249 protein-coding genes, 4 pseudogenes, 4 riboswitches and 1 other annotated feature (1 of these 258 cut by a window edge) are annotated in these 230686 nt (G+C 36.2%); of the genes and pseudogenes, 76 read left to right on the top strand and 177 right to left on the bottom strand.

What is annotated here, in order from left to right:
• Together ACIGHG_RS04600 and ACIGHG_RS04595 are read right to left on the bottom strand one after the other, a co-directional pair.
• Positions 1-1107 carry the 5' portion of a PhoH family protein gene (locus tag ACIGHG_RS04600; protein WP_090914323.1) on the bottom strand. It extends 222 nt beyond the left edge of the window, so only the first 1107 of its 1329 coding nucleotides appear in the window; it begins with the start codon at positions 1105-1107; the stop codon falls past the left edge of the window.
• Between the two features lie 167 nt (positions 1108-1274).
• Positions 1275-1730, bottom strand: a complete 456-nt coding sequence (locus tag ACIGHG_RS04595) for a pyridoxamine 5'-phosphate oxidase family protein (protein WP_396547377.1) — start codon at positions 1728-1730, stop codon at positions 1275-1277.
• 265 nt (positions 1731-1995) lie between these two features.
• Between ACIGHG_RS04595 and ACIGHG_RS04590 the strand changes: the two genes are divergently transcribed.
• Positions 1996-2196, top strand: coding sequence for a YlaI family protein (locus ACIGHG_RS04590; protein ID WP_336473495.1), 201 nt, complete (start codon positions 1996-1998; stop codon positions 2194-2196).
• A gap of 327 nt (positions 2197-2523) precedes the next feature.
• Here ACIGHG_RS04590 and ACIGHG_RS04585 read toward each other — a convergent pair whose 3' ends face one another.
• From ACIGHG_RS04585 to typA, 3 genes are all read right to left on the bottom strand, one after another.
• A complete protein-coding gene (locus ACIGHG_RS04585) occupies positions 2524-2799 on the bottom strand; it encodes a hypothetical protein (RefSeq protein ID WP_336473496.1) in 276 nt (91 codons plus the stop codon).
• Positions 2800-2814: 15 nt separating this feature from the next.
• A complete protein-coding gene (locus ACIGHG_RS04580; protein WP_090914479.1) occupies positions 2815-3117 on the bottom strand; it encodes a YlaH-like family protein in 303 nt (100 codons plus the stop codon).
• A 166-nt stretch (positions 3118-3283) separates the two neighbouring features.
• Complete coding sequence (gene typA / locus ACIGHG_RS04575) at positions 3284-5125, bottom strand: translational GTPase TypA (RefSeq protein WP_336473497.1); 1842 nt, start codon at positions 5123-5125, stop codon at positions 3284-3286.
• 141 nt (positions 5126-5266) lie between these two features.
• Between typA and ACIGHG_RS04570 the strand changes: the two genes are divergently transcribed.
• Positions 5267-5446 carry a DUF5325 family protein gene (locus tag ACIGHG_RS04570; protein ID WP_090914316.1) on the top strand — a complete coding sequence of 60 codons (180 nt, stop codon included), beginning with the start codon at positions 5267-5269 and terminating at the stop codon, positions 5444-5446.
• Positions 5447-5513: 67 nt separating this feature from the next.
• Here ACIGHG_RS04570 and ACIGHG_RS04565 read toward each other — a convergent pair whose 3' ends face one another.
• Entirely contained in the window at positions 5514-6302 is a 789-nt protein-coding gene (locus ACIGHG_RS04565) for an inositol monophosphatase family protein (protein ID WP_396547374.1), read from the bottom strand.
• An 88-nt stretch (positions 6303-6390) separates the two neighbouring features.
• Positions 6391-6579, bottom strand: coding sequence for a hypothetical protein (locus ACIGHG_RS04560; RefSeq protein ID WP_090914312.1), 189 nt, complete (start codon positions 6577-6579; stop codon positions 6391-6393).
• A gap of 208 nt (positions 6580-6787) precedes the next feature.
• On the opposite strand from ACIGHG_RS04560, the gene ACIGHG_RS04555 reads away from it, so the two are divergent.
• Positions 6788-7414 (top strand): YktB family protein, encoded by a 627-nt coding sequence (locus tag ACIGHG_RS04555; RefSeq protein ID WP_396547372.1) that lies wholly within the window; start codon positions 6788-6790, stop codon positions 7412-7414.
• An 82-nt stretch (positions 7415-7496) separates the two neighbouring features.
• Here ACIGHG_RS04555 and ACIGHG_RS04550 read toward each other — a convergent pair whose 3' ends face one another.
• The gene (locus ACIGHG_RS04550) at positions 7497-7766 is read right to left on the bottom strand and encodes a UPF0223 family protein (protein ID WP_336473499.1); all 270 of its coding nucleotides are present in this window, start codon (positions 7764-7766) and stop codon (positions 7497-7499) included.
• A 523-nt stretch (positions 7767-8289) separates the two neighbouring features.
• Here ACIGHG_RS04550 and ACIGHG_RS04545 point away from each other — a divergent pair.
• Together ACIGHG_RS04545 and ACIGHG_RS04540 are read left to right on the top strand one after the other, a co-directional pair.
• On the top strand, positions 8290-9765 hold the full coding sequence (locus ACIGHG_RS04545; RefSeq protein ID WP_461781910.1) for an aminotransferase class I/II-fold pyridoxal phosphate-dependent enzyme: 1476 nt from the start codon (positions 8290-8292) through the stop codon (positions 9763-9765).
• A 342-nt stretch (positions 9766-10107) separates the two neighbouring features.
• The gene (locus ACIGHG_RS04540) at positions 10108-10938 is read left to right on the top strand and encodes a protein-glutamine gamma-glutamyltransferase (RefSeq protein ID WP_336473501.1); all 831 of its coding nucleotides are present in this window, start codon (positions 10108-10110) and stop codon (positions 10936-10938) included.
• 31 nt (positions 10939-10969) lie between these two features.
• Here the strand turns inward: ACIGHG_RS04540 and ACIGHG_RS04535 are convergent, their stop codons facing one another.
• Both ACIGHG_RS04535 and ACIGHG_RS04530 read right to left on the bottom strand, forming a co-directional pair.
• Positions 10970-11101 (bottom strand): GapA-binding peptide SR1P, encoded by a 132-nt coding sequence (locus tag ACIGHG_RS04535; protein WP_090914303.1) that lies wholly within the window; start codon positions 11099-11101, stop codon positions 10970-10972.
• 199 nt (positions 11102-11300) lie between these two features.
• Positions 11301-11597, bottom strand: a complete 297-nt coding sequence (locus tag ACIGHG_RS04530; protein WP_090914301.1) for a DUF3055 domain-containing protein — start codon at positions 11595-11597, stop codon at positions 11301-11303.
• A gap of 131 nt (positions 11598-11728) precedes the next feature.
• Here ACIGHG_RS04530 and ACIGHG_RS04525 point away from each other — a divergent pair, with 131 nt between their 5' ends.
• The gene (locus ACIGHG_RS04525; protein WP_090914299.1) at positions 11729-12121 is read left to right on the top strand and encodes a DUF1885 family protein; all 393 of its coding nucleotides are present in this window, start codon (positions 11729-11731) and stop codon (positions 12119-12121) included.
• Here the strand turns inward: ACIGHG_RS04525 and ACIGHG_RS04520 are convergent.
• The 5 genes from ACIGHG_RS04520 to pdhA form a co-directional block, all read right to left on the bottom strand.
• A complete protein-coding gene (locus ACIGHG_RS04520) occupies positions 12118-12351 on the bottom strand; it encodes a hypothetical protein (protein WP_090914297.1) in 234 nt (77 codons plus the stop codon). The genes ACIGHG_RS04525 and ACIGHG_RS04520 overlap by 4 nt on opposite strands.
• Positions 12352-12884: 533 nt before the next feature.
• Entirely contained in the window at positions 12885-14297 is a 1413-nt protein-coding gene (lpdA, locus tag ACIGHG_RS04515) for a dihydrolipoyl dehydrogenase (protein ID WP_336473502.1), read from the bottom strand.
• Between the two features lie 6 nt (positions 14298-14303).
• Positions 14304-15593 carry a dihydrolipoamide acetyltransferase family protein gene (locus tag ACIGHG_RS04510; protein WP_396547367.1) on the bottom strand — a complete coding sequence of 430 codons (1290 nt, stop codon included), beginning with the start codon at positions 15591-15593 and terminating at the stop codon, positions 14304-14306.
• An 89-nt stretch (positions 15594-15682) separates the two neighbouring features.
• The gene (gene pdhB, locus ACIGHG_RS04505) at positions 15683-16660 is read right to left on the bottom strand and encodes a pyruvate dehydrogenase complex E1 component subunit beta (RefSeq protein WP_336473504.1); all 978 of its coding nucleotides are present in this window, start codon (positions 16658-16660) and stop codon (positions 15683-15685) included.
• A 3-nt stretch (positions 16661-16663) separates the two neighbouring features.
• The gene (pdhA, locus tag ACIGHG_RS04500; protein ID WP_336473505.1) at positions 16664-17779 is read right to left on the bottom strand and encodes a pyruvate dehydrogenase E1 component subunit alpha; all 1116 of its coding nucleotides are present in this window, start codon (positions 17777-17779) and stop codon (positions 16664-16666) included.
• 576 nt (positions 17780-18355) lie between these two features.
• On the opposite strand from pdhA, the pseudogene ACIGHG_RS04495 reads away from it, so the two are divergent.
• Positions 18356-18436 (top strand): annotated as a pseudogene (locus tag ACIGHG_RS04495) (YjcZ family sporulation protein); the annotation flags it as partial.
• Between the two features lie 106 nt (positions 18437-18542).
• On the top strand, positions 18543-19097 hold the full coding sequence (gene def, locus ACIGHG_RS04490; RefSeq protein WP_336473506.1) for a peptide deformylase: 555 nt from the start codon (positions 18543-18545) through the stop codon (positions 19095-19097).
• A gap of 121 nt (positions 19098-19218) precedes the next feature.
• Here def and ACIGHG_RS04485 read toward each other — a convergent pair whose 3' ends face one another.
• Entirely contained in the window at positions 19219-19992 is a 774-nt protein-coding gene (locus ACIGHG_RS04485) for a Cof-type HAD-IIB family hydrolase (protein WP_336473507.1), read from the bottom strand.
• 503 nt (positions 19993-20495) lie between these two features.
• On the opposite strand from ACIGHG_RS04485, the gene ACIGHG_RS04480 reads away from it, so the two are divergent.
• Both ACIGHG_RS04480 and rnjA read left to right on the top strand, forming a co-directional pair.
• On the top strand, positions 20496-20708 hold the full coding sequence (locus ACIGHG_RS04480) for a DNA-dependent RNA polymerase subunit epsilon (protein ID WP_090914281.1): 213 nt from the start codon (positions 20496-20498) through the stop codon (positions 20706-20708).
• A 3-nt stretch (positions 20709-20711) separates the two neighbouring features.
• Positions 20712-22379, top strand: a complete 1668-nt coding sequence (gene rnjA / locus ACIGHG_RS04475) for a ribonuclease J1 (RefSeq protein WP_336473508.1) — start codon at positions 20712-20714, stop codon at positions 22377-22379.
• A gap of 39 nt (positions 22380-22418) precedes the next feature.
• Here the strand turns inward: rnjA and ACIGHG_RS04470 are convergent, their stop codons facing one another.
• The 12 genes from ACIGHG_RS04470 to ACIGHG_RS04415 form a co-directional block, all read right to left on the bottom strand.
• On the bottom strand, positions 22419-23087 hold the full coding sequence (locus ACIGHG_RS04470; protein ID WP_336473509.1) for a potassium channel family protein: 669 nt from the start codon (positions 23085-23087) through the stop codon (positions 22419-22421).
• A gap of 318 nt (positions 23088-23405) precedes the next feature.
• Positions 23406-24272: a cytochrome C oxidase assembly protein gene (locus tag ACIGHG_RS04465; RefSeq protein ID WP_090914275.1), complete on the bottom strand. Its 867-nt coding sequence runs from the start codon at positions 24270-24272 to the stop codon at positions 23406-23408.
• A gap of 99 nt (positions 24273-24371) precedes the next feature.
• Positions 24372-24830 carry a TlpA disulfide reductase family protein gene (locus ACIGHG_RS04460; protein WP_090914273.1) on the bottom strand — a complete coding sequence of 153 codons (459 nt, stop codon included), beginning with the start codon at positions 24828-24830 and terminating at the stop codon, positions 24372-24374.
• A gap of 72 nt (positions 24831-24902) precedes the next feature.
• Positions 24903-25451 (bottom strand): peroxiredoxin, encoded by a 549-nt coding sequence (locus ACIGHG_RS04455; RefSeq protein WP_090914271.1) that lies wholly within the window; start codon positions 25449-25451, stop codon positions 24903-24905.
• A 591-nt stretch (positions 25452-26042) separates the two neighbouring features.
• On the bottom strand, positions 26043-27173 hold the full coding sequence (locus ACIGHG_RS04450; RefSeq protein ID WP_396547362.1) for an N-acetyldiaminopimelate deacetylase: 1131 nt from the start codon (positions 27171-27173) through the stop codon (positions 26043-26045).
• 57 nt (positions 27174-27230) lie between these two features.
• Positions 27231-27953 carry a 2,3,4,5-tetrahydropyridine-2,6-dicarboxylate N-acetyltransferase gene (gene dapD, locus ACIGHG_RS04445; protein ID WP_090914268.1) on the bottom strand — a complete coding sequence of 241 codons (723 nt, stop codon included), beginning with the start codon at positions 27951-27953 and terminating at the stop codon, positions 27231-27233.
• Positions 27954-28024: 71 nt separating this feature from the next.
• Positions 28025-28882, bottom strand: coding sequence for a transcriptional regulator CcpC (locus ACIGHG_RS04440; protein WP_396547360.1), 858 nt, complete (start codon positions 28880-28882; stop codon positions 28025-28027).
• Between the two features lie 75 nt (positions 28883-28957).
• Positions 28958-29401 (bottom strand): cyclic-di-AMP-binding protein CbpB, encoded by a 444-nt coding sequence (cbpB, locus tag ACIGHG_RS04435; RefSeq protein WP_090914266.1) that lies wholly within the window; start codon positions 29399-29401, stop codon positions 28958-28960.
• 218 nt (positions 29402-29619) lie between these two features.
• On the bottom strand, positions 29620-29811 hold the full coding sequence (gene abbA, locus ACIGHG_RS04430; RefSeq protein ID WP_090914264.1) for an antirepressor AbbA: 192 nt from the start codon (positions 29809-29811) through the stop codon (positions 29620-29622).
• 86 nt (positions 29812-29897) lie between these two features.
• On the bottom strand, positions 29898-30416 hold the full coding sequence (locus tag ACIGHG_RS04425; RefSeq protein ID WP_336473512.1) for a ribonuclease H-like YkuK family protein: 519 nt from the start codon (positions 30414-30416) through the stop codon (positions 29898-29900).
• 74 nt (positions 30417-30490) lie between these two features.
• Positions 30491-30640, bottom strand: a complete 150-nt coding sequence (locus tag ACIGHG_RS04420) for a hypothetical protein (RefSeq protein ID WP_090914260.1) — start codon at positions 30638-30640, stop codon at positions 30491-30493.
• A 287-nt stretch (positions 30641-30927) separates the two neighbouring features.
• Positions 30928-31164 carry a YkuJ family protein gene (locus ACIGHG_RS04415; protein WP_020059327.1) on the bottom strand — a complete coding sequence of 79 codons (237 nt, stop codon included), beginning with the start codon at positions 31162-31164 and terminating at the stop codon, positions 30928-30930.
• Positions 31165-31505: 341 nt separating this feature from the next.
• On the opposite strand from ACIGHG_RS04415, the gene ACIGHG_RS04410 reads away from it, so the two are divergent.
• A complete protein-coding gene (locus ACIGHG_RS04410; RefSeq protein WP_396547357.1) occupies positions 31506-31745 on the top strand; it encodes a glutaredoxin domain-containing protein in 240 nt (79 codons plus the stop codon).
• A gap of 146 nt (positions 31746-31891) precedes the next feature.
• On the opposite strand, the gene ACIGHG_RS04405 is transcribed toward ACIGHG_RS04410, so the two are convergent.
• The 3 genes from ACIGHG_RS04405 to fadH form a co-directional block, all read right to left on the bottom strand.
• Positions 31892-32383: a DUF3993 domain-containing protein gene (locus tag ACIGHG_RS04405; protein WP_336473514.1), complete on the bottom strand. Its 492-nt coding sequence runs from the start codon at positions 32381-32383 to the stop codon at positions 31892-31894.
• Between the two features lie 184 nt (positions 32384-32567).
• Complete coding sequence (locus ACIGHG_RS04400; RefSeq protein WP_336473515.1) at positions 32568-33785, bottom strand: EAL-associated domain-containing protein; 1218 nt, start codon at positions 33783-33785, stop codon at positions 32568-32570.
• A gap of 224 nt (positions 33786-34009) precedes the next feature.
• A complete protein-coding gene (gene fadH / locus ACIGHG_RS04395; protein ID WP_090914253.1) occupies positions 34010-34774 on the bottom strand; it encodes a 2,4-dienoyl-CoA reductase in 765 nt (254 codons plus the stop codon).
• 198 nt (positions 34775-34972) lie between these two features.
• On the opposite strand from fadH, the gene ACIGHG_RS04390 reads away from it, so the two are divergent.
• The gene (locus tag ACIGHG_RS04390) at positions 34973-35839 is read left to right on the top strand and encodes a metallophosphoesterase (RefSeq protein WP_090914250.1); all 867 of its coding nucleotides are present in this window, start codon (positions 34973-34975) and stop codon (positions 35837-35839) included.
• Between the two features lie 106 nt (positions 35840-35945).
• Positions 35946-36152, top strand: a complete 207-nt coding sequence (locus ACIGHG_RS04385; protein WP_396547354.1) for a hypothetical protein — start codon at positions 35946-35948, stop codon at positions 36150-36152.
• 334 nt (positions 36153-36486) lie between these two features.
• On the opposite strand, the gene ACIGHG_RS04380 is transcribed toward ACIGHG_RS04385, so the two are convergent.
• Together ACIGHG_RS04380 and ACIGHG_RS04375 are read right to left on the bottom strand one after the other, a co-directional pair.
• Positions 36487-38595, bottom strand: coding sequence for an RNA degradosome polyphosphate kinase (locus ACIGHG_RS04380; protein ID WP_336473517.1), 2109 nt, complete (start codon positions 38593-38595; stop codon positions 36487-36489).
• Positions 38596-38705: 110 nt separating this feature from the next.
• The gene (locus tag ACIGHG_RS04375; protein WP_396547352.1) at positions 38706-40244 is read right to left on the bottom strand and encodes a Ppx/GppA family phosphatase; all 1539 of its coding nucleotides are present in this window, start codon (positions 40242-40244) and stop codon (positions 38706-38708) included.
• Positions 40245-40680: 436 nt separating this feature from the next.
• On the opposite strand from ACIGHG_RS04375, the gene ACIGHG_RS04370 reads away from it, so the two are divergent.
• Positions 40681-41139 (top strand): YkyB family protein, encoded by a 459-nt coding sequence (locus tag ACIGHG_RS04370; RefSeq protein ID WP_090914240.1) that lies wholly within the window; start codon positions 40681-40683, stop codon positions 41137-41139.
• Between the two features lie 31 nt (positions 41140-41170).
• On the opposite strand, the gene ACIGHG_RS04365 is transcribed toward ACIGHG_RS04370, so the two are convergent.
• The 4 genes from ACIGHG_RS04365 to ACIGHG_RS04350 form a co-directional block, all read right to left on the bottom strand.
• On the bottom strand, positions 41171-41791 hold the full coding sequence (locus ACIGHG_RS04365) for a YkyA family protein (protein WP_336473561.1): 621 nt from the start codon (positions 41789-41791) through the stop codon (positions 41171-41173).
• A 56-nt stretch (positions 41792-41847) separates the two neighbouring features.
• Entirely contained in the window at positions 41848-42666 is an 819-nt protein-coding gene (locus ACIGHG_RS04360) for a peptidoglycan-N-acetylglucosamine deacetylase (protein WP_336473519.1), read from the bottom strand.
• A gap of 284 nt (positions 42667-42950) precedes the next feature.
• Entirely contained in the window at positions 42951-43124 is a 174-nt protein-coding gene (locus ACIGHG_RS04355) for a hypothetical protein (RefSeq protein ID WP_396547350.1), read from the bottom strand.
• Positions 43125-43571: 447 nt separating this feature from the next.
• Entirely contained in the window at positions 43572-44108 is a 537-nt protein-coding gene (locus ACIGHG_RS04350; RefSeq protein WP_396547348.1) for a hypothetical protein, read from the bottom strand.
• A gap of 714 nt (positions 44109-44822) precedes the next feature.
• Here ACIGHG_RS04350 and ACIGHG_RS04345 point away from each other — a divergent pair.
• From ACIGHG_RS04345 to metE, 3 genes are all read left to right on the top strand, one after another.
• Positions 44823-46358, top strand: a complete 1536-nt coding sequence (locus ACIGHG_RS04345; protein WP_396547346.1) for an MDR family MFS transporter — start codon at positions 44823-44825, stop codon at positions 46356-46358.
• Between the two features lie 251 nt (positions 46359-46609).
• The gene (locus tag ACIGHG_RS04340; protein ID WP_396547344.1) at positions 46610-46885 is read left to right on the top strand and encodes a hypothetical protein; all 276 of its coding nucleotides are present in this window, start codon (positions 46610-46612) and stop codon (positions 46883-46885) included.
• Positions 46886-46976: 91 nt separating this feature from the next.
• Positions 46977-47164: riboswitch (cobalamin riboswitch) on the top strand.
• A gap of 128 nt (positions 47165-47292) precedes the next feature.
• Positions 47293-49584 (top strand): 5-methyltetrahydropteroyltriglutamate--homocysteine S-methyltransferase, encoded by a 2292-nt coding sequence (gene metE, locus ACIGHG_RS04335; RefSeq protein ID WP_396547342.1) that lies wholly within the window; start codon positions 47293-47295, stop codon positions 49582-49584.
• 298 nt (positions 49585-49882) lie between these two features.
• Here the strand turns inward: metE and ACIGHG_RS04330 are convergent, their stop codons facing one another.
• Complete coding sequence (locus tag ACIGHG_RS04330) at positions 49883-50593, bottom strand: metalloregulator ArsR/SmtB family transcription factor (protein WP_396547340.1); 711 nt, start codon at positions 50591-50593, stop codon at positions 49883-49885.
• A gap of 69 nt (positions 50594-50662) precedes the next feature.
• Here ACIGHG_RS04330 and ACIGHG_RS04325 point away from each other — a divergent pair, with 69 nt between their 5' ends.
• Both ACIGHG_RS04325 and ACIGHG_RS04320 read left to right on the top strand, forming a co-directional pair.
• A complete protein-coding gene (locus ACIGHG_RS04325; RefSeq protein ID WP_336473524.1) occupies positions 50663-51136 on the top strand; it encodes a DinB family protein in 474 nt (157 codons plus the stop codon).
• A 117-nt stretch (positions 51137-51253) separates the two neighbouring features.
• Positions 51254-51478, top strand: a complete 225-nt coding sequence (locus ACIGHG_RS04320) for a hypothetical protein (RefSeq protein WP_396547338.1) — start codon at positions 51254-51256, stop codon at positions 51476-51478.
• A gap of 237 nt (positions 51479-51715) precedes the next feature.
• Here the strand turns inward: ACIGHG_RS04320 and comJ are convergent.
• A pseudogene (gene comJ / locus ACIGHG_RS04315) lies at positions 51716-52119 on the bottom strand (competence protein ComJ).
• A gap of 13 nt (positions 52120-52132) precedes the next feature.
• Positions 52133-52567 carry a NucA/NucB deoxyribonuclease domain-containing protein gene (locus tag ACIGHG_RS04310; protein WP_396547499.1) on the bottom strand — a complete coding sequence of 145 codons (435 nt, stop codon included), beginning with the start codon at positions 52565-52567 and terminating at the stop codon, positions 52133-52135.
• A 260-nt stretch (positions 52568-52827) separates the two neighbouring features.
• Here ACIGHG_RS04310 and ACIGHG_RS04305 point away from each other — a divergent pair, with 260 nt between their 5' ends.
• On the top strand, positions 52828-53586 hold the full coding sequence (locus ACIGHG_RS04305) for a DUF3967 domain-containing protein (RefSeq protein ID WP_336473528.1): 759 nt from the start codon (positions 52828-52830) through the stop codon (positions 53584-53586).
• 30 nt (positions 53587-53616) lie between these two features.
• Here ACIGHG_RS04305 and ACIGHG_RS04300 read toward each other — a convergent pair whose 3' ends face one another.
• Positions 53617-54903, bottom strand: coding sequence for an ATP-binding protein (locus tag ACIGHG_RS04300; RefSeq protein WP_336473529.1), 1287 nt, complete (start codon positions 54901-54903; stop codon positions 53617-53619).
• 215 nt (positions 54904-55118) lie between these two features.
• On the opposite strand from ACIGHG_RS04300, the gene ACIGHG_RS04295 reads away from it, so the two are divergent.
• Positions 55119-55319, top strand: a complete 201-nt coding sequence (locus ACIGHG_RS04295; protein WP_336473530.1) for a hypothetical protein — start codon at positions 55119-55121, stop codon at positions 55317-55319.
• A gap of 107 nt (positions 55320-55426) precedes the next feature.
• Positions 55427-56584: an aminotransferase A gene (locus ACIGHG_RS04290; RefSeq protein ID WP_090914216.1), complete on the top strand. Its 1158-nt coding sequence runs from the start codon at positions 55427-55429 to the stop codon at positions 56582-56584.
• A 15-nt stretch (positions 56585-56599) separates the two neighbouring features.
• Here ACIGHG_RS04290 and ACIGHG_RS04285 read toward each other — a convergent pair whose 3' ends face one another.
• The 4 genes from ACIGHG_RS04285 to ACIGHG_RS04270 all read right to left on the bottom strand — a co-directional run bounded on the left by ACIGHG_RS04285 (position 56600) and on the right by ACIGHG_RS04270 (position 61449).
• Positions 56600-57628 carry a LacI family DNA-binding transcriptional regulator gene (locus ACIGHG_RS04285; protein ID WP_090914214.1) on the bottom strand — a complete coding sequence of 343 codons (1029 nt, stop codon included), beginning with the start codon at positions 57626-57628 and terminating at the stop codon, positions 56600-56602.
• 335 nt (positions 57629-57963) lie between these two features.
• Positions 57964-58806 carry a maltosaccharide ABC transporter permease MalD gene (gene malD, locus ACIGHG_RS04280; RefSeq protein WP_090914212.1) on the bottom strand — a complete coding sequence of 281 codons (843 nt, stop codon included), beginning with the start codon at positions 58804-58806 and terminating at the stop codon, positions 57964-57966.
• The gene (locus tag ACIGHG_RS04275; RefSeq protein WP_336473531.1) at positions 58807-60108 is read right to left on the bottom strand and encodes a carbohydrate ABC transporter permease; all 1302 of its coding nucleotides are present in this window, start codon (positions 60106-60108) and stop codon (positions 58807-58809) included.
• A gap of 78 nt (positions 60109-60186) precedes the next feature.
• Positions 60187-61449, bottom strand: a complete 1263-nt coding sequence (locus tag ACIGHG_RS04270; RefSeq protein ID WP_336473532.1) for a sugar ABC transporter substrate-binding protein — start codon at positions 61447-61449, stop codon at positions 60187-60189.
• Positions 61450-61753: 304 nt separating this feature from the next.
• On the opposite strand from ACIGHG_RS04270, the gene ACIGHG_RS04265 reads away from it, so the two are divergent.
• Positions 61754-63514, top strand: a complete 1761-nt coding sequence (locus ACIGHG_RS04265) for an alpha-glycosidase (protein ID WP_396547334.1) — start codon at positions 61754-61756, stop codon at positions 63512-63514.
• A 222-nt stretch (positions 63515-63736) separates the two neighbouring features.
• Here the strand turns inward: ACIGHG_RS04265 and ACIGHG_RS04260 are convergent, their stop codons facing one another.
• Positions 63737-65413 (bottom strand): glycoside hydrolase family 13 protein, encoded by a 1677-nt coding sequence (locus ACIGHG_RS04260; RefSeq protein ID WP_396547497.1) that lies wholly within the window; start codon positions 65411-65413, stop codon positions 63737-63739.
• A 278-nt stretch (positions 65414-65691) separates the two neighbouring features.
• Here ACIGHG_RS04260 and ACIGHG_RS04255 point away from each other — a divergent pair, with 278 nt between their 5' ends.
• The gene (locus ACIGHG_RS04255) at positions 65692-66792 is read left to right on the top strand and encodes an ABC transporter ATP-binding protein (protein ID WP_336473535.1); all 1101 of its coding nucleotides are present in this window, start codon (positions 65692-65694) and stop codon (positions 66790-66792) included.
• A 38-nt stretch (positions 66793-66830) separates the two neighbouring features.
• On the opposite strand, the gene ACIGHG_RS04250 is transcribed toward ACIGHG_RS04255, so the two are convergent.
• The 3 genes from ACIGHG_RS04250 to ACIGHG_RS04240 all read right to left on the bottom strand — a co-directional run bounded on the left by ACIGHG_RS04250 (position 66831) and on the right by ACIGHG_RS04240 (position 68215).
• Complete coding sequence (locus tag ACIGHG_RS04250; RefSeq protein ID WP_336473536.1) at positions 66831-67307, bottom strand: SDR family NAD(P)-dependent oxidoreductase; 477 nt, start codon at positions 67305-67307, stop codon at positions 66831-66833.
• Between the two features lie 97 nt (positions 67308-67404).
• Positions 67405-67500: a flagellar motor protein gene (locus ACIGHG_RS04245; protein ID WP_396547331.1), complete on the bottom strand. Its 96-nt coding sequence runs from the start codon at positions 67498-67500 to the stop codon at positions 67405-67407.
• A 259-nt stretch (positions 67501-67759) separates the two neighbouring features.
• Positions 67760-68215, bottom strand: a complete 456-nt coding sequence (locus ACIGHG_RS04240; RefSeq protein ID WP_336473537.1) for an RDD family protein — start codon at positions 68213-68215, stop codon at positions 67760-67762.
• 145 nt (positions 68216-68360) lie between these two features.
• Here ACIGHG_RS04240 and ACIGHG_RS04235 point away from each other — a divergent pair, with 145 nt between their 5' ends.
• Entirely contained in the window at positions 68361-68795 is a 435-nt protein-coding gene (locus tag ACIGHG_RS04235) for a DUF3997 domain-containing protein (protein ID WP_090914198.1), read from the top strand.
• A 22-nt stretch (positions 68796-68817) separates the two neighbouring features.
• On the opposite strand, the gene ACIGHG_RS04230 is transcribed toward ACIGHG_RS04235, so the two are convergent.
• The 3 genes from ACIGHG_RS04230 to ACIGHG_RS04220 all read right to left on the bottom strand — a co-directional run bounded on the left by ACIGHG_RS04230 (position 68818) and on the right by ACIGHG_RS04220 (position 70820).
• Positions 68818-69195, bottom strand: a complete 378-nt coding sequence (locus ACIGHG_RS04230) for a hypothetical protein (RefSeq protein WP_336473538.1) — start codon at positions 69193-69195, stop codon at positions 68818-68820.
• 70 nt (positions 69196-69265) lie between these two features.
• Positions 69266-69775: a GNAT family N-acetyltransferase gene (locus ACIGHG_RS04225; protein WP_396547328.1), complete on the bottom strand. Its 510-nt coding sequence runs from the start codon at positions 69773-69775 to the stop codon at positions 69266-69268.
• Between the two features lie 298 nt (positions 69776-70073).
• On the bottom strand, positions 70074-70820 hold the full coding sequence (locus ACIGHG_RS04220) for a hypothetical protein (protein WP_396547495.1): 747 nt from the start codon (positions 70818-70820) through the stop codon (positions 70074-70076).
• Positions 70821-71053: 233 nt separating this feature from the next.
• Between ACIGHG_RS04220 and ACIGHG_RS04215 the strand changes: the two genes are divergently transcribed.
• Positions 71054-71782: an AAA family ATPase gene (locus tag ACIGHG_RS04215; protein ID WP_336473541.1), complete on the top strand. Its 729-nt coding sequence runs from the start codon at positions 71054-71056 to the stop codon at positions 71780-71782.
• A gap of 38 nt (positions 71783-71820) precedes the next feature.
• Here ACIGHG_RS04215 and ACIGHG_RS04210 read toward each other — a convergent pair whose 3' ends face one another.
• The 3 genes from ACIGHG_RS04210 to ACIGHG_RS04200 all read right to left on the bottom strand — a co-directional run bounded on the left by ACIGHG_RS04210 (position 71821) and on the right by ACIGHG_RS04200 (position 74010).
• Positions 71821-72996: an acetyl-CoA C-acetyltransferase gene (locus ACIGHG_RS04210; RefSeq protein WP_396547326.1), complete on the bottom strand. Its 1176-nt coding sequence runs from the start codon at positions 72994-72996 to the stop codon at positions 71821-71823.
• A gap of 142 nt (positions 72997-73138) precedes the next feature.
• Entirely contained in the window at positions 73139-73588 is a 450-nt protein-coding gene (locus tag ACIGHG_RS04205) for an NUDIX hydrolase (protein WP_336473543.1), read from the bottom strand.
• Positions 73589-73716: 128 nt separating this feature from the next.
• Positions 73717-74010 (bottom strand): DUF3928 family protein, encoded by a 294-nt coding sequence (locus tag ACIGHG_RS04200; RefSeq protein ID WP_336473544.1) that lies wholly within the window; start codon positions 74008-74010, stop codon positions 73717-73719.
• Between the two features lie 368 nt (positions 74011-74378).
• Here ACIGHG_RS04200 and ACIGHG_RS04195 point away from each other — a divergent pair, with 368 nt between their 5' ends.
• Genes ACIGHG_RS04195 through ACIGHG_RS04185 form a run of 3 tightly spaced genes read left to right on the top strand, consistent with a single transcriptional unit; the run spans position 74379 to position 75866 of the window.
• Positions 74379-74861 carry a hypothetical protein gene (locus ACIGHG_RS04195; protein WP_396547323.1) on the top strand — a complete coding sequence of 161 codons (483 nt, stop codon included), beginning with the start codon at positions 74379-74381 and terminating at the stop codon, positions 74859-74861.
• 39 nt (positions 74862-74900) lie between these two features.
• Positions 74901-75194: a hypothetical protein gene (locus ACIGHG_RS04190; protein WP_090914183.1), complete on the top strand. Its 294-nt coding sequence runs from the start codon at positions 74901-74903 to the stop codon at positions 75192-75194.
• A gap of 54 nt (positions 75195-75248) precedes the next feature.
• Complete coding sequence (locus ACIGHG_RS04185) at positions 75249-75866, top strand: ImmA/IrrE family metallo-endopeptidase (protein ID WP_396547321.1); 618 nt, start codon at positions 75249-75251, stop codon at positions 75864-75866.
• 344 nt (positions 75867-76210) lie between these two features.
• Here ACIGHG_RS04185 and ACIGHG_RS04180 read toward each other — a convergent pair whose 3' ends face one another.
• Complete coding sequence (locus ACIGHG_RS04180; RefSeq protein WP_336473546.1) at positions 76211-76972, bottom strand: DUF1129 domain-containing protein; 762 nt, start codon at positions 76970-76972, stop codon at positions 76211-76213.
• 55 nt (positions 76973-77027) lie between these two features.
• The gene (locus ACIGHG_RS04175) at positions 77028-77360 is read right to left on the bottom strand and encodes a PadR family transcriptional regulator (RefSeq protein WP_336473547.1); all 333 of its coding nucleotides are present in this window, start codon (positions 77358-77360) and stop codon (positions 77028-77030) included.
• Between the two features lie 198 nt (positions 77361-77558).
• Between ACIGHG_RS04175 and ACIGHG_RS04170 the strand changes: the two genes are divergently transcribed.
• Positions 77559-78335, top strand: a complete 777-nt coding sequence (locus tag ACIGHG_RS04170; RefSeq protein WP_336473548.1) for a 3-hydroxybutyrate dehydrogenase — start codon at positions 77559-77561, stop codon at positions 78333-78335.
• Between the two features lie 275 nt (positions 78336-78610).
• Here ACIGHG_RS04170 and ACIGHG_RS04165 read toward each other — a convergent pair whose 3' ends face one another.
• The 3 genes from ACIGHG_RS04165 to ACIGHG_RS04155 form a co-directional block, all read right to left on the bottom strand.
• Positions 78611-78796 carry a YvrJ family protein gene (locus ACIGHG_RS04165; protein ID WP_090914175.1) on the bottom strand — a complete coding sequence of 62 codons (186 nt, stop codon included), beginning with the start codon at positions 78794-78796 and terminating at the stop codon, positions 78611-78613.
• Between the two features lie 247 nt (positions 78797-79043).
• On the bottom strand, positions 79044-80228 hold the full coding sequence (gene mtnK, locus ACIGHG_RS04160; protein ID WP_336473549.1) for an S-methyl-5-thioribose kinase: 1185 nt from the start codon (positions 80226-80228) through the stop codon (positions 79044-79046).
• A gap of 87 nt (positions 80229-80315) precedes the next feature.
• Positions 80316-80461: riboswitch (SAM riboswitch) on the bottom strand.
• A 71-nt stretch (positions 80462-80532) separates the two neighbouring features.
• On the bottom strand, positions 80533-81312 hold the full coding sequence (locus ACIGHG_RS04155) for a carbon-nitrogen family hydrolase (protein WP_336473550.1): 780 nt from the start codon (positions 81310-81312) through the stop codon (positions 80533-80535).
• Between the two features lie 103 nt (positions 81313-81415).
• Here ACIGHG_RS04155 and ACIGHG_RS04150 point away from each other — a divergent pair, with 103 nt between their 5' ends.
• The 6 genes from ACIGHG_RS04150 to ACIGHG_RS04125 all read left to right on the top strand — a co-directional run bounded on the left by ACIGHG_RS04150 (position 81416) and on the right by ACIGHG_RS04125 (position 86527).
• Positions 81416-82606 carry a pyridoxal phosphate-dependent aminotransferase gene (locus ACIGHG_RS04150; RefSeq protein WP_396547318.1) on the top strand — a complete coding sequence of 397 codons (1191 nt, stop codon included), beginning with the start codon at positions 81416-81418 and terminating at the stop codon, positions 82604-82606.
• A 51-nt stretch (positions 82607-82657) separates the two neighbouring features.
• Positions 82658-82764: riboswitch (SAM riboswitch) on the top strand.
• Between the two features lie 64 nt (positions 82765-82828).
• Positions 82829-84073, top strand: a complete 1245-nt coding sequence (gene mtnW / locus ACIGHG_RS04145; RefSeq protein WP_396547316.1) for a 2,3-diketo-5-methylthiopentyl-1-phosphate enolase — start codon at positions 82829-82831, stop codon at positions 84071-84073.
• Positions 84070-84729, top strand: coding sequence for a 2-hydroxy-3-keto-5-methylthiopentenyl-1-phosphate phosphatase (locus ACIGHG_RS04140; protein WP_090914167.1), 660 nt, complete (start codon positions 84070-84072; stop codon positions 84727-84729). The genes mtnW and ACIGHG_RS04140 overlap by 4 nt, the downstream gene beginning before the upstream one ends.
• A complete protein-coding gene (locus tag ACIGHG_RS04135) occupies positions 84726-85364 on the top strand; it encodes a methylthioribulose 1-phosphate dehydratase (RefSeq protein WP_336473553.1) in 639 nt (212 codons plus the stop codon). Before ACIGHG_RS04140 ends, ACIGHG_RS04135 begins: the two co-directional genes overlap by 4 nt.
• Positions 85342-85911 (top strand): 1,2-dihydroxy-3-keto-5-methylthiopentene dioxygenase, encoded by a 570-nt coding sequence (locus tag ACIGHG_RS04130; RefSeq protein ID WP_336473554.1) that lies wholly within the window; start codon positions 85342-85344, stop codon positions 85909-85911. Before ACIGHG_RS04135 ends, ACIGHG_RS04130 begins: the two co-directional genes overlap by 23 nt.
• Positions 85912-86248: 337 nt before the next feature.
• Positions 86249-86527: a hypothetical protein gene (locus ACIGHG_RS04125; protein ID WP_090914161.1), complete on the top strand. Its 279-nt coding sequence runs from the start codon at positions 86249-86251 to the stop codon at positions 86525-86527.
• A 28-nt stretch (positions 86528-86555) separates the two neighbouring features.
• Here ACIGHG_RS04125 and ACIGHG_RS04120 read toward each other — a convergent pair whose 3' ends face one another.
• The 4 genes from ACIGHG_RS04120 to ACIGHG_RS04105 form a co-directional block, all read right to left on the bottom strand.
• On the bottom strand, positions 86556-86888 hold the full coding sequence (locus tag ACIGHG_RS04120) for a DUF3909 family protein (RefSeq protein WP_336473555.1): 333 nt from the start codon (positions 86886-86888) through the stop codon (positions 86556-86558).
• A gap of 4 nt (positions 86889-86892) precedes the next feature.
• A complete protein-coding gene (locus ACIGHG_RS04115) occupies positions 86893-87777 on the bottom strand; it encodes an NAD(P)-dependent oxidoreductase (RefSeq protein WP_396547313.1) in 885 nt (294 codons plus the stop codon).
• Positions 87774-88907 (bottom strand): serine hydrolase domain-containing protein, encoded by a 1134-nt coding sequence (locus ACIGHG_RS04110; RefSeq protein ID WP_396547311.1) that lies wholly within the window; start codon positions 88905-88907, stop codon positions 87774-87776. The genes ACIGHG_RS04115 and ACIGHG_RS04110 overlap by 4 nt, the downstream gene beginning before the upstream one ends.
• A 98-nt stretch (positions 88908-89005) precedes the next feature.
• Positions 89006-90298: a GGDEF domain-containing protein gene (locus ACIGHG_RS04105; RefSeq protein ID WP_336473562.1), complete on the bottom strand. Its 1293-nt coding sequence runs from the start codon at positions 90296-90298 to the stop codon at positions 89006-89008.
• 299 nt (positions 90299-90597) lie between these two features.
• Here ACIGHG_RS04105 and ACIGHG_RS04100 point away from each other — a divergent pair, with 299 nt between their 5' ends.
• From ACIGHG_RS04100 to ACIGHG_RS04090, 3 genes are all read left to right on the top strand, one after another.
• The gene (locus ACIGHG_RS04100; RefSeq protein WP_336473558.1) at positions 90598-91215 is read left to right on the top strand and encodes a nitroreductase family protein; all 618 of its coding nucleotides are present in this window, start codon (positions 90598-90600) and stop codon (positions 91213-91215) included.
• Positions 91216-91601: 386 nt separating this feature from the next.
• On the top strand, positions 91602-91820 hold the full coding sequence (locus tag ACIGHG_RS04095) for a hypothetical protein (RefSeq protein ID WP_090914149.1): 219 nt from the start codon (positions 91602-91604) through the stop codon (positions 91818-91820).
• Positions 91821-92043: 223 nt separating this feature from the next.
• A complete protein-coding gene (locus ACIGHG_RS04090) occupies positions 92044-92355 on the top strand; it encodes a DUF3915 family protein (protein WP_336473559.1) in 312 nt (103 codons plus the stop codon).
• Positions 92356-93022: 667 nt separating this feature from the next.
• Here ACIGHG_RS04090 and ptsP read toward each other — a convergent pair.
• The 4 genes from ptsP to glcT all read right to left on the bottom strand — a co-directional run bounded on the left by ptsP (position 93023) and on the right by glcT (position 98369).
• Positions 93023-94735: a phosphoenolpyruvate--protein phosphotransferase gene (gene ptsP, locus ACIGHG_RS04085; RefSeq protein WP_396547308.1), complete on the bottom strand. Its 1713-nt coding sequence runs from the start codon at positions 94733-94735 to the stop codon at positions 93023-93025.
• Positions 94735-94998 carry a phosphocarrier protein HPr gene (gene ptsH, locus ACIGHG_RS04080; protein WP_020059386.1) on the bottom strand — a complete coding sequence of 88 codons (264 nt, stop codon included), beginning with the start codon at positions 94996-94998 and terminating at the stop codon, positions 94735-94737. Before ptsH ends, ptsP begins: the two co-directional genes overlap by 1 nt.
• A 137-nt stretch (positions 94999-95135) precedes the next feature.
• The gene (ptsG, locus tag ACIGHG_RS04075) at positions 95136-97196 is read right to left on the bottom strand and encodes a glucose-specific PTS transporter subunit IIBC (protein WP_396547305.1); all 2061 of its coding nucleotides are present in this window, start codon (positions 97194-97196) and stop codon (positions 95136-95138) included.
• Between the two features lie 324 nt (positions 97197-97520).
• Positions 97521-98369 carry a glucose PTS transporter transcription antiterminator GlcT gene (gene glcT / locus ACIGHG_RS04070; protein ID WP_090914141.1) on the bottom strand — a complete coding sequence of 283 codons (849 nt, stop codon included), beginning with the start codon at positions 98367-98369 and terminating at the stop codon, positions 97521-97523.
• 164 nt (positions 98370-98533) lie between these two features.
• On the opposite strand from glcT, the gene ACIGHG_RS04065 reads away from it, so the two are divergent.
• Positions 98534-99349: an HAD family hydrolase gene (locus ACIGHG_RS04065; RefSeq protein WP_090914139.1), complete on the top strand. Its 816-nt coding sequence runs from the start codon at positions 98534-98536 to the stop codon at positions 99347-99349.
• 186 nt (positions 99350-99535) lie between these two features.
• Here ACIGHG_RS04065 and phnF read toward each other — a convergent pair whose 3' ends face one another.
• The 6 genes from phnF to ACIGHG_RS04035 all read right to left on the bottom strand — a co-directional run bounded on the left by phnF (position 99536) and on the right by ACIGHG_RS04035 (position 104873).
• Positions 99536-100267: a phosphonate metabolism transcriptional regulator PhnF gene (phnF, locus tag ACIGHG_RS04060; protein WP_090914137.1), complete on the bottom strand. Its 732-nt coding sequence runs from the start codon at positions 100265-100267 to the stop codon at positions 99536-99538.
• Complete coding sequence (locus ACIGHG_RS04055; RefSeq protein ID WP_336471389.1) at positions 100197-100985, bottom strand: glucosamine-6-phosphate deaminase; 789 nt, start codon at positions 100983-100985, stop codon at positions 100197-100199. Before ACIGHG_RS04055 ends, phnF begins: the two co-directional genes overlap by 71 nt.
• Positions 100986-102128, bottom strand: coding sequence for an N-acetylglucosamine-6-phosphate deacetylase (nagA, locus tag ACIGHG_RS04050; protein WP_396547302.1), 1143 nt, complete (start codon positions 102126-102128; stop codon positions 100986-100988).
• Between the two features lie 375 nt (positions 102129-102503).
• Positions 102504-103406 (bottom strand): ComEC/Rec2 family competence protein, encoded by a 903-nt coding sequence (locus tag ACIGHG_RS04045; RefSeq protein WP_396547300.1) that lies wholly within the window; start codon positions 103404-103406, stop codon positions 102504-102506.
• 77 nt (positions 103407-103483) lie between these two features.
• Positions 103484-104056: an SMC-Scp complex subunit ScpB gene (gene scpB / locus ACIGHG_RS04040; RefSeq protein WP_336471387.1), complete on the bottom strand. Its 573-nt coding sequence runs from the start codon at positions 104054-104056 to the stop codon at positions 103484-103486.
• 85 nt (positions 104057-104141) lie between these two features.
• The gene (locus ACIGHG_RS04035; protein WP_090914132.1) at positions 104142-104873 is read right to left on the bottom strand and encodes a segregation/condensation protein A; all 732 of its coding nucleotides are present in this window, start codon (positions 104871-104873) and stop codon (positions 104142-104144) included.
• 169 nt (positions 104874-105042) lie between these two features.
• On the opposite strand from ACIGHG_RS04035, the gene ACIGHG_RS04030 reads away from it, so the two are divergent.
• Together ACIGHG_RS04030 and ACIGHG_RS04025 are read left to right on the top strand one after the other, a co-directional pair.
• Positions 105043-105138 carry a YjcZ family sporulation protein gene (locus ACIGHG_RS04030; RefSeq protein WP_081904749.1) on the top strand — a complete coding sequence of 32 codons (96 nt, stop codon included), beginning with the start codon at positions 105043-105045 and terminating at the stop codon, positions 105136-105138.
• A gap of 137 nt (positions 105139-105275) precedes the next feature.
• Positions 105276-105794, top strand: coding sequence for a DUF309 domain-containing protein (locus ACIGHG_RS04025; protein WP_336471386.1), 519 nt, complete (start codon positions 105276-105278; stop codon positions 105792-105794).
• 17 nt (positions 105795-105811) lie between these two features.
• Here the strand turns inward: ACIGHG_RS04025 and ACIGHG_RS04020 are convergent, their stop codons facing one another.
• Positions 105812-106177, bottom strand: a complete 366-nt coding sequence (locus ACIGHG_RS04020; RefSeq protein WP_336471385.1) for a GNAT family N-acetyltransferase — start codon at positions 106175-106177, stop codon at positions 105812-105814.
• Positions 106178-106664: 487 nt separating this feature from the next.
• Positions 106665-107102: a peptidylprolyl isomerase gene (locus tag ACIGHG_RS04015; RefSeq protein ID WP_090914126.1), complete on the bottom strand. Its 438-nt coding sequence runs from the start codon at positions 107100-107102 to the stop codon at positions 106665-106667.
• 208 nt (positions 107103-107310) lie between these two features.
• Between ACIGHG_RS04015 and ACIGHG_RS04010 the strand changes: the two genes are divergently transcribed.
• Positions 107311-108177, top strand: a complete 867-nt coding sequence (locus ACIGHG_RS04010; RefSeq protein ID WP_336471384.1) for a DUF1002 domain-containing protein — start codon at positions 107311-107313, stop codon at positions 108175-108177.
• Between the two features lie 28 nt (positions 108178-108205).
• Here ACIGHG_RS04010 and ACIGHG_RS04005 read toward each other — a convergent pair whose 3' ends face one another.
• From ACIGHG_RS04005 to ACIGHG_RS03950, 12 genes are all read right to left on the bottom strand, one after another.
• Entirely contained in the window at positions 108206-109012 is an 807-nt protein-coding gene (locus ACIGHG_RS04005) for a Cof-type HAD-IIB family hydrolase (RefSeq protein WP_396547493.1), read from the bottom strand.
• 91 nt (positions 109013-109103) lie between these two features.
• Positions 109104-110576 (bottom strand): spore germination protein, encoded by a 1473-nt coding sequence (locus tag ACIGHG_RS04000; protein ID WP_336471382.1) that lies wholly within the window; start codon positions 110574-110576, stop codon positions 109104-109106.
• Positions 110554-111132, bottom strand: a complete 579-nt coding sequence (spoVAEA, locus tag ACIGHG_RS03995; RefSeq protein WP_090914118.1) for a stage V sporulation protein SpoVABEA — start codon at positions 111130-111132, stop codon at positions 110554-110556. Before spoVAEA ends, ACIGHG_RS04000 begins: the two co-directional genes overlap by 23 nt.
• A 5-nt stretch (positions 111133-111137) precedes the next feature.
• Positions 111138-111488, bottom strand: a complete 351-nt coding sequence (spoVAE, locus tag ACIGHG_RS03990; protein ID WP_090914116.1) for a stage V sporulation protein AE — start codon at positions 111486-111488, stop codon at positions 111138-111140.
• Positions 111489-111491: 3 nt separating this feature from the next.
• On the bottom strand, positions 111492-112505 hold the full coding sequence (gene spoVAD / locus ACIGHG_RS03985; RefSeq protein WP_336471381.1) for a stage V sporulation protein AD: 1014 nt from the start codon (positions 112503-112505) through the stop codon (positions 111492-111494).
• A gap of 37 nt (positions 112506-112542) precedes the next feature.
• The gene (gene spoVAC / locus ACIGHG_RS03980; protein WP_396547296.1) at positions 112543-113004 is read right to left on the bottom strand and encodes a stage V sporulation protein AC; all 462 of its coding nucleotides are present in this window, start codon (positions 113002-113004) and stop codon (positions 112543-112545) included.
• Between the two features lie 5 nt (positions 113005-113009).
• The gene (locus tag ACIGHG_RS03975) at positions 113010-113426 is read right to left on the bottom strand and encodes a stage V sporulation protein AB (protein ID WP_336471380.1); all 417 of its coding nucleotides are present in this window, start codon (positions 113424-113426) and stop codon (positions 113010-113012) included.
• The gene (locus ACIGHG_RS03970; protein ID WP_090914109.1) at positions 113419-114039 is read right to left on the bottom strand and encodes a stage V sporulation protein AA; all 621 of its coding nucleotides are present in this window, start codon (positions 114037-114039) and stop codon (positions 113419-113421) included. The genes ACIGHG_RS03975 and ACIGHG_RS03970 overlap by 8 nt, the downstream gene beginning before the upstream one ends.
• 91 nt (positions 114040-114130) lie before the next feature.
• Positions 114131-114889: an RNA polymerase sporulation sigma factor SigF gene (gene sigF / locus ACIGHG_RS03965; RefSeq protein WP_090914107.1), complete on the bottom strand. Its 759-nt coding sequence runs from the start codon at positions 114887-114889 to the stop codon at positions 114131-114133.
• Between the two features lie 12 nt (positions 114890-114901).
• Positions 114902-115342 carry an anti-sigma F factor gene (gene spoIIAB, locus ACIGHG_RS03960; RefSeq protein WP_090914105.1) on the bottom strand — a complete coding sequence of 147 codons (441 nt, stop codon included), beginning with the start codon at positions 115340-115342 and terminating at the stop codon, positions 114902-114904.
• Complete coding sequence (spoIIAA, locus tag ACIGHG_RS03955; RefSeq protein WP_090914103.1) at positions 115343-115693, bottom strand: anti-sigma F factor antagonist; 351 nt, start codon at positions 115691-115693, stop codon at positions 115343-115345.
• Positions 115694-116081: 388 nt separating this feature from the next.
• Positions 116082-117260 carry a D-alanyl-D-alanine carboxypeptidase family protein gene (locus ACIGHG_RS03950; protein ID WP_336471379.1) on the bottom strand — a complete coding sequence of 393 codons (1179 nt, stop codon included), beginning with the start codon at positions 117258-117260 and terminating at the stop codon, positions 116082-116084.
• A 167-nt stretch (positions 117261-117427) separates the two neighbouring features.
• Between ACIGHG_RS03950 and ACIGHG_RS03945 the strand changes: the two genes are divergently transcribed.
• Genes ACIGHG_RS03945 through ACIGHG_RS03925 form a run of 5 tightly spaced genes read left to right on the top strand, consistent with a single transcriptional unit; the run spans position 117428 to position 121950 of the window.
• Positions 117428-117847 carry a GntR family transcriptional regulator gene (locus ACIGHG_RS03945; RefSeq protein ID WP_139207614.1) on the top strand — a complete coding sequence of 140 codons (420 nt, stop codon included), beginning with the start codon at positions 117428-117430 and terminating at the stop codon, positions 117845-117847.
• Positions 117813-118694 carry an ABC transporter ATP-binding protein gene (locus ACIGHG_RS03940; protein WP_336471378.1) on the top strand — a complete coding sequence of 294 codons (882 nt, stop codon included), beginning with the start codon at positions 117813-117815 and terminating at the stop codon, positions 118692-118694. The genes ACIGHG_RS03945 and ACIGHG_RS03940 overlap by 35 nt, the downstream gene beginning before the upstream one ends.
• Complete coding sequence (locus ACIGHG_RS03935; RefSeq protein ID WP_396547291.1) at positions 118684-119760, top strand: ABC-2 transporter permease; 1077 nt, start codon at positions 118684-118686, stop codon at positions 119758-119760. Before ACIGHG_RS03940 ends, ACIGHG_RS03935 begins: the two co-directional genes overlap by 11 nt.
• Before the next feature lie 48 nt (positions 119761-119808).
• Entirely contained in the window at positions 119809-120867 is a 1059-nt protein-coding gene (locus ACIGHG_RS03930; protein ID WP_396547289.1) for an ABC transporter permease, read from the top strand.
• Between the two features lie 12 nt (positions 120868-120879).
• Positions 120880-121950 (top strand): ABC transporter permease subunit, encoded by a 1071-nt coding sequence (locus ACIGHG_RS03925; protein WP_396547287.1) that lies wholly within the window; start codon positions 120880-120882, stop codon positions 121948-121950.
• A gap of 206 nt (positions 121951-122156) precedes the next feature.
• Here ACIGHG_RS03925 and ACIGHG_RS03920 read toward each other — a convergent pair whose 3' ends face one another.
• Both ACIGHG_RS03920 and ACIGHG_RS03915 read right to left on the bottom strand, forming a co-directional pair.
• Positions 122157-122702, bottom strand: a complete 546-nt coding sequence (locus tag ACIGHG_RS03920) for a hypothetical protein (RefSeq protein ID WP_396547285.1) — start codon at positions 122700-122702, stop codon at positions 122157-122159.
• A 443-nt stretch (positions 122703-123145) separates the two neighbouring features.
• Complete coding sequence (locus ACIGHG_RS03915; protein WP_139207613.1) at positions 123146-123565, bottom strand: MarR family winged helix-turn-helix transcriptional regulator; 420 nt, start codon at positions 123563-123565, stop codon at positions 123146-123148.
• 312 nt (positions 123566-123877) lie between these two features.
• Here ACIGHG_RS03915 and ACIGHG_RS03910 point away from each other — a divergent pair, with 312 nt between their 5' ends.
• Positions 123878-124537 (top strand): SIMPL domain-containing protein, encoded by a 660-nt coding sequence (locus ACIGHG_RS03910; RefSeq protein WP_336471372.1) that lies wholly within the window; start codon positions 123878-123880, stop codon positions 124535-124537.
• A 134-nt stretch (positions 124538-124671) separates the two neighbouring features.
• Positions 124672-125961: an NCS2 family permease gene (locus tag ACIGHG_RS03905; RefSeq protein ID WP_090914083.1), complete on the top strand. Its 1290-nt coding sequence runs from the start codon at positions 124672-124674 to the stop codon at positions 125959-125961.
• Positions 125962-126042: 81 nt separating this feature from the next.
• On the opposite strand, the gene corA is transcribed toward ACIGHG_RS03905, so the two are convergent.
• The 9 genes from corA to spoIIM all read right to left on the bottom strand — a co-directional run bounded on the left by corA (position 126043) and on the right by spoIIM (position 134171).
• Positions 126043-127005 carry a magnesium/cobalt transporter CorA gene (gene corA, locus ACIGHG_RS03900; RefSeq protein ID WP_139207625.1) on the bottom strand — a complete coding sequence of 321 codons (963 nt, stop codon included), beginning with the start codon at positions 127003-127005 and terminating at the stop codon, positions 126043-126045.
• A gap of 77 nt (positions 127006-127082) precedes the next feature.
• Complete coding sequence (locus tag ACIGHG_RS03895) at positions 127083-128387, bottom strand: pyrimidine-nucleoside phosphorylase (protein ID WP_396547282.1); 1305 nt, start codon at positions 128385-128387, stop codon at positions 127083-127085.
• A gap of 7 nt (positions 128388-128394) precedes the next feature.
• Complete coding sequence (locus ACIGHG_RS03890) at positions 128395-129216, bottom strand: purine-nucleoside phosphorylase (protein WP_336471370.1); 822 nt, start codon at positions 129214-129216, stop codon at positions 128395-128397.
• 12 nt (positions 129217-129228) lie between these two features.
• On the bottom strand, positions 129229-130413 hold the full coding sequence (gene deoB / locus ACIGHG_RS03885) for a phosphopentomutase (RefSeq protein ID WP_336471369.1): 1185 nt from the start codon (positions 130411-130413) through the stop codon (positions 129229-129231).
• Positions 130414-130843: 430 nt separating this feature from the next.
• Complete coding sequence (locus ACIGHG_RS03880) at positions 130844-131587, bottom strand: FixH family protein (RefSeq protein WP_336471368.1); 744 nt, start codon at positions 131585-131587, stop codon at positions 130844-130846.
• A gap of 138 nt (positions 131588-131725) precedes the next feature.
• On the bottom strand, positions 131726-132616 hold the full coding sequence (gene xerD, locus ACIGHG_RS03875; protein WP_336471367.1) for a site-specific tyrosine recombinase XerD: 891 nt from the start codon (positions 132614-132616) through the stop codon (positions 131726-131728).
• Positions 132617-132622: 6 nt separating this feature from the next.
• On the bottom strand, positions 132623-132853 hold the full coding sequence (locus tag ACIGHG_RS03870; RefSeq protein WP_336471366.1) for a YqzK family protein: 231 nt from the start codon (positions 132851-132853) through the stop codon (positions 132623-132625).
• A 104-nt stretch (positions 132854-132957) separates the two neighbouring features.
• The gene (gene fur / locus ACIGHG_RS03865) at positions 132958-133413 is read right to left on the bottom strand and encodes a ferric iron uptake transcriptional regulator (RefSeq protein WP_035429393.1); all 456 of its coding nucleotides are present in this window, start codon (positions 133411-133413) and stop codon (positions 132958-132960) included.
• A 107-nt stretch (positions 133414-133520) separates the two neighbouring features.
• Positions 133521-134171, bottom strand: a complete 651-nt coding sequence (gene spoIIM / locus ACIGHG_RS03860; RefSeq protein WP_396547278.1) for a stage II sporulation protein M — start codon at positions 134169-134171, stop codon at positions 133521-133523.
• A gap of 124 nt (positions 134172-134295) precedes the next feature.
• Between spoIIM and ACIGHG_RS03855 the strand changes: the two genes are divergently transcribed.
• Positions 134296-134847: a GNAT family N-acetyltransferase gene (locus ACIGHG_RS03855; protein WP_090914068.1), complete on the top strand. Its 552-nt coding sequence runs from the start codon at positions 134296-134298 to the stop codon at positions 134845-134847.
• Between the two features lie 59 nt (positions 134848-134906).
• Here ACIGHG_RS03855 and ACIGHG_RS03850 read toward each other — a convergent pair whose 3' ends face one another.
• Positions 134907-135446, bottom strand: coding sequence for an NUDIX hydrolase (locus ACIGHG_RS03850; protein ID WP_090914066.1), 540 nt, complete (start codon positions 135444-135446; stop codon positions 134907-134909).
• 74 nt (positions 135447-135520) lie between these two features.
• Between ACIGHG_RS03850 and mciZ the strand changes: the two genes are divergently transcribed.
• Together mciZ and ACIGHG_RS03840 are read left to right on the top strand one after the other, a co-directional pair.
• Positions 135521-135649 carry a Z-ring formation inhibitor MciZ gene (gene mciZ / locus ACIGHG_RS03845; protein ID WP_090914064.1) on the top strand — a complete coding sequence of 43 codons (129 nt, stop codon included), beginning with the start codon at positions 135521-135523 and terminating at the stop codon, positions 135647-135649.
• A gap of 53 nt (positions 135650-135702) precedes the next feature.
• Positions 135703-136617, top strand: coding sequence for an aldo/keto reductase (locus ACIGHG_RS03840; RefSeq protein ID WP_336471364.1), 915 nt, complete (start codon positions 135703-135705; stop codon positions 136615-136617).
• Positions 136618-136643: 26 nt separating this feature from the next.
• On the opposite strand, the gene ACIGHG_RS03835 is transcribed toward ACIGHG_RS03840, so the two are convergent.
• Both ACIGHG_RS03835 and ACIGHG_RS03830 read right to left on the bottom strand, forming a co-directional pair.
• Entirely contained in the window at positions 136644-137471 is an 828-nt protein-coding gene (locus ACIGHG_RS03835) for an aldo/keto reductase (protein ID WP_396547275.1), read from the bottom strand.
• Between the two features lie 181 nt (positions 137472-137652).
• A complete protein-coding gene (locus ACIGHG_RS03830; protein WP_336471362.1) occupies positions 137653-138195 on the bottom strand; it encodes a DinB family protein in 543 nt (180 codons plus the stop codon).
• Between the two features lie 211 nt (positions 138196-138406).
• Between ACIGHG_RS03830 and ACIGHG_RS03825 the strand changes: the two genes are divergently transcribed.
• On the top strand, positions 138407-139372 hold the full coding sequence (locus tag ACIGHG_RS03825) for a quinone oxidoreductase family protein (RefSeq protein ID WP_336471361.1): 966 nt from the start codon (positions 138407-138409) through the stop codon (positions 139370-139372).
• Between the two features lie 39 nt (positions 139373-139411).
• Here ACIGHG_RS03825 and ACIGHG_RS03820 read toward each other — a convergent pair whose 3' ends face one another.
• Together ACIGHG_RS03820 and ACIGHG_RS03815 are read right to left on the bottom strand one after the other, a co-directional pair.
• Positions 139412-139927 carry a GrpB family protein gene (locus tag ACIGHG_RS03820; protein WP_336471360.1) on the bottom strand — a complete coding sequence of 172 codons (516 nt, stop codon included), beginning with the start codon at positions 139925-139927 and terminating at the stop codon, positions 139412-139414.
• Positions 139928-139951: 24 nt separating this feature from the next.
• Positions 139952-140212, bottom strand: a complete 261-nt coding sequence (locus ACIGHG_RS03815; protein ID WP_396547272.1) for a DUF3886 domain-containing protein — start codon at positions 140210-140212, stop codon at positions 139952-139954.
• 603 nt (positions 140213-140815) lie between these two features.
• Between ACIGHG_RS03815 and ACIGHG_RS03810 the strand changes: the two genes are divergently transcribed.
• On the top strand, positions 140816-142405 hold the full coding sequence (locus tag ACIGHG_RS03810; RefSeq protein WP_090914047.1) for a bifunctional metallophosphatase/5'-nucleotidase: 1590 nt from the start codon (positions 140816-140818) through the stop codon (positions 142403-142405).
• Positions 142406-142662: 257 nt separating this feature from the next.
• On the opposite strand, the gene ACIGHG_RS03805 is transcribed toward ACIGHG_RS03810, so the two are convergent.
• Positions 142663-143121: a ribbon-helix-helix domain-containing protein gene (locus ACIGHG_RS03805; protein WP_336471357.1), complete on the bottom strand. Its 459-nt coding sequence runs from the start codon at positions 143119-143121 to the stop codon at positions 142663-142665.
• A 178-nt stretch (positions 143122-143299) separates the two neighbouring features.
• On the opposite strand from ACIGHG_RS03805, the gene ACIGHG_RS03800 reads away from it, so the two are divergent.
• Positions 143300-144301: an alpha/beta fold hydrolase gene (locus tag ACIGHG_RS03800; RefSeq protein WP_336471356.1), complete on the top strand. Its 1002-nt coding sequence runs from the start codon at positions 143300-143302 to the stop codon at positions 144299-144301.
• A 143-nt stretch (positions 144302-144444) separates the two neighbouring features.
• On the opposite strand, the gene ACIGHG_RS03795 is transcribed toward ACIGHG_RS03800, so the two are convergent.
• On the bottom strand, positions 144445-145389 hold the full coding sequence (locus tag ACIGHG_RS03795; RefSeq protein WP_396547270.1) for a LacI family DNA-binding transcriptional regulator: 945 nt from the start codon (positions 145387-145389) through the stop codon (positions 144445-144447).
• A gap of 113 nt (positions 145390-145502) precedes the next feature.
• Positions 145503-146669, bottom strand: coding sequence for a cation:proton antiporter (locus ACIGHG_RS03790; protein ID WP_336471355.1), 1167 nt, complete (start codon positions 146667-146669; stop codon positions 145503-145505).
• A gap of 350 nt (positions 146670-147019) precedes the next feature.
• Here ACIGHG_RS03790 and ACIGHG_RS03785 point away from each other — a divergent pair, with 350 nt between their 5' ends.
• On the top strand, positions 147020-147943 hold the full coding sequence (locus tag ACIGHG_RS03785) for an alpha/beta hydrolase (RefSeq protein WP_336471354.1): 924 nt from the start codon (positions 147020-147022) through the stop codon (positions 147941-147943).
• A gap of 8 nt (positions 147944-147951) precedes the next feature.
• Here ACIGHG_RS03785 and ACIGHG_RS03780 read toward each other — a convergent pair whose 3' ends face one another.
• Positions 147952-148410 carry a DUF4352 domain-containing protein gene (locus ACIGHG_RS03780; RefSeq protein ID WP_336471353.1) on the bottom strand — a complete coding sequence of 153 codons (459 nt, stop codon included), beginning with the start codon at positions 148408-148410 and terminating at the stop codon, positions 147952-147954.
• Between the two features lie 424 nt (positions 148411-148834).
• Here ACIGHG_RS03780 and ACIGHG_RS03775 point away from each other — a divergent pair, with 424 nt between their 5' ends.
• The gene (locus tag ACIGHG_RS03775; RefSeq protein ID WP_396547267.1) at positions 148835-149932 is read left to right on the top strand and encodes a serine hydrolase; all 1098 of its coding nucleotides are present in this window, start codon (positions 148835-148837) and stop codon (positions 149930-149932) included.
• 430 nt (positions 149933-150362) lie between these two features.
• On the opposite strand, the gene ACIGHG_RS03770 is transcribed toward ACIGHG_RS03775, so the two are convergent.
• Positions 150363-150605, bottom strand: coding sequence for a DUF2552 family protein (locus ACIGHG_RS03770; protein WP_090914031.1), 243 nt, complete (start codon positions 150603-150605; stop codon positions 150363-150365).
• Positions 150606-150748: 143 nt separating this feature from the next.
• Between ACIGHG_RS03770 and ACIGHG_RS03765 the strand changes: the two genes are divergently transcribed.
• Complete coding sequence (locus ACIGHG_RS03765; RefSeq protein WP_336471351.1) at positions 150749-150952, top strand: CDGSH iron-sulfur domain-containing protein; 204 nt, start codon at positions 150749-150751, stop codon at positions 150950-150952.
• Positions 150953-150986: 34 nt separating this feature from the next.
• Here ACIGHG_RS03765 and crcB read toward each other — a convergent pair whose 3' ends face one another.
• Together crcB and ACIGHG_RS03755 are read right to left on the bottom strand one after the other, a co-directional pair.
• Complete coding sequence (gene crcB / locus ACIGHG_RS03760; protein ID WP_336471350.1) at positions 150987-151340, bottom strand: fluoride efflux transporter CrcB; 354 nt, start codon at positions 151338-151340, stop codon at positions 150987-150989.
• Positions 151337-151741 (bottom strand): fluoride efflux transporter FluC, encoded by a 405-nt coding sequence (locus tag ACIGHG_RS03755; protein ID WP_336471349.1) that lies wholly within the window; start codon positions 151739-151741, stop codon positions 151337-151339. Before ACIGHG_RS03755 ends, crcB begins: the two co-directional genes overlap by 4 nt.
• Before the next feature lie 697 nt (positions 151742-152438).
• Positions 152439-152582: riboswitch (FMN riboswitch) on the top strand.
• Positions 152583-152884: 302 nt separating this feature from the next.
• Here ACIGHG_RS03755 and ribD point away from each other — a divergent pair.
• The 4 genes and pseudogenes from ribD (at position 152885) to ribH (ending at position 156677) form a co-directional block, all read left to right on the top strand.
• A pseudogene (gene ribD, locus ACIGHG_RS03750) lies at positions 152885-154044 on the top strand (bifunctional diaminohydroxyphosphoribosylaminopyrimidine deaminase/5-amino-6-(5-phosphoribosylamino)uracil reductase RibD).
• On the top strand, positions 153978-154622 hold the full coding sequence (ribE, locus tag ACIGHG_RS03745; protein WP_090914023.1) for a riboflavin synthase: 645 nt from the start codon (positions 153978-153980) through the stop codon (positions 154620-154622). Before ribD ends, ribE begins: the two are co-directional and overlap by 67 nt.
• A gap of 13 nt (positions 154623-154635) precedes the next feature.
• The gene (locus ACIGHG_RS03740; RefSeq protein WP_336471347.1) at positions 154636-155829 is read left to right on the top strand and encodes a bifunctional 3,4-dihydroxy-2-butanone-4-phosphate synthase/GTP cyclohydrolase II; all 1194 of its coding nucleotides are present in this window, start codon (positions 154636-154638) and stop codon (positions 155827-155829) included.
• 386 nt (positions 155830-156215) lie between these two features.
• Positions 156216-156677, top strand: a complete 462-nt coding sequence (gene ribH, locus ACIGHG_RS03735; RefSeq protein WP_020059455.1) for a 6,7-dimethyl-8-ribityllumazine synthase — start codon at positions 156216-156218, stop codon at positions 156675-156677.
• A gap of 189 nt (positions 156678-156866) precedes the next feature.
• Here ribH and ACIGHG_RS03730 read toward each other — a convergent pair.
• The 8 genes and pseudogenes from ACIGHG_RS03730 to ACIGHG_RS03695 form a co-directional block, all read right to left on the bottom strand.
• Positions 156867-157085, bottom strand: a pseudogene (locus ACIGHG_RS03730) (hypothetical protein); the annotation flags it as partial.
• A 338-nt stretch (positions 157086-157423) separates the two neighbouring features.
• Entirely contained in the window at positions 157424-158422 is a 999-nt protein-coding gene (bioB, locus tag ACIGHG_RS03725; RefSeq protein WP_090914019.1) for a biotin synthase BioB, read from the bottom strand.
• Positions 158376-159233 (bottom strand): malonyl-ACP O-methyltransferase BioC, encoded by an 858-nt coding sequence (bioC, locus tag ACIGHG_RS03720; RefSeq protein WP_336471346.1) that lies wholly within the window; start codon positions 159231-159233, stop codon positions 158376-158378. The genes bioB and bioC overlap by 47 nt, the downstream gene beginning before the upstream one ends.
• Positions 159226-159948 (bottom strand): alpha/beta fold hydrolase, encoded by a 723-nt coding sequence (locus tag ACIGHG_RS03715; protein ID WP_396547262.1) that lies wholly within the window; start codon positions 159946-159948, stop codon positions 159226-159228. Before ACIGHG_RS03715 ends, bioC begins: the two co-directional genes overlap by 8 nt.
• Complete coding sequence (gene bioF, locus ACIGHG_RS03710; RefSeq protein ID WP_336471344.1) at positions 159945-161132, bottom strand: 8-amino-7-oxononanoate synthase; 1188 nt, start codon at positions 161130-161132, stop codon at positions 159945-159947. The genes ACIGHG_RS03715 and bioF overlap by 4 nt, the downstream gene beginning before the upstream one ends.
• On the bottom strand, positions 161098-161826 hold the full coding sequence (gene bioD, locus ACIGHG_RS03705) for a dethiobiotin synthase (RefSeq protein WP_336471426.1): 729 nt from the start codon (positions 161824-161826) through the stop codon (positions 161098-161100). The genes bioF and bioD overlap by 35 nt, the downstream gene beginning before the upstream one ends.
• On the bottom strand, positions 161826-163205 hold the full coding sequence (bioA, locus tag ACIGHG_RS03700) for an adenosylmethionine--8-amino-7-oxononanoate transaminase (RefSeq protein ID WP_396547260.1): 1380 nt from the start codon (positions 163203-163205) through the stop codon (positions 161826-161828). Before bioA ends, bioD begins: the two co-directional genes overlap by 1 nt.
• A gap of 127 nt (positions 163206-163332) precedes the next feature.
• Complete coding sequence (locus tag ACIGHG_RS03695) at positions 163333-163680, bottom strand: hypothetical protein (protein WP_396547258.1); 348 nt, start codon at positions 163678-163680, stop codon at positions 163333-163335.
• A gap of 130 nt (positions 163681-163810) precedes the next feature.
• Positions 163811-164031 (top strand) — a binding site (T-box leader).
• Between the two features lie 243 nt (positions 164032-164274).
• Here ACIGHG_RS03695 and nhaC point away from each other — a divergent pair.
• Positions 164275-165651 carry a Na+/H+ antiporter NhaC gene (gene nhaC, locus ACIGHG_RS03690; RefSeq protein WP_090914005.1) on the top strand — a complete coding sequence of 459 codons (1377 nt, stop codon included), beginning with the start codon at positions 164275-164277 and terminating at the stop codon, positions 165649-165651.
• A gap of 18 nt (positions 165652-165669) precedes the next feature.
• On the opposite strand, the gene ACIGHG_RS03685 is transcribed toward nhaC, so the two are convergent.
• Entirely contained in the window at positions 165670-167889 is a 2220-nt protein-coding gene (locus tag ACIGHG_RS03685) for a bifunctional 2',3'-cyclic-nucleotide 2'-phosphodiesterase/3'-nucleotidase (protein WP_396547256.1), read from the bottom strand.
• Positions 167890-168190: 301 nt separating this feature from the next.
• Between ACIGHG_RS03685 and ACIGHG_RS03680 the strand changes: the two genes are divergently transcribed.
• Together ACIGHG_RS03680 and ACIGHG_RS03675 are read left to right on the top strand one after the other, a co-directional pair.
• Entirely contained in the window at positions 168191-168970 is a 780-nt protein-coding gene (locus tag ACIGHG_RS03680; RefSeq protein WP_336471341.1) for a GDSL-type esterase/lipase family protein, read from the top strand.
• 461 nt (positions 168971-169431) lie between these two features.
• Positions 169432-169878, top strand: a complete 447-nt coding sequence (locus tag ACIGHG_RS03675) for a MarR family winged helix-turn-helix transcriptional regulator (RefSeq protein WP_090913999.1) — start codon at positions 169432-169434, stop codon at positions 169876-169878.
• Positions 169879-169902: 24 nt separating this feature from the next.
• On the opposite strand, the gene ACIGHG_RS03670 is transcribed toward ACIGHG_RS03675, so the two are convergent.
• The 7 genes from ACIGHG_RS03670 to argC form a co-directional block, all read right to left on the bottom strand.
• Positions 169903-170061: a hypothetical protein gene (locus ACIGHG_RS03670; protein WP_336471340.1), complete on the bottom strand. Its 159-nt coding sequence runs from the start codon at positions 170059-170061 to the stop codon at positions 169903-169905.
• 54 nt (positions 170062-170115) lie between these two features.
• Complete coding sequence (locus ACIGHG_RS03665) at positions 170116-170667, bottom strand: DUF2062 domain-containing protein (RefSeq protein ID WP_090913997.1); 552 nt, start codon at positions 170665-170667, stop codon at positions 170116-170118.
• A gap of 103 nt (positions 170668-170770) precedes the next feature.
• Positions 170771-171721 carry an ornithine carbamoyltransferase gene (gene argF / locus ACIGHG_RS03660; protein WP_396547253.1) on the bottom strand — a complete coding sequence of 317 codons (951 nt, stop codon included), beginning with the start codon at positions 171719-171721 and terminating at the stop codon, positions 170771-170773.
• 13 nt (positions 171722-171734) lie between these two features.
• A complete protein-coding gene (locus ACIGHG_RS03655; protein WP_396547251.1) occupies positions 171735-172889 on the bottom strand; it encodes an acetylornithine transaminase in 1155 nt (384 codons plus the stop codon).
• The gene (gene argB / locus ACIGHG_RS03650; RefSeq protein WP_396547249.1) at positions 172858-173652 is read right to left on the bottom strand and encodes an acetylglutamate kinase; all 795 of its coding nucleotides are present in this window, start codon (positions 173650-173652) and stop codon (positions 172858-172860) included. Before argB ends, ACIGHG_RS03655 begins: the two co-directional genes overlap by 32 nt.
• 11 nt (positions 173653-173663) lie before the next feature.
• Positions 173664-174887: a bifunctional glutamate N-acetyltransferase/amino-acid acetyltransferase ArgJ gene (gene argJ / locus ACIGHG_RS03645; RefSeq protein WP_336471336.1), complete on the bottom strand. Its 1224-nt coding sequence runs from the start codon at positions 174885-174887 to the stop codon at positions 173664-173666.
• A 12-nt stretch (positions 174888-174899) separates the two neighbouring features.
• Positions 174900-175937 carry an N-acetyl-gamma-glutamyl-phosphate reductase gene (gene argC, locus ACIGHG_RS03640; RefSeq protein WP_336471335.1) on the bottom strand — a complete coding sequence of 346 codons (1038 nt, stop codon included), beginning with the start codon at positions 175935-175937 and terminating at the stop codon, positions 174900-174902.
• A gap of 629 nt (positions 175938-176566) precedes the next feature.
• Here argC and ACIGHG_RS03635 point away from each other — a divergent pair.
• Complete coding sequence (locus ACIGHG_RS03635; protein ID WP_336471334.1) at positions 176567-176752, top strand: YqzH family protein; 186 nt, start codon at positions 176567-176569, stop codon at positions 176750-176752.
• 61 nt (positions 176753-176813) lie between these two features.
• Entirely contained in the window at positions 176814-177182 is a 369-nt protein-coding gene (locus tag ACIGHG_RS03630; RefSeq protein WP_336471333.1) for a hypothetical protein, read from the top strand.
• A gap of 23 nt (positions 177183-177205) precedes the next feature.
• Here ACIGHG_RS03630 and ACIGHG_RS03625 read toward each other — a convergent pair whose 3' ends face one another.
• Positions 177206-178000 carry an SDR family oxidoreductase gene (locus ACIGHG_RS03625; protein ID WP_336471332.1) on the bottom strand — a complete coding sequence of 265 codons (795 nt, stop codon included), beginning with the start codon at positions 177998-178000 and terminating at the stop codon, positions 177206-177208.
• A 9-nt stretch (positions 178001-178009) separates the two neighbouring features.
• Positions 178010-178960 (bottom strand): MBL fold metallo-hydrolase, encoded by a 951-nt coding sequence (locus ACIGHG_RS03620; protein WP_336471331.1) that lies wholly within the window; start codon positions 178958-178960, stop codon positions 178010-178012.
• Positions 178961-179131: 171 nt separating this feature from the next.
• Between ACIGHG_RS03620 and proI the strand changes: the two genes are divergently transcribed.
• Positions 179132-179968: a pyrroline-5-carboxylate reductase ProI gene (gene proI / locus ACIGHG_RS03615; protein WP_336471330.1), complete on the top strand. Its 837-nt coding sequence runs from the start codon at positions 179132-179134 to the stop codon at positions 179966-179968.
• Positions 179969-180003: 35 nt separating this feature from the next.
• Here the strand turns inward: proI and sdaAA are convergent, their stop codons facing one another.
• From sdaAA to rnz, 3 genes are all read right to left on the bottom strand, one after another.
• Complete coding sequence (gene sdaAA, locus ACIGHG_RS03610; RefSeq protein WP_396547245.1) at positions 180004-180882, bottom strand: L-serine ammonia-lyase, iron-sulfur-dependent, subunit alpha; 879 nt, start codon at positions 180880-180882, stop codon at positions 180004-180006.
• Positions 180883-180900: 18 nt separating this feature from the next.
• Positions 180901-181560 (bottom strand): L-serine ammonia-lyase, iron-sulfur-dependent subunit beta, encoded by a 660-nt coding sequence (sdaAB, locus tag ACIGHG_RS03605; RefSeq protein ID WP_336471329.1) that lies wholly within the window; start codon positions 181558-181560, stop codon positions 180901-180903.
• Between the two features lie 597 nt (positions 181561-182157).
• A complete protein-coding gene (gene rnz / locus ACIGHG_RS03600; RefSeq protein WP_336471328.1) occupies positions 182158-183081 on the bottom strand; it encodes a ribonuclease Z in 924 nt (307 codons plus the stop codon).
• Positions 183082-183270: 189 nt separating this feature from the next.
• On the opposite strand from rnz, the gene ACIGHG_RS03595 reads away from it, so the two are divergent.
• The gene (locus ACIGHG_RS03595) at positions 183271-183519 is read left to right on the top strand and encodes a DUF3932 family protein (protein WP_336471327.1); all 249 of its coding nucleotides are present in this window, start codon (positions 183271-183273) and stop codon (positions 183517-183519) included.
• A 247-nt stretch (positions 183520-183766) separates the two neighbouring features.
• Here ACIGHG_RS03595 and ACIGHG_RS03590 read toward each other — a convergent pair whose 3' ends face one another.
• Positions 183767-184540: an alpha/beta fold hydrolase gene (locus tag ACIGHG_RS03590; protein ID WP_336471326.1), complete on the bottom strand. Its 774-nt coding sequence runs from the start codon at positions 184538-184540 to the stop codon at positions 183767-183769.
• 304 nt (positions 184541-184844) lie between these two features.
• Between ACIGHG_RS03590 and ACIGHG_RS03585 the strand changes: the two genes are divergently transcribed.
• A complete protein-coding gene (locus tag ACIGHG_RS03585; RefSeq protein ID WP_336471325.1) occupies positions 184845-185132 on the top strand; it encodes a hypothetical protein in 288 nt (95 codons plus the stop codon).
• 278 nt (positions 185133-185410) lie between these two features.
• Here the strand turns inward: ACIGHG_RS03585 and ACIGHG_RS03580 are convergent, their stop codons facing one another.
• Positions 185411-186649 carry a DNA polymerase IV gene (locus tag ACIGHG_RS03580; protein WP_336471324.1) on the bottom strand — a complete coding sequence of 413 codons (1239 nt, stop codon included), beginning with the start codon at positions 186647-186649 and terminating at the stop codon, positions 185411-185413.
• A gap of 72 nt (positions 186650-186721) precedes the next feature.
• On the opposite strand from ACIGHG_RS03580, the gene ACIGHG_RS03575 reads away from it, so the two are divergent.
• Complete coding sequence (locus tag ACIGHG_RS03575) at positions 186722-187099, top strand: MBL fold metallo-hydrolase (protein ID WP_336471323.1); 378 nt, start codon at positions 186722-186724, stop codon at positions 187097-187099.
• A gap of 282 nt (positions 187100-187381) precedes the next feature.
• Here ACIGHG_RS03575 and ACIGHG_RS03570 read toward each other — a convergent pair whose 3' ends face one another.
• Positions 187382-188500: a tripeptidase T gene (locus ACIGHG_RS03570; RefSeq protein ID WP_090913962.1), complete on the bottom strand. Its 1119-nt coding sequence runs from the start codon at positions 188498-188500 to the stop codon at positions 187382-187384.
• A gap of 284 nt (positions 188501-188784) precedes the next feature.
• Here ACIGHG_RS03570 and prli42 point away from each other — a divergent pair, with 284 nt between their 5' ends.
• On the top strand, positions 188785-188877 hold the full coding sequence (gene prli42 / locus ACIGHG_RS03565) for a stressosome-associated protein Prli42 (RefSeq protein WP_090914459.1): 93 nt from the start codon (positions 188785-188787) through the stop codon (positions 188875-188877).
• Between the two features lie 26 nt (positions 188878-188903).
• On the opposite strand, the gene ACIGHG_RS03560 is transcribed toward prli42, so the two are convergent.
• From ACIGHG_RS03560 to ACIGHG_RS03475, 18 genes are all read right to left on the bottom strand, one after another.
• Positions 188904-189143 (bottom strand): DUF3894 domain-containing protein, encoded by a 240-nt coding sequence (locus ACIGHG_RS03560; RefSeq protein WP_090913961.1) that lies wholly within the window; start codon positions 189141-189143, stop codon positions 188904-188906.
• A gap of 93 nt (positions 189144-189236) precedes the next feature.
• Positions 189237-189824: a L,D-transpeptidase gene (locus tag ACIGHG_RS03555; RefSeq protein WP_336471322.1), complete on the bottom strand. Its 588-nt coding sequence runs from the start codon at positions 189822-189824 to the stop codon at positions 189237-189239.
• 17 nt (positions 189825-189841) lie between these two features.
• Positions 189842-190810, bottom strand: a complete 969-nt coding sequence (locus ACIGHG_RS03550; protein WP_336471321.1) for an aromatic acid exporter family protein — start codon at positions 190808-190810, stop codon at positions 189842-189844.
• 103 nt (positions 190811-190913) lie between these two features.
• Positions 190914-191636, bottom strand: coding sequence for an amino acid ABC transporter ATP-binding protein (locus tag ACIGHG_RS03545; RefSeq protein WP_336471320.1), 723 nt, complete (start codon positions 191634-191636; stop codon positions 190914-190916).
• Positions 191629-192288, bottom strand: a complete 660-nt coding sequence (locus ACIGHG_RS03540) for an amino acid ABC transporter permease (protein WP_090913953.1) — start codon at positions 192286-192288, stop codon at positions 191629-191631. Before ACIGHG_RS03540 ends, ACIGHG_RS03545 begins: the two co-directional genes overlap by 8 nt.
• A gap of 36 nt (positions 192289-192324) precedes the next feature.
• The gene (locus tag ACIGHG_RS03535; RefSeq protein WP_396547239.1) at positions 192325-193104 is read right to left on the bottom strand and encodes a transporter substrate-binding domain-containing protein; all 780 of its coding nucleotides are present in this window, start codon (positions 193102-193104) and stop codon (positions 192325-192327) included.
• 233 nt (positions 193105-193337) lie between these two features.
• Positions 193338-193751, bottom strand: a complete 414-nt coding sequence (locus ACIGHG_RS03530; protein WP_336471425.1) for a BrxA/BrxB family bacilliredoxin — start codon at positions 193749-193751, stop codon at positions 193338-193340.
• 152 nt (positions 193752-193903) lie between these two features.
• The gene (locus ACIGHG_RS03525) at positions 193904-194311 is read right to left on the bottom strand and encodes a YjdF family protein (RefSeq protein WP_090913947.1); all 408 of its coding nucleotides are present in this window, start codon (positions 194309-194311) and stop codon (positions 193904-193906) included.
• A gap of 139 nt (positions 194312-194450) precedes the next feature.
• Positions 194451-194912 carry an NUDIX hydrolase gene (locus ACIGHG_RS03520; protein WP_336471318.1) on the bottom strand — a complete coding sequence of 154 codons (462 nt, stop codon included), beginning with the start codon at positions 194910-194912 and terminating at the stop codon, positions 194451-194453.
• Positions 194913-194988: 76 nt separating this feature from the next.
• Positions 194989-195693: a DUF421 domain-containing protein gene (locus ACIGHG_RS03515; RefSeq protein ID WP_336471317.1), complete on the bottom strand. Its 705-nt coding sequence runs from the start codon at positions 195691-195693 to the stop codon at positions 194989-194991.
• Between the two features lie 327 nt (positions 195694-196020).
• Positions 196021-197343: a dihydrolipoamide acetyltransferase family protein gene (locus ACIGHG_RS03510; RefSeq protein WP_396547236.1), complete on the bottom strand. Its 1323-nt coding sequence runs from the start codon at positions 197341-197343 to the stop codon at positions 196021-196023.
• A 15-nt stretch (positions 197344-197358) separates the two neighbouring features.
• Positions 197359-198342: a 3-methyl-2-oxobutanoate dehydrogenase subunit beta gene (gene bfmBAB, locus ACIGHG_RS03505; protein ID WP_035429503.1), complete on the bottom strand. Its 984-nt coding sequence runs from the start codon at positions 198340-198342 to the stop codon at positions 197359-197361.
• A gap of 13 nt (positions 198343-198355) precedes the next feature.
• Complete coding sequence (gene bfmBAA, locus ACIGHG_RS03500; protein ID WP_336471315.1) at positions 198356-199357, bottom strand: 3-methyl-2-oxobutanoate dehydrogenase subunit alpha; 1002 nt, start codon at positions 199355-199357, stop codon at positions 198356-198358.
• Positions 199358-199438: 81 nt separating this feature from the next.
• Positions 199439-200860, bottom strand: coding sequence for a dihydrolipoyl dehydrogenase (gene lpdA, locus ACIGHG_RS03495; RefSeq protein WP_396547234.1), 1422 nt, complete (start codon positions 200858-200860; stop codon positions 199439-199441).
• Positions 200861-200865: 5 nt separating this feature from the next.
• Positions 200866-201969, bottom strand: a complete 1104-nt coding sequence (buk, locus tag ACIGHG_RS03490; protein WP_090913937.1) for a butyrate kinase — start codon at positions 201967-201969, stop codon at positions 200866-200868.
• Positions 201970-202056: 87 nt separating this feature from the next.
• Entirely contained in the window at positions 202057-203157 is a 1101-nt protein-coding gene (locus ACIGHG_RS03485; protein WP_098914738.1) for a leucine dehydrogenase, read from the bottom strand.
• A gap of 104 nt (positions 203158-203261) precedes the next feature.
• Positions 203262-204161: a phosphate butyryltransferase gene (yqiS, locus tag ACIGHG_RS03480; protein WP_336471313.1), complete on the bottom strand. Its 900-nt coding sequence runs from the start codon at positions 204159-204161 to the stop codon at positions 203262-203264.
• A 197-nt stretch (positions 204162-204358) separates the two neighbouring features.
• Entirely contained in the window at positions 204359-206431 is a 2073-nt protein-coding gene (locus tag ACIGHG_RS03475; protein WP_336471312.1) for a sigma 54-interacting transcriptional regulator, read from the bottom strand.
• A 138-nt stretch (positions 206432-206569) separates the two neighbouring features.
• Between ACIGHG_RS03475 and ACIGHG_RS03470 the strand changes: the two genes are divergently transcribed.
• Positions 206570-206803 (top strand): DUF2627 domain-containing protein, encoded by a 234-nt coding sequence (locus tag ACIGHG_RS03470; RefSeq protein WP_090913929.1) that lies wholly within the window; start codon positions 206570-206572, stop codon positions 206801-206803.
• A gap of 385 nt (positions 206804-207188) precedes the next feature.
• On the opposite strand, the gene ACIGHG_RS03465 is transcribed toward ACIGHG_RS03470, so the two are convergent.
• On the bottom strand, positions 207189-207917 hold the full coding sequence (locus ACIGHG_RS03465; RefSeq protein ID WP_336471311.1) for a glycerophosphodiester phosphodiesterase: 729 nt from the start codon (positions 207915-207917) through the stop codon (positions 207189-207191).
• Between the two features lie 309 nt (positions 207918-208226).
• Between ACIGHG_RS03465 and ACIGHG_RS03460 the strand changes: the two genes are divergently transcribed.
• On the top strand, positions 208227-208373 hold the full coding sequence (locus ACIGHG_RS03460) for a YycC family protein (protein WP_020061562.1): 147 nt from the start codon (positions 208227-208229) through the stop codon (positions 208371-208373).
• A 630-nt stretch (positions 208374-209003) separates the two neighbouring features.
• On the opposite strand, the gene spo0A is transcribed toward ACIGHG_RS03460, so the two are convergent.
• From spo0A to accB, 14 genes are all read right to left on the bottom strand, one after another.
• Entirely contained in the window at positions 209004-209798 is a 795-nt protein-coding gene (gene spo0A, locus ACIGHG_RS03455) for a sporulation transcription factor Spo0A (RefSeq protein WP_336471298.1), read from the bottom strand.
• 344 nt (positions 209799-210142) lie between these two features.
• A complete protein-coding gene (gene spoIVB, locus ACIGHG_RS03450) occupies positions 210143-211444 on the bottom strand; it encodes a SpoIVB peptidase (protein ID WP_396547229.1) in 1302 nt (433 codons plus the stop codon).
• 119 nt (positions 211445-211563) lie between these two features.
• On the bottom strand, positions 211564-213303 hold the full coding sequence (recN, locus tag ACIGHG_RS03445; RefSeq protein WP_396547489.1) for a DNA repair protein RecN: 1740 nt from the start codon (positions 213301-213303) through the stop codon (positions 211564-211566).
• Positions 213304-213579: 276 nt separating this feature from the next.
• Complete coding sequence (argR, locus tag ACIGHG_RS03440; RefSeq protein ID WP_028411221.1) at positions 213580-214029, bottom strand: arginine repressor ArgR; 450 nt, start codon at positions 214027-214029, stop codon at positions 213580-213582.
• Positions 214030-214184: 155 nt separating this feature from the next.
• Entirely contained in the window at positions 214185-215024 is an 840-nt protein-coding gene (locus ACIGHG_RS03435; protein ID WP_336471295.1) for a TlyA family RNA methyltransferase, read from the bottom strand.
• A gap of 3 nt (positions 215025-215027) precedes the next feature.
• Positions 215028-216920, bottom strand: coding sequence for a 1-deoxy-D-xylulose-5-phosphate synthase (gene dxs, locus ACIGHG_RS03430; RefSeq protein WP_396547226.1), 1893 nt, complete (start codon positions 216918-216920; stop codon positions 215028-215030).
• A 256-nt stretch (positions 216921-217176) separates the two neighbouring features.
• Positions 217177-218070, bottom strand: coding sequence for a polyprenyl synthetase family protein (locus ACIGHG_RS03425; protein ID WP_396547224.1), 894 nt, complete (start codon positions 218068-218070; stop codon positions 217177-217179).
• A complete protein-coding gene (locus ACIGHG_RS03420) occupies positions 218070-218300 on the bottom strand; it encodes an exodeoxyribonuclease VII small subunit (RefSeq protein ID WP_090913912.1) in 231 nt (76 codons plus the stop codon). The genes ACIGHG_RS03425 and ACIGHG_RS03420 overlap by 1 nt, the downstream gene beginning before the upstream one ends.
• Entirely contained in the window at positions 218290-219648 is a 1359-nt protein-coding gene (gene xseA, locus ACIGHG_RS03415; RefSeq protein WP_336471292.1) for an exodeoxyribonuclease VII large subunit, read from the bottom strand. Before xseA ends, ACIGHG_RS03420 begins: the two co-directional genes overlap by 11 nt.
• A 27-nt stretch (positions 219649-219675) precedes the next feature.
• Positions 219676-220536: a bifunctional methylenetetrahydrofolate dehydrogenase/methenyltetrahydrofolate cyclohydrolase FolD gene (gene folD, locus ACIGHG_RS03410; RefSeq protein WP_336471291.1), complete on the bottom strand. Its 861-nt coding sequence runs from the start codon at positions 220534-220536 to the stop codon at positions 219676-219678.
• Positions 220537-220716: 180 nt separating this feature from the next.
• Positions 220717-221100, bottom strand: a complete 384-nt coding sequence (gene nusB, locus ACIGHG_RS03405) for a transcription antitermination factor NusB (RefSeq protein WP_090913906.1) — start codon at positions 221098-221100, stop codon at positions 220717-220719.
• A 344-nt stretch (positions 221101-221444) separates the two neighbouring features.
• Positions 221445-221837 (bottom strand): Asp23/Gls24 family envelope stress response protein, encoded by a 393-nt coding sequence (locus ACIGHG_RS03400; protein ID WP_090913905.1) that lies wholly within the window; start codon positions 221835-221837, stop codon positions 221445-221447.
• Between the two features lie 23 nt (positions 221838-221860).
• Positions 221861-223213, bottom strand: a complete 1353-nt coding sequence (gene accC, locus ACIGHG_RS03395) for an acetyl-CoA carboxylase biotin carboxylase subunit (RefSeq protein WP_396547488.1) — start codon at positions 223211-223213, stop codon at positions 221861-221863.
• Positions 223214-223230: 17 nt separating this feature from the next.
• A complete protein-coding gene (accB, locus tag ACIGHG_RS03390) occupies positions 223231-223713 on the bottom strand; it encodes an acetyl-CoA carboxylase biotin carboxyl carrier protein (protein ID WP_090913901.1) in 483 nt (160 codons plus the stop codon).
• 1016 nt (positions 223714-224729) lie between these two features.
• Between accB and ACIGHG_RS03385 the strand changes: the two genes are divergently transcribed.
• Entirely contained in the window at positions 224730-224942 is a 213-nt protein-coding gene (locus ACIGHG_RS03385) for a DNA recombination protein RecO (RefSeq protein ID WP_090913899.1), read from the top strand.
• Positions 224943-224946: 4 nt separating this feature from the next.
• Here ACIGHG_RS03385 and ACIGHG_RS03380 read toward each other — a convergent pair whose 3' ends face one another.
• Genes ACIGHG_RS03380 through ACIGHG_RS03340 form a run of 9 tightly spaced genes read right to left on the bottom strand, consistent with a single transcriptional unit; the run spans position 224947 to position 230335 of the window.
• Complete coding sequence (locus ACIGHG_RS03380) at positions 224947-225504, bottom strand: SpoIIIAH-like family protein (protein ID WP_090913897.1); 558 nt, start codon at positions 225502-225504, stop codon at positions 224947-224949.
• A gap of 12 nt (positions 225505-225516) precedes the next feature.
• Positions 225517-226155 (bottom strand): stage III sporulation protein AG, encoded by a 639-nt coding sequence (gene spoIIIAG, locus ACIGHG_RS03375; protein WP_396547219.1) that lies wholly within the window; start codon positions 226153-226155, stop codon positions 225517-225519.
• Positions 226148-226777: a stage III sporulation protein AF gene (spoIIIAF, locus tag ACIGHG_RS03370; RefSeq protein WP_396547217.1), complete on the bottom strand. Its 630-nt coding sequence runs from the start codon at positions 226775-226777 to the stop codon at positions 226148-226150. Before spoIIIAF ends, spoIIIAG begins: the two co-directional genes overlap by 8 nt.
• A gap of 12 nt (positions 226778-226789) precedes the next feature.
• Complete coding sequence (gene spoIIIAE, locus ACIGHG_RS03365; RefSeq protein WP_336471423.1) at positions 226790-227962, bottom strand: stage III sporulation protein AE; 1173 nt, start codon at positions 227960-227962, stop codon at positions 226790-226792.
• Between the two features lie 11 nt (positions 227963-227973).
• Complete coding sequence (spoIIIAD, locus tag ACIGHG_RS03360; RefSeq protein ID WP_396547485.1) at positions 227974-228360, bottom strand: stage III sporulation protein AD; 387 nt, start codon at positions 228358-228360, stop codon at positions 227974-227976.
• A gap of 20 nt (positions 228361-228380) precedes the next feature.
• Positions 228381-228584 (bottom strand): stage III sporulation protein AC, encoded by a 204-nt coding sequence (spoIIIAC, locus tag ACIGHG_RS03355; protein WP_020061584.1) that lies wholly within the window; start codon positions 228582-228584, stop codon positions 228381-228383.
• Positions 228585-228596: 12 nt separating this feature from the next.
• On the bottom strand, positions 228597-229112 hold the full coding sequence (gene spoIIIAB, locus ACIGHG_RS03350) for a stage III sporulation protein SpoIIIAB (protein WP_090913890.1): 516 nt from the start codon (positions 229110-229112) through the stop codon (positions 228597-228599).
• The gene (spoIIIAA, locus tag ACIGHG_RS03345) at positions 229109-230032 is read right to left on the bottom strand and encodes a stage III sporulation protein AA (RefSeq protein ID WP_090913888.1); all 924 of its coding nucleotides are present in this window, start codon (positions 230030-230032) and stop codon (positions 229109-229111) included. The genes spoIIIAB and spoIIIAA overlap by 4 nt, the downstream gene beginning before the upstream one ends.
• 21 nt (positions 230033-230053) lie before the next feature.
• Entirely contained in the window at positions 230054-230335 is a 282-nt protein-coding gene (locus ACIGHG_RS03340) for a YqhV family protein (protein WP_035429538.1), read from the bottom strand.
• Positions 230336-230686: the final 351 nt, after the last annotated feature.

The following is a 230686-nucleotide window of genomic DNA, read 5'->3' as shown; positions in this document are numbered from 1 at the left end:
TAAATTTTGTGCTTCATCAATAATAATAAACTGCTCTGGAATACTACGTCCGCGAATATATGTTAAAGCTTCTACTTCAATAGAACCCATTCCCGCTAAAATTGCATCTAATTCCCCAGGTTTTTTTGTATTAAACAAATATTCTAAATTATCATAAATCGGTTGCATCCAAGGTCTTAACTTTTCTTCTTTCTCTCCTGGTAAATATCCAATATCTTTTCCCACTGGAACAATAGGTCTTGCCACGAGCAATTTTTTATACATTCCCAAATCTTCAGTTTGCATAAGTCCCGCAGCTAATGCTAATAATGTTTTCCCCGTCCCAGCTTTACCAGTCAATGTTACAAGAGGAATGTCTTCACGTAACAACAATTCCATCCCCATAATTTGTTGTACATTTCGAGGACGAATTCCCCAAATCTGCTCGTTTGGAAAAATAAGCTTTTTTATCTTTTTCCCAGAATGATCAACGATCCCGAGAGCCGAACTCGATCCCCCTAAAGCATCCTTCATTACAATAAATTGATTTGGATAAAATGGATGGTTAGCAATTTCAGAAAGAGAAAGCTCCCCTTTTTCATAAAAACGGTTTAAAATCTCTTTTTGTATGTAATACTCTAAGAAGCCTGTATATATGTTTTCGACTTCCGTAACACGATCACTCAAATAATCTTCGGCTTGTAATCCTAAAGCATCAGCTTTTACTCGAACAAGTACATCCTTACTCACAAGAATGACAGATTTCCCATTTTCTTTTTCTTGCTCTTCTAATGATAAATTTTTGGCCACAGCTAAAATACGATTATCATTTGTTTTCTCTACAAAAATATCTTGTAATTGAACGAATGAACGATGATTTAGCTCAATTCGAAACGTCCCTCCATTCTCGAGAGGAATACTGTCATGCAATTTCCCAAGTTCACGAAATTTATCTATTAGTTTTGATACATAACGCGCATTCCTTCCAACTTCATCCATATAACGTTTCTTTGAATCTACTTCCTCTAACACAACAGCTGGAATGACTACATCATTATTTTCAAAAGAAAAAATAGATAACGGATCCTGCAAAAGCACATTCGTATCTAGCACATAAATTTTACTCAACCTGTTACCCCCTGACTCCACCATGAAATTTGTAGAACAAGGGTTTCATCCATGAGTATGGACGAACCATTGTTATAATTATATGTACTGTACAAACGAGATAGAATAGAAATCACTTGAAATATAAAGAAAAAGGATGAACAACTTTCCTTGCTGCCCATCCTTTTTCACGCATCCCTCATCGCTGATAAAACTTGGTTGTCTAATTTTTCTGCAGCGCGAAAATCGTATGTTTTTTCATATTTCGGTTCAATGGCAAGTTTCGCACCGTAAAACATTACGTCACGTACTTCTTGCACAGAAACTTCAATTAAAGTTAATTTCAGCGGAACACCTTCCATCCGCTCTGTCTTTATAATCGCTTTACCACTTATAGAATATATGGATTCATTTGCCATTACAGTAAGAACAAGCCCTGCGTGATGGCGCAAATTCTCTACAATACGAGAACGTTGATCCACTGCAAAACGAATAACTTTTTCACCCATTGCATATACCCATGAAATCGCGCTTACATTTGGAACACCTTTCTCAAAATCAGTTGTTGCAATTGTTACAATACGCTCTTCACGTAACGCTTTCACTAAAGCATCCGTTAATGTTAGTTCAACTATATTTGCCATGTTTCCACCTCCATAAACATCTATATTGATTTCGCTCTAACAGGCACTTCCTACCGCGAGACTACAACAAACGAAGAAAAGAAACCTGCCCACATGATTCAACTAATCATCAACAAAAATGTACATTCAATGTTAATAATAGTTTCACTTATATAATAACCTATTTTTTGAATTGCGAAAATATTTATTTTTTCTCCTATAGTTCAAAAACTTCTACGGTCCATGATATACTAAAGTAAGATAGAACTTGTGCCGAGGTGACAAAATGAGAGTCAAATGTATTCTTTGCGATAAAAAAGAAGATTTAAATGACGAAAATCCAGTTGCGAAGCGGCTTCGCAATCGTCCTATTCATACATTTATGTGTAAACAATGTACAGATCGAATTACAGAACGTACTTTAGAACGACACACAACAGGCAATTTCCGATTATATCGTGATAAAACAGTTGAAGATGAATGGTAATCTGTTAATAGGAATATCGTCTATTTGAACGCTGAAAGGAATCAAATAAACATTACTATATGAATCCATTTTAATTTTTCGACATATAGATTGCGGCTATAGAAACAAACGGAGCCTACGCTTGCTTTCTCCCTTTGTTTTATCTTGCATGTGGCAGGAAAGGGCCTGACCGCTTCTATGCATGGCCAGATGCTCTCGCCCATCGAAAAAAAGAATGGTTTTATGTCGGTTTTTTAACTTGGATTTATATATATAGTAAATCCAATCGTCTATATGATATACATAATTGTAGCGTATAAATAAGCCCTTATCGAACAGGATAAAGGCTTATTTATATTTCTCCGGCTCACGGTTTATCTGTTCTAAAAAACAATCAATCAGCTCAAGTGGAAACCGAACTGATTTCTTTTCCCCTTCTCTTTCATATGTAACAAAATACATATCTTCCTTTTTTTCTACCGTAACATGTTTTAACTGATGGTCTTCATGTAACATATTATGAAAAAGCATATATGTTTCCTGAGCAGCTTCATCATATGGACGGGCTTCTGCAACAATTTTAATGGTTAACCAATTATATAGTGCATCTTGCACAGAACGCATCTTTCCTTCCCCCTTTTAGCCTGCCTTTGAATATTTTGCTTGCCGTAAACGTAATTTATATATACCCAGTATAATAATTGCTACAACAAGCCCTTCTCCTACAGGCAGGAAAACAGCAAAAAAGGTTAAAATAGTGCAACCAAGTATTAGTACAGTATAGATTACTACATTCTTTAACAAAGATAACTTTCTAGCAAACCCTAAATTATAAACAATAATACTAAATATAATAATCGTACCGTAAAGAAGCCACATTCCTAATTCAGGGTTCGTATCTACATTGTATAATTTCGCAAAAAATGACATTCTTTCTATCACTTCCGACATTTTCTGGCACTCCCCTTTTCCCCAGTTATACTTTCTATTATGCTCTATTATAAGAGTAGCGTGCTATATACACATTGTCTATAAAAAATTCCGAAAATTCAAACCTCAATAAACAAAAAAGAAACTACCTCAGATGAGGTAGCTTCTTTTTTGTTTATCACTCAGCGAATTTCTTTTTCTTTGCAGATCTTTCACGTTCGCTCTTATCAAGAATCTTTTTACGAAGACGAATTGATTCTGGTGTTACTTCACAGTATTCATCATCATTTAAGTATTCTAATGACTCTTCTAAAGTCATAATACGCGGTTTTTTCATCGTTGATGTTTGGTCTTTTGTTGCAGAACGAATGTTAGTTTGTTGCTTCATTTTCACAACGTTAACTGTTAAATCATTTTCACGTGTATGTTCCCCAACAATCATACCTGCATATACTTCCGTACCTGGTTCAACGAAGATTACACCACGGTCTTCAACTTGCATAATACCATACTGTGATGCTTTTCCTGTTTCAAGTGAAACTAGAACACCTTGACGACGTCCACCAACTTGACCTGCATGTACTGGTTGATAGCTATCAAATGTATGGTTTAAAATACCGTAACCACGAGTTAAAGTTAAGAATTCAGTTGTGTAACCAATTAGTCCACGTGCTGGAACCATAAATGTAAGACGAACTTGGCCGTTTCCGTTATTGACCATGTCTAACATTTCACCTTTACGTGCCCCCATTGATTCCATAATAGAACCAGTATATTCTTCTGGCACGTCAATTTGTACACGTTCTACCGGCTCACATCTTACGCCGTCAACCTCTTTAATGATTACTTCTGGTTTAGATACTTGTAATTCATATCCTTCACGACGCATATTCTCAATCAAGATTGATAAATGTAACTCTCCACGTCCAGATACAATCCATGCATCCGGAGATTCTGTATTGTCTACACGTAAACTTACATCCGTTTCTAGCTGTGAACGAAGACGCTCTTCGATTTTACGAGATGTAATATATTTACCTTCGCGACCTGCAAATGGGCTGTTATTTACAAGGAATGTCATTTGTAGTGTTGGTTCATCAATACGTAATAATGGCAATGCCTCTTGATATTCAACTGGACATACCGTTTCACCAACGTTAATGTCTTCCATACCAGAAACAGCTACTAGGTCTCCAGCTTTTGCTTCTTCAATTTCTTGACGTTTTAATCCGATATAACCAAATAATTTCGTTACACGGAATTGTTTTACACTTCCATCAACTTTCATTAACGCAACTTGTTGCCCTACTTTCATTGTACCGCGGAATACACGTCCAACTCCGATACGACCAACATAATCATTGTAATCAAGAAGTGCTACTTGGAATTGAAGTGGCTCTTCACTATTATCAACTGGTGCTGGAATATGTTCAATAACTGTGTCAAACAATGATTTCATATTCTCTTCTTGATTTGCTGGGTTTGAATCTAAGCTTGCTGTTCCGTTCATTGCTGATGCAAATACAACAGGGAATTCTAACTGATCTTCGTTTGCCCCAAGTTCGATGAATAAATCAACTACTTCATCAACCACTTCATCTGGACGAGCAAAGTCACGGTCAATTTTATTCACAACAACGATTGGAGTTAAATTTTGCTCAAGTGCTTTCTTTAAAACAAATCGTGTTTGTGGCATACAACCTTCATATGCATCAACAACAAGTAACACACCATCAACCATTTTCATAATACGCTCTACTTCACCACCGAAGTCAGCGTGTCCAGGTGTATCTAAAATATTAATTCGTTTATCTTCATAATGAATCGCTGTATTTTTTGCTAAAATAGTAATACCGCGTTCTCTTTCTAAATCATTCGAATCCATCGCACGTTCTTCAACGTGCTCATTTGCACGGAACGTCCCCGCTTGACGTAACAATTGGTCAACAAGTGTTGTTTTACCATGGTCAACGTGGGCGATAATTGCTATATTTCGTAAATCTTCTCGTTTTTTCAACATGTCCAACTCCTAGTGTCTTTTTAATCCTTCTCTATTATAAGAGCGAAGGGGATCCAATAGCAATCAAAATAAAATCAAGAATGAAAATATAGTTGTATTCTCACTTTTGTGAAAGTACAATGAAATTGGAGGGTGAAATATATGGAACAGATTCAATATCGTTTTTTATTAACAGCTATCATTGGCGTTATTTTTATGATTGGTATTGGAATTATGATTGCTGAGAATAGCCCAATTGGTGTTATTATTTGTATTGTCGGTACGATTTTTACAATCGGATACGGATTTATGACAAAGAGAAAAATGCGTAAACTACAATAACAGCAAAAAGTAAGAAGCGATTTTCTATGCCTCTTACTTTTTTGTTTATTCTATGAATTTTATACACCTACTGTACATATTGTAGCATCTCTTCATACACACCTGGTCTTGCAACGAGAACACTGCTCTTCTCAATAATTCGAAGCGGCTCTCCAGTAAAAGTCGTTACTTTTCCTCCACCCTCTTCTACAATAATCTTCCCTCCGCCAAAATCCCATGGAGACAAGCGGGGCGTCACATACGCATCTAATCGTCCTGTTGCTACATATACCATTTCAAGTGCTGCACATCCATACGAACGTGTGCCTCTTGCTCTTTTTACAAGTTGTGCCATTTTCCTCATATCAAGACGAGGATTATCAGTAAGCCACGTAGCATTTACAGCAATAACTCCTGAAGACACTTCACTCGGCTGTAATGATGGAATTTTTTTATCATTACAAAATGCTCCAACACCCTTTTTCGCATGATATAACTCACCATGAACTGGATCATACACGAGACCAATTTTCCCAATACCATTCTCATATATGCCAATTGAAATTGCAAAATTTCGCTTTTGATGAACAAAATTCATCGTGCCGTCAATCGGATCAATTAACCACAAAACCCCATCCGTTGAAGCTAACTCATCCCCATATCCTTCTTCTCCGAGAATATAGTGTTTAGGAAATTTCTCTTTAATTTTCCCGATAAAAAACTGTTCAATTTCCCGATCCATATTTGTTACTAAATCAGAGGCATTTGACTTCGTTTCAATAATAAGAGACTGCTTCATTGATGAAACAAGGTGCTGCCCCGCTTCTTTTATCCATTGTTTTGCGTATACATCAATTTCTTCCCATACCTCTTGCATGTTTAAACACTCCGATCTGTACAGTTCACAGAAAAAACGAACCCTTTATAAGGTTCGCACCAACTAATTTTTTATACATACACTATTATTACGCCTCTAACCGAATCATTTCAAGTCTTAACACTTCTAATTTTTTCATACACTCTTCTTTTTTCATGTTGTCATTTTCCATCATTGCATCATATAGCGTTGCTAATTCATAATCTAATTCTAAACGTAACACCGGAATTCTCTTCTCCGCATCTGTTCTTTTTAATGCGTTAATTACCTGTCTCATATTCGTTTGCCTCCTCCCAATATTCGTTTGCCCTTGGCCTTGAATTTACTCAATTTTCTGATTTTTTGTTTTATACTATATTATGTGGGATAAATCATCTATGCAACTAATTTGCATTTTTATCTAAAATTTTTTTATAAGCGTCTTTTTTTATGAATTTTACAAGCTATGTTAGAATAAAAACAAACTAGGAGTTGGAGGAACAACCATGACATCAATAACTTTCAAAGAAAAGGACTTCACTGTGTTCTCTGTAGATGGTCTAGAAGAACGGATGGCTGCAATTAAAACGAACATTCATCCGAAGTTAGAAGCTCTCGGCGAACAAATTTCTCATTTCTTAACAAATGAAACTGGTGAACCTTTTTTCTATCATGTAGCGAAACATGCACGTCGTAAAGTCAATCCACCAAACGATACTTGGGTTGCATTTTCAACAAATAAACGCGGATATAAAATGCTACCACATTTTCAAATTGGACTATGGGGGTCACATGCTTTTATATACTTTGGTTTAATTTATGAGTGCCTACAAAAAATGGAAGCGGCTCATGCCTTTTTAAAACATTTAAATGATTTAAAAACAAATTTACCAAATGATTTCGTTTGGTCCATTGACCATACTAAGCCTGATGTAAAATTACATAATACTCTTCAATTAGAAGAGCTACAAGAAATGATTGAGCGGTTAGGCACTGTTAAAAAAGCAGAATTATTAGTAGGAATTCATATTTCTCCAGAAGAATTTGTAAATCTTACTGATGAACAGTTCATCCAAAAAATTGAAGCAACGATGCACTCACTCCTTCCTTTATATAAAATTTGTAATCGATAAAGCAAAACGGACAATACATGTATTGTCCGTTTTTAGTTGTTATCCCATTATAACACTTCATTTTTTATTTTTCAAAAAATTTTTACATTTTAACAGTATCTTCTTCTTGTAAATTTTTCGCCTTTTGAATTGTACGATAAATGGAATAACCACTCACTTCTTGAAATTCTTTGTCGATTTTCTTTTCTTCTGCTTTTCCTGGCACAATTTCTTTAAAATGACGATACAAACTCATCAGACTTTCTCTTTTCAGCCCTTTTTCATAAGCTTGTTCAATCGCTTCATAAAATTTAATTACTGCAACCATTTCTTCTGTTGACCAATCATAATTAATTGGATATTGATATTCCATAATAACACCTCATCTATTCCAGTTCACTCTAATTTGTTCTCCTTCATTATCATACGCGAGATAAAGTGAAACTTCCACCCGTATGCTTAGTCACTAATCGTTTTCTTTACCGATCCAAAATCTTACCAATAATATTTTGGATTGGTAAAGATATCATCCGTTAATCAGGATGTCTTCCACTCTTCCCGTCACTTTTCTTAATCATATTTTGTTCGTTGATACTCTATCTCTAAATCCAGCTATTAAACATTTCCTACATAAATTCCTTTTCATAACAACCATTCTTTATTTTATACTACTTTTTATTTTTTACGTATAATTCCTTCTGCATAAAAAAACGATAATTACCATTATTATTTTTCTATACATCTTCTTCTATAGGTGATATAATGCTTTTGTTTTATAGAACATAAAGGGATACTTCAAATAGTAGTGAGAATTTTTCTTCTGCTATTGATTAGTGTAACAGAATAAACATAAAACAAAATTAATAAATATTAACCAAAAAGAAGGGGTGTATAAATTGTCCCAATACGAAACACCATTGTTTACTGCTTTAAAAGAGCACAGCAAGCGAAATCCAGTCCAATTTCATATCCCAGGTCATAAAAAAGGACAAGGAATGGATCCTGAATTCCGCGAATTTATTGGGCATAATGCATTATCAATTGATTTAATTAATATTGCACCGCTCGATGATTTACATCATCCAAAAGGTATGATTAAGCAAGCACAAGATTTAGCAGCCAAAGCTTTCGACGCTGATCATACATTTTTTTCTGTCCAAGGAACCAGCGGAGCAATTATGACAATGGTGATGAGCGTTTGTGGTCCTGGAGATAAAATCCTTGTACCGCGTAATGTTCATAAATCTGTTATGTCAGCGATTATTTTCTCAGGCGCAAAACCAATTTTTATTCATCCAGAAATTGATCCAACATTAGGAATTTCACACGGAATTACAATTCCTTCTGTAAAAAAAGCGCTTGAAGAACATCCAGATGCAAAAGGGCTCCTTGTTATTAATCCAACATATTTTGGTTTTGCAGCTGACTTAGAGCAAATTGTAAAGTTAGTACATTCATACAATATACCGGTACTAGTGGATGAAGCCCATGGTGTTCATATTCATTTTCATGACGAAATGCCAAAGTCAGCGATGCAGGCTGGTGCCGATATGGCTGCAACAAGTGTTCACAAACTAGGTGGCTCATTAACACAAAGCTCTATTTTGAATGTAAAAGAAGGGCTTGTAAACGTAAAGCATGTTCAATCGATTATTAGTATGCTTACAACAACTTCAACATCTTATATTTTATTAGCTTCACTTGACGTTGCAAGAAAGCGTCTTGCAACAGAAGGACGAGAACTTATTACGAAAACGATTCAATTAGCAGAAGATGTTCGAAAGCAAGTAAATGAGATTGAACACCTCTATTGTCCTGGTAAAGAGCTGCTAGGAACAGATGCAACTTTTGGTTATGATCCAACAAAGCTCATTATTTCTGTAAAAGAATTAGGAATTACAGGACACGATGTAGAGTTATGGTTAAGACAGCATTATAATATAGAGGTTGAGCTTTCCGATTTATATAACATTCTTTGCCTTGTTACACTTGGAGATACGGAAGAAGAAACAAATTTACTAGTGCACGCTCTGCATGATTTATCAGCTACCTTTAAACATCGAGCAGAAAAAGGTGTTCAAGTACAAGTGGATATTCCGGAAATCCCTGTACTTGCGCTATCTCCACGCGATGCCTTTTATTCTGAAACAGAGGTTGTTCCTTTTGCAGAAGCTGCTGGCCGCATTATAGCAGATTTCGTTATGGTCTATCCACCAGGTATTCCAATTTTTACTCCTGGTGAAATTATTACAAAAGAAAATTTAGACTATATTCAAAAGAATTTAGAAGCAGGATTACCAGTACAAGGTCCTGAAGACATGACATTACAAACTTTACGTGTCATTAAAGAATATAAAGCAATTAGCGAATAACTTCCTTCCCACCTCATATCATTGAGGTGGGATTTTTTCATTCTTTCCCTCTTCTAGCCTTCATATTATTTTTCCTATGCACCCTTTATTCGCCTATTCATACGATATAATGTGAAACTTCCATCAGGCGGAAACCCTTCCCAATTGGGCTCTTACGGATCGCGTTCTCTCCTTGCTATCATGAAAAGCTACTATCCATTAGTGTATAGCTCCATTAGTAGGTGAGAATCAATTAGATACAGCTCAGCAGTATTTTTCTTAATTTCCTCTAAAATTTAAGCTGAGAGCCTCACCGCCCTTTAATTCAAAATCAAAAGAATGTAAACATATAGGTGGGATTTTATGATTGTAATTGGCCGTTCCATTGTACACCCATATATAAAAAACGAAAACGAACCTTTCTTTTCGGAAAAACAACAAATTTTAGAAATTATGACCGGAAACCAAGAAGTATATAACTTCCAATCATTACAAGAATTAAGTTTCGATATAAATATCCGTGTTCATATTATTACTTCCGCTTTAGAGTTATTTCATAGCGGATTACAATTTCGTACCTTTAAGCAATCTTACTGTAATCCTGAATTTTGGGAAAGAACTCATTTAGGTGGCTTTCAACTTCGACCTAATGTGTTACCCTCTTTTGCTATTCGTGATATTTTTCTAAACGGCAAAAAATACGGAACAGAATGTGCAACTGCAATGATTATTCTCTTCTATAAATCACTGTTAGCATTATATGACGAAGAAACGTTTAATCGTTTATTTGCAAATCTTCACTTATATACATGGGACTATGATAAGGATTTGAAACTAATTACAAAAACAGGAGGAGAAGTTGTTCCTGGCGACCTTGTTTATTTTAAAAACCCACAAGTAAACCCAGCAACAATTGAATGGCAAGGAGAAAATGCAATTTACTTAGGAAATTTCTTCTTTTATGGGCATGGTGTCGGTGTAAAAACTGAAAATCAAATTATTGATGTACTCAATCAACGGCGTATTCCTTTCGCTTTTTTATCAGCATATTTAACAGATTTTCTAACGCGTATAGATAGTCGTATGATGAGTCAATTTTCCTCTACAAAGAAAATGCAAACAGAAATCGACCTCATTCCCATTCGAGATGATGCAATTATTGCAACGATTGGTCACACAACTTCAATTCACTAAAAAACGCCTGCATATACAGGCGTTTCCTTATTTATTGGGCTTTAGTATGCTCTTTATGCTCACACTCACATTTAGAAGCGCATTTTCCGTATAATACTGTTACTTTTTCATCCTCAAAATGCGCAATTGTGTTCTCACAAATTTGACATACGATAGTTCCCATTTTTAAATTCCCCCTAATATTGTAATTCCTAAGAATTTTTTGTAACCGCTTAACTTTCTGTCTTTATTTTAATATGTTATACTTTTTTCGTCAATAGTTTTTAATTGTGACATATTAATTATTTTTAAAATCCATTAGTATGAAACATTTATAAATAATAAGCAGCCGTATATTTATTATTACGACTGCTTTTAAACAATTATTCCTCATATTCAGCATGCACGGAAGTAGGTGGCAATAGAAATTTAAAAAACTGCGCAAGATCTGTTGCTTCTTCACTCGTTTTTAGTTTAAAGACATCTTGTAAATGGTGCACATTTTCAATATCATCCTGTCCAAGGAGAGTTGCTCGACCAGTTTGCATACAAACAACAAGAGGTTTACCAAAAAACATAGTTGTGTACACCACACCAAAATCATACCGTGTCTCATTTGTCATAAAACCAAGAAAGCGGACTTTTGCTTTTTCATGTTCATCATATAATTTTTCAAACATTGTCCCTCTCCTTTCTTCTTGATTTATCCATATTGTACATATTAAACAAAAAAAGTCGGATTCCTTTTAATTGTCAAAAAATTTACAACAATGTTAAAATAGTAATATATTATGCCCTTAGGAGGTTTATTATGCAAGATGCATTCATTAAACTCGTCCCAAATTCAAAACAGCAAGCTATTTCACTAGACGATGTCAAAAAACTATTTCATTATTATAAAACAATTACAGCTCAAACAGGTCAACAACTCGGCTTTTCATACTCAAATACTGCCTTTCCATACGAAATGGTTGACACTTCTGATACAACACTCTATTTAAAATCTAATCATGAACGCTATCATTCTATTTATGTAGGAATAGGCATTGAAAATGAACAATCTTTTGTACAAATTACATTACCGTCTACTGCAACATTTGGAGATAAAGGAAAAGCTAATGAATTTTGCAGATTTTTAGCCAAAAAATTAGAAGGAGAATTACAGCTTTTTAATGGAAGAACAATGTACTTTTATAAACGTTAACTAAAAAAGAGCAGCTTACTCATAAAAAAGAGAAAACTATTAGTAACAGTGAAAAAAATTGCCTCTTTTCTGGAGTGCAACATAATATGAGCAATAACATAAGCCAAATAAAAAAACACAAAAAAGAGCAATATTTTGTAATGTACTTTATCGCGACTTGATAATAATAACACAATGGAAAATCCGCCCCATATAATAAAATGAAACAAAGCAACAAAAGTCATTTTCATGTCGTTGCCTCCTTTCGCATGTCCTATTGTATTACAATATATGGGCGCTAAAAGAAATCATTACATATATATGAGGAAACAGGCAGAAGAAGCAAAGTGATTTATTTTTTAGCTAATTATCACATTTTTTATTTTGTATAGCAGTAATTTGGATGTATGTACTAATTACTAAAAAAACGACATAAAAAACCCTTTCATTTTAGGTGGGCGAGAGTATCTGGCCGCGCATAGAAACGGTCGAGGCCTTTTTCTACCACATGCAGGGTTTAAAACAAAAGGAGAAAGCAAGAAGCGGTCATGCTGTATTCTGCATAGCAACAACTTATAAAGAAAAGCGGAAGCGGCTCGCTCAGAACAAGAGGGGGATGGAGCTTCTGACATAGAGGCGCTTTTTGCCTCGGTGGAAGATGCGAAGCCACCGACTGTTCTAGCCGCTGGAGCTAGACAAAGATGTCGAGAAATTAAAATGAATTTATATAAATAAAAGAACCGTCTCCTAATATCTAGGAGGCGGTTCTTTTATTTATCTTATATTATTTTACAATGTGAATTGGCATTCCAAGAGCAACTTCAGCTGCTTCCATTGTGATTTCACCTAATGTTGGGTGAGCATGGATTGTTTGAGCGATATCTTCAGCTGTCATTCCAGCTTCGATAGCTAAACCAAGCTCAGAAATAATATCAGAAGCGCCTGCACCTGCAACTTGTGCACCTACAATAAGTCCATCTTCTTTACGAGTTACAAGCTGTACGAAACCATCTGTGCTGTTTAACGATAATGCACGTCCGTTAGCAGCGAATGGGAATTTAGAAACTGCTACTGTCATTCCAGCTTCTTCTGCTTGTTTTTTCGTATAACCAACAGATGCTAATTCTGGATCAGTGAAGCATACTGCTGGAATTCCGATGTAGTCAATTGCTGATGCATGACCGCTAATTGCTTCAACAGCTACTTTACCTTCGTAAGAAGCTTTATGAGCTAATGGTGGTCCAGGAACGATATCACCAATTGCATAGATGTTTGATACATTTGTACGGCATTGTTCGTCGATTTCGATTAGACCACGGTCAGTCATTTTAATTCCAACTTGCTCAAGACCGATTTCTTGAGTATTTGGACGACGACCTACAGTTACTAATACATAATCAGCTTCAACAGTTTGTACTTCACCTTTTACTTCGAAGCTAACTGTTACACCGTTTTCAGTTTCTTCAACGCCTTTAGCCATAGCTTTTGTATGGATTGTTACGTTGCCTTTTTTCTGAAGAGCGCGTTTTACAACTTGGCTCATTGCTTTTTCAAAACCAGCTAAAATTTCATCGCCAGCTTCTAATACAGTAACTTCTGTACCGAAGTTTGCATATGCAGTACCTAATTCCATACCGATGTAACCGCCGCCGATTACAACAAGTTTTTTCGGAATTTCAGGTAAGCTTAAAGCACCAGTTGAGTTAAGAACACGTTTAGAGTATTTGAATCCAGGAATTTCAATTGGTGTAGAACCAGTTGCAAGAACAGCATTTTTAAACGTGTACGTTTGAGCTGCTTCTTCAGTCATTACGCGTAATGTGTTTGCATCTACAAAGTAAGCTTCACCACGAATGATTTCAACTTTGTTACCTTTTAGAAGGCCTTCTACACCGCCAGTTAATTTCTTAACTACGCCGTTTTTCCATTCTTGAACTTTTGTGAAGTCAACTGTTACGTTTTCTGCAGTAATCCCCATGTCATCAGAATGTTTTGCATTCTCATAACGATGACCTGCATTAATTAATGCTTTAGAAGGAATACATCCAACGTTTAAGCATACACCACCAAGGTTAGCTTTTTCAATAATAGCTACTTTTTGTCCTAATTGTGCTGCACGAATTGCTGCAACATATCCACCAGGACCTGCACCAACAACGACTGTATCTAATTCAATTGGGAAATCTCCTACTACCATTGTTTATTACGCCTCCATTACTAATAATTGTGGGTCGTTTAATAGACGTTTAATTTGGTTTAATGCTTTCTGAGCAGTTGCACCGTCGATTAAGCGATGGTCAAAGCTTAAAGATAATGCTAATACTGGAGCTGCAACGATTTCACCGTTTTTCACAACTGGTTTCTCAGCAATACGGCCAATACCAAGGATTGCTACTTCTGGGTGGTTAATAACTGGAGTGAACCATTGTCCACCTGCAGAACCAATGTTTGTAATTGTGCAAGAAGCACCCTTCATCTCTGCTGGAGCTAAGCGACCTTCACGTGCTTTAGTTGCAAGCTCATTGATCTCATTAGAGATAGAGAAGATAGATTTACGATCAGCATCTTTTACAACTGGAACTAAAAGACCTTTGTCTGTATCAGCTGCAATACCGATGTTGAAGTAATGTTTGTGAACGATCTCTTGATTTGCATCATCTAAAGAAGTGTTCAGCATTGGGAATTCACGTAATGCAGATGTTAACGCTTTTACAACGTATGGAAGGTAAGTTAATTTAATACCTTTTTCAGCTGCAACAGCTTTGAACTTCTTACGGTGAGCAACAAGTTCTGTTACATCTACTTCGTCCATTAATGTTACGTGAGGAGCTGTATGTTTAGAGTTAACCATTGCTTTTGCAATCGCTTTACGAATACCGCTCATTTTCTCACGAGTTTCTGGGTATTCACCAGCTGGAATTGGTTGTGCTTTTGGAGCTTCTTCTTTCGCTGCTGCTGGAGCTTCTGCCGCTGCTGGAGCTTCCGGTTGTGCTACTGCTGCTTGTCCACCGTTTGCAAATGCATCGATGTCAGTTTTTACAACACGACCGTTTTTACCAGTACCAGTTACTAAACGAATGTCTACGCCTTTTTCACGTGCATATTTACGAACAGATGGCATAGCAATTACGCGCTCATTAACTACTTCTTCAGTTGCTGCTGGAGTAGCCTCTGCTGCTGGAGCTTCTTCTTTTACTTCTTCAGCTTTTGGAGCGTCGTCATGATCGTCACCTTTAAATTTAAGGTTTTCATAGCCAGGAGCGTCAAATTTAACAAGAACATCTCCTACTACTGCTACTGTACCTTCTTCTACAAGAATGTCAAGTACTTTTCCTTTAACAGGAGAAGGAATTTCTACAACTGCTTTATCATTTTGTACTTCAAGAAGTACATCGTCTTCGTTTACTTCATCGCCTGGTTTAATAAACCATTTTACGATTTCACCTTCGTGGATACCTTCACCGATATCTGGTAGTTTAAATTCAAATGCCACGGAATTCAGCCCCCTGATTCATATCATTATTATTAGAAATTGCAAAAGAAATCAGCATGTGCTGACTTCTTTTGCACATGAAATTACAATTAGAAGTTCATTACTTTGTTAACAGCTTCAACAATATCTTTGTGGTTTGGTAACCATACGCTCTCAGCTTGAGAGAATGGGAATATTGTATCAGCAGCTGCAACACGTACAACTGGAGCTTCTAAGTTTAAAATTGCACGGTCATTGATTTCCGCTACAACGTTAGCTGCAATACCAGCTTGTTTTTGAGCTTCTTGAACTACAACAACGCGGCCTGTTTTTTCAACAGAAGCGATAATTGTTTCAATATCTAATGGTTGAACTGTACGTAAGTCCACAACCTCTAAAGAGATACCTTCTTTTTCTAGTTCTTCAGCAGCCTTTAATGCAGCATGTACCATTGCACCATAAGTGATAACAGATACATCTGTACCTTCACGTTTCACATCAGCTTTACCAATTTCAATTGTGTATTCGCCTTCTGGTACTTCTTGACGGAAAGAACGGTATAATTTCATATGCTCTAAGTAAACAACTGGATCGTTATCACGAATTGCAGAAATTAAAAGACCTTTCGCATCGTATGGAGTAGATGGAATGATAACTTTTAAACCTGGTTGTTGTGTCATTAATCCTTCTAAGCTGTCAGCATGTAATTCTGGTGTATGAACACCGCCGCCGAATGGAGAACGAATTGTAACTGGAGCAGTCCAACGTCCGCCAGAACGGTAACGCATACGAGCTATTTGACCAGAAATAGAATCAATTACTTCGAATACGAAACCGAAGAATTGGATTTCAGGAACTGGACGAAAGCCTTCTAATGCTAAACCGATTGCAAGTCCACCGATACCAGACTCTGCAAGTGGAGTATCCATTACACGGTCTTCACCGAATTCAGCTTGTAATCCTTCAGTAGCACGGAATACACCGCCGTTTACACCAACGTCTTCACCAAATACAAGTACGTTAGGATCGTTTTTCATTTCAACGCGTAAAGCATCAGTGATTGCTTGAATCATTGTCATTTGAGCCATGGCTTACTTCGACTCCTTTTCTTTATAAATTTCATATTGTTCAGCTAAGTTGTAAGGCATTGTTTCGTACATGATTTCCATTAAATCAGTTACTTTTTGTTTTGGAGCTTGGTCAGCTTTAGCAATCGCTTCTTTAATATCTTCTTTAGCTTGTTCGATTACTTTTTCTTCTTCTTCTTGAGACCAAATGCCTTTGTTTTCTAAGAATGCACGGAAACGTACGATTGGATCTTTTTGTTCCCATTCATTTTCGATATCTTTTGTACGGTAACGAGTTGGATCATCACCAGCCATTGTATGTGGACCATAACGGAATGTTAAAGTTTCAATTAAAGTAGGACCTTCACCGTTTACTGCGCGCTCACGAGCGAAAGCAGTTGCTGCATATACAGCTAATGGATCCATACCGTCTACTTGAATACCGTAAATACCAGCTGCAACTGCTTTTTGTGCTACAGTTTTTGCTGCAGATTGTTTTTCTACTGGAGTAGAAATTGCATAACGGTTGTTTTGAACAACGAAGATTGCTGGAGCTTTAAATGCACCTGCAAAGTTCATACCTTCGTAGAAGTCACCTTGAGACGCTCCGCCGTCACCAGTGTAAGTAATTGCAACAGATTTTTTACCACGTAGTTTCATACCTAATGCAACACCAGCCGTTTGGATGATTTGTGCACCGATAATGATTTGTGGAGAAAGTGCATTTACATCTGCAGGCATTTGGTTACCCATGAAATGTCCACGAGAGAATAGGAATGCTTGATATAATGGTAAGCCGTGCCATACTAATTGTGGAACATCACGGTATCCTGGTAAGATGAAGTCTTCTTTTTCAAGAGCAAAATGACTTGCTAATTGAGAAGCTTCTTGTCCAGCTGTTGGCGCATAGAAACCTAAGCGACCTTGACGGTTTAAAGAAATAGAACGTTGATCTAATACGCGAGTATATACCATACGACGCATTAATTCTTTTAATTGCTCATCAGTTAATTTTGGCATAGCTGCTTCATTCACAACTTCGCCTTTTTCATTTAAAATTTGTAATGTTTCAAATTGAGCTGCGATAGCTTTCATTTGCTCATCAACATTAAATAGGGCCTTTTTTGTTTTAGTACCCATTCCGTTCACCTCTTCCTCTCTTGAACCATATTCTTAAACGCTTTCATTAGCACTTCACTAAAATGAAAGCATAAGTTTGTAAACTGACGCATCATTCGTCAGTTATTGAATAATTTGTGTACCTAACAATCTGTACTAATGTTTTCTTTTAAACAAATTAATACAATCTTGATCACGTTTTTAAGTTTACAACTATTCTAATCATGATGTCAATCACTTTGATTTCGATTTTTTTCAAAGGTTAGAAAGATTTTCTTAACAAATACAAGTTTTCAAAATACTATCTGTATTAGTGAACAAAAACCTCCTGTTATATTGTCCCCTTTTCATAGATATTTTGCTCGTAGAATAATATGTAAACGTTTCACTTCACTCTTATCTTTTGTCCCATCCTAATAAAAATATACAGCATCTGCCTTCTTTTTAGGCAAATAACTATACATTTCTCTCCTTTCTTCCATACATTATACTAACCGCAGCATTCGCGGAAATGGTAAAGGAGGTCACACCATGTACGGATACACTTTTTGTTACCCCTCAACTGGCGCATATCCTACGTATGGCTATGGTGGTTGCGGCGGCTTTGGACACGGCTTTGCTTTAATCGTTGTATTGTTTATTCTTTTAATTATCGTCGGTGCCGCTTGCATCTGTTAATGTAAAATGAAACAATTATAAAAGAACAAGGCGTTTTTCGTCTTGTTCTTTGTCATGACTTTTTTCATGACCTTTGGTAGACTAAAGATGAAAGGAGAGATTGCATATGCTTACAATGGACGATGTGATTCGTGAAGGAAATCCCATTTTACGAGCAGTGGCTGAAGAAATAGCTCTGCCAGCAAGCGAAGAAGATGTTCATATGTTACAAAAGATGATCGAATTTGTGATTAACAGTCAAAACCCCGAAATGGTTGAAAAATATAATTTACGCCCCGGAATTGGTTTAGCCGCGCCGCAAATCGGTGTTTCTAAAAGAATGATTGCTGTCCATGTCACAGATCAAGATGGTACATTATATAGCTACGCTTTATTTAATCCAAAAATTATTAGTCACTCTGTAGAACGTACATACTTACAAGGGGGCGAAGGATGCCTATCAGTGGACCGCGAAGTTCCTGGCTATGTACCACGTTACACTCGCATTACTATAAAAGGAACCACAGTGGATGGTGAAGAAGTCAAACTACGTTTAAAAGGGTTATCGGCAATTGTATTCCAGCATGAAATTGATCACTTAAATGGCGTTATGTTTTATGACCATATTAATAAAGATAATCCATTTATGATTCCAGAAAATGCAGCACCTTTAGAAAGATAAAACAAATTTCCATAATTGGGAATTTCCCACAACTTATGAATAACAAGATAAAAAGAGTGAGTTTTCACTGAAGTTGGTAAAAACTCACTCTTTTTATTGAAATGGTTCTCATATTTATACTTTATAATAGCCCTGCCCACTGCAATCCATGAAGAATACCATCTTCTGCAACATCTTTTGTTACATAATTCGCAAGTTTTTTCAAATCTTCATGTCCATTTCCCATAGCAATTCCTGTACCTACAGTTTCAATCATTTCTAAATCATTTAACCCGTCTCCAAATGCATACACTTGTTCTCGTGTGAAGCCAAGCTTTTCAATAAACTTTTCAATTCCTTTTGCTTTCGATCCTCCCATTGGAATAATATCCATAGAGTAAGCATGCCAGCGAATAAAATGAAACTTTGAATAGTCGTTAATAAATTTTTCTTCTTCTCCAGCCCTGCAAAATAAAAGTGTTTGATAAATGTCACGTTCTTCATAAAAGCTAGGTTCAAACGCAGGATGATCCATATGAAGGCTAGCAAAGCTTTCTGCTACATACTGATGTGATGGCACTGTTGCTTTCATTTCTTTATGATCCAAGTATACAAGCGGATAACCTTCTTGCTCTGAAAATTCCGTGAAATCATGTAATGCATCAGGGTGTAGAGGATTTTTATGTATAACCTCATCTTCAAACACCACATACTGTCCATTGAAACTTACATAGTTATGAATATTTAGCTCTTTACGAATATCTTCAAACATAAATGGCGCTCGTCCTGTTGCAATTGCCACATGTACACCTTTTTCTTGCAAACGACGTACAGATTCTTTTGTGGATTTTGGTATTTCTTTGTTATGATCTAGCAACGTTCCATCAATATCAAAAAAGACAATTTTATCATTCATTTACATAACCCTTTCTACTTCATCAATTCAAACGTATCGCTTTATACTGTAAATATTTTTTCAAATACTAAAAAAGTATAACATATTGATGAATAAAGTGCTTCTTATCTAACCTTCCTGCCTAACTATGCATATACTGAAATAAAAACGGTACTACGGTTCAACATATGCATTTTCTTTTCTATTCTATCTCATACTATAATTTGAACGAAATATTTTCTTACAAGTAGTTCATTTTTAAAAACTTAATTCTTCTTACGCATTCTAATAAGATTATATGCATGTTTTGAGCGAAGAAAGGAAGGGACAACCGTGCTAAAGAAACTGAAGAAAAAATTAAAAGTATATTGGAACGATTTGCTTCGTAAAAAAACAATTGCTTAAATCATGCCCATTTCGGGCTTTTTTCTTCACTCTTATTCGAAAAAACATGAAAATCATAACCATTTGCTTTATAATAGGTAAAAGATAACCTAAAACATAGACAAGGAGAGATTGTTTTAATGATTTTTAAAGTATTTTATCAAGAGAAAATGCTAGAAGTACCTGTACGTGAAAATACTAAGGTGCTTTATCTAGAAGCTGAGTCTGAAAGAGAAGTTCGCACAAAATTACACAAGTTCGCATATAATATTGAGTTTATCCAGCCTGTTACTGGTGCTCATCTTGAATATGAAAAGCAATATGCAGATTTTAAATTAGCGGAGAAAGTTTAATTTATGAAATTCTTAAAAAATGACCAAACTGCTGTTTTCGCGCTTGGCGGACTCGGTGAAATCGGCAAAAATACATATGCTGTTCAATTTCAAGATGAAATTATTATTATTGATGCTGGAATCAAATTTCCAGAAGACGAACTTCTTGGGATTGATTATGTCATCCCTGACTACACGTATCTCGTACGTAATGAAGAAAAAATTAAAGGACTCTTTATTACACATGGTCATGAAGATCATATTGGTGGAATTCCTTATTTATTGCGCCAAGTAAACATTCCAATTTACGGTGGGAAACTAGCGCTCGGACTGATTAAAAATAAGTTAGAAGAGCACGGATTACTACGAAAAGCACAATTGCATGAGATTAAAGAAGACGATGTGATTAAATTCAAAAAAACATCCGTTTCCTTCTTCCGCACAACACATAGCATTCCAGATTCATACGGTATCGTTGTGAAGACACCACAAGGACCGGTTGTGCATACAGGAGATTTCAAATTTGATTTTACACCAGTTGGTGAGCCGGCAAATTTAACAAAGATGGCTGAAATCGGAAAAGAAGGTGTCCTTTGCTTGCTATCTGATAGCACGAATAGCGAAGTCCCTCACTTTACGATGTCTGAGCGCCGCGTAGGTGACAGCATCCAGGATATTTTCCGTAAAGTAGAAGGCCGCATTATATTCGCAACATTTGCTTCTAATATTCACAGGCTGCAACAAGTTGTAGAAGCAGCAGTAGCAAACAATCGAAAGATCGCGGTTTTTGGTCGAAGCATGGAAGCAGCAATGGAAATCGGACAAAATCTTGGCTATATTCGCTGTCCGAAAGATACAATTATTGAACCATCACAACTAAATCGCATACCAGCAAATCAAGTTGTGATTTTATGTACAGGAAGTCAAGGTGAACCAATGGCTGCATTATCTCGCATCGCTAACGGTACACACCGTCAAATTCAAATTATTCCTGGTGATACTGTTGTATTCTCTTCTTCTCCAATCCCTGGAAACACAGTAAGTGTAAGCCGCACAATTAACATGCTATATCGTGCAGGTGCTGAAGTCATTCATGGACCATTGACTGACATTCATACAAGCGGACACGGTGGACAAGAAGAACAGAAACTAATGTTACGTCTCATTAAACCAAAATATTTTATGCCAATTCACGGCGAATATCGTATGCAACGTATGCATGCAAAATTAGCAAATGATTGTGGTATCCCAGAAGAAAATTGCTTCATAATTGATAATGGAGATGTACTTGCACTTCGTGAAGATGAAGCAACAATCGCAGGAAAAATTCCTTCTGGTTCTGTCTATATCGACGGAAATGGTATTGGTGATATCGGTAACATCGTACTTCGCGATCGTCGTATTCTTTCGGAAGAGGGACTTGTTATCGTTGTTGTTAGCATCGATATGAAGGATTTCAAAGTAGCGGCTGGACCAGATATCATTTCTCGTGGATTCGTTTATATGCGTGAAAGTAGCGATTTAATTAACGATGCACAAACATTAATTACAAATCATTTAGAAAAAGTAATGGAGCGCAAAACGACACAATGGTCTGAGATCAAAAATGAAATTACAGATACATTGGCTCCATTCTTATACGAAAAAACAAAACGTCGACCAATGATTTTACCAATCATTATGGAAATTTAAATAAAAAGGACAATGCTGCGATGGGCATTGTCCTTTTTATCATTTCGCTAAAAACATTTCGAAGCGATCTACATCATTATCGTGACCGATAACGATTAAAATATCTCCCATTTGAATATTTTCTGTCGCACGCGGTGAAACAAGAACTTCCTTCCCACGCTTAATTGCTACAATGTTCAATCCAAACTTCGCACGAATATCTAATTCGATCAATGAATGACCATTAATCTTTTCGCTTGCAATAATCTCAACAATACTATGTTCATCTGAAAGTTCTAAATAGTCCAAAACGCTACTTGAGGCAATATTATTGGCGATTCTTTTTCCCATATCGCGCTCAGGGTGAACAATTTGATCTGCTCCAATTTTTCGAAGAACTTTTTCATGATAATCATTTTGTGCTTTTACAGTAATATTTTTTACACCTAGTTCTTTCAAAATAAGCGTTGTTAAAATACTTGATTGAATATTATCTCCAATTGCAATAACTACATGATCAAAGTTTCGAATACCAAGACTTTTTAATACCATCTCATCTGTAGAATCCGCAATTACAGCATGAGATGCAATATTTGCAAACTCATTTATACGCTCTTCATCCATATCAATCGCCATAACTTCCATTCCTAATTGCGCTAATTCCCGGCAAATACTACCACCAAATCGTCCAAGACCAATAACAGCAAATTCTTTTTCTTTCGTACTCACACAAATTCCTCCAGTAATATCAAATCGTATCAAATAAAACTTTTATCGGTGGAATTTCTTTATCTCCCACCTATCCTCTTTAACTTTTCAAAAACGCGATGTGAAGGTTTTGCTCTCTTTACATCAGGAACAACTATCATTGTAGCATATTTTATAAAGTGAAACTTATATCGCTGTTTTTTATTTCCAATGATGAAAAGGAAAGCTCTCATCAAACAGGCACACACCAGCAGTTATATCTATCTTCTTCAAATTCCTCACACTCTTGAGGTAAGGGTCATCCTCGGTACAAATGCTATATTGATTGCCTCTCCATTCTTATTTCTGCTTTTGAATATAAAAAAATTGCTGTAAATAAAAAGTAAGCATACATACTAACATACCAAAGATAAATATATTTCCAAATGAACTGAACGTTTGAAATACAAATATTAAAGTTTCTTGTCCAAAAAAAGCAAATAGTAAATTTATAAAAGCAAATAATATCGCAAACTGATAGTGGTGCTGATGAAATAAATAATGGGTCGCTCCTAAAAAGCCAACAAAAGAAACAATGAACACCCACCACATTTCAATCATCTTTTGCCACCCTACTATCTCATACCCGTTCACAACAATAGCAATCGCTCCTATAACAACCATAGTTGGAACGCTCCAAAATAGAGCCCACTTTCGAAAGAATAATACCGCATTCCTGTCTTCTCGTTTATGTGCGCAGTACGTTAAAAAAGTAGCGCTTATGTATAAGACCGATACAATTGTTAGAATAATAATTAACCAAAAATGAAGCTGATAATACTCATGCTCTATATTCGTAACAATTGCAGCTAACAACCCTGGAATACATATGCCAGTATACCCTTCCACCAATGCCTTATTCCAAAACACCATATTACCAATTCGAATTCCTAATAACATAAAAATAATGGCCCCAAGGATAAATAAAGTCATTTTATTTCCTACTAAACTCGTTGAAAAAGCGATTAATCCAACAAATAAGAATAGAGCGAATGCATTCATAATTTCTGCTACAGGTGATAAATACTCTCTCACCCACTCATATGTGTTCGTATAGTTTTCTTTTTTCGCTATACAATATGTATAAAAACTAACACCAAAATAAATTGCTGCTACAATTACATATGTATATAAAAAGAAACATAGTATAGTACTTCCGATTTGCACACTATCCCCTACCTTTTTCTCTATGTACCATATTGATTTTACACAATTTTCATATAAAATGTAAACTAAAAACCCCCCTGTTACAAGGGAGGTTTTCCTTTATTCAGCTGTTTTTTCAGCTTCATCAAGAACGCGATTTACTCGTTTTGTTAACATTTGCATACCACTACCGCCCGCTTGGAAATGGCGCAATACACCGTTTTTATCAAACACGTAATATGCTGGTACATATTGATTCTCAAAAGAGTCTGTAATCGCATGCTTATTGTCTACCAAAATGGGCTGTACAATACCGTGCTCCTCTGCCACCGCTTTCACTTTTTCAAGATCTAAATCTTCTTCTGAACGCGGCATATGTACAGCAATTACATTTAATTTATCTTTATAGTTATCACGGAATTCATTAATACTCGGCATTGCTTCTTTACATAAATGACAGCTAACAGACCAAAAATGAATCAATGTTGGTTTATCGCCAATTAGCGCTTCCTTGACTACTTCTCCATTTAGTACAGTCGTTGCTCCTTCTAAGGAAGGCATTGGTTCACGTAATTTCATAACATTTCCCCCTTATATATGTAGAGAAAGGTCTAACAACAATTTGCTAGACCTTGTTCACTCATTCAAAAATTAAACGTTTAAAGTCGCTTGACCTGGTTTCCAGTTTGCTGGGCAAAGTCCGCCAGTTTGAAGCGCTTGAAGAACACGGATTACTTCGTCAACTTCACGTCCAATGTTATTATGATGTACAACTTGATACATTAATTCGCCTTCTGGGCTAATGATGAATAGACCACGAAGTGCGATCCCTTCTTCTTCAAGTAATACGCCATATTCACGAGATACTACATGATTTGTATCAGCAGCTAATGGATATTTTAACTCACCTAAACCGTTTTTCGTACGATCAGTGTTAATCCACGCTAAATGAGTATGGATTGTGTCAGTTGATACACCAATTACTTCTGCATCTAAATCTTCGAACTCATCATAACGATCAGAAAGAGCGATAATTTCTGTCGGACATACGAAAGTGAAATCCATTGGATAGAAGAAAAGCACTGTCCATTTGTCTTGTTTCATAACTTCTTCAAGGCTTACTTTACCGAATTCTTTGTTTGGCATAACAGCGTCCATCTCAAAGCGTGGAGCTTGTTTTGCTACCATACGTTCTGCCATATGTACCAACCTCCGTTAATTTTTTAGTCATATATTATATTATATAGGGAAAATTAGTTTTTAGTCAATATCATTTAATAATCATTATAAAATAACTAACTATTAACTCTTTTCCCCACCTACCATTATAAAGTATTGTGCTAGAATTACAAAAAAAATGTACTATATAAATACAAATTAAAAAATCGACATAAAACCCTCTTTCTTTTTAGGTGGGCGAGAGCATCTGGCCATGCATAGAAGCGGTCAGGGCCTTTTTCTGCCACATGCAAGGTTTAAAACAAAAGGAGAAAGCAAGTAACGGGCATGTTGTATTCTGCATAGCAGCGACTTATAAAGAAAAGCGGAAGCGGATCGCTCAGAACAAGAGGGGGATGGAGCTTCTGACATAGAGGTGCTTTTTGCCTCGGCGGAAGACGCGAAGCCACCGACTGTTCTAGCCGCTGGAGCTGGATCATAAAGAAAGGCGAAGCCGACTGTTTAGGCCCGTTGGCTAAGGTTCTAGAAGGCAGAGCTAGACAAAGATGTCGAAAAATTAAAATGGGTATATATAGACCACGAAAATTTTATTATACAAAAAAGGAACAGGCATTACACCCTGTTCCCTTTCCATTTTACGTATGTTGTTAAAAATAGAATCGCTTTTTCAATTGCTGATTCATCCGGCTGTAATTTCGCATGATGTAGACCATATTCAGATTCGACACCGAGCCAAAACATAAAACCTGGAATCTCACGCAGCATATATCCGAAATCTTCTCCTGTCATCGCTTCTGTGCAAGTGATAACATTCATATCTGTATGTTCGTCCGTAAACCCCATAAATTCCTTCGTTAACGTTTCATCGTTATATACTTGGTGATACATCGCTCCGTAATCAATATGCGCTGTACACTCAAAAGACGTTTCGATTCCAGTAACAATTGCTTCAATTCGTCCCTTTACTCGTTTCATAGATTCAACAGATAATGTACGAATCGTTCCTTCTAAACGAGCCTTTTCTGCAATAATATTCTGTACTGTTCCACCAGTAATTTTTCCGATTGTAATAACTGCACTATCTAGCGGATTCACATTGCGACTAATAACAGATTGTAGCTGTGTGACAAGATGGCTTGCGGCAACAATCATATCGTTTGCTGTATGCGGATATGCTGCATGTCCACCTTTCCCTTTCAAATCAATGTATAACTCGGATGTATTCGCAAAAAGCAATCCCTCTTTTGTCGCAATTGATCCAACTGGATATTCTGGTGCAATATGAAGCCCAAGAATCATATCTGGTTTCCATGCTTCTAACTCTTCACTTTGTAATAGTGGAAGAGCACCACCCGGCCCTTCCTCAGCTGGTTGAAAAATAAAAACAAGATCATCATCAATTCGCTCTGTAACAAAAGCTGTTAATAACCCAAGACCAATTGTTGTATGCATATCATGCCCGCATGCGTGCATCATCCCTTCATGTAATGAGGCAAATTCATATCCTGTCTCTTCCGTAATTGGAAGTCCGTCAATATCAGCACGATAACCAATTGTTTTTTCTGGATTACGGCCATGTACTTTTACAATGACACCTGTTTTCCATGTCTTTACTTCCATATACTCACTCGGAAGGGTATTTATATAGTTTAAAATATATTGCTGTGTTTTCCATTCTTGAAAACCAAGCTCTGGAATTTGATGTAAATCTCTGCGCATTTGAATAAATTTATTTATCATCATCGTTTCACCACCATTGATAAAAAGCGTAAGAGCCTACAAGCCCTTACGCTTTCTTTTTTATTCTTCTGGATTCAGTTGACGAAGCTCTTGTTTAATTTCTGTTTTTGCTTTAGTTTTTTCGTCAATTTCTTTAATAACACGCGCTGGCGTTCCTGCAACAACTGTGTATGGTGGTACATCTTCTGTTACAACTGCACCAGCTGCAACAACTGCACCTTTACCTACTGTAACACCTTCTAGAACTACTACGTTTGCACCAATTACAACATCATCTTCAACGATAACTGGTTTTGCAGAAGGTGGCTCGATAACGCCTGCAAGTACAGCACCAGCTCCAACGTGACAGTTCTTACCTACCGTTGCACGCCCACCAAGCACTGCATTCATATCAATCATTGAACCTTCACCAATTACAGCACCAATGTTAATTGTTGCGTTCATCATAATAACTGCATTATCACCAATTTCAACTTGGTCACGAATAATAGCACCTGGTTCAATACGTGCCTTAATACCTTTTAAGTCAAGCATTGGAATTGCCGAGTTACGACGATCATTTTCTACAACGTAATCTACAACATGTTTTTTATTTTCTTCAAGGATTGTCTTAATTTCAGACCATTCTCCAAATAATACGCCTGATTTTTTATTTACAAATGCTTGTACTGTTTCTGGGAATGTAATTTCTTTTAAATCCCCTTTTATGTATACCTTTACAGGAGTTTTCTTCTCACTTTTTTGAATAAACGAGATAATCTCGTTTGCATCCATCATTTTCATGCTTGTTGCCTCCTAAATCCATTTATACTGTTACTCTACCAAACGAAAAGACTCCTCGCAAGAAAATAATCTTATTTTTCCGTTTGAATTTCTTCAATAATATCTAAAAACGCCTGCACTTGTTTTAATTGTCGAGCCGATTCACTTGTTAATAACCACGTTTCTCTCGTCAGTTGTACTGGAGTTTTATATGTCTTTTCCCTTACTTCTTTTAAAACAGTAGAGGGCAAAAGTGCATAACCAATACCATTTAAAACAAGTTGCTTACATGTTTCAATTTGATCGACAACAATCGTACGTTTAGGGGGATTAGAAAATAAACCATACCACCAATTTTGGATTTGTCCATAATATGTCGAATCACTTTTAAATTGAATGAACGGTCTATTGGTGTCTTTTAACATGGAAATATCCTTAATTTCCGTATCAACTAAATACAACTCATCTTCAAACAATTGTTGTTTATATCCTTTATATTCTTGTGTCCCTCGCAAAATTGCAACATGAACATCACCTTCGTAAAAATGATTTTGTACTTCACTGCTCCAGCCTGTGAAGAGAGAAATTTTTACAAATGGATACTTTTGTACAAACATTTTTAAAACTGGCGGCAACCAATATTGTCCAATGACAGAGGCAACAGCAATCTTTAACGTACCGTATGTTTCTGTTTGAAAAGTTGCTAATTCGCTCTTAATTGCTTCCTCTCTTTGCAACATATCTTTAGCATAATTCGCCACCTTCTCGCCTTCCGGTGTAATCGTTAGTCCTTTTTGAGAGCGAATAAAAAACTTCATCCCCCATTGTTTTTCCATCGATTGAAGCCTTTGACTAAGCGCTGGTTGTGATACAAATAAACGCTCAGAAGCCTTTCGCATATTTAACTCTTGTGCTAAGATAACCATCATCTGAAAATCATCAATTTGCAATGTTTTCCCCTTCTTTCGTTACAACTGAACGATAAAAGCGACTTCTTCTTTCAATTGAAGTCGCCTTTTCCAACATTATCGATTAAATCGTCTTACTGTTTTATTTAGTAATTTTAAAATTGCCCGGCGCGTCAAAATCCCTTCAAAATATCCTTCATCGTTCTCAACACATACAAACGGATGATCAATCGTCACCTCTAGTGCTTTTGAAAATGAATCCTGTAACTTCAGACGTGGAATGTCACCCTTCATTACACTTTCTACTTTCATATCCTCTAATTTTTCAAACTCAATACGCTCTAGCCCTAAAATACCGTCCAAAATCATTGCTGTACTTACTAATCCATGCAATTTGTACATCGGATCTAATACTGGAATTGCCGAATAACCGGATTTTACCAAAACAAGCAAAGCATGCTCCAAACTATTTCTAATTTGAACATGAGCTACTTTTTCTGATGAAATCATTAAGTCTTTTACAAAAACTTGTTGAAACTCTTCTTTCGGAATGCTAATCATATTAATATCCCCCACTTTAACTCATTCTAACAAGTAGCAATTGTAAACCAATCGTAAAAAAACAATTCATTCAAGTAATGCTCTACTTTCTCAATTCTATTTTTAGTTTATGACAGCGTTTACACATTATTATTTGTCCTTATTTTCTTATTATAAAATAAATAATCACAGTTCATTTTACCATAGAAACAAAAGAAAAGACCACCATTCTGGCAGCCTTAATATCCTTCATTTTTCAGCCGAGCAAATAAGTTTGTAACCTGTTTATAATGAGATATATCTGTTTTCTTTCGTCCAGTTTCGATATCAGAAAGTTCAACGGAAAGTATTTCACTCGCATAATTTTGCCGAAACAACACATCTAACAATAAGTTTTGTTCTTCTTTCGTTAAATCAATTTCTCTACTCATTTTCTCCTCCCCTTGTTCAACCGTTCTTATTATTTATTATACAAAATATTCCTTTTATTTAATAGATTGAAAATTTAGTACAAAAATTATTTCGTGTACCGATTAGCATAGCTAAAAGCCGCATATGCATCCGGTTTAATTTTAGGAATTAATCCCATTGCTGTAATTTTATTTGTCATATCTAAAATAAACTCTCTCGTTAAACCGTATTTCCCAATATCCAAATGAATCTCCATAACAAATTCAGCACCTTCTTTGCGGTATGGATAAAGAATATCCCACAGCTGTTGCATTCGCTTAGGTGTAAATAAACAAGCAATCTCTTGGCTAAATTGTGTTTCCAAATAAATTTTCTCTCGTAAACTCGGGGGCTTTCGCTTTATTGTTTGGTGGTATAAACACCCCCATGCCCCTTTTCCAACGCGATGCAAATGAATGGCTGTAATAAAACGTGTGTCATTTCGATGTACTTGTGAATCTGTTCCAATTGACAATCGATACATATTACGCGGTGCACTTTGAATAAAATGACAAATCCTTGAGAATACAGCTTCAAAACTCATGTTTCGCTCTGATAAATTATAAAATTGATATTCTCCGCCCATATAGTCACGTCCCTTCTCATAGACAGACTTTCGCATTCTCATTGTATGGGACAGAGTAACAAAATATGTCTTACTTATCCCTTGCTCGTTTCAATATTCCGGATTAAATATGTACAAAATGGACATTTGAAAATAACATTTTGATTAGATTGCGCTGTTAATACATGTGTAATCTCTGATTGTCTATGACACTTTGGACATACAACAACAGGCATTTTTTCCATTTTTCTCACCTCCTTTTTACGCTACTTACGAATAGACCTCTATCTCAAAATAAAGTAAGAGCTTCCCATCAGTTCGTTTAAGAATGATCCTTTTGATGAAATTTTCACTTTATAGAATGTGTTATCAGTGTAGGACTAGAGAGAGAATATTATTCAGCATATAAAGTGAAACTTCCATCTATCTTCTTCGCTTCTCTCTGAATCTTGAGGCGGGAGATTTTACCGCCCTCGAATAACGGAATAAAAAAAGAAGGTGCCTTCATTCTGAGGCACCTTCTTTTTATGTATCAAGAAAGAATGTCGTAAATTTCAATTGCAACCATATCAATATTATCGAATTGATATACTTGTGGTTTTTCTCCTTGTTGATACACTTCTAGCTCGTACATATCGCTTTTATCAAAATATTTTACGCTACATTTGCGTTCACCGTTCACTTCAAAATAGCGTTGTGCTACTTCGCCGCTTTCAGCTTGTTCTTTTAGACTAACAAGACGAGTTAAAATTCCTTGGAGCAGAGACATGAAATCTCCCCTTTCTCTAATATTCCTACGAATAGGTTTTGCAGCAATACTCATTCTATCCGTCATAACTGAAAAAATGTCCCACACCCTAGGATAATGGTTATGAGCAAGAAACTCAACTAAAATTTGTCGAAAAAACATACAAAAAGCCGAAATACACACTTCTATCACTTTTCTCCCCTAATTAATAGAAAATACTTGACATCAAAGTTTCGAAAAACTGAAAGAAGATTGCGTATAGCCTCTCATAGAAAAAACATCTGTATGAATGAAAAATTGACTTTATTGCAGTTTTTTTCATACGAGAATATAATGAGAAGGAGTTAAAAAGGAGGATTTACATGAAGAAAGTAGATGTATACACACAACCTGATTGTCCACCGTGTCAAATTATAAAAGAATTTTTAAAACATAATCATGTTACTTTTACAGAATATGATGTCAAAAAAGATGTTGCAGCTCGCAATCGTCTCCTCTATGATTATGAGTCCTATTCTACCCCTACTGTTGTTGTAGATGGAGAAGTTGTAGCAGGATTTCAAATTGAAAAATTACAACAACTTTTAGAATTAGAACAATAAAAAAAGTGACAGTATATAAGTCACTTTTTTTCGCTATCCGCCAATGGTAAATTCCTTGCCTCAATACTTTAAGGACACCAAAATGGAGACGATAAAATGAAATTCCTGTCATTTTGGAACGGCCTCTTAATAACAAGAGTTTCACGTTACTCTTTTTCGTATGTTTTTATTTCAGATAAGAGCTGTTTATTTTCATGATACCCTGCTAATTTCCATTTATCACCATTTTTTTGCAATGTCATAATTTGATACTCATCCGTTTTCATATTCCGTTCATACACGTATAACAAATTATGCTCTTGATTGTATACAATTTTTGTTTTTGATGAAAAAGTAAATGGCGCTTCTTTAGTAGGCAATAAATATTGAGCACTCCGTTTCACATCCTGATTATTTTCATCCGTAAAAACTTGAAGGAAGTTATCCGTGAAATAAGGAGATAATGTGTCATACATTTTATCCATTGATAGTCGCTTACCACGAATAGAAAACTGCGCTTCATATCCCTTTTGAATCGTTTCAAATATTTCATTTTGATCAATTTTTGTTTCTTCTTTTCCAAGAACCGTTGTCACACCTTGTCCAATTACAAATGCAACGAAAAGAAATAGCACAATCCAAATCCCGTATTTCCTCATTTTCGCACCCTCCTTATAAAAAGAGCTTATCCTTCTACTATTCATTGTAGCAATGATTATGCCATGAAAGAGTAGCTTTCGTTCGTAAAATGTTTACAACGATAGACACCATTCTTATCATAGTTGTCACTATTACCAATTTATGATAAAAACAAACAAAAAAATGCACGAAATATTTCGTGCATTATAATAAAACATCTTCTTCATATAAAAATTCATAAGATAAGTCAATAAATAAATAATGCTCATCATCAATAGGAAACGAAAATGTCCGAACCAATTCACCCGTTTCAAGATCCCCGTATAAATCAGACAATCTTCCCTTTTGTTCAAAGCGTAGTTTCATAATGTTTTCTAAAAAGTACGGACGCCAGCTCCAATTTTTCATATAATACTCTGGCATTAGCACCCATTCTCCATCTTTTTTCATAACATTTCCTGATTTTTGAAATCCATCTTCATTACAAATAAAAATACGAAAGCTACAATGTGTCACTTGTTGACTAAAATTCATTAGCCATTTATTAAAATCTTCTATTTTTCTCTGTTTTGCTAATACATTCCCAACATATTCTCGAAGCGTTTCTGTCAGTTCATAAATCTTCTGCAATTTTCGTTTTTCACGCTGAATAAATTGATGACACTCATTGCCAAGACGCTCTTTCAAAATGTCTTTATCAATAAAATTAGGTAAAGATTCTTTCAAGTAATTCCCTTGGTAGTACCTCCCTCCATTTTTCCACGCATATTGCAACTGATAGAACGCATCAATATCTTCATACAATAATGTTGCTCCAATGCGTCTCGCCAAGAGTGATAATGAATACAAAATATCCTGGTACGATTGTAACAACGCCGTTTGACGTAAGTTTGTTAAATCTACTTTTAAAATATCAGGAGTTAACATACTCATTCTTTCAAGATTACTTGTGCCTGTTCCTACTTTGTTAATTGCGACTTGAATATCATATGTACGGTAATACATAAGTAAATGATTGAACTGTTCAATATCTTCTTTAAAATCGTGTTCTGTTATTTCTAATACAATATGATTTAAACGTAATCCTTTCTTCTCATACGTTAATAATAAATGCAGTAAACTTTCACTTTCATCACTCATCAGTATATGCGCATTACGATGCACAAATAATAAAAATGATTGATCTGTTTCCAAATACCGATCCAATGCTTTTCCTAAAATAACATTATCTACTTCAAGTTGAAATTCATATGGAATCGAATCATCGCGAAAGAATGAAGCAAGACTGTGAATCCCTTCTTCTGTTTGTATACGTCCTACTACTTCATATCCAATTACAGTATGTTCATCTGCACTAAAAATAGCTTGATAATAAGGAAGGACTTTATCCAAATTACTCATCACATCTAATGCATCTACCATAGTGCTCCCCCCCCTTTACTTTTCAAAGATTATAACACGTTATGTAGAAAAAATAATAAAAAAATCCCTTCAGTTCTCCTGAAGGGATTAGAGGGGTAAAATGCTAAGGGGAATTAGCAATTCTACTATGAAGAAAAAAGAGATTTTAATCTTACCTTATAAATAGAATTTTTGTAAAGACCCTTTTTCTAAATGTCACAAATTAGTCACAAATAACCCCTCTCTTAAAACGGATATTGATGCAAATGTTGACCACCATCCATTGTAATACAAGCTCCATTTATGTACGCTGCTTCTTCAGAGCATAAATAAAAAGCAAGACCAGCAATTTCTTCTGGTGTACCAAGCCTGCCAAGTGGAACACTGTGTAATGTTCGCTTCGCTGCTTCTTCAGATATCCAAAGCTTATCAGCTCCCCCTGTACGTTCAATTGGCCCTGGAGCAATTGCATTCACACGAATTCCATATTTACGTCCCCATTCAACAGCAAGTGTTCTCGTCATCGCTAATACACCCGCTTTTGCTGCTGCTGAATGAATAACACCAGGACCTGCATCCCATGCATAAGTTGCAACCATATTAATAATTGTTCCTTTTATCCCTTTTTCAATCCAGTATTTACCAATAGATTGACTACAATAAAATGTACCATTTAACACGATGTTAATAACAGCATTCCAACCATTTGGCGATAAATCTTCAGCATGACAAAGAAAATTTCCTGCTGCATTATTTACGAGTACATCAATGCGTCCAAATTCTTTATCGATTTTTTCAATCATTGCTTTTATATCCTCAATATTACGCACATCCATTTGCACTGGTAATATTTGTCCTTCAAATTGTTCAATTTCTTTCTTTGTCTCTTCTAACTTTTCTAGTGTACGTCCTGTAATTACAACTCGCGCTCCTTCTTTTGCAAAACGAGTTGCCATTCCTTTTCCCATTCCACTTGAACCACCTGTAATTACAACTACTTTTTCTTTCATAATTTTCCCTCCCTAAAATGAATACATATTCATTTTATCATTTTATTCGACGGAATTCTTTATAAATTTAAATTTTTCTGATATATTTTAATAAAATACACTATAAATTAACGAAAGGGGAGAAGATACGCAGCGACTCACTCTAACAAATCACATCTTTCTACTATTATCATTTTCTATCATCTCGCTCATATAAATATGAATCAAATAACAAGAAGAAATTTTATAAAAAAAGGCATTCGCACACTATTATATACTTGTATAACGACTGGTACAGGTTACTATTATGCAAAGTTTATAGAACCATCCCTTCTCTCTTTTACGTATCATACACTTCATTCTCCACTTATTCCATATGGGTTTAACGGTATTAAAATTGTTCAATTTAGTGATTTACATTTAGGATATTATTATTCACTGCAGCAACTTTCTAAAGTAGTTGCAAAAATAAATGAAAAAAAACCAGACATCGTCTTCTTTACCGGAGATTTAATCGACAATTATCAAACATATGAAGATACTCCATTTGTCTCATCAATTTTACAAACGATTCATGCCCCGCTCGGTAAATTTGCTGTTTTCGGTAATCACGATCATGGTGGGTACGGAACAGAATACTATGATCACATCATGAAGCAATCCGGATTTGAAATATTACAAAATGCTGAAAAACGCATTCGTCTACTAGATGGAAGTGAAATTTCTATTTTCGGTATTGATGATATTATGCTTGGCAAACCTGACATACATGGAATCTTAAAACAAGCGCAAGATCATCTTTATACGATTGTTCTCGTACATGAACCCGATGTTGCACCGCATATTGCAACTTTCCCTATTAATTTACAACTTTCTGGACATAGTCACGGTGGACAAGTTCAACTCCCTTTCTTTGGCGCCATTATTACTCCTGCATTTGCAAAGCATTATATTGAAGGCTTTTATCATATTAAGCAAAACTACGAGTTGTTATTGCATGTAAATCGCGGCCTTGGAACAACGCGTGTGCCATTTCGATTTTTAGCAAAACCAGAAATTACACTCTTCACATTACAATCGACATAATATCTGAATGCGTTTCGCCTATTTTCTGCACCATTCTCTCTTGTACTCGCTCATCCACATTATTTTCCCATATGATAACAATGAGTTCATTGAAGGAGGTTTTAACATGTATCCTCAATATCAGCCAATTCCCTTCCGCTCAGCTCCAGTTGGTCCAATCGGAGATTCACGATTTATCCCATTTTTCGGATTTCCTTTTTTAGCTGGGCTTGCAGGAGGTTTACTTGGCGGAGCATTGGCATTTGGACCTAGACCATATTGCCCAACGTATCCTTGCTACGGCTATCCTTATCCAACACCGTATTTTTACTAATGTAAGTAGAAACAACTATGTAAAAAAGGCCTCAAATCGAGGCCTTTTTTCTATATATCTTATTCTATTACGTACAAATACATCCATTTTCATTTTTCAATATGTAAATCACCGCTATGCAGAATTCAACATGACAGCTACTTGCTTTCTCACTTTGTTTTAAACCTCGCATGTGACAGGAAAAGGCCTTGACCGCTTCTATGCATGGCCAGATACTGTCGTCCCCCTAAAAGGAAAGGGGGGGTTATGTCGTTTTTTTAACTTGTATATATAAAAAGAAAATAATTTTATGTCGTTTTTTCAATTTATACTTATAAAGATTTCCCGTTTCACTTTATTCCTCTTCAGTGTGTATATATGCCATTTGAAAGAGCTGCACTTGACTTTCAATATTTTCTATACGATCCCTTACCACATAATGATATTCTCCATGTTCATTTTGTTCACGTGCTTTTACATTATCATCTAAAATAAGTTGTAAAACATCTTTAATTCGCGTTTTCATATCAAGTCCTAAAATAGGAAATGATATTTCTACACGCTTTTCCATATTACGCGTCATCCAATCGGCTGACGATAAAAATATTTTTTCCTCTCCATTATGGTGAAAATAATAAATACGACTATGCTCTAAATAACGACCTACTACACTAATAACGCGAATATTATCACTTACACCTAGAATTTGAGGACGTAAACAACAAATCCCCCTCACAATGAGATCAACTTTTACACCAGATTGCGATGCTTCGTATAATTTTTGAATGAGCGGCTTATCTGTTAAAGAATTCATTTTTGCTATAATATAGCCATTTCCATATTGTTTATGATAGCGAATCTCTTCATCAATGAGTTCAATAAATTGCTGACGAATATCAAACGGGGCAACAGATAATTGATGAAAATGTGGTTTCATCGTATATCCGCTTAAATAGTTAAAAAAGTTTGTTGCATCAATTCCGAAATCTTTGCGTGATGTAATATATCCAAAGTCAGTATATAATTTCGCTGTTGCATCATTATAATTCCCTGTACCTAAATGAACAAATCGCTCAATTTTCCCATGCTTCCGCCTTACAACAAGCGTAATTTTACTATGTGTTTTCAAATGGCTAACACCATAAATCACATGACAGCCTGCTTTTTCTAATTCTTTTGCCCATTGGACATTATTTTCTTCATCAAAACGAGCCTTTAATTCCACAAGTACTGTCACTTGCTTCCCATTTTCTGCAGCTGTTTTTAAAGCTTGAATCACAGGTGAATCTCCACTTACACGGTATAGTGTTTGTTTGATTGCTAATACATCTGGATCTTCAGCTGCCTCTGCTACAAAATCAATGACAGGATGAAATGACTCAAACGGATGATGTAATAAAATATCTTGTTCTAGCACTTTTTCAAATATATTTTCTTCGTCATCTAAATCTTGAGATGGTTGAGGAATAAATGCAGGATATATTAGATGCTCATATGTAGATGCTAACTTTTTATAGAGCGCAAATAAACATGTTAGATCAAGCGGACCCTCAATCATATATACATCTTCATCCTTCACTTCTAACGCTTCGTATAATAGAGACAATACTCTTTTATCTAAATTATCCGTCCCTACCTCTAAACGAACCGCCGCTCCCCATTTTCGTTTTTTTAATTCTTTCTCAATGACCTTCAATAAATCACGTGCGCCTTCCTCATGAATTGTTAAATCTGCATTACGCGTAATTCGAAAACGCGTAACAGATGATACTTTGTATCCTGTAAATAATTTATGAGTAAAGTTACTAATCACGTCTTCTAAAAAAATAAATTTTTGCTTATTATCTTCATTAGGTAAAAAAATAAAGCGTTCTAATAGTGATGGAACTTGAACGATGCCAAGCTTTGTCCGATTTTCTTCTACTGTTTGTCTTTCATCATATAAAATAGCAGCTAAATTTAAGCTTTTATTTAATAACATAGGAAACGGTCGATACGCATCAATTGCTACAGGTGTTAACACAGGGAAAATTTGTTCATCAAAATATTCCTCAATAAATTCTCGTTGTTCTTTCGTTAAATCACGAAAAGACAACTTTTCGATTCCTTCTTCCTGCAGTGCAGGAAGTAAAACATTTTGATAAGTATCATACTGTACTTGCATTAATTCATGTGCTTTATATGAAATTTTTCCCAGTTGTTTTTTCGGTGTTAGTCCAGCTTTATTTTCCGGTTGATTAAATCCAGCCTTCACCTGATCTTTTAGTCCTGCAACACGCACCATGAAAAATTCATCTAAATTTGAGCTGAAGATACTAATAAACTTTAATCTCTCTAGTAATGGATTACTGTCATCTTGTGCTTCTTGTAATACTCGTTCATTAAAAGCAAGCCAACTCAATTCACGATTGTTATAATAAGCTGTATCATTCAAGTTTATAAGACTATTTTTCATCGCTTCCATATTTCCTTCACACTTCCCTCTAAAGCTTTCTCAATATAATTTAGTTATATTTATTTTAACAAATTTTTACTGGGATAAATGTAAATTTTTTGTAAAGAAGTCCGTACAACTTAACATTCTTCATAAAAATATAGATCAATGTTCATCTTTAAAATTTTCTCTATCTGCTTTTTCTGCTTTTCTGCTTGTACTTTTTCAGATAAAGCTGATTGCTTACAGTAAATATAAAAATCAAGCCCGCCTTCTTTTTTTACAATACGAATAGATTCAATAAGATTACGATTGGTTACATGTAACGCTGCTGAAAATTGCAAAACCGATCCTAATAATCGGATTTTTCTTTGTTCGTCTTTTTCAAACCAACCTGTAAACGGTTCTATGCATTGTTTAAACAACAATTTCGACTTATAAGAAGCAATTAATGCTAATTTAATTCGTTCTTTATGCATCATCCCATCTATCGTTTTATTTGCCAATAAATAAAATGTATGCTGTCTGCTTGACTCTTCATCAATATATTTTCCAATATTAAATACTTTTGCCGCTCTATGCAACGCAGTCCAGTCTTCTCGCTCAAAAGAAACAATCCTATTTTTTTCTAATTCCTTACAAATCATTGTCGTATTTTTCATAAGCTGTATCACACCACTCATGTCCATTTCATATTCATAAGAAAGTAAGTGGAAACTTTCTTCTACAACATTTGGATAATAAGTAATCCCAAGTGAACTAACTAATTCTTCATAAAAAACTCCTTCGCGTAGTCCTTTTCTACTTAATACAAAGGACGGAGCTTCTATAATAGTTGTTAACATCTTAAACACTTCTACTGCCGGAATAATAGTATCTGCGCGATCTTTAGCAAGACCCTCTAACTTTTGCAATTCTGGAAAAGAAAGTCTTAGTAAATGTTCGTGAACATATTCAATATCAGTTGGCTTCATCTTATATAAATGCAATCCAGAAATTGGATAGGAAATGAGGTTTTGGTGAATTGTCACCATATTACGCGCACTACCTCCAATTGCAATTAGTGGTAATTCCTTATCTTTAAGCCACGGAAGTGATTGGAATTGATACCATAGATAACTTCTTAATTCTTCAAGTTCTTCCGAAGTTGGCGTATCATAATGAAAAAATTGTTGTTTTAACGACAACGCTCCGAACGGAAAACTATGATAGTTTACAATTTCTCGATTTTGAAAATACGTAACTTCTGTACTTCCTCCTCCAATGTCAACAGTAATCCCTTCTGTGAAAGAGGTAGAATTTGTAACAGCTATATATCCATACCGCGCTTCTTCATATTCTGACAATACTCGAAGCTTAAAATCAGTGCTCTCTTCAACAAGACATTTAATTTCCTTTTGATTTTTAGCCTGCCGAACTGTTGCCGTTGCAACGCACAATACTTTATGTAGCTGGTGAAAGCGCGTGCTTTCTTGAAATTGCAACAAAGTATGTAATAATATATGAATCCCTTCTTCGTTTAAGGAACCATCTACTAAATAATTCCGTAAGCGAGCAACTACTTTTGTATTTTCAATTTCTTTATAAAAGCCACCGCTTTGTTTTTCATAAATAACTAATCTCATTGTGTTCGATCCGATATCAATAATTCCATATTGTTTTTTCAACACTCTCGTCATCCTTTTCTTCGTATCATTATATCGTTTTTTAAAATTACAAAACTCATCCACCATAGCATAAAAGCACATAAATGAATAAAAGACTCTTTCCAGTTTTTTCTCTCAATTAAATAAAAGTATTGACTTACTTTTAAAAAAAGATATAACTATATAAATCACTGCTATACAAAACAAAATATGACCTGTATTCGGTTTCACCCTTGCATGTGGCAGGAAAAGGCCCTGATTGCTTCTATGCATGGCCTCATCCAAAAGGAAAGAGGGTCTTTTATGTCTTTATGTTGTTTTTTCAATTTGTATTTATATATTATACAAAATAGTTGTTTTTTGTCACAACATTGCTTTAATATTGAAAATACTTATATTAGCTTTCTACATAGAAAAATTGCTAACTTTTATTGAATTATGATAATGTAGACAGGAAAGGAGTGCTAAAATGAAATCTTCACAACCCCAGTCTCGTTCCTATAATCAATTTTCGGTTCATCAACTTGCTGAAGCAATTTTCAGTGTCAACCGACATGCAAAATCTGCTACAAATCCGAAATATTTATATTGGTTAAAAAAAACAGCTTTAGAACGATTAATTGCAGAAAAACAAGCTACGAAAGAAGGTTTACATTTTTCTAAAAACCCACGGTTTAGTCAGCAACAATCTGACGTTCTTGTCCGAGCAGGTAATTATTACTTCCATATCCCTCCTACGAAAGACGATTTTCGTAACCTTCCACATCTCGGCAACCTTGATTGTGCATATCGAAATCCAAAAACACATCTATCCTTAACCTCTGCTAAAAAAATGCTCCAGCAGTATATTGGAAAAGAGGCATTTCAACAAGAAAAAAAGTTAAGCGAACCAACTCCTTGGTATCGTCGTACTTACACAAAAAAATAAAGAAGCCTTGGCCGAAACGGCCAAAGCTTCTTTATTTTTTATCTTCTTTTATTTTAATATTTGCTTGCTTGTAGAAAGACAGTTTTTCTTCATTATACTGCTTTGTATATTCATTAAATTTATTTTTTGGAGAATCAATCTCTTGATAAGATTGATTTACAACTTTCACCTTTTCACTAATTACTTTTAATTTTTCATCTTTCGCTTGCAACATCGTATATAATTCTTTTTCTAGTTTTAATGATTTTTTATAGTTATCATACATCTTTTTAAAGGCATCATAACGGCCTTTATATGCATCTTGTACTTTCTTTGCTTGTTCTTGTAACTTTTTATCTTTAAGTTCCTTTACATATTTATCAACATCTTTTGTTTCTGCTTGTGCTTTATCTAACGTTTCCTTTTCTTTATCTAACACCTTTTCACGATCAGTAACGCTTTTTACAGCTTGATCTAACTTCTCTTTTACCACTTGATTGTTATCTTTTCCATCTTTTACAATCTGGCCATATAATTCTTGCCCTTGCTTTTCTAATGTTTCTAATTTTTTTGCATCTTCAAAGATTGTTTTTTCTTTTTTTGCAGCATTCTCAAATGCTACATATAACTCTTCTTCTGGTTTAGGCCCGAAGCAACCTGCAAGTAAACTCATTGATATAGCTGCTACTAGTGCTACTTTTTTATATTTCAACTTCAATTCCTCCTATTTTATATACGATTATCATGCCAGAAATTTAATGGAAAATGATTTGCTTCATCGTATACTTCAAATTCATATCCTTTTTTACGAAGATCATCAATGATTGTTTGCAAAGCTTCCACTGTTTGCTTCTTTTCATGCATTAAAACGACTTCTCGTTCTTTATTAACATGAGGAACAACATTTTGAATGACCCCATTAGGATTTCCTGGTAATTTCCAATCTAAAGAATCCACAGTCCAATCCCATTCTTTCATACCGACAGATAACATTTGATCACGCAACGCTTGAGTAAGTCCCGGCATACTTCCATATGGACAGCGAACAAGGCTCGGATGAATACCTGTTACCTCTTTCATAATATCCTGAGCTTGTTTCATTTCCTCAACAAATTTACCTTCTTTATACAGTTTACTATAATTATGCGTCATACTATGAACACCTGGATAATGGCCCTCTTTTACTAAACGCTTTACACTATCCTTATGAGCTGGAATATTTCCACCAATCATAAAGAATGTTCCTTTTATATTATTCTTCTTTAAAATATCTAATATTTCCTTTTGAAATTCACTTGGACCATCATCAAATGTTAAATATACTACTTTACGTATTTGACCGTTATATTTTTCTGGTGCCTCTTTTCTCAATTCTACTTTTGGTTGTTCACCGGCAAACTGAACAGTATTTTCTTGATTCGCAACTGCTCTTGCAGGAGAAGTAATGGATTGAAACATAAAAAAACCTGCTGCTACAGTAAAAATTAGGATAATAGCGATACCCAATCGCTTAATTATTGTAGAGCGACGGTTCGTAACGTCTACCATTCTATCATTTCCTTTCTATTTTTCTATACATCTGTACTTTTTTCATTTTACACAGTATAAAAGAATCGACGCAATAATAAATTCCGATTATTTTCCAAACATCTTCAAAAGGAAAAGTGTAGAGATCTTTCCAACTCTACACTTTAATGAGAAATCATCGTGCAAAATGTACTGATACGTCCATCGTTTATTATATGATGATTAACTCCATTTTTAAAGGGGGTTGTTACAAAATACACAATATCTTGTAACAAAACTGCAAAAAATGTTTCAAAATAATAATGTTATAATTCTACTTTTTGTATATCCCTATTTTGATATAAACCTGTTTGCGCTAGTTCTAACAGTTCTTCAAATGAAAATCCTTCTAATGGATATATTGCTCCCGTAGACATAAATGTGATGTGTACAATATCATCTTGTAACACTTTTGTTAAATTTTTAGTGATTCGATTCACCTTACCACCTTCACATATGTTTAGAGGTGGGAGTCCTCTCGAAAGGTATGATAGATCATTTAAACAAAATAAAAAGAACCTCTCTATTAAGAAGGAACTGAAAAAAATTTTATTCCGCTATTCGTAGGCAGTAGGACCCCCACCTCAAGGTGCAGAGAAAAACGGAGTAGATAGATGGGGGACAACTGTGAGCATGCGCCCGATTGGTTCAACATAAAAGAAGGAAATGATACATCGACGATTCCCTTCTTCACTTATTTATAATAATATATAAGTCGCTGCTATGCAGAACAAAACATGACCTGTACTCGCTTTCTTTCTTTATTTTTGCATTTGGCAAGAAAAGACCCTGACTGCTTCTATGCATGGCCAGATGCTCTTGTCTCCAAAAAAAGAAAGGGGTTTTTAGGGCGTTTTTTCAATTTGTATTTATACATACATTCGTTTTCAGTAGGTTTCATAATTCCTTTTTATCAGCAGAGCCTCCTTTGTTTGCAACGGTCCATACACTTGGTGATTATGTTGGAATGTGTACGTAGCCCGAAGAGGCAAAGAAGGTGATATACTGTTACGATCAGCTTTTACTTGCCATACTAAACGTGCTTTTTCTTTCGGTAATAAGTTATCAATGCGCCAACGAACAAGTTGAAAAAGAAATTCATTTTGCCCATTATCGGATGTTAAAGTATTAGGTACATACGACAACTGATCTCTAATCATATGACTGACACATATGTGAGAAACAGCTTCTTCTCCTTGATTATCTACTTCAATTTGAAGCGCAATTATATCTTGAATTCCATAATAAACAGTGTTTGAAAACGAAGAGTGTTGTTTCACATCGCACACCGTAAGCGTCACTTCTATACGAGGAATGTATTGCTTATAAGCTAAATCTTTATCAATACTCCCTGACCATAAAGCAGGTTGTATACTCAAAGTAAACTTATTTCGGTTTTCTAACTCCCCGCAATATCTCACCATACAAATTCACCCCATTCTCATATTGAATATATACCGTTCTCACTTCTACTTCTTCCATGAACAGCCCCCGACAAAAATTTATCCTTTTTGTACTCTTTACTTTATATAGTATTCGATAAACAAAAGAAAAAATCATTTAAAAAAGCTGCACATCATATACAGCTTTTTCCTGTATTTATTTATCCTCTACTAACTATGAATAAAAACTCTCTTACTGATGAAAGTTTATCTTTGTCTAGCTCTGCTTCCTCCTTTTGTTTTAAACCTCGTATGTGGCAGGAAAAGGTCCTGACCGCTTCTATGCACGGCCAGATGCTCTCGTCCTCCTCTAAAAAGAAAGGGGTTTTTATGTCGTTTTTTAACTTGTATATATAGTAATTTCCCCTCTATATCTCATATAACAAAACACGTAAAATTTCCCATACTTTCTATGTTTATGAATCATTTTTCATAATATGTTTTGTTAAGAATAATTTCCCTTCTTCACTTCTACTATAATTAAAATCAATACTTTGAATAACAAATAATCCACAATATATGTGATCTTTGACTAAAAGATTCATGCACAAAGCAAAATAATTTTACTGAAAGAAATAATTTGTTATTTAGTCAATTTTGACTATAATATAATTTATCCCGCACTCACCATCAGTAGGGATGAAAAATAATAATGGAAGTTTCATTTTATTATTAGTATGCAAAGGAGGGCTATGCTTGGAGGAACAAATAACTCAAAAGCAAGCAAGGAATACAAAGTTCGTTGTAACTGGATTGTTACTTGGAATACTACTAGCGTCAATGGATAATACAATTGTTGCTACTGCAATGGCTACTATTGTAGGTGATTTAGGTGGATTTGATAAGTTTGTATGGGTTACTTCTGCCTATATGGTAGCTACTATGGCCGGAATGCCTATCTTCGGAAAGCTATCAGATATGTACGGACGTAAACGGTTTTACATAGGAGGATTGCTTCTCTTTTTAGTTGGTTCAATGCTTTGCGGCACTGCCAATAGCATTGAACAATTAAGTATATACCGCGCAATTCAAGGTATTGGCGGAGGAGCTCTTATGCCAATCGCCTTTACAATTATGTATGATATTTTCCCAGCGGAAAAACGCGGTAAAATGACGGGGCTATTTGGAGCTGTTTTTGGAACGTCAAGTGTGTTTGGTCCGCTCCTAGGTGCGTATATTACCGACTATATTAGTTGGCACTGGGTATTTTATATTAATATCCCATTAGGAATTATCTCGCTCTTTTTAATTACAAAATACTATAAAGAATCTTTACAATATAGTAAACAAAAAATTGATTGGGCAGGTGCCGTTACTTTAATTATCGGTATCGTTTGTCTCATGTTTGCTTTAGAACTTGGTGGTAAAGAGTACGCTTGGGATTCAAGTGTAATTATTAGCTTATTTACTACATTTACTGCTATGCTTCTTATCTTTTTCTTTATTGAACGAAAAGTGGAGGAACCAATTATTTCTTTCCATTTATTCCGAAAACGTTTATTTGCAGCAAGTCAAGGCGTTGCTTTTTTCTATGGTGCAACGTTTATTATTTGCACAGTCTATATTCCGATTTTTGTTCAAGGTGTTCTTGGTGGATCTGCAGCAAATGCTGGACTAATTTTAACACCGATGATGGTAGGATCTGTTATCGGAAGTCAAATAGGCGGACAGTTAGCAACGCGTACAAGTTATCGTAACATTATGACTATCTCTGGTATTTTCTTTATTCTTAGTATGTATTTATTAAGTACATTAACAATAGATACCTCACGCGCAATGGTAACAGTCTTTATGATTTTAGCTGGATTTGGCGTTGGTTTTTCCTTCTCTGTCTTAAGTATGGCCTCTATTCATAATTTAAGTATGAGAGAACGAGGCTCTGCAACATCAACAAACTCTTTCTTCCGTTCACTTGGTATGACACTTGGTGTAACGATTTTTGGTACCATTCAAAATCATGCATTTACAGATAAACTAAAATCTATTTTCCCGCCAGAACTAGCAAAAATGGCTCCAAAAGGCGGAGATACAAGTTTCTTATTATCTCCAAATGCTACTGAAAAAATACCACCAGAAATTTTACATGGCATTAAAGATGCGCTAGCAAACTCTATCGCTGACACATTTTTATGGGCACTTATTCCTGCATCACTTAGCATTATATGTATCTTATTAATGGGAAAAGACCGATTAGTTGCACCAACAAACAAGAAACAAAAACAAGTGAGTTAACATTCCGTGTATACAGCTTTATATTTTGGAAAATGTTATTGATCATGCTTCTCTATATAAAGATGCAAGAGAAGGAAAACGTTCGGAAATCAATACAGAATTAGACTATTAAATATATAAACAGTCACCGAGAGTGACTGTTTTTTCTATTCATAAAAATGGATTTTCTGAAGCGTTTTTTTCCATTTTTCTTTTTTGTAACCTCTCTCCTTTTTCATTACAATACAAATATATAAAGGAGGTGAAATCTTATGAAGGGGCATTTAATTAAACAATACGGATTCTCCGTATACTATCATTCTTATTTACAAAAACAAATCTTATACATACTAATACTTCGCAGCGAAATCGCTTTTCAGTCCCATGCATTACACCCTAATGAACAACTGGAACTACTCTCCTATGACCGATTACTCTTTCATCACGCTCACGATATATATAAACGAATACATCGTTCCTACTCTGTTTTTTCACATACATATCCACCATCACATTGGTGGTGGCATTTAGAAAATTTTTTGTTTTAACAAAATTAATTATCTTATTTTTAAAAATAGTAGACAATTTTAAAAATATTATGATAAAATCTGTTTCAATATCATTTACGCTAGTTACATTCCTTTCCAAAAGGAGATAGGTACACGAAAAAATATTTTCGTGTTTAAAAGGGAAGTTTGGTGAAAATCCAACGCGGTCCCGCCACTGTAAGTGTAAAGATTTCTTTCTATATACCACTGTGAAAACGGGAAGGTGATCGAAATCGCTGATGCATGAGCCAGGAGACCTGCCTATTTTAACGGCACTGATAGACTCACGGATGATGAGGAGGTGTTTTTAACGAAAGAGAAGTATTTTCTGCTTCTGTGGCCACTTTTCGTTAAAAGCATTTCCGAGTATACGGAAATGCTTACTTATATTTAGGGAGGAATTTACAATGACACTTTTAACAAGTAACTTAGGGTATCCACGAATTGGATTACAACGCGAATGGAAAAAAACTTTAGAATCTTTTTGGACAAACAAAGTGGATGAACAACAATTTGTGAAACAAATGAAAGAGATTCGCCTTCAACATCTAAAAGTACAACAAGAAAAAGGAATCGATCTCATTCCAATCGGTGATTTTACATATTATGACCATGTCCTTGATACAGCATATATGCTCGGGTTTATCCCTTCTCGTTTTTCAAAGTATACATCGGAACTTGACGTATACTTTGGCATGGCACGCGGTTCAAAAGATCACGTTGCTTCTGAAATGACAAAATGGTTTAATACAAATTATCATTATATCGTTCCAGAATATGAGGATCATCTACATATTTCCCTTAAAGAGAATCGTCCACTTCGTTTATATGAAGAAGCAAAACGAGAACTAGGTATCGATGGTAAGCCTGTTATATTAGGACCTTATACGTTTTTAAGCTTAGCCAAGGGTTATAAAAAAGAACAATTCACAACCATTTTACAAAAATTAACACAACCGTACATTCAATTGTTACAAGAATTACAAGATGCTGGTGTATGCTGGGTTCAAATTGATGAACCAATCCTTACTTCCCTATCAAAGCAAGAAGTTAGTATCGCAAGAAATTTGTATGAAACAATCCGTAAAGCTGTTCCAAATCTATCTATTATGCTACAAACGTACTTTGATAGCATAGAAGAAAACTATGAAGAGGTTATTTCATTCCCAGTTACTGGGATTGGGCTTGATTTTGTACACGGTAAAGAGGGGAATTTGCGCGCCTTACTACAACACGGATTCCCATCTGATAAAGTATTAGGGGTCGGTTGTGTAGATGGCCGTAACATTTGGAGAGCAAACCTTGACGAAATTCTCTCCCTTTTCCATACATTGCAAGAAACTGTGCAACCGAAAGGATGGATTGTCCAACCTTCTTGTAGTTTACTTCATACTCCTATTGACAAGACAACTGAAACACACCTTGTACACGAATTATACGATGCGCTCGCTTTTGCAAATCAAAAACTAGAAGAACTTACTATTTTACAAAAAGCTCTCGTACATGGAATAGAAAGTATTTCTGATGAATTACAAACGTATCGACGTGTGCACGAAGCCATTCGTACTTCAGCAGCTCGTAATCGTAAAGATGTACAATCTACACTATCAGCATTACAAGAAGAAGACTTTTCCCGTCCTCTTTCATTTGAAAACCGCTATAACTTACAGCAAAAAGCTCTGAATCTACCATTACTTCCAACAACAACAATTGGTAGCTTCCCGCAAACACAAGAAGTTCGTCAAAAGAGAAAACAATGGCGCAGCGGCGATATCTCAAATGAACAGTACGAAAGGTTTATTGAAGAAGAAACAAAAAAATGGATTCAATATCAAGAAGAAATTGGGCTTGATGTCCTCGTTCACGGCGAATTTGAACGAACAGATATGGTAGAATATTTTGGCGAAAAACTTGCTGGTTTCTCCTTTACGAAAAACGGTTGGGTACAATCGTACGGTTCCCGCTGTGTGAAACCTCCTGTTATTTATGGTGACGTTGCGTTCATTAATGGTATGACAATAAAAGAAACGGCATTTGCACAAAGTTGTACGAAAAAAGTTGTTAAAGGTATGTTAACTGGTCCTGTCACAATTTTAAATTGGTCTTTCGTTCGAAATGATATTCCAAGAAAAGAAGTTGCTTATCAAATTGCCCTAGCACTTCGCCATGAAATTAAATTACTTGAATCATCCGGTATTCGTGTCATTCAAGTTGATGAGCCTGCACTACGTGAAGGAATGCCATTAAAAGAAAAAGATTGGGAAACATATTTAACATGGGCTGTCCAAGCATTCCTCCTTTCTACTTCTTCAGTGGAAAACGAAACACAAATTCATACGCATATGTGCTACAGTAATTTTGAAGATATCGTAGAAGCAATCCGTCAACTTGATGCAGATGTTATTTCCATTGAAACATCAAGAAGTCACGGGGAGTTTATTGATACATTAAAAGAACATCCATATGAAAAGGGAATTGGTCTTGGTGTATATGACATCCATAGTCCACGTGTACCAAGTATAGATGAAATGTATGTAATTGTAGAGCAATCATTAAAGGTGTGTGATCCAAAGTATTTCTGGATTAATCCAGATTGCGGCTTAAAAACAAGAAGAACAGAAGAAGTTATTCCTGCACTAACACATATGGTAAAAGCAGCTGTAAAAGCACGTCAACTTTTACAAACAAGTGCGCAATAATAACTTAAAGCTTCCCTCTGTGTGGCTCACTGGCCGCGAATCACTAGATAAAATAGAAAACTACTGTCCCTTGGTTATCAAGACCTAAATTCAAAAAAACTTAAAATATAGAGGTTCTAACATATTAGTCATATACAATATGTTAGAACCTTTTATATTTGAAACTGAATTTGATTTGTACCTTTCTTATAGGGGTTCCACCAAAAACATACGCTAAGGAATAATAATATATCTAGCCTTTTTAGGATAAAATTTCCTCCTACAATGAAAGATCACATCACTTGACGGACTAATAGAATTAAACAGACTTACTTTCGTTTTTATTTATGTTTATACCTAATTGATCTTGCAAGGCTTTTTTACCGTTGTTTGTAAGATGGACTGCTCGACTGTTTTCTTCTTTTGTAATCCATCCTTGTTCAAAAAAAAGATTGGCTATTTCAGATCCTAACCACCCCGAAATATGATAACGTCTTTCACTCCAATCAAGACAAGGCTTTGCAAATATCCTCCTTTTTATATTAGCCTTTTCGATATTGATTCCAAATTTTAAAAACCACTTTTCCCCTTGCTCAGTCACAGCGTACTCTTCATCTTTTAAAGTTAGAAGTTGTCTATCAATTAGCCCCTCTGTTATTTTTACACCAAGCTCCCCTGCAAGATGATCATAACATGTTCGAGCATTACGAACTTTTTTTAGTTGATCGGACTGCTTCAAAGAGCGAACTGGAGCAGTTGGTGCAATCGTCCCTAATTTTTCAAGAGCTTCCGCTACCTCCTGATTAGCAAGTCTATAGTACCGATGTCTACCATGTTGTTCAACATTAAGGAGATTACCCTCGACCAATTTAGAAAGATGAGAACTGATTGTTGGATGTGACACTTTTGCCATATATGCTAATTCACTAGCTGGTAAAGCCTGACCATTCATTAAACAATCTAAAATTATTGCCCTTGTAGGTTCAGCAATTAGTTTTGCTATATATGAGATATTCGGATATACATTCATATTTCGATGATACCCTAATTATCTATTTGATACAATTATCTTAAATCCACAAGCAAGGAGGAGTTTATAATGAATACAATTGAGCTTTGTATATTAAATTTAAAGGAAACAAGAAGGCGCTCTATCAAATTGTGGAGGTCTCTTCCTGATAACTTGCTTTCTTGGAAACCTGACAACGAAGCAATGTCTTTTGGGGAGATGATTCGTCATGTGTGGAGTGCAAGTTTCCATTATCACATGCTCTTAAGGAACAACGGATTGATAAAGACAGACATATATACCCCATGTGATGAAGAACCAATCACTTCTGTTGAAAAAGAGATCGAGTTATCGCAATTGTATTTTGACGATTTTATAGAATATGTTGAATCCATATCAACGGAGGAACTAGAATCAAGACTTATTGATAGAAGTGATGTAGGCTACCAACGATATTTAGGTGACATGCTTTTAAGAATTGCCTATCATGATGCCGTTCATACGGGTCAGTTTTTACAATACTTACGAATGGTAGAGTTGGAAAGGCCCCTTATATGGGATTAACCTTAAATAAAGATTTTGTGAGGAAATCCCCATTGGTCATCGTATATAATGGCTAGTCTATTATTTCTATACGGAATTGGGGGAGGGATATTTCAACCAGCTAATATTGTATAAGTTATGGCGTCTGTATCCAAAGAAAAACAAGGTACGATTGGAGCTGTACAACGTATGTTACAAAACGTAGCAATTGCATTTGGTGCTGCAGTTGCTACAACATTTATGAGTTCACAAGGCGACATAGAAACATACAAGCTTATTCAAGCTTTCCGATATTCGTGGTATATCGCAGGAGGATTACTATTATTTAATCTTCTATGTTTTTTAGGCTATCGGAAATCTTAAAATATAAAAATGCGATTTCTAACAATAGGGGTGCGGTTTACTCACTCTTGAAGTGGGGGGCTTATTGCTAGTTAATGCGGGATAAACCGCAGAATGCAGAGTAAAACATGACCTGTACTTGCATTCTGCCTTTGTTTTAAACCTCGCTTGTGGCAGGAAAAGGCCCTGCCCGCTTCTATGCACGGCAGATGCTCTCGTCCCCCCTAAAAAAAGGGTTTTTATGTCAGTTTTTCAATATTAGTTCTCTTCAAAAAACAATTCATATTTTACTTTATACAAGTCATCTACTAAAGGTTCTTCTAGAGGAACTGCTTGCATAGTTACTATATACTCTCCTGAAGGAACAAAGAAAGGAAGTTTACTTGTTAACACACTACTTATAAACACTCTTTCTTGTAACACTGCAAACGGAGCTGGCACTATCCGTACCGCTTCTTTGTTTTCTACAAACTTCTGAGTATATACCATTATTTCACACGTATAATCAGATAGTGCTTCAAATATAATTGCTCCCCCGCCTCAGCATAGCCTCTTTCAAAATCCTTATCCGTCCAGTCTACATGTGGAGGTGTCATGTCTTGATTCATCAACATGAATTGCGAATAGGAAATTGTTAACTCCCCCCTCCTCACTCCTTTCATACAAGGTAATATATTATTTCACAATAAATTTCACACGTGTTCCATCTGGATATTGATCCAATTGATTACCGACCCAAGAACCTGCACCTCGGTTATCTGCAGGACTAATATATTCAATATGTGCTCCTTTTCCGCCTTCTTTACACATCGCCATCGGCCATTCATCACGATCATATCCTTTCTTTGGTGGATATGGAGCTAATGATTGCTTTCTTCTATCTGCAGCACCCTTTCGATCAATCGTACAAATTTTAGAATGACCATCTTGTATTGCATTTTCAATATGATTTCCTGTTTCAGGATACTGTTTTTTCGGAAACTCAAGAATTTGGTCGTATGCTACGTCTTTCTTATTCTCTGGTTCCGGTACTATCAAAATTTTGTATACACCAATTAGTAAAGAAAGGATTGCAACGATTGTAATTAAAATACCTTTAACTTGTTTCATCTGATCTAAGTCCTCCATTTTCTTGCCGCTAATATGGAACGTTTCTCCTCCTCATCCTGTCATTATAACAAATTTCATATTCTTATATTTTCAGACATTATTCTATATTCCTGTCTTCTTTTCCATCAAAAACATGCTGTTTTATGCAGCATTCCACTAATCGTGTAGAAAACTTTCAACCTTCCGACATTTTTTTTCAAAGGAAGTACAAAACAAGAAATGGAATTGATATACATGATACTTTTTAGGGAGGAAATGTCATGAGTGGAACATATAAAACGAAAGATGTCACAAATAAAACGGGAATCCCCAAAAATGTAATTCGCAAATATAGCCAACTTTTAGAACAACATGGCTATTTTATTGATAAAACAGCTCAATCTCGCTCGTATAAAATGGATGATTTACGAATATTAAAAATGATTCACGAACGAGCCGCTACATTGGAAGAAGATATTATGGAAACGATTGCATTTATACTAAAAGGGGAAGAATCTCCAGCAGTGTCTCCTGCTATTATAGAGGAAAATAACAACTTGCAACCGAATGAACAAAGCAAAAAATTTGAAGAATTCATGCACAAATTAGATATGCTCGCCCAATTAAACGAAGCCATTATTCATCAAAATTCAACCCTTATTACGCAGAATCGTTTAAAAGATGAAAAGCTAAATGAATTAATTCACCAAGTATATGTAAAAGAAGTAAACCAAGAAGAAATGTTGCAAAGTCTTGTGGATCATGCCGCAGAAACTGATGCGCTCCAAAAAGAAAAAATGGATCTACTCATGAACCATATGTATAAGCGGGAATCCAAACAAGAAGAAAAAATGAACAAACTTATGAATCAAGTTTATAATAAAGAAAGTAATCGTGATGTACAACTCATGCAAGTAATTCGAGAAATTCAAGAAACAAAACGATTAATTGCCGCTTCGCAAGAACAAAGTTTATTTAAATCGTTTAAAAATTTATTCGTTCGATTTAAATCTGAAAAAACGGGAGAAATAAATAAATAAAAAATAAAAGTTACCGTACCTTGGTAACTTTTACTCTTTATGTACAATGTTTTGCATCGCATCTGGTAAGGTAATAATCGCTTCCGTTCCTTGTCCTATTTCACTTTTATATACAAGTGTACCACTATGAGCTTGCAAAATACTAAATGTAACCATTAATCCAAGACCTGTTCCCTTTTCTTTCAATGAATAGTATGGTTGTCCAAGTCTCGCAAGCTGCTCTTTCGTCATTCCAACACCGCTATCTTTAACACGAATAACAATAGATTCATCTTTTTGCCATGCTGTCACTTTTAAATATCCTTTATTTTCTTGAATTGCTTCAATCCCATTTTTCACAACATTCATAATCGCTTGTTTTAATTTCGTTTTGTCACCTATCGTATATAAATTTTCTGCAATTTCAACTTGTAAATATACACCTCGCATTGCAGCAAATGAAGACATTAACGTAGTCATTTCAATAAGTTGTGCAGATAAACAAATATGTTCTTTCTTATCAATTTGCGGCCTTGCTAAATTTAAATAGTCTGAGATAATTTGTTCTGCCCGGTCTAATTCAGCTAAAACAAGACGCATGTATTCTTTATTTTTCACATCTTCTGTACTTTCCAATAATTGAATAAACCCGCGTACAACTGTAAGTGGATTACGAACTTCATGAGCTACACTCGCTGCTAACTCGCTAACAATATTTAATTTCTCAGATTTTTGCATTTCTGTTCGTAACATTGCATTTTCATATAAATATTCTGTTAAGTAAACTTGGAAGGTCATCGTCATTATCATAATGAAAGAAGCAAATATATATTCGCTATATAAATAAGATATCATTGGTGTAAATCCCTTTCCAAATAACAGACCAAATATTTCAAATCCTAAAGAGATTAGAGTATAAACAGATGCCAACATAAAAGATAAAACCATTTTTTTATGTCTCGAAAATGTACTCCACTTTTTAGACAATAAAAAAGGAATGACAGAGATAAAAGTAACTTCTAGTACACGCAACCAACTTAAACCATTGAGAAATCCATCGTATAAAATGGCAATTATAGCTGGAATGATACCAACTATGCCACCATACAAAAATGCACTAATAATTGAAATTTGATGAAAATCATAATTACAAGTTTCCCAAACACAAATCGGATACGTCATCGAAAGAATAAGCGTAATTGTTGATAATAATACAATAAAATAGCGATTGGGCTTTTGATTCATACTTTGATAACGATTTAAACGAATTGCTTCATACAAAAATAGCGGCAAAATAATGATAGCAACTTGAATCATTAAGTCGCGGATAAGTCCCATCCCCTCATCCCCTATATTCATTTTGATATGATTATATCATTTTATTGACAAATTTGTTTAATTTTTTAGATTATTCCAAACATTTCCGTAAATAATTTGTGAAGATTCATTCACAAGTGTTACAACTTTTCGAAATGATTGTAAACCATGTATCAAATTATCCCAATGCCATATACAATAAATACAGGATAAGAAATCGATTGGAGGAAGATAAAATGACAGGAACTGCGCTCGTCTTAAACGAGGAAAATCTTGTTGTATTAGAAAATATTGAGAAATCAGTGTACGAAGAATTACAAGGGCGAACAGGTACAAATGATTGTACATGCTCTGTAAACAACTCAGTAGTGCATTTAGGAAAAATTTCTTCTGTTCTTTGGAGTGAAGACGAAATCGATTGGGAATACGGTTATTAAACAAAAGGTCGCTTTAGCGGCCTTTTTTATTTGTAGCTTTTCAAAGCGATTATATGATAAATATGATAAAATAAAATAAATTTTGCAACGGAAGAAAGGGAGACAAAATGGAACAATTTATTAACCCTCGCGTAAAGGACATTCAAATTTCTGGAATTCGTCAATTTTCTAACATGATTCAACATTATGATGATCTTATTTCACTCACAATTGGACAACCTGACTTTCCAACGCCTTCTTTAGTAAAAGAAGCCGCTAAGCGAGCTATTGTAGAAAACTTTACAAGTTATACACATAATGCGGGCTTATTACAGCTTCGTCAAGCCGCTTGTGATTTTTTTAAAGAACGCTATGATTTAGTATATTCTCCTGAGAATGAAACAATTGTCACTATTGGAGCAAGTGAAGCAATTGATATTGCCTTTCGTACAATTTTGGAAGAAGGAACAGAAGTAATTTTACCAGCTCCTGTCTATCCAGGGTATGAACCTATTATTCGTCTGTGCGGTGCAAAACCTGTTTTTGTAGATGTTCGTAAAACTGACTTTCGCTTAACAGCAAAAGCACTTGAAGAAGCAATTACAGACAAAACACGGTGCGTCGTACTACCATATCCATCAAATCCAACTGGTGTAACATTATCTAAAGAAGAACTTGAAGAAATTGTGGCAGTATTAAAGAATAAAGATATTTTTGTTCTTTCCGATGAAATTTACAGCGAACTTGTATATCAGGATAAACATATATCTATTGCAAATTTCCCAGAAATGCGCAACAAAACAATTGTCATTAACGGTTTAGCCAAATCTCATTCTATGACAGGATGGCGCATCGGCTTTTTATTTGCCCCAAACTTCTTAACAAGTCAAATTTTAAAAGTTCATCAATATAACGTTACATGTGCAACTTCAATTTCCCAATATGCGGCAATCGAAGCGCTAACAGCAGCAAAGGACGCTCCCCGTATGATGCGTCATCAATACAAAAAACGCCTTGATTATGTATACAACCGTCTTGTACAAATGGGATTAACTGTAGAAAAACCAACAGGAGCATTTTATCTCTTTCCTTATATCGGTAATTTCTCTTCCTCTTCTTTTGATTTTGCAATGGAACTTGTGAAAGAAGCGAAACTTGCAGTTGTTCCAGGATCGGCATTTTCTGAATACGGTGAAGGGTTCATTCGTATTTCTTATGCTTATAGCATGGAAATGCTGAAAGAAGGCTGTGACCGTTTAGAAACATTTATACAACAAAAAAACTAAGAGGAAATCCTTCTCTTAGTTTTTTTTATTTTCACTACAAGTCTGACGTTTCACCAATTTATGAGGAATAATAATACACTTTGGTGAAACTTCACAATGTTCAACTTTGTCAACTAAGTATCTAGCCGCTTCGTAGCCTAGTTGATAAATATTTACATCTATCGTTGTTAATGGTGGATTTGCAATTTCAGATAATAATACGTTATTAAAACTAACAATAGAAATATCTTTCGGTACGGAGATTCCCTTTTCTGATAAAGCACTTAATACACCTAATCCTATTAAATCATCCGTCGCAATAATAGCTGTTGGCTGTGCACCAAGTGTCATAAGTTTTTCTACTGCTTCTTGACCACTTTCTCGTAAAAAACCAAGATTTAAAATATACTCAGATGGCAGAGAAATATCAGCTAATTTTAATGCATCTGTCATTCCAGCAAGGCGATCTTTCGTAACGAGTAAATCTGAATCCCCACCAATAAAAGCAATTCGGTCATGTCCAAGTGAAATTAAATATTCCGTTACTTCTCGTGCCGCCGCATAGTTATCATTATCAATATATGTAATATCTTCTTTTCGCTCATATGGCTTACCAATAAGAACAAATGGGAAATTCTGTTCATGTAAATATTCTAAAATACGGTCATTCATACGGGAATATAAAAGAATAATACCACCTATTTGTCTTCCTTGTACCATTTTCACAACACCATTAAAAATCTCTTCTTCCGTTTCTCCCGTTGACATATACAATGAATATTCTTCTCCATGTGCAAATGAGCTAATTCCTCGAATCACTTCTGGAAAAAATGGATTTTGAAAGGCTTTACTCGCAGAACTCGGCATAACGAGTCCAATCGTTTTTGTTGTTTGGTTTGCAAGACTTCGCGCATTTAAATTCGGGTGATAGCCTAATTCAGCCATTACTTTCCGAACACGTCGCTTTGTTTTCTCACTAATGCTCGGATTATCAGCAATTACACGTGAAACCGTAGAAGGAGCAACATTTGCTTTTTTTGCCACGTCTTTAATTGTAACTGTCATAAATTTGTTCCTCCTCTCTTCTTTTCTTTAAATCATTTATACAAATTACTTCTATTTCCATTCCCCATTAACGGGCAGTAAACTTTCCACCTCAAGATTCAGAGAAAATGAAGAAAACAGATGATGGATAAAGCCCTCTCACTGATAAAAAATCCACTTTATTCCATCCGAAAAATTTCTATCAATGTCAGTCTATAATCTCCCTCTCCATGTATTGTAAGGGATAGAGCATTATTTTCCTATACTATATGCTATTTTTTTTATAATTACCCTGTTCTTATATTATCTAAACCGATATTCCTATAAAAAAAGATAAATGAGACATGCTGTCCCATTTATCCCTTCGTTCCTCCAGCTGTTAAACCAGAAATAAAATATTTTTGCAAAGATAAGAACAAAATTGAAATTGGTATTGCAATTAATACCGAGCCTGCCGCAAATGTTGTAAATTCATTACCGAATTTTTTCGCTACCATTTCATATAATCCAACAGCTAATGTATAATTTTCTGGTGTACGTAAAATGATACTCGCTAAAATAAAATCAGTAAATGGACCAATAAAAGTAAATAACGCTACAACCGCTACAATTGGTTTTGCTAAAGGCATAATAATTTGCCAAAAAATCCGAAAATGTCCTGCCCCATCCATACGAGCTGATTCGTCTAATTCTTTTGGAATCGTATCAAAGTATCCTTTCATGAGCCACGTATTCATCGGAATTGCACCGCCAACATAAATTAAAATCAACGCAATATGTGTATCCATTAATCCTGTTAGCTGCGCTAAAACATACAATGCAATTAACGCTGAAAAGTTTGGGATCATTTGGAGAATTAAAAATGTTAGTAACCCATTCTTTCTTCCGACAAAACGATATCTCGAAAATGCATATGCTGTAAAACTAATTGACAATACAGAGAAAATCATTGTCAAAATACTAACTTTCAACGTATTTTTATACCAAAGTACATAGTTACTTTGCGAGAGATCAAGTAGTTTTTTGTAATGATCCAGCGTTGCATTTTTAGGAATGATACTTGATCCAGAGAGACTATCTCCTGGGTTAAATGATGATCCTACAATCCATAATAATGGATAGAAAATAATTACACACATCATGAAAATTACAAAATAACTTAATGAAAGACGTAATATCTTCTGTCGTTTTATGTTCATTTACATCATATCCTCTTCTTGGAATGATTTTGTTCTTTTAAATTGCCATAAAGCAACTGAAATAACAATTAACGATAAAATCATCGTAAGTGCTGCTGCTTTCCCATATTGAGACGATGTCATCGTCAACTTATAAATCCAAGAAATTAAAATATCTGTTCCGCCTGCATTTTGTCCCGATACAGCTGGACCACCGTCGTTAAACAGATAAATAATACTGAAATTGTTAAAGTTGAACGTATATTGCGTAATTAAAATAGGAGCAGTCGCATATAAAACGAGCGGTAATGTAATTTTACGAAATTGTTGCCAAGCTGTCGCACCATCTACCGTCGCAGCTTCATACAATTCACTTGGAATCGATTGCAGTATACCTGTCGTCATTGCAAAGATAAAAGGAAAACCAAGCCATGTTTGAATGGAAATTAAGGCAACTTTCGTCCAAAATGGGTCTGTCATCCAAGCAATTTTTTCAATTCCAAATAGAGCTAACACTTGATTGTTAATGGCACCAAATGATTCATTAAACATCCCAGCAAATACGAGAATCGATACGAATGCTGGAACGGCCCAAGGTAAAATAAAAATGGTACGAATTATCGCTTTCCCTTTAATTCCTGGCTGATTCACTAAAATTGCCAAGAAAATCCCAAGCGCTACTTGCAATGTCGTTGCGAAAAACGTCCAAATGATTGTCCAAGAAAATACACTTACAAATGTACTTCGCCACATTGGTAATGTGAAAATATCGACAAAATTTTTAAAACCAACCCAATCTACAAGTTTTGCAGGAGGAGAATGATATAAATCATAGTTTGTAAATGCAATGAGTATGACGAAAATAATTGGAAGTACAACAACAAAGATTAATAACAGAAATCCTGGCGAAACCATCATATATGGAAAGCCTTGGTCTAATAAATGATGATACTGCTCTTTTACAGAGTGTAACGGTATTCCTTCATCACGCCTTTTCCCATTTTGATATGCATCATATAAATTAAAAGCATATACGCTTAATCCAAACACAATAACGATAAGCGCTAAAATCCCTTTTACTAATAGAAAGATAGAGTGATCACGAGGAACTTCTGTACCGAGCGTTACAATCCCCCACAACCCAATATTTAATAAGTCAGCAAATGCTACAAAAAACGAACAAGTCAATACTAAAAAAATAATACCTTTTACATATTGTTTATTGTACAGTTGACCAATACCCGGAATAATAGACAACGTTGCCGCTGTTTTTCGGTGTTTTGAACCGTTTCCTGCATGAGCTGGTTCAAAGGATGTCTGCATGGTTCTTCCCCCTTTTTTTCTTCCCCTTGGAAGGAGGAGAATTCGTGTCTTTTGTATACAAAAGACACGAATTCTATATTATTTTTGCTTACTATGATTTGCTTCAATGTTTCCTTTAATTTGTTTCACAGCCCCATCAAGTGCAGCTTTTGGATCTTGCTTGTTTGTTACAACTAATTGCAGCGCATCACCCGCTGGTTTCCAAACTTCTTGCATTTCTGGAATATTCGGCATTGGAATACTATTTTCCGCTTGCGCTACTACCGCTTTTGCAACTTCGCTATCTTTAATAATTGGGTCTTCCATCACTGATTTCACTGGAGGAATTTCTTTTGTTTTTTCAAAACGAATTTTTGCATTTTCTTCATTTGTTACCCAATCAGTGAATTTTGCTGCTAAATCTTTATTTTTTGAAAAGCTTGTTACATGCCATCCTTTTACACCAACAAATGTTTTCAACGGTTGACCATTTGGTAATTTTGGCATTGGAGCTACACCATAGTCAATCTTTGCTTTTTCAATCGCTTGAAATGCCCATGGACCGTTCATAATAGATGCTGCTTTTCCTTCATTAAATAATCCATCTGCAGCTGAACCGCCAGACTCACCGATAATACCTTTTGGAAATAAGTTTTCTTTATACCATTTTTGAATATATTCTGCACCTTGTACTGCACCGCTATTGTTTAAACCAATATCTGCTGGGCTCGGTTTACCATCTTTCTCACCAAATACATAACCACCCATACCAGCCATAAATGCATTCGCAAAATAGAAGTTATCTCCTAATGCTAAAAATCCGTATTTCCCGTCTTTCGTAAACCCTTTTGAAAAATTAAACAGTTCATCCATCGTTTCTGGCGCTTTTGGCATTAATTTTTTATTGTAAATAAATACCGGGGTTTCAATAGCTTTTGGTAAACCGTATAATTTCCCATCATATGTTTGTGCTTTTAGTGACAAATCAGTAAACTTGCTCTTAACAGAATCATCTACTTTCATTTCAGAAAGCAGCCCCTCTGTTGCTGCATTCCCAATATGATCATGCGGCAATGTTACAACATCTGGCCCTGTACCAGCCGGACCGTCAAGTCGAAGTTTTTCTTCTTGTTTCGTCATCTGAACTTCTACAACTTTTACTTTTACATTATATTTCTTTTCAAAACTTTTTACGGCTGGATCTAAAGCAACACCTTTTTTCTGATCTTCCCAAACAAGAAGATCATAATCTTTCTTCTCCTTGCTCGCTTCTTTTTTCCCTGAATCTTTCGGACCACACGCGGATAACATTCCGATTGTCAAAGCTGAAACTGTTAATAAAGATAACGCTTTCTTCTTCATCCCTAACTACCTCCTAAAATATGTACATAATAACCAAAAAATGAAAACGTTTGCATATAATAGTTTAATAGAAGCACAAACAACTTTCCAATCTATGAAAACGTTTGCGCTATTTGTCTATCATTATACATTCTTTTATAAATTTTGCAATATTATTTTTTTAAAATTTATAAAGTTAATCTATACATCCATTGACTTTATATGGAATGAGTACTACTCTTATAAGCAATATTAAAAGTATATTAAAAAGCAATCGTTTGCAGCATATATTTATTGATAAAAATATTCAAGGGGGACTTTCTATATGTTCAAAGAAGCTATATACCATAGGCCAAAAGATAATTACGCATACGCTTACGATCAAAAAACACTTCACATTCGGCTGCGTACAAAAAAAAACGATGTAGATGTAGTTTCCTTCATTTATGGTGATCCATATGAATGGCAAAATGGGAAATGGCTCACAGCAAAAATATCAATGAAAAAGAGTGGTTCGACAGATTTATTTGATTATTGGTTTGTATCAATTGAACCGAAATTTAAGCGCTTACGATACGGGTTCGAACTAAAAAACAGTACTGAATCTATCATTTTTACCGAAAGAGGCTTCTTCTCCGAAGCACCTACCGACGATGTTGGCTATTACTTTTGCTTCCCATTTATTCATGAAAAAGATGTTTTTACAGCCCCTTCATGGGTAAAAGATGCAGTGTGGTATCAAATTTTCCCAGAGAGATTTGCTAATGGAGATCATACATACAATCCAGCTAACTCTCTTTCTTGGGGCAGCACAAATCCAACCGCAACAAATTTTTTTGGCGGGGACTTCGCTGGCATTATGAATCATCTTGATTACCTTGTGGAACTTGGTATTTCTGGTATTTACTTTACCCCTATCTTTACAGCGCACTCTAATCATAAATATGACACAATTGATTATATGGAAATCGATCCTCAATTTGGGACGAAGGAAACATTTCAGAAGCTTGTAGAAGCATGCCATCAACGTGGTATAAAAATCATGCTAGATGCTGTATTTAATCATTGCGGATACTTTTTCGATAAATTTCAAGATGTTCTTGAAAAAGGAGAATGCTCTCCTTACAAAGACTGGTTTCATATTCATGAATTTCCAATTACAACAGCACCTTTGCCTAATTATGATACTTTCGCTTTTACACCACATATGCCAAAACTAAATACTACTCATCCAGACGTAAAAGAATACTTACTAGAAGTAGGACGTTATTGGGTACGAGAGTTTCACATTGACGGTTGGCGACTTGATGTTGCAAATGAAGTGGATCATAGCTTTTGGAGAGAGTTCCGTAGTGAAATAAAAGCAATTAATCCTGAAGTATATATTTTAGGAGAAATTTGGCATGATGCACTCCCATGGCTACAGGGCGACCAATTTGATGCTGTTATGAGTTACCCTGTTACAAATGCCCTTCTTTCTTACTTTGCACATGAAACGATTAAAGCTAGTGAATTTATGGAACACATTACAGCATCTTTACATTCATATTCCATGAATGTAAATGAAGCTGCCTTTCATCTATTAGATAGCCATGATACACCGAGGATTTTGACAACTTGTAATGGAAATAAGGATAAAGTGAAATTACTATACGTATTCCACCTTTCTTTCATTGGTTCACCATGTATTTATTATGGTGATGAAATCGGTATGGATGGTGGAATGGATCCTGATTGCCGAAAATGTATGGTTTGGTATGAAAATAAACAAGATAAAGTATTATTTAAGCATATACAAACATTAATTTCACTGCGAAAACAATATAAAGCCTTTAGTGGACATGGTTCATTTCAATGGATTGAAACAAATAGCAAACACGATTATATCTCTTATATAAAAACATACAAAGACGAAACAATCTTTTTTGTTTTAAATGCAACAAACCAGAAAATTACAGCTCCTATCCCTTATGATATCGCTGGCAAAAAAATTATAAATCTATATACAAAAGAAGAGTTTTCTGCCGATACAAACTCATTACAAGTTACACTTCCACCATACGGATTTTCAATTTTAACATGGTAAATCAAAAAAGCCTTGTTTTCTATACAAGGCTTTTTTGATTTCATTTTTCACGTAAGACGAAGCAGCAAACACCCTGCGATTCTATCATGTCCGGCAACTATTCTCTAAAAACTGAGATGTGTTGTATCTCATCATTTACAAGCCACGTGTCGTTTTTATGTACCAACATAACCCTCTTTTTACACAATCTCAAAGCCTCTCTATTGCCTAGTTATATATTGCTTATTTCAATTTGTACACCCGTGCTTCATACGGTTGTAGAACAATATTTTCAATTGATTCATCCTGCACATCATAATTGTGGATTAATAACTCTAAATTACTATATGTTATCTCTTTCGGTAATTCAAATACACATGAAGCTTCAGTAAAATTCGCAATCACAACTAATTTCTCATCTTTCCATGTTCTTACATAAGAAAAAATAGATGGATGATCTTCTAAAATTAAATCATACGTACCATACACAATGATTTCATGCTTTTTACGAAGCTCAATCAATTTCTTATAGTGATAAAAAATTGAATTTGGATCACGTAATGCCTGCCACGCATTGATGTCTTTATAATTAGGATTTACTTGAAGCCACGGATTACCCGTTGTAAACCCAGCATGTTCGCTGTCTTCCCATTGCATCGGTGTCCGAGCATTATCGCGGCCTTTCACATAAATAGATTGCATTACTATTTCTGGATTCTCACCACGTTCATTCACTTTTTCGTGATACATATTCAGTGTTTCAATATCACGGTACTCATCGATTGAAGCAAATTTGACATTTGTCATTCCAATCTCTTCACCTTGATAAATATAAGGAGTGCCTTTCATCATATGAAGTACCGTCGCTAACATTTTCGCTGACGAAATACGATAAGTTGTATCGTTACCAAAGCGAGAGACAACACGCGGCTGATCATGATTGTTCCAATACAAACTATTCCATCCTATATGTTCTAATGCTTTTTGCCACTTTGTTAAATTCTGCTTTAGCGTAAGGAGTGAGCATGGTATCACATCCCATTTACCGTTTTCTCCAGAATCTAAATCCATATGTTCAAACTGAAATACCATCTGTAATTCCTGACGCTCTTCATCTGTATAAAGTTTAGCTTCTTCCGTTGTTGCACCTGGCATTTCACCAACTGTCATAATATCATATTTAGACAGCACTTCTTGATTCATTTCATGTAAATACGTATGAATATTAGGTCCATTCATAAAATATTGATGCCCTGATACATATCCTTCTTCTTCGGTATCAACAGCTGGGAGCCCTTCTGTTTTTGAAATAAAATTAATGACATCCATACGGAAACCATCAATCCCTTTTTCAAGCCAAAATTCCATCATTTCATAAATCTCTTTACGCACACGTTCATTATCCCAGTTTAAATCCGGTTGCTTTTTTGAGAATAAATGTAAATAATATTCATCTGTTGTTTCATCATACTGCCAAGCAGATCCACTAAAAGCAGCTCCCCAGTTATTTGGCTCTTTTCCACTTTTTCCTTTACGCCAAATATAATAATCTCGATATGAATTATCCTTTGATTTCCGAGATTCAACAAACCAATGATGTTCATCTGAAGTATGATTGACAACTAAATCCATCATTAATTTCATATTACGTTTATGCATTTCTTCTAACAATTCATCCCAATCATTCATCGTCCCAAACTCATTCATAATCTTACGATAATCGCTAATATCATAACCATTATCATCGTTTGGAGATTCATAAACTGGCGATAACCAAATTACATCAATGCCTAGTTCTTGCAAATAATCAAGCTTTGAAATAATTCCGCGAAGATCACCAATACCATCACCATTACTATCCATAAAGCTGCGAGGGTAAATTTGATATACAACACTTTCTTTCCACCACTGTTTCTTCATCATGCTACCCCATTTCATTATTTAATTACAAATAGGCGCAAACGTTTTCATTAGTGAATGATAACAGATTTTAAATAAAATGAAAACAGACTTACACCTTTCCTATTATCAAATAATTGTAAAACCAGCGCCCTGCTAATACTAAGAACACAATATTTAAACTACGCTTTCAAAAAACATGAAAACGTTTTAATTTTTTTATTTCTTTTTTTCATGCCTTCATTTATAATAAAACGAAAGAAAACGTTTGCACACTTTTTTTGCTAGGGGGAAAAGTTATGGCAGAACTAAAATTAGAAAACATTTACAAAATATATGATAACAATGTAACAGCAGTAACAGATTTCAATTTACACATACGAGATAAAGAGTTTATCGTATTCGTTGGTCCATCTGGATGCGGGAAATCAACAACATTACGAATGGTCGCTGGTTTAGAAGATATTTCAAAAGGTGAATTTTCAATTGATGGCAAAGTAATGAATGATGTTCCTCCAAAAGATCGCGACATTGCAATGGTCTTTCAAAACTATGCACTCTATCCGCATATGAGTGTTTATGATAACATGGCATTTGGCTTAAAGCTTCGTAAAATAACAAAAGATGAAATTGATCGCCGCGTGAAAGATGCAGCCCGTATTTTAGGACTAGAAGAATATTTAAATCGAAAACCAAAAGCATTATCTGGAGGACAACGACAACGTGTTGCATTAGGACGTGCCATTGTTCGTGATGCAAAGGTTTTCTTAATGGACGAGCCATTATCAAACCTTGATGCAAAATTACGTGTAACAATGCGCTCAGAGATTTCTAAGCTGCATCAAAAACTTGGGACAACAACTATTTATGTAACACATGACCAAACAGAAGCTATGACAATGGCATCGCGCCTTGTTGTTATGAAAGATGGGAAAATACAGCAGATTGGAACACCAAAAGAAGTATATGAAACACCAGAAAATATTTTCGTTGGCGGATTTATTGGCTCTCCTGCGATGAACTTTTTCCGTGGTCAGTTAACAGGGACTCACTTTGTAATAGACAATAAGATAAAAATTAAAGTATCTGAAGGAAAAATGAAACTACTAAGCGAACAAGGCTACAGCAATCAAGAAGTTATTTTAGGAATTCGCCCAGAAGATATTCATGATGAACTCTTATTTTTAGAAGCTTCACAAGATACAACATTTACAACAAAAATCGATGTTGCTGAACTATTAGGCGCAGAATCTATTTTATATATGAAACTTGGAGGTCAAGATTTTTCAGCACGTGTCGATGCGAGACATACTTTCACAAATGGTGATCAAATCCAGCTTGCTTTTGATATGAATAAAGCGCACTTCTTTGATGTAAAAACCGAAAACCGCATTCGCTAAATACAAAGAAACCGTCCATATTCATGGACGGTTTTCCATTATAATACTACTTCTGCTGTCTGAAACGATTGTTGCCTTGCTCCTATAACACCAGAAATCGGTAAATCTGTTAACATTATTTCTTCTTGCTGCTTCATAAAAGATGACGTCAATTGTTTTATTTTTATCCAGACGTCATTTATACAAAGTGTAGTGGAATCGTTCTCTTTTTCATGAGAAAAAATTGGATCTATTTTATATAATCCAGCATTATTAAACAACATATCAACCCTATTATAGACTTCAAGTGCAACTTCTAAAACGTGTCGCCAATCACTTTGCTTACTCATATCGTGAGTAACAAAAATTGCATCTCCACCTAATTCTACAATTTCTTCGACTGTTGCTTGTCCGCTTTCCTCATCAATATCTGTCACAATTACTTTTGCACCTCGCCCTGCCAACAAAAGAGCCGTGCTACGGCCAATACCGATGCCACCACCTGTTACAACGACAATTTTTCCTGCTAGCTTCATCGTCATTACTCCTTCTGGTTAGTCTTACCGTCACAGTATACTCCTTTTTTCAAAACATCTGCAAGCAGGAAAAGATAGATATATAAGATGTAATCGTTTACTTTTGAACTTTCTCTTTTTTCTTACTATTATATGGATCAAAAGCTAGACCGACAAAAATAAGAGTTCCCCAAAATAATAAACTTCCTCCCATCAGTTCGCTCCTCCCCAATATAAAATTATTACTCTTTATTATAAATAAAAAAAGCGCGCCTTTCCGTGACGCGCCACCAATATGGAGGGTACTATATAGGAGATGCCTGTCCTATACAAATTCTATTATACCAATTAAAAGTATCGAATTTTGTAAAAATTTAGACTTAACAAAAATTTTATTGTAAAATTTCTTTTACTCAATTATTGCAAAAGAAATTTTACAGTAATTAGAAAAGAGAAGCAACTGCTTCTCTTTTCTATACAATACTTATAACTCTAGTTTTTACTATGAGATCATGAAAACCGCTATTATCACTTCTAAACAGCATTATGTATATATTACATAATGCTGGGATTCCAAGAAATAAGATATTTGGTATTAACAATACAATAAACCTCATTGTTAATATTCCTAACGTTAACTTTTCATCTGTAAGTGATACAAGTTTTGTACGTGTGAATTTTTTCCCTGGTGTATATCCATTCCAAATAAATGGTAGAACGATAAAATAAAGCGCCATTAATAAACATACAAGTCCAAGATCGTAACGAATATCTCCTGAACTCACATTAAAACGATTCAAAATCGCTTTATAGTTCCCTGTTGTAATTGAGACAACAGCACCGTACAGAACAGAAATGAAAAACATATCGATAATTGCAGCCCCTATGCGATTCATAACGATCGCTGGACGATGTATTTTCAGCTTCATGTTGTGTCGACTCCTTTTTCTATCCTATATTAACTGTTTCATCGTATCATGTCTAAAAACAGTTGTAAACAACTCATAAATTGGTGTTTTACTCTCTTTTCCTGTACAATATGTATCAGTCACATTTCTGAAGGAGGAGCTCATTTTGAAACGATTCATCATTTTCTGCTCTTTCATACTTCTAGCTAGTTGTGCAACAAATTATAATCAATCTCATTACAGCGTTAGCGATGAATATGAGCTCATTAACGTTGGCGGTGATGCACTAGAACTATTCCCAAAGTCAGATGCCCTATATGCTTCTCAATATATCCCAGCAAAAATTGTAGAAATTGCCTGGAATGACGCTTATATTTTAGCAAAACAAATGGAACAAACGGATGATCCTAACAATCCTGATGCTTCTCTCACCAATCAAGCAAAAGAGAATTATTGGATTATCGATTTAAAAAATAACCGCCGGTTTGGTCCCTATACAAAAAAACAATTTGACGAACAAAAACAAGAATTTCGCATCTCAGAACAACTGCAATTACAGAACGTAAAAACTTACTTTACGAAAGCAAAACAAGAATCTTAAAAAAAGGTCAAATGAAAATATTTCATTTGACCTTTTTTTCCGTATTTTCTTTATAAAACAACATTCCATAAACAATAGCTCCAAACATAATACAAAATAATAATTGCAATGCCTGTTGAATCGATACAATATGCAGTTGCAAAATGCCTTGAACACTATCGTTGTAACTATAATATCCCCAGATGTAGAAAAAGATAAATACGACTATAAATATATACTTCTTATGTTTATAAAAATAATGTGCACTGCCCATTCCATATCCAAATAGTACTACTATATATATAAATTCACATAGAAGATACATAGGAGATATTTGCTCAATTCGTTGTAACATATATAAGAAACCTATTTGAAAGCAAGCGACTATAATAAATCCAGCCAAAACCGTGAACATTCTCACGGATTGTCTCTCCTTTCACTCTATTCACTTCATTATATTCATGAAATGATAAAACGAGCGGGGAGTTGTATTATATAAGAAGAATTTTTATATCTTTCCAACCGTATGCAAGTTCTTTTACGTGCAATTCTTCAATATTTTTCTCATCTATAAAAGAACCTTGTACTGCTTCATAAAAATATTTAGAGGGATTATTTGCTACTACCCAAACAAGCATAGACTGATAGCCATTCTTATATAAATCCGCTGCTACCGCTTTTAGCAATCTTTTCCCCAGTTGATTACGCTGGTATTCTTTTAAAATATATATCGCATATAACTCTCCTTCATATTCATAACTACCTGTTCGCTCTTTCCCACCATCTGCAAAACCGATTATTTTTCCGGCAACTGTTTTAGCAACATAAACATGCGATTGCTGTTCTTGTAATATTTTTCTCCATAGTCCTTCTCGCTGCTCATACGATTTTTTATCTAACACTTCTTTTGGCATAATCCCTTCATATGTTTCTCTCCAACTATCAACATGAACATGTGCGAGTGCTTTTGCATCATTTACATTAGCTTTGACAATATACATTTTTTCATCTCCCTACTAAACTAAACACTATATAAATATAAATTCTCTATAAAACGACATATTTCCTATCCTACTATATATATCCATTGTAATTTTTCGACATCTTTGTTTAGCTCTGCTGAATACAACATGACCTGTACTCACTTGTTCCCTTTGTTTAATCACGCATGTGGTAGAAAAAAGGCCCTGACCGCTTCTATGCATAACCAGATGCTCTCGCCCACCTAAATAGAAAGAGGGTTTTTATGTCGATTTTTTAAATTTGTATTTATATAACAATGAAAAAACCATTTCACTATTATAGTGAAATGGTAAATGTTTGTGGTTCTGCAATTTTTTCATGTATGTCTCCTATTGCAAGTATATCTGTTGTAAAAGAAATCGTTTTTACTTTTTCATTATTGTCACTTAATAAAAGACCGATTAACCCTTCCCTTGTTTCTCCAGAACTATAATCCTCTCTCGTTACACTTTTTGTACCAACAAGCGTATCTTCTGCATATAAGAAGTTTTTCGTTGGCACATGAAATTGTTGCTTTTCATTTACAGTTACATCATTCATAGAAAAGAACTGCATCTCTTTGTCGCCTGCATTTTCAACCTTATATGTGATTTCAAGATATTTAGCAGTATCACCAATATCTTGTCCACTTAGTGATGCATATAATTCTGCCTCTGTTTGCTCCAGTGTCTCTCCTAAGCGGTGTTGTACTTCTTCCGGAGTTAATTTTGTATACATTTTCAACGTCTCTTTTGTTTCAGGTTCCATATTTGATAATGTAATAACTCTTACATTTTCTACATAAATTTTCATCGTTCCAACTATAAATGTTTCATTTACATGTTTGATTTGTTCTAACGTTAAAGTACCCCAGTTTTTCTCTTTAATCTCTTGTCCTACTTTTGTTAATTGTATACCACCATACTCATCTGTTTCTGGAATGGCCTGCTTCTTCGGTTGCTTCACTCTTTCCTGCTGAGTACAACCACTTAAAATGATGACAAAACTACATAAAATACAAAATACGTTCCATATTTTCATAATCCTTCTCCTGTCAGTACATACTATGAAACTATCATTGCATGTACTATTATACTATATATATATCCATTTGAATTTTTTGACATATAAGTCGCTGCTATGCATGCTTAGATCCTCTCTCTCCTAAAAAAGGGATTTTTATGTTCGTTTTTCAACTTGTATTTACATAAGTTGTCTATCGCTTAGCTTTTCTGCTACTTTAGAAATATAATCTACTTTGAAGTGAGGTTCTTATATTGCTAGAGAAACAACCTTTTTTGCAAACGATTTTATTAAAAAAAGACAAAATCCCATCATTTTCTGTATATCCCTTTTCCTTGCCTGTTGTTCATTCATTACAATCTTTGTCCTTTCATCCAAAGGTTACCTATATTATAGGAGAAAATGGGACAGGAAAATCAACATTATTAGAAGCAATTGCCACTGCATGGGGATTCAACCCAGAGGGAGGGACAAAAAATTTTCGTTTTTCGACAAACGCTTCTCATTCTGACTTGCATGAATACCTCATACTCAGAAAAGGTTTACAAAAACCGAAAGATGGATTTTTTCTTCGTGCGGAATCTTTTTATAATGTTGCATCTTATATTGATGAAATTGATGCTATTCGCTCTTATGGGGGTACTTCCCTCCACGAACAGTCCCACGGTGAATCATTTTTCTCTGTATTTATGAACCGTTTTTCTGGTAACGGACTCTATATTTTAGATGAGCCTGAAGCTGCCTTATCACCAATGCGCCAACTTTCCATGTTAATTCGTATGCACGAGCTCATTAATCAAAATGCACAATTTATTATAGCTACACATTCCCCGATTTTAATGGCATATCCAGACGCGATTATGTACTCTTTACATCAAGAGAAAATACAAGAAATTACGTTAGAAGAAACCGAACATTATCAAACGATGAAACTCTTTTTTGAAGATCGCGAAAGACTATTTCATCATCTCTTCCGTTCATAAACAAAACCAGCTAGTAGATACACTAGCTGGTTTTGTTATTATAATGCTTCTATAAATAACGCTACTCCCATACCGCCACCGACGCAAAGAGAAGCAATACCCTTTTCTAATCCTCGTCTTCTTAATTCATGAATCAAGCTTACTGTAATACGTGCTCCTGTACATCCAATTGGATGACCAAGACCTATTCCACTGCCGTTTACGTTTACTTTTTCACGATCCAAGCCTAATTCTTTCTCTACTGCTAAATATTGTGCAGCAAATGCTTCATTAATTTCAAATAAATCGGCATCATTTACCGACCAATTTACATTTTGCAGTCCTTTTTGAATTGCTGGAACTGGCCCAATTCCCATAATTTTAGGATCTACGCCTGCTACAGAGTATCCAACAATTCTCGCTAATGGTTGCAGCCCCTTTTCTTTCGCTTTCTCTTCACTCATTAAGACTAACGCTGCACTTCCGTCATTAATACCTGATGCGTTTCCAGCAGTTACTGTGCCACCCTTGCGAAAAGCTGCCTTTAAACCCGAAAGTTTTTCTAACGTAATATCTGCACGAGGATGTTCATCTTTAGAAACGACAATCTCTTTTCTACGTTCCTTTATCGTAATCGGCACAATTTGTTCATCAAAATAACCCGCTTCGATTGCATGAAGAGCACGTTGATGACTTAACAGCGCTACTTCATCCTGTTCTTCGCGAGAAATTTCAGATTGCTTGGCAAGATTTTCCGCAGTTTCTCCCATCATAATATGATGGATTGGATCTTCTAGCACTTCCCACACCATATCACGAATTTCTCCATGTTGTAGTCGTTGTCCCCAGCGGTTCTCTTTTAATAGATACGGACTAGAGCTCATCGCTTCTACTCCCCCTGCAACAACAACATCACTTACACCTAATTGAATTTGCATTGCGGCTGAAATTAGCGCCTGCATACCTGAAGCGCATTGACGCTGAATTGTGTAACCAGTAACCGTATCAGGAAATCCCGCCATAAGAGCTGCTGTTCTTGCTGTATTTGCCTCATCTGTTCGCTGAATACAGTGACCTAAAATCACTTCATCTACTTCATGGGGCGACACACCGCCTCTTTTTACAGCTTCCTGCAATACAGGAACTATAAGTTCAGTTGGTTTTACATTTTTGAAAGCTCCTCCAAATGTTCCAATCGGTGAACGAACTGCCGCTGTAACGACTACATTACGCATCGTGTACTTTCTCCTCTCTTATGTATCCTAGTAAAATTCGGATGAAATACCATAAGATGCATATCTATGTCTATTATATTAGAAAGTAACTAAAAAATAAAAATATTTAATAAAATTAAAATAGAAGGATACTTATCTCCTTCTATTCTGTTAATGCTAATAAAAATTTTTGAAGAATTTTTTCTGTTGTTGTATTCAATTTCGGCAACTTATCAATCGGAAAATATTGAATATCCAATCCTTCTTCATCACATTTCATTTCACCATACACATGATGCGCTTGAAATACATTGATTACATTATAAATTTCGTCTCCGTGAGGATAACGATAATATAAGTCTTGACCAGAGAGCACACCGAGAAACTGTAAGGAATCTGCTTTTAAACTAGTTTCCTCTCTTAATTCCCTCTCTGCTGTTTCTTCAATTGTTTCTCCTAACTCCATTGCTCCCCCTGGCAATCCCCAATCATCTGTGTCAGAACGAAGTTGTAATAATACTTCATTCTTTTCATTTAAAACAATAATTGCTGATCCTACTATTATAAGTGGTTTTGTTCCAACTAATTCCCTTAGCTCCTGTATATACCCCATTATGTAACTCCCCTTTCTTTCCCCCTCCTATAATAGCAAAATTCCTTCTTTATTTGTTTGATACATATAAAATATTTTTATTCACACAAAAGAGGCTAACTCACATTAGCCCCTTCCTCTTACATTATCTAGCCTATATGACTTTCATATTTTACGTCTTCAAATGCTCTTTCAATTTCTTCATCTCGGTAATGTACATATGTAAAACGTCCTAATTCTACTAAACGTGCAATTTCCCGCAATGCTTTTCCGTGTTCATACCCTTCTTTGACGGAGACATGAACATAAAACTTCATGAGCGGGGGCTCATACAACGTTTCACCCACTTCCACATATACATTTTCTACCCCTTGTACAACTTGAGCATAACTCGCAAATTGATAAATAGCTTCACGGTCTGAAACAATTTTAAGTGTATACATGTTTTTTCCCCCTTTTCTTTTTACTATAACAAAAAATGGATATATAAGCGTGTCGAAGTTTGACTATTTTCTGACTTCTTTTCATCATTTTTTTATTCTGCTATTTACGAATAGTAAAGCCCCATCCTCAAGTTTCAGAGAAAATGAACAAATCCTTTATCTGAAACACAGCTGCTAATACAAATGCCCCTATTTTTGTATTAAAATTTTTCACAAATTCATGTAAATATAATAAATTATTATTAACTCACGTTATAACAAAATAAAAAACAACTCAAAGTGATGGTTCATTTGTCCATACACTTTCTCTCTTTTTACATAAAGTATCGTATAGACATTTTATGTAGCTACTAAAGGAGAGGATTTTCTTGTCTTATAGTAATCACGATCGCGATCGAAAAAGACTCCAGTATACTCAGCCCGATCCCCCAGACGAAGTAACAGAAAGACATGCACACAATCATAACGTTGCTCAAATTTCAGATAGTGGAAACTCCCACGTAAATTTAAATGTAGACTCTGATATAGATTCTGAAACAGCTTCTTCTAATCGGCAGCCTACTGATGTAGAACAGAATCAGAGACAAGGGCAATCGAATACAGATGCTACAAACCAACTATTAGCAGCCCTGCTTCCATTCTTAACGAATGCATTAAATAATGCTACTCCATCCCAGCAGAGTAACCAAAACCAATTCCAAAACCAATTCCAAAACCAAGGCCAAAACCAATTCCAAAACCAAAGCCGAATCCAAAGCCAAAGCCAAAACAAAAACCAAAGCCAAAACAAAAACCAAAGCCAAATCCGAATCCAAAGCCAAAACAAAAACAAAAATAATTTAAATGAATAGGCTACTAAAAGTAGCCTATTTTTGTAAGGAGGGTTGACCATGCGGCGAAATAGCTCCGAAATTTCAAACAGCGGAAATTCTAATGTTAATGTGAACGTAAACGTCGATACAAGTTCCCTTGCTTATGCAATGATGTGTTATTGGCACTCGAGTGGTATGATTACTGATGAACAGTTCTCACATATGATCACAAATTTTAGCAGTTTACTAAATAAAGAGGATGCTATACTTCCGCAACTCTTATCAAATAAAGAATATTCTCCCTACCTAGTTCGACAAAAAAATAATATAAATACATTAAAAACATTTATCCCCCCTTTTTTCAATCGTTAAGTTCATTTCCTTTTTATCCAGACAGAAAAATTCACTATATTTGAGGTGCCTCCTATGCGTCCTTATGTTAACATATGTATTTGCATTACTCCCGGATCTCATATTGATAAAGAACGTATTGCTAAAGATATTGCAATTGCTGAATATATTTGGCATCCTATCGTATTTAAAATTAAGGATGTCAACGTACTAGATGAGCCATATCGTTTTCATGATGGTGAGATTAGTTATGTATCTTCGCTAAAATCACAACCAAAGTTGACTTCTTTATTTGCTGAGTGCAGGGAACTTGCCTCGCAATGTGATATTTATATTTGTTATATCGGCAGTAATTATTTTCAAGAACAATCCATTATCGCTTGCGCCTATTCTTTAGCCATTCACACACAAATTAAAGGTTACATTGTATTAACAAATGCCGCTTCAGCTTCGAGGAACATGTACACACTTGCACACGAATTTGGTCACATTTTATTCACACGACGTGTACAGGACAAGCTTACAAATGCAGATCCCGAGTGTCCAAACGGTTCCGAACACCATCCTTCTCCTACAAATCTTATGCATTATATCGTTCCTCCCCCTCATAAATCACAAATAGATTCCTTATTAACAAATACTCAAAGAGAATTATCTTTACAAAGCCCTTTATTGCGTAAAGAAAAAAAGTAATTGTTGCAGGTACTTCTATATATACAAGTTAAAAAACCGACATAAAAACTCCTTTCTTTTTAGGGGGACGAGAGCATCTGGCCGCGCATAGAAACGGTCAGAGCCTTTTCCTACCACATGCAAAGCTGAAAACAAAAGAAGAAAACGAGTACAGGTCATGTTGTATCCTGCATAGCAGCGACCTATATGTTGAAAAACCACCATGAATTTATATGAGTAATTCCTCTCTTCTACCCCAAAAGACTTTATATCTTCTTTTATTCCTTTTACCGTTAAATACGCTCCTGTATCTTCTAGAAACTACTTTGATTGTTTTGAAAACCTCTAACTCTTTCCTATCTTAACTATCTCTGCACAATATTTTGACGTTTAGAATCCCACATCATAAGCAGTACTAAGCTTCCATACGACACAATTGGCTCTAAATTTCCCCATTCCGTATTATTAATTTTAAAGTATTCAAATACAAACATAATAAAAAGCAAAACAAATAATGTTAATACCCCCATCCAGCTATTTAAACGAAAATTAATTATTATAGCTGCTGCAAATAATAAGAAACCAAGAATATAACTTTGAATCGAGGATAAAGAGAAAAATGCTGTACCATACTGTTTATTAAGCAGCATTAATCCAACAAGTAAAACCATTGGAATGACAGCCATTACTACATATATAATAGAAAACTCCCTCAATTTACTTTGAAAACTAGAGCTACGAAAAGCAAAAATCATCCCTGCTATCATCAAGAATAAAATGATAGGATATCCAATTAAATTAATAAGTGATACAGTGAATGGTTTCCCTGCATTTCGAAATACAAGTTCTGGAATCATCCAATAAGCTGCCGTTGCAATCACGAAAGAAATTAGTAAATTCCAATTTTCTTTCTTATCAATTTCCATCTCTTCAGCCAATTCTTCCGCATATTCTCTCGGAGAATCCCCAAAAATATCTGTTACCGTCTTTCCTTCTTTTTCTCCTTCTATTAAATGAAGCTCAGCATCTTCTATAAAGTTATTTACATCTCCTTCCTTTATTCCTTTTGTTAATAAGTATACTTTCATATCAACTAAAAACTTTTCGCCTTCTTTAGAAACTTGCATGATACTCTCCCTCGTTTAGATTACTTGTTTTTGATTTACTTTCATCATGTCAGCGTTATCGTTTCCTCCCTTTACCTTCTAACAAACGCTGCACACTACTTTGCATCGCTTCCCACCGTTCCATGAAATCATCTAGTGCACCTTCACCTTTTTCTGTTAATGTGTAATATTTTCGCTTTGGACCAGATGGTGATTCTTTCATCGTACTTGTAATCAATTCTTCTTTTTGCATGCGAATTAATAGTGGATAAATACTTCCTTCACTTGCCATTGTAAAACCATACTGTGCCAGTTTTTCACTCATTTCATATCCGTATATTTCTCCTTCAGAAATAATGGCAAGTAAGCATCCTTCCAAAATACCTTTTAACATTTGACTTGTCGACATAATTCAAATCCTTCCTCTACCTTGTTTTATAAGATAGATAGGTATAAGTATCTTGCTTTACAAAATAGTATAGCAAACAGTATTTTGCAAAGCAAGATAGCTTGCGTATTTTTTCCAAAAGATTGCAGGATTTTCTACTTTGTTTCTATAAATAGAGCAGTAGAGCTAACTATATTCATAGGGGAGATGGAATAAAAAATGTTTAAAAATCGCGTTGTATTTTTAACAGGTGCAGCAAGTGGCATTGGATATGAAATGGGAAAAGCTTTTGCGAAAGAAGGCGCAACTGTAATGATTACGGATCGGTTAGAGGACCGAGTACAAGAGGCAGTGAAACAATTAGAGAACGAAGGGTATAAAGTATTTGGAATGCAATGTGATGTAACAGTAGAACGTGAGATTGAACAAGCTATTTCTGAAACGGTTACACGATTTGGTTCACTTGATGTATTAATTAATAATGCAGGCATGCAATACGTTTCTCCAATTGAAGATTTCCCAACTGAAAAGTTTAAAATGCTTATTAAAATTATGCAAATTGCACCGTTTATTGCAATAAAACATGCATTTCCTATTATGAAAAAGCAAAAATACGGGCGCATCATCAACATCGCCTCTATTAATGGTCTCGTTGGCTTTGCAGGAAAATCTGCATATAATAGCGCCAAACACGGGGTAATCGGACTTACAAAAGTCGCAGCATTAGAGGGAGCTGAACATGGCATTACCGTAAATGCACTTTGTCCTGGCTATGTTGATACACCGCTTGTTCGCAACCAACTTCAAGATTTAGCTACAACGAGAAATGTCCCACTTGAACATGTACTAGAAGATGTCATTTACCCGCTTGTACCGCAACAACGATTATTACATACAGAAGAAATTTCAGACTACGCCTTATTTTTAACAAGCGAAAAAGCAAAAGGGATTACAGGACAAGCTGTTGTCATTGACGGTGGTTATACTGCACAGTGAAATTCAATAAACTATGCTTCTTCTATATCAATTTTAAAAACGGATTGTGCCTATTCACACAATCCGTTTCTGTTACATATATAAATCCACTTTGATTTTTTAACATACAAATCGCAACTATACAGAATACAACATGCTGGCTACTGGCCTGCTTCTTTTGTTTCAAACCTGGCATGTGGCAGGAAAAAGCCCTGACCGCTACTATACATAGCCAGTCCCTCTCGACCACTTAAAAAAATGCTTTTCTATCGGTTTTTCATAGAGTGACTGAGTAGTTACGTCGTTTTTTCAATTTGCATGTACATATTTTCTTTTGGAGATTCATACCTTTGCATTTGCTTTGGTAACTTCTCAATCGCAACAATAACGCTATCTAACTTACTTTCAATTCTATGCAGCAAGTATAGCGTCACAACAATTGGAAAACCAACATTGCCAATAACGGATATCCATTCCTCCATCGATGTCTCCTCCCTTCTTATTATAAATAAGCAGAGAGGCAAAAAAGTGGTAACTAAAAACAAACTATATAAATGCAAATTGAAAAACCGACATAAAAACCACGTTCTTTTTAAGGGAGGACGAGAGCGTCTGGCCATGCATTGAAGCGGTCAGGGCCTCTTCCTGCCACATGCGAGATTTAAAACAAAGGGAGCAAGCAAATGCAAATTATATTTTATTCTGTATAACAGTGCATGGCACTCCTACTTATACCCTCAATTCCTTTTCAAAAACAATAGACTCAAATAGTATACGGAATAAACGAGCATCCGCATTTTCTGTTTCATGTAGAAGTAGCTTTCTTCCTAAACGCAATGCATGTCGTTTAGCTAGCAACTTCACTTCTTTTTGAGGAATTTCATCTAAATCTGCTACATGCGCTAAGCCAATCGTACGACGTATCATCTCACATCCCGCAAAGCTAACAGCATCCTTGAAAATATTTCGTAGTACAATTGGTAACCATTGCTTATCTTGCGTATATGCTTCCACACCTTCAAGCATCCATAGTTTTGTAAATGTTTCTACGAAAACGCTCCATGTTTGTTCAATATGAAAAAATATTACGTTGCGCTTGTTCTCCTTACGCGACAATGCATTTGCTAATAAATTCGCAATAAATTGACCTAAATCAAATCCAAGTGGACCAAATGTTGCAAATTCTGGATCAATCACTTTCGTTTCGGAAGAGGAAGAAAATATACTTCCCGTATGTAAATCACCATGGATTAATGCTTCTTTTCTTGTTAAAAATTTATATTTATACTGTCCTACTTTTAGCTTCAAATTTTTATCACACCAAAGTTCGTCAACAATATCTTGTAATTCTTCTTCATAGTCGTTTGTTTCATAATTTGCAAATGGATCAGTAAATACAAGGTCTTCTGTAATCTTACATAAATCTGGATTTACAAACTGACTATCTAACACTCTTTTTTCTTCTGATTTTAATCCAAAATCTGATGTATAGAAAAGAACATGGGCTAAAAAACGCCCAATATGCCGAGATAATAACGGATAATCTTCTCCGTCTATTAATCCTTTTCTCGTTATCGTTAATGCCGATAAGTCTTCCATAGCAATAATCGCTAACGTTCCATCGTGTCCATATACTTCCGGTACATATTCTGGTACATATTTCGCAAAAATTTGCAACGCATGACTCTCAATTGTTGCACGATGTAAAGATAGCGGCCAACTTTCTCCTACTACCTTTGCATATGGAAGAGCCTGCTTAAGAATGAGCCCCTTCTTCCCATCATGTAGACGGAACACATAATTTAAATTCCCATCACCAATTTCTTCACAAGTAACTACTGTCCCTTCTGAAAAATACCCATTCTCTTTCGCATATGTCACAGCTGTTTTTTCTGTTAACTGCTTGTATCCCACTTTGATTCCCCCTCAATATATCAGGGCTTTTCATCATAAGAAAAACCCCTTTCTACAGCGAAAGAGGTTTGAAGATTCACTTCTCCCCTCTTATCTATCAGAAAGTCTCTCTTTCTGTTGGAATTAGCACCGTGCCTTACTAGGCGCCAATCATGCGCCCCATTTCACAATGGTATTACGGTCGGTTGCTGGGTTTCATCGGGCCAAATCCCTCCACCTGCTCTTGATAAGAGTATATAGTTGTCTGAATTTTTCGTTTCTGTTTCTGACTATACCAAGAATAAAATTTGTTTGTCAACATTTTTTATGTGTATAATTCTGGACGCCGATCAAAAAAAACAGGAATCCCTTTACGTACTTCAGAAATTTTCTTTATATCTAATGTTCCATACAAAATCGTTTCTGTTTCATCAGCCTCAGTAACAATTTCTCCCCAAGGATCAATAATAAGTGAATGGCCTGCAAATACATTATTAGGATCACTCCCCGCACGATTGCACGCCACAACATAACATTGATTTTCAATCGCCCTTGCTTGAAGCAATAATCGCCAATGTGCTAAACGAACAAGCGGCCACTCTGCTACAACAAATAATACCGTTGCCCCATGTGCAGTATGAATACGCATCCACTCTGGAAAACGAATATCATAGCATATTGTTCCTGCACACGGTATATCCTCCAATAGAAAATGCCCCGTTTCATTTCCAGCAATCAAATATTTATGCTCATCCATCAGTTGAAACAAATGCACTTTACTATATTCAGCCACAATTTTTCCATTTCGATCACTAATATACATCGTATTTGTAACACCATTCTCTGTCTGCTTTGCGATCGAACCACCGACAATATTTATACCATGTTGCTTACTCCACTTTGATAATAAACATTTCGTATAATTGCCATCTAGATCAGCAATATCAGGAAGACGTTCTAAATCATAACCTGTTGTCCATAACTCTGGCAATACAATAACATCTGGATTTCCCTTCATTGCTTCGCTTATTTTTTTTTCGGCATGTTCTATATTTTTTTCAACATCACCAAAAGTAATATTCATTTGAACACAAGCAATTTTCATTACTTTCTCCCTTCTTCCTTTTTATTTTTTCCTTTACAAAAAGTTGGAAAAATTATATTATTTGTCACTATAATTGTAACAATTTTCAAAAGAGGTGGAAAGTATGAAACATTTTCAAACTTCCAAGATATTAACATCATTACCAACACAATTTTTTGCTTCTCTTGTCACAAAAGTAAATGGAGTAATGCAAGCTGGTCATGATGTTATTAACTTAGGACAAGGAAATCCAGATCAGCCAACACCAACACACATCGTAACAGCATTACAACGGGCAGCAGAACACCCTATTCACCATAAATATCCACCATTTCGAGGACATGAAAATTTAAAAGAGGCTGTCGCTACATTTTATGAGCGTGAATACGGTGTACAATTAAACCCACAAACAGAAGTAGCTATTCTATTTGGTGGGAAAGCTGGCTTAGTTGAATTACCACTTTGTTTTACGAATCCAGGTGATACAATCCTTGTTCCTGATCCAGGCTATCCAGATTATTTATCAGGCGTAGCCTTAGCAAAAGCAAAGATTGCTACAATGCCACTGCTAGCAAAAAATCAATTTTTACCTGATTATACAAAGATTGATGCACAAACTGCTAAACAAGCAAAATTAATGTTTTTAAACTATCCAAACAATCCGACCGGAGCCGTTGCAACAACAAAATTCTTTGAGGAAACTATATCGTTTGCGAACGAGCATAACATTTTAGTCTGTCATGACTTCGCGTATGGTGCCATCGGCTTTGATGCTAAAAAACCGCTTAGTTTCTTACAAGTCGATGGAGCAAAAGATGTTGGCATTGAGATTTATACGTTATCAAAAACATATAATATGGCCGGGTGGCGCATTGCATTTGCTGTTGGAAATGAAAGTGTCATTGAAACGATTAACTTATTACAAGATCATATGTATGTTAGTATTTTTGGTGCCGTACAAGAAGCTGCTTGTGAAGCGTTATTAAAACCGCAAACTTGTGTCGATGAGCTCGTAGAACGCTATGAATCTCGCAGAAATGCTTTCATTACTGCTTGTCGCTCTATCGGCTGGAATGTCGCCTCACCAAATGGTTCTTTTTTTGCATGGCTTCCCGTTCCAGATGGCTATACGTCAGAGCAATTTGCTGATGTACTATTAAACCAAGCACATGTCGCCGTCGCCCCAGGTATCGGTTTTGGCAAACACGGGGAAGGTTATATTCGCGTTGGCTTATTACATTCAGAGGAACGTCTTCAAGAAGCAGTTTATAGAATTGCTAAATTAAAAATTTTCAAAAAACCATTGACAACGTAAAAATTCTCTGTCAAAATTCAGTTATCAAAAATTTTAAACATTTCCAAATACTTCTTATCAAGAGCTGGTGGAGGGACGAGCCCGATGAAACCCGGCAACCGATCTACTTTATGTAGGCACGGTGCTAATTCTCGCAGCATTATGCTGACAGATAAGGAGCTGGTTGTAAAAAAACCTCTCCTTAGCTGAGAGGTTTTTTTATTCAACTAGGAGGTTATGAAAATGAGCGGAATAACAGCAACATACTTCATTCATGATGATTCTCATAATTTAAGTCAAAAAGCAGAGCAAATTGCTCTCGGTTTAACAGTTGGTTCGTGGACACACTTACCCCACTTATTACAAAAACAATTAAAACGACATAAAGGTTCAGTCGTTAGCGTAGAAAAATTAGAAGATGATGAAAAAACAAACATATATCTTGATAAAAAAGTCACACGCGGATTTATTAAAATTCATTATCCGTCCGCTAACTTCAGCACCGATTTACCAGCAATTTTTACAACTGTTTTTGGAAAATTATCTTTGGACGGAGAAATTAAATTACTTGATTTAACATTTTCTGATGATATCAAAAAGAACTTTTCTGGCCCAAAATTTGGTATCGATGAAATACGAAACAATTTGAATGTTCACAATCGCCCTCTTCTCATGAGTATTTTCAAAGGAATGATCGGTCGGAATATCGGTTATTTAAAAACACAACTTCGCGATCAAGCAAGAGGCGGTGTTGACATTGTAAAAGATGATGAAATTTTATTTGATAATCCGTTAACACCACTATCAGAACGCATTCACGCTGGAAAAGAAGTTTTGCAATCTGTTTATGAAACATACGGTCATAAAACGTTATATGCCGTTAATCTCTCAGGACGGACTTATGATTTAAAGGAAAAGGCAAAACAAGCCGCTTCTGCTGGAGCTGATTTATTACTTTTCAACGTATTCGCATATGGACTTGATGTGTTGCAAGCATTAGCGGAAGATGATGATATTTCTATCCCAATTATGGCACATCCAGCAGTAAGCGGAACTTACATAGCATCTAAATTATATGGATTTTCTTCTTCTCTATTACTTGGCAAGCTTCTTCGCTATGCTGGTGCAGATTTCTCACTATTTCCATCACCGTATGGAAATGTCGCTTTAAAGCAAGAAGATGCACTTTATTTAGCAAAAACACTTACAGATGAAAACGAACCATTTAAGCGAAGCTTTCCTGTTCCATCTGCTGGCATTCACCCGGGACTTGTTCCGCTCCTCATTCGTGACTTTGGTCAGCAATGTGTTATTAATGCTGGTGGCGGTATTCACGGACACCCCTCTGGTGCACTGGGAGGCGGAAAAGCATTTCGCTCAGCTATCAATGCAGCGCTAACAAACACGCCGCTTCATGAGGTTGATGATTCTTATTTACAAGCCGCTTTACGTTTATGGGGCGATCCATCTAAAGAGGTGAAAGCATGAGCATTCAAATTTTTTGTGACTTCGATGGCACAATTACAAATAACGATAATATTGTTGCCATTATGCAAAAGTTTGCCCCACCAGAAGCTGAAACCATTAAACAACAAATTTTATCACAAGAACTTTCTATTCAAGAAGGTGTAGGAAAACTTTTTTCTCTATTACCCACAAGTTTACAAGATAAAATTACAGATTTTATAAAAGAAACCGCAGACATTCGTACCGGCTTTACAGAATTTGTACAGTTTTTGCGAGAAAACAATATCTCACTTTATATCATTTCTGGAGGAATGGACTTTTTTGTTTACCCTCTTCTCGAAGGACTTGTTGATTTTGAACAAATTTACTGTAATACAACTGATTTTTCCAATGAAACAATTCGAGTAAATTGGCCGCATTCGTGCGATGAACATTGTGAAAATGAATGTGGTCTTTGTAAATCGGCACTTATTCGTAATTTAAGTTCACAAAGCGATTTTAAAATTGTAATCGGTGATTCTATTACAGATTTGCAGGCAGCAAAACTTGCTGACAAAGTGTTTGCTCGTGACTTTTTGATTACAAAATGTATAGAACATAACATTTCTTATATACCATTTGAAACATTTCATGATATACAAAACGAAATAGAGAAATTGTTAGGGGTGATGAAGTGAAACAACTCTTTCATCAATGGCAGGAACTGAGTGAACTGAAAAAAGAATTAACCGACCGAAACTGGTTTCCAGCAACAAGCGGTAATATTTCAATAAAAGTGAGTGATAACCCTCTTACCTTTCTCATTACAGCAAGCGGAAGAGATAAAACAAAAACAACGCCGGACGACTTTTTGTTAGTTGATCAAAACGGCAATCCTGTTTTAGAAACTGATTTACGCCCTTCAGCCGAAACATTGCTGCACACTCACATTTATAACCTTACAAAGGCTGCATGTGTCTTGCACATTCATACAACCGATAATAATGTCATTACAAATATATATGATAAAAAGGTTGTACTCTGTAATCAAGAAATTATTAAAGCACTTAACATTTGGGAAGAAGGAGCTTCTATTCAAATTCCCATTATCGAAAATTATGCGCATATTCCCACTTTAGGTAAGGAATTCCGTAAGCATATTCATAAAGATGAAGGAGCTGTTTTAATTCGAAATCACGGTATTACCGTATGGGGAAAAGATCGCTTTGATGCAAAAAAAAGATTAGAAGCATACGAGTTTCTCTTCCAGTTCCATATTAAACTTTTATCAATTAAAGGAGGCGTTCAACATGGCGCAAATTCGTATTCATGAAATTAACACACGTATTGAAAAAGAAATAGACGTACAACAGTTTTTACAAAATGAAGATGTTTTGTATGAAAAATGGAATATTACAAAACTTCCTGTTTATTTACAAGAAAACTATGTATTAACTGATGAAAATAAGAACGAAATTTTAGAAGTGTTTGCTCTAGAAATTACTGATATTTCTAAGCGCCGTGGATATCAAGCAAACGATGTTATTTCACTTTCTAGTGCAACACCTAATCTAGATGAATTGTTAGTAAACTTTAAACAAGAACACCATCATACTGATGATGAAGTTCGCTTTATCGTTAGCGGACATGGCATTTTTACCATCCAAGGAAAAAATGGCCGGTTCTTTGATGTTGAACTTAAACCAGGAGATTTAATTTCGGTACCTAAAAATACGAGACATTATTTTTCCCTTCAAAACGACCGTCAAGTTGTGGCAATACGTATTTTTGTAACAACTGAAGGTTGGGTTCCTATTTATCCCGCATTAACGGGCAGTAAGACCCCCACCTCTAGATTGGGAGAGAAGCAAAGAAGATAGGTGGGGGTATAACTGCCCATAAAAGCCCGATTGGTTCAACTAACCATCAGTGGGGGATGAAAAAAACCCCCACTGATGGAAGTTTCACTTTATTAAGGTAGCATGTTGAATAAAGGGAATTGGTTCCCCTTTTCCTTTCCTTTATTCACTCTACATATATACATCCTCCTATGGGCAGGTTTATCTCCTTTTATGAGATAAACCTTCTTTTTGTTGAATATTTTTTTACAATTTTATGAACATTTTATGAATTTTTTCTGAAAATTCTGTTTAAACTATGTTATAATACAAATAATAGAAAAACAGAACGAAATTGTAAAAAGGAGGAAGGGAATACATGGAGTTAATTTTAGCAATTCTTTTTGGTGTCGTTTGCGGGTCTATACCTGCTGTTGTGGGTGCTATTATGGATGAGTTAGAAATTGGTATGATTGGCTTCGTCGCATCTACTGTAAGCGCTTTATTTTTCAGTTTATATGGTGCAATTCCTGTTGGTATACTGTTTGCATTATATATATTACGTCACGCTCGCACAAAACGATTTACTCGAAACAGAATGGCTGAAGTAATTCCCTTTCCAATTGAAAAAGCACGCCGAGCAACAAGCCTTTCCTAAATAAAAAAGTCCTCATATGAGGACTTTTTTATTTATTCTCTTTTAAAAATTGAAACAACTCCTGTAAATGAAGTGCATCGTCTCCGTAGCTAACCGAAACATAAAATTTTCCGTCTACTTCTGCATTCATATATAAATCAATGAGATTACGCTCATACTTTAGCGCTAAATAGAATTCCATTTCTTCTAGCATTTCTTTCGTTGTTCGAATAACATAACGACCTGTTGCATCTCTGCCATATTCAAATACCGGTTCAAAGTTATACTTCTTTTTAAACGCAGCCATTTGCTTATCATTAATGACAATCGTTTCTGTACACTGTACTGTGCGAATGATATTATCGAATTTTTCTAAACTCATACAATCACTCCTTTATGTACTGTTTATACAATGCTTGTGTTCCGCTATTTTCTTCACCATCTTGCATTAATTGCTCATATAATTCCCTTGCAAGAGTTAGGCCAGGTGCAGATAATCCAAGCTCTTCTGCTTCTTCTAAAGCAATGTTCATATCTTTCATAAAGTGTTTCACGTAAAATCCTGGTTCAAAATCACCTTGTAACATACGAGGTGCTAAATTACTTAATGACCAGCTGCCTGCTGCACCAGTAGAAATACTTTGTAACACTTTTTCTGGATCTAATCCCGCCTTTTTTGCATAAGCAAGTGCTTCACATACACCAAGCATATTAGATGCAATAGCAATTTGATTGCACATTTTTGTATGCTGACCGCTACCTGCTTTTCCTTGCAACATAATATTTTTACCTAACAGTTCGAATAATGGTAAACATGCTTTATATACTTCTTCGTCTCCACCAATCATGATTGCAAGACGCCCTTCTTTTGCTCCAATATCTCCGCCCGATACAGGGGCATCTAATACATAAATCCCCTTATTCTTTCCTTCTTCGTAAATACGTTTCGCCAAAGTTGGTGTTGATGTTGTAAAGTCGATCGTAATCGTTCCTTGTTTTGCGTGAGTAAGAATTCCATTTGCACCTAAGTATACTTCCTCTACATCATGCGGATATCCAACCATAGTCATTACGACATCTACTGTTTTTGCAATTTCCTTTGGAGAATCACACCAATGTGCACCTTCTTCAATTAAATCTGCTGTTTTTTCTTTTGTACGATTATATACGTACACCATATAACCTGCCTTTAGTAAATGACGCACCATACTCTTTCCCATAACACCAGTACCAACAAAACCAATGGAAGTTGGTGGTAATAACTGCTTCATCTTCTCATCTCCTCTTTTTCTAATAAATCACTTACAAGTTTGCGAAATTCAGTATTAAACTCATCATTAATTCCATTTTGCACATTTGAAAATACAATGACAAATAATTGTTTATCCCAATTAAAGTTATTAAATGTATTCCATCCCGAAAGTACGCCATGATTGTGATAATAATCTGGATATATATAAAAGCTAAATGCGTATTTTCTTTCTGGAGATGGTGTTAACATTAATTTTAAACTTTCAGGCGAAATAAGTTTACCTGCCATAATTGCTTCGTCTAGTTTTTTCATATCATTTACTGTTGTATACATCTCACCGCATCCATATAACCAATTCATGATTAAGTTCGGGGCTAATACAAGCTCATTCTCTTTCTTTTTATATCCTTTTGAAAAATTTGTATCTCCTTCCGGTGCCTCTCCCATACCTGACTCTGTCATTCCTACTGGAATAAAGATATGCTCTCTAACGTATTGTGCTATAGATTGTCCCGAGCTTTTTTCTACAATATAAGCTAGCAACATATAATTATAATCTGTATATAACCAGCCATGTCCCGGTTGAAAAGTAGTTGGTTGTTGTCCAAGCCACGTTACTAAATTAAGTCGAGATGCCGCATTAACTTTCCCTTTCCCGTGTTCAGGAAGTCCTGATGTATGCGTTAATAAATGATATAATGTAATATTTTTATTAGCAGGAAAAGACGGAATATACGTATGCACATTGTCCTGTATATTTAACTTTCCTTGTTCTTGCAACTGTAAAATCGACACAGCAATTGTCGTTTTTGTAATAGAACCAATCCGATATTTTGTTTGCGATGTATTTTCAATTTGTTTTTGTACATCCGCATAGCCATACCCTTTATCTAATATTGTTCGACCTTTATCTGAAACAAGGACTGATCCATTAAATTGTTTATCTTTTAGATACTGATCTAATTTTTGGGTAACAGCAGTATAATCAATTTCTTTTTCTTCTTCTTTTTCTTTTTCTTTCGTTGTATTAGCAGGGGCAGTTGTTTTTATTGATTGAGCTTCTTTTTTAGCAGGTACTTTAAAAAAGAAATAGCTCCCCACTAATAAAATAGAAAGTAAAAAAATAATTATACTCCATAACGTCTTCATTTCTAAAAATCCTCCATCGCATCTTAAATATTAACTCTCCCCCCCTTTTCCATTATCCGTCAATAAAAAAAAATCGCAACAATTTGTTGCGAAAAATATTACATTTTTTCTTTTCGATATAAACACACTTGATTTTTCCCCTTCTTCTTCGCTTCATATAGTGCAACATCTGCTCGATGCATTAACATTTCTTTTGTAATTCCATTTTCAAATGCAGCAACACCGAAGCTTGCCGTGATCTTTGAAATTCCAGAAAATTTTTTCGTTTCAATAAAAAATCGGAGTGCTTCTGCAATTTGAAATGCTTCTTTTTCTGTTGTTTGAGATAAAAAAATAATAAATTCCTCTCCACCCCACCGTGCAAAAACATGATGCGTCTGTAATTTTGCTGTTACAAGTTCCGCCAATTGTACCAATGCTAAATCTCCAAAATCATGACCATATGTGTCATTTACTTTTTTGAAATCATCTAAATCAAATAAAACAAGAGCAAACGATTGATTCATTCGTATAGCAGTTTCCCAACCTTCTGAAAATAGTCTTTGAAACTTCATCCTATTATAAACATTTGTCAGGGAATCAATTGTTGCTAAACGCTCCTGCTCTTTATATTCTTCTTCTAGTTCTGTAATCTCTGTACATGTAGCGATCAATCTCGATATATCATTAGGCATTGGAGCAATGCGTAACAAGAATACACTCGCTTCTCCAATCTCATTATACATTTTAATTTTTCTCGATTGTGTTAAGCAATCATCAATCCACATTGTATTATTTTCCGCGATATAATACCCACTCTCCTGCGCAAAATGTTCTGCAAATGTCATATGGTTCTCATGATATGACATAAGATCTTCGTATCCGAAAAAACGTAAAAAATTCGTATTGCAATCTATAATTTCATCATCTTCTACAATAAACAATAAATCATTCTGAAAATCAAATATCATTTGAAGTAATTCTTGCTGTAATATGACTTGTTTTACTAATGACAACTCATATACACTCTTTTGCACTTCAGCAAGTACAGATTGCGGTGTAATTGGTGGTAAGACGATGTTTCGTACACCAAGCTTAATTAAGTCAACAAATTGATATGTCACTTCTTCACTCCATACAATGATAAACGAAATACCTGAAGTGAATAGTTCTTTCACAAAATCAACCTGAGAAGCTTTAGAAATGTATATAATCACGATTTGTGGCTGAACTTTTTCAAACAATATTTTCCCTTCTTCAAAACTATGTGCCAAAAACAAGCACTTTGGCTTTACCATTGCAACTGTATGCCTCTCGTTATGACCATCTTCAATATACAAAACATTCATATCGAGATCCTGTAATACATTTTGAAAAACTGTATGTTCCAATAAAAAATGTAGAATGTTCACCATTAGGCTTTCACTCACTTCATTTATCCCATTCTTACAAACTTAAAAGAACTTGATTTGTTCAACAAACTATCACATGGTAGCTTCAATTGAAGCTCCGTATCATCTTTTATTGTATGTCAACAATAAATAAGACGTCTGTGCGAATATCTTCTTTTTTCTATATCTTTTTCAAAAGACTTGACAATAGAAATGTATATATTATATTCTTTTACAGTACTAACTTACAAAATGTAAGTAAAGAACGTTATTACATTTAAAATCATTTACAAATAGAAACAAAGCTTGGAGGAACTATAATGACAAAGCAAGATTTCTTTACTGTTTTATACGAACGTACATCTAATCGTGCTTTCAACTCTGAAAAAGAAATTTCACAAGAGGAACTATATGATATTTTAAAAGCTGCTGGCCAAGCACCATCAGCATGGAATCTACAACATTGGAAATTCCTTGTATTCCAAGGAGAAGCTGCGCAGCGTCGTTTACATCCAATCGCATATAATCAACAACAAATTCTGGATGCCTCTGCAGTTGTTGCTATATTAGGCGACCTAGAAGCATATAAAAATGTTGATTCTGTATACAACCCACTTGTAGAACAAGGACTTATGCAAGAAGAAGCAAAAAATCGTTTAGCCCAAAATATTGAAAGTGCATATCAACGTGAACAATATCCGCGTGATGCAGCGTTCTCAAATGCATCTTTAGCAGCAATGCAACTTATGCTTGCAGCAAAAGCAACTGGTTGGGATACATGTGCAATCGGAGGATTTAACCCACAGGCGTTAATGGAAGAGTTTAACATTTCTTCTCGTTACATCCCAATCATGTTAATTACAATTGGTGAATCTACATTAGAAGGGCACCCAGCACCACGCATGAGCGTAGAACAAGTAACAGAATGGGCAAAATAAAGTGAAACTTTAATCAGTGGAGGTTTTCTTCATCCCCCACTGATTATTAGCCCTCACCAATCGGGATTTTACGGGCAGTTTATCTCCCACCGAACATTCTAGCCACTGGAGCTGGACGATGCTTCCGCTGAATTTTGAGGTGGGAGTCTTACTGCCCACGAATAGCGGGATAAAGTGAACCCTCCATCAATGGAGGGTTTTTTCATGCCCCACTAATGGAAAGCTCTCACCAATCGGGCACATTATCCTCTATCTATCTTCTTCACTTCTCTCTGAATTTTAAGTGAGAATTACTACCCAAAAATGACAGGTTGGGATCTAAAGATGCTTTTTTGTTACAATTATGATACAATAGTAACAAATTGATAACAAGTGAGGGATTTTCGTTGAATTTATATGGAAGCTTTATCGCTATATTGTGCTACATAGTCACAGTACTGCTTCTGTACTTCGTTGGGGATATGACAAATATTGCGATGCTACAGTTTTCAAAAGAAACAACGCTTCAATCAGAAATTAGTCAGTATACCCCTCGCTCCTTTGCACCATTACTGTTAGCACTTCCTGTATATATCATTGTTTTATATAAAAGCAAAAAAATATAAAGATTGCCTTTAAAAAAGGGGCAGTCTTTTTTATTTCCATATCAGCTTTTGTCCAAACTCTCATTTCTCTCTTCTCATATGTTATAAGAAGAATAACAACATTCTACCTAAAACATTTATTCCTTTCCTAAAAATTAGGAAAAAATCTAAAAAAATTCTTCACTACGTCCAAGCAAAGCATGTACCTAGAGCATATCTTATTAATGTGAAGGGGGTGAGAATTATGTTCGGATGTTTTGGATTTGATGGCTGTAACTGCGATAGACGTGATCACCATATAAAGCGCGATCACAACATAAAACACGATCACCACATGAAACACGATGATGATCATAGAAATCGTTTATGTAATGTTCTTAGAAATCTTTCAATCGGTACTCAAATCGCTCTATTAACAATTAGAGATAACGGTACTTTTAATAACGTTGTATTTGAGGGCTTCTCAAATGGCGTAGCACTTTTCTCAGGTGGCAATATACCAGGATCTGGTTTATTACGTGTTTGCCCAAATGACGTTGTAGCTATCGTTTTCTAATAAGAATCAGTACTTCCCAGGAAAGCAATAGCTTTCCTGGTTTTATTTATGTACTACTCACAAATATGAAAAGTTAATTAACTCGAAAACAATTAGATATATACAAGTAAAAAATCGACATAAAAATCCTCTTTCTTTTTAGACGGACGAGAGCATCTGGCCATGCATAGAAGCGGTCAGGGCCTTTTTTTGCCACATGCAGGGTTTAAAACAAAAGGAGAAAGCGAGTAGCGGTCATGTTGTATTCTGCAGAGCAGTGACTTATAAAGAAAAGCGGAAGATGCGAAGCCACCGACTGTTCTAGCCGCTGGAGCTGGATCATAAAGAAAAGCGGAAGCGGCTCGCTCAGAACAAGAGGGGGATGGAGCTTCTGACATAGAGGCGCTTTTTGCCTCGGCGGAAGATGCGAAGCCACCGACTGTTCTAGCCGCTGGAGCTGGATTATAAAGAAAAGTGAAAGCGGCTCGCTCAGAACAAGAGGAAGCAGAGCTATACAAAGATATCGAAAAAATAAAGTGAAACTTCCATCAGTGGAGGTTTTCTTCATCATCTCCCACTGATGGTTAGTTGAACCAATCGGGGTCTTACTGCCCTAAAGTAGCGGGATAAAAAATGAATTGTATGAAAAAACCTGGGACCGATTTCAAATCAGTCCCAGGTTTTTTCATTAAATACTTTTTACAAGTTCTACTACTTCTTCAGCAGTTGACATGTTTAAAGCTTTTTGTGCTAATTCTTCCATTTGTACTTTTGAAAGCTTGCGAATTTGTGTTCTCGCTGGAAGAATAGATGTTGCACTCATACTAAATTCATCTAAGCCTAATCCAACTAACAACGGAATTGCTAGGGCATCTCCTGCCATCTCGCCGCACATACCAGCCCATTTTCCTTCTTTATGAGCTGCATCAATAACCATTTTTACAAGACGTAAAATCGCTGGATTATATGGTTGATATAGGTAAGATACGCGTTCATTCATGCGATCCGCTGCCATTGTGTATTGAATTAAGTCGTTCGTTCCGATAGAGAAGAAATCTACTTCTTTTGCAAATTGATCAGCTAATACCGCAGAAGCAGGAATTTCAACCATCATACCTACTTCAATAGCGTCTGAAACAGCTATACCAGCTTGAACAAGTTTCTCTTTCTCCTCTAATAAAATTACTTTTGCTTGACGGAATTCATCAAGAGTTGCAATCATCGGGAACATAATTTTTAAATTACCGTATACACTTGCGCGAAGTAAAGCACGAAGTTGTGTACGGAAAATATCCTGTTCTTCTAAGCATAAGCGAATTGCGCGGTAGCCTAAGAACGGGTTCATTTCTTTTGGTAAATGTAAGTATGGAAGCTCTTTATCGCCACCAATGTCAAGTGTACGAACAACAACTGGCTGACCTTCTCCTACACCTTCAAGAACAGCTTTGTATGCTTCAAATTGTTCTTCTTCTGTTGGAAGGTTATCACGGCCCATGTACAAGAATTCTGTACGATATAAACCAACACCTTCACCACCGTTGTCGATCACACCTTTTACATCTTTCGGTGTACCGATGTTTGCTACAAGCTCAACGTGATGATCATCTGCTGTAACTGTCGCTTCATTCTTTAATTTTGCCCATTCTGTTTTTTGCTCTTCAAATTGCGCTTTCTTTTCTTCATAAGCACGAAGAGTTTCTTCAGATGGGTTTACAATTACTTCTCCGTCTAAACCGTCGATAATTACGATATCGCCGTTTTGGATTTTCTCCATAACAACCTTTGTACCAACAACAGCCGGTATTTCCATAGAGCGAGCCATAATTGCAGAGTGAGATGTACGTCCACCAATATCAGTTGTAAAACCTTTTGCATATTCACGGTTTAACTGAGCTGTATCAGATGGTGTTAAATCTTCTGCAATGATGATCACTTCTTCAGAAATTGTACTAGGGTTTGAGAAGTTAATGCCAAGTAGATGTGCAATAACACGTTTTGTCACATCGCGAATATCTGCTGCACGTTCTTTCATATATTCATTGTCCATGCTCTCAAACATAGTAATGAACATTGATGCAACTTCATCCATCGCGAATTCAGCATTTACTTTTTCGTTTTTTACTTTATCTTTCACTGGGTTTACTAGTTCTGGATCATTTAATACTAATAAATGAGCTTCAAAAATAGCAGCTTTATCAGCACCAAGCTCAGCAAAAGCATGATTTTTAATTGCTTCTAATTCAGATTTTGATTTCTCAAGCGCAGCTTCTAAGCGTGCGATTTCTACAGCTTCATCCGAAATCGTTTTCTTTTCAATGTTAAATTCAGGATTTTCGAGACGGAATGCCTTTGCAATGGCAATACCGCTTGATGCGGCAATCCCTTTAATGTTAAGAGTCATTATTCTCCTAATCCTTCATTTTTCATAGTTTCTTCAATAGCTGCTACTGCTTGAGCTGCATCATCACCGTTTGCAGTAATTTTGATTTCTGCGCCTTGTTGAATACCTAAAGACATAACACCCATGATTGATTTTAAGTTTACAGTTTTGCCATTATACTCTAAGTTAATATCCGCACCAAATTTGCTTGCAGTGTTTACAAGTAAAGTTGCTGGACGAGCATGAATTCCTGAGTCACTAGTTACTTTAAAGATTTTTTCCATAATAATCTATCTCCTTTAAACTACAATATATTTTAAGTTGTATAGATGTGAGTATCACACCATCTATATTGTATATAATAGGCGATGAGCGGTCAACTACATCGCCTTTTATATTATCAAAATTTTGTGTCTAAATATTAGTGAATGTTAATAACGTTTGTTTCACCTTTTTTAACATTATCTTGCTTTTTGATTTCAACTTGTTGTCCTTCTTGTAAGTTTGTGAAAACAATTGGCGTAATAATAGAAGGTGCATTTTCTTTTACAAACGCTATATCTACTTTTAATAACTGTTGGCCTTGTGTTACTTTATCTCCTTGAGAAACTAGTGCTTCAAAACCTTCACCATTTAATTTTACTGTATCAATACCGAAGTGAATTAAAATTTCTTTTCCGCCTTCTGATTGAATACCGATTGCATGTTTTGTTGGGAATACGTTCACAATTTCACCATTTACAGGAGATACGACTGTTCCTTCTGTCGGTTCGATTGCAAAACCATCACCCATCATTTTTCCAGAAAATACTTGATCTGGAACTTCAGTGATTGGTAAAATTTTACCTTCAATTGGAATCGCAATTACTTCATTTGTATCTTTTTGAACAGGTGCTTCTACTTTTGCAGGTGCTTCTTTTTCAATATGCACTGCACGGCCTGCCATAATATCTTGAATTTGTGATTTTAATGTATCAGATTTTGGACCGAAGATAGCTTGAATATTGTTACCAACTTCAAGAACACCTGCTGCTCCAAGCTCTTTTAAACGATCTTTGTTTACATCCTTTTGTTCTTTTACTTGAACACGTAAACGTGTAATACAAGCATCTAAAGAAGCGATGTTTTCTTTTCCACCAAGTGCTACTAAAATCTCACCTGGAAGCTCGCCTGCTTCTACTGCTCCTGCTCCATCAGTATCAGCTACTACATCACGACCTGGTGTTTTTAAATCCCATTTGCGAATTGCAAAGCGGAATCCGAAGTAGTAAATCACTGCTAGTACAAGACCAACAATAATTACCCACCACCATGCTGTACGGTTTGGTAATACACCGAATAAAATAAAGTCAATTAAACCACCAGAGAATGTCATCCCGATTTTAACGTTTAAAATTTGCATAGTCATAAATGATAAACCAGCAAATACTGCATGGATTCCAAATAGTACAGGTGCTACGAATAAGAATGAGAACTCAATCGGTTCTGTAATACCAGTTAAGAAAGATGTTAACGCAGCAGAAGCTAAAATACCAGCTGCTATTTTTTTATTTTCTGGACGTGCTTCATGGTACATCGCTAACGCTGCTGCCGGAAGACCGAACATCATGAACGGGAATTTACCAGTTGTAAATGTACCAGCTGTTAACTCCACACCATCTTTTAATTGTGCCATGAAAATCTTTTGGTCACCGTGAATGATTTCACCTGCAGCATTTGTATACTGACCAAACTCAAACCAGAATGGTGCATAGAAAATGTGATGTAACCCAAATGGAATTAAAGAACGCTCAATTAAACCGAATATAAATGCTGCTAATGTTTTATTTGTATCAATCATGTGATGCGAGAATGAATTCAAACCGCCTTGAATTGTCGGCCAAATAAAGCACATTACAATCCCTAAAATTAAAGAGAATGTTGCTGTTGCAATTGGCACGAAACGTTTACCAGCAAAGAATCCTAAGTATGATGGTAATTCAATATTAAAGTACTTATTATAACAATATGCTGCTAATATCCCTACCAGAATACCACCAAACACTCCTGTTTGCAGTGTTGGAATGCCTAATACATTTGCATAAGATGGATCTGCAAAACCAGTTTTAATTGGATCTCCAGCTTTGCTTGTTACTTGAACTAACTTGTCTACTCCTAAGAACACACTCATCGTTTTGTTCATAATCAAATATCCAACGAATGCCGCTAACCCAGCTACTCCGTCTCCATTTGCTAACCCAATGGCAACCCCTACTGCGAATAATAGTGCAAGGTTTCCGAAAATAATGTCACCAGATTGTTCCATAATTTTTGCAACTAGAACAAACCAATCTGCTTTTAACGCAGGGATATGATTTGTTAATTGCGGATTTTGGAATGCATTACCAAATCCAAGTAAAATCCCTGCAGCCGGTAAGATTGCAACTGGTAACATAAGCGCTTTACCGACTTTTTGAAGAACACCAAAGATCTTCTTAAACATAAATATCCTTCCTCTCTTATATAATTGATACTTTCGACAAACGCCAAAAGGCATGAGGAAAAAAAGATAGAACGATAGCTATACAAGGGGTAGTATGTCCCTTTCTTTAGCTTACATTCCTAACTTTTCTCCACTCATGCCTGATCGAATCAGTAACACGTGTCAAAAATAGGTATACATAATAAGTTCACAAATTTAAGCAAACGTTTTCTTTGTGTACTGTTATTCATTTGTCGAATTTAGTAGAACTTTGTACAATTGATTATACATAACAATTGTAAGCGATTCAATAACTTTTTTTAACGTTTACATTTTCGACAAAATTTAAACTTGTTCAACCTTCATTAAACGCTGTAAGTGCATCGTTAAATAAATCGTTTCTGCTTCATACACAGGCAGTTGTAATTGTTTTTGCATAACTTTTACAAGTTTCCATGCTAAATTATAGCACTCTGGAAATTCAGCTTTTAAAAGATCCGCAAAGTTTTGTGATTCTTCCACTTTCTCACCATTTTTTACCCGCTCAATTGCATATTGCAGGTGACGAACGAGACGTAAATAATGAATGCTCTCTTTGTCTAACACGAGTTGTAAATTTGTTTCAATTAAAGAAACAAGGTGAGCAATTAATTTAGAATTTTGATTAACAGAAGATAATTCAGAGTTTGTAACAGAGCTATAAATATGCAGTGCAATAAACCCGATCTCTCCTTCTGGAAGATGAATATTTAAGCGGGAATTGATTAATTCTACAACTTCTTCTGCAATTTTATATTCATTTGGATACAACACTTTTGTTTCCACTAAAAATGGATTATCCACTGTAAACCCTTGCTTTAATCTCTTTATAGCAAAAGCAATATGATCGGTTAAAGCAATATGAATATGCTCATTTAACGGTGTTTCTACTCGATCTTGAATATAAAACATGAGATCGTTCATTAATTCAATCAATTTCTCGCTCACATGCGGAACAAGAAGTTTGTATTGTTCACGCTCGCGTTCATTTGTTAATACAAACATTTTTTCAATCTGTTCTACTTGTAACATTTCTCTTGTTTTTTTCCCAAACCCAATCCCTTTTCCTATGACGACCACTTCTTCGTGTTCTGGATGGGCAGCAATAATGACATTATTATTTAAAACTTTTTTAATTTCGAGACAATTATCCATACAACACCATCCTTGCGCATAAAACGTCTACTTTCATGTTACAGAACAATCTTATTTTTCGTCAATGTCAAACATCTGCCATTTTAGAAATGTCGTTTTTTAGACATGAATGTACGAGATGCGTATAATGTAAAGGCATACATCTAGTAGAAAGGAGCCATATCATGATTAAAATGTTTATAAGCGATATCGATGGCACAATGATGCAACACGGAGGTGTAATCGCTAACCAAGATATAGATGCACTGTGTAGCCTTGCTGATCAAAATATAATTCTTTGTTTCGCATCTGGAAGGCTTGATAATGAAATTGCTGATTTAATGAACAAAGTTGACATGAAATTTCATCGCATTAGTGTGAACGGTGTATTTGTATATACACACGAAAATAAACAACTATTATCTGCAACATTCGATTCTACTATTTTACCAGAGCTGTTGTCTATAACAAATAAAGAACCATTCTTTCGTTATGTAAGTGATGAATATAATTATTACATTGAGGAAAAAACACCATTTATTCATGAACTCGAGAAGCAGGTGAAAATGACTTCCGTTGAAGAACCAAACTTGCTCGAGAAAATTGATACAACAATTTTCCCAAATAAAATTTCAGTTGGTGGTACAAAAGAAGAGTTAATTGTTCTTCAAAAGCAAATTGACGAAAATTTTAAAGGAAAGGTAAGTACTTTTATTTCTGCCGAACAATGTTTAGATGTTATGCCTCCTAACATTAGTAAAGGTTCAGCTATTTCTGTTTTATTAAAGGAATTTAATATTGGGCCTAATGAAATAGCTTGTATCGGTGATTCTTATAATGATATCCCGATGTTTGCTTTAACACCTCATAGCTTTGCGATGGCGGGTGCAGACGATGAAGTAAAGCAGCATGCATCACATATTGTTCCCTCTGTTAAAAATGCAATCGAATATGTTCTTCGTTATAATCAAGAACAAAAAAATATGACTCACTCCTTATAAGGATGAGTCATATTTTTTTCCTGCATTAACGGACAATAAAGCCCTCATCTTAAGATGGTGAGAAATCTTAAGAAGGTAGATAGAAGATAACTGTCCGTAAAAGCCCGATTCACTCAACTAGCCATGAGCGGGGATCCCCTCGCTAATGGAAGTATCACTTTATTTCACAACATAAAACTTCGCGTTTTACTTATTGCGTGAAATATTCGTAATAAACTTATAACGATCGCCTCTGTAAATACATTTTACATATTCCAGCGGCAACTCGCCTTCTGCATATGACCATTGTCTCATTACAAGCACTGGTGCTTTATTCGGAATATGAAGGTGCTCTGCCTCTTCGTCCGTTGCAATAGCCGCTTCAATAGATTGCGTAGCACGAATTAGCTTAAAGCCTAGTTTTTTTTCTAAGTGCTCATACAATGATTGTTGCAAAATTTCTTCATTAATATCTTTTACAAGAGATGGTGACAAATATGTTGTCTCAAACGCAATTGGTTCTTCATCAGCTAAGCGAATACGCCTTACCTCGTAAACCGATTCTCCCTCTTGAATTCTAAGCTTCTCTGCTATTTTAGCAGTAGCTGGAACAAGGTGAAAGCTTAATAGCACGCTACTTGGTTGCATTCCACGAGAGAGCATATCCTCTGTAAATCCTGTCATGCCTTGCAACTTTTGTTCAACCTTTGGAAGTTGCACAAAAGTACCAATTCCACGTTTTCGATGTAAATACCCTTGTTCAACTAAGTTATTAATGGCCTGTCTGATTGTCATTCGACTTACTTCAAACTTATCGCATAATTCATTTTCAGATGGAATTTTATCTCCCGGCTTCCATTCACCGTCTTCAATTAGTTGCTTCACCCACTCCTGAATCTGATAATAGATCGGAAATGGTGAATACTTGTCGATATTCATCAGCAATCGCCTCACTGCATAAAGATAGAGCTTCTTGATCTGCGATTATGGTTACATTTGGATGATGTTGTAAAACTGTAGCCGGACACCCCTCGCTTACTTTCCCTTGTAGCATTTCCTTAATCGCTTCTGCTTTTTTCACTCCAGAAGCGACAAGTAAAATTTGCTTTGCCTTCATAATGCTACCGATCCCCATTGTAATAGCATGCGTTGGCACATCTTCTTCTTTTTCGAAGAAACGACGGTTTGCTTGACGGGTAGATTCTGTTAACTTCACAATGCTAGTTACAGAATCAAATGGTGTTCCCGGCTCATTAAATCCGATGTGACCGTTTTCACCGATTCCAAGAATTTGTAAATCAACTGGATTGGCATCAATAATACTTTCATAACGCTTACATTCTTCTTGTAAATCGCCTGCCATTCCATTTGGTACATACGTTTCTTTAAACGGAAGATGGTTAAACAACTGTTCTTGCATAAAATAATGATAGCTGTTTTTGTCTTCGGGTGGTAAATTTACGTACTCATCTAAGTTTACAGTGGTTACACGGCTTGTATCAAGTTTATTTTTTCTCATTAATGCATAAACCCCTAATGGAGAGCTGCCTGTAGCCATTCCTAATACTGGATTTTCTTTTGATTTTACAAGGTGTTCAATTAATTTATAGCCCGCTTCTGCTAATTCTTCTGGAGTTTTTGCAACAACGATATTCATTTATTTCCCTTCTTTCATATGAATCCCTAATCGAACTGTATCTTGTACATATAAATCTTCAGACATAATAACAAAATCCGCATCTTTTCCTGTTTCTAAAACGCCCTTGTTTACTAATCCAAATTCCTCAGCTTGGTTAACTGATGTCATAAGAACAGCTTCTTCGATCGAGCATCCAGTAAACGCTATCACGTTACGCAATGCTTCATCCATTTTCAAAATACTTCCTGCTAATGTGCCATCTTCTAATCGTGCACTACCATCTTTTACAATAACCGGTTGTCCGCCAAGTTCATATAATCCATCTGCTAAGCCTTTTGCACGCATCGCATCCGTAATGACACTCACTTTTTTAGCGCCTTTTAATTTATATGCCAATTTCACCATATCCGGATGAATATGGATACCATCTGTAATTACTTCGACCATTACATCTGGATTTAATAACACATGACCAACTACACCTGGCTCACGGTGATGCAAACCACGCATTTGATTATAAAGGTGCGTTGCATGTATAATATTTCTCCCTATTAATTGCTCATTCGTTGCATCTGTATGTCCAATTGTACCGATGACACCCGTTTCTACGAGATATTCTTCAAATTCACGCGCACCTTCTTCTTCTGGAGCATATGTTACGAGTTTAATTAAATTTCCACTTGCTGCTTGCCATTGCTTAAATTGCTTAATATTTGCAGGGACAATATATTCAAGCGGCTGTGCACCTGCACGTTTTTTTGAAACGTACGGACCTTCTAAATGAATATATTCGAAATGCGCACCTTTTTCCTTCGCTTCCTTCGCAGCACCCAAAGCCGCTTCAATCGCTTCAGAAGACTGCGTCATTGTTGTTGGAAAGAACGTTGTAACTCCTTCTTGTAACATCTGTTTACCAAGAGTTACTAATCCGTCGCTATTTGCATCCATTGCATCAATATCGTATCCACCGTGAATATGAACATCAATCATACCTGGAATCATAATATTCCCTTTTATATCATGAACCGTTTCATTTTCTTGTGGTACATATTGAGCCATCAATCCAAGTTCTTGAATTTGATCCGTGTAACGAATAAAACCGCTTTCTAACACTTCATGACCTGTATAAATTTTGGCATTGATGACGACTTGCGTTTTCATTTTCATCGATCCTTTCCCATATAATCCCTACTTCTCTTATTACCTATCCTTATCATAATATATACACGAGTAGTTGTCTATACATTATGGATGGGTTTTTGATATAAGAAAAAAGTAATTTTGTTTTTCTTCTCTCATTATAATATAGAACTTTCATTTTATTCAAAAGGACTTTCAAAATATTTCCTCGTATAAGAAACAAAAAAGCGACTACACTTGTAGAAATACATCATATTATGTATGACTTAAATATTTTATTAAACAAATATCAAGAAATGCTCTAGAACGCTACTGTATATAAACAAATTTAACTATACTTATCATTTCAGCAGCTTTGATTTCTTTCATATGCTGCTGAAATGAATGATACATACACTATTTTAACAACGGCAAAGGTAACTGATGCTGAAAAGTAATACACTCACCATCTGTTTCAATTTCAACATCATTTTTCACGGTAGTATGTACAATCACCCCGTGCCGATATAATCGTTTCACCACACTTCGATGCGGATGGCCATACGGATTTTTTTTATCATACGAAATAATAGCAAACTGCGGTGCAACAGCCGTTATAAACTGTTCGCTCGTTGATGTATATGAACCGTGATGGCCAACTTTTAACACATCTGCATGTACATCGTACTTCTTCACAATTTCTTCCTCCGTATGTGTATCAGCATCCCCCATGAATAAAAAATCAGCCTTACCATAACGAATTTTCAATACAATAGATGACTCATTATTTTCTCGTTTTGTTTTTCCATCATTTAATACTTGAACAGAAATATGAGGATCTAAGGGAATATATTGCCCTTCCTTTACACGTAAAAATGGAACTCCTCTTTTTTTAATACTTCTTATATACGAATGATATGTAAATGAACTATATAATTTCCCACTATCTAACACAAGTGAAACCGGCATTTGTTCAATAATTGGAATTAACCCTCCGATATGGTCCATATCAGGATGTGTACCGATAACAACATCTAAGCGTTTAATTCCCTTTTTAATTAATTTATCTATAATAGGCTCCCCAGCCTCATACGGACCACCATCAATTAAAATTGTTTTCCCGTTTGGTAAGGAAATAATTGTTGCGTCACCTTGCCCAACTCTTAAAAAATTTACAGTCATCTTACCTAAATGCGTACGCTGACTTGAAAAGGAGGAAACCATATGTATAGAACCATACTGACGTATAGGAGTTGCACTATTTAAAGTTATACATAATACTGCTGAAAATAGAAAAAGAGCGATACGCACATCTTTCATACACCTTCTCCTTTTTCTATTTAGTATGACGCAGCTTTGATTTCATATACAAAAAAGCTTGGCAAAATGCCAAGCTTTCACTTCGAAATTTCTTGTAAAGAACCAAAGAATAAATCCGCTTCATTCATTCCTTCGCCTTCTTCTGACAGAGCAGGTAATTCATCTAATGTTTGCAATGCAAATGTATCTAAAAACTCTTTTGTTGTGCCGTATAAAATAGGGCGTCCCGGCCCTTCTACACGTCCTACTTCTTTAATTAATAAATGGGATACAAGCGTTTGAAGAGCGCGATCTGTTTTTACACCGCGAATCTCTTCGATTTCGGTTCTTGTAATTGGCTGGCGATAGGCGATAATCGCTAATGTTTCTAATGCTGCTTGTGATAAAGATGCAGTTGTTGGCGCATCCATCAATTTTTGATAATACAGTGCGTGCTCTTTTTTCGTTGCAAAACGATACACTTTTGCAAATTGAACAATCTGCAAGCCGCGTTGCAATTGATCATATTCTTCCTGCAGCTCTTCTACAAGCTTTATTGCAGCTTTCACTTCTACCTCTAATACTTTTGCAATTTGTTCTGGGTAAATCCCTTCATCTCCTGCTACAAACAGCAGCCCCTCTATAACTGCCTTTTGTTCTTGTCTTTCCAACGTTAAAAGCTCCTTTCTCACATTCTTTGTATCCATATACGTCATAAAGACCGAACAACAATTTACGGTCGGTCGAACATTACAGCTATTGTTTCATTAAAAAGATTTCATCAAAATTATGCTCTTGCTCAATAACAATTTTCTGATGTTTCATAAGTTCCAAAATTGCTAAAAATGTAACAACAATTACATCTCGGTCATCATCTACAAATAAATCGTAAAAACTTTGACGACCTCCTGCAAGTTCCAATTGTTTTAAAACATCGACCATTCGTTGTTCGATTGGGATTTCCTGCCTAGTAACTGTAGCTGTTACCGGCCGCTGTATTTTCTTTCGACGCATGAGCTTTTGGAACGCTGCTAACATATCATATAACGTAACATCAATCGGCAGCTTTTCAGCCTCCTCTTTTTGAAACATCATAAAATCAAGAGGAGGCCGTGTATATAACTGCGCTCGTTCTTGTTCTTTTTCTTTTAATTGAGTAGCAACTTGCTTATATTTCTTATACTCAATTAGACGTTCCATTAATTCTTGCCGAGGATCTTCCATAAATTCTTCACTGCTATCCTGTACATCTTCTTCATACTTTGGAAGCAACATTTTACTTTTAATTTGCAATAGCGTCGCTGCCATAACTAAATATTCACTTGCAACATCAAGCTGTAATTCTTTCATCGCATGGATATATGATAAATATTGTTCTGTAATTTCCGCTACAGGAATGTTATATATATCAATTTCATAACGATTAATTAAATGTAATAGTAAATCTAAAGGGCCTTCAAATGCCTCAACTTTAAAATTATATTGCACAAATCATCCCACCACATTTTTTCTGTAACACCATAAGTATAGTGTATACTTATGGACTATCCAACCTTTTTCAAAAAATTAATTAAAAATAGACGTATACCTAGGCCACAATGCCCATCCCATTCATATGATGACAGTGTAATGAGTACATTGTAGGAGGTTACAAACTATGGGTCATGTTTCTGGAGGTTTCCACGGCGGATTCGCTTTACTGGTTGTGTTATTTATTTTATTAATTATTGTCGGCGCAGCTTGTTTTTGCTAACTCACATAAAGCGACTAGAGCACTCTCTAGTCGTTTTATATTTATCCCGCTATTCGTGGGCAGTAAGACCCCCACTGATGGAAGTTTCACTTTATGCTACACTATATACAACACTGCTTAGAATTGGAGTGAAAAGCATGTATCATGAAGCATACATACAATTTTTAATTCATTTTCATAGTGATTACGACTACTTTGAATGTCACGAAGTTTTAGAAGAACATTGGAAAACAAAGCCACGCGGAGAGCGAGAACAACATTGGGTTGGACTCATTCAAATTGCTGTCGCTTTATACCACCATAGACGCTCTAATTGGAACGGTGCTGAGCGAATGATGAAGAGTGCCCTATTCATTTTACAGAATGAAAAACAACATATAGAAGCATTAGGTTTAGAGTATTTGAAACTACTATTGCTTCTTAAGGAACGACTGCACATCATTCAAAATCATGATTCTTATACAACATTATTTCTTCCTTTTGCTGATTCGAATTTAGAAAACATATGTATACAATTATGCAAAACGAAAAGATTGCCGTGGAAAGAGACTTCTTCTACTCCAAGCGAGGATATTATTCATAAACATTCTCGTCGTAATCGTGAAGATGTGATTAGTGAACGAAATATTCAATTACAAAAGAGAAAGCAGAGATAAGGTTATCTCTGCTTTTACTAATGCACATTATGTTCAACTTCTTTACACTTCTCACAAAAACTAGATGTTTGTTCGTTTCCGCATACCGTAATATTCGGCAGAATTGTTTGTAATTCTTGTACCATTTTTGTTCCAATTCCCGCTTGACGATGCGAAGGATTCACACTAATATGTTGAATTTCTAGCACACCAGTATCGTGCTTTACCGTCCCAATAATCCCAACAATCGCATCGTCTTCCTTCCATAAGTATAGCTGCCAATCGTCATTTTGTTCATAATCCTTCATCGTTGCTTGTAATCGTTTTATGTCTTTTTCCATTGGCATAAATGAAAGAAGTCCCATTGCAATTTTTTCATAACTTTTTTTAAAACGAATTAACATGGAATTTATCCCTTCTTACAAAAGTTACAAATCATATCCCCTTAATCAGCATGTTCATATCATGTCTATTTTACAACATTTCTAACCTACTGAGAAGGCTTGCCTAAAAACAACTTTATAATCATACAAAGAGGGAGAGTGGAAGTCAAATGTTGATATTCTGTTTATATTATGCTAGTAGCATTATATTGTTCGTACCTAATATAAATAAAAAAACGATATAAAAAAACTCTTTCTTTTAGGTAAGCGAGAGCATCTGACCATGCATAGAATCGGTCAGATCCTTTTCCTGCCACATGCGAGGTTTAAAACAAAGGGAGGAAGCGAGTCCAGATCACACTTTTGCATAGTAGCAACTTATATGTTGAAAAAGTTTAAATGACACAAATGATATGCAAAGTCTCCTATACGTATCTTTTACTTGTCTTACCTTACAAATTCTTTTTTTAATAAAAAAAGAGAGAGCATTTTGCTCCCTCTTAATATTTTACTCTTCCCAAACCTTAACTTCTTTCATAACATCGCCTTGACGCATATTTAGTACTGTTTCGATGCCATTTGTTACTTGACCAAACACAGTATGAACGCCATCTAAATGCGGTTGTGGCTCATGTACGATAAAGAACTGGCTTCCTCCAGTATTTCTTCCAGCGTGCGCCATAGAAAGTGCCCCTACTTTATGTTTGTGAGGATTTCCATCAGTTTCACAAGGAATGGAGTAACCAGGACCACCTGCTCCTGTTCCTGTTGGATCGCCACCTTGGCTTACAAAACCAGGAATTACTCTGTGGAAAGTAACTCCATTATAAAAACCTTCATTAGCTAATTTTCTAAAGTTTTCTACTGTTTTTGGTGCTTCTTCTGTGAAAAATTCTAATTCGATTTTTTCACCGTTTTCCATTAATATGTATCCTAAAGTTCTCATGTATAATAAGCTCCTTTCAACAATCTCAGCCTTATATTACCACAATCGCTGTAATAAACAAAAATATTATTGTGAAAACCTTTATAAAATCCGACAATCCTGCTATTTCTTTCTAAAATCAATCTAAAGGCGGATGACAAATACAAAAAATATACTATAATTACTTTGTTGCCCGAAAATTTCAGAAAGAGAAAGGGAGCGATTTTTCGTGAAAACGAAATTGTTAGCACTGTTATTAGCTGTTATGGTCTTTTTGATTCCAGCAGCTTCATATGCAGACGTGATTGAGGGAGAGTCTATTGTTACATTAGGAGAAAATTTAACAGAACAGCAAAAACAACAACTTCTCCAAGAAATGAAAGCGCCAAAAGATGCACAAATTATTACGGTGTCAAACGCGGAAGAACATAAATATTTAGATGGAGTTGTACCAAGCGCTCAAATCGGCACAAAAGCAATTTCTTCTTCTATGATTACGTATACAAAAAAAGGATCTGGTCTTGTTGTACAAGCGCATAATATCAATTGGGTAACAGATGCAATGTATACAAACGCATTAATTACAGCAGGTGTAAAAGATGCGAATATTTACATTACAGCACCATTTAAAGTATCAGGGACTGCCGCTTTAACAGGCTTAATGAAAGCATACGAGACAACAGCAAAAAAAGAAATTCCAGAAGAAGTTAAAAAAGTCGCTAATGAAGAAATGGTTCAAACTGCAAAACTTGGTGACCAAATCGGAAATGATAAAGCTGTACAACTCGTTGCAAAAGTTAAAGAAGAAATCGCAAAAGAACAACCAAAAACAACAGAAGATTTACGTTCACTCATTAAAAAGATTGCGGATCAGCTCGGAATTACATTAACTGATGAACAACTTGATAATTTAGTAGCACTCTTTGACAAAATGAAAAACTTAAATATTGATTGGAATCAAGTTAGTAACCAATTAAATAAAGCAAAAGAACACGTTTCAGCGTTTCTAGGCTCTGAAGAAGGTCAAGGCTTTTTAGAAAAGTTAAAAGGCGTATTCGCTAGCTTTATTGACTTTATTAAATCGCTATTCAAGTAATAAAAAGCTCGTTATTGACGAGCTTTTTTTATGCTAACAATGGTAGTTTCATAATGGCTTCTTCTACAGAACGAACAACATGACTCGCTTTTTCTTTCACATATGGATGAGCATGATGTAATGTAAAGGAATGCGGCGTCACAGAAAACATGGAAATATCATTAAAAGAATCCCCAATACATGCTACTTCATGTGCTTCTACTTGTAAATGTTCCATTAAAAGCTGCAGTGCACTTCCTTTACTAATCCCAATTGGCATAATATCCACATATCGCTTTCCTGAAATCACGACTTCCGCCTTGCCTTGAAATTCGTTTCGCAGCTCTTGATCTAACATTGTAATTTCCTCTTCTTCTCCATAAACAAATAATTTTGCCGGATGAATAGTTTGTCCGAAGTCTTCCTCTAATGTCTCTACTTCTGCGATTTCTCCTTTAATATATTCTTCAAACATACGATGATGTTCATTTTTCTTTTTTGTATATCGATGCTCCTTCGCACATACAATATCCGCCATCTTTTTTTCATGTATATATTTATATATTTCCCGGGCAACCTCACCATCAAAAGTTGATTCGTTTAACATTTCTCCTTCTTTCGTTAATAAAACGGCACCATTTAATCCTGTTGTATAATAAGGGAAAGCGAATTGTTTCACAACAGCATGAATACGGTGAGTAAAACGACCAGAAGCAAAACAAATATTCGTACCTTTCTCTGCTAACCAGCATAATGCTTTTTCATCGTCACGATGGATCCGATTCACGTTATAAACGAGTGTGTCATCTAAATCGCTAACAAATAACTTAATCATGTAATCTCCCCTTCCATACATCATATTTACTTCTAGTGTACAAAAGAAATGTTATGTTTTTGTTAAAAACAAATAAATTTATAACAAAAATGAGCAGAATTTATTCTTCTGCTCATTTTTGCCTCCTTATATTTTGAGGATGGACGATACTAGGACGTACCTTTAAACTAGAAATAGATGGGCGAATTAAAATTTTCACCAATGCTTCCCAATCAAATGGAAGAAACGGCCAAAGATACGGCGTTTGTAAACTTCTAATAGATGCTAAAAATAAAATTAACAATGTCATTCCAACAACAAAGCCTATTTCCTGAAATAAAGCTGTACATATAATAAGGAATAATTTCCCGATTTTATTCCCTAATCCTAATTCATAACTTGGCGTTGCATATGATCCAATCATAGAAATGGCAGTATATAAAATGACTTCTGGTACAAATAGACCGACATTAATTGCAATTTGACCAATTAATATAGCCGAAATTAACCCTGCTGCTGATGACAGCGGTGTTGGTGTATGAATTGATGCCATCCTCAGAAATTCCAGTCCTACTTCTGCTAAAATAATCTGCAAAGCAATCGGTATATTGGTCACTTTATTCGGTCCAATAAACGCTAACTTTTCTGGTAATACAGCAGGATCCATTACAAACACAAGCCAAAGTGGCAATAAGAACAGAGAAAATACAACTCCTAGAAAACGAATCCAGCGTAAAAATGTTCCAACAGCAGGATTTTGCCGAAATTCCTCTGCATGTTGTACATGATGAAAATATGTTGTCGGTGTAATAATTGCACTAGGAGAAGTATCTGTCAGGAGTAAAACATGTCCTTCTAACAAATGATTCGCAGCGACATCTGGTCTTTCTGTATAGCGAATAAGCGGAAAAGGGTTATATCCTTGTTTCACAAGAAACTCCTCAATTGTTTTATCCGCCATTGTTACACCGTCGATTTGAATATTTGCTATCTCCTGCTTTATTATTTTCACTAAATCAGGATTCGCAATATCTTGTATATATGCGATACAAAGATCTGTGCGTGATCGCTCTCCCACCCGGATAATTTCATGTCGCAAACGCGGATCACGAATACGTCTCCGAATAAGAGCTGTGTTTACAATAATATTTTCAACAAATCCATCACGTGCCCCCCTAACAACTTTCTCTGTATCCGGCTCTGTCGGAGTGCGTCCTGGATAACTACGAACATCAATTACAAATGCTTCTGTCTCTCCCTCAACAAAAATAACGATTAAGCCTGATAAAACTTGTAATATGACATCATCCATCGTCTTTATTTTACTTACTTGCTGATGAATCAGACGATTTTCTAACAACTTTACTGTACCTTCTCCATACCTTTGGATTTCATTCGTATCAATAGCCTCTTCGAGAATGTGTATGATATAGTTTGTATCACATAAACCATTCACAAACAAAACACCAATTTCTTTATCTAAAATATGAAATTTACGAATTCCCACATCAAAGGTAACGCCAAGTCCAACTGTTTGCTTCAAATAATTTTCATTGTCACTTAAAAATGAAGAAATTGGTATATTAATCTTTTTTGTATTGGTCATAAAACCCACTCCTTTCTAAAATCAATTGAATTGCTTGTTTTGTAATTGGCGACCCGCGTTTCCAGTCATCATTGCCGTACATTTTCCCAATATCACCGATTCCAACAATAATAGGAACATGCAATTCGTCTAAACAGTAAACGGTATCACCGTTAATTCTTCCTATTTCAACATCCGCCAATCCAAATTTATCAACACCATACTCAGTTAATCGTCCTTCTCGATCAACACTTACATCAACACGTGCCCATTCCCAATGATGCGTATTCGAAGCAACCGCTAACACGCCAAGCACATCAATTTGTTTGTTCGTTGCCACATATTTTAATGCTTTTTCTCCTGATCCTTCCCCAATATATCCACTATCATCAAACATAACAAAAACAGGGTCATGTGGTGTTTGCATGATAAGCTCAACAATCTTTCTCCCTGTTAATTTCGTTGGATTACTTTGCGATGCCGAAATACATCGTCCCCCAAACTCCTTTGCCAGTAACTCGATTGTTCGCTGCGCATATTCATCTCCGTCTGTCACCAAAATAACCCTTCTTCTCATCTTATTTATCCTTTCGGTTTAAAAATAAGTGCTGCTAAAAATGCAAATAAAATTGCTGCTGAAATTCCAACAGATGTTAACTTAAACATTCCCATTCCAATCCCAAGATAACCATACTTTTCTGCTGCTTCCATCGCTCCATGCAATAAAGAATGGCCAAAACTTGAAATCGGAACAGTCGCTCCCGCTCCTGCAAACTGAATCAGTTTATCATAAATGCCAAAACCATCTAAAATAGCACCCATTACTACGAAAATTGCCATAACATGTGCAGGTGTTAATTTCGCAAAATCTAACAGGAGTTGTCCGATAACACAAATCGCCCCTCCAACTAAAAACGCATATATAAATTCCACATATTACACCCCTTTTATTCTTTCAAATACAATACCGTGTGCAATTGTTGGAATCGATTCTTTTTGTTGAATCATAATCGGACTTAATAAAGCACCTGTTGCGACGACAAAAATCCGCCTGAGATTCCCCTTTTTCATTTCTTTCATTAAATGTCCATATGTTACAACTGCGGAACAAGCACAGCCACTTCCTCCCGCAAATACTTGCTGGTCATCTCTATAAATCATTAAACCGCAATCATTATAGACATTCCCTAGATCATAGCCTTCATCTAACAAAAGCTGCCGTGCAATCGGCGTTCCTACTGCCGACAAATCTCCTGTCACAATCAAATCGTAATCAGCAGCACTTCTGTTTAAATCCTCAAAATGCTGTCCGATTGTATGAGCTGCAGCAGGGGCCATCGCAGATCCCATATCAAACGGATCTGTTATACCTAAATCTTGCACTTTTCCAATGGTTGCTGCTGTGACTTTAATTGCACTTCTTTCCCGACTAATTAAAGCTGTACCGGCTCCTGTAACAGTAAATGTCGCTGTAGTTGGCTTTTGTCCTCCGTACTCTGTTGGATAACGAAATTGCCGCTCGGCCGTAGCATTATGACTGCTGACTGTTGCTAATACTCGATTTGCAAATCCCCCATCAATAAATGCTGCGCCAACAGCTAACGTCTCCATCGAAGTGGAACACGCTCCAAACATACCTAAAAATGGGATTGAAAGTTCTCTTGCAACATAATTTGCCGTAACTGTTTGATTTAATAAATCTCCAGCTAAAAAAAAATCAATATCAGATGCTTGTATCTTTTCTTTTCGCAATGCTTGTTGAATCGACTCTCGCATTAACCGTCTTTCTGCTAGCTCCCAATTCTCTTCTTTGCAATGTAAATCATCATATGTAATATCAAAACTATCTCCAAGCGGTCCCTTTGCCTCTTCCGGTCCAACGGCCGTCCCCGTTGCATTCACATATACATCATTTTGAAATAGCCACGTTTGCTTCCCAGTTAATCTCATCTGCCTTCTCCTTTACTTACATTAACTGAAACTTCCATCATTGGAGGAGCTTCCATGTATACCGAATGAGACCTACAACATACGCTCCAACAACGCCAAATACAATTACACTTCCAGCAATTTTGAACATATTTGTGGCAATCCCAAGAACAATTCCTTCACTGCGGTGTTCCATTGCTGCGCTCACCATTGAATTTGCAAATCCAGTAACCGGAATTGCTGAGCCTGCTCCTGCAAATTGTCCAAGTTTATCATATACACCAAGCCCCGTTAAAATTGCTGATAGTAATATTAATGTTGTAATTGTTGGATTCCCTGCATTTTTCTCCGTAAAATCGAAATAATGTATATACATCTTTGTCAAGACCTCACCTAATGTGCAAATAAGTCCACCCACAACAAAAGCCTTGATGCAATTCATCATATAGTTAGGTTTTGGATGATACTCTTTCACTTTATTCGTATAGTCGTCTTTTAATCTATGCAGTGCCACTAACATGCCTCCTATTTCACAAAATAAATCCAATGAAATAAAGATCCTACTACCTTACCAAGAACAAGTGCAATAAGAAGAATAACAATTTTCCCATCAACCCCAACACGTTTTGCTAATATTGGAAGTACATTCAGCACTTCTGTTAAAGCAGCAGCAAGCATTCCGATAAATGTGCCGCATAACAGTCCAAGTAACAAAAGCCAATACGGTGAAGCAAGCAATGTAACATCGCGTAAACTGCACCACGCACCGCTTAGTGCACCACTCACAACAGCCCATTCATAATATTGAACTCGATGTCCACTTTTCGTTAACTGAGCGAGCCTTGGAATCATACCCAATACAGTTAAAAATGCAACGTATCCTCCTCCAACCGCAATTCCACCAGCAAATCCAATAAAGATAACCTCAATATATTCAATCATTTCGAATTTTCTTTATCATTTCTTTATTTTCATTCATCATCACATATTGATCGAGAGATTGCTGATATTGAAACATTTCAACTTCTAATGGGCTTGGCTCTTCATTAATGCGCTTTTGAAAAACGTGATTAAAAAAAAGAATCATTCCAAGTCCAAGCCCTAACGAATATGGGATTTGAAATAAAAGTGGCTTTCTGTTACTTTCTCCTGTAACCATGTAATATAAACGTTGATGCACTTGCTGCATACTAACGTCTTCATGAAAATAAATAATCGCAAGAGCCGCTCCCACAAATAGCAATAACCATACCATCCCAAAGAGAAATGGATTTACTTCTTTTTTTTCATATACAATTTCAACAATCGTTTGCGCCGAACCGAGCAAATTAATTTCTAAACTGCTGGAATACTGCCTAATACTCTGAATAACTTTCATCACATCAATTACAACATGCGTTTTATCTTTCTTTGTAATTTTGTATACAGCCTGTCGTTTTATCTCGTCTACAATATGCGATTCTCCAACCACTTGTGCAACATCACCAATTTTAATCTCATAAGCAGGCGACACTTGTAGACGATTCCTCATCTTTACATATATCGTTTGCTCCACTCCAATCACCTCTTAACTATTCCTCGTAGTTGTAGTATGGATATTGGAAAATTTTCTAATACAACTTTTTTAAAATAAAAAAACGAATAGACTATTCGCCTATTCGTTCCTTCATTTGCTTTAATATTTTCTTTTCTAGCCGTGATACTTGTACTTGAGAAATTCCTAAACGCTCCGCTACTTCCGATTGTGTTTGATCTTTATAGTACCGCAAATATACGATCAATCGTTCACGCTCATCTAATTCACGAATTGCTTCTTTCAACGCAATCTTATCAAACCACTTTGTTTCAGAACGATCCGCTATTTGATCTAAAACAGTAATAGGATCACCATCATTTTCATACACCGTTTCATGTATAGATGATGGTGTCCGGCTTGCTTCTTGCGCCATTACAACTTCTTCCGGCGTTAACTCTAACGCCTCTGCTATTTCGGTAATTGTTGGTGCACGGCCATACTCTTTTGATAATTCGTCTTTCATTTTACGAATTTTATTTCCAGTTTCTTTTAAAGAACGACTTACTTTCACTGTCCCGTCATCCCGTAAAAAACGTTGAATTTCTCCAATAATCATGGGAACTGCATATGTTGAAAACTTTACATCAAAAGATAGATCAAATTTATCGACAGATTTTAGCAAACCAATACAGCCAATTTGAAACAAGTCCTCCGGCTCGTAACCGCGATTTAAAAAACGTTGTACAACCGACCAAACAAGTCTCATATTATTTTGTATAATTAAATCTCTCGCTCCTTGATCACCATCTTGACTTCGCTTAATTAATTCTTTTAACTCATGATCCTTTAACTGACCTTTTCCTTTTTCACTTCTGACCTCTATGTCCATAGGCAATTCTCCTTAATTGCATAGAGCGTTACTTTTTGATAGATGCTTCGTCAAATGGATCGTTGTCCCGAAGGATTTATTAGAAATAACCTCTACTTCGTCCATAAAATTTTCCATAATGGTAAATCCCATTCCGGAACGCTCTAATTCGGGTTTTGTTGTAAAAAGGGGTTGCCTTGCTTCATCTAAATCTAGAATTCCAATCCCTTCATCACGAATCGTTAACTTTACCATACCATCTTCTAAAATAACCGTAATATACACAACGCCATCTGGGTGTCCTTCATATCCATGAATAATAGCATTTGTTACCGCCTCAGACACAACTGTTTTCACTTCCGTTAACTCTTCCATCGTTGGATCAAGCTGCGCAATAAAAGCCGCAACTGTAACCCGAGCAAACGATTCATTTTGACTTAATGCTGAAAATTGAAGGTTCATCTCATTTCTCATCTATGCCACCCCCAATGTCGCAAGCGCATGCGCTTCATCTTCTTCTAATCGAATAATTTTAAATAGCCCTGACATCTCAAATAAGCGCTTTACAGCAGGAGAAATTGCACAAACAACCATTTCGCCGCCTAAGCTTTTGACATGTTTATATCTACCTAATATAACACCAAGACCAGAGCTATCCATAAATGCTAATTGTTCTAAATTTAAAATAATATGATGAACATGATGCGTCTCAATCATATCAGTTACTTTCGCTCGCAACTCTTCGGCAGTATGATGATCTAGTTCGCCCGCTAAACGAACACATAAGACGTCACGCTTTACTTCTAAATGGATGGAAAGACTCACTCTATTTCCTCCTTACATTCAAAATTCGCGTATACACGCAAAACATATAAGAAGTTTTCTCTAAAATAAATGTAGAATCCTTCCACCTGACAAAAGAAGTACTATTTCGTCATAAAATGAACCTTCTATATAAATCCAAATTAAAAAACCGACATAAAACCATTCTTTTTCGGTGGGCGAGAGCATCTGGCCATGTATAGAAGCGGTCAGTTCCCTTTCCTGCCACATACAAGGTTAAAACAAAGGGAGAAAGCAAGTGCAGGTTCCTTTTCTTCTGCATAGCCGCAATCTATATGTCGAAAAATGAAAATGGATTCATATAGAAACATCTCTCACTATCGAAATCATAGCAAAATTACTAAAAGAGAAAGCGGCAACTAAATTGCCGCTATTTCGATGTCGAAAACATCCCAAAACTTCGTTTAAATAATTCCCACCAGCTCGCTGCTGCAACATCTTCTTTTGCAACAATTGTTTGTTTGAGTAACACTTCATTCCCTTTTTTTATAACAAGTGTACCTAAGGCATCTCCTTTTTTAATTGGAGCTTTCACCTTCTCCTCAGCAACTACTTCTTTTTTGAGATTCTTCATTGTTTCTCCTTTTTTCATTAACAGAGAAACATTGTCAGAAGCTACTAAGTCGACAGTTTCTTTTTTTCCTTTTCCTACTTTTACCGTTTGAATTTTTTCTCCCCTTGTATACATCTTTTTCGTCATATATTGACTAAATGCATAATCAAGAAGCTTCGTTACTTCCGCATTTCGTTCCTTTGATGTTGGAGATCCCATAATAACAGAAATGACACGCATGCCATTGCGTTCTGCAGATGCTGTTAAACAATATTTTGCTTCTGTTGTAAAACCTGTTTTTACACCGTCAACACCTGGATAGAAACGAACAAGCTTGTTTGTATTTACAAGCCAAAATTTCTTATCCGTATCTTCTCGTAAATAATCTTCATATTTCCCTGTATATTTACGGATTAACGGGTATTTCATTAATTCCTTTGCCATAACTGCCATGTCATATGCTGTTGAATAATGATTTTCGGCTGGAAGACCTGTTGGATTTTGAAAATGAGTATTTTTAAGTCCTAAATCTTTTGCTTTTTTATTCATCCTATCTACAAATCCTTCTTCTGATCCAGCGATATGTTCTGCAACTGCAACTGATGCATCATTTCCAGATGCAATGGCAATGCCTTTTAACATTTCATCGACTGTCATTTCTTCACCAGGCTCAAGGAAAATTTGTGATCCGCCCATAGAAGCTGCATGTTCACTCGTTCTCACTTTATCTTTCAGTTTTAATTTTCCTTTTTCAATTTGTTCCATAATGAGTAACATGGTCATAATTTTTGTCATACTAGCAGGTGGTAACTTTTCATTTGGACTTTTTTCAAATAAAACTTTCCCTGTATCCTGCTCAATCACAATTGCTGACGATGCTTGTTCTGCTAGTTTCGGTTTTGTTTCTGCTTCTCTTTTCTCAGACTGTGCAAAACCGATTGGAACAGCAGAAAGCAATAACATGAAACACACAAGTATTCCTATTAATCGCTTCATGACTAACCCTCCATTCTATATCACACCTATTTTTTCCAAACGAAGGGGTTTTATACCATAATTTTCTAAAAATATAGTTGACAAATCATTATGCACTATATATTGTATTAAGTGTATTACACCTAATAGTACACTTATACTTTTTTATTAGAAAGGAGACATTGCTCTTGCACATTCAACTAGATCCAAGAAGCAACACTCCGATATGGGAACAAATTGTTCATAATGTTAAAGAGCTAATTTTAAGAGGGATGCTCGAACCTAACGATAAACTCCCTTCCGTTCGTGAACTTGCCTCTTCACTAGTGATTAATCCAAACACAGTGAGTAAGGCTTATCAAGAATTAGAGCGGCAAGGAATTATCGAAACGCTGCGCGGCAAAGGAACATTTGTCTCGCAATCCATTACTCCCGCACAAGATGAAAGGAAAATTGCTATGGTAGAAAAACAATTTCATCAATTGTTACTAGAAGCTTCTTATCTCGGTATTTCAAAAGAAAAAATTCATGATTGGATTGATTCATACTATAAAGAGTTAGGGGGAAATACGCATGTTAAAAGTGACGAACGTAAAGAAAACAATTGATAATCAAACGATATTAGAAGATATTTCATTTACTTTAAAAAAAGGAAGCATTACCGGATTACTCGGAAGAAACGGAGCTGGAAAAACAACGTTATTACGTACACTCGTTGGAATCTTAAATCCAGATGAAGGCACTGTTACCTATAACGAAGTTGACGTGCACAAACACCCTGAAGTGAAACAAACAGTTGTATATGTTCCAGACTCTACAAACGTATTAAGCGGCTATACAGTAAAAGAAATCGTAAAATTCTATAAAGCAGTCTATCAAAATTTCAATGCAGACTATTTTTATGAGTTACTAGAGCGTTTTAACTTACCAGACAAACGTATTCGCAGCTACTCCCGCGGAATGAAAGCATTATTAGCAATGATCTTAGCTTTTTCTACTGGCGTAGAATACATTATTTTAGATGAGCCAACAAACGGACTTGATCCAATCGTAAAAAGACAAATCCTGCAATTTTTAATTGAAGAAGTAGCAGAACGCGAAATTACCATTCTCATTTCTACGCATCACTTAGATGAAATTGAAAAAATCGCAGACACAGTCATCATTTTAAAAGATCATACTATTGCATCGATTACAGCTTTAGACGATACAAAATCACGGTATGCAAAAATTCAAGTCGCTTATGAACGTTCACTACCACAAAAGCTAGAAAACTTAAGTAATGTAAAAGTATTACAACAAACCGGAAAAGTATACACCGTTTTAATCGAAGGCACTGTAGCAACTACGTTAGAAAAATTTCATAAAGAACAGCCGCTCTTATTAGAAGAATTACCAATGTCACTTGAGGATGTATTTGTTACGGCTTTTGAGGAGGGGTCACATGTTTCATAGGGCGTTGTGGATGCGGACGTTTAAACAGGGGAAATATGTACTTTTATTATTTTGGTTAAGTAGTTTATATATGCTTCCTTATCAATATTATAACGGTGCACAATCACAGCTTATAGAATCAAAAATGAAATGGGATCCCGTCTATTACTACTCTTATTCTTTTTCAACACATGATCCTGTTATAATACAAAGCGCCATACTCATTATACTTGCTTGTGTTTTAATTGGATGGGAACGGAATACTCAATCTGCCGACTATCTTTTCTCTATGCCATTTAAACGAAAAGACATTTTTCTAACAAAATGGGCGTTTGGTATTGTCAATATTATAATCGTGAATTTTATTTGCTGGATTAGTATGTGGGGAGTTAAAAAGATATCTTTTCATAATGCTTATCAGGATTTTAGTCCGTTTCATACTTACTTTGTTTACGCTACAATTGTACTAATTGCTATCTATACCTTATCTCTATTCATTGGAACAATTACAGGAAATATTTTTTCCCAAGGTGCTTTAACTGCAATCATTTTATATCTTCCGTATGGTTTAGTCTTATTAATTTCTGGATTTGTTTTTATTCATACCGGAGAATCAACTGAGGATCGATATAAAATTGAGAGTAAAACTAGATATTACTTAGAACAAGCAAGTATCGTTGCACCGCTCGATGATTTTTTTATTAGTTACAGCTATTATCCTAAAGAGAAATTTGATCGGAACGGTAAAATCTCAGATGTACCTAACAAAAATCCTATGGAGAAAACATGGATTCCACCTGTTTGGGAATTACTGATCCCATTCGTTTATATCATTCTATTTTTACCATTAGCAATCATTTTATATACACGCTCTCCTAATGAACAAAACGGAAAAATCCTATTGTTTCCACAGCTACAGAAATGGTTCATTGGCTGTACAGTCCTTTGCTTTGCATTACTTGGTGGGCGAATATTCGGAATAAATGCTTTATGGATTTACTATATAACCTTTTTAGGAGCAGGATTTATTAGTTATATGATTTTAACTCGCTTACTAAAATGGAAGTTTTCTTTTAATGGAAGATAACAATATTTTTAATCAAGAAGCGAACACATATAAATAGAGGTGAATTACATGTTCCATAAAGCATTATGGATGCGAAACTGGAAGCAAGGGAAATATATTGTATTGCTATTCTTTTTTAGTTGTCTCTACTTTTTTCCATATGAATATTATCAAGCAGCAGAGCAACAACTTGATTCTTATCATGAACTTCACGCTAAAGGAAATTTTTATTATGAATATACTTTTTATTCCTCTAATAGTTTTTGGATAGCCTTTATTGTAATTATTTTAGGATGTCTTTTAATCGGATGGGAACGTAGAAATCAATCTGAGGATATGCTTATGGCAATGCCGTTTAAGCGACGTGATATTTTCTTATCAAAATGGCTCTTTGGAGTAGTTCATATTTTAATTTCTTTTTTTATAAGTTGGATACTTATGTATCTCATTTATAAGGCAACAATTCACTTTGAATATCAATCATTTTATCCGTTTCACCGATACTTTCTCTATGCAATTGTTTCGTATATTGCAATCTATACAGCTACCTTATGTATTGGAACATTTACTGAGAGCATTATTTCACAAAGTATCTTTAGCATCACTTTTTTAATTATGGGGTGTAGCGTATTTTCACTAGGACTCTCTTTCCTAACTATTCATTGGAATGCAATTGACAAAGAAAGTTATTGGAAAAGGGTTGGCACAATTTATGAACTCAAAGACAAAACAAGTATTTCCACTCCTATAAACAAATTTACTATTGGTTACGATTATGATCCAAAACATCGTCGTACTGATAATACTGAAAATACTCTAAAAGGTCCTGCATTTCATCAATTTTATTCTGCCAAAGCAATGCTTGTTCCTGTCTTTTATGCAATTTGTTGCTTACTACTTGGCACATTTCTTTTTACACGGACACGAAATGAAAATAATATAAAAATCTTTCTTTTTCAGAAACACCGCTTGCTATGGATATGGGGGACTACACTATACTTTGCTTTAATAGGTGGACGGTTTTCAAATCCTTTTGGCTTATTATTGAAATACTACGTCGGCTTCTTTTTACTTGGGAGCATCACCTATTTCATACTATCCCGTGCTACCAAATATAAAATTTTTTAAAGGAGCGATCCTATGTTTCATAAAGCACTATGGCTTCAAACATATAAACAAAGTAAATATATCGTATGGTTATTTTGGCTCATTAACTTCTATATACTATCGTGCAAATATTATTTGGCAGCTGTAGAACAACTAAACTATTTCCACGATAATATGAAATGGAATTATCGTTTTCATTACAACTATTTTTTCCCTGATGAAACTATAGTAATACAAGGTGCACTTATTATTGTTTTAGGTTGTGCACTCATTGGCTGGGATCGTCACAATCAATCTATCGATTTACTTTGGTCGATGCCATTCAAACGAACACATATCTTTCTTACAAAATGGTTGTTTGGTGTTTGTAATATTATGAGCGTTCTAGTATTGAACTGGGGAATGTTCGCCATTTTGAAAAAAACAACTTTTCATAGTAAGTATCAAATTTTCTCACCTTTTCACTATTATTTTCTATACGCAGCCATCGTACTCATTGCAATCTATACGCTAACGTTATGTATTGGAACAATTGCTGGAAATATTGTATCACAAGGCTTTTTAACTGCAATTGTTCTTCTTTTACCATTCGTATTGCCTATTTTAATTGCTGGATTCATTTCTGTTCATACGAATAAATCGTATGTTAACACTTACGAGCAAGAAAATACATATATAAATAATGTTGGAAAATTTACTGTCTTTTCACCTATGATAGATTTTCAAATTTATTTTAATTACGATCCGCAGTCTGCCCATACAGATAAAACAGGAAAACGAATCAATGAGCCTAATTTTAGTTCTATTCCGTCTCCTTGGACATTAATAAGCCCTATTGTATATACAATGATTTTATTACCATTAAGTACGTACTTATATGCTCGGTCACCTAACGAACAAAACGGAAAAATACTACTTTTTCCAAAACTACAAAAGCTCTTTATCGTTTGTACCGTAACGTGCTTTGCCTTACTTGGTGCTCGTTTACTAGGAGGAATCAATTCGTTGGTAAGCTATTATATTGGTTTTCTAGGCACAGGAATTATAACTTATCTCATTCTATCTCGTCTGTTAAAATGGAAATTCTCTTTCAGTGGAAGGTAACAATACTGTTTTAACTAATAATAAATCGAGGTGAATTACATGTTCCATAAAGCATTGTGGATGCGAAATTTTCACTGATGGCAGTAAATCTATCCCGCTTCACTATATGTATTTTATTGGATTGAGCATTTTGACATACGCTATTTTACGGTGGGGGTTAAAACATAAACTTTCTCTATATGCAAAATAGCCTCCTAGTCAGGAGGCTATTTTACATTGTTTCGTTTTTCACTATAATCCTTCTCTTCGTCTGTCCCAAATCCATCGTGATTTGTCACAATTTGATCCGTTGGTGCAACAATACTTTCGGCAATTTTCCACTCTCCATACTCTCGTACAAATACTTGTAAAAAGTAGTTCGTTCCATTCATTTGATATGTGTTTTCTTTTTTCACATCATACTGCACAGCTAAATAGTACACTTGTACATTTTCTTTGCCAAATTTTGATACGTACTGAGAAACTCGCGGCATATAAACGGAAGCTTTCGTTAGTGACATTTGTTTTATGCCGATGAGAGAAGAATGTTTTATATTATGTAAAGTATCTTGATGATGAATGCGGTCATTATGATGAAATAATACAGACGTTTGCATTGAACGCATCCATAACTTTGAATATAAAACAGGTTTATGGTTTGAGATATATTCCAGTTCTTTTTGGACAATTTGATTTGGAGACGCTGCACGTATCTCAGTGCCATAACATAATAAACATATCCCGATAATTCCAAAAGAAACAATACGCTTCATTGCCAGCCTCCTATTCCATATACGTAAAGTATAGGAATTTCAGGCTATTTTTATGCAATGCAGAACACAGCATGACTGCTACTTGTTTTCTCCTTTTGTTTTACCTTGCATGTGGCAGGAAAAGGCACTGACCGCTCCTATGCACAGCCAGATGCTCTCGTTCCTCCTAAAAAAGGGGATATGTCATTTTTTAATTTATTTATATATATCCATTTTAATTTTTCAACATATAAGTCGCTGCTATGTAGAATACAACATAACCGCTACTTGCTTTCTCCTTTTGTTTTAAACCTTGCATGTGGCAGAAAAAGGCACTGACCGCTTCTATGCAGAGTCAGATGCTCTCGCCCACCTAAAAAGAAAGAGGGTTTTATGCCATTTTTTCAATTTGCACATGTATTTACACATAAAAAAATAGAAAAGCAATCGTTGCTTTTCTATTTTCATAGTACTCTATCAAAGAGCTCTAATGCCATTTCTATTTCCTCGTCGCTCCAGTCTTGAAACTTCTCTCTATAGTATTCTTTTCGAACATTTTCAAGTTTTTCAGCAACTTCTCTCCCACTATCTGTAATTTCTAAATACACGATGCGCCTGTCTGAATTAGATCGCTTTCTCATTACAAGCCCCTTACGAGCAAGGCGATCTGTAACTGCTGTAATATGACTGGATGTAACGTTCACTTCACTTGCAATTTGCGATGCCATTTGCGGGCTTTTCCAATATAACGCACGCAGTACAGAAAACTCATTCCATGGCATATGTTCAGAAAAAAGTTCATTAATATCGCTTTGTAATAACCGAAGCATTCTCCGAAAGGAAGTAGATAAGTTTAAAATAAGCGCTTCTCGTTTTTCGTTCACTGTTCTCGACCCTTTTTTATAATATTTACACATATTATAATGCATGAATACCTTAATTGTATATATTTTCTTTCTACTTAGATTTTCTGCTATCCCGCATTAACAGGCAGTAAGTCCCCCACCTCAAGATTCAGAGAAAAGCGCGAAAGATAGGTGGGGAATAACAGCCTGTAAAAGCCCGATTGGTTCAACTAACCATCAGTGGGGGATGAAGCCCCCCCCACTGATGGAAGTTTCACTTTATATTTCTAAATTTAAGGAAAAAATGGACTCCCTTCTTTCATATACATAAAGAAAGGAAGGTGAACAATCATGCAAATGGGCATGCCCCCATATTCATATGAATTACGTAACGGCAAAGAGGCAACGATTACTGTACAAGGTGAAGGTGTCGTGAAAGCAAAACCGGATGTTGTCGTCCTAACAATTGGTGTTCGGACTGAAGATCTAAATGTAAAACAAGCACAAGCAGAAAATGCTGCTCTTTCTACTAATTTACTTGCTTCTTTAAAGCAACTTGGAATTACAGAGCAAAATATTAAAACACTTTCTTACACCATTACACCACAATATGAACACGTGAACGAAAAGCCTACCCTACGAGGTTATCAAGTTGATCATTTATATGAAATTATTGTGCTCAATGTACAAAAAGCAGGCGAAGTATATGAAGCAGCTGTAACAAACGGAGCAAATGTCGCCAGAGGACTTGTATTTCGCGTTTCAGGGCCAAATGCTTACTATAAACAAGCATTAGTACTCGCTGTGCAAAACGCTCAAGAAAAAGCAAGGACAATTGCTAGTACATATAATCTAAATATAAATCCAGTTCCTAATTCTGTCGTTGAAGAGTCTTCTCAGATGCCGCGGGAATTTGTTGCTCATTCTGCTGTTCATGGCGGCGCTCCCCCTATTCAATCAGGCGAAATGGAAATCATTTCAACTGTACGTGCTGTTTTTACTTACATGTAATTGTATATCTAGTAAAAAAGAAACCGTTCTCATTTTATTGTTGTAAAAAACTATTGTTTTGCTATAATAATAGACGGTGGGCCTTACATAGGGATATCACGGGTGGGAGAGGGATATGAAAAAGAAGGTTTAACATGAAAGGAATTCTCGAAAAAACATTTAAATTAAACTTACATCAAACATCACCAAAACAAGAAATACTGGCTGGTGTAACATCATTTTTCACGATTGTTTATATTATGATTGTGAATGCATCGATTTTATCAGATGCTGGCATTCCTCTTGAAGCAGGAATTTTAGCAACAGTATTCAGCTCATTTGTCGGATGTCTATTAATGGCATTTTGGGCAAATGCACCGGCGATTCTTGTACCAGGTATGGGAGTAAATGCGTTCTTTACGTACACGGCTGTGCATACACTTGGTTTAACTTGGCAAGAAGCATTAGCAGCAGTATTTATCGCTGGTATTATTTTTGCAATTGCCGCCTTTACACCAATTGCTCGCACACTTTCTGCCGCAATTCCAACGTCATTAAAAGAAGCCATTACTGTCGGTATCGGACTCTTTTTAGCATTTATCGGCTTACAAAAAGGCGGTCTTGTCGTTGCAAATTCAAATACTGCTGTTGCATTAGGAAAATTAAGTAGTCCAGTTGTTCTAGCAACACTGCTTACTCTTATTGTTGCATTAGTTTTATTTATTCGTAACGTACGTGGAAATTTTTTATGGACAATCGCAATCGGAACCGGTATCTCCTGGTTATTTGGTGTTGTTGATACAAGTCAAGTTGGTAATAGTTCATTCTCCTTTGCTAACTATGGTGATGTTTTTGGAGCAATGTCGTTTGGGAAACTGACTTCTTTACCATTTTTAATCGCAACGTTCTCATTGAGTATGGTACTCATTTTTGAAAACATGGGACTTTTGCACGGTTTATTAGAAGATCAGCGTAAATTCCCTCGTGCTTATCAAGCAAATGCAATTTCAGCGATGACGTGCGGTCTATTCGGCACGAGTCCAACTGTTTCTACAGTGGAAAGTGCTGCTGGTATTACAGCGGGCGGCAAGACAGGTCTGACGTCTATCGTCACTGGTGGATTATTCTTTGCCTCATTATTTGCACTGCCGTTTGTAAAATTGATTCCAGATAGCGCAATCGCTCCAATTTTAATTATTATTGGCGGTTTAATGATTACAAACATTCAACAAATTCCTCTGAACGATTTTTCAGAAGGATTTCCAGCGTTTTTAATCATCGTTATGATTCCGCTCACATATAGCATTGCTGATGGTATCGCTTTTGGATTCATTGCATATCCAATCTTAAAAGTAGCACTTGGTAAACATAAACAAGTTGCAAAACCGCTTTATGTTATCACATGTCTCTTCTTAGCCATGTTTGTGTTACATGCCATTGGCTAAATAAAAACGCCGGGAATTCCCGGCGTTTTTATTATTCCGCCATTCGTGGGCAATAAAACCTCCACTGATGGAAGTTTCACTTTATTTAAACCAGCCCTTCTTATAAAACCAGACCATCATGCCTCCACCAATAAAGGCCATTATGGCTAAACAAATATAATAGCCATACTCCCACTTTAACTCTGGCATATTATCAAAGTTCATTCCATATACACCAACAATAAATGTTAATGGCATAAAAATGGTTGAAAAAACCGTTAATGTTTTCATAATGTTATTCATATGATGAGAGTTGAGCGAAAAGTAGCTATCGCGAATATCAGCTGTCAGCTCTCGGCTTGCTTCAATCATTTCGGCAAGCTTTAAAAGATGATCGTGAATATCTTTAAAATAAATTTCATGTTCATTGACACCATAAAAGCGCGTTGAATTCAAAATACGATACAATAAATCGCGCATCGGTACAATTGTTCGTCGTAATTTTGATAAATCAGAACGAATATCAAATACCTCTTCTAATACAACACCGGCTGTATCTCCCGTTAAATTATCATCAATTGCATTTAAATGATCTTCAATATAATATACAGGAGCAAAATAATCATCGACAATTTGGTCAATAATCATATGGGTCACATGAAGGGTACTTCTCTTTATACGCTGTTTTTCCCCCAGTTTATTCCACGCCCGTTCAATCGCCTTATTATGCGAAAAGTGAAAAGATACAACAAAATGATCACTAACGAATAAATCAATTTCATGCGGCTCTAGTCCCTCTTCACTAAAAGCATGAAGAACTAAAAAATTATACCCTTCATAAAAGTCAACTTTCGGCCTCTGTACGTACTCTAAACAATCTTCAATCGCAAGGGGATGGAATTTAAAATAATCTTGTAAAATGTATGTATACTCTTCTTTCGTCGGTTTACATAAGTCTAACCAAAACCATACGATATCTTCTCGCTTCGTTTCTTCTAATGATACGTCATACAATACTTCATTTTCCTTTGTTACTGCACAAATTCTTATCATAATTTCACCCATTATTATTATATGCAAAAAAAGCTAAGGAGAAAACTCCTTAGCCTTTTTATGTCACAATTTGTGAACAAATTGTCACTTTATTTTTCTACGATGCCGTGTACTAACTTCGGTGCATCTACGTGCTTCGAAGACACTGTCACGTTTTCGTAAATTTTTTGTTTTACATCTTCTACATTTTCACGGTTTGCGTAAATCGTTACAAGTGATTCACCCTTCTTCACGCTATCGCCAACTTTTTTACGAAGCATTAGACCAACTGCTAAATCGATTTCAGATTCTTTTGTTGCTCGTCCTGCACCAAGAAGCATCGCTGCTGTACCAATTTCATCTGCTACAATTTCAGATACATAGCCATCTTCTTTTGCTTCTACTTCAATCATATATTGTGCCTGCGGAAGTTTCGCTGGATCATCAACAACAGAAGCATCGCCGCCTTGTGCTGCTAAGAACGTTTTAAACGCTTCTAGTGCCTTGCCATTGTTCATCACTTCAATTAGCTTTTCACGTGCATCCTCTAAAGAAGAAGCTTGTCCAGCTAAGTAGACCATTTGACTTCCAAGTGTTAAACATAACTCTTCTAAATCTTTTGGTCCTTTTCCTTGCAATGTATCAATCGCTTCCTTCACTTCTAGAGCGTTACCGATTGCCTCACCAAGCGGCTGACTCATATCAGAGATAACAGCCATTGTTTTACGTCCAACATTGTTACCAATACGAACCATCGCTTCTGCTAATTGCTTCGCATCCTCATCCGTTTTCATAAATGCACCCGCACCTGTTTTTACATCAAGAACGATTGCATCCGCACCAGCTGCAATTTTTTTACTCATAATAGAGCTGGCAATTAACGGGATAGAGTTTACCGTTGCCGTCACGTCACGAAGTGCATATAACTTTTTGTCAGCAGGTGTTAAATTCCCGCTTTGCCCAATAACAGCAATTTTGTTTTCATTTACAAGACGAATAAATTCCTCGTTTTCAATTTCTACATGGAATCCTGGAACCGCTTCTAGTTTATCAATTGTACCACCTGTATGTCCAAGACCACGACCAGACATTTTCGCAACTGGTACACCCAAAGCAGCTACTAATGGACCTAATACAAGTGTAGTTGTATCACCAACACCACCTGTTGAATGCTTATCTACTTTTACGCCTTCAATCGCTGATAAATCAATTGTATCTCCACTATTTACCATTGCCATCGTTAAATCAGCACGTTCCTGCTCATTCATATCTTGGAAGAAAATTGCCATTGCAAGTGAACTCATTTGGTAATCTGGAATATCACCATTTGTGTACCCTTCAATGATAAAATTAATTTCTTCTGTCGTTAATGCTTTGCCATCACGCTTTTTTGCAATTAGGTCCACCATTCTCATTGTAAACTCATCCCTTCATTTGTTTTACAATTTCTTTTACAAGTGCTAAGAAGTTTGCTTTTACACGCTCTGTTGTTTCAATTACTTCCTCATGATTAAGCGGCTGATCTAAAATACCAGCTGCCATATTTGAAATACAAGAAATACCAAGTACTTTCATACCAGCATGACGCGCTACAATAACTTCTGGTACAGTTGACATTCCAACTGCATCGCCACCAACTGTACGAATCATACGAATTTCTGCTGGTGTTTCATATACAGGACCTGTCATCCCAGCGTATACGCCTTCTTGCACTTTAATATTTAAATCAGCTGCAACTTGTTTCGCCATTGCGCGAAGATCTTTACTATAAGATTCAGACATATCAGGGAAACGTACACCCATTTCAGAATCATTTGGTCCAATTAACGGATTGTAGCCCATGAAGTTAATGTGATCTGAGATTAACATTAAATCGCCTGGCTCATATGATGTATTTACACCACCAGCTGCGTTTGTAACAACAACTGTTTCTACTCCTAATTCTTTCATAACACGAACTGGGAATGTTACTTTTTGCATATCGTATCCTTCATAGTAATGGAAACGACCTTGCATTGCTACAACTGTCACTCCTTGAAGTGTACCGAATACTAATTGACCAGCATGACCTTCAACTGTAGATACAGGAAACTCAGGAATTTCATTATAAGGTACAGCTACTGCATTTTCGATTTCATCAGCTAATACACCTAAACCTGAACCAAGGATTAGTCCTACTGTTGGTGTTTCTGAAAATTTACCTTTTAAATATGATGCAGATTTTGAAATTAATTCACGATTCATTTTATATTCCTCCTATTTACCTAGCTCGTTTAAGAAACTTTTTCCGTATTTTGGCATTGTCACATTGAAGTTTTCGGCAACTGTTGCACCGATATCAGCAAATGTTTGACGAAGTGGCAATTCTTGTCCACCATTTTTCATACTTGGGCTATACGCTAATAATGGTACATATTCACGCGTATGGTCTGTACCGTAGTGAATTGGGTCATTACCATGGTCAGCTGTAATAAGTAATAAGTCGTCCTCTTGTAACTTTTCAAACACTTCAGGAAGGCGTGCATCATATTCCTGCAATGCTTCTCCATATCCTTGAGGATCACGACGATGACCGAATAACGCATCAAAGTCAACTAGATTTAAAAAGCTTAAACCAGTAAAGTCCATGTTTAATGTATCTACAAGTTTATCCATGCCATCCATGTTGGATTTTGTACGAAGAGACTCTGTTACACCTTCTCCATCATAAATGTCAGAAATTTTGCCAATTGCAATTACATCATAGTTAGCATCTTTTAATTCGTTCATAACTGTGCGACCAAATGGTTTTAAAGCGTAGTCATGACGGTTCGGTGTACGTGTAAAGTTTCCTGGCTCCCCAACGAATGGACGAGCAATCACACGGCCAACCATATATTTTTCATCGAGTGTTAACTCACGTGCAATTTTACAAATGTTATATAATTCTTCAAGTGGTACAACTTCTTCATGAGCAGCAATTTGCAGTACACTATCAGCAGATGTATACACAATTAATGCACCTGTCTCCATGTGCTCTTGTCCAAGCTCATCGAGAATTCCTGTTCCAGAAGCTGGTTTATTCCCAATGATTTTGCGTCCTGTTCTCGCTTCTAGCTCATCCAGTAATTCTTTTGGGAATCCTTCTGGGAACACTTGGAACGGCGTATCAATGTAGAGACCCATGATTTCCCAGTGTCCTGTCATTGTATCCTTACCAGTAGATTTTTCTTGCATTTTTGTATAACACGCAAGCGGTTTCTCTACTTTTGAAATCCCTTTCATTTCACGGATATTACCAAGACCTAAATTCATCATGTTTGGCATTTGTAATCCATTCATATGCTCTGCAATATGACCAAGTGTGTCAGATCCTTTATCGCCATATTTCTCAGCATCTGGTGCTTCTCCAATTCCTACGGAGTCCATTACGATAAGGAAAATACGTTTATATTTGCTCACAACTGTAACCTCCTATATATGCTACTAATGTAGTATGTTCAAATTGCTGTAAAAACTTCCTTCTTCTTCTAAGTCAGATGTCAGACATCTCCCACAGCTATCATAACATGTTCACGCTTTCTTTTTAAGGAATTTTTATCACATTTCATATTTTCTACACATTTTCATTGTAATCTATTCTGCACAGAAGTGCTAATAAAACCAATATATAAATCCATTTTGACTTTTTAACATATCAGCCGCTGCTATGCAGAACAAAACGTGATCTGCATTCGTTTTCTCTCTTTGTTTTAATTCTTGCATGTGGCAAGAAAAGGCCCTGACCGCTTCTATGCATGGCCAGATGCTCTCTACTGCCTAAAAGAAAGGCTTTTGTTATTGGTATGTATATCAATAATAAATAAAAACAGCTCTCTCAAAGAGCTGTTCGTTACTTCACTTCAACCGTTTCTTCTTTATGATCATGAAGATCACCTTTTCGTACATGAACCTTCACTTTATACGTGCCTGCTTCTTTAAATGTATGAGCGCTTGCATATTCACCTTTGTTACCTTCTTTTGCTGGAACAAACTCGTGCTTATCTGCACCATCTTTCCAAATTTCAAGTTGAACTTCCGCACCAGTTAATGCTTCTTCTTTTTGTTTTAAGTGTACTTTCATTGTAGATTCTGTATTTGCTTTTACACCATCTGCCATAAGATGAATCATTGTCTCACTTTTATGATCACCATGACCTGCCCCATGACTATCATGAGCTTTCTTTTCTTCTGTTACTTTTGCATTTCCAACAGCTACTTTTACTTCTGGCATCACATGCATATCACGTGCATTTGTATGTGCAATAATATGATAAACACCGTCAGATGGGAATATTTTATCGATTGTATAAACGCCGTTTCCTTTATGCTTCGCATTTACCATTTCTTTTTTCTCTTCGCCATCTTTCCAAATTTCAAATTTCACATCATCTGCATCTGTTACTTTTTCTTTCCCTTGTGTAACAATTGCTTGAACTTCCACTTTTTCATTTGGCTTGATTGTTTCAGGATTTGTTTTTACTTGTACTTTTACTTCTTCAAGCGGCTTATCCTTTTTCGCTTTCTCGTCTGATTTCGTATTACAACCAGCTAATGCTAGTATAGTGATAAATAATGTAATTAAAAGTTTCTTCATTATAACTTCCCCCTTCGTCCTATATAGTATAGAGGAAATATACGTTCAGATTCTAGCCTTCTGCTGAAAACAATGTACGAAATGTTTGTGAAGTTTTTGTGAAGTTTTTTCACCATAATAGCAAAAGGACATGAAATTTCATGCCCTTGGATGGAACTGTTTATATACATCTTTTAATCTAGTTTTTGAAACATGCGTATAAATTTGCGTTGTTGAAATATCAGCATGACCAAGCATCTCTTGTACCGCCCTTAAATCCGCCCCATTCTCTAATAAATGCGTTGCAAAAGAATGACGTAACGTATGTGGAGTAAGTTCTTTTTGAATATTTGCTTCTTTTGCAAGTCTCTTTAAAATTTTCCAAAACCCTTGGCGAGATAAACGATTTCCATGATGATTTAAAAAGAGTGCTTCAGCGGTCTTCTTTCCTAACAGTTCCGGTCTTCCTTTTTCAATATAATGTTGGATCGCTTCGGCCGCTAAGCTGCCAAGAGGGATAATTCTCTCTTTATTTCCCTTTCCAATGCAACGAACAAAACCCATCGTTAAATGTACATCAGCTAAGTTTAATTCAATTAATTCAGAAACACGTAATCCTGTTGCATATAATAACTCCAGCATAGCCTTATCACGAATTCCGAAGGCACTTGTTCCTTTTGGCGTTTGTAATAACGCTTCTACCTCATCAATGGATAACACTTTCGGTAATTTACGCTCAGCTTGAGGCGTTTCAATATGTACAGATGGGTCATGTTCTACAACACGTTCACGTAATAAAAATTGATGAAACGATCGTACAGATGCAATGTGACGCGCCATCGTTTTCGAAGATTTATCATTCTCTTTTAGATGGTGTAAAAAATTAACAATATGCATGCGTGTCACATCATGAAAAGATGTAATCTCCTCTACTTTTTGTAAATACTTCATATAACTTTTTAGATCACGTTCATATGATACAACTGTATTTTTAGCTAATCCTTTTTCAACAACCATATAATGAATAAAGTCTTGTAATTGATCTTCCAATCTTCTCTACTCCCCATTTTCATAGAAAAAAATCATTCTGTTTACGAAAGCATCTTTCGCAGGTTCTTCTGTTCCGGATACTTTTTCTACCATTTCTTCTTTCGGTTTTTCATAACGATGGTAACTTTCATATTCTTCATTTATCCATAGTATAGCGAAATAAAACAAAATGGTACAACTGGTAAACAATAAAAATACTTTCATACCATCAAAAATAAATTTCATTGCTCGGCGCATTGTAAATTCCTCCAAAATATATGTTATTACAACATATGCCAAGCTTTTCATCATTTATACCTAATTATGAACAAAAAACCTCTTCCTAATTAAATAGGAAAAGGTTAATTTTCTTCTGTTAATTTTTCTTGACAATTTTCACAAATACCGTGGAACGTTAAACGATGGTCTTTTACTTTAAAGCGCCACTCTTGTTCTACTCTTTTTTCTACTTCGCCAAGTAAATCTTCTTGAATTTCTTCTACTGCACCGCACTCCGTACAAATTAAATGATGATGAAAACGTGATGCTCCTTCTTGGCGTAAGTCATAGCGCGAAACACCGTCACCGAAATTAATCTTGTCGACAATCTTTAACTCGGATAATAATTCCAAAGTCCGATAGACGGTTGCAAGTCCGATCTCTGGCGACTTTTCTTTTACAAGGAGGTAAACATCTTCTGCGCTTAAATGGTCTTCTTCATTTTCTAGCAGCACGCGAACCGTAGCTTCACGTTGTGGTGTTAATTTATAACTCGCTGCATGTAACTGCTTCTTAATTCGATCAATTCTTTCTTCCATTCGGTACTACTCCCTCCCTCGCCACTCTTACCCCATTATATCAGAAGAAGGGCAACTGTCAAAAGAAAAATAATCAAAATTACTTGATAGTAATTCTCAAAGTATAATTACTTTTTATTAATAGTATCCATGACTTGTTTCATAAAATTTGGCGATAAATATGCCTCAATTCCCGAAGAAGCCGCTAACACCGCACCGATAATAAGAAAAAAGCAAGTGTAGCGCATAAAAAGTGGTAACAATGGCTCATTTACTTTGCGAATAAATTGATGACGAATCATACGCAGCGAAAAACTAGCTGCAATCGTCGTCATAATAAGAAACGTTGGTATGATAATTAAATTTTGGGGAAGTACAGCTACAAATGCTAATAATAAGCCGTTCCATCCAAGTTGACTTACTAAAAAACCTACTGTAAATCCAACAACGACTCCTTTTAAAAATAATAAAATAAAAATAAGTGGTAAACCAATGATGGAAATGCCTAAAATCCAAATAAAGCCAATGTATTTCAGTTGCGATAAGTAACTTTCTCGAAACATCTCACCCGCATTTGCAAATTTTCCTTTGGAAACTTGTCCAAAAAAACGACTCAAATAAAAGTACAAATCTTGCTTTTGACTTACTTGTAAACTATTCACAAGAATTGCTCCAAAAATAACTCCCATTAATAAAAGGACAGCTACAAATACATATAATGAAGCGTGTTCTTGTACATGATATGTTACACGATCTTGCCAAGATGATTTCCTTAGCATATTATGTCCCTCCGTTCTTCCTCTTACTAGAATGTATGAGAGAAAGAAAAAAGTATGACGAATTAGCATTGAAATTCCACGTCACTTTGCTAAACTTAAAAGAAGAGAATAGGAGGGATTTCGTTTGAAACAACTATTATTAGATTTTCCAACATTATTTCAAACTGAGCGCTTACAAGTGCGGAAACCATTCCCAGGTGATGGGGCGGAAGTTTACGAAGCAATTCAATCTTCTTTAGAAGACTTACAGCCATGGATGGCTATTACACATGAAACTGAAGAAAGTGCAGAGTCAGCAGTTAGAGAAGCACATGGAAAGTTTTTACTTCGTGAAACATTACCGTTTCATCTATACGATAAAACATCGGGTACTTTCATCGGTGCACTCACTCTTCACCCAGAAAATTGGGATATCCCAAAGTTTTCGATTAACTTTTGGCTTCATAGCTCTTATACAAAACAAGGATATATGACAGAAGCATTAAAAGGAGCTGTTCAATTCGCTTTCGATAAACTTGGAGCAAAACGTCTTGAAATTCGCTGTGATGCGAATAATACAAATGCACGATTAGTTGCAGAACGCCTAGAATTTATTCTAGAAGGTACGCTCGAAAATGATTTCCTTGCTCCTGATGGTAGTTTATGTGATACGTGTGTATATGCAAAAATACAATAAAATGAGTAGCTAGTCATTTTTACATTCTAAAAAAATAAACACTTGCATGAAGCGAGTGTTTATTTTTTTAATTGTAAATATTGAATTGCAAACATTGTCTTTGCGTCATGGATACGTTGTTCTTTTATTAGTTGCAGCGCTTCTTCTAATGATACTTCCATTAACTCGACGAACTCATCCTCATCAAGATCCGCTTTGTTTTCCTTCTTCTTCAATCCAGTCGCTTCATATACGTACACAATTTCATCTGCAAACCCCGGTGAAGTGTAGAATGACGTAATGAGCTCCATGTTCTCACATATGTACCCTGTTTCCTCTTCTAATTCACGAATTGCTGTTACTTCAGGTTTTTCCCCCTGCTCCAACTTTCCAGCAGGAATTTCTACAAGCGCTTTTTCCATCGCTTTACGATACTGTTCAACTAACACAATTTTCTCATCATCTGTAATTGCAATAATTGCTACCGCACCAGGATGCTTCACAATTTCACGTTTACTTGTCTCACCATTTGGCAACACTACTTCATCAACACGAACTTTAATTACTCTTCCATCAAAAATAGGCTCAGTTGCAACCGTTCTTTCTTCAAGATTACTCACAAGACTTCATCTCCCTGTTCTATTTCCTAGTCTTTCTTCATACATTCTATCACATCGAAAGGAGCGAAACGAAAATGAAAGTGTATATTTTACCAAATCGAGTAACGTTAGTCGGAAAAGCTTGGGAAATTCGTCATACGCTAAAACAATATGAACAACGTTATAAAACTGTTCATAACTGGATTACAAATACACAAAAGTAAAGTGTTTGTGTAACTCCTTACGCTTTCGTACAATAAAAGTAAGGAGGAGAATTATGAAAACACGTCAATTGGGAAATTCAGATTTATATGTAAGTGAAATTGGACTTGGATGCATGTCACTTGGAACAAATGAAACAGAGGCCATTCAAATCATTCATGAAGCATTAGATTTAGGCATTAATTTTTTGGATACAGCTGATTTATACAATTACGGATTAAATGAAGAGTTTGTTGGAAAAGCATTGCAAGGAAAACGAGAGCAAGTTATCCTTGCCACAAAAGTTGGGAACCGTTGGACAGAAGAAAAAAATGGTTGGTCCTGGGATCCTTCTAAGACATATATAAAAGAAGAAGTAAAAGAAAGCCTACGCCGATTAAAAACGGATTATATCGATTTATATCAGCTGCACGGCGGAACAATTGAAGATAATGTAGACGAAGTCATTGAAACATTTGAAGAACTAAAACAAGAAGGATTCATTCGTCATTACGGTATTTCTTCCATCCGTCCTAATGTCATTCGCCAATATGCAGAGCACTCTAATATTGTAAGTGTTTTAATGGAATATAACATGTTCAATCGCCGCCCTGAAGAATGGATTCCGCTCTTGCAGGAACACCGTATTAGTGTAATTGCCCGCGGCCCACTTGCAAAAGGCTTATTAACGAATAACAATGAGCAAAAATTAGCTAAAGTGAAAGAAAAAGGCTATCTCTCTTACAACTTTAATGAAGCAAAACACGCTGTATCTCGTATAAAAGAAATAACTGATGAGCGATCTCTAACAGAAACCGCGCTCCAATATTGCCTGCATACGTCAGCAATTGCAGCTCTTATTCCAGGCGCTAGCTCAATTGGCCAATTACGCGAAAATGTAAAAGCAGGTACTACACATGCATTGACAGACGAACAATATAAACACATTCAAGCACTCTTAAAATTGGATACATATGAATCTCATCGTTGAAAAAGCTACCGAAAATCGGTAGCTTTTTACATCGTATCATATTTCTCTGGATTGGTTCCTGAACGCTTATTACAATCTAATTGATCAATTTGGTGCACTTCTTCTTCTGTTAATGAAAAATCAAAAATATGGAAATTTCCTGCAATGCGAGATGGTGTAACAGATTTCGGAATTGTTACAATGCCGCTTTGAATATCCCAGCGCAAAATAATTTGAGCAGGTGTTTTTCCATATTTCTTAGCAATTTCTTGAATAATAGGATGTTCAAACACCTCTCCGCCTCGCATAAGCGGACTCCATGCTTCCATTTGAATTTGTTCTTGCTGACAAAAATTACGAAGCTCAACTTGTGCTAACATTGGATGGAGCTCGACTTGATTCACCATCGGTTTAATGTGACAGTTTGCTAATAAATGTTTTAAATGATGAATATGAAAGTTTGACACACCAATCGCACGCACTTTACCTTCTTCATACAATTTTTCAAGCGCACGATATGTATCTACATACTTCCCACGTATCGGCCAATGAATTAAATATAAATCAACATAATCCATCTGTAATTTCTTTAAACTTGTATCGAAAGCTTTCAGCGTCGTTTCATATCCTTGTTCATCGTTCCATACTTTCGTTGTAATAAACAACTCTTCGCGAGCAATTCCAAATTCACGAATCGCTTCTCCGACACCGCTTTCATTTTCATAAATGGCAGCTGTATCAATAGAACGATATCCGATCTCAAGAGCAGTCTGCACTGCTCGTTTTACTTCCTCTCCTTCTTTCGCTTTATATACGCCTAAACCGAGCATTGGCATTTTCACGCCGTTATGAAGTGTTGTTGTTGGGATATACATAAAAAAATCCTCCTTTCCTTCATTTCAACAAGAAAGAAATAAAAAGTCAAAAGAAAAGCGATTTGTTCACAAAATTTTGTTATGTTAAAAATTAGAAGGAGGTATATAAATTGAAAAAAGATTAATCATTTTCAGCACATATTATTGAACGTTAGCAGAATAACATGTCGCATCACTTATTTTAGTAGACTTCTTTTTTAATCATTCTCTCCTTCTCTTCTTTATACCATTTGCGAAGCTGTTTAACATGAGCCTGGTGATATCTATTATGATCTGCTATATGCCAAATGCCCCATCGGATAGTTGCAGTTGCTCCATCCTCATAATCAACTATTTTATTCAATTGTTTGTCAGTTAACTGAAAGCAAATAGACTTAAACATGTTAAATATCTCATCATAATCAGAAAGAATCCTTTCTAAAGAAACTCCATAAATCAATGGGATTTCATTGTTTTTATCTAACATAGGTCCGTACTTATCTTCAAGAAGTTCCGGTACTGGCTCACCCTTAATTCTAAAAACCCAGTTAAGGTCTACATATGCCAAATGCCTTATTAATTGTGCTGTACTGTTATATTTCTGATTTGGCCCCTTATAATCTAATTCCTCCTGTGACATATCTGCAACAATGGATATTAATCGCTTATAATTACCATCTACAGCAGAATAAAGCATACCTACAATGGGCTCCATTTGGGATTCACCTTTTAAATCTAAAATCATTAATCTCCACCTCACTCAAAATTAAATGAAATCTTTCATCCTACGATAATACAATTCAACTTTGTTTCAAACCAACACCAACGCATCTGCCCATACATAGAAGCAATCCGCACCTTTCCCCACTTTTTCCAAAACGTAATCCCTTGCTTTCCTCGTCCTTTTATCTTACAGTGTAAGCGTAAAACAAAATACACAAAGTAGAGGAAAAAAGATGAAAGCTCTTATATTTAACACATTTGGAGAACCAGAAGTATTACAATATAAAGAAATCCCTAATCCTGTTATCGGACCTAATGAAATTCTTGTAAAAATGAAAGCAATTGGCTTAAATTTTGCCGATGTTTATAGAAGAAAAGGTAATTATCACCTTGCTGGTAAACCACCATACATTTTAGGTTACGAAGGTGCTGGAATTGTAGAAATGGTAGGAAATAATGTTACGGCAATAAAGCAAGGAGACTCTATCGCATTTGCAGATGTTCCTTATGCAAATGCAGAACTTGTAGCAGTTCCAGTAGAGAAGGCAATTCCACTTCCTCATCATATTTCACATGAAACTGCTGCTTCTATTTTACTACAAGGTTTAACAGCTCACTATTTAACCCGCGATAGCTATACGGTAAAAGAAGGAGATATTGTACTCGTACACGCTGCTGCCGGTGGTGTTGGGCAACTTCTTGTACAAATTATAAAGTTATTAGGTGGCAAAGTGATTGCACTTACTTCTTCTATTCAAAAAGCAAAAACTGCTGAAGCAGTTGGTGCAGACTGGACCTTTTTGTATGAGGATGATTGGAAACAGAAAATCATGCATACGACTAACGGAAAAGGTGTAGATGTCGTATATGAATCTGTTGGTTCTACGTTGACGGATAGCTTTGAAGCAACACGCATTGGAGGAACCGTTGTTTTTTACGGAATGGCAGGAGGCGATCCAGCGCCTGTAGACCCGCGCATGCTTATGGATACATCTAAGACGCTAACTGGCGGGGATTTATGGAATGTACTCACTTCTCTGAAAGAACGCGCTATTCGTTCTAACGAGCTATTCACGTGGATTCAACAAGGAAAGATTAAGTTATCTAAACCAACTACATTTCCATTAAGTGAAGGTGCAAAAGCACACCATCATTTAGAAAGTAGAAAAAGCACAGGGAAAATTTTATTACTTCCGTAAAACAATGATAAAAATAACGTGCCACATCTATATGGCACGTTATTTTTTCTTCATCCACTCTATCGCTCTTTGTTCCCTCTCACGAACAAATGCATCTTTTCCTTCAATATACTGCTCGATATCATATGTAAATTGTTTCGCAAGCTCTTGCTTTAACGTTGCATATGCTTCTGCCTCTTCACAATGCTCCATCATATAATCACGAAAAGAGAGATGACGCATAATTTCTTGGTTACCTGTTTCATATACATGTAAATGATAACTTCGCTTTTCTTCTGTACCGTATATGTAGAAACGCCGTCCCGAAATACCATTTTCACCTTTTGATGTATAACCGAGTTTTTGGAAGATATCATTCCAACTATCCACTTTATCAATATTTGCAACTTCCATAATCATATCAATAATCGGTTTTGCCGCTAACCCTGGCACAGATGTACTGCCAATATGGTGAACTTTCACATGTTCTGGCATTGCTTCCTTTAAACGTTTCGCTTCTTTCTGAAACTTTTCTGCCCAATGATTTTCATAGGGTACTACTTCCACTTTTCTCATGCCCATCCCTCTTATACTCGTTTCTTACTTAAAGTCTTTCCATGACAAACTACTTTCACTTAATAATTCTTCAAATGATTTATTTTTTTCCCGTTCACGCTGTTCTTTGCGCTTTCTCTCTAATTCCATTTCTTTTTTCTGTTCTTCTTGCTCTTTTAACTCTTTCTGCTTACCTTTTAGTTGCTTCATTAGAGTTTCATTCAATTGATCTCCAATTGTTATTGCTTCTTTTTCCATCTTCATTGCTGTTTGGTTCTGCGTACGCTTTTGTTTTTTCTTTGCCATAATCAAATCACCTTTTACTTTTTTCTTTATTATAGTAGAAATTGTGAATTAGCAGCAACCAAAAGGATAGTTTCGCTATTTTGCTACACAAATCCTAGCTTTCTCTATATACAAGCGAGGTGAAAAACGACATAAAAACCTCTTTTCGTTTTAGGAGGGGCGAGACCATCTAAAACGAAAAGGGGTTTATGTCAGATTTTTAATTTGGATTTATATATATAAATCCAAATTACTTTCCAACACACAAGTCGCCGCTATGCTGAACAAAAAATAACCTGCCACTTTCTTTCTCTCTTTGTTTGAACTTCGCACGTGGAAGAAAAAGGCCCTGACCGCCTCTACGCATGGCCAGATGCTCTCGACCATCTAAAAAGAAAAAGGGTTTATGTCAGGTTTTTAATTTGGATTTATATATATTGAACACTCCAAATAGGTTTATAGAGTTAACCGCTTTCAATTAATTATTTATTTTCTATATAAAAATAAAAGTTTTTTTTGTGAATTCTTTTAAAACAGCAATTTTTTTATAGATTGTTTTCTCGTAATCTATTAAAATTGTGTCGTATGATGTCAGATTTATATAAAAGGGGGAGAAACAAAAACATGTGGAAAAAAATTATACCTGCAGTTGCTGTTTTAAGCACAGTTACATTCTCAAGCGTCTTTGCAGCACCACCAACTTCTACACCAGCACAAGAAAATCGTTACATTGATGTTCAAATGCTGGGCATTAATGACTTCCACGGTCAATTAAACACAGTAACAAAAATAAACAATAAGGATGCGGGTGGTGTCGATTACTTAGCTACATATTTGCGTGATCGCGAAAAGCAAAACCCAAATACATTACTTGTTCATGCCGGAGATGTAGTTGGAGGAAGTCCACCAATTTCTGCTTTATTACAAGATGAGCCAACAATTGAGATCCTCAATGATCTTGGCTTTGATGTTGGCACACTTGGAAACCATGAATTTGATGAAGGTATAAATGAAATGCGTCGCCTTATTTACGGTGGGTATCACGAGAAAACAGGAAACTTTAAAGGCGCTCAGTTCCCTTACGTTGCAGCTAACGTCTATAATAAGACAACAGGACGCTTATTCTTACCACCATTTACAGTTAAAATGGTACAAGGCGTTCCAGTCGGTTTTATTGGTGTTGTCACAACAGAAACGCCAAACGTCGTTATGCCAAAAATGATTGAAAATGTACAGTTCACAGATGAAGTAGAAGCAATTAACAAATCTGCCGAGCAATTAAAACGATTAGGCGTAAAATCAATTGTTGTACTAGCACACAATCCTGGTACAACGGATGATAAAGGAATTACAGATGGGGATCTCATTCGCTTAGCCCAAAATACCGATTCAGAAGTCGATGTCATTTTTGGCGGGCATAACCACGCATATGTAAATGGAACTGTAAATGGGAAACTTCTTGTACAAGCTTATTCGTACGGTGCTGCTTTCGCAGATGTTGATTTAAAAATTGACAAGAAAACAAAAGATATTGTAGAGAAAAAGGCTGAAATTGTTCCAACATTCCGCGACGGCATACAACCAGATTCACAAATTCAGAAAAAAGTCGAACAATATAAAGAAAAAGTTGCTCCTCTTGTAAATGAAGTTGTCGGCAAATCTGCAACTGCTTTAGACAGAAAACAATCACCTGCTGGAGAATCAACGCTCGGTAACTTAATTGCTGATGCACAGCGCAGTGCGATGAATGGACAAATTGCTCTTATGAATCCTGGTGGCATTCGCAACGATTTAGACGCAGGAGATATTACGTGGGGAGAATTATATGGCATTCAACCTTTTGGCAATCAATTAATAAAGTCAACATTGACTGGAAAAGATATTCGTGACATTTTAAATCAGCAGTGGCAAAAAGATAAAACACGTATGCTCCAAATTTCCGGCATCACATATAAATGGGATGATAATAAAGCAGTTGGTGAAAAAGTCGTTGATGTACGTCTATCAAACGGTGAATCCCTCGTTGATTCGCAAACATATACTGTCGTGGCAAATGCCTTTTTAGCTTCTGGCGGGGACGGTTTTGTTTCATTTAGAAATGGAAAAAATGCAGAGGCAGGCCCGAATGATTTAGATGTACTAGTAAATTATGTGAAACAAGCAAAATCACCAATTGAAGCAAAAATTGATGGTCGTATTCAAAAAATAAATTAGTCATTATAAAATACAGATTTAGAGTCTTTTTCAAACCTTATTACCTATAATATATAAATTTTAAAAAAGCGACATAAAAACCCCTTTCTTTTTAGGGAGGACGAGAGCATCTGGCCGTGCATAGAAGCGGTCAGGACCTTTTCCTGCCACATGCGAGGTTTAAAACAAAGGGAGCATGCATTCTGTATAGCAGCCACTCATATGTCGAAAAATGAAAATGGATTTATATAGTGGAATAAAAGCGGGAAATCCCGCTTTTATTCTTTTTCACGATATCTTTTTAAATATTCTTCCAGCGCAATTTCAACAATTTTTGACTTGTGCACACCATTTCTAACAGAAAAACAATCTAACTGTTCTAATATTTGCTTTGAAAGAGAAAACGTACGTTTTTTTTTCTCTCCTTGTTGGATAGAAGTAATACACATTCCATACTCCTGTTTTTGCAACAACTTATAAATATTTTGCAATTGCTCATAAATGAGACGTTGATAATCTATTTTTTCCTGTTGTATGCTCACAGCTTCTTTTAATTGTAAATGACGAGGCTCTGCTCCCTTCCCAACAAACATCCTTTTTTTCTGTTCATTATCATATTCATATCCGAGCAATCGTAATTTTTTTGATAGTGTATATGGACTCATTTCTAGTCGTTTCGCAACAATTGCTATCGGTTCATGATTATTTAAACGATCAATAATTTCACCAATCTCCACCTCCTCCCTCCTCTCCCTTAAACATAACGTGAAACTTCTATTTTTAAGCATCTTACTGCTCATTCGTGCGGGATAAAGTTATTATGTTATGATACAATGATTTCTTATTAGTATATTTAGTATATGATGAAAAAAACGACACCGTTCACTATATTGCGCTCAAAAGGAGGTCTCTCTCATGTTCAGTCGCAGCAGCACTCCCTCTTTTTACGATAAAAATAAGCAATTGATTTCAAATAGCATTGCTACAATTGAAAATGTTCTTATAAACAATCGCAAACAATCGTTGCTCATTCGTGGGCAAGATCTCAAACAACCGCTTTTATTATGTTTACACGGTGGACCAGGAATGGCTCATATTGGCTTTACACGCCATTTCCAAAAAGAACTTGAGAAACATTTTATTGTTGTCAACTGGGATCAACGCGGAGCAGGAAAATCCTTTTCATGGCGAGATTTCAAAGAACCGCTAACAATTGAGCAATTTATTTTGGATACACATAAACTAATTGACTATCTTCTAAACAAGTTTCAAAAAAAGAAGTTATTTCTTGTTGGGCATTCCTGGGGGAGTATCATTGGATTATCTGCTGCACGGCAATCTCCCCAATCCATCGAAGCCTATATTGGAGTTGGTCAAATTGTGCATATGAAACAAAACGAGAAATTACTTTTTGAACATTTAATTCAATCCGCAAAACAGCACGGACATGACCAGGCACTCGCTTCTTTAAAAAAACTTGGAAAACCACCATTTCTAGATAAAAAACGATTACTTATTCAAAGGAAATGGCTTGGTATCTTTGGGGGTGCTATTCAAAATGGGACATTTTTTTCGTTCATTCGAAAAGGATTTTTTTCATCTGAATACTCATGGATAGATTGGATAAAATTTTTTAGTGGAAATATAAAATCCGGAGAATTATGGAGAGAAATGTTAACAATTGATTTCTTTTCACAAATTCCAAGCGTCTCGTTTCCTGTCTATTTTTGTTCCGGACGCTATGACTATCAAACACCTTATGCACTTGTACAACAATATTGCGATGTTCTGAACGCGCCTATCAAAAAAATGATTTGGTTTCCTAACTCAGCCCATTCTCCACACTTTGAAGAACATGAACGTTTTACGGAAACGTTACTCGAAATTAAACAAGAACACTTCTTACTGCACCCTTGAATACTTCGACTTTTTCTATATTTTATAAAAAGGATTGTGCACTGCATGAAGCATGTTTCTTGTTCAAAGTGAAACTTCTATCAATCGAACTCTTACTGCCTACAAGTAGCGAAATAGAAAAGGTGCGTGTTCTCACGCCCTTTTCATTTGGTTGATTCTCTCTCAATTAGAATGAAATCTAACTTCTCTATATCTTGGTTATATTCCGCTTTTTTTATTTTTGCGATTAATTTATGAATAGCAACTTTCCCTATACTTGTTATCGGCTGCACAATTGTCGTTAAAGACGGCGTAGACCACTCTCCTTGCACAGTTCCGTTCAAACCAATAACCTGTAAACGTTCTGGAATGGAGATATGTAATTTTTGCGCAGCACGGATAAAATCAATTCCGACAGTATCACTACAAGTAACGATTCCATCTATATATGGATGTTTTCTCAATACCTCTGCAGCTATTTGTTCTAAATCTGTCTCTCTTCTATGCGTTTCTATCACTCGATAAGATATCTTTTTCTTCCAAACCGCGTCTAAAAAACCAGTGAAATGTTCTTCTATCGCTTCATTACTTGGTTCTTCATGAATATAAGCAAGAAAGTGACATCCTTTCTCTTCTAGAAACGAAACAGCTCGCATTGCTCCATTATAGTACTGCGAAGCCATTTCCTCGATTGAATCTACAATTACAAATGGAACTGATACTCTTTCTTTTTGTAACCCTTCATATACATCACGTGTCATAAGAATACCAGCAATATTATTTTGTTCCAATATATCCATGTAACCACGCTTACGTTTCACATTACATATCACGATTTGATACCCTTCTTTATAAGCTTCTTCTTCAATAACCGTAAGAAAGGATAAGGATGCTGGGTCTTGTAAGTCAGATACAAGTAAAGCAATCATGGTGGAAGACTTTTTAAATAAAGCTTTGGCTACCGCATTTGGTTTATATTGCAACTCCTCAATTGCACTCTTCACTTGTTTTACCGTATCTTCATGGACATATCCTTTTTCATTTAACACTCGTGAAACTGTCGCGACTGAAACTCCTGCCAACTTTGCAACATCACGTATCGTTGCCACATCTTCACCCCTCAGCATGGAAATGGTTTACAATTTTAACGTAAAACAAATTGACCACCACGTCAAGGTTATTGTTTTATATTTCTGAAAATTGTTACATAAAAAAGAAGTGCTTACAGAGCACTTCTTTCCTCTTTCAATTGTTTGTCTTTTATCGCAAATGTTTTCTTCAACATTGGTGGTGTAATCATCGTTGTCAAAATAACAACAATAACGATTGCTGTAAAATAATCTTTTGCTAATAATCCTGACGTAAGACCTTGTCCAGCAATAATCAGCGCTACTTCACCACGCGAAACCATTCCAGAACCAATGATTGTAGAAGACTGTAAATTAAAGCCCGTCATCCGCGCTCCAAGACCACAACCAATTAATTTTGTTAACACAGCAATTACTGTTAAAATGGCAATAAACCAAATTTGATCTCCAATTCCTGCAAACGTAATATTCATCCCAATACTTACAAAGAAAATAGGAACAAACATTGCATATGCAATTGGTTCAACTTTCTTCTCAACTTCATGTTTATAATCTGTTTGAGAGATAGCAATCCCTGCCGCAAACGCTCCGATAATTCCCGCTATTCCTAATAATTCTCCGAAATAAGCAAAAGAAAAACAAATAATAAGGGCTGCGCTAATAATAGATTCTGACACGCGAAGCGGAGAAAGCCAGCGCATAATCATCGGAACGCCTTTCCATCCGATTAAGATTATAGCTGCGAAGAAAACAACCTTTTTCAAAATAACCATTGTTAAATTCACATCATCTGCACCTAAGAAGCTCATTGCAAATGCAAGTAAAATAACAACAAGGATATCATCAAATACAGCGGCGCCAAGCATTGTTGTACTTTCGCGCGTTTTCATTTTCCCTAAATCTCGAAGCGTTTGCACAGAGATGCTAACGCTAGTTGCACAAAGAAGTAAGCCTAAAAATACTGCATTTGCTTGCTCCATTCCCATAATAAGACCGGCAACATAGCCGCCTAGAAACGGCAAAATAATTCCACCAACTGCTACTGCGAAAGAAGAATTGCGATTTTCATTCAGTTCCTTTAAGTCCGTTTCTAATCCAGCCATAAACATGAGGAGAATAACCCCAACCTCACTTAACTGCTTTAGTAAATCCGTATTATCAATTAATCCTAGTACCGCTGGACCAATTATAATACCAACAATAAGCTTACCAAGTACAGATGGTTGCCCTAATCTGACACTTAAGTCACCTGCAAGCTTTGTACTTAGCAAAATTACTGCTAATTGAAAGAAAAATATCATCTCATCTCTCCTTTTCCTATTTTACTCATTTGAATAATTATATATGATTTATACTAGTCTGTGAAATTATCAAATCCATACCTTTACGCAATTATTATGTGTATTTTTTCCCAATAATTTCTTGTTATAAAAAAACTTCCTATTTATAAAACATAGATATTTTTCTTAGTCAGACCCCTTATTAATCTTACAAAAAAAATTTTCAAACTTAATTTTAAGTAAGATTATATCTCTATCATAGTCAATATTTCCTCTTTATATTGTGAATTCCTACCACCCTTGCTGCTCTCACCTTTTCATATGGTTATGATACAATGTAATTATCATATGTACTATATGGAGGATAGAATATGAAAGCGTTTTGGACAGCATTACTATCGATAATCGGTACTCTTATTGGAATTGGCATGTTCTTTACGAATAAAGTCATGTATTTAAAGAAAAAAACAGAAGAAGAAATTTTAGAACGTGAAACAAAACAACATTTTCGCTTGGAGGATTTTGAAGCTCTACAGAAAGAAGAAGTATACCTCTCTTCTCAATTTGGTTATAACATCCATGGTTACTATATTCCTGTTAGCCATTCAAATAAGTTCATGATTTTTTGTCACGGCGTCACCGTCAACAAAATAAATTCTATTAAGTATGCAAATTTATTTTTAAACAGAGGATTCAACGTGTTTATTTATGATCATCGCCGCCACGGCCAAACAGGCGGCAAAACAACAAGTTATGGTTATTACGAAAAACACGATTTAAAAACGGTAGTGGATTGGCTCAAACAACGATTCGGTTCAAATATTACACTTGGTATTCATGGTGAATCTATGGGAGCAGCAACGCTCCTGCAATATGCAGGTATGGTTGAGGACGGTGCTGATTTTTACATTGCTGACTGTCCGTTCTCTGATTTTTACGAACAGCTTCATCACCGTTTAAAAGTTGAGTTTCATTTACCAAAATGGCCACTTTTACCAATGGCTAATGCATTTTTAAAAGTACGTGATGGTTATACGATTCGGGAAGTTTCGCCAATTGAATGTGTGAAAAATATTAAAAATCCTGTATTATTCATCCACAGTAAAGATGATGATTACATTTTATGCAATATGACGCAATCATTGTATGAAGCAAAAGACGGAGCAAAAGAACTCTTTATTGCCGAAAAAGGAGCTCATGCTTGTTCGTATGCAGAAAATAAAGAAGAATATGAAGCTGCAGTTGATCAATTTTTAACAGCATATGTAAACGAAACAAAAAACAGGCTCGCATAAGCCTGTTTTTATTTTAAGGAAATAACAATCGGTTTATCTTTAGCAAAAGAAGGAGCAAATAATAATTCAGATGCCATCTCTTCTTTAGGTATTTCAAATATAATGCTCGATTGCAATGAATCGTATGATTTTAGCTGTCTATCATGCAATACACTTGTATTCCTTTTCGTTTGAACAACTCCATATATTTTTCCGGTTTCCGAAATAACATTAAACTGAGAAGGCTTAACAATAATACTTTTGTTTCTACTGTTCTTTAAAGAAAAGTTTACAACAAGAAGCGTGTAATTATTTTTTGCAGTCCATACATCATAATGCGGTACACGATTTACATTTTTTATAACAAAATCTATTTGATGATCGGATAAAATACCTTTAACACTTGATTTATTAGCCTGCTCTTCCCTATTGCATCCAGCTATGCAAAAGAAAATAATACTACTTATTATAAATAATCGTTTCCACAACAACTTCCACCTTCTTTGCTGTTTCTATCGATTGTATGTTGCACACATTGGATGTTTTTATGCATTAGGAATTAAATATCCATGGTACTGATACAAATTTTATCCCGCATTAACGTGCAGTAAGACCCCCACCTCAAGATTGAGAGAGAAGCGAAGAAGATAGGTGGGGGATAACTGCCCGTAAAAGCCCGATTGGGCGGGCTTTCCATCAGTGGGCGATGAAAAAAACCTCCACTGATGGAAGTTTCACTTTATTTGTACAAATAATAACTTCAGCTTTACTCGTCATTCGAGGTGTTTGGATATGTAAAATTTCATTCCAGAAAAACAAAATTGGTAACACGTGTCATAAAAGGTAATTTTATGATATAATTATATTACAAAAGTTTACAAAATAATTAGACAGACAGAAGGAGCAGTTGAGTTGAAACTCATTAAAAGACTAGGAATTATATTACTAATCATTTTCATTTTCTTTATTGTACATAAACAAAAAGAAAATTATGATCCTGTTATGGAGTATTTAAAGACACATAAGACAGATAAAAATGTATCTTTTATTCTACAAAGAAACGGAAAAAATCTAGTTAATATACATTGTGATGAGGTAATCCCTTTAGCAAGCATGATGAAACTAATGATTGCTGTAGAATTTGCTAAACAATCTGCAGAAGGAACAATTAAAGCTGATCAACAAATTCCTTTAAGTGATTTAGAAGCTTATTATGTGAAAGATACAGATGGCTCTGCTCATCCAGATTGGATTCATTATTTAAAAGAAAAAAACCTTATTCAAAATAATCAAGTAACGTTAGAACAAGTTGCAAAAGGGATGTTGCAGTTTAGTTCTAATGCAAATGCCGACTATTTAATAGACAAATTAGGTCTTGAAAACATTAATCAAACGATAAAAAATTTACAATTGCCTCACCATCAAGAAATATATCCCCTTGTATCTGGTTTATACGTTGCTGGCAATTTAAAAAAAGAAGAGAACTTAACCGAAGACGAAACCTTTAAAAAACTGAAAGCTATGTCACAACAAGAATTTTCTAGGGAATCTATTAAGATTCACCAATGGATGAAAAATCCTACTGAATTTAAGCAGCGTAATATTCCATACCTTGACGATATGAAATTTCAAAGAATTTGGTCAGATAATTTACCAGCCGCATCTGCAAAAGACTATCTACTATTGATAGAACGACTGAATCGTAAAGACTATTTTCCACCAAATATGCAAAAAGAGTTAGACAAAATTGTCGAATCACTAATGGAAAACCCAACTAACAAGGAGTGGTTAATACATGCCGGACAAAAAGGTGGTTCAACAACAGCATTTCTATTGACAAACTCCATTTATGCAAAAGATAAAGATGGAAATATGACGGAAATAGTATTTATGTTTAATAACTTAACCGAAACTGAATATATGAACTTGAGTGAGCATTACAATGAATTCCAATTAAAAATTTTGAAAGACCAAAAATTCAGAGACCGCTTAATTAAAGATTTAAATTAATTAACAGATATACCTTATCGCTATCAATTTAACGAAACTATATAAATACAAATTAAAAAACCTTTTCTTTTTAGATGAGTAAGGGGATCTGGCCATGCATAGAAGCGGTCAGTTCCTTTTCCTACCACGTACACAGGTTAAAACAAAAGAAGAAAGCAATTGCAGGTCATGTTTTGCAGAGCAGAGACTGATATGTCGAAAAACTAAAATGTATTTATATAATTACTCTCAAAATAATAAAAACATACTACATTACTATGACAATATAATTTCAAACGATCCTTTCTGTTTACTCAGGTCGTCTTTGCTGGCTATGAAATCCCCCACATGATTACATACAAAAAGGCTAATTCATCTCCAAATGAATTAGCCTTTTTCTTATCTCAACCAACAGCAAAAATTTTATTACATTCACAATGGCGAGCTTGTATTACGCCAATACATCTGTAACTTGATCCATATTTTCAGAAATCCACTTTACTGCTTCATCAAGTGATGGAAACTCTGTTGTTTGAAATGTCACTTCATCTTGTAATAACCATACATCCTTCACTTCTTGTTGCACACCAGCAATTGACCAATGAAGTAAGCTGTACGGATGATTATCATTTAAAAACGATACCCACGTTCGCTCTGTTGCAATGTTTTGTAATGTACGTAATTGTTTGTTCATATTTATGTTCACCTTAATATATTTTTAGTATATGACTTATTATATCATTTCTATTTTCTCACAAAAAGCATTGTTTCTAAACATTGTCAAGTCATTCTAGTAAGTATATGATAAACATATGCGTTTGGTAAGGGGGTGTAACAATGGGGAAAGTACAAATTAAAGTAAATGATAATGGTTCGTTCCGCATTACAGGGGATGTGGAACTAATCGATGCAGAAGGAAATGTATTTCCAGCAAAGCCGGCATTTTCACTATGCCGTTGCGGGTTATCCAAAAATATGCCGTATTGCGATGGTTCACATAAAGGAAAATTTGAATCTGCTGTACGTGCACCGAAGGAATAAAAAAACACGCGCACAAGAAAATGTGCGCGTGTTTTTACATCCTTCCCATATAAAATCCAGCAAAAGCACTGGCAATACCTATTACATAACTCATAACAAAATATAGTAATGCTTTCTGCCCTTCTCGTTTATGTATAAATTGTACCATTTCAAGTTGGTATGTCGAAAACGTCGTAAATGCTCCCATAAATCCTGTGCCGCATAACAATAGCCACATTTTAGCTACTCCAGCACCGTATAATATACCGAGTAAAAACGAACCAATTATATTTATAAAAAATGTTCCATACGGAAAAGAATCCCCATATTTTTCTTTCGCTATCGTACTAATAAAAAAACGGGCAATTGCACCGAAAAAGCCACCGATACTGACAAGTAAAATATTCATACGTTTCCTTCTTTCCTCACACCTCGTTCATATAGCATATTCCCAACATAAAATCCGCCAAAAGAGAAAAGCAATCCCCCTATCATACTCACACTCACATATAAAAAAGCAATCCTGAACGCTTCATGCTGCAATAGCTTCAGCGTGTCCACACTAAACGTTGAAAACGTTGTATATGAACCAATTATCCCTGTACCAATAGCACTTATCATAAGCGGTGAAACTTGTTTCATCCGAAAGATAGACATCGTTAAAAATGCTAATAAAAAACTGCCACTCATATTAGCTAACCATGTTGCGAATGGAAAACCAGTAAAAGATGTTGTTTCAAAAAGCAATCCTACTCCATAGCGAGCTAAAGCTCCAATAACACCGCCTACTCCTACAGCAATATACTTCATACTTTCACCTCATTTTAGACGCTATATAAAATTTTTCATAACTACTCAGCCATACAGTTCATTTAGAAATTTGGTAAGGAGTATAATTCCAGCGAAAATACGCTTACCTATAATTGCTGCCATGAAGATAAAGTGAAACTTTAATCAGTGGGGGGTTCTCTTCATCCCCCACTGATTATCAGCCCTCACCAATCGGGCACATGCCAGCAGTTTATCTCCCACCTAACTTCTTAAGAAAAGCGGAAGTGGCTCGTTCAGAATGTGAGGGGGATGGAGCTTCTGACGTAGAGGTTTTTTTTCCTCGTAGGAAGAAGCGAAGCCACCGAACATTCTAGCCACTGGAGCTGGACAATGGCTTTCGCCAAATTTTGAGATGGGAGTATTACTGCCCACGAATAGCGGGGTAAAAATGGACATACACCTCGCTGCCTTTCTTTGTTTTAAAACTTTGCGCGTGGCAGGAAAAGGCCCTGACCGCTACTATACATAGCCAGTCCCTCTCGACCACTTAAAAAAATGCTTTTCTATCGGTTTTTCATAGAGTGACTGAGTAGTTACAATTTTTCTACACTAGTATAACAAATTTATTCTCTTCGCTAATGCATGATTTAAGCTCCCCTTTATTTTCATACAATTCTTCACATTCAAATATTTTTTTATAGCCTTTTGTCTTTTTTGTGCTATAATGTGAGCAAACAGCATCCTTCGGGGTCGGGTGAAATTCCCAACCGGCGGTGATGAAGTGCACACTTCTAAGTCCGTGACCCGTTTTCAAGTTGAAAACGGTGGATCTAGTGAAACTCTAGGGCCGACAGTATAGTCTGGATGGGAGAAGGATATGTTTTCTAGTACGTATAATAGGATACTATGTTTATTTCAGCATGCACATATATACTGTTTATTTTTAAACATACATATGTTGTCTTTCATATACCATTCTTTTTTTTGCTGAAATCATACAATAACACTAGCATGTAAAAAATAGATGTTTGCTAGGCTTCTTTTCTATGCAAACATCTCGATCAACGCTAGGTTTCTTTCGCATACTCTCGTATCCTTCTTATATTTCTAGAAACATCGTCTCTCTCACCCCAAGGATTATAATCCTTGGGGTTTTTTGATTTTTTTAGGAGAGGTGAGTTTATGACAGATCAAGAATATATGGCACTTGCTTTGCAATTAGCAAAAAATACAGCTGGGCAAACAAGTCCTAATCCAATGGTCGGTGCTGTTGTTGTAAAAGATGGGAATATCATTGGAGTAGGGGCCCATTTACGAGCAGGAACTGAACACGCTGAAGTTCACGCTCTTCGCATGGCTGGTGAAAATGCTCACGGCGCAACAGTATATGTAACGCTAGAGCCGTGCAGTCATCACGGAAAAACACCTCCTTGCTGTGACTTACTCATAGCAAAGAATGTAAAACGAGTTGTTGTTGCGGTACTCGATAGCAACCCACTCGTTTCAGGTCAAGGTGTCAAGCGATTACAGGAAGCTGGAATTGACGTAACAATTGGTGTATTAGAAAAAGAAGCAAAAGAATTAAATTGTTACTTTTTTCACTACATGCAAGCAAAGCGCCCATTTGTAACGCTAAAAACAGCCATGAGTTTAGATGGAAAGATTGCTACTCGTACAGGAGAAAGTAAATGGATTACAGGTGAAGAAGCACGTGCTGATGTACACCGTTATCGCCATACACACGATGCCATTCTCGTCGGTGTAAATACAATTATTACCGATAATCCGCATTTAACAACGCGGATTGTAAATGGCGGAAAAAATCCGATTCGCATCGTGCTTGATACACATTTACGAACCCCGCTTTCATCTCACGTAATTACAGATGGCGAGGCTCCAACATGGCTTATCGTTGGAAATGACGTTTCAAAAGAGAAAATCGCAAAATTCCAATCAGGTATGGTATCTGTATTGCAAATGAAGACGAATCATATTGAAATAAACGAACTGCTCGATCTTCTCGGAGAAAAAAATATTCTTTCTCTCTTTGTCGAAGGCGGACAAACAGTTCATGCAAGTTTCTTAGAAGCAAATTGTTTTCAGGAACTGATTACTTATATTAGTCCAAAGCTAATTGGTGGTAAAGAAGCCCCAACATGCTTTGGCGGAAATGGTTTTACACAACTGGAAGATGCACTCACGCTGCATATTCAATCGATGGAACAAATTGGTGATGATATAAAAGTAGTTGCCACTCCGAGAAAAGAGGTACCTTATGTTTACAGGAATTGTTGAGGAACTTGGAACAATCGCTAATATGCAGCAAACCGGCGAAGCTATGAAACTGACAATTTCAGCACAGATCATTTTAGTAGATGTAAACTTAGGTGACAGCATTGCTGTAAACGGGATATGTTTAACTGTCACTTCTTTTACACCCTATTCTTTTACCGTTGATGTCATGCCCGAGACGATGCGGGCAACGTCGCTACAGTCACTTAGCCGCGGTTCAAAAGTAAATTTAGAGCGTGCTATGAGTGCAAACGGCCGCTTCGGTGGGCATTTTGTTACAGGACACATTGACGGCACTGGAACAATTATCGATAAAAAACGAAGCCATAACGCTGTATATTACAAAATACAATTACCAAATGAATTGCTTCGATATTGTTTACAAAAAGGGTCTGTTGCCATTGATGGTACAAGCCTTACAATTTTCGGAATAGACGAATCTTCCATCATAATCTCTCTCATTCCCCACACATTAAGTCAGTCAGTAATCGGAACAAAAATTGCTGGCGATATCGTGAACATTGAGTGCGATATGATTGGAAAATATATTGAACGTTTTATTACACAACCAACATCAAAAAAGAGCTCAATTACAGAAAGCTTTTTACAAGACAATGGGTTCCTATAAAGGAGGAGATAAAATGTTTCATCGAATTGAAGAAGCACTAGAAGATTTAAAGCAAGGGAAAGCGGTTATCGTATGCGATGATGAAAATAGAGAAAATGAAGGGGATTTTATTTCTTTAGCCGAGTATATTACGCCAGAAACAATCAATTTTATGATTACACATGGGCGCGGTCTTGTATGTGTTCCCGTTACAGAAGAATATGCCCATCGTTTAGAGTTAGAGCCAATGGTTTCACAAAATACAGATTCACATGGTACGGCTTTTACAGTTAGTGTTGATCACATTTCAACGACAACTGGTATTAGCGCTCATGAACGCGCAACAACTGTACGCGAACTATTAAACCCTACAGCGAAAGCAAGTGATTTTAAACGCCCTGGACATATTTTCCCCTTAATCGCAAAAGCAGGGGGTGTTCTTCGCCGCGCTGGGCATACAGAAGCTGCTGTAGATTTAGCAAAATTATGCGGCGCAGAGCCAGCAGGTGTTATTTGTGAAATTATAAATGAAGATGGCACGATGGCACGAGTGCCTGATTTATTAGAAATTGCCAAGCAATTTAATCTAAAAATGATTACAATTGAAGACTTAATTGCGTACCGCCGTCATCATGAAACGTTAGTGCAACGCGAAGTCGAAATTACATTACCAACCGACTTTGGTACATTTAGGGCCATTGGCTATTCTAATTCTCTGGATAATCAAGAACATATTGCTCTTATAAAAGGCGATGTTTCTACAGGTCAACCAGCGCTTGTGCGTGTCCATTCCGAGTGCTTAACTGGCGATGTATTTGGATCTTGCCGCTGCGACTGTGGCCCGCAACTTCATGCAGCGCTCGCTCAAATTGAACGAGAAGGAAAAGGAGTTCTTCTATATATGCGTCAAGAAGGACGAGGCATTGGACTGCTTAATAAATTACGCGCATATAAACTGCAGGAAGAAGGTTACGATACTGTAGAGGCAAATGAAAAACTGGGCTTTGCAGCTGATCTTCGTGATTACGGTATTGGCGCACAAATTTTAAAAGATTTAGGGTTACAACAACTTCGCCTTTTAACAAATAACCCACGGAAAATCGCAGGCTTACAAGGTTATGATTTAGAAGTTGTGGAACGCGTGCCGCTCCAAATGCCAGCAAAAGAAGAAAATAAAGCATATTTACAAACGAAATCAACCAAATTAGGTCATTTATTAAATTTATAATATATAACTACAAATTGAAAAACCGACATAAAAACCCCTTTTTTAGGGGAGGGCGAGAGCGTCTGGCCGCGCATAGGAGCGGTTGGGGCCTTTTTTTAAAACAAGAGGTGCAGACAAGTAGCCAGCATATTATATTCTGCATATGAGCAATTTGTTTGTTAAAAAATCAAAGTGTATTTATATACAATTTGAAAAACGGACATTACAAAACCTTTCTTTTTGGGTGAGCCAGAGCATCTGGTCATGCATAGAAGCGGTCAGGACCTATTCCTGTCACATACAAAGTTTAAAACAAAAGTTGAAAGCGAGAGCAGGTCTTATTTTTCTTTTCACAGCAGTCACTTCTATATTGGAAAAATTAAAATAAATTAAGGGAGAGATACATGATGGTATTTGAAGGTCATTTAGTTGGTACAGGATTAAAAGTAGGTATTGTCGTTGGGCGTTTTAACGAATTTATTACAAGTAAACTATTAGGCGGTGCATTAGATGGTTTAAAGCGTCACGGGGTAGAGGAAAATAACATTGATGTCGCTTGGGTTCCTGGTGCATTTGAAATTCCGTTAATCGCCAAGAAAATGGCAAACAGCGGAAAATACGATGCTGTTATTACGCTTGGAACAGTGATACGCGGCGCAACAACACATTATGATTATGTTTGTAATGAAGTAGCAAAAGGCGTAGCTTCACTTTCATTACAAACAGAAATCCCTGTTATCTTTGGCGTGTTAACAACAGAAACGATTGAACAGGCGATTGAACGTGCTGGTACAAAGGCTGGAAATAAAGGCTGGGAATCTGCAGTTGCAGCGATTGAGATGGCTAACTTATCCCGCCAGTGGGCATGAAGTGAAACTTCCTCTTGTGAGACACTTTCTCTCACAAGGGGTTAGCCCACCCAATCGAGCTCTTATGGCTGGTTAGATTTTCTTCCTGTTCTTACTTTTTACCAGACGTTTGAGCAGAATGAACTGATTGCATTTCAAATACAAAATAAAAGAGGCTTCGGTCTCTTTTTATTTTTCTGTTTTTCCTTCTCTCTGTCCTTCTTGCAAAATTTGAAGTTCTTGACGCACTTCTTTTAATTTTTTACCTTCTGTTTCGATTCCAAAGTACTCAGCTTGGTGTCGAAAATGCTGTTCGACCCTCTTTTGCAAATCTTTCTGTTCAGGATTTTCAGCCGCTTTTACTGGATCTGCACTAACCGCTTTTAATAAAATAAGAAAACTCATAACTGCTAATATATATCTATGCATGCGAATCCTCCAAATCACGATTAAATTCTCTCTTACTATGCACAATTACAGAATGGGAAATTCAAATACATATTATGTAATCTCTTTACAAATCCAGTAATCGCAACACTTATATACGCTTTATTACATTTTATTTACAAAAAAAGAAAGCTCCTTCATGAAGAGCTTTCTTCTCAAGTTATCACTAGGTTTATCCCGCATTAACGGGCAGTAAGACCCCCACCTCAAGATTGAGAGAGAAGCGAAGAAGATAGATGGGGGATAACTGCCCATAAAAGCCCGATTGGTTCAACTAACCATCCGTGGGGATAAAGCCCCCCACGGATGGAAGTTTCACTTTATAATGCACATTCCTCAATTTCAAACCCTAAATCTTCAATCATTCCCCAATCTGCTGTTGGCTCTTGGCCAGCAGTTGTTAAATAATCGCCAACGAAGATTGAGTTTGCCGCAAATAAGCCAAGAGGTTGAACAAATCGTAAATTGATTTCACGTCCGCCAGAAATACGAATTTCTTTTGACGGATTCACAAAACGCATCATTGCTAATACTTTTAAGCACTGCATTGGTGTTAATTCTTTTTGTCCTTCTAACGGTGTTCCTTTTACAGCAACAAGGAAATTACATGGTATAGAATCTGCATCTAAACGATTTAATTCAAATGCAATCTCTACACGTTGTTCCTTCGTTTCACCCATTCCGAAAATAGCACCAGAACACGGTGATATACCCGCATGCTTCGCTTTTTCAACTGTATCAACACGATCGTCATACGTATGAGTTGAACAAATGCTTTCGTAATTATCTACATGTGTATTTAAATTATGATTGTAACGATGTACACCAGCTTCTGCAAGGCGCTGCGCTTGATCTTCATTTAAAAATCCTAAACAGCAACAAATCTTCAAATCAGTCGTTTCGCGGATTTCTTTTACAGCTCCAATAACATGCTCTACTTCTTTATTAGTTGGGCGACGACCAGAAGCAACGATACAATATGTACCTGCCTTACGCCTGATTGCTTCATGCGCACCTTCTACAATCTTCTCTTGTGTTAACCAAGCATATTTATCAATCGGAGCTTCTGATACGATTGATTGGGAACAATACCCACAATCTTCTGGACATAAGCCTGACTTCGTATTAATAATCATATTTAGTTTTACTTTTTTCCCGAAATAATGATGACGAATCACATACGCCGCATTCATAATTTCTAAAATTTCTTCATCATTTGCTTGCAAAATACTTAGTGCCTCTTCTTTCGTTACCTCTCTGCCCTCTAATACTTCAAATGCGATTTGCTTCCAATCTGTTTTCGTTTGTACATGTTTCATTTCTTCTCTTCCCCTCTTTTTTCATATAAGAAAATAAAGCATGATATGTTGCTGCAATTCGTTCACCTTCTGTAAAATCTTGTTCATATATGCGAAGCATACTGCGAAAGATAGAAGGACTTTGACAATAAGATCCTTCATTACTATTCGTTGCTCCAACTTTACGAATAGATTGTAAAAATTCACGAACTGTAGCAAATGTTTCTATGTAACATGTTTCAGCCACATGTATATCCCCTGTTATTCTTTTACATAATTCTTGTAGTTGTAATCTTGTAAAAAAAGTTTGTCCAACAGTTGTTGTATCTTCTATTGCATACGCTGTTTTCGCACGCTGAAATGATGTATGAAGCTCATGAAACGTTTCATTTCCAAATGTCGAAAACAATAGCACACCATCTTCACGTAAATTTTTATATAGATTCACTAATGTAGCTGATAAATCATTTAACCATTGAAATGTTGCATTAGAGATAATTACATCATATTGTTCATGAAGTATAATTCGTTCAATGTCCTCACATTGAAATGTAACAGACTCTACATCACACCTTGTTTTTGCTTTCGTAATCATGCTTTCTGCAAAATCAACAGCTGTAATCGCTGCCTTGGGAAAAGATGCCGCTAGTTGCTCTGTTACATAACCTGTGCCGCAGCCAAGCTCTAAAATATGAATTTGTGCCGCTTCATCGTAATGTTCTTTCATATGAGTAAGCAGCCGATCTGCCATCTTTTTTTGAATATTTGCATATTGATCATAGGATACAGCAGCTTGATTAAATCGTTTTTGTAACAACGTCTTGTTAATCATTTCGCTCTATCCCCTTTACAAACTGTATCATTTCTTGTGCACATCGCTTTGCTTGTGTGAAACAAAGTGCATGTCCAGCTTCTTCTATAATTATGAGTGATGCGTTTATTTTTTCTTGTATATACTCCGCTGCAGACAGAGGACAAATAGCATCATCTTTTCCATGAAGAAGCAATACTGGCACATCTATTTGCAATAGATGCTCTCTAACATCTGTTTCCATTAAATATTGAAGCCCACATTGCAAAGAATGAATTGAATCACCTTGAAATTGTTCCGCTATGTCCAAAAATGCAACGTCCTGTGCATCTTCCTGTTCCGCCTTGGAAAACATACTCCTATAAAATCGTTTCAACGTATCATCTTTTTGTTTCAAAAGATTTCGATTCATTCGGTCGACAAAGACGTGTTTCCATCCATATATGTAATCAGAATCTGTTGTAAATTTCGCTGTTCCTCCTAGTAACACAATCCCTTTCGTTCGCAATGAACGATGCGCTTGAAGAGCGGCCAGTGCCCCAAGTGACCAACCAACTAAAATTACTTCTTTCCCTTGCGCTCCCTCTATAATTCGACGTTGAAACTCCTGTTTGTCTTCAATATGGCGCCAATGAACAACATGTACAGGAAAATCATGCAAATGCGGAAGGAATGCTTCCCAAACCTGTTCTTCCATGCCCCATCCGGGTATAAGAATAAGAGTAGGCTGCGTCATGAAATCACTCCTTCTTCTTTTCCAATTTGTACAATCCGCTGCGTTGCCCACTGCAAATCATTATTCGTATGCTGCGCTGTTACGGCAAACCGGATGCGGGAACTATGCTGCGGTACAGTAGGCGGCCGAATCGCAATTGCCGCTATCCCTGCTTCTTGCAATTTCATACTAAAACGGAGCGCTGCTTCATTAGAACCTACGATAACAGGAACAATATGGGTCGTGCTGTCTCCAATATGAAATCCAGCTTCTTGCAGAGCTGTTCGAAAATATCGGCCATTTTCTATTAATCTATAACGATCTGTTTCATCTTTTCTCACAATGTCAATTGCTTTCCCAATTGCGCCAAGCGTTCCTGGAGGTAACGCGGTTGTAAAAATAAAACTGCGCATCGTATTGATCAAATACTCGATACAAACAGCGCTTCCAGTAATATACGCACCATAACAGCCCATTGCTTTACTAAATGTGCCCATGTGAATATCGATTGACTTAGCCAGTTGGGGACACTCATGAGCAAGACCCGCGCCATTTCTCCCATATATTCCGCCTGCATGTGCCTCATCAACCATAAGAAGCGCTCCGTACTTTTCTTTCAGCATCACTAAATCTTCTAAGTGAGCCTTATCTCCATCCATGCTAAAAATAGTATCCGTAACAATTAGTTTTCGTTTTTCTATCTTTGCAGATTTCAACAATTTCTCTAAATGTTCTAAATCATTATGACGATAGCGCTTATGCTCGGCACCGCTTAATACGATGCCATCTACAATACTGGCATGATTCAGCTTATCGCTAAACACAATATCATGCCGATTTACAAGTGCAGAAATTGCTCCGACATTTGCTGTGTAACCGCTATTGACAATTAGCGCTTTTTCAGTTTCTTTCCAAGCGCATATACGCTGTTCAATTTCTTCGTGTAACGGATAGTTCCCAACAACAAGACGAGACGCCACCCCTCCGGTCCCATATTTTTTTGTCGCTTCTATTGCAGCTTCTTTTAACTGTTCATCACCAGCTAATCCTAAGTAATTGTTTGAAGCTAAATTTAATAACTTCTTTCCATTTCGAACGAGCCACGCTTGTTCGGCGTGCTCCGTTTCCATCAATTTTCGATGCTGCGACGTTTCTATCAGACTCGATAACTTAGACTGAAAATACGTTTCCCACACTAGATTCATTGCGTAAAAACTCCTCTAACCTTGAGATAGCAATACTCTCTTCTGCCGCTTGTAATAGTTCATTTCTTGTAAAGTCTTCACGCAGCGCTGGCAGCAATCCAATAACCGGTACGCCGCTTAATTCTTCTATCATTTCTTTATTTTCTAGTACTCTTTCTTTTTCATGTTCTCGGCATCCAGATAAAATGATACCTGCGACTGATAGATCGTGTGCTTTTGCATAAGAAACTGTTAAAATCGTATGATTCACTGTCCCAAGTGTTGGCCTTGCTACAATAAGCAACGGTAATTGCAATTGTTTCGCAAAATCAACAACGAGGGCATCGTCTGTGTAAGGGACTACAAGTCCGCCAGCGCCTTCTACAAGAAAAGAGTCGAATTGTTTCGATAATTTTTCATAATGACTTATAATATCTGATAATAATACTTTCCTTCCCGCCCGCTTCATTGCTAGACGAGGCGCGAGCGGTTCTTGAACTGAGTATGGACAAATCTCTTCGCAAGATATTGTTACACCTGCAGCTCCTTTCAACCGAGCAGCATCTCCTTCTGGATGGGAGGAAAGATGACCACTTTGCAATGGTTTATACACACCGATATTATATCCACGCTCGCGAAGCACACCTGCTAATGCACCTGTTACAACCGTTTTTCCTACTTCCGTATCGGTTGCTGTTACAAAGAAACCACTCATCATTCTCCCTCCGTTACCTCTTGAATGGCTTGCTGTAAAATCGCAATCATATCATCAAGTTCTTCTATCGTAGAAGCAAGCGGCGGCATAAAGACAATGACATTCCCAAGCGGACGAAGAATCATTCCTAAATCACGTGCTCTTTTGCAAACCTTCACACCGACTCGTTCCTGCCAAGAATATGCCTCCTTCGTTTCTTTATTTTGCACAAGCTCAATGCCAATCATAAAGCCTCGCTGACGAATATCTCCCACATGCTTAAACTCACGCAAAACTTCTAAGCGTTTTGCGATATATTCTGCTTTATGACTAACAGCTTCTATAAGATTAGTAGTTTCAAATAATTTTAAATTTGCAAGTGCTACTGCACATCCTAGTGGATTTCCTGTATAACTATGACCATGGAAAAACGTTTTTTGTTCCTCATAATCACCTAAAAAAGCACGATAAATTTCTTCTGTGGTTACGGTAATTGCAACCGGTAAATACCCTCCTGTTAATCCTTTTCCAGCAGTTAAAATATCTGGTGTGATTCCCTCATGCTCGCATGCAAACATTTTTCCTGTTCTGCCAAATCCAGTTGCTACTTCATCTGTAATAAGAAGAACATCGTATGCTGTGCAAAGCTCTCTTAATCCTTTTAAATAACCATCTGGCATTGTAATAATCCCGCTCGCTCCTTGGACAATTGGTTCGACAATAACAGCTGCTACTTCTTCGTGATTGCTTTGCAATAAATTTTCCATTTCTTCTAAATGCTTTTTCACAATCATTTGCCCATCTTCCCCATAAGGAGAACGATATGTATACGGATATGGTACTTTTAACGTATCAAATAAAAGCGTACTATACGCTTGGTGAAACATATCAATGGCCCCGACAGATACAGCTCCTATTGTGTCACCATGATACGCTTCTTTCATCGTAATAAATTTTTTCTTTTTAGACTTTCCTTTATGCTGCCAATATTGAAAGGCCATTTTAATTGCAATTTCAACTGATGTTGCACCGGAATCAGAGTAAAAAACTTTCTTCAGTCCATTGGGTACAATTTCAATAATTTTTTCGGCTAATAAAATACTTGGTACATTCGCAATACCTAGCAATGTAGAATGCGCAATTTTATTTAATTGCTCACGAATCGCATCATCTAGCTCTTGAACATGGTGACCATGAACATTGAGCCAAATAGAAGACACACCGTCCCAATAGCCTTTCCCATTCACATCATATAATTTTCTTCCTTCTCCTCGTTCAATAATGACAGGATCATCCTCCAAATAATCTTTCATTTGAGTAAATGGATGCCACACATAATTTTTATTTTTTTGAGCTAGTTCCTCATATGTAAAAGTTTGATCCATGCTCCTTACAGTCATAACTACCACCTCTAATGTTAACTCAATTTAAACTAAAGTTAACATTACAAAACAAATACTGTCAATTCTTTTTCATGGAATCATATTCTCAAAAAAAAAAGAACGACCTATCCTATGATAAGTCGCCTTATTTACCGTGCTGAATTTTCCCAATCTCTTGAATTAATTGTTCATCCGTTTTACTTTCTATTTCAATTCCGAGCTCTTTTGCATGCTCCCGAAGAAGCTCTTGGCGCTTTTCATAACGCACTGCACCTATTTCTTTTTGGATTTGTTCTTTTGTTTTTCCTTCTGTAGAAACCCCGAATTTATCTGCTGTTTTTTGCATGTTTTCTTCTTCATTTTGCCTTACTGTTTCTTTTGGCTTTTCAACACTTTTCTTTATTGAATTAGGAGATGACGCAAATGCTGTATAAATTCCAGCACCACCAATGACTGTGAACAACATTGAAATAATTATGATTTTTATTTTCATATTTTGTCCTCCTTACATTCATTATAACGAACAAAAATATAATTTGTACTCTTTTTCTCTATCATGCAAATTCAAAAATAACTATTGACATCCTCCTATTTTATATGATAAAAATTTACTAACACGATATGATTCGGCGATGATAGGATTTAGTAGTATTTCGCTTTATGATTTCAGAGAGCTGGTGGTTGGTGCGAATCAGTACAGAACGAAGTATGAATTACTCCCTTGAGCTTCTTTTACGAAACAGTTGGAGTAGTGAAAGACGGTTACAGACCGTTATTTCTGCAAAGTGGTGAAATTTTTTTATTTCACAATTTAGGGTGGTACCGCGATGTTTTCGTCCCTGCATATATTGCAGGGACGTTTTTTATTTTCATCAATCGGTGTATACCTTTAATTGTCATACGTACATTTCACAAGCTAGGGTGGTACCGCGATTATTTTCGTCCCTGCATATATTGCAGGGGCGTTTTTTATTTTCAAAAAAGGAGAGAAGTAATATGCAAGTTTGGGCGGCCGGGGGAATTATTCGATATTGGCGTATTTTTTCAAACCATAGTAAAACATAACATCTAAGGAGAATGTATTATCATGATTACAAAACGAGCATCTATTATACTAACAGCTCTTATTTTTTTCTGTATCGGTTTTAGCGTCATTCGATTACAAGTTATGCCACATATTCCTATTTTATTTGGGATTGTCATATTACTAGCATTTGGATTCATAAAGAAAATACCATGGTCTGTGATGGAGAATGGGATGAGAAATGGTATTTCAGCAGGATTACCATCTATTTTTATCTTTTTACTTGTCGGTGCATTAATTAGCGTTTGGATCGCTGCTGGTACGATTCCTACATTAATGGTATACGGTTTTCAAATGGTTTCACCTAAAATTTTCTTACCAACAGTCTTTATCGTCTGTTCTATTATCGGTACTAGTATTGGTAGTGCCTTCACAACAGCTGCAACAGTTGGAATTGCTTTCATGGGAATGGGAAGTGCTCTTGGTTACGATGCTGCTTTAGTTGCTGGTGCTGTTATTTCTGGATCTTTCTTTGGAGACAAAATGTCACCTCTTTCTGATACAACAAATTTAGCACCCGCTGTCTCTAAAGTAGATATGTTTGATCATATTCGAAATATGTTATGGACAACTGTACCCGCGTTTATTATTTCACTTGTTATTTTCTATATTCTTGGGAAAGGTACTTCTGGACAACTTCAGTTTGCTTCTTTCACAGAAACATTACAAGAACATGCAACAATTTCTATTATTACTTTACTACCGGTCCTTGTTTTATTTGTATTAGCAGTTAAAAAAGTTCCAGCAGTTCCTACATTACTTGCTGGTATTATCTCAGGTATTATCATTCTATTTATTTTTACTCCAAATACATCTCTTACAAACTTAATTAACATTATGCAAAACGGATATGTATCGCATACAGGTGTAAAAGATATTGATAGTTTATTAACACGCGGCGGGTTACAAAGTATGTTAATGTCTGTTGCTCTTATTTTCCTTTCACTCGGTATGGGAGGATTACTACAAGAAATGGGGATTATCAAACAGCTTATGGCCGCAATCTCAAGCTTCGTCACGACGAGCGGACGTTTAATCTTCTCGACAGCAGCTACTGCAATCGGCGTTAACTTTTTGCTCGGTGAACAATACTTATCAATCATCTTACCAGGTCAAGCATTCGCCGAAAAATACGATGAGCTCGGCTTAAAGCGCCGCAATCTATCACGTGTATTAGAAGATGCCGGCACGGTGATTAATCCGCTCGTACCATGGGGGGTTAGTGGTGTGTTTCTCGCAAGTGTCCTAAACGTACCAACAATGAGTTACCTGCCATATACCGTTTTCTGTTTACTTTGTCCAATCATTACTTTATTTGTTGGATTCACAGGCTTTGGCCTTTCATGGGAGAAAGAACATAAAGAAAAGTCCGCTGCCTAGCAGTGGACTTTTTCTTTATTATTTATTTAATTTCTTTCTTCTAAATAACGCTATCGCACCTGCACCAATAAACGCAAGACCTGCAGCCAATGTCGTAAACACATTTGCTCCTGTATTTGGCAAATCGTTGTCTGATTTTGTTTGCTCTTTACCTGAATCTGTTGCTACCGGCTTCTCTTCGCTGTTTTTATTATCTTCTGTTGTTTTCGGCTGATCTCCGCCATTGTTATTATCTGTTGGCGTTTTCGGTTGATCCGTTCCATTATCGCCGCCATTTGGCTTGTCTCCACCATTTGGTTCATCTTTTTTTGTTAAATCAATTGCATATTTGGCAAATTCGTTTTCTGATGGACCAACATAAGAAATATTTCCGTCTTTCGTTATATATTTTTGGGCATTTGGAGAAGAATCAAACGTAACATTTAGTTTATCGCCAGTGAATGGTTTAAATGTCCAGTTTTTATCTGCTTCCGGGTTAATCGTTTTCTTTTCTTTCATATATTCCACAATAATTTGACGAGTTTCATCAGGAGATTGTAAAAGTACTTCTCCTTTGCTTACGCCTGGGAATGTTTTACTGCTACCACGGTAGTTATTCGTTGCTACAACAAACTCTTGACTATCCGTTACCGGCTTTCCGTCATACGTTAAGTTTACAATACGATTTGCAGTTTCATTTACAACTTTTCCATCTTTGTCATATTTAGCAGGCTGCGTTACATCAATTTCATATTTCACGCCATCTAATACATCAAAATTGTACGTTGGATAGTCAATATTCACTAATTTTTGCTCATCTTTGTTCTTTGGATCAATTTGATTAAATTGACCAGCCGACATTTCTAACCAATCTTTCAACTGAGCGCCATTTACTTTCACTGCATGTAATGTGTTTGGATATACGTATAAGTCCGCAACGTTTTTAATTGCAAGCGTCCCCACTGGAATATCTGTATAATATGTAGCGCCGTTACGTCCACCTGCTTTAAACGGTGCACCTGCTGATAAAATTGGCAGCCCTTCAAATTCCGTACCCTTCATCTTCTTCTCTGTATACCACTTCTGTGCATTCGTTACAATTTGAACAGATGGATCGTCTTGTACAAGCGCAAAGTAACTATTAATTGGCGCTGTCGTTTCGCCAACTGGTGTATTTACATATTTAATTGTTCCTTCATGATCAGCCTTTATCTCGTCTACTAATTTTTGGTCTGATTCTACTAAAGCATTGCCTTTACTATCTGCAATTGGACGAACAGCAGGGTTCGATTTATCTTTTTGTACTTCCCATTTTCCGTTCACTTGCTTTAATTCCATATCAATCATTCCTAAATTATTTCCGAAAACACCTGGCATGACAACGGGAACACCATTATTATACTTTTTCGTTACTACTTTATGAGAGTGCCCCATTAGCACCGCGTCAACATCAGGAACTTCTGTTGCTAAATAATACGATGCATTCTCCATCCCAGGAATGTAGCCGCTTTCATCAACACCCGAATGAGCTAACGCAACGATGATATCTGCGCCTTCCGCTTTCATTTTCGGCACCATTTCTTTCGCTGTTTCTACAATATCCTTCGCTATTACTTTTCCTTCTAAATTCGCTTTATCCCATCCCATAATTTGCGGTGGTACAAAGCCCATGACTCCAATTTTTATTTTCTGCGTTTGTCCAGCTTCATCTTTTACTTCTTTTTCTAAAATATGATAGGGATTCTTGAAATAATTTTTACCAGTTTTTGCATCATATACATTCGAGTTAATTACAGGAAACTGTGCTTTACTAATCACTTGATTTAAGTAATCTAATCCATAGTTAAATTCATGATTTCCAAGAGAGATGACGTCATACTTCATTAAATTCATCATACGATATAACGGATGCACATAGCTTGGATCTAAATTATCTTCTTTTTTTATTTTATTTGCTACATAATCACCAAGCGGCGTTCCTTGCAAAGCATCTCCATCATCAAATAAAACAGAGTTTTTTGCCTCTTTACGTGCTTCATTAACAAGAGTCGCTGTTTGAACTAATCCTACTTTATTATCTGTTTTTGTTTGATAGTAATCATAGTTCATTAAGTTCACGTGAATATCAGATGTTTCTAATATTCTTAGTTTTACAGTACTGTCCTCTCCTTCTGCATATGCAGGTGTAGGCCATACTTGCGGAGCAATAACACCTATTGCAAGTGCAGCACCAGCCAACGTTTTTGTTGATTTTTTCACAAAAAATTCCCCCTATAACATAATCCCTAGTAACAAAATAAACGATGGAATCTGTGTCCCTACTTCTTAATCATCCAGGTTACAAAGAAGTTAGTTGTCCTACTTCCTTTGCGAGTTGGATAAATTTACCCCATCTAAAATTCATCATAACGAACAGTCGTTTATATCGTCAACAAATTTTGACGTGCTTCTACAAATTTTTTGTAAAAACAATGTAAATTTTTCATAAAAACGTAATGTATATTCCATTGCTTCTCATCATGAATATGATACAATAACCATTTATAAGGAGGATAAAACGATGAAAAAACTTCTTTTGTCTACACTTTGTCTCCTCCTTCTTATCATTACATTTTTGTATTATGAAAAGGATCATGAGACAAATATTCAAAAAGAATCTCCAGCAGTAACCGTTTCGCACTGGATTGATACACAAACAGATGCGACGCTTCATCATCTTGTCCTAGGTGATTCTCTTGCAAAAGGTTACGGGTCTACACAAGGTGGATATGTGCAATTTGCTTCTCATACATTAGAAAAACAATTACAAAAACAAATTATAGTCGATAACCTTGCAATAAACGGCTTAACAACAGACCGGTTACTGCAAATGATGCAAACTGAAGAAATGAAGCAAAAAATAAAAGAAGCTCATATGATTACAATTAGTATTGGCGGGAATAACGTTTTACACATAAACCGAAATGTCGGTGTTATAGAAGGAATGAAATTATTAAATGAAGAAAAAGATCATTTTGAACAAGATTTACAAAACATTGTAAAAACGATTCGTGCCTCTAATCCGAATGCACTCATCATTTTATCTGAGCTCCATAACCCATTAAAACTAGAGGATTCTATTGCTTCTTACGCAAATGTTTTCTTAGATAATTGGAACAAAATCATATATTCGATTTCAAAAGAAAATCAACCTTCACTCGTCTTACCGATTCGTAAATTATTACCAAATGATCAAAAAGATTTACTGTATGATCAAGTTCATCCAAATGATAAAGGATATGAAAAAATCGCAGAATCATTTGCACAACAAGTGTTGTCATATAAAGTGAAACTTCCATAAGTAGGCGGAGTTCCTACTTATGGTTAGTTGAACCAATCGGGCCCTTACAGGCGGTTTTTCTTCCTGATTTCACCTAAGCTACCGCCTGTTTGGGCGGGATAAAGTGAAACTTCCATAAGTAGGCGGGGTTCCTACTTATGGTTATATAAATACACATTAAAAACCAACATAAAAGCCTCTTTCTTTTTAAGTAAGCTAGAGCATCTAGCCATGCATAGAAGCGGTCAGTTCCTTTTCCCCTGCCACGTGCAATATTTAAAACAAAATGAGAAAGCAAGTGGAGGTCATGTTTTATTCTGCATAGCAGCGACTTAAATATTGAAAAATTAAAATGAGTTTATATAGTTGAACCAATCGGGTCCTTACAGGCGGTTTTTTACCTTAGATTCACAAAAAAATCATTCTATTTTTATAACGTTATGTTTTTTTGTTACAATAAGAACAGAAGGGGGGCCTATTATATGGATTCACGTGAGTGGGAACGCATCATTGATCATCTCCTTTCGCTAGTGCCTCTTTTTTATCGCAAGTTTATGCTTCCTGGAGAGTTCTCTTCTCAGCGACATATGCCGCCATCACATACACAGGTGTTATTGTTATTGCATGAGCGAGATACATTAGCAGTTTCAGAAATCGGCAAACGGTTAGCTATTTCAAGACCGAATATGACACCATTGCTAAATAAACTCATTCAAGAAGAACTTGTAGAGCGCCATTATAGCGAAAAAGATCGGCGTGTTATTTTAATGTCTCTTACAGCTGAAGGAAAATCATTAGTTAATCAATACAAACAATTCCTTTTAGGAAAGCTAAAAGAAAATTTACAAACGTTATCTGCAAGCGACCGGGAACAATTGACCCATTCATTGCAAACAATCCAAAATTTAATTATGAAAGCAAATATATAAAGCTGCTTCTAACTCGAAGCAGCTTTATGTTTCGTAATAATTTCCGTAATATACATTTGAATACGGCCAAGTAGTTAAATACGGTTTACTTTCTTGCGATGGTTGCACAGTCTGCCTTATATACGGGACATGATAATACAAAACACGCGGATAGTATCTTGGATCATAATAAGAAAAAAACATCAGCTTTCCTCCTTTTTAGAAGCATATTCAAAAAGGAAATTTGATGTGCATTCATTACAGTTGTGCAATGGGTCTTTTTATTTGTTTCTTTCTTTTCGTCAATCGTAATTTGCGGTTTTTCTCGTATAAATAGTGCATAACAAAGTAAGCAATTATGCCGAGTCCAATCCCTAAAATCGTCATACCTATTATTACATATACTTCACTTTGTAACAGGCTTCTTAAGATTGTTAACCCATTACTTGAAAAAAAGTCTCTTATTGTATAATGGTGAAGTGGGATTTTTTTTACCTCAAAAGGATAAATGAGTTTTCCTAATGCATGCGCAAAAGGAATTAACAGAACAGGTAAAAATGTTAATTTCCCAATAATATTACCGATAACAGCTGCAGGAAACGAACCTTTCAGTAATCGAACAAGTGGATAAAAAATAAGATATACGAGCGAAGCCGTATGAATAACTAGCATCTCCATTCCAAAACCAACAGCAAATCCTCGTGATACATTTTTCGCGCCTTCTGGTGCCCGTAATAATTTATAATAATTTAACTTCATTCCTCGCCAAATACGTTGAAAGAATGAATATGTTTTCTTATTTACTCGCATCTACATCATCTCTCTTATATTTTTCTGTTCTTACTATTATAAAGTATGTAAAGAGAAAATGCGAAATCTAGATAAGACATTTGGAACAAAAAACAACCTCCTATTATGAAGAAGGTTGTTTTTCTTGTAATAAGCTGGATAATAATGCCTTTTGTACATGCAGGCGATTTCCCGCCTGCTGAAACACAATTGATTGTGGGCCATCAATGATTTCTGAGGTTACTTCTTCTTCGCGATGAGCTGGTAAGCAGTGTAAGAAACGATACGTTGATTTTGCTTCTTGAACCAGTTTCTCGTTTACTTGATATGGCTGAAACAATTTATATTTCTCTTTATTATCTTCTTGCCCCATACTCATCCAAACATCTGTATAAATAAAATCCGCTTCTTTGACAGCCTCTTTTGCATTATATGTAATGTCAATTTTAGCTCCTGTTTTCTGTGCAATTTCGATTGCACGTTTCACAATTTCTTCATTCACTTCATACCCTTGAGGCGTTGCAACTGTAATGTTCATCCCTACTTTCGCACTCGCAATGAGCAGTGAATGACAAACATTATTTCCATCACCAACGTAAGTAAGCTTAATATTTTGAAATGTATTTACTTCTTCATAAATCGTCATTAAATCTGCCAGCGCTTGACACGGATGATGGTCATCTGTTAATCCATTAATAATAGGAATTGTTGCTTCTTTTGCTAATTCTTCTACTTCCTTATGTGAAAATGTTCGTATCATAATTCCATCTATATATTGTGATAGTACTTTTGCAGTATCCGCAATACTTTCCCCTCTTCCAAGCTGAAGTTCCTTACCGTTTAAAAACATACCATGTCCCCCAAGCTGAATCATTCCAGCTTCAAAAGATACACGTGTACGAGTAGAATGTTTGTCAAAGATTAATCCTAAGATTTTACCATTTAAGAGTGGTAATGTTTTTTCTTTTTTTACATACATCGCAAACTCAATAATTGCAATGATTTCTTCTTGTGTTAATTCTTCTAATGTTAAAATATCCTTTGTTTGCAGTTTTGGTACAGACACTGTTTGCATACAAATTCCTCCTTTATTTTAGTAGTGCTTGTTTGCATACACGACTCATCATATGCACCGCTTCATCTATTTCTGCTTTCGTTACAATAAGCGGCGGTAATATACGCAGTATATTGGGTCCAGCTTGTAAAACGAGAAGGCCTTCTTTCTCTAACGCTCCTACCAGTGCACTAACTTCTCCTTTGCAAACAACTCCAATCATGAGCCCTTTCCCGCGAATATCAATGATCCACTCCATATCCCGAAACGCTTCTTGTAATTTCCGTAAAAAATACGCTCCTTTTTCTTGTACTTCTTGCAAAAAAGAAGGCTGTGAAACAATTTGTAATACTTCTTTTGCAGCTGCCATTGCAATAAAATTCCCGCCAAACGTCGAGCCATGTGTTCCTGGAGAGAAAACGGATCCTAGCTCTTTTTTACCAAGCATCGCTCCAACCGGAATACCATTTCCAAGCGCTTTTGCGACTGTAACAATATCAGGTGAAATTCCCATTTGTTCATATGCAAATAACGTCCCTGTTCTCCCCATTCCGGTCTGCACTTCATCGACGATGAAAAGTGCACCGTATCTATGACATAATTTCTCAATCTCACGTAAAAATGGAACATCTGCTGGAAGAACACCGCCTTCTCCCTGTACAATTTCCACCATAACGGCTGCAATTTCTTCATTCATCGCTTCTTGAAACGCAGTAATATTATTAAAAGGAAGGTGTAGAAAACTTGGAAGAAGTGGTCCAAATCCATCATGAATTTTAGATTGTCCTGTTGCACTCATTGTTGCAAAAGTTCGTCCATGAAATGATTGTCTGCACGTAATCACAACTGATTTCTCTGTATACTTACGTGCTAACTTCAACGCTGCCTCATTCGCTTCCGCTCCGCTATTACAAAAAAATGCATAGCATAACTCTCGTCCCTTTGTTAATAACTTAGCAACTTCTTCTTGTACTGTATGAGGAAATAAATTTGAAATGTGCCATATTGTTTGTAATTGCTCTTCAACAGCATTTACTACCGCTGGATGACAATGCCCTAAATTGCATACCGCAATTCCAGAAGTAAAATCTAAATATTGCTTTCCTTGTTTATCTGTAACCTTTGTGCCGCTTCCGTTCACAATTTCAATATTCCGTCTACTGTATGTTGGAAAAACATGCTGCCCCACCACCTCTCCCCCCTTTTGTTACTGTTGTGCCAATCCACTCTCCTTTATTTGTCAAAAAACATTGTGTACCGTTCACAATTACAACATCCTTTACACCTAGTTCCAATGATGTCAATGCAGCTTTCACTTTCGGAATCATTCCACCGGTAATCGTTTCCTTATCTATAAGCTCGAGAAGCTGCTGTTCATCTACTTTCTCAAGAAGCTGATCCTTGTACATAACGCCATCTACATCTGTAATAAAAATTAATTTTTCCGCATTGATTGCTGTCGCAATTGCCGCTGCTGCTGCATCTGCATTCACGTTATATAACTGTCCATCCATTACTCCAACAGGTGCAACAACAGGAATAAACTGATTTGCTAACAAACATTGTAATAGCGCCTTTCGAACAAATTTCACTTCACCGACAAAACCAAATTCTGCTTCTAGCGGAGCAACTTGCAATAACATTCCATCACAGCCAGATAATCCAATCGCTTCAAGTTTTTGTTCATTTAATTTTGAAACAAATGTCTTATTCGCACTGCCGCATAATACCATTTGTACAATTTTCATTACCTCTGCTGTTGTCACACGTAATCCATCTTTCTTTTCAATCGGAATACTTAATTTGTTTAGCATCCCATCAATTTCAGGCCCACCACCATGAACAACAATCACATCATACATTTGCGCAATTTGTTTCATACATTGAAAAAATGTTTCACCTAAACGAGCCAACATACTGCCGCCGCATTTTATTACAATACGTTCTCTCATCTCTTCTCTCCTTATGTGCGATAACAAGCGTTAATTTTTATATATTCATAACTTAAATCGCATCCCCATGCTCTTCCGCTTGCCTTACCTATATGAAGGTATACATCGATAACAAGCTCTTCTTGTTGCAGCATTTGTTTCATCTCCTCTTCTGAAAAACATTGAGGTTCACTATTCTTTAACACTGCAATTGACTGAATAGAAATATCAACCGCATGTGGTTCAATCACAATGCCGCTTTGTCCAATTGCACTAATAATCCGCCCCCAGTTTGCATCCTCACCGTATACAGCAGCTTTCACAAGATTGGAGCCGACAATTTGCTTCGCAATCCTATTTGCTTCTTCTACAGTTCGCAAGCCATGCACATTTACTTCAATTAACTTTGTTGCCCCTTCTCCATCTTTCGCAATTTGCTTTGCTAAATCTTCACATACCTTTCCAAATGCGAGTAAAAACTTCTCCCATTCTGGATGTTCTTCGCATATTTCGGTTGTATTGGATAACCCACTTGCCATAACAAGTACCATGTCATTTGTAGACGTATCTCCATCGACTGTAATTTGATTAAATGTATGATTTATAACTTGAGATAAAGCTCTTTGTAATGTTTCACTTTCTATATTCACATCAGTCGTAATAAACCCGAGCATCGTTGCCATATTTGGATGAATCATTCCTGATCCTTTTGCAGCTCCGGCAATCACAACCTCTTTCCCTTCAATTGAAAACTTGTAACATGATTGTTTCGCAACTAAATCTGTCGTCAAAATTGCTTCATAAAATGATGTCGCAATCTCTACTTCTGTTGATGGTTGTAACGAAGAAATACCACTTCGTACTTTCTCCATTGGTAGAGGCTCTCCGATGACGCCTGTAGACGCTACCGCAACGTAATTCTCATCTATATGAAACTGCTTAGCTGCTAATGCACGCATTTCATATGCATCCTGCAGTCCTTTTACACCTGTACAAGAATTCGCATTTGCACTATTCACAACAATAGCCTGTAATTTTTGCTTAGCAGCAATACCTTCTTTCGTCACGATAATAGGAGCTGCTTGGAATTGATTTTGCGTATAAACAGCCCCGCAACTCGCCGGTATTTCACATACGATGGCTCCCATATCTTTTTTCTCTTTTCTTAATCCCGCATGAATTCCAATTGCTGCAAATCCTTTTGGTGTTACAATTGAACCGTTTTCTATCTTCGTACATAATACTGTTTCAATCATGCTTTATCCCCCTTACGGATACAACGGCATAAAGTGTAAATTCTCCGTCTCTTCTACCCCTGCTAATATATTTGCATTTTGCATTGCCTGCCCCGCCGCCCCCTTCATTACATTATCAATGACTGCAACAATCGTAATTCGTCCGGTTCGTTTATCATAAGCCGTTCCGATGTCACAAAAGTTAGATCCCCTTACTTCTTTCGGACTTGGAAAAACTCCCTTTTCTCGTATTCTTACAAACGGTGAATGACAATAGCTTTCCTCATAAACCTGCTGAAGCACATCATCTGTTATCTCTTGCTTCGCCTTTGCATAGAGCGTAACCATAATCCCTCTCGTAATCGGAATCAGATGTGTACTAAACGTAATTGGTTTCATGTTCTCATCCCATTCCCCCAACATTTGCTCAATTTCTGGGATATGCTGATGTTCATTTACTTTATAAATGTATAAATTATCGTGAATTTCTGGGAAGTGTGTCATATTTGTCGGCGTCTTTCCTGCTCCAGAAACTCCTGATTTCGCATCAATAATAAGGGAATCCACTTCAATAATTTCGTTTTTTACTAATGGAGCTGCCGCAAGCAAAGTAGCAGTTGCATAACATCCTGGATTCGCAATTAAGTTTGCTGTTGCGATTTCGCTTTTTTTCCACTCCGTTAATCCGTACACCGCTTGTTGCAATACTTCTTCTTTTGCAGCTGTTTTTTTATACCACTCTTCATATATAAAAGGCTTTTGAATTCGAAAATCTCCTGATAAATCAATAACTCTTACACCAGCCTCTAGTAAACTCGGGGTCAAATTCGCTGACACTCCAGCAGGCGTTGCTAAAAATACAATATCTGTTTCTTTCGCAATCTCTTCAACATCTACCTCTGCTAATGTATGAGAAACAAAAGTAGATAAATGAGGATATGGTGTTGTCATGAATTCTCCAATTTGCGAAAAAGAATGTACCGATGTCACTGTAAAGCTTGGATGATGTGTTAATAACCGCAAAAGCTCAAGTCCTCCATATCCGGTTGCTCCAATAATCGCCGTTTTCATAATTCCTCCTCATTACCTTTTTGATTTAAATATGATTATAATGTTGTATATTTATAGAGTCAATTAAATATTTATAAATTTATGAACAATAAAAATCAGCGTTAAAAAGTCATTTTACTAATAAAACTTTTACAACGAGTGAATTTTTATACACAAATAAAGATATAGAGATTTTCTTTTGAAATTCAAGTACAATAAAGTGAAACTTCCATCAGTGGAGAGTTTTTTCATCTCCCACTGATGGAAAGCCCGTCCAATCGGGCACATGCCAGCAGTTATCCCCCACCTATCTTCTTTAGAAAAGCGGAAGCGGCTCGCTCAGAAACGCAGGACGCCCACGCCCCTGACAAAGAGGCGCTTTTTGCCTCGTCGGAGGGGGCGAAACGACCGGAGGTTCTAGCCGCTAGAGCTGGACAATGAAGAAAAGTGGAAGTGGCTCGTCCAGAATGTGAGGGGGATGGAGCTTCTGATGTAGAGGTGTATTTTACCTCGTAGGAAGAAGCGAAGCCACCGAACATTCTAGCCACTGGAACTGGACAATACTCTCTCTGAATCTTGAGGTAGGGGTCTTACTGCCCACAAATAGCGGGATAAAAACAATACATATATACATGTAGGTGGGAAAAATCATGAATGAAAAATTAATAAAAAAAATGGTTACTAAAAGTTTTCAACAATATCAATGTACGCCAACTTCACAAGAAGACTATGAAACGCTCATAGTACGTATTCAAAATATTATTTCTAACAATACGGAAATTGATTTATATGAGGCTGTAGAAGATGCCGTGTATGAGTATATTACGTTATCGTAAAAAAACGAGAAACTTATAACATGTTAAAGGATTATGAAGCATGAAAAGGAGGTTATAAAAAATGAAAAGAATTTTTATTCTTCTCGGATTACTTACGTTCTTTTTAGCAGCTTGCCAAAATAATACCATGAACTTCACAGACATTTATCCTCATATTCATGTAACAAAAATAGAAATAACGAAAGGAAATGGAGAAAATACGATTATTACAAATCAAACACATATCGACGAATGGATCAATCACATGCAGTCTATTACATTCGCACTTGAAAAAAACCAAGAAAAAAAAGTCGGATATTTATATTCCGTAAAGATGTATAACAAAGACGAAGAAGTAGGCAGTTTCACGACTTCTAAAATTAACGAATATTATTACAAAGAAAATACTGAATTAGTATCAGCCATAGAAGATTTAATCAATAAAAAATAGGAGATTCTCAAATAGAGAATCTCCTATTTTTTACTTAATGATTTTCCAGCAACACGTTCGAATAAACCAGGAAACAAGGAAAAGACAATTGGTCCTAAACTCATCCATTTCGGTAAATTCACTTCACGTTTTTTTGTTTCAATCGCTTTTACAATTTGCTGTGCTACATAGTTTGGTTTTAATATGTAACGTTCGACACTTTTTACGTATGTACCAGATTCATCAGCTATCGTATGAAAGTCTGTATCAATTGGACCTGGATTAATTGCTGTTACAGTAACGTTTGTATTTGCAAGTTCCATGCGCAAGCTATTTGTAAACCCTAACACCGCATGTTTCGTTGCTGCATATGCACTTGATTTCGGCGTTGCAATTTTCCCTGCTAGTGAAGCGATATTCACAATATGTCCGCTATTTCGTTCAATCATATAAGGTAAAACTGCTTTCGTACACGCTACTAAACCGAATACATTTACATCAAACATATCCTTTACTTCTTGCACAGATGCATCGACAAACGTTTTAAACACACCAAAACCAGCATTATTGACTAATATATCAATACTCCCTATATCTTGAAGCACTTGTGTAAAAACAAGTTCCACTTCTTCTTCATTACTTATATCCAAAACATAATAATGACAAGAAATATGATATGTTGTTTCGATTTTTTGTTTGAGCGCTCGTAATTTTTCTTCTGTACGAGCGATTAGTACAGGAATTGCACCGCGCTCCGCTGCTTGCATTGCTAACTCTTCCCCAATTCCACTTGAAGCTCCTGTTATGACGATTACTTTATCTTGTAAGCGCCTATTCATGGCTGTCACCTACTTTGCATAGTAAATCCATTGCTCTGATGACTTATCAATCATCACCTGTTGATTATATGCTAAAAAGTCTAATTGTCCAACTGTTTCAGAGATTGTAAGCGGCAACTGCTTTTCATATAGCACAGGAAATAGTTTAACGCACACTTCAAATGCTGTCATCGGTTGTTTCTTTAATAAATTTAACACTTTAAATGCACGCGCCTCTTGTTTTTGTAGACGCTCATTTACCAATCTTTTCACATCAATAATATCATCCCCATGCCCAGGTAAAACACGTGAAATATTCATACGAGCTAAGCGTTTTAATGTTTCATTGTACTGCAGCATCGGCTTTGCTCGCTCTGTTTCTCCTTCATATGGCGGTTCTAAAATCGGATTAGAGGAAATATGTCCAATCAAGGCATCACCACCAATTAGCAATCCATCCCTTTCACGATATAAAGAAATATGGGTAGAAGCATGCCCTGGTGTTTCAATCACTGTAAATTCCGGCACCGAAGCAATGCGATCCCCTTCTCTTACAGTATGTGTAAGAGAACGTTTACAGGAGTATATCATTGTTTTCGTTAGCGATGCACTTTGTTTTAAAAATGTTTCTGGAACTCCAAATTGTCTAGATGATTCTAAAAAGAATTGCTGATATCGCTTTAGAAATTGCGGATCTTGCGTAATCCACGGTTCATTCCATGGATGGCCCACAATATTTGTTTGATTAGAGAATATATCCAATAATCCGCAATGATCTGCATGGTGGTGCGTCAGTACAACTGTTTCAATATCTTCTACCTTATATCCTAGTGCATTTAGTTGCTTCTCTAATGCTAATCTCGCTTCTTCTGTATTCGTTCCTGTATCAATTAATGTAAGTGTTTCTCCCTCTACTAAAAAAACGTTAACTATTTCTACCGCAAATGGAACAGGAATTTCCATTCTATGAATAACTGTCATACCTTTATGCCTCCCCTATTTCACCGTTTCAAAAAAATGAATCTTCCTTCAGTTTACATCTAACATGAAAATTTGTCATTATTTTCAGATAAAAAGAAGGGATTTTCTACGAAGAGCCGAATGTATGTAAATTTAACAAGTTATTCTTATATACATAAAGGGGGACACATCATGTCATTACAAAGAATTGCTTTTGTCGGTGCAGGCTCAATTGCCGAAGCGATGATTGCTGGATTATTACAAGCCCAAGTTGTAAAAGGAGAACAGATTACTGTTAGTAATCACTCTAATAAAAGAAGACTACAAGAGTTGCATCACCGTTACGGTGTACATGGTACACATAATAAAAAAGAGCTGATCGCTAACGCTGATATTATATTTTTAGCAATGAAACCAAAAGATGTTGCGGAAGCTCTTACTCCATTACGAGATTACATTACGAAGAATAAATTAATTATTTCATTGCTAGCAGGCGTATCCACGGCCTCTATTGTCAATTTACTGAAAAAAAATGTTCCTATTATTAGGGCAATGCCAAATACATCATCAGCAATTTTAAAATCAGCTACTGCCATTTCTCCTTCTGTTCATGCAAAAGAAGAGCATATATTGCTTGCAAAAACGCTTTTTGAAACAATTGGTCTTGTGTCTGTTGTAGAAGAAAAGCATATGCATGCTGTCACCGCTTTATCAGGAAGTGGCCCAGCTTATATTTATTACGTTATAGAAGCAATGGAAAATGCAGCAAAGCAAATTGGCTTAGAGGAAACTGTAGCAAAATCACTTATTCTCCAAACAATGATTGGTGCCGCAGAGATGTTAAAAACAAATGAAAAGCACCCTTCTATATTAAGAAAAGAAATTACATCGCCAGGAGGAACGACAGAAGCTGGCATTGAAGTGTTGAAAAGCTTTCAATTTCAAGAAGCACTTATTCAATGTATTACAGAAGCAACAAAACGTTCTCACGAGCTTGGTGAAACATTAGAGAAGTTTGTAAATGAATAATAAAAAACCCTTGCTGAGTAAGCAAGGGTTTTTTATTATTCACTTTTCTTCCCAAAAATTTCTTCCTGTAAACGACGTCCTGTCGGCGTTGCTGCAAGACCGCCTTCTGCTGTTTCACGAAGCGCACTTGGCATCGTTTGTCCGATGCGATACATTGCTTCAATTACTTCATCACACGGAATCATACTCGTTACACCAGCTAATGATAAATCAGCTGCAATCATGGCATTTGATGCACCAGCTGCGTTACGTTTTACACACGGTACTTCTACAAGTCCTGCAACAGGATCACATACTAATCCAAGCATATTTTTAAGTGCAATACTCATTGCTGTTGCTGCCTGTTCCGGTGTACCTCCAGCCATTTCAACAGCAGCTGCAGCCGCCATTCCACTTGCTGAACCAACTTCCGCCTGACACCCACCAGCTGCCCCGGCAATGCAAGCGTTGTTCGCTACAACCATACCAAATGCACCAGCTGTAAATAGAAATTCAATCATCTCTTCACGCGTTGGGTTTAATTTTTCTTTTAATGCAAATAGCACACCTGGTACCGTTCCCGCTGAACCAGCTGTTGGCGTTGCACAAATAATCCCCATTGCAGCATTTACTTCATTCGTTGCAACAGCTTTACTTACTGCATCTAAAATTGTATCCCCAGACAAACCTTTTCCACTTTTCATATACGCCTGTACTTTCACTGCATCTCCACCAGTAAGTCCAGTCGGAGATTTCACACCTTGAATTCCGCGTTCAACTGCTTTTTCCATTACAACTAAATTTTTTTCCATACCAGCGATTACTACTTCACGAGAAAGGTTTCTTGTTTCCATTTCACATTGAATCATAATCTCTGCAATTTTTACATTTTGCTCTTCTGCTTGTGCAACTAGTTCCGCTACATTCCGAAACATGTTGTGTCCCCCCTGCTATTAATCCATAATTGTTACTTGACAAACATTTTTCTGCGCTTTAATTTCATCAATGATTTCATCTGCTAACAACTCATCTGTTTCAATAACCATTAGCGCTTTTCTTCCTTTTTCCTTACGTGAAACACTCATCATACTAATATTAATTTCATGCTTTGCAAGAATAGATGTAACAGAAGCAATTGTTCCGAAACGATCATTATTTACAATTAGAAGTGCTGGACTTGTACCTGTTAATTGCAAGTCAAATCCATTGAGCTCTACAACTTCAATTTTCCCGCCGCCGATTGAACAAGCAACAACTTCAATTTCATCTTCACCTTTATACAAACGAATTTTCGCTGTATTTGGATGGATTGCTTGTGCTTCCTCTTCAATAAATGTGACGTCAATTCCGCGTTCCTGTGCAATTTCAAGTGCTTGAGGAATCCGAGGATCATCCGTTTCAAATCCTAATATTCCCCCCACAAGTGCTACATCAGTACCATGACCTCGATATGTTTTTGCGAACGAACCGTATAACGAAATGATAATTTTCTCAGGTTCATAGCGAAACAACTGACTAGCAACTTGCCCCATTCTTGCTGCACCTGCTGTATGCGAACTAGATGGTCCAATCATAACTGGGCCAATAATATCAAAAACTGAACGATACTTCATAACAGTACCCCCTAAATCTTCATTATGAAAAAGTTACTTACTAATAATCTATTAAGTTGCTGCTTTCTTTGCTTTTTTATATAAATACAAATTAAAAAATCGACATAAAAGTCCTCTTTCTTTTTAGACGGGCAAGAGCATCTTGGCCATGCATAGAAACGGTCAGGGCTTTTTTCTGCCACATGCAAGATTGAAAACAAAAGGAGAAAGCAAGTAGCGGTCATGTTGTATTCTACATAGCAGCAACTTATATGCTGGAAATTTAAAATGGATATGTATATTTGTACTAATAAATTTATAGAATCCATTTAATAAACTGATACACACCATCAGCTATCATAATATATAAGAGCTCTCTTGTCACTTTTTGATTTACTACATTTTTTTACAAAAACAAATAAAATATAAACTTATACTGCACAGATATAATGAACACGCTTTCATTATATCTCTTTTTTGGCAGAATTGAAGTTTTTTAATATTTCAAATTAAGGACGTACTTTTTCACATATGCTACTGTTAAAGTTTTTCTCCGTTTTGCGAGAATAACAAAAAACAATGACAGATGTAGTGGATACCTCTGTCATTGTTTTTTCATTATCTTGATATGAGAAAATGTTTCAAATCCGCTGCAATTTCCGTATTTGGAAATACTCGCTTCGCTTCTTCAAGAAGTATTTTACATGCTTCCCCTTGATAGCGAGAACTAATATGAGTTAAAATCATTTGTTTTACATTTGCTTGCAGCGCAATATTTGCCGCTTGTTCTGTTGTAGAATGATAATAATCGTGAGCCTGCTGTGAATCTTCTGCGCCGAACGTTGCTTCATGTACAAGTACATCAGCATCTTGTGCTAATTGAATACTCGCTTCGCAATAACGTGTATCTCCTAAAATTGTAATAATTCGGCCTTTTTGTGGTGGTCCAATGAAATTCTGCCCGCAAAGTACACGTCCATCCTCAAGTTCTACTGTTTCTCCATCTTTTAAACGCTTAAAGATTGGCCCTGGTTTAATTCCTTCTTCTAATAATTTATCTACAAGAAGATGCCCTGGAATATCTTTTTCGACAATGCGATAGCCAAAACATTCAATACCGTGTGATAATCGCTTCGTTTCCACAAGAAATTGTTTATCTTCATATACAATACCTTCTTCGGTAATTTCGATAATCTCTAGTGGATATTTCACATGTGTTGTACTTACTGCCAATGCGACTTCAACAAACTGTTTAATTCCTTTTGGACCATATACAGTTAACGGCGTTGTCCCTCCTTGAAAAGAACGGCTTCCTAACAAACCTGGCAGTCCAAAAATATGATCCCCATGTAAATGAGTAATAAATATTTTCTCAATGCGACGCGGGCGCACTGATGTATGTAAAATTTGATGCTGCGTTGCCTCACCGCAGTCAAATAGCCACGTTTCACCTCTCTCTTCCAATAATTGCAAAGCTATTGCTGATACGTTTCTTCCTTTTGCAGGAACGCCAGCTCCTGTTCCTAAAAACACAAATTCCACGTTGCATCCTCCAAGCATTTCATAATCTCTATCATTATCTTACGGAATATATACAAAAATGGCAAATCAACTTTGTACGAATCGCTCATATAGACAACTATACAAAACGAACGTTAACAACAAAAAAATCACATTCATTCGTGTTTTGTAGTAAAATAATATCATCATTTATAGAAGGTGGCTAAAACAATGAAAGAAGCATTTCGTTTACAAACTGACTTTTCTTCTTCTTTTGATCGTTGGGTAAGTTTATTTATTTCTGAAACACCAGCAGAATTACAATGGTCTACGTTAAAAGAGTTAATTCATGAATATATAGCATTGCATACAGTTCAAACCGTACCAGAATACATCCCTTCTTCCATCACATATTATGCACAACGAATTTCTACTCCAACCAATACAGACATTGTAATTTACGAAATCCCTTCTATATAAAACATAAAAAGGTATCGGCTTCCGATACCTTTTTATGTTGGGATAAACAAAACGCTTTGTTTAAACAAAAAGTGAAGTACCTAAACAGGCACCATTTTTGAATTATAATGCATACAAATCACAGATCTATCATTTTGAAAAATCCTTAAAAGTTAACCTAACATAAACGTTATAATTATATATCCCGTTAATATATTAAAAAATATAGAAGGTAAGGAGCATATGAGTGATACATACAAAATGCCTATCAATTGTCATGTATTGTTGCAAATTGCTTAATCATTTCATTTAAATCCTTCGCTGCTTTTGTAGGAATTTGATGCTTTACATTATCAATGAAATTTAATTTATTACATGGCAATTTTTCATACAATAGCTTCGCATAACCGTAAAATGGTTTATCTTCCTTACCATAAACTAACAAAACAGGAAGCTTAATCTTTCTAAGTTGATTTGTACAATTATAATACAGACTATAACGGTAATATTGTTCGATATTTTTCGCATTTCCTTTTCGCGCTTCTGTAAACATCTTTATGAATAATTTCTGTGTATTCGAATTGCTCCATGCAATGGACAACGCTAAAACATGAATAGCTCGTGCTTTTGCAAGTGTCATACCTAAAGAAATTTTATTCTTTAGATAGTTATCCTTTACCTCTGACATCCCTCCGATTAGAATACCCCCTAAGGCCCTTTCGGCATAATTCAACAAAAATTCCAATGCAATCGAACTTCCAGTTGAATACCCGCATATGAATGCTCTCTTGATGTTCAAATGATCCAATAAACACCTAATATCTTCAACAATCAATGGATAAGTTAGCGATTGTTTTGAATACTGACTTCTTCCGTGACCTCTAATATCAAAAGTAATAACTTGAAACTTTTGAGCTAACTCTTCTACTTGGTACTCAAAATTTACAGAAGTGAGAACAGGAGGATGAATAAAAACAATAGGAATCCCGTTTCCCTTTACAGTATAGTATAGACTGCTACCGTCCACACCCAACATTGGCATATATGTAATCACCTCATTGCCTTTTGTTTTTTAGACATTAGCTAAAAGTATAATGCCGTTTTTAACGTTATCCTTTCATTAGCAATTCTTTTATAATTTGTGAAAGCTCTTACGGGATGAAAATTTTACTGTCGATTAATGTGTGATGAATATATTTTGCATATTTCAATAAAAAATATTTAAAAAAGAAGAAGAAAATATATTAACATAAGTTTCCATCATAAATCCCCATAAATATCGCAATATAAATTATGCGGAATGGGGCTAATTATCTATTCCTAAATTTTTCTACAAGGAGTCGAACATGAATATTCTAAATTGGTTTATATCATTATTCACTTTTGGAAGAGGAACACAGCGAGTGTTTCAATTATTTAGAAATAGACGAAATAATAGAAATTGGATTTGGATTTCTTTACTAAGTATAGGAACAATTTTTGGTTTAGCAGCAAGCCGAAACACCAATATGATGCGACCGTTTCAGCGGTTCTTTCGAGGCCTGCAAAATAGAACAGTTATGCCGATGAATTTAAATTTAACAAATATGGAAATTGCTAATGAAATAACTCCCGATAAGCCAAAAAACTACTAGTATAACTGATATTAACCAAACACGGTTAATAAATTTATTACGTTTCTTAAGAAGAACAATTATACTAAAAACCTCGCAGGAGATACCACCTGCGAGGTTTTGCCTTATATAAATACATTTTAATTTTTCGACAGATAAGTCACGGTTATGCAAAATACAACATGACCTTCACTTGCTTCCTCCATTTGTTTTAAACCTCGCATGTGGCAGAAAAAGGACCTGACCGCTTCTACGCACGGCCAGATGCTCTTGTCCTCCCCTAAAAGGAAAGGGGGCTTTCATGTGAATTTATTCTCTAATTTTTGTTGAAATGTTCTCTCTTGCTGCCGAAACAATTGACTACCGTGCTGAATAACCTTCGCTCCATATTTATTATTTAATTGCTCTATCACTGTCAAAAGCGGTTCTGCCTTCGCATCTTCTTCAAATGAAAATAAATCAAGCTGCTTAATCGCTTCTGTTTTCCATTCTAATTCACAAGCAGTAATTCCAAGTAATCGAACAGGATCACCATCCCAATGTTTTTTCCATAGCCGTATTGTCGCCTGAAAAATATCCGACCATTCCCAAATTGCATTTTCTAACATTTTACTGCGGGTAATCGTTCGACGATTATAGGATTTAATCGTGATTTGAATATTATATGTAACAAGAGTACGTTTTTGTAATCTTCGGCTGACAGATTGAGACAAGCGCTCTAACGTACTTAACAACTCCTTCTCTTCATCTACATCTTTTGGCAGCGTTATAGAATTTCCGATCGTTTTATATTGCCCCATTTGACTTGGATCAACATCTCTATTATCGATACCGTTTGCACGTTTTTGTAAATCCAATCCATGATTTCCAATGACAGAACGAATAATAGGGGCTTTTCCAGTAGCTAAATCTCCAATCGTATGTATATGTACATCTTTTAATTTTTCTGCTGTTTTCTTTCCGATTCCATGCATTTTTTCAACTGGAAGCGGCCAAAGCTTCTTTTGTATATCACGTTTACGCAATACTGTAATACCTAGCGGCTTTTTCATATCAGAGGCTGTTTTGGCTAGAAATAAGTTCGGAGCAATCCCAATGCTGCACGGAAGCTGTAATTCCGTTAGTAATGTTTGTTGAATCATTTGAGCAATTTCTAACGGCGCCCCAAGCCCGTAGCAATCTGTAATATCTAAATACCCTTCATCAATTGAGACCGGTTGAATTTTTTCTGTAAACCGTGCCAAAATTTGAAATAACGCAAAAGAAGCCTCCCGATATAACTCAAAGTTTGGATGTTTTATAATGAGTTCCGGGCATAGCCGCTTTGCTTCCCAAACAGGCATCGTTGCACGAACTCCCTTCGCTCTTGCCTCATAACTACACGTTACAATAATGCCTTTTCGTTCTTTCGCATTACCAGCTATCGCTAATGGTTTTCCTTGTAACGATACATCGCGAGCAATTTCAACAGATGCATAAAAACAATTCATATCAACATGCAAAATGACACGACCATTTTTCGGATACATTTCACGCATCTTTCTCACCACCAAAGGAACGTTTGTTCTCATTTTATCAAAAGACTTGTAAAAAAATCAATATTTGAAAGGATGGAATCGTTACTATGCGGACATTCACTTTGCGATGCTATGCTGTATATTCCAGAAGATAAAGTGATATTCATGGGTGACTTGTTATTTGTTGATTGCCATCCTACATTTTTCGAAGAATCAAATCCACAAAAATGGATTCATATTTTAAAAGAGGTTGAAAGGATGGATATTGATATAGCTATACCAGGTCATGGCTCGGTAGGTACAAAGATTAATTTCTTACAAGTAATCGATTATATACATAACTTAACTACAATTGCACAAAAAAACAACGAGATTGAAACGATTCCATTACCTAACGACTACAAAAATTGGCCTTCCCCGCAAATCTATCATCAAAATGTAAAAACACTAAAAGAACTATTGCATTGTTAAGCTATACGAATCCATTTTAATTTTTCGACGTAAAAGTCGCTGCTATGGAGAAAAAATTGACCTGTACCCGTTTTCTCTCTTTATTTTAGCTCTTTCCCGTGACAGGAAAAGGCCCTGACCGCTACTATGCATGTTCAGATGCTCTTGCTCAGCTAAAAAGAAAAGGGTTTTTATATATCGTTTTTTCAATTTATGTTTATATAGTTGAAAAACATTTACGTAAAGTAATAAGAAAACGCATGGGTCATTTACCCATGCGTTTCAACTTGACCAATTTTTTGATTACTTCGCTACTTCCTCAATAATCGCAACAACCATCTCTGCTGTTTTCACTAATTCTTCAACAGGAATTTTTTCGTTTGTTGTATGAATTTCTTCATAACCAACTGCTAAGTTTACTGTTGGAATACCGTGACCCGCAATTACGTTTGCATCGCTACCGCCACCGCTTTGGTGAAGAGATGGTGTACGACCGATTTTTTCAGCAGCACGTTTCGCAACTTCTACAACGTGATCGCCATCAGCAAATTTAAATCCTGGGTACATTACTTTTACTTCTACTTCTGCTTCTCCGCCCATTTCTTTAGCTGTTGATTCAAATGCTTCTTTCATTTTACGAACTTGCTCTTGCATTTTTTCGTCTACTAAAGAACGTGCTTCAGCAAAGATTTCTACATAGTCACAAACGATATTTGTTTGTGTACCACCTTCAAAACGACCGATATTCGCAGTTGTTTCAGAATCAATGCGGCCAAGTGGCATTTTTGCAATGGATTTTGCTGCAATTGTAATTGCAGATACACCTTTTTCTGGTGCTACACCAGCGTGAGCTGTTTTACCGCGAATAATTGCATTTACTTTCGCTTGCGTTGGTGCTGCAACAACGATTTCCCCAACTTTTCCATCGCTGTCTAATGCATAACCATATTTTGCTGTAATGCGTTCACGATCTAATGCTTTTGCACCAACAAGACCAGATTCTTCACCAACTGTAATGATGAATTCTATTTTTCCGTGCGCAATGTTTTTCTCTTTTAACACTCGAATTGCTTCAAACATAGATGCAAGCCCAGCTTTATCATCAGCACCTAAAATTGTTGTACCGTCAGATACGATATAACCATCTTGAATAGAAGGCTTAATTCCTTTACCAGGAACAACTGTATCCATATGAGAAGTAAAGTAGATTGTATCTACTCCTTCTTTTGTTGCTGGTAATGTACAAACTAAGTTACCAGCACCGTGACCAGTCTCACCCATTGTATCATCTTCAAATACTTCAACGCCTAAAGAAGAGAATTTTTCTTTTAACACTTTGCAAATCTCAGCTTCGTATTTTGTTTCAGAGTCTACTTGCACAAGTTCCATAAATTCATTCACTAAACGTTCTTGATTAATCATGAGAATGCGCCTCCTGTTATGTATGTAACAATGACTATTATAACAGAATTCTGGAAAAGTTTCGAAGGAGAAATAGTGAAACTTTAATCAGTGGAAGCTTTCTTTATCTGCCACATGCAAAAATTAAAACAAAAGGAGAAAGCGAATGCAGCTCATGTTTTATTGTTACATAGCAACAAATTAAAATGGATTTATGCAGAAAATGTCTCTTAATAGACCCTTGTACCAAATTTCGTTTGTATATACAATAGGATTGAGGAGATTCGCAAGGAGGATCGATCATGATGAGTAAAAAAATGCAAAAAATTATGGTTTATGTCATGTTAATTTCCATGCTTGTCACAACATTACTTACTGGCATAAGTATGTTTTGGTAAAAAAAAGGGGGGATATTCTCCCCTTTTTATGTTGCCATAATAATAAGTCCTGTAATACTAAACGCAATTCCCATTCCAAGCGAAAGAACAAAGTTTGCATATTGCTGCTCATAAAAAGCACTTAATGCAAAAGTAAAATTAAGAAGGGAAATAGAAAAAACAGATAATGAAAATGGACATATATTAAAAGTTGCCAATATGAAAGTAATAATTGCAAGAGCACCAATTAAGAACTGAATGTATGGTAGTCTATTATTCGTATACATAACAGCAACTCCTTTTCACATAACCTTTATTTATACTGTATCCACGAGCAGTACTAGTTCTCCTGATGGAAGTTTAACTTTATGTTATCATCATTAACGCATGTTATATGTAAACATGTCAAGACAAGATATAATATGACAAAAAGCCAACATATACTGTTGGCTTTCTTCGTAAGCAATTGCACCCTTTTCTTTCGCAAGTTGCTCAAATGATTTTTTTGATTTCACAATCCATACTTTTGTTCCAATGGGAATACGATCGTACAAATACTCTACATCTTTTTTGTGCATTCGAATGCACCCTTGCGAAACGTATTTGCCAATGGAGCTTGGCTGATTTGTTCCGTGTATCCCATATTTACTACCATCTGTACCTCGGGCATTAAAACCTATCCATCTTGAACCGAGCGGATTTTCCGGTGAACCACCGGGAATATTCTTCGCAATATAATACGGATTTTTCGCCTTCATCACAACATCAAATGTACCTTCCGGCGTTAAATCATTCGTTTTACCTGTTGCAACTGGAAATGTATTTTGTATCTTTCCATCTTGAATATATGCAAGTCGGTTCGTTTGTTTATTAACGATAATAAGCGGATCGCCAACACGCGGATTATCACCGAGCGGCCAAAGAGGCGATAGGGAAATAAATAATATGAATGAAAGAAGATATGGCATACCTCATTCCGTCCTTCTTATATTAATTCTTTAATGTTATATTTCCCTATAAATCGACTTTTAATGAGTAAAAATTGCTCTATTTCATAGACGAGCTGAACGAGCTTAGCACGTGTTTCAAATTCTTCTCGTGTTTCTGGAAGCGGCATTTCTCGAAAGATTTCTCGCATCTCTTGAAGCTGTCTTAATGATATAACCCCTGTACTTTTGGGGCGAATTGCATTCCCGACATTTTCAATTACATCCGCCACCATACCCGCTTGTTCATATGACCAAGATAACGAAGCAACTAGCGGCATAACTCTTTCTAAAATTTCATACTGTTGCTGGCGCATTTGAAAATAACGATAGTAATAATCATCTTCACGCATAAACCTATTTTCCAGCTTTATAAAGGATACTTCTTTTGCCCTCTCAAGTAATGTTTCCGTTTCAATTAGCTCTTTTCCATTCCACACACTATCACGGTTTCTTAAATAGGCAGCCATTTCAAATAGAATCGTCTTAAAATTAGATTCTACTTTTTGTTGATACTCTTTTAACTCACTTTCAACGCTCGGCATGTACAAATTAATTAGCAAAGCAACACTAATTCCAACCGTTAAAATCGCAATCTCATTTCCAACAATGGGCCATGTAATTTTTTGCAGTGAATATAAATGAAAAACAATAACAGAGCTTGTAACAATCCCCTCTTGAATCTTAAGCATAACCGCACTAGGAATAAACAGAAGTAATAAAACCCCAATTGCTAACGGTGTATATCCTATTGATTCAAAAATAAAAAATGCAAATACCATAGAAAGTAAACAAGCTAAAAAGCGATGAATAGATACTTCTAATGATTTTCTTTTTGTATTTTGTACACATAAAATGACAAGAATGCCGGCTGAGCTATAAAACTCCAAATGAAGTAATTGAGCAATCCACACAGCCAAGGCAGTTCCAGCTGCTGTTTTCACTGTTCGATATCCAATTTTAAACATGTTAACGCTCCTATTATGTACGATCTACTTTCAACTTAAGTATAAAGAAAAGGATGATACAATGTCATCCTTTTTCCCTTATTATTCACGTAACGTTTACATGTTACAACATTTTTTGCAAAAACTCTTGAGCACGTTTGCTTTCCGGCACTGTAAAAAATTGCTCTGGCTTCGCGTCTTCTACAAGTTTTCCACCATCTAAAAAGAGAACACGATCTGCTACTTCCTTTGCAAACCCCATTTCGTGCGTAACGATTGCCATCGTCATTCCTGTCGTTGCAAGAGATTTCATAACTTCTAATACTTCTTTCACCATCTCCGGATCCAGCGCTGAAGTCGGCTCATCAAATAGCATAACATCCGGTTCCATTGCTAATGCCCTTGCAATTGCAACACGCTGTTTTTGTCCACCAGAAAGACGATTTGGATAGGCATCCTTTTTCTCAAGTAATCCCACTTTTTCTAATAATTCTTCAGCCTTTTTCACCGCCTCTTCCTTTGCAGTACCTTTTACCGTAAGAGGAGCATACGTAATATTTTCTAACACTGTCATATGAGGGAATAAATGAAAATGTTGAAATACCATTCCAACATGCTGACGAACTTCCATAATCTTTGTGTTCGGATTTGTTACCTCCTGATCACCAATCCAAATTTGCCCGCTCGATGGTGCTTCTAATAGGTTCATGCAACGTAAAAATGTTGATTTCCCTGAACCAGATGGTCCAATAATTGCTACGACTTCGCCTTGTCCAATTGTTGTTGTAATACCTTTTAATACTTCGTTATTTCCAAATGATTTGTGAAGGTCTTTAATTTTAATCACTTTTCTTCATTCTCCCTTCAACTGCTTTCCCAACGAATGTAAGAATCATAACAAGAATGTAATAAATCATCCCGACAAATAAAAGCGGTTCAAAATAAGACAATGTCTCGCCGCCAACAATATACGCACGGCGCATTAAATCTGTTGCACCTATAACAGTAACGACCGCGGACTCTTTCGTTAATGTAACAAATTCGTTTACTAATGCAGGTAATATATTTTTTAATGCTTGCGGTAAAATAATATTTCGCATCATTTTTCCATATGGAATACCAAGTGCCATTGCCGCTTCTGTTTGTCCTTTATCAACTGCTTGAATTCCAGCACGAATCACTTCTGACATGTATGCGCCTGAATTTAAGCTAAATGCTAACACAGCTGCTAAAAATGCTGAAATATCATATCCTGTAATTTGCGGAAGACCGTAATAAATAAGCATTAATTGTAGTACAAGCGGTGTACCGCGGAAAAGAGATGTATAAAAATCAGCAATTATACTTAAAACTTTTATTCTAGCAATTTTACAAAGCGCTAATAACGTCCCTAGCGCAAAGCCAAGCAAAGAAGCGACAGCTACAATCTTTAATGTTACTTCTAAACCTTTTAATATATATGGTATTGAAGGCGTTATTTGCGAAAAATCCAAGTTCATCCTAAGTCAGTCCTCCCTAGAAGATGGAAAGGCGGCTTATTTCTCGCCGCCAAACCATTTCTTCACTAATTTATCCATTTCTCCATTTTCTTTCATTTTCTTAATTACTTTATTAAACTCCGCTGTCTTATCACTATTTTTCGGAAGCGCAATTGCTGAACCAGCTTCATCTGCAGCTTCTGGAATTTCCACACTCTTTAACTCTTTATTTTTTTCTAAATATCCTTTTGCTACTGTATCTTCTAAAATAATTGCATCAAAACGCCCTGCTTGAATTTCTTGAATTAGTTCTGGTACACGATCACGTCCTTCAGATTGGAACGATACTTGTTTTTGTAAATCTTTCGCCTTTTCTTCTTGGATAGATCCTGTTTGTACTCCTACTTTTTTTCCTTGTAGATCTTGCAATGTTGTAATATTTGAACCTTCTTTAGAAATGATTACATTTTTAGCGACAAAATAAATATCTGTAAAATCTGCATTTTTCTTACGCTCTGCTGTCGGTGTCATTCCAGCCATGATAAAGTCAACTTTCCCAGCCTCTAATGAGGCTAACAATCCACCAAAATCCATATCTTTAATTTTAACTTTGTAACCTAATTCTTTACTAATATAGTTCATAACATCGATATCAAAACCGATAATGTCTTCACTCTTCTTTGCATCTACATATTCATACGGTTTGTAATCTGCAGACGTTCCCATAACTAACACTTTCTTTTTATTATCACTTCCTGCATTTCCACCCTTACTACAAGCAGTGAATATACTCATGATTAAAATAAGTGCAACTGAAATTGATAAAAACTTCTTCATTACTTTCCCTCCTAGTTAATGTATATTTATATGTTTTATAGAATTTTTATTCGATGAATGTATTGTAACAACAAATTTATTTTTATGCAATAAATAAAATAAAAATAAATTAATTTTCTTTTTATAGCGTAAATAAACCGGCATATACTGTATAATTCAATGCATAAACAACTTGAATTATGTATAAAAAAGAACCGTTAAGATCACATTCTTAACGGTTCTAAAAACGTATATTACATTTCATCACAATGTTCTTCAAAGTACGATTGTAATTTAGCAATAACTTGCATTGGCTCATGGCCTTCAATCTCATGACGCTCAACCATCGTTACAATCTTTCCATCTTTCAATAGTGCAAACGATGGCGAAGATGGTGGATATCCTTCAAAATATTCACGAGCACGTGCTGTTGCCTCTTTATCTTGACCTGCAAACACAGTAACAAGATGATCTGGACGTTTATCATAATGAATAGAATGAGCTGCTGCTGGACGAGCAATTCCCCCTGCACAGCCGCATACAGAGTTTACCATTACAAGTGTTGTACCTTTCTTTTGCAATGCTTCATCTACAGCTTCTGGCGTTGTTAATTCTGCATAACCAGCTGCTACGATTTCTTCTCGCGCTTGACGAACAACGTCATTCATAAAAAAGTTGAAGTTAATCAAAGCTTTCCCTCCTCACATATCTCTATCTGTATCTTACCAATAACCATTTCGAAAATACAAGTAAACTTACTTTCTTTGTAGCCATGATTCACTAAAAAACGTCTTCAAGACCTTGCTCGAAGACGTTTTTCTTAATGACCACGATGCTTCTGTTTCGCTTTTTGCACTTTTAAGGCACGTTTTTTCCGCTTTTCTATTTCTCGTATTTCTTTCGATTGCACTTGCTTCTCTCTTTTATGCACTTCATACGATAATTGAATAGCTTCTTGTGCTTTCGTAAATTTTGAAGTTTTTAATTCCCTTGCTGCTTGCCGAATCATGCGTTTTACATTTTTCGGACGCTTTTGCTGTTTCATCTCTACTCCGCATTTAGCAAAGCGATTAAAATACGGTAACAACGTATCATTTACAAACAAAAGCACTTCTTCATCAGACGGTTCAGTACCAAAAATATGCCGTACTGCATACAACTTCCCATTTTCTTCTCGTTCAATCATTCCTACAAAATACTGACCGTCATGATATACTGTCAATTTCACTGACAGCCCCTCCTTTACAAACTTATTCAGAAATGCTGGACATCCCGGAGGGGAAGGTTACTGACATAAAAAAATTATGCGTCTGGACTACCAACTAGAACTGTGTTTTTGCATCTCTATCACCATTATATTACAATTTTCACTTATTTTGTATCATTTCTGTATATACTTCAATCATTCTTTTATGTGATCCTACAATATACTCTGGCAATTCTGTAACCGGAAAAAACTTTAATTGTATTGCCTCCTCTTTATTTACAGTAGGTTCTCCTTCATAGTCATGCGTATAATATGCAGTCGTTACTGCTTGAAACTCGTCACCGTTTGCTAGTTTCACAAAATGTTTTGCACCTGAGAACACATTAATGAGCTGCAAATTCTTCACATGAATACCGGTCTCTTCATACACTTCACGGTATGCAGTTTCTTCTGGTGATTCTCGCAGCTCCATTAATCCACCAGGAAGTCCCCATTTTCCATGCGGTTCTTGTCTTTGTTGTAATAACACTTCCTCATTTTTATTCAATACAAGAACAACTGAACCGACTAAAATTAACGGACGATGACCAACTACTTTTCGTAATTCCTCCACATATCCCATTTTCACAAACCTTTCTTTTTATTTCCTTGTCCACACCATTGTATCATATGTATAAAATGGAAAAATGATCATTATTTTACTTTTTAAGCAAAATATTTATTTGCCCCTTTTCATCTACTGTTGCTAATTGAATGGATTGAATCGGTACTTTCTGCTTTAACTCGTTTTTTACCCACTCTTCTGTTTTTTCTAATAAAGAGAGAACATCCTTTTGGATATTCCCGTTCTTTATTAAGATAAATGTAATAGGTGATTGTTCTGCGTATATTTTCATATCTTTTCGAGAAACTTTTTCATATGCTGCGTACTGAAATACAGAAACGACTCCACTCGCTTCCCATAAGGCTAGTTTGACTGTTTGAATATCTGTAATCCCTTGCAATCTTAGCTCCGAAAATACATACTCTACTGTAATCCGCGCTTTCTTTAAATTATTAAACTGAACGGAACCATTATGTATAAGAATAATGGGTGCAGGCTCTAAAAATCGTCTCCACCGATCCCACTTTAATGTCAAAATAGAACTTACTATATGAAGTACGACAAGAATAAACGATGTAATCATAGAACCAAAAAGACCTATTTTTTCATCAGACAATGCATTCGATAGATTTCCCTCTAATAATAGCACGAGAATAAGATCTAAAAAACGAAGCTGAGCAATAGAGCGTTGTCCCATCGCTTTTGCCACAATAATTAAAAACAGATATGCCAATATAGCACGGAGCATCCACTCGAAACTCGAAAGATGCTTTGCTCCTTCAAATATGTGCATATGCATAATAGATGGCACCCCTTACTAAAAGTCATCCTTTTAGTTTGCGTTTATCTATATTGTCTATGTAAAAAAACATTATAAAGTTTCAACTGCGCCTCAGTATATATAAGTAGAAAAAACGACATATAAACTTCTTTTTTTAGAGGGGCAAGCGCATCTAGCTATGCATAGACGCGGTCAGGGCCTTTTTCTGTCACGTCCAAAGTAGAAAATAAAGGGAGAATACGATTGCAGGGTATATTGTATTCTGTATGCAGTAACTTATATGGCGAAAAATTAAAGTAAATTTGTATACGCAAAAAAAGCCCGCCAATTGGCGAGCTTTTTTTATTAATATACAGAAGTATTATCTGCAGATGTATTTTCAAGAATTTCTTTTACGCGTCCTAAGAACTTACCGCAAATGAATCCGTCTAATACGCGGTGGTCAAGAGATAGGCATAGGTTAACCATATCACGTGCACCGAACATACCGTTATCCATAATTACTGGACGTTTCACGATAGATTCTACTTGTAAAATTGCTGCTTGTGGATAGTTAATAATACCCATAGATTGAACCGAACCAAATGATCCTGTGTTATTAATCGTAAATGTTCCACCTTGCATTTCGTCAGCTTTTAATGATTTCGTACGTACTTTCGTTGCAAGCTCAGTAATTTCACGAGCGATACCTTTAATTGTTTTTTCATCAGCATGTTTAATAACTGGAACGAATAATTCATCGTCAGTTGCAACTGCGATAGAAAGGTTAATATCTTTCTTCTGAACAATTTTATCGCCAGCCCACATAGAATTAATTTGTGGGTATTCTTTTAAAGCCTGTGCAACAGCTTTTACGAAGAATGCAAAGAATGTTAAATTAAAGCCTTCACGCTTTTTAAATTCACCTTTAATTGAATTGCGGTATGAAACAAGATCTGTTACATCCACTTCAATCATCATCCAAGCATGTGGTGCTTCATGTTTACTGCGCAGCATGTTTGCAGCAATTGCTTTACGTACGCCAGTCACTGGGATTTCAATATCTCCAGGCATTGTTGGTACAGATACCGGTTTTGCCGCTTCTGCTTTAGGAGCTGTTGGTGTTGGCGCAGCTGTTGGTGCAGCTGGAGCTTCTTGTGCAATTGGTGCAGCTTCTTTCTTCGCACCTGCTTGTGGAATATTTCCAGATTCAACTAATTTCAAAATATCTTTGCGTGTAATACGACCATTTGCTCCCGTGCCTACTACTGCATCTAGGTCAATATTATGTTCACCTGCAAGTTTTAATACAGCTGGTGAAAAACGCGGTTTACCATCAGTTGGTTGCTTTACTTTCGGTGCCGGTGCGGATAGCGGTGCAACTGCCTCTGCTTTTGGCGCCTCTTCAGTTTTCTCTTCTACAGCTGTTGCGGCTACTTCATCTGCACCCTCAACTTGAATCATACAAATCACTTCACCGACAGCTAATGTATCACCTTCGCCAGCGATTAATTCTGTAACAACCCCGCTAAAAGAGGAAGGTACTTCTGCGTTTACTTTATCTGTCATTACTTCTGCAAGCGGATCATATTTATTTACGTGATCACCAACAGAAACAAGCCATTTACTAATTGTACCTTCTGTTACACTCTCCCCAAGCTGAGGCATTGTAATTTTTTCTACAGCCATGTATAGTCCCCCCGATTAAAATTCCGCAAGTTCGCGCATTGCTTTTTCAACTTTATCTGGATTCACCATAAAGAATTTTTCCATTGTTGGTGCATATGGCATTGCTGGAACGTCTGGACCTGCAAGACGAGCAATTGGTGCATCAAGATCAAATAAGCAATTTTCAGCGATAATTGCCGCTACTTCACTCATAATGCTTCCTTCTTTATTATCTTCCGTTACAAGAAGAACTTTACCTGTTTTTGAAGCCGCTTCAATAATTGCTTCCTTATCTAATGGATATACAGTACGTAAATCAAGAACGTGAGCAGAAATGCCATCTTGTGCTAATTTTTCAGCAGCTTGAAGAGCAAAGTGAACACATAATCCATATGTGATAACAGTAATGTCATCACCTTCACGTTTTACGTCTGCTTTTCCAATTGGTAATACATAATCATCTTCCGGCACTTCACCTTTAATTAAGCGATATGCACGTTTATGTTCAAAGAACAATACTGGATCTTCATCACGAATTGCTGCTTTTAATAAACCTTTTGCATCATATGGTGTAGAAGGAATTACAATTTTTAAACCAGGTTGGTTTGCAAAAAGTGCTTCTACAGATTGAGAATGATACAATGCACCGTGAACACCGCCGCCAAATGGTGCACGGATTGTTACCGGGCAAGTCCAATCATTGTTAGAGCGGTAACGAATTTTTGCTGCTTCGGAAACAATTTGGTTAACCGCTGGCATAATGAAGTCAGCAAATTGCATTTCTGCAATTGGGCGCATTCCATACATTGCTGCACCGATTGCTACCCCAGCAATTGCAGATTCTGCAAGTGGTGTATCAAGCGCGCGCATTTCACCAAATTGATCATATAATCCATTTGTTGCTTTAAATACGCCGCCTTTTTTACCAACGTCTTCTCCTAATACAAATACTTTTTCATCGCGTTCCATTTCCTCACGCATTGCTAATGTAATCGCGTCAATATAAGACATTACAGCCATGAAACGTTCCCCCTTATTCCGCGTATACGTGCTTTAATGCAGACTCTGCATCTGCATACGGAGCATTTTCTGCATATTCTGTTGCTTCGTTTACGATATGCATTACATCATCTAACATTTGTTTTTCAGATTCCTCTGTTAAAATGCCTACTTCTTGTAAGTAATTTGCAAATGTATAGATTGGATCTTTTTTCTTTGCTTCTTCTACTTCTTCTCGGTCACGGTAAACACGATCATCGTCATCACTAGAGTGTGCTGTTAAACGATAAGATACCGTTTCAATTAATGTTGGACCTTCACCACGGCGTCCGCGATCTGCTGCTTCTTTTACAGCTTTATATACTTCAAGCGGGTCATTTCCGTCTACTGTATATCCTGGCATACCATAACCAATTGCACGGTCAGATACATTTTTACATGCTAATTGTTTTTCAACAGGGATAGAGATTGCATATTTATTATTTTCACACATGAAAATAACAGGTAATTTGTGTACCCCAGCAAAGTTTGCACCCTCATGGAAATCACCTTGGTTGGAAGAACCTTCACCAAATGTAACAAATGTTACTAAGTCTTTTCCTTCCATCTTTCCTGCTAACGCAATACCTACTGCATGTGGTACTTGTGTTGTAACTGGTGAAGAACCTGTTACGATGCGATTTTTCTTTTGTCCAAAGTGCCCAGGCATTTGACGTCCGCCAGAGTTTGGATCTTCTGCTTTTGCAAATCCGGATAACATAAGCTCTCTCGCTGTCATACCAAATGCTAACACGACACCCATATCACGATAATACGGCAGTGCGTAGTCTTTTTCACGATCAAGTGCAAACGCTGCTCCTACCTGTGCAGCTTCTTGTCCTTGACAAGAAATTACAAACGGAATTTTCCCTGCACGGTTTAATAACCACATACGCTCGTCAATTTTACGTGCGAGTAACATCGTGCGATACATTTCTAATACTTGCTCGTCGCTTAACCCAAGCTCTTCATGGCGTTTTGCTTTTACTTCAGCCATTTTAACACCCTCCTAAATCCTTTTTACCCCGCTCTATTATAAAGCAAGAACGATACACTATCCATTTCTAATGGTTCACTTTTACCCGTGTAACGCTTTTCCATCAACTGCTAACGCAGCTTCACCAATCGCTTCTGATAATGATGGATGTGGATGAATTGTATGTGCAACTTCCCAAGGCGTTGCATCTAATACTCTTGCAAGACCTGCTTCTGAGATCATATCTGTTACGTGTGGTCCAATCATATGAACACCAAGAATATCATTTGTTTCTTCATCAACAACAAGTTTTACAAAACCATCAGATTCTCCATATACAAGCGCTTTACCGATTGCACGGAATGAGAATTTACCTACTTTTAATTTATAACCTTTTTCTTTCGCTTCTTGCTCTGTTAAACCGACAGAAGCAACTTCTGGGCTGCTATATACACATTTAGACACCATAGAGTAATCAATTGGCATTGGTTCTTTTCTAGCAATGTGTTCAACCGCTACAATTCCTTCGTGAGAAGCAACATGCGCAAGCTGCAGGCCACCAATTACATCTCCAATCGCATAAATGTGCGATTCTTTCGTTTGATAATATTCATTGGTTTGAATATAACCTTTTTCAACAACGATATCTGTATTTTCTAAGCCGATATTTTGTGTGTTTGCTTGTCTTCCAACAGATACAAGCATTTTTTCAGCTTTAAACTCTTTATTTTCACCATTCAATTCAGCTTGAATCGTTACACCGTTATCTTTTACTAAAGTTTCTGGTAACACTTTTGCAGCAGTTACAACTTTAATGCCTTTTTTCTTAAGTAAACGTTGCATTTCCTTAGAAACATCTTGATCTTCAAGCGGTAAAACGTGTTTTGCATATTCAAGTACAGTTACTTCCACGCCAAAATCAGCAAGCATAGATGCCCACTCAATACCAATTACGCCGCCACCAACAATAATGATAGATTCAGGAAGCGTTTCCATTTTTAGGGCGTGATCAGATGACATGACATATTCACCATCAAGTTCAAGTCCTGGTAAAGAATTTGGACGTGATCCTGTTGCGACGATTACATTTTTCGGAATAAGCATTTCATTCTCTTCTCCGCTCGTCAATTCAACAGAAATCGTACCTGGCATCGGCGAGAAAATAGATGGGCCAAGAATACGACCAATTCCTTCGTATACATCGATTTTTCCTTGCTTCATTAAATGCTGAACACCTTTATGAAGTTGGCTAACGATTTTTTCTTTACGTTCTTGTACTTTTGCAAAATTTAATTCTACATTGCTCGTTACAACGCCGAATTCTTCACCTTTTTTCGCAGTTGCAAAAACTTCAGCACTGCGAAGTAACGCTTTACTAGGAATACATCCTTTGTGTAAGCAAGTACCACCTAGGTTCTCTTTTTCAACAAGCGCTGTTTTTAATCCTAATTGTGATGCACGAATAGCAGCGACATATCCGCCTGTACCACCGCCAACGATGACTAAATCGTATTCTTTTGCCATATTACTCAACCCCTAGCTACTGTTTCTTTTTCCCTTACAGCATACTCTTTTGCAGTTTCTTCATCACGAAGTACACGAAGTGCACCTTCTGCTAATGCTTGTAATTCATCTTCACCTGGATGCACAATAACATCTGCAATCCAATGAACACGTTCTTTAATTTCATCAACGAGAATTTTACTATATGCAAGACCGCCCGTTAAAACAATGGCATCTACTTTACCATGAAGAACTGCACTTGCTCCGCCGATCTCTTTTGCAACTTGATATGCCATCGCTGTATAAACAAGCGTTGCTTCCGGATCGCCTTGTTCTACCATTTTTTCTACTTTAATTGCATCATTTGTACCAAGTAAGCTTACTAAGCCTCCTTGTCCAACGATTTTTTTCATCATTTCATCACGGTAATAGTCACCAGAGAAACACATTTCTACAAGCTGGCCTACCGGAACCGTTCCTGCACGCTCTGGGCTGAATGGTCCTTCTCCATTTAAACCGTTATTTACATCAATAACTTTTCCTTTTTTATGAGCACCAACTGAAATACCGCCGCCCATATGTGCAATTAATAAATTTAAATCTTCATATTTACGATCAAGTTCTTTTGCAACTTTACGAGCTACTGCTTTTTGGTTTAGCGCATGAAAAATACTTCTTCGCTCCATGCCAGCTATCCCGCTAATACGAGCAATATCTTCCATTTCATCTACAACTACTGGATCAACAATAAACGCTGGAATGTTAAGTCCAGAAGCAATTTCATATGCTAAAATTCCACCTAGATTAGAAGCATGATGACCACTATAACCATTCTTCAAATCTTCTAGCATTGCTTCGTTTACCGTATACGTACCGCCTTCAATCGGACGAAGTAGTCCGCCGCGACCACATACAGCATTTAACTTAGAAATATTAATGCCATGAGAATGAAGCACCTCTAAAATAGTTTGTTTACGAAATTCATATTGATCAATAATACGCTTATATTTCCCAATCTGTTCTTCGTCATGACGAATTGTTTCTTCTAAAACAGGTCTTTCATTATCAAAAACACCAATCTTCGTAGATGTGCTACCAGGATTAATGACAAGAATTCGATTCACGGACAAGACTGCTCCCTCCACCATTTATTTAGAAAGACAGTAGCAACGGCTTAATGAAGTTGCTACTGCTTTCGCATTTATTTTTTCTATGAATTAGCGACGGCTTAAAATGTTATGGCCGTTACTTAAAAATGTGCTACGTGTATTTTTTAAGCTTGCGATGCGCTCTTCAGCAAGACGATCTGCTGCTACATATGTTGGCACACCATCACGTTTTGAAATTGCAATTACTTTTTCAATTGTGTCATAAATTGCTTCTACACGTTTTAATGCACGCTCTCTATTGTATCCGTATAACTCGTCCGCTACGTTAATTACGCCGCCTGCATTAATAACATAGTCTGGTGCATATACGATACCCATTTCATCAACGATATCACCGTGACGATCTTCTTTTAGTTGGTTATTTGCAGAACCAGCAATTACTTTTGCTTTTAATTGTGGAATTGTTTCGTCGTTTACTGTTGCTCCTAGTGCACATGGTGCATAAATGTCACATTCTACACCATAAATTTCATTTGGCTCAACAGCAGTTGCACCAAACTCTTCTACAGCACGTTGTACCGCTTCTTTATTAATATCTGTAACGATTAATTTTGCACCTTCTGCATGTAGGTGTTTGCATAGGTGATAAGCTACATTCCCTACACCTTGAACAGCAATTACTTTACCTTCTAAGCTATCTGTACCGAACGCTTCTTTTGCAGCTGCTTTCATACCAACGTATACGCCGTAAGCAGTTACTGGAGATGGGTTACCAGAAGAACCGAATGAAGGTGAAATACCTGTTACGAAATCTGTTTCTTCATGAATAATATCCATATCATCTACAGTTGTACCAACATCTTCAGCTGTGATGTAACGACCATTTAATCCTTGAATGTAACGTCCTAACGCGCGGAACATTGCTTCGCTCTTATCTTTGCGTGGATCGCCGATAATAACTGTTTTTGCACCACCTAAGTTTAAACCAGCTGCTGCGTTTTTATATGTCATACCTTTTGCAAGACGAAGAGCATCTTCAATTGCAGCTTCTTCAGAATCGTATGTCCACATTCTTGTTCCGCCAAGAGCTGGTCCAAGAGTTGTGTCATGAATTGCAATGATTGCTTTTAATCCTGATTCTTTATCTTGACAGAACACCACTTGCTCGTAATCGTAAGTTTCTAAGTATTTGAAGATTTCTAATGTCATTGTAATTTCCCCCTTGATATGTTTACCATTTTCAATTTTAGTCCGTTATATCGGACGCATTTCCTTAATCATGAATGAAAATAAAACATGCATTGCAAGAAAGTTTATTTAGAAGCAGTCGCAACTGCCAATGCTAATGAATACACTTTTGTTTCTGCTGAATCAGCACGAGATGTTAACACAATCGGTGCTTTCGCTCCAGCGATAATCGCTCCTACTTTTGCATCCGCAAAATATACAAGCGATTTATATAATACATTTCCAGCTTCAATTGTTGGGACGAGTAAAATATCTGCTTTACCAGCGACATCGCTTTGAATTCCTTTATGCTCTGCTGCAATTTGTGAAACAGCATTATCTAAAGCAAGTGGTCCGTCAATGATACAATTTTTAATTTGACCCCGGCGATTCATTTGCGTTAACATTGCTGCATCAATCGTTGCTTGCATTGCAGGATTTACAACCTCCACAGCAGCAATCGGAGCTACTTTCGGTACTTCTATTCCTATTGCCCGGGCAACTTCAACTGCATTTTGTGCAATCGCTGCTTTTTGCTGTACGTCTGGAGCGATATTCATCGCTGCATCTGTTACGATGATAAAGCGATCGTAATTCGGTACTTCAAAAGCTGCAACGTGTGATAACACACCGCCTTTACGAAGACCCCACTCTTTATTTAATACTGCTTTTAAAATGTTAGCTGTTGGAATATTGCCCTTCATAAGTACATCCGCTTCTCCGCCTCTTACAGCTTTTACTGCCAATTCAGCAGCTTCTGCACTAGATGTAGTAGAAATTACTTCAATATGTTCTGAAGGCGTTAATCCATGCTCTTGTAACATACTCACAATTGTTTCTTGATTTCCATATAGACGAAATTGAGCTAACTGTAATTGTACAGCCTTTGTTACGGCCTCAATTACTTCATGATCTTCAGCTACTGCGACAGCAACTGTTTTTTTCGGTTGCTTTGCTGCTTGATCAATTAAAGTTTGTAACTTCATATTTTGTAATCAACCCTTCCTCGTCGTCCCTCGCTTATATATTAAAGCAAATACCGTGCCAACTTTTTAATTTTGTTCAAATATTTTTGAAAACGCATTCAAATCATAGAAAAATCAACATTTTGTAACTAAATAAAAAATTCTGTCTAATTTTGTCAGATTATATATACCGTGCAAATTATTGCACGGTATGAAAATTATTGCATGCTATTTTTTGCACACTCATATTTCTCTAGCTTATAATATAAATTCCGAACCGAAATCCCTAACGCTTGTGCTGTTTTTGTTTTGTTTCCATTAAATCTAGACAAATACTCATGAATAATATTCCCCTCAAATTCAGCCACTAAATCCTCAAGAGGTCTTTCTTCTAATTCAGGAAGTAAATTACTCCCTATAAGTTCATGGTGGTCCTCATGATGTAACGGCGGTAAATGCTGTACATCAATATACATCTCGTTATAATTCATAAAAATAATCGCTCGGCCTAAAATATTTTCAAGCTCACGAACATTTCCCGGCCAATCATATGATTGTAAATACTTCACCGCGGATTCCGTTAACCCCTCAACATTACGCCCATAATCTTGATTAATTTTTTGAATTAATCGATCAGCAATTTCACCAATATCTTCTTTACGCTGACCAAGTGATGGAATATGGATCGGAATTTTATTTAACCGATAATATAAGTCTTCCCGAAAATCACCATCTAAAATTGCCTTTTCTAAATTCACATGCGTTGCAGCAATGACTCGAACATTAATCGGAATCGGCTTCGTACCCCCGACTCTCACGATTTCCTTCTCTTGCAAAACACGAAGTAACTTCGCTTGTGTATTCGCAGACAATTCTCCTATTTCATCTAAGAAAATACTTCCATTGTTCGCTTCTTCGAAAAAACCACGTTTCCCCCCGCGACGCGCTCCCGAAAAAGCGCCTTCTTCATAACCAAACAGTTCACTTTCTAATAACGATTCAGAAATTGCCGCACAATTTACCCGAACAAACTTATTGTACTTCCGATTGCTACCATTATGGATGGCGTGCGCAAACAATTCCTTTCCAGTTCCTGACTCCCCTCGGAGCAGTACCGTCGCCGGTGTATTCGCTCCTAGTTTCGCCTGCTCAATCGCCGCCACAATCCCTTCTGACGTTCCAACAATATCGTCGAATGAATACTTCGCTTCTAACGTACGAATAATTTGTCTTGCCCTATTTAATTCATTTGTTAATTTTTGAATCTCGGATACATCGCGAATTACACCGACACTCCCCTTTAAAATCCCATCAACAATAACCGGAGCTACGTTTACAATAACATCTCTCTTTTTTTGCCCAATTTTCATATGAATACCACGCACTGCCCTGCGTGTCCGCAGCACCTTCATATGCATACTTTCTCCTTCTACAATATCCGTTGTCGCTGGCTTACCAATAATATCTTCTTCAGATAGACCAGTTAATTTTGTATAAGCCGGGTTAATAACAAGTCCTCGCCCTTGTTCATCGACAACAGAAATTGCTTCTTCGGAAGAATAGATAATCGCTTCTAGCAATGTTTGAATTTCTTTTAAATCCGTTACTTCTTCAGCCAAATTTACAATTTCAGTAATATCTTTAAAAACCGCAAACGCCCCTTGCACGTCTCCAATTTCATTTAAAATCGGAATGCGCGTTGAAATAATTTTCTTTCCATTATCTAATGTTAATTCTTGATTAATCTCAATTTGTTTCGTACGGATAATACGAAGCAACTTACTCGTTGGAATGACTTCTAAAATATACTTATCAACAACTTCTTCCCTTTTATATCCCGTCATCCGTTCCGCACTTTTATTGAATAATAGTACATGCCCTTCTTTATCAACCACAATCATACCGTCGTGTGTGGAATTTAAAATAAGATCCCGCTGCTGCGTTTGATCTTTTAATTTCCCGATCAACATTTCTTTTTCATGCGCAAGCTTCACAACAATATTCGCAACATCCCCTGGGACCAGAAGTACATCTTCTTTTTTCTGCACTAAAACCTTTTCATACACACTGTAATCACCTGTCATATCAAAAATGACATCAATGTCCTCACGTATAAAAACTTCCCAGTCACTCCCTGTAGAAATATAAAGATTCTTTGCAAGTCGAATCCCCTTTGCTCTTTCATCAATATCCACAATTGCAACCACTTCAAATATATTCGATTTTTGCAATAGTCCTAGAATCGCACTGCCCCCAGCACCCGCTCCAATAATTAATACCTTTTGTTTCATATGCTACCAATCCTCCCGCAGCATCTCTGCAAAATTTTTCATACCTCCATCTTACTTCTTCCAAAACCCCTTGACAAACGAACGTCAATTGTTACATGATTTTGTATATACTAAATTGTCTGAAAAGAGGTCTTCCTTATGCAACGTTATCTCGCTCTCCTATTAGCAGTTATTCCTATTTCACTTGCTGTAGTAGGCATTAAACTGATGAGAGATACGGTCTTCGGTATTCTCTTCTCTCCAATCCCTGTATTATGGTTACAATTTGTAATTGGAGCACTCTGTTTTGCTATTGGCTTTTATATCTTTGGTGGCTTCATTCTATACCGCGACCGAAAACGAAATAAAGTACAAGCTCGATTTCGAAGATAAAGTGAAACTTCTATTCGAAGGTGCTTTTTCTTCGAATGGTTAGTTGAATCAATCGGGCTTTTACGGACAGTTAGCCCACACCTATCTTTTTTAGAAAAGCGGAAGCGGCTCGCTCAGAAGCGCAGGACGCCCACGTCCCTAACAAAGAGGTGCTTTTTGCCTCGTCGGAGGGGGCGAAACGACCGGAGATTCTAGCCGCTAGAGCTGGACAACGCTTCTCTCTCCACCTTGAGGTGAGGTCTTACTGCCCGTTAATGTGGGATAAAGTGAAATTTTCATCAGTGGGGGTTTTCATCCCCCTATATTCTTTACACCACTTTAAATCTCAGTCTTGCTGCCTGTAAATGGCGGAATTAAAAAACGAGACCCTTCATAAAGAAAGACCTCATTTTACACCTTGCATTATTCTTTTCACACGCTCTGGATAGTCTGTAATAATAGCCGTCACATTCATCTTTAAAAACTTCCTCATCACTTCCTCATCATTGATTGTATACGGACGTACAGCTACGCCATTTTCCATCGTTAATTCTGCAATTCCATCCGAAATATATCGGTAGTTCGGATGAATAGCACTCGCTCCCATCTTTTTGGCATAAGCCCACGGGCTATGCAATCCTTCCTTATACAAAATCGCCGTCTCAATATCAGGAGCCATCATATGACACTTCTTCATACTATAATGATTAAAAGAAGATAGAATCGTACGCTCCTCCATACTATATTTTCGAATAAGAGTAATTACCTCTTCTTCTAAACCTCTATACGGTACCTTATTATTCTTAAATTCAATATTAAGAAAAAGGTTGTTTGTTTTCAGCCACTCCAACACTTCTTCTAATAAAGGAATAGGCTGCACACCGACCTTATCATAAAATGTATAACTCGCATCTAGCGCGCGCAAATCTTCATATAAATAATTTCGAACAGCCCCTTTTCCATTCGTCGTTCGATTTACCGTCTCATCATGAATGACAACAATTTGGTGATCTTTTGTGAACTGAACATCCAATTCAATTCCATCAGCTCCAAACTTCTCTGCCGCCTGAAAAGAAACCATCGTATTTTCTGGATACGTCCCTGCAGCTCCGCGGTGTCCAAAAATATGCGTCATCTTCTCACCTCAAATTCTATTTCATTAAAAGTTAGCAAAAGATCATTACAAGTTGTAAATCCAACTATATATTTTTCAACATATAAGTCGCTGCTATGTAGAATACAAAATGACTTGCACTCCCTTTATTTTATGGCAAGAAAAGATCCTGACCACTTCTATCCATAGCCAGATGCTCTTGCCTACCAAAATCATTTATGTTGATTTTTCAACTTGTATTTATATAATCTTATAAACCATTATCACCGATGCATCTACACTGATGCTAATTTCTCTTTATGTTATACTATACAAAAAGGAGGTACTTTTATGAAACCATTACAACTTTCACCAGAGACAGCTATTAAGTTATCTAAAGCCCTCGGTGTTCCCCTTGAACAGCTTATGCATATGCCTCAGCATATTTTAATTCAAAAACTCGTTGAATTAGAAAAACAAAATCAAGAGAAAGAATAAAGCGAAACTTCCATCAGTGGGAGTTTTTTTCATTCCCCACTGATGGAAAGCCCGCCCAACCTTGCACATGCCAGCAGTTATCCCCCACCTATCTTCTTTAGAAATACGGAAGCGGCTCGCTCAATCTTAAGGTGGGGGTCTTACTGCCCACGAATAGCGCTATAAGAAAATATGAACATTACTTTCATGATAGTTATTTAAAACTACCAAAAAGAATGTTCATCGGTTTGTATATCAATAATTTATTGGTTAAGCAAGCGTTTGTTGTAGCACTTATGGAAGAGATTGACTTTCACAGATTTGTCACTAACTGCGACTGTATACTTACCACGTTCTCTTAAATATTTAATATAATGGCGTATATGAGGCGATTTAACTTTATCGAATTTATTTTGCATATACGCCGAAAATAATTTTAACGTCTTAATCTACAGGTTCTTTGCTTCTCTCTGAATCTTGAGGTGGGGGTCTTACTGCCCACAAATAGCGGGATAAAAAACACCGCCTCTCAATAGTTTATAAAAACTATCAAAAGACGGCGTTTATCGCTTTTTGATCGACTTATTTATTGGTCAGAAAAGATACTATCTTTAACGTTAAAACAAACTCAAATCATTACTATATCAACGATTAACTCGCCTTATGTTCAAGCCTTAACTTATCCGCAACCATCGCGATGAATTCTGAATTCGTCGGCTTTGCTTTTGACATGGATACCGTGTAGCCAAATAAAGAAGAAATGGATTCAATATTTCCACGGCTCCACGCAACTTCAATCGCATGACGAATTGCACGTTCCACACGACTTGCTGTTGTATTATATTTCTTTGCGATATCTGGATACAGTACTTTTGTAATTGATCCAAGCAATTCAATGTCGTTGTAGACCATAGAAATTGCTTCACGTAAATACATGTATCCTTTAATATGAGCTGGTACACCGATTTCATGAATGATACTCGTAATGCTTGCATCTAAATTTTTCGGTTTTCCATCAGACGTTGTAACAGAACGAAAAGCTGGTAGCGGTCGTTTAATGGTAGTGCTTGATTTTCCACTAACTTGACGAATATGGCTCGTTAAATTTTCCATATCAAATGGTTTTAAGATAAAATATGACGCACCTAAATCAACAGCCTTTTTCGTTACATCCTCTTGTCCAAATGCTGTTAACATAATAACATTCGGCTGTTTGAAACGATCAATATGACGCATTTTTTCTAGTACTGCGAGACCATCTAAATGTGGCATAATAATATCAAGAACAAGTACATCAGGTTGTCTCTCTTTTAATAAATTTAAGCATTCTTGACCATTATACGCTACACCAATCACTTCCATATCATCCTGCGCAGCAACATAACTCTCTAACATAGATACAAGTTCTTTATTATCATCCACGAGACACACTTTAATTTTCTCCACAGCTTTTCCTCCCTACTAATGGTTTCTCCCGGCATAAAGTATTACCTTCTAGACTACATGAATTGTTCGACAATTATGTGAAAATCCCCTTTAAAACTTTCTTAAATTCCGAAAAAATCACAAAAAAACATTTTTATCGTCTATTTCTTAGTGTTCTTTTACATATTCCATCATGTGGTTATAGCTAAATATGTATGCTCTACTTTTATTTTACAACAAAAAACACCTGTTGCGAAACTTTTGTAACATTTCAGCGGCTTTACAAGAAAAATTTTTCATCAATAAGGAGACCTCTTCTTTTCTCCCTTTATTTAAAAGTAACAAAAAAAACAAGCTGAATACATTCAGCTTGCTTTTTTCTGATCTGTATAAATATTAATCCCCGCTTCATGTAGCATCCATTCAATATGGACACCATATCCAGATGTTGGATCGTTGACAAATACGTGTGTTACAGCCCCTACTAATTTTCCGTCTTGTACAATAGGACTACCACTCATTCCTTGTACAATCCCACCTGTTTTTTCTAATAAGCGTTTATCTGTAATCTTTACAACCATTCCTTTTGTTGCAGGGAATTTTTGCGGAACTGTACTTACAATTTCTATATCGAACGCTTCTACTTTATCTTGATCAATAACTGTCAAAATTTTCGCAGGCCCTTCTTTTACTTGATGGGAAAGAGCAATCGGAAGTGCTTCATCCATAATTCCATTTTTCATTTCTGTATTTAACTTACCAAAAATACCAAATGGACTATTCGTTGTAATATTACCAATAACTTCATGATCTGGTGAGAATCTCGCTAATTTTTCACCAGGATCTCCATTGCTCCCACGTTCAATAGACGTTACTGTCGAACGAACAATTTGTCCATCTTCAACTTGAATTGGTTTTTTCGTATCATTGTCAGAAATCACGTGACCAAGCGCGCCGTATTTCATTGATTCCGGATGAATAAATGTCATCGTTCCAATGCCTGCAGCTGAATCACGAATGTACAATCCAATTCGATATGACTGTTCTCCGCCATCTTTTTGTGGAGTTAATTTTGTTCGAATATATTTCCCATCTCTTAGCAAGACAAGATTAAGCGATTCTCCTGTTTTCCCGCTATCATGAATAAATGGTGCAATATCACTCATTCGTTCAATTGTCTTACCGTTTATTTCAGTAATCATATCCCCTACTTGCACACCTGCAAGTTCACCTGGGGATACCTTTCCTTTTTCCGTTTGAATTAAATGATGCCCTACAACAAGTACCCCTTTTGCATTTAATTTCACTCCAATTGATTGCCCACCTGGAACTATTTTAAAATCTTTTAATACTTTCACATTTACTTTTTTTACGGGTAATCCTGCAAGCTCATAAACCATAGCAGCTTCTCCGCTTTCATGCGCATTTACCGCAATTGTTTTTTCACTAGCATGCCCAGAAGCAATTGTAAAAATAGTTTCATCAGTTGATTTTGTTTGAAATACAGGCAAAGAAGATACTTGTGAATCTTGATCTTGAAATATAACAAGTTGCTTTGGAAGTAAAATAAACGCGCGAAGCGGTTTATAACACCCAATAAAGACAAGCGAAACAAGGAGACAGATCCCTATGATTTTTCGAAATTGCTCTAATTTCAATCTTTTCACTCTCCTCGCTCCTACCCCACATTCAGCCTAGCGGCTTCATTATTTAATGTCTCCTTGCTATCCTTTCTTTATAACCGGAAGAATTAAGAAATCATTGTTGTTAACAAAAAAGCTATCCATTATTGGATAGCCTCTGCTGCTTGTTTAAAACGATGCGCCTGCGAAAGTAACTCTCTTGCATGTTCTGTCGTTAAATCAGTAATTTCCACTCCAGAAATCATGCGAGCAATTTCCGTTACTTTTTCATCTTGACTAAGTACAGTAACAGATGTAACAGTGCGTTCATTTACAATTTGTTTCCGAATAAATAAGTGAGAATCTGCCATAGACGCAACTTGTGGCAAATGTGTAATACATAGCACTTGTGAATTAACAGAAACACGATAAATCTTTTCAGCAATCGCCTGTGCAACGCGCCCGCTTACTCCAGTGTCTACCTCATCAAAAATAACAGAGGCAACACCTTGATGTTTAGAAAAAATACTCTTTAACGCTAATATAATACGGGATAATTCCCCCCCTGAAGCTACTTTAGAAAGCGGCTTTAACGGTTCTCCTGGATTCGTAGAAATATAAAATTCTACACCGTCATACCCATCTTGTGTCATTTTGACAGGAGCTCCTTCGACAAGAGGATCGTCAATTGTCCCTTCTTTTTTCTTTATCATCACTTCGAATTTTGTTTTTTCCATGTACAGTTCTTTTAATTCTTGATGAATTGCCGTTGTTAATCGATTCGCAAGATTACGACGCATATCACTTAGTAGTGTCGCTTCTTTCACTATAAGCTGCTCGATGTCTTTTAGTTTCCTTTTCGTCGTTTCAATGTGTACATCTTTATTTTCAATCGTAAATATCTCTTTTTCGATTTCATCCGCATACGCTAAAATCTCTTCTACAGTATTTCCATATTTACGTTTTAACATACGAATTTCATTTAAACGTGTTTCAATTTCATCTAAACGATTTGGATCGTATTCCATCATATCTAACTTTTCGCGGAGTTGATATGCTACTTCTTCTAATAAATAATAACTATTCGCAATCGCATCGTAGTTTTCTTGATATGCAGTATCTAAATCCGTAATGCTCTCCATCTGGTTCATCGCATTCCGAATATGATCTAAACCAGAATGATCTTCCGTTAAAGAACGATACGAATCACCCAGTGCCTTATAAATCTTTTCGAAGTTCGAAATCTTCAATCGTTCTTCTAATAAATTTTGCTCTTCATCTATTTTCAGATCCGCATTTCGAATCTCTTCATGTTGAAATTGAATTAAATCTAAACGATGTGCCATTTGTTGCTCATTTTCTGTTAAAGAGTGCAATTGTTTTTTTAATTGCTCATATTCCCTATACACATTTTGATACTTTTCTAACTGAACTAAAATATGATCTCCCTCAAAATGATCAAGCATAAATAAATGGCGGTCTTCATTCATTAAATCTTGCGTTTCATGTTGTCCATGAATGTCAACAAGCGTTTTTCCAATTTCCTTTAATGTACTTAATGTAACAAGCTTTCCATTGACGCGGCATACGCTTTTCCCATTCACAGAAATATCCCGTTTTAAAATTATCATGCCATCTTCAATTTCAATATCAAGTTCTTCTGCTTTCATGGCACAAGGATGCTGTTCATCTTCAATATAAAATAACCCTTCAATTTCAGCTTTATCTGTCCCATAACGTACAAATTCCGCTGAGCCGCGTCCTCCAACAAGAAGACTAATCGCATCAATAATGATGGATTTTCCTGCGCCCGTTTCACCACTTAAAACAGTGAGCCCTTTTTGAAAAGAGATATTTAATGATTCAATAATAGCAAAGTTTCTAATCGATAATTCCGATAACAATGCCTCATTCACCTCGTTATTTCATTCACACTCCACACGGGAGGCTTAAACTATTCACACATACATTCTTCTGTTACTTTTTTCATGAAGAATATGTTATGTAACCTGCTTCATTGTAACAAACATTTGTTTTTACGGTCAATGTAACAATACTGATATTCCTATATGGAAATATATATTTTCACATGCTATTTTAGGATTTTTATTTCTCCATAACAAAAATATCTTGTCTACTTTTTACTCTTCTGAGCAATAAAGCAAACAAGATTCTTTTTGTTACAGCATATTTAAAAAGCGATTTGATACAACCCCTGTATCTTCAGGTGTACGGCAAATAATTAAACACGTATCATCACCGCAAATTGTGCCAATAATTTCATCCCACTCTAAATGATCAATCAGCGCACCGAGAGCATGTGCATTACCTGGCAATGTCTTTAACACAAGCATATGACCAGCTGTATCTAATTTAACAAACGAATCAACAAGATTGCGTTTTAATTTTTGAAGTGGATTAAAACGTTGATCCGCTGGTAAGCTATATTTATACCGCCCATCATGAAGTGGTACCTTTACTAAATGTAATTCTTTAATATCTCGCGATACCGTTGCTTGTGTTACATTAAAACCTTCATTACGTAAAATATCCACTAGTTCGTCTTGCGTTTCAATTTCTTTATTCGCAATAATTTCTCGAATTTTAATATGGCGCTGCCCTTTATTCATATTTTTGCACCTCGCACTATCTCTTACCGTAGTTTTACCATTATTATACTTCACTTATTTATGTTAACGTATAATTGGCTACTTGTACATAATTGTTTTTACAATCATTATACAATTCTAACTTTCTATATGAGTAAAAAGAGGAACAACAATTGTTATTCCTCTTTTCCCTTTTTCTTCAAGGCTTCGTGAGCTTCTGTTACAACTTCCTCTACTCGAATAGGAGATTGATTTTCTCCTTGTTCACGCTCACCATACCATTTTAAATGAATTAAAAATTCAATGTTCCCATCTCCACCTGTAATTGGAGAAAACGTTAAGTTTTGAACATCGTAACCTTCTGCCAGTGCAAAATCGACAATCATTTCTATAACTGCTTCATGTACTTTACGGTCCCGAACAATTCCCTTTTTCCCCACTTGCTCTCGCCCGGCTTCAAATTGCGGCTTAATAAGCGCCGCAACCTCACCACCAGGTGTTAACATCGTTTTCAATACAGGTAAAATTAATTTCAAAGATATAAACGATACATCAATGCTTGCAAATTGCGGTAATCCTTGCTGCAAATCAGCAGGTGTTACATAACGAAAATTCGTCCGTTCCATTACGACAACACGCTCGTCTTGTCTTAGTTTCCATGCAAGTTGGTTATATCCTACATCTAAAGCGTATGATAGCTTTGCACCATTTTGCAAAGCACAATCCGTAAATCCACCCGTTGATGAACCAATATCGAGCATAATTTTATCTTGCAAATCTATATGAAACGTCTCTAACGCCTTCTCTAACTTATATCCACCACGACTTACATAGCGCATTACTTGTCCTTTTACTGTAATTTCTGTATCTTGTGGTATTTTTTCACCTGGTTTATCTAGACGCATTTCATTTGCATATACAAGACCTGCCATAACAGCACGCTTCGCTTTTTCTCTTGTTTCAACAAGTCCTCGTTCTACTAATAGTACATCTACTCGTTCTTTTTTTCCGCTCATTTGTTACGCCCTTTTTTGTTTTAATGGAATCATTGTACAAATGCGTTCAACAACTGCATCTGCTGTTAAGTCAATTTCTTCAAGAAGTTTAGAGACACTGCCGTGTTCAATGAAATGATCTGGGATACCCATACACTCAATTAGCGCATTATGATATCCATGCTCACTAGAAAACTCTAACACACCAGAACCAAACCCTCCAATTAAACATGCCTCTTCAATTGTTAAAATCGGCATATTCTTTCCTAATAGCTCATGCAAGTATGCTTCGTCCATCGGCTTAATAAAGCGAGCATTCACAACCTTTACAGAAATCCCTTTCTTCTCAAGTGATTCTGCCGCTTCCATTGCCATCGGAATTGTCGTACCAAATGTTAGAATTGCTGCTTGTGACCCTTCACGAAGCGTTTCCCATGTACCGATTGGAATTTCTTTAAACTCTTTATCCATCGGTACACCAATTCCATTTCCACGCGCATAACGAAGCGCAATCGGTCCATTTTCGTAATTGATTGCTGTATATACCATATGTTGACCTTCATTTTCATCTTTCGGCATCATCAAAACAATATTCGGAAGATGACGTAAAAATGCAATATCAAATATACCTTGATGCGTTTCTCCATCAGCTCCTACTAATCCCGCTCGATCAATCCCGAAAAAGACATTTAAATTTTGGCGACATACATCGTGAACAACTTGATCATAAGCACGTTGTAAAAATGTAGAATAAATCGCTAAAAACGGCTTCATGCCTTGCGTTGCTAAACCAGCTGCCATTGTTACTGCGTGTTGCTCAGCAATCCCTACATCAAACATACGATTAGGAAATTCTTTTGCAAATTTTTCAAGCTTTGATCCAACTGGCATTGCTGGCGTTACAGCAACGATACGTTGATCATTCTTTGCCAATTTGCGAACTGCTTCACTAACAACGGAACTCCATGCCGGTGCAGCTTCTTTTGGCTTCACAAAATCACCAGACTCAATTTTGTACGGTCCTGTACCATGCCAAGTTCCAATTACATCACTTTCAGCTGGCTTATAGCCTTTTCCTTTTTTCGTAATGACATGAACAAGTACAGGCCCTTTCGTTTTCTTTGCATATTGAAGATTTTCAAATAAACTTTCATAATCATGTCCATCAACAGGCCCTAAATATGTGAAGCCTAACTCTTCAAAAAACACACCCGAAACGAGTAAATATTTCAAGCTATCTTTTACTTTTTCAGCCGTTGCAGCTACTTTACCGCCAACAGCTGGAATTTTCTTCAATAAGTATTCTAGTTCATCTTTTACCCATTGATATTTTCCTGCTGTACGTAAACGTCCAAGTACGTTATGCAATGCACCAACGTTTGGTGCAATCGACATTTCATTATCATTTAAAATAACTGTCATATCTGTTTGTTCATGTCCAATATGATTTAGTGCTTCCAGCGCCATACCACCTGTTAATGCACCATCACCAATAATAGGAACAATATACTCTTTCGTTTTCTTTAAATCACGAGCAAGTGCCATTCCCATGGCAGCAGATAAGGAAGTAGAGCTATGTCCCGTTTCCCATACATCATGTTCACTTTCACAACGCTTTGGAAAACCACACAAACCTTTATATTGTCTTAATGTGCCAAATTCCTTTGCACGCCCCGTTAAGATTTTATGTACATAGGATTGATGTCCTACATCCCATAAAAATTTATCCCTTGGACTATTGAATACTTTATGCAAAGCAATTGTGAGTTCTACTACACCTAGATTTGGAGCAATATGTCCACCTGTTTGAGAAAGCTCTTCAATTAAAAACTTTCGAATATCTTCGCTTAACGCTTCTAGTTCGCTTATAGACATATCCTTCAAAAAACTAGGATTTTGAATTTGCGTCAGATCCACAAGGATCACTCACTTTCGTTTCATAATCTGTCGTCATATCAACTATTATACATCCGTAAAACATGGTTGTACTTAATTGAATTACCAAAATCAAGCATATTCTTTATTTTATACGATGAAAAAAGAGCCGCTAACACAAAGTGATAACGGCAATGTAATCTACGTATATTTTTGCCAATAAAAAGAAAAGAAAAACCTTTGTCTACATTTATACCATAAAATCCTGAATGGCTCAACAAATGAAAACATTCTTATACTAGTGGTTGCGTTTTGCAATTAAATCGCAAATTACTAACAAATATTCATCTTGTAATTGTAAAGAAGAAATTGCATCTTTTGCTTTTATAATTGTTTCTTCCAAAATTTTCTTCGCTTCTTCTACTGTAAATAACGTTGTATATGTACTTTTTTCATTTGTCATATCGCTTCCGACTGGTTTCCCAATCTCTTCTTCCGTTCCTTCTACATCTAGAATATCATCACGAATTTGAAAAGCAAGTCCGACATAATTCGCAAAAGCAAGTAATTTTTCTTGTTGCTCAGCCCTAGCCCCTGATAATAACGCACCAGCTAATACGGCAAATTCTAATAAACGTCCAGTTTTATGCTTATGAATATATTCTAGCTCATGAAGAGTTAATTGCTTCCCTTCTGCTTCCATATCCGCAACTTGCCCACCAACCATTCCTTCTGGCCCTGCTGCTTTGGCAAGTTCCAATGCGATGCGCAGTTTTGTTTCAGAAGTAATTTCTTTATGGTCTTGCTCTGTTACAACTTGGAATGCATACGTTAACAACCCATCACCAGCTAATACGGCCATGGCCTCACCAAACACTTTATGATTTGTTGGTTTCCCGCGGCGTAAGTCATCATCATCCATACAAGGTAAATCATCATGAATTAAAGAATACGTATGAATCATTTCTAGTGCACAAGCTGTACCTATCCCTAATTCTCTATCTTTTCCAAACGCTTGTAGTGTTGCAAATAAAAGTAACGGACGGAGGCGCTTCCCACCCGCTTCTAATGAATACATCATCGCCTCGCGAATTACATCCGGACATTGTAAATCATTTGCATAACGCACAAGATTTTCTTCTACTAACGCTTTACTTTCTCTCATAAAAGCATCAAAAGCTACATGCGTCATTATGCTTCCTCTCCTAAAGTAGAAAATGGACGAAGTTCACCATTTTCACCAAGTATGACTGCCATTTGTTCTTGTACGTCTTTTAATTTTTCATCGCAAAGCTTAGAAAGTTCCATACCTTCTTTAAAATACGAAATCGCTTCCTCAAGCGGAACATCACCTTGTTCGAGCTTGGAAACAATTTGTTCAAGCTTTGCAATAGCTTCTTCAAAGCTCACTTTATTTTCCATCGCCTAGTTCACGCTCCTCTATTCCCCATACATTACAGTCTAGCACACCATCTTGAAGCTGCACTGTAACTTCATCTCCAAGCCCAATTCCTTTTACACTTTTTAAGACCTGTTTCTCATTATTATAAACAAGACCGTAGCCTCGCATCATCACCTTAAGAGGACTTAACGTTTCTAACTTCTCTATCGCTCTTGTAAAAGCAAACTCTTTTCCTCGTAGAAGAGTTTGCATTTCACGTTGCAATTGCTTTTGCAATGTGTCTAACGTCTGCCTTGTTTGTTCGATTTTTTGCGCAGGGTGATGCTTTCCTAAATAAAATGACAACTGCTGAAGTTGATTGGTCTTCTTTTCTATGTAACGCTCTTTCGTTTGCATCAACTTATCAATTGTACGATCCAATTGCTCTTCCTTTTGCTCATACAATTGCTTTGGATAGCGAAATGCATATGATTTTTGTAATGCTTGCAAATGTTCCTGCTTATAGTTCAACATCTCACGCATCGCTCGCGTCAAGCGAAGTGTACGCTGCATCACTTTTTCTTCTAATTCAAGAATGTGAGGAACTGCCAGTTCAGCTGCCGCTGTTGGCGTTGGAGCTCTTAAGTCCGCTACAAAATCTGCAATAGTAAAATCTGTTTCATGTCCCACAGCAGAAATGATTGGAATTTGACTCGCAAAGATTGCTCGGGCCACTGTTTCTTCATTAAATGCCCACAGCTCTTCAATCGAACCTCCGCCGCGCCCAACAATTAACACATCTATACCATTCATTTCATTGGCCTTTTCAATAGCTTGTACAATTGAGGGAGCTGCAAACTCCCCTTGCACAAGAACTGGAAATACAATTACCCTTCCAATCGGATAGCGACGTGCAATTGTCGTTATAATATCACGAATTGCTGCACCCGTTGGCGACGTAATCACACCAATTGTTGTTGGATAAGCAGGTATTGGCTGCTTGTATACTTGTGAAAACAGCCCTTCTTCTTCTAAACGAGCCTTTAACTGCTCATATGCTAAATGAAGATTTCCCACTCCATCTGGCTGCATATCATGAATATAAATCTGGTATGAACCACTTGCTTCATAAACAGAAATTTTCCCTTTTACAAGCACTTTCATCCCGTCTTCTGGTCTAAACTTTACATTGCGATTATGACTCGCAAACATAACCGCAGCAATTCTTGCATTTTCATCTTTTAATGTGAAATACATATGACCGCGGCTATGATATTTAAAATTTGAAATTTCTCCTTTTAACCAAACAGACTGTAGATGAGGGTCATACTCTATTTTAGTTTTCATATAACGAGTTAACGCTGTAACGGTTAAATATTGCTTTTCCATTTCTCTCTCCTCATAGCCGCCATGCAATTATTTACAAAAAACACCTGCGCGCTGTGCAGATAATACTGTATTTTCTAATAGCATTGTAATCGTCATTGGACCTACGCCTTTTGGTACTGGTGTAATGTGACTTGCAACGTTTAATACATCGTCGAAATCAACATCACCGCATAGTTTTCCTGTTTCTAAACGATTTACTCCGACATCAATTACAACTGCGCCTTCTTTTACGTAATCAGCTGTTACCATTTTCGCTCTTCCAACTGCAACAATTAAAATATCAGCTAACTTCGTTAATTCTTTTATATTCGCTGTTTTGGAATGACAATATGTAACTGTTGCATTTTCATTTAAAAACAGTTGTCCTACTGGTTTTCCAACAATATTGCTTCGTCCAATAACAACAACGTGTTTCCCTGTAATATCAAGATTTGTTTCTTTTACTAATTCTAAAATACCATGCGGCGTACATGGAAGGAACGTATCTTGTCCTGTCATCATACGCCCGATACTAATTGGATGGAAACCATCCACATCTTTCTCAGGAGAAATTTTTTCAATGATAGCTTTCTCTTCAATATGATTTGGCAACGGTAACTGCACTAAAATACCATGAATACGATCATCATTATTTAAACGGTCGATTTCCGCTAATAAACGATCTTGTGTAATTGTATCTGGAAATGTAATTAACTCAGAATAAATACCAACTTGTTCGCAGCCTTTTTCTTTCCCCTTTACATACGAATGAGAAGCTGGATCGTCTCCAACTAAAATAACAGCTAGCCCTGGTACAATTCCTTGTTCTTCTAGTTCTGCAACTTTCTCTTTTAACTGCGCTCGCTTTTTCTCTGCAACTTCATTTCCTTTGATGATTACTGCTACCATTTCAAAATTCCCCCTTTAAAAATTACAAAGCTACTTTTTTCTCCCGCTGTAACGGGCAGTATAGCTTCCACATTAACATTCTAAAAAATGAAAGAATAAAGGTGAAAGATAACTGCCCGTAAAAGTCTGATTGGTAAGAGCTTTCTGAAGCGAGGATGAAGTTCCCCGCCCAAGAAAATTTTACTGTATACTAGATAAAACGCCGTTAATAAAACGACGAGATTCCTCGTCTCCGTATGCTTTTGCAATTTCAATTGCCTCGTTAATTGATACGCTGTGCGGAATATCTTCCATGTATTTCATTTCATATACAGCAAGTCGTAAAATACTGCGATCAACAATGCTAATGCGTTCTAATTTCCACTTTTTTAAATTTTGACGAATAAGCTCATCAATTACTTCTTTATGCTCTACACATCCGAAGACAAGTGCTTCTAAAAATTCATTTGTATTTTCGCCTTCTTCAAGTGTGTTTTCTACTGCTGCTTTCGGATTGTAGTCTCCGGTAATATCCATTTGATAAAGTGCTTGCATCGCTCTTTCTCTAGCCGTCCTACGTTTCATGATAACTCTCCTTTGTACTTCAAGTCTTTCCTTATGTTTTGTTATATTATTATAATTTATAAGCCATTGAATTACTTACCCTTTATAATTTTTTCTGACCCTTCAATCTTATAATACAATGATAATACCATAATTTATCGTTTCATACACGAGTTCCCTCACGGAAAAATAATAAAAAGATTAACTTCAAGTTCCATATCATACCACAATGTACGTTTTTTTTAAAAACTCGCGTTCACCTTTAAATTTTTTCATTTTTTTAAATAATATAATTTTTTAAGTTTGAATAGAAAGAAACAAAACGATAAAAAAGGTGCCTGAGTAACAAGGCACCTTTTACAGTATTATACTGGCTCGATTTCTGTCTTTGGTGCTTCAAATGTTACACCAACGATATGCACGTTTATTTCTTTCGGTTCAAGGCCTGTCATTGTAAACAACGCTTGACGAATATTATCTTGAATGTTTTGTGCAACAACTGGAATTGCTACACCAAAATACATTAATACGTAAACATCAACAATAATATCATCGTTTGCTAATTCTACTTTTACGCCTTTTCCATGATTTTTCTTTCCTAACTTCTCAACAACATCTGTTGCAAAGTTACCACGCATTGCTGCTACGCCTTCTACTTCAGAAGCAGCAATACCTGCAATTACTTCAATTACTTCCGGTGCGATTTCTACTTTACCAAGAGTTGTATCTTGTCCCATGTCTAACATATGTTCAGCCATGAAAAAAACCTCCTTTAAATGTATCACTGCGCCGTTAAATCATGCTGTTCTAAAAACTTCGTATTAAATTCACCTTGTACAAATTCAGGGTGGTCAAGAAGTTGTAAATGGAACGGAATCGTCGTATGTACACCCTCAATGACGAATTCACTTAACGCTCGTTTCATTTTCGCAATTGCTTCTTCACGTGTTTTTCCATAAACGATGAGCTTTGCAACCATCGAATCGTAATAAGGCGGAATCGTATACCCAGGATATACAGCTGAATCGACGCGAATACCAAATCCCCCTGGCGGTAAATACATTTCTACCTTACCTGGAGATGGCATAAATTTTTTGGCAGGGTTTTCCGCATTAATTCGGCACTCAATTGCCCAACCGTTAAATTGTACTTCTTCTTGCTGCAGCGATAACTGCTCTCCTGATGCAACGCGAATTTGCTCTTTAATAAGGTCTACTCCCGTCACCATTTCAGTTACAGGATGCTCAACTTGAATTCGCGTATTCATTTCCATGAAATAGAAACTTTTCGTTTTATATTCATAAATAAATTCAACTGTGCCAGCACCCGTATAATCTACTGCTGCCGCCGCTTTTACTGCTGCTTCTCCCATTCGTTGACGGATAGTAGCATCTAATACTGGAGATGGTGACTCTTCTAGCAGTTTTTGCAAACGACGCTGAATTGTACAATCGCGCTCTCCTAAATGAATGACGTTACCATGGCTATCTGCCATCACTTGAATTTCTACATGACGGAAATCTTCAATATACTTTTCTAAGTATACACCAGGGTTTCCAAAAGCGGTACTTGCCTCTTGCTGTGTAATTTGAATTCCTTTTACAAGCTCTTCTTCCGTGCGCGCAACGCGAATTCCCTTACCGCCGCCGCCCGCTGTTGCTTTAATAATAACAGGATATCCAATTCTCTCTGCAAGTGCTACTGCTTCTTCGATATTTTTAATAATTCCTTGTGAACCCGGTACAATCGGAACCCCTGCTTCCTTCATTGTATCACGTGCAACGTCTTTTGTGCCCATTTTTGAAATAGCTTCCGGGCTTGGACCGATAAAAATCAAATTACATTCACGACAAAGCTCTGCAAAATCAGCATTTTCTGCTAAAAAACCATATCCAGGGTGAATTGCATCACAACCCGTTAATTTTGCAACGCTAATAATGTTAGTTAAGTTTAAATAGCTTTCCTTTGATACAGTTGGTCCAACGCAGTATGCTTCATCGGCAATTTGTACATGAAGTGCTTCTTTATCTGCTTCAGAATAAATTGCAACTGTTTCAATATTCATTTCTTTGCAAGCACGAATAATTCGTACCGCAATTTCCCCGCGGTTCGCAATTAATACTTTTTTAATCATCATTCCAGACTCCCTTATTATGCTTTTACAAGAAATAGCGGTTGTCCATATTCAACAAGCTGACCGTTATTCACAAGAATTTCAACGATTTCCCCATTTACTTCTGCTTCAATTTCATTAAAGAGTTTCATCGCTTCTACAATACAAACAATTTTCCCTTCTGTTACGCGATCTCCAACATTTACATATGCTGGTGCATCTGGTGATGGAGAAGCATAGAACGTTCCAACCATCGGAGAAGTAATTTTTAGTAAGTTCTCATCTTGTAATACTTGTTTCGCTTCTTGCTTTGGAGCTTCACTTTGAGCTGGTGCAGCAACTACTTCTGGCACTACAGCTTGTACAGGTTTCTGCACTGCCAGAGCAGGTTGCACAGCAATTACTTCATTGCCACGCTTTTTCATCTTAATTGTAGTACCATCTTTTTTGTATTCGAATTCATCAATATTAGAATCATCAATTAACTTAATCAATTCACGAACTTCTTGAATTTTAAACATGTAAAATCCACTCCTATATACTTGTTTTTCCTGTTGTAACAGCTCAAACTATCAGTAATAAATACCATTTACTGAATCCAGCTATAACAGTCAATCATAAATTTCTTCTCGTACTATCAATAAAAAACTACTATGAAGTTTCATACTCTATAAATACAAATTAAAAAATCGACATAAAACCCTCTTTCTTTTTATGCAGGCGAGATCGTCTGGCCATGCATAGAAGCAGTCAGGGCCTTTTCCTACCACATGCCAGGTTTAAAACAAAAGGAGAAAGCAAGTAGCGGTCATGTTGTATGCTGCATAGCAGCGACCTATATGCCGAAAAATTAAAATGGATATATATAAATCCATATTGAAAACCTGCATAAAAATCACTGTTTTTTAGTGAGTAAGAGCATCTGGCTATGCATAGAAGCGGTCAGATCCCTTTCCTGCCAAGTGCAATATGAAAACAAAGAAAGACAATCACTTTTTGTTCTGCATAGCAGTGACTTATATGTTGGAAAATCAAAATGTATTTATATATATATTCATCTTACGATAAATATTTTCAACATTCCAATTTTATTTCTTCTGTATGATGTATGAAAATTCCTGTAAAAATAACAGTATGCCATTTTACTACCTAGTAATAATACCAAGTTTCACTCAAAATTGGCAAGACCACTTCCTAAAAAACACTCTCATCCACTTCATTTATATAAATCCATATTGTTTTCTCAACATATAGGTCGTGGCTATGCAGAATAAAACATGACCTTCTCTCGCTTACTCCCTTTGTTTTAAATCTAGCGCGTGTCAGGAAAAGGTCCTGACCGCTTCTATGCACGGCCAGGTGCACTCGCCCCTCGAAAAAGAAAAGGGTTTTTATGTTGTTTTTTCAATTTGCGTTTATTTATATGAGTTTATATATTTTTTACTAAGTAATTGAAGTTTATTTACATCCACTTCATATTTCCTTCATATAAGAGTAGTATCGTAAAGATAGAATCATATACAGTGAGGTGTGGGACGTGAACATTTGGCTTATTCTCTTTCTACCAGCTGTTATTATTTGGGGTGTATCCCTCTTTATTCAAATGAAATGCGGACAAAGTAATCACCTTCATCAAGAACCAATGATTTTTCACTCACAACGAATTTCTCCTATAAAAACGAAAGAAACTGAACTACGATTGTTAGACAAACTTCTAGTAGATAAAAAAAGCTATCGAAAAAATCGATAGCTTTTTACTTTGCTATTTCATATCGAACGTCTGCCATTAAGCCCGTCTCACTTTTTACAAGCTGTATAATTTTATTTGCTTCTTTTGCAGAAAGTTTTGCTGCTTTTACTGTCACTTTAACATCATTTCCATCTGCACGTACAAGCGCATCTTTAAAACCGCCTTCTGTTTTAATTAATGTCTCCAATAACGTTTCTTTTGTCGCTAAATCGCTCAATGCATCAAATTCATTTTTTGCTTTATTTCTCTCTTCGGCAGAAGTGGTTGTTGAGTTCATTACATCTTGCAATTTTTCCTTTGCTTCACTACGCTGATCCTCCATTTTTAAACGCAGTGCTGTGAAACTATCATCACTAGCTGAATGACTCGATACATTTCCTTCTTTCTTACCTGTTTCTTTTTTACTAGTTTCCTTTTCAGAGCCTTGCTTCTCTTTCGCTCCTTCTCCTAATGATGTTGTTACAACCTTTGTTTTATTATCTGGAGTCATTACATAGTATACTGAAAGTACAATAACCAAACTTAACATCGTTAATAACCAAACTGTTTGTTTTTTTAACACTTTATTTCCTCCCTAATTCTTTTTTGGTAAAACAGATACACGGTGACTTGGAACCTCTAACATACGTGTAACAGCTTCTATCACCATCTGTTTCACTTGTAAATTATCCACTCCTTTTGCAACAACAAGAACGCCGCGAACTTTCGGCTTATTTTCTCGAAGTATAATAGGAGCTTCTTTATCACCTTGGCGTACAATCACTGTTTTTTCATCTGTCGATTCATCTTCAACTTTCCGCTTTCCGCCTTCTTTATCTGTTTCGTCCGTCGTTTGCGATCGCTTCACCGTATTTTTATCAAGTATTTTTTCTTCTGATGAATCAAGATTAATTTCAATTGTTACATCTTTAACGCCTGTAACACTTTCTAATGCTTCTTTTAATTGTTGTTCATATTCTTTTTCATATTTATCAATGTTAGATTTGTTGTCACTATTCTTTTGTCCAAATGTTGGTACATCTTTTACTTGCTCTGTTTGCGATTTGAGAACAGGTACTTCTGGCTTTTTTGCTTGGAAAAGGTTACTAGAAAACATAAGGATGATCCCAAGTATGAGTAAAATGATCAAAAACTTAGCTGAAATTTTTTTCTCTTTCTCATCTTTTTCATTTCCTTTAAAAAGATTGCGAAAAAATTGAAATTTATTATTCATTTACTTTCCCTATCCCCCCTTCCACCTGAATCTTAATTTTGTTCTCTTCCAATTGCCATTTGTTTGAGAAGAATTGTTTCATTTCAGCTGTATTTTGTTCTGACGTCTTTCGAGGTTCCTTCGAGTTAATGTCTACCTTTTGAATCGTTTCAATAGCTCCTGCTCGGCTTCGTTCATTTGCCTGAAGCGTTACAACAACAGATTGAATATCTTGCTGAGATTTCACTTCTTTTTTGTCTTCTGGTACTTTTATCTGCAAACTCATAACGGCCATACCATATTGCTTTTCTAGTTCTTTTCCAACTTGTTTTTTCATTTGGACAGCCATCTGTTCTAAAATATATGCACGTTGTGAGGCTTGTATTTCTTTTTTCTTTTCATTAATTTTATTTTCTATTGATCCGTTTGCCATATACTTGTCCTGACTAGCATTTGCAATCACATCTTGAATATCTGTTTGAAACAATTTAAATAAAGGGGTTAAGATCAAAACGACTAGAAGCAAACTTACAACAAACTTGACATACTTTTGTAAATTTGAATTAGGAAGTAGCATATGAAGCATCGTTGCTAATAGTAGAAACACAATAATATTCCGAATCCACTCCACGACAAATTGCAACCTTCTCACCTCCTAACGCATCATTAACGTAATATTTCCAGCTGCAATAACAATCGTGATACTTAGAAAAAACATGAACGATACAATGGCCAAACAAGCAAACACGTATATAATGCTTCTTCCGATAATGTCCAGACATTGAATAATTGTTCCTCCACCAACAGGTTGCAGCACTGCTGCCGCAAATTTATAAATGAACGCAATGCAGAAAATTTGAATAGCAGGAAAAGCAACGATAAGTAATAAAATAACAACCCCAACAATCCCCACTGTATTTTTTAATAAAGCCGATGCACTAAGTACAGTGTCTGCTGCTTCAGTAAACATCCGGCCGACAACTGGAATAAAGTTTCCCGTTACAAATTTTGCTGTTTTAACAGCAATCCCATCCGCTACCGCTGTTGCCGTTCCTTGTACAGAGAGCACACCCAAAAAGATTGTTAAGAAAATCCCAATGATGCTAACGCTAACATTTTGCAGCAGTTTGGACAATTTTGTAACTTTATATTGATCGCTCATTGTACTGACAATACTTAAAATTGTAGCAAGGAGAAGAAGCGGTAAAACAATATAATTCATAAGCATTCCGCTCGTATTCATAAGAAAAACGATAATTGGATGAAAAAAAGAAACAGATACAACACCGCCTCCTGTCGCTATGAGCGCTAACAAAATAGGGAGGAGCGCTAAAATGAAATCGATCATTGTTTGAATGGTGTCTTTTGTATATGTCATAACAACATAAAAACTGTTTAAAGCAAAAACGATAAGTACCATATATACAACAGCATCCGCTATTTTCCCAACGCTACTTTTTGCAAAAGCAGATTGAAGCGATTGTAAAAGCGCGCTGAAAATAGTAAGCATAATGAGTGTCCCAAGTAACTTTCCGTTCGCTACTAATTCATGAAATAAATATTTTAGTAATCCAATCACCCACTCTTTAATTGAAAATTCTTTTTCCCCTTTGACAAACTCCATAAAATTCCCCTTCTGGCTTTCCGGCAAATACCCTCCATACTTAGCAACAAGGTCATCCCAATATTTCTTTACACCTTCTATCCCAAGCTTTCCTAGCTGTTCATCTACAACGTTTTGTTCTAGAGGGGAAGCTTGTACGATAATTGGCAAAGAAAAAAAGAGGAAAAAAGCAAACGAAAGCTTTATTCCAAACGAGCGCACAATTCACCCCTCCTTTATCCGGTTGGTAAAAAACCGAGAATCGTTTCAATTACAACAGTTAATATCGGAATCGCCATCACTAAAATTAAAATTTTTCCCGCTAATTCAATTTTTGAAGCAATTGCTCCTTGCCCTGCATCTTTCGTAATTTGTGCACCGAATTCTGCAATGTAAGCAATTCCAATAATTTTCAGCAGTGTTTCCACATACACATTACTCACTTTCGCTTCATTTGCAATACGTTCAATCATCGTTAAAATAGAATGAATTTGATCAATTATAAGTAAAAACATAATGCTACTAACAAACACAATAAATAATGAAGTTACACTCGATTTATGCTGATTCAATACTGCCGCCAAAAAAGTTGCCACAAGTCCAAGTCCTACAATTTGTAATATTTCGATTCGAATCGCCCCCTTTACTGAAAAAGAAAGACGCTTTTAATCTTGTCAAATAAATTGTTAATTAAAAATGCAACCTGAAATAAAATAACGACAAAACCAACGAGAATCACCCAGTTGGCAATATCTTCTCGCTTTAGTTCTTTCAGCACAGTATGAATGAAAGCTAAAATAATACCAATGCCTGCAATTTGAAAGATTAACCCAACGTCGATCGACATCACCTTTCCCCCTTACAACAGTAAAATAACGATAAGTAATCCTGCTAATACTCCTAAACTTTTCATCATCTTTTCGTACTGAATTTGCATTTCCTTTGCTTCTCCTTCTTCTCTCTCTAAATGTGTAATACATAAACGAATATGTTTTTGCTGTGATTCACGATCATGTTGTCCAAGCGTTTCTCCAAATTGCTGTAAAATCTCATATTCCGTTTGCTTCAATGCTGTGAGTTTCCAATTTTCTTGTAAACTATCCATCCATGCTTCCCGAACCGTTTGCTCTCCCGTTTCTAATCGTTCGTGAAAACTATGAAAAAACCAGTTCAAAGGCTTAGGCATTTGTTTTACAAGGCGTGCAGCTGCCTCAGACAAAGGAGTATGTCCATACATAATTTCCGCCTCAAGTGATTGCAAAGCCGCCTTTAACAACCGTAGTTGGCGAGGGCGCTCACTATATTTCTTCGCATATGAAAAACCAAAAAATGTTGATACAGCAACAATAAGTGCAGCGCCAAAAAATTTAATCATACGCTCAGCACCTTCTCTCCGCGGTGAATTGGCTTTCCACTGCCATCTTTCATATTCATAATCGTTCCTGGTCCTTTTATTTTAGAAAGCTCAATAAAACGTTCGAACACGCCCAGCTCTATGATTTTCCTTAGTGAAGGTCGTTTCAGTATATCTTCATGCCCTTGTCCATGCACACTAGTAAATAATTGAACACCAGCATGAACAGCTTCCATAATTGCTTCACTATCTTCTGGACGACCGATTTCGTCAACAATTAATATATCGGGACTCATTGAGCGAATCATCATCATCATACCTTCTGCTTTTGGGCATGCATCTAACACATCCACTCTTGTTCCAAACTCATATTGCGGAACACCTTTCACGCACCCCGCAATTTCTGATCTTTCGTCTACGATACCAACTTTACAAGAAGGAATATGTTGCCTTGGAACACCCGCACTCATGAGGCGCGCTACATCACGCAATAATGTTGTTTTCCCTGTTTGGGGTGGACCGATAATCATTGTATTTAGCCAATGCTTCTCATATAAATATGGTATAAGCGGCTCGGCAATCCCCTTTTTTTGCCGAGCAATTCGAATATTAAATGATGCCACATCCCGAATCATTTTCACTGTACTCTTTTCCATAATGACTTTGCCCGCTAATCCAACGCGATGCCCTCCGCGCAGTGTAACATACCCTCGCTTTAATTCTTCTTCCATCGTATAAAGTGAATATTGACTAAGCTTATTCAGTAAATATGCCGCATCTTCTGTCGTCACAGTATAGTTATAAAAATGCGCTTCCCCGCGCGCAATGCATTCAAGCGGTCGACCAACCCGAACCCGTATTTCTTCCAATCCGTCACATTCCTTATAATCTTGTATAAAACGTTCGATTTGCCTTGGCAACATCTCTAATACTTCTTTCATAGCTCTCTCCCCATCACATCGCTATTTCAGTACTGCAATAAAAATACAACCGATTCCAAGCGCCAAAAAAAATAATTTCAAAAAAGAAATTTCATTCGTAACACTCGCAATTCCAATTGACATCGTTACAATCAAAACAGTTGGGCCAACAAATGCAAGCATACCATTTACGAACAATGCTTTTTTGGCATCATTGAAATACAACATAAGCAAAGCGGCGAAAATTTCCATGCTGCCTGAGAAGATCCTAAGAAGCGCCATTACGAGCACGGACGTTTCAAATGCCGCTAGCCACTGTTTCATCCTCTCACCTTCTTTCGTTATCCTTACACCGTCCTAACAGCACACATATATCCCGCTCAAACAAGATGAAAGAGTACATTTGTACAACCATATGCACAGGTTGTCTATTTCAGAAGTGAAAAAGTAATTTTTTTGATTATCAAATAAAATTAAGAGGATTTTTTGTAAAAATATGTTATATTGAAGCAAAAAGGGGAAATATACGAAAATTCTAAAAAAAAAAAAAAAAAAAAAAAAAAAAAAAAAAAAAAAAAAGAAAAACTTTTTTTTTAGGTGTGGGTAATATTTTTTTTTTTTCCATTTTTTGTTTTTTGAATTTTATAATATTTGTTTTTTTTTGTTTTTTGCATT

The organism is Bacillus sp. NPDC077411 (assembly GCF_044543425.1).
GTDB lineage: Bacteria > Bacillota > Bacilli > Bacillales > Bacillaceae_G > Bacillus_A > Bacillus_A bruguierae.
Note: the sequence above shows the minus strand (reverse complement) of the source record. Positions and strands in the feature narration are given on the sequence as shown.

What these genes read in the sequence shown, in the direction of transcription:
- ACIGHG_RS04030 (WP_081904749.1), top strand. Translation starts at nt 105,043, where the DNA reads ATGGGTCATGTTTCTGGAGGTTTCCACGGCGGATTCGCTTTACTGGTT.
- ACIGHG_RS04350 (WP_396547348.1), bottom strand. Translation starts at nt 44,108, where the DNA reads ATGGTGAGATATTGCGGGGAGTTAGAAAACCGAAATAAGTTTACTTTG.
- ACIGHG_RS04200 (WP_336473544.1), bottom strand. Translation starts at nt 74,010, where the DNA reads ATGTATACACTTAAAATTGTTTCAGACCGTGAAGCTATTTATCAATTT.
- ACIGHG_RS04045 (WP_396547300.1), bottom strand. Translation starts at nt 103,406, where the DNA reads ATGAAAGATGTGCGTATCGCTCTTTTTCTATTTTCAGCAGTATTATGT.
- folD (WP_336471291.1), bottom strand. Translation starts at nt 220,536, where the DNA reads ATGGTAGCAGTAATCATCAAAGGAAATGAAGTTGCAGAGAAAAAGCGA.
- ACIGHG_RS04565 (WP_396547374.1), bottom strand. Translation starts at nt 6,302, where the DNA reads ATGCAAGAGGTATGGGAAGAAATTGATGTATACGCAAAACAATGGATA.
- ACIGHG_RS03665 (WP_090913997.1), bottom strand. Translation starts at nt 170,667, where the DNA reads ATGCGAGTAAATAAGAAAACATATTCATTCTTTCAACGTATTTGGCGA.
- ACIGHG_RS04065 (WP_090914139.1), top strand. Translation starts at nt 98,534, where the DNA reads ATGATTAAAATGTTTATAAGCGATATCGATGGCACAATGATGCAACAC.
- spoIIIAC (WP_020061584.1), bottom strand. Translation starts at nt 228,584, where the DNA reads ATGTCGATCGACGTTGGGTTAATCTTTCAAATTGCAGGCATTGGTATT.
- ACIGHG_RS03590 (WP_336471326.1), bottom strand. Translation starts at nt 184,540, where the DNA reads ATGCCAATGTTGGGTGTGGACGGTAGCAGTCTATACTATACTGTAAAG.
- spoIIIAA (WP_090913888.1), bottom strand. Translation starts at nt 230,032, where the DNA reads ATGAAAGAAGTATTAGAGATGTTGCCAAGGCAAATCGAACGTTTTATA.
- ACIGHG_RS04560 (WP_090914312.1), bottom strand. Translation starts at nt 6,579, where the DNA reads ATGAGACAGGTAATTAACGCATTAAAAAGAACAGATGCGGAGAAGAGA.
- ACIGHG_RS03465 (WP_336471311.1), bottom strand. Translation starts at nt 207,917, where the DNA reads ATGACGCATATTTTTGGACACCGCGGAGCTGCAGGGACGTATCCAGAA.
- ACIGHG_RS04255 (WP_336473535.1), top strand. Translation starts at nt 65,692, where the DNA reads ATGGCAGAACTAAAATTAGAAAACATTTACAAAATATATGATAACAAT.
- accB (WP_090913901.1), bottom strand. Translation starts at nt 223,713, where the DNA reads ATGTTTAAAATTCAAGAAGTTCGTGAATTGATTAAGTTAATTGATGAT.
- phnF (WP_090914137.1), bottom strand. Translation starts at nt 100,267, where the DNA reads ATGAATATCGACAAGTATTCACCATTTCCGATCTATTATCAGATTCAG.
- ACIGHG_RS03550 (WP_336471321.1), bottom strand. Translation starts at nt 190,810, where the DNA reads ATGTTTAAAATTGGATATCGAACAGTGAAAACAGCAGCTGGAACTGCC.
- ACIGHG_RS04090 (WP_336473559.1), top strand. Translation starts at nt 92,044, where the DNA reads ATGTTCGGATGTTTTGGATTTGATGGCTGTAACTGCGATAGACGTGAT.
- ACIGHG_RS03485 (WP_098914738.1), bottom strand. Translation starts at nt 203,157, where the DNA reads ATGACATTAGAAATCTTCAAATACTTAGAAACTTACGATTACGAGCAA.
- ACIGHG_RS04550 (WP_336473499.1), bottom strand. Translation starts at nt 7,766, where the DNA reads ATGGAATATCAATATCCAATTAATTATGATTGGTCAACAGAAGAAATG.
- nusB (WP_090913906.1), bottom strand. Translation starts at nt 221,100, where the DNA reads ATGAAACGTAGGACGGCTAGAGAAAGAGCGATGCAAGCACTTTATCAA.
- ACIGHG_RS03580 (WP_336471324.1), bottom strand. Translation starts at nt 186,649, where the DNA reads ATGCGTGAAATGTATCCGAAAAATGGTCGTGTCATTTTGCATGTTGAT.
- ACIGHG_RS03420 (WP_090913912.1), bottom strand. Translation starts at nt 218,300, where the DNA reads ATGGAAAATAAAGTGAGCTTTGAAGAAGCTATTGCAAAGCTTGAACAA.
- ACIGHG_RS03810 (WP_090914047.1), top strand. Translation starts at nt 140,816, where the DNA reads ATGTGGAAAAAAATTATACCTGCAGTTGCTGTTTTAAGCACAGTTACA.
- cbpB (WP_090914266.1), bottom strand. Translation starts at nt 29,401, where the DNA reads ATGATTAGCATTCCGAAAGAAGAGTTTCAACAAGTTTTTGTAAAAGAC.
- ACIGHG_RS04205 (WP_336473543.1), bottom strand. Translation starts at nt 73,588, where the DNA reads ATGGGGTATATACAGGAGCTAAGGGAATTAGTTGGAACAAAACCACTT.
- ACIGHG_RS04055 (WP_336471389.1), bottom strand. Translation starts at nt 100,985, where the DNA reads ATGAATATCGTTGTTGCAAAAACTCCAGAAGAATTAGCAGAAGCGGGC.
- ACIGHG_RS03930 (WP_396547289.1), top strand. Translation starts at nt 119,809, where the DNA reads ATGTTCCATAAAGCATTATGGATGCGAAACTGGAAGCAAGGGAAATAT.
- crcB (WP_336471350.1), bottom strand. Translation starts at nt 151,340, where the DNA reads ATGAATATTTTACTTGTCAGTATCGGTGGCTTTTTCGGTGCAATTGCC.
- ACIGHG_RS04245 (WP_396547331.1), bottom strand. Translation starts at nt 67,500, where the DNA reads ATGGGAGGAAGTTTATTATTTTGGGGAACTCTTATTTTTGTCGGTCTA.
- ACIGHG_RS03880 (WP_336471368.1), bottom strand. Translation starts at nt 131,587, where the DNA reads ATGAAGAAACTTTTAATTACATTATTTATCACTATACTAGCATTAGCT.
- ACIGHG_RS04520 (WP_090914297.1), bottom strand. Translation starts at nt 12,351, where the DNA reads ATGAAAATGACTTTTGTTGCTTTGTTTCATTTTATTATATGGGGCGGA.
- bioA (WP_396547260.1), bottom strand. Translation starts at nt 163,205, where the DNA reads ATGACTGTAAGGAGCATGGATCAAACTTTTACATATGAGGAACTAGCT.
- ACIGHG_RS04305 (WP_336473528.1), top strand. Translation starts at nt 52,828, where the DNA reads ATGAGTGGAACATATAAAACGAAAGATGTCACAAATAAAACGGGAATC.
- ACIGHG_RS04290 (WP_090914216.1), top strand. Translation starts at nt 55,427, where the DNA reads ATGGAACAATTTATTAACCCTCGCGTAAAGGACATTCAAATTTCTGGA.
- ACIGHG_RS04240 (WP_336473537.1), bottom strand. Translation starts at nt 68,215, where the DNA reads ATGAAGCTGAAAATACATCGTCCAGCGATCGTTATGAATCGCATAGGG.
- ACIGHG_RS04295 (WP_336473530.1), top strand. Translation starts at nt 55,119, where the DNA reads ATGACAGGAACTGCGCTCGTCTTAAACGAGGAAAATCTTGTTGTATTA.
- ACIGHG_RS03510 (WP_396547236.1), bottom strand. Translation starts at nt 197,343, where the DNA reads ATGGCTGTAGAAAAAATTACAATGCCTCAGCTTGGGGAGAGTGTAACA.
- argF (WP_396547253.1), bottom strand. Translation starts at nt 171,721, where the DNA reads ATGCAAACAGTGTCTGTACCAAAACTGCAAACAAAGGATATTTTAACA.
- ACIGHG_RS04530 (WP_090914301.1), bottom strand. Translation starts at nt 11,597, where the DNA reads ATGTTTGAAAAATTATATGATGAACATGAAAAAGCAAAAGTCCGCTTT.
- ACIGHG_RS03790 (WP_336471355.1), bottom strand. Translation starts at nt 146,669, where the DNA reads ATGATATTTTTCTTTCAATTAGCAGTAATTTTGCTAAGTACAAAGCTT.
- ACIGHG_RS04330 (WP_396547340.1), bottom strand. Translation starts at nt 50,593, where the DNA reads ATGAATGTATATCCGAATATCTCATATATAGCAAAACTAATTGCTGAA.
- ACIGHG_RS04405 (WP_336473514.1), bottom strand. Translation starts at nt 32,383, where the DNA reads ATGAGGAAATACGGGATTTGGATTGTGCTATTTCTTTTCGTTGCATTT.
- ACIGHG_RS03435 (WP_336471295.1), bottom strand. Translation starts at nt 215,024, where the DNA reads ATGAGCGGAAAAAAAGAACGAGTAGATGTACTATTAGTAGAACGAGGA.
- spoIIIAB (WP_090913890.1), bottom strand. Translation starts at nt 229,112, where the DNA reads ATGATTAAATTTTTTGGCGCTGCACTTATTGTTGCTGTATCAACATTT.
- ACIGHG_RS03570 (WP_090913962.1), bottom strand. Translation starts at nt 188,500, where the DNA reads ATGATTAATCAAGAACGTTTAGTGAATGAATTTATGGAACTTGTGCAA.
- yqiS (WP_336471313.1), bottom strand. Translation starts at nt 204,161, where the DNA reads ATGAAGTTACAAACTTTAATTGATCAAGCAGCAAAGCAACCGAAAAAA.
- ACIGHG_RS04115 (WP_396547313.1), bottom strand. Translation starts at nt 87,777, where the DNA reads ATGAAGCAGTTATTACCACCAACTTCCATTGGTTTTGTTGGTACTGGT.
- ACIGHG_RS04120 (WP_336473555.1), bottom strand. Translation starts at nt 86,888, where the DNA reads ATGAGTTTAGAAAAATTCGATAATATCATTCGCACAGTACAGTGTACA.
- ACIGHG_RS03820 (WP_336471360.1), bottom strand. Translation starts at nt 139,927, where the DNA reads ATGAGAAAAGTGGAAGTAGTACCCTATGAAAATCATTGGGCAGAAAAG.
- ACIGHG_RS03975 (WP_336471380.1), bottom strand. Translation starts at nt 113,426, where the DNA reads ATGATTGAATATATTGAGGTTATCTTTATTGGATTTGCTGGTGGAATT.
- bioC (WP_336471346.1), bottom strand. Translation starts at nt 159,233, where the DNA reads ATGATTAACAAGACGTTGTTACAAAAACGATTTAATCAAGCTGCTGTA.
- ACIGHG_RS04595 (WP_396547377.1), bottom strand. Translation starts at nt 1,730, where the DNA reads ATGGCAAATATAGTTGAACTAACATTAACGGATGCTTTAGTGAAAGCG.
- ACIGHG_RS03940 (WP_336471378.1), top strand. Translation starts at nt 117,813, where the DNA reads ATGTTAAAAGTGACGAACGTAAAGAAAACAATTGATAATCAAACGATA.
- ACIGHG_RS04020 (WP_336471385.1), bottom strand. Translation starts at nt 106,177, where the DNA reads ATGTTAATTCGTTTTAAAAAAAGTTATGAAAAAATTGCAATGGGACTT.
- ACIGHG_RS03905 (WP_090914083.1), top strand. Translation starts at nt 124,672, where the DNA reads ATGAAAGGAATTCTCGAAAAAACATTTAAATTAAACTTACATCAAACA.
- mciZ (WP_090914064.1), top strand. Translation starts at nt 135,521, where the DNA reads ATGAAAGTGTATATTTTACCAAATCGAGTAACGTTAGTCGGAAAAGCT.
- ACIGHG_RS04250 (WP_336473536.1), bottom strand. Translation starts at nt 67,307, where the DNA reads ATGAAGCTAGCAGGAAAAATTGTCGTTGTAACAGGTGGTGGCATCGGT.
- ACIGHG_RS03535 (WP_396547239.1), bottom strand. Translation starts at nt 193,104, where the DNA reads ATGAAGAAGTTTTTATCAATTTCAGTTGCACTTATTTTAATCATGAGT.
- ACIGHG_RS04185 (WP_396547321.1), top strand. Translation starts at nt 75,249, where the DNA reads ATGCGTCCTTATGTTAACATATGTATTTGCATTACTCCCGGATCTCAT.
- ACIGHG_RS03815 (WP_396547272.1), bottom strand. Translation starts at nt 140,212, where the DNA reads ATGGCAAAGAAAAAACAAAAGCGTACGCAGAACCAAACAGCAATGAAG.
- def (WP_336473506.1), top strand. Translation starts at nt 18,543, where the DNA reads ATGCTTACAATGGACGATGTGATTCGTGAAGGAAATCCCATTTTACGA.
- spoIIIAG (WP_396547219.1), bottom strand. Translation starts at nt 226,155, where the DNA reads ATGAATAATAAATTTCAATTTTTTCGCAATCTTTTTAAAGGAAATGAA.
- fadH (WP_090914253.1), bottom strand. Translation starts at nt 34,774, where the DNA reads ATGAAAGAAAAAGTAGTTGTAATTACAGGTGGTTCAAGTGGAATGGGA.
- malD (WP_090914212.1), bottom strand. Translation starts at nt 58,806, where the DNA reads ATGAACATAAAACGACAGAAGATATTACGTCTTTCATTAAGTTATTTT.
- ACIGHG_RS04360 (WP_336473519.1), bottom strand. Translation starts at nt 42,666, where the DNA reads ATGGTAGACGTTACGAACCGTCGCTCTACAATAATTAAGCGATTGGGT.
- ACIGHG_RS03635 (WP_336471334.1), top strand. Translation starts at nt 176,567, where the DNA reads ATGAATGAAAAATTAATAAAAAAAATGGTTACTAAAAGTTTTCAACAA.
- ACIGHG_RS04155 (WP_336473550.1), bottom strand. Translation starts at nt 81,312, where the DNA reads ATGAAAATTGCTTGTGTTCAAATGAATATTACTTTTGGTGATGTTGAA.
- nagA (WP_396547302.1), bottom strand. Translation starts at nt 102,128, where the DNA reads ATGAAAACGCAAGTCGTCATCAATGCCAAAATTTATACAGGTCATGAA.
- ACIGHG_RS04340 (WP_396547344.1), top strand. Translation starts at nt 46,610, where the DNA reads ATGAAGGGGCATTTAATTAAACAATACGGATTCTCCGTATACTATCAT.
- xseA (WP_336471292.1), bottom strand. Translation starts at nt 219,648, where the DNA reads ATGGAAAAGCAATATTTAACCGTTACAGCGTTAACTCGTTATATGAAA.
- spoIIM (WP_396547278.1), bottom strand. Translation starts at nt 134,171, where the DNA reads ATGCTAAGGAAATCATCTTGGCAAGATCGTGTAACATATCATGTACAA.
- ACIGHG_RS03765 (WP_336471351.1), top strand. Translation starts at nt 150,749, where the DNA reads ATGGGGAAAGTACAAATTAAAGTAAATGATAATGGTTCGTTCCGCATT.
- ACIGHG_RS03785 (WP_336471354.1), top strand. Translation starts at nt 147,020, where the DNA reads ATGAAAGCGTTTTGGACAGCATTACTATCGATAATCGGTACTCTTATT.
- glcT (WP_090914141.1), bottom strand. Translation starts at nt 98,369, where the DNA reads ATGGATAATTGTCTCGAAATTAAAAAAGTTTTAAATAATAATGTCATT.
- ACIGHG_RS04110 (WP_396547311.1), bottom strand. Translation starts at nt 88,907, where the DNA reads ATGAAGACGTTATGGAGTATAATTATTTTTTTACTTTCTATTTTATTA.
- argB (WP_396547249.1), bottom strand. Translation starts at nt 173,652, where the DNA reads ATGAGAGAACGTATTGTAATAAAATGCGGCGGCAGTATGTTGGCTCGT.
- ACIGHG_RS04400 (WP_336473515.1), bottom strand. Translation starts at nt 33,785, where the DNA reads ATGGTAGATGCATTAGATGTGATGAGTAATTTGGATAAAGTCCTTCCT.
- ACIGHG_RS03755 (WP_336471349.1), bottom strand. Translation starts at nt 151,741, where the DNA reads ATGAAGTATATTGCTGTAGGAGTAGGCGGTGTTATTGGAGCTTTAGCT.
- sdaAB (WP_336471329.1), bottom strand. Translation starts at nt 181,560, where the DNA reads ATGAAGTATCGTTCAGTTTTTGATATTATTGGCCCAGTTATGATTGGA.
- ACIGHG_RS03870 (WP_336471366.1), bottom strand. Translation starts at nt 132,853, where the DNA reads ATGCGCCGAGCAATGAAATTTATTTTTGATGGTATGAAAGTATTTTTA.
- ACIGHG_RS03835 (WP_396547275.1), bottom strand. Translation starts at nt 137,471, where the DNA reads ATGTATATCCCAACAACAACACTTCATAACGGCGTGAAAATGCCAATG.
- ACIGHG_RS03715 (WP_396547262.1), bottom strand. Translation starts at nt 159,948, where the DNA reads ATGACGCAGCCTACTCTTATTCTTATACCCGGATGGGGCATGGAAGAA.
- ACIGHG_RS03770 (WP_090914031.1), bottom strand. Translation starts at nt 150,605, where the DNA reads ATGAACAAACAATTACGTACATTACAAAACATTGCAACAGAGCGAACG.
- ACIGHG_RS03825 (WP_336471361.1), top strand. Translation starts at nt 138,407, where the DNA reads ATGAAAGCTCTTATATTTAACACATTTGGAGAACCAGAAGTATTACAA.
- sdaAA (WP_396547245.1), bottom strand. Translation starts at nt 180,882, where the DNA reads ATGTTTCGGAATGTAGCGGAACTAGTTGCACAAGCAGAAGAGCAAAAT.
- bioF (WP_336471344.1), bottom strand. Translation starts at nt 161,132, where the DNA reads ATGAATCTAGTGTGGGAAACGTATTTTCAGTCTAAGTTATCGAGTCTG.
- ribH (WP_020059455.1), top strand. Translation starts at nt 156,216, where the DNA reads ATGGTATTTGAAGGTCATTTAGTTGGTACAGGATTAAAAGTAGGTATT.
- ACIGHG_RS04300 (WP_336473529.1), bottom strand. Translation starts at nt 54,903, where the DNA reads ATGGGACTTATCCGCGACTTAATGATTCAAGTTGCTATCATTATTTTG.
- bioB (WP_090914019.1), bottom strand. Translation starts at nt 158,422, where the DNA reads ATGAAACATGTACAAACGAAAACAGATTGGAAGCAAATCGCATTTGAA.
- ACIGHG_RS04365 (WP_336473561.1), bottom strand. Translation starts at nt 41,791, where the DNA reads ATGAGTTTACTTGCAGGTTGCTTCGGGCCTAAACCAGAAGAAGAGTTA.
- ACIGHG_RS04425 (WP_336473512.1), bottom strand. Translation starts at nt 30,416, where the DNA reads ATGGGCGGAGAATATCAATTTTATAATTTATCAGAGCGAAACATGAGT.
- ACIGHG_RS04555 (WP_396547372.1), top strand. Translation starts at nt 6,788, where the DNA reads ATGACATCAATAACTTTCAAAGAAAAGGACTTCACTGTGTTCTCTGTA.
- argC (WP_336471335.1), bottom strand. Translation starts at nt 175,937, where the DNA reads ATGAAAACGGCGATTATTGGAGCAACCGGATATGGAGGACTTGAGCTT.
- ACIGHG_RS03950 (WP_336471379.1), bottom strand. Translation starts at nt 117,260, where the DNA reads ATGAAGCGATTAATAGGAATACTTGTGTGTTTCATGTTATTGCTTTCT.
- ACIGHG_RS04180 (WP_336473546.1), bottom strand. Translation starts at nt 76,972, where the DNA reads ATGCAAGTTTCTAAAGAAGGCGAAAAGTTTTTAGTTGATATGAAAGTA.
- ACIGHG_RS04570 (WP_090914316.1), top strand. Translation starts at nt 5,267, where the DNA reads ATGGAACAGATTCAATATCGTTTTTTATTAACAGCTATCATTGGCGTT.
- ACIGHG_RS03470 (WP_090913929.1), top strand. Translation starts at nt 206,570, where the DNA reads ATGCAACGTTATCTCGCTCTCCTATTAGCAGTTATTCCTATTTCACTT.
- accC (WP_396547488.1), bottom strand. Translation starts at nt 223,213, where the DNA reads ATGATTAAAAAAGTATTAATTGCGAACCGCGGGGAAATTGCGGTACGA.
- nhaC (WP_090914005.1), top strand. Translation starts at nt 164,275, where the DNA reads ATGATTACAAAACGAGCATCTATTATACTAACAGCTCTTATTTTTTTC.
- sigF (WP_090914107.1), bottom strand. Translation starts at nt 114,889, where the DNA reads ATGGACATAGAGGTCAGAAGTGAAAAAGGAAAAGGTCAGTTAAAGGAT.
- ACIGHG_RS04390 (WP_090914250.1), top strand. Translation starts at nt 34,973, where the DNA reads ATGAATCAAATAACAAGAAGAAATTTTATAAAAAAAGGCATTCGCACA.
- ACIGHG_RS03670 (WP_336471340.1), bottom strand. Translation starts at nt 170,061, where the DNA reads ATGTTTTTTTCTTATTATGATCCAAGATACTATCCGCGTGTTTTGTAT.
- ACIGHG_RS03840 (WP_336471364.1), top strand. Translation starts at nt 135,703, where the DNA reads ATGAAAACACGTCAATTGGGAAATTCAGATTTATATGTAAGTGAAATT.
- ACIGHG_RS03830 (WP_336471362.1), bottom strand. Translation starts at nt 138,195, where the DNA reads ATGATTTTAGATTTAAAAGGTGAATCCCAAATGGAGCCCATTGTAGGT.
- ACIGHG_RS04480 (WP_090914281.1), top strand. Translation starts at nt 20,496, where the DNA reads ATGATTTTTAAAGTATTTTATCAAGAGAAAATGCTAGAAGTACCTGTA.
- ACIGHG_RS04455 (WP_090914271.1), bottom strand. Translation starts at nt 25,451, where the DNA reads ATGGCAGAACGTATGGTAGCAAAACAAGCTCCACGCTTTGAGATGGAC.
- spoIIAB (WP_090914105.1), bottom strand. Translation starts at nt 115,342, where the DNA reads ATGAGAAATGAGATGAACCTTCAATTTTCAGCATTAAGTCAAAATGAA.
- ACIGHG_RS03560 (WP_090913961.1), bottom strand. Translation starts at nt 189,143, where the DNA reads ATGTATACGAATAATAGACTACCATACATTCAGTTCTTAATTGGTGCT.
- ACIGHG_RS03890 (WP_336471370.1), bottom strand. Translation starts at nt 129,216, where the DNA reads ATGAATCGTGAATTAATTTCAAAATCTGCATCATATTTAAAAGGTAAA.
- ACIGHG_RS03520 (WP_336471318.1), bottom strand. Translation starts at nt 194,912, where the DNA reads ATGGGATATGTGGAGGAATTACGAAAAGTAGTTGGTCATCGTCCGTTA.
- ACIGHG_RS03630 (WP_336471333.1), top strand. Translation starts at nt 176,814, where the DNA reads ATGAAAAGAATTTTTATTCTTCTCGGATTACTTACGTTCTTTTTAGCA.
- ACIGHG_RS03895 (WP_396547282.1), bottom strand. Translation starts at nt 128,387, where the DNA reads ATGAGAATGGTGGACCTAATTGCAAAAAAGCGTGATGGCAAAGCATTA.
- ACIGHG_RS04370 (WP_090914240.1), top strand. Translation starts at nt 40,681, where the DNA reads ATGAAATCTTCACAACCCCAGTCTCGTTCCTATAATCAATTTTCGGTT.
- ACIGHG_RS04005 (WP_396547493.1), bottom strand. Translation starts at nt 109,012, where the DNA reads ATGTATGGAAGGGGAGATTACATGATTAAGTTATTTGTTAGCGATTTA.
- corA (WP_139207625.1), bottom strand. Translation starts at nt 127,005, where the DNA reads ATGGGTGAAATTATGATAAGAATTTGTGCAGTAACAAAGGAAAATGAA.
- ACIGHG_RS03695 (WP_396547258.1), bottom strand. Translation starts at nt 163,680, where the DNA reads ATGAAAATAAAAATCATAATTATTTCAATGTTGTTCACAGTCATTGGT.
- ACIGHG_RS04130 (WP_336473554.1), top strand. Translation starts at nt 85,342, where the DNA reads ATGGCGCAAATTCGTATTCATGAAATTAACACACGTATTGAAAAAGAA.
- ACIGHG_RS04150 (WP_396547318.1), top strand. Translation starts at nt 81,416, where the DNA reads ATGAAACATTTTCAAACTTCCAAGATATTAACATCATTACCAACACAA.
- ACIGHG_RS03675 (WP_090913999.1), top strand. Translation starts at nt 169,432, where the DNA reads ATGGATTCACGTGAGTGGGAACGCATCATTGATCATCTCCTTTCGCTA.
- argJ (WP_336471336.1), bottom strand. Translation starts at nt 174,887, where the DNA reads ATGATTGAAACAGTATTATGTACGAAGATAGAAAACGGTTCAATTGTA.
- ACIGHG_RS03740 (WP_336471347.1), top strand. Translation starts at nt 154,636, where the DNA reads ATGTTTCATCGAATTGAAGAAGCACTAGAAGATTTAAAGCAAGGGAAA.
- ACIGHG_RS04190 (WP_090914183.1), top strand. Translation starts at nt 74,901, where the DNA reads ATGCGGCGAAATAGCTCCGAAATTTCAAACAGCGGAAATTCTAATGTT.
- typA (WP_336473497.1), bottom strand. Translation starts at nt 5,125, where the DNA reads ATGTTGAAAAAACGAGAAGATTTACGAAATATAGCAATTATCGCCCAC.
- ACIGHG_RS04100 (WP_336473558.1), top strand. Translation starts at nt 90,598, where the DNA reads ATGACAAAGCAAGATTTCTTTACTGTTTTATACGAACGTACATCTAAT.
- ACIGHG_RS04225 (WP_396547328.1), bottom strand. Translation starts at nt 69,775, where the DNA reads ATGTATATTGTCAAAGCTAATGTAAATGATGCAAAAGCACTCGCACAT.
- ACIGHG_RS04265 (WP_396547334.1), top strand. Translation starts at nt 61,754, where the DNA reads ATGTTCAAAGAAGCTATATACCATAGGCCAAAAGATAATTACGCATAC.
- ribE (WP_090914023.1), top strand. Translation starts at nt 153,978, where the DNA reads ATGTTTACAGGAATTGTTGAGGAACTTGGAACAATCGCTAATATGCAG.
- ACIGHG_RS04460 (WP_090914273.1), bottom strand. Translation starts at nt 24,830, where the DNA reads ATGAAATTACGTGAACCAATGCCTTCCTTAGAAGGAGCAACGACTGTA.
- ACIGHG_RS03340 (WP_035429538.1), bottom strand. Translation starts at nt 230,335, where the DNA reads ATGAAACAGTGGCTAGCGGCATTTGAAACGTCCGTGCTCGTAATGGCG.
- ACIGHG_RS03800 (WP_336471356.1), top strand. Translation starts at nt 143,300, where the DNA reads ATGTTCAGTCGCAGCAGCACTCCCTCTTTTTACGATAAAAATAAGCAA.
- ACIGHG_RS04285 (WP_090914214.1), bottom strand. Translation starts at nt 57,628, where the DNA reads ATGACAGTTACAATTAAAGACGTGGCAAAAAAAGCAAATGTTGCTCCT.
- ptsP (WP_396547308.1), bottom strand. Translation starts at nt 94,735, where the DNA reads ATGACTCTTAACATTAAAGGGATTGCCGCATCAAGCGGTATTGCCATT.
- proI (WP_336471330.1), top strand. Translation starts at nt 179,132, where the DNA reads ATGTCATTACAAAGAATTGCTTTTGTCGGTGCAGGCTCAATTGCCGAA.
- prli42 (WP_090914459.1), top strand. Translation starts at nt 188,785, where the DNA reads ATGAGTAAAAAAATGCAAAAAATTATGGTTTATGTCATGTTAATTTCC.
- rnjA (WP_336473508.1), top strand. Translation starts at nt 20,712, where the DNA reads ATGAAATTCTTAAAAAATGACCAAACTGCTGTTTTCGCGCTTGGCGGA.
- ACIGHG_RS04540 (WP_336473501.1), top strand. Translation starts at nt 10,108, where the DNA reads ATGATTGTAATTGGCCGTTCCATTGTACACCCATATATAAAAAACGAA.
- ACIGHG_RS03680 (WP_336471341.1), top strand. Translation starts at nt 168,191, where the DNA reads ATGAAAAAACTTCTTTTGTCTACACTTTGTCTCCTCCTTCTTATCATT.
- mtnW (WP_396547316.1), top strand. Translation starts at nt 82,829, where the DNA reads ATGAGCGGAATAACAGCAACATACTTCATTCATGATGATTCTCATAAT.
- bioD (WP_336471426.1), bottom strand. Translation starts at nt 161,826, where the DNA reads ATGAGTGGTTTCTTTGTAACAGCAACCGATACGGAAGTAGGAAAAACG.
- ACIGHG_RS03925 (WP_396547287.1), top strand. Translation starts at nt 120,880, where the DNA reads ATGTTTCATAAAGCACTATGGCTTCAAACATATAAACAAAGTAAATAT.
- ACIGHG_RS04260 (WP_396547497.1), bottom strand. Translation starts at nt 65,413, where the DNA reads ATGAAGAAACAGTGGTGGAAAGAAAGTGTTGTATATCAAATTTACCCT.
- ACIGHG_RS03575 (WP_336471323.1), top strand. Translation starts at nt 186,722, where the DNA reads ATGGAATCGTTACTATGCGGACATTCACTTTGCGATGCTATGCTGTAT.
- ACIGHG_RS04410 (WP_396547357.1), top strand. Translation starts at nt 31,506, where the DNA reads ATGAAGAAAGTAGATGTATACACACAACCTGATTGTCCACCGTGTCAA.
- ACIGHG_RS03585 (WP_336471325.1), top strand. Translation starts at nt 184,845, where the DNA reads ATGAATATTCTAAATTGGTTTATATCATTATTCACTTTTGGAAGAGGA.
- ACIGHG_RS04310 (WP_396547499.1), bottom strand. Translation starts at nt 52,567, where the DNA reads ATGAAACAAGTTAAAGGTATTTTAATTACAATCGTTGCAATCCTTTCT.
- argR (WP_028411221.1), bottom strand. Translation starts at nt 214,029, where the DNA reads ATGAATAAAGGGCAGCGCCATATTAAAATTCGAGAAATTATTGCGAAT.
- lpdA (WP_396547234.1), bottom strand. Translation starts at nt 200,860, where the DNA reads ATGGCAAAAGAATACGATTTAGTCATCGTTGGCGGTGGTACAGGCGGA.
- ACIGHG_RS04210 (WP_396547326.1), bottom strand. Translation starts at nt 72,996, where the DNA reads ATGCGTAATGTAGTCGTTACAGCGGCAGTTCGTTCACCGATTGGAACA.
- ACIGHG_RS04590 (WP_336473495.1), top strand. Translation starts at nt 1,996, where the DNA reads ATGAGAGTCAAATGTATTCTTTGCGATAAAAAAGAAGATTTAAATGAC.
- ACIGHG_RS03595 (WP_336471327.1), top strand. Translation starts at nt 183,271, where the DNA reads ATGAAAGAAGCATTTCGTTTACAAACTGACTTTTCTTCTTCTTTTGAT.
- bfmBAB (WP_035429503.1), bottom strand. Translation starts at nt 198,342, where the DNA reads ATGGCTGTAATGTCTTATATTGACGCGATTACATTAGCAATGCGTGAG.
- ACIGHG_RS04025 (WP_336471386.1), top strand. Translation starts at nt 105,276, where the DNA reads ATGTATCATGAAGCATACATACAATTTTTAATTCATTTTCATAGTGAT.
- ACIGHG_RS03540 (WP_090913953.1), bottom strand. Translation starts at nt 192,288, where the DNA reads ATGAACTTGGATTTTTCGCAAATAACGCCTTCAATACCATATATATTA.
- ACIGHG_RS03620 (WP_336471331.1), bottom strand. Translation starts at nt 178,960, where the DNA reads ATGACAGTTATTCATAGAATGGAAATTCCTGTTCCATTTGCGGTAGAA.
- ACIGHG_RS04420 (WP_090914260.1), bottom strand. Translation starts at nt 30,640, where the DNA reads ATGGAAAAAATGCCTGTTGTTGTATGTCCAAAGTGTCATAGACAATCA.
- ACIGHG_RS04165 (WP_090914175.1), bottom strand. Translation starts at nt 78,796, where the DNA reads ATGGAGGAATGGATATCCGTTATTGGCAATGTTGGTTTTCCAATTGTT.
- abbA (WP_090914264.1), bottom strand. Translation starts at nt 29,811, where the DNA reads ATGAGTAGAGAAATTGATTTAACGAAAGAAGAACAAAACTTATTGTTA.
- ptsH (WP_020059386.1), bottom strand. Translation starts at nt 94,998, where the DNA reads ATGGAAAAAATCTTTAAAGTAACTAGTGACTCAGGAATTCATGCTCGT.
- ACIGHG_RS04485 (WP_336473507.1), bottom strand. Translation starts at nt 19,992, where the DNA reads ATGAATGATAAAATTGTCTTTTTTGATATTGATGGAACGTTGCTAGAT.
- ACIGHG_RS04175 (WP_336473547.1), bottom strand. Translation starts at nt 77,360, where the DNA reads ATGTCGACAAGTCAAATGTTAAAAGGTATTTTGGAAGGATGCTTACTT.
- pdhB (WP_336473504.1), bottom strand. Translation starts at nt 16,660, where the DNA reads ATGGCTCAAATGACAATGATTCAAGCAATCACTGATGCTTTACGCGTT.
- ACIGHG_RS03910 (WP_336471372.1), top strand. Translation starts at nt 123,878, where the DNA reads ATGCAAATGGGCATGCCCCCATATTCATATGAATTACGTAACGGCAAA.
- ACIGHG_RS03920 (WP_396547285.1), bottom strand. Translation starts at nt 122,702, where the DNA reads ATGAAGCGTATTGTTTCTTTTGGAATTATCGGGATATGTTTATTATGT.
- pdhA (WP_336473505.1), bottom strand. Translation starts at nt 17,779, where the DNA reads ATGGGTACTAAAACAAAAAAGGCCCTATTTAATGTTGATGAGCAAATG.
- ACIGHG_RS03935 (WP_396547291.1), top strand. Translation starts at nt 118,684, where the DNA reads ATGTTTCATAGGGCGTTGTGGATGCGGACGTTTAAACAGGGGAAATAT.
- ACIGHG_RS04380 (WP_336473517.1), bottom strand. Translation starts at nt 38,595, where the DNA reads ATGGAAGCGATGAAAAATAGTCTTATAAACTTGAATGATACAGCTTAT.
- ACIGHG_RS03555 (WP_336471322.1), bottom strand. Translation starts at nt 189,824, where the DNA reads ATGCCATATCTTCTTTCATTCATATTATTTATTTCCCTATCGCCTCTT.
- metE (WP_396547342.1), top strand. Translation starts at nt 47,293, where the DNA reads ATGACACTTTTAACAAGTAACTTAGGGTATCCACGAATTGGATTACAA.
- ptsG (WP_396547305.1), bottom strand. Translation starts at nt 97,196, where the DNA reads ATGTTTAAGAAGATCTTTGGTGTTCTTCAAAAAGTCGGTAAAGCGCTT.
- ACIGHG_RS04275 (WP_336473531.1), bottom strand. Translation starts at nt 60,108, where the DNA reads ATGCAGACATCCTTTGAACCAGCTCATGCAGGAAACGGTTCAAAACAC.
- ACIGHG_RS04525 (WP_090914299.1), top strand. Translation starts at nt 11,729, where the DNA reads ATGCAAGATGCATTCATTAAACTCGTCCCAAATTCAAAACAGCAAGCT.
- ACIGHG_RS03515 (WP_336471317.1), bottom strand. Translation starts at nt 195,693, where the DNA reads ATGCATATGCACATATTTGAAGGAGCAAAGCATCTTTCGAGTTTCGAG.
- ACIGHG_RS03625 (WP_336471332.1), bottom strand. Translation starts at nt 178,000, where the DNA reads ATGAATAGGCGCTTACAAGATAAAGTAATCGTCATAACAGGAGCTTCA.
- ACIGHG_RS04325 (WP_336473524.1), top strand. Translation starts at nt 50,663, where the DNA reads ATGAATACAATTGAGCTTTGTATATTAAATTTAAAGGAAACAAGAAGG.
- ACIGHG_RS03475 (WP_336471312.1), bottom strand. Translation starts at nt 206,431, where the DNA reads ATGAAACAAAAGGTATTAATTATTGGAGCGGGTGCTGGGGGCAGTGCG.
- ACIGHG_RS04125 (WP_090914161.1), top strand. Translation starts at nt 86,249, where the DNA reads ATGGAGTTAATTTTAGCAATTCTTTTTGGTGTCGTTTGCGGGTCTATA.
- ACIGHG_RS03400 (WP_090913905.1), bottom strand. Translation starts at nt 221,837, where the DNA reads ATGGCTGAACATATGTTAGACATGGGACAAGATACAACTCTTGGTAAA.
- ACIGHG_RS04015 (WP_090914126.1), bottom strand. Translation starts at nt 107,102, where the DNA reads ATGAGAACTTTAGGATACATATTAATGGAAAACGGTGAAAAAATCGAA.
- ACIGHG_RS03530 (WP_336471425.1), bottom strand. Translation starts at nt 193,751, where the DNA reads ATGAATGACGTTGTTCGTCAAGCGCGAGAAGAAATCGTAGCAGCTGGT.
- ACIGHG_RS03460 (WP_020061562.1), top strand. Translation starts at nt 208,227, where the DNA reads ATGAAACCATTACAACTTTCACCAGAGACAGCTATTAAGTTATCTAAA.
- ACIGHG_RS04375 (WP_396547352.1), bottom strand. Translation starts at nt 40,244, where the DNA reads ATGACGAGAGTGTTGAAAAAACAATATGGAATTATTGATATCGGATCG.
- ACIGHG_RS04270 (WP_336473532.1), bottom strand. Translation starts at nt 61,449, where the DNA reads ATGAAGAAGAAAGCGTTATCTTTATTAACAGTTTCAGCTTTGACAATC.
- ACIGHG_RS04415 (WP_020059327.1), bottom strand. Translation starts at nt 31,164, where the DNA reads ATGTCTCTGCTCCAAGGAATTTTAACTCGTCTTGTTAGTCTAAAAGAA.
- ACIGHG_RS04000 (WP_336471382.1), bottom strand. Translation starts at nt 110,576, where the DNA reads ATGACCAATACAAAAAAGATTAATATACCAATTTCTTCATTTTTAAGT.
- dapD (WP_090914268.1), bottom strand. Translation starts at nt 27,953, where the DNA reads ATGAAAATGATGGATGCAAACGAGATTATCTCGTTTATTCAAAAAAGT.
- ACIGHG_RS04450 (WP_396547362.1), bottom strand. Translation starts at nt 27,173, where the DNA reads ATGATGATAAATAAATTTATTCAAATGCGCAGAGATTTACATCAAATT.
- ACIGHG_RS04140 (WP_090914167.1), top strand. Translation starts at nt 84,070, where the DNA reads ATGAGCATTCAAATTTTTTGTGACTTCGATGGCACAATTACAAATAAC.
- lpdA (WP_336473502.1), bottom strand. Translation starts at nt 14,297, where the DNA reads ATGGTAGTAGGAGATTTCCCAATTGAATTAGATACAGTCGTTGTTGGT.
- ACIGHG_RS04320 (WP_396547338.1), top strand. Translation starts at nt 51,254, where the DNA reads ATGGCGTCTGTATCCAAAGAAAAACAAGGTACGATTGGAGCTGTACAA.
- ACIGHG_RS03425 (WP_396547224.1), bottom strand. Translation starts at nt 218,070, where the DNA reads ATGACGCATGTAGCTTTTGATGCTTTTATGAGAGAAAGTAAAGCGTTA.
- spoVAEA (WP_090914118.1), bottom strand. Translation starts at nt 111,132, where the DNA reads ATGAGAAGAAGGGTTATTTTGGTGACAGACGGAGATGAATATGCGCAG.
- bfmBAA (WP_336471315.1), bottom strand. Translation starts at nt 199,357, where the DNA reads ATGGCTGAAGTAAAAGCAAAACGCCATGAAGAGCTTGGGTTAAGCGAC.
- fur (WP_035429393.1), bottom strand. Translation starts at nt 133,413, where the DNA reads ATGGAAGAAAGAATTGATCGAATTAAGAAGCAGTTACATGCAGCGAGT.
- spoVAC (WP_396547296.1), bottom strand. Translation starts at nt 113,004, where the DNA reads ATGTTAGTGGCACTGCATAGATTAAAAGACGACTATACGAATAAAGTG.
- ACIGHG_RS04170 (WP_336473548.1), top strand. Translation starts at nt 77,559, where the DNA reads ATGTTTAAAAATCGCGTTGTATTTTTAACAGGTGCAGCAAGTGGCATT.
- ACIGHG_RS04385 (WP_396547354.1), top strand. Translation starts at nt 35,946, where the DNA reads ATGTATCCTCAATATCAGCCAATTCCCTTCCGCTCAGCTCCAGTTGGT.
- spoVAD (WP_336471381.1), bottom strand. Translation starts at nt 112,505, where the DNA reads ATGAGATTAACTGGGAAGCAAACGTGGCTATTTCAAAATGATGTATAT.
- ACIGHG_RS04585 (WP_336473496.1), bottom strand. Translation starts at nt 2,799, where the DNA reads ATGCGTTCTGTGCAAGATGCACTATATAATTGGTTAACCATTAAAATT.
- ACIGHG_RS04535 (WP_090914303.1), bottom strand. Translation starts at nt 11,101, where the DNA reads ATGGGAACTATCGTATGTCAAATTTGTGAGAACACAATTGCGCATTTT.